Origin of the sequence: Alcanivorax sp. REN37 (assembly GCF_041102775.1) — a bacterium.
GTDB lineage: Bacteria > Pseudomonadota > Gammaproteobacteria > Pseudomonadales > Alcanivoracaceae > Isoalcanivorax > Isoalcanivorax beigongshangi.
The window spans coordinates 1,604,080-1,834,765 of sequence record NZ_JBGCUO010000001.1 but is presented as its reverse complement, the minus strand read 5'-3'; the positions used below and the strand labels follow the sequence as shown (position 1 = coordinate 1,834,765).

The window sequence follows — 230,686 nt, the reverse complement described above, 5'->3', positions numbered from 1 at the left end:
TTAGCGCGCCAGAAACGCGTCGAAGCGAGCGCGGGTGTCGGCGCTGAACATACGTTCCGCAAACAGGCGTGATTCCCATTCGATGCGTTCGCGCAACTGCTCCGGCTGCGGCCGCAGCAGCGCCTTGGTGGCGGCCATGGCCGCCGCCGGCTTGGCCGCCAGCCGCTGCGCTAGCTGCAGCGCGGTGGCGTACAGTTCTTCGTCCGCCACCGCGTAGGCCACTAAGCCGCATTGCTGTGCTTCGCGGCCGCTGAGGGTGTCGCCGGCCAGCAGCAAGCGGGCAGTGACTTGGTCGCCAACACGGGCCGGCAGCAGCTGACTGGAGCCGGCTTCCGGGGTCAGGCCTAGATCAATGAAAGCGGTGGTCAGCCGCGCGTCCTCGGCGGCCACGACCAAATCCATGTGCAGCAGTGCAGTGGTGCCGATGCCGGTGGCATGGCCGCGTACTGCCGCAATGGTAGGTAGGTCGAGCCGACGCAGCGCCAGAATCCACTCCATTGCGGGGCTCAGTCGGCCCTCGGCGCGGGATTCCGGGGTGGCGGCAAGGAAATCACCGAGGTCGTTGCCGGCGCAAAAATGACCGCCCTCGGCGGTGAACAGCAGCGCGCGCGGCTGCTCACTGGCGGCGGCCGCCTCGCACACCCGACGCAGGTCTTCATACATGGCGACGGTGAGCGCATTGCGCTTGTCGGCGCGGGCAAGACTGACAATCCAGACGCGGTCTTCGCAGCGCAATTGGACCTGATTGCTGGACAGGGTGGGTAGGGATGGCATGTATCGTCCTCGAAATTTGTATTTTATTGAAATGATGTTCTGATATTTACATGGCGCGGTGGCCATGTCATCTTCCGTTGCTATCGACAGCACTACTTTGGCAGGCAGCAGATGGCAGCTCGGCGTTTTGAAGGACAGGTGGCAGTGGTGACCGGCGCCGCCAGTGGCATTGGCGCCGCCACCGCTCGGCGGTTGGCCAGCGAAGGCGCTGCACTGGTACTGCTGGATGTGTCCGCCGCTGGCCTCGCCGACGTGGCGGCTGACTGCGGTGGTGAGTTGTTCACGGCGGTAGTGGACGTGTCCGATGCCAGTGCCGTGGCACAGGTGTTGGCGCGTGCCCAGCAACAGTTTCCGGTGATCGATGTGCTGTGTAACAACGCCGGTGTCGCCGGTGGTGACTACAGTCCGGTAACCGCCAATGACACCGCGCTGTGGGAGCGTTTGTACCGTATCAATGTGTTGGGTGCGGTGCATTGCATCCAGCAGCTGGCGCCGGCGATGCAGGCACGCGGCAAGGGGGCCATCGTTAATACCGCCTCAGTGGCGGGCTTACGCTCCGGCGCCGGCGGCAATGCCTACAGTGCTTCGAAAGCGGCGCTGATCAGCCTCACCCAAACGGCCGCCTGTGATCTCGGCGCCGACGGCGTGCGCGTGAACGCGGTGTGTCCGGGCTTGGTGCGCACCGGCATGACCCAAGCGGTGTTCGATCGCGCCGAGCAGCTCGGTAAGCAGGATCGCCTCGGCGCCCGCTGTGAACTACGTCGCCCCGGCGAGCCCAATGAAGTGGCCGCAGTGATCGCGTTCCTAGCCAGTGACGATGCCAGTTTCGTGACCGGCCAAGCGTTGGCGGTGGATGGCGGCAATACCGCGTCCTTAAATATGCCGGGCATGAAGGTTTGAACCACGGCGCTGCCACCCTGTGTGGTTAGGTTTGCCCAGTGGCTTTTGTTATATTTCGACGCCTCCAAAAAAAGAAGGATGAGGGACCTACACCATGCGCAAAGCGATCCCCAGTGAAATGGGCGACGACAAAGACCGCAATTTTGTCACCGCGCTGGCGCGCGGCCTCGACATTCTGCGCTGCTTCGGGCCGGCTGATGAGTACCTCGGCAACGCCGAGTTGGCCAAGCGCACCAATATTCCCCGTCCCACGGTATCGCGCATGACCGCGACCCTGACCCAGCTCGGCTATCTGCGTTACGTCAGCCACCTTGAGAAATACCGTCTCGGGCCGGGCGTGCTGGAGTTAGGTTACCGCTATTTGGCCAGCGAAGGGGTGCGCGAACTGGCGCGTCCGTTCATGCAGGAACTGGCCGATGCCACCGATTGCATGGTGGCCATGGCGGCGGTGGATGGCACCAAGGTCAATTACATCCAGGTGTGCCAGGGCAATGGCCCGATGGTGCTGCGGCTGGCAGCCGGTTCTCAGGTGCCGATGGCCACCACCGCGCTGGGGCGCGTTTACCTGGCCGCCACGCATGAGCATGACCGCAATCAGCGCCTGGCCAAACTTGAAGAAGAATACGGCCGTGATTGGCCGGAAGTGCTGCGCGGCATCGAGCGTGGTTTCGAGGATTATCAGAAATACGGCTTCTGCATTTCTGACGGTGAATGGAACCGCGATGTGTCTGGCGTGGCGGTGCCGATGTTCGTTGACGGCGGTGAGCACATCCTGCCGATGAACATTGGCGGTTCGGCGCTGCGGCTGACGCGGCGCATCTTGGTCGAGAACCTCGGCCCTCGGCTCAAGGAACTGGTTGACCAGGTGAGCGCGCTGTCGCAAGGAAGCATGTCCTCATGATGTGCGGAGAATAATACCGGTGTCTTCAGAGTGTTCCGCAGCGTCGCCGACGGCGGCGCTGGATCCTGCCAAGCAAATCCAACCCGATGGTTTTCCCGCGCACATTGGTATGCGTGTACACAGCTGGGAAGAAGGGCGCGTGGAGCTGCACATTGATGCCGGCACCGAGCACCTCAATCTGGCCGGCGTGATCCATGGTGGTGTGTGCGCGACTTTGGTGGATGTGGCCGGTGCCATGGCCGGCACCCATTGCGCCTATCCGGGGCGAGTACGCAAGGCGGTGACGCTATCCATTACCACCACCTACACCGGTCAGGCCGGCGAGGGGCTGCTGCGTGCCGTGGGTGTGCGCAAGGCCGGTGGCCGTAAGATCTACAACTCGGTGGTGGAAGTGTTCAGCGCCGATGGCCGGTTGCTGGCGTTCGGTGAAGGCACCTTCCGTCTGCGTTCCGGCAGCGAGGACCCGCAAGGGCTACCGCTCGAGTCCTAGCCCTCTTTTCCGGAACCGTTACCCGGTTCCGGTGATTCTCGCATTCAGTGTTTGACCCCTTAGTCACTGCTGTGACAGATTTCGGAACCTGATTCCAATAAGTGGTTGCGCCGGCGTTGGCCGCAACCGGTTCCGGAGGATACACAGCATGACCCATCCGTTTTCTCTTACCGGCAAAGTGGCCTTGGTGACGGGCTCCAGCAAAGGCATCGGCCGCGCCATTGCCGAGCAGTTCGCGGCGCTGGGCGCCAAGGTGGTGATCTCCAGCCGCAAGGCGGACACCTGCGACGCTGTCGCGGCGGACATTCGTGCCGCCGGCGGCGAGGCGCTGGCGGTGGCCTGCCACGTCGGCGACAAGCAGGCGCTGCACCGGCTAGTGGAGCAGGTGGAGCAGCACTGGGGCGGCATCGACATTCTGGTCTGCAATGCCGCCACCAATCCGGTGTACGGCCCCACCGCCGAGATGACTGACGAGGCCTGGGACAAGATTCTCGACACCAACGTCAAAGGGACGTTCTGGCTGTGCAACCGGGTACTACCCGGCATGGCCGAGCGCGGCGGCGGCAAAGTGATCCTTCTATCCAGCATCGCTGCGCTGCGCGGCAATCCGGTGATCGGCACTTATGGTGTGTCAAAGGCAGCCGAGGCGGCGCTGGCGCGCAATTTGGCGGTGGAGTGGGGGCCGCACAACATTCAGGTCAACAGCATTGCCCCGGGCCTGATCCGCACCGATTTCGCCAAGGCCTTGCTGGATAACCCGGCGCGTCTGCAGCAAGCGGAACAGCGCACACCGCTACGCCGGGTGGGCGAGCCGGAAGACATTGCCGGCGTGGCGCTGTTCCTCGCCAGCCGTGCCAGCGCTTATGTCACTGGCCAGATGATCATCGCCGATGGCGGCGAGATGATTTGCTGAGGAGGCGCGCTCATGACCGGTCCCCGCTTGGGCGATGTGCAGCGCGGCCCGATGCGACCTGGCCACCAGCTCAATGTGGCAGCATTGGAGTCTTGGCTGGCGCAGCGCGAGTTGTTGCACGGTCCGTTGCAGCTGGAGCAATTCCAAGGCGGCCAGTCCAATCCCACCTATCTGCTGCACAGTGGCGAGCGCCGCTATGTGCTGCGCAAGCAGCCGCCCGGCAAGGTGCTGCCGTCGGCGCACCGCATCGACCGGGAATATCGGGTGATATCGGCGTTGGCCGCCCACAGCGCGGTGCCGGTGCCGCAGCTGCGTGGTTACGAGCAAGATCCTGCGCTGCTGGGTACGCCGTTTTATCTGATGGATTACGTGCCCGGGAGGCTGTTCAACGCACCACAACTGCCGGCCGTGGCGGCGCCACAGCGGCGCGAGCTGTACCTGTCGAAAGTGCGCACGCTGGCGGCGCTGCACCGGGTTTCCCCGGCGGCAGCCGGGCTGGAGGATTTTGGGCCAACGGGCGGTTACCTGCGTCGCCAGCTGCAGCGCTGGGGGCAGCAGTACCGCCGTGACAGCGCCGGGGCGCTGCCGGATCTGGATGCCTTGATCGTGTGGCTGGAGTCTCACCTGCCGGAGGATGAGGTCACCACCGTGGTGCACGGCGATTTCCGCTTCGGCAACCTGCTGTTCGATGTCGAGGGCACCGAGGTGCGCGCGGTGCTGGACTGGGAGCTGGCGACGCTCGGCCATCCGTTGGCGGACTTGGCCTACTGCCTGTTGCCTTACCATCTGCCCACCGGTGTGGACGGCGTGCGCGGGTTGGTGGGGGAGGACTTGGACGCGCTGGTGTTACCAAAAGAAACGGAATTGCTGGAGTGTTACTGTTTGCACGTTTCTCGGAATGAGATTCCGAACTGGAACTACTACTTGGCGTTCGCACTGTTCCGCACCGCCGCCATTTTGCAGGGTGTTTATCAGCGTTCATTGGCCGGCAATGCGGCCGACGAGAATGCCCGCAGCGTCGGCCTTCGTGCCGGTTTGATGGCCGCATGGGGGTGGCAAATTGCCCAGCGGAAATGAGCATTAATGCGGCTTTGCGCCGGGGCCGCCACGGTGAGGTGGCGGCCCATCATACCAGGTAGTATGTTTGTTCCTTGCCCGCCTTCTGTGCCGTTCTGGCCACTGTTCCAAAGCCACCTTTTTATTTTGAAATCGTATTTCGAAATGCGGTTGACCTGTGGGTCAGCGCGTGTCAGATTTCTTTCCGTCATGGCATCGATACGGCACTGACGCCCGCCATGCTCTTTTCTGTCAGCCCGGCCGCTTGGGCGGCCCACTGCACAACAACGAATCCGAATCATCAGCGTTGTCGTCCTGACGCACAGCGCTTGGGAGAGAACCGGAATGTTTGATCGTCACCTCGCGGTCTGGCCCGCCCAGTTGCCGCGGCAGCTGACACTGCCCCAGACCTGCCTCTACACCAACCTGGCTGTTTCGGCTCTGCGCTACCCGGAGCGCCCGGCGGTGATCTACTACGATTACGTGATCGACTACCGCACGCTGAAGCAGCAAGTGGATGCGCTGGCCGGCTATTTGGCGGCGCAGGGCGTAGCGCGGGGTGACCGGGTGCTGCTGTACATGCAGAATGCGCCGCAGTTCATCATCAGCTACTACGCCATCCTGCGTGCCAACGCGGTGGTGGTGCCGGTGAACCCGATGAACCGGGCTGCCGAGCTGGAACACTACCTTTCCGATACCGGCGCCAGCCTGTGCCTGTGCGGCCAAGAGCTGGTGGATACCATCGCGCCGATGATCGGCCGCGGTGATTTCAAGCATTTGGTGGTGGCGGCCTACAGCGATTACCTGCCGGCGCAGACCGATCTGACGCTGCCAGAGGAAGTGAAAGCGCCGCGCAAGCCGTTGTCTGGCGCTGGGGTGATCTCATTCAGTGACGCGCTGGCGCAGCAACTGCCGCCGCCGGAACTGCTGGTGGGTCCGGACGACTTGGCGGTGATGCCGTACAGCTCCGGCACCACCGGCGCGCCGAAAGGCTGCATGCACACTCACCGTTCAGTGATGATGCCGTGCCTGGGTGTGGCGCTGTGGATGGAGGGCAACAGCGAATCAGTGACGCTGGCCACGCTGCCGTACTTCCACGTCACTGGCATGCAATCGTCGATGAACGCGCCGATTTACCAAGGCTCCACCATCGTGCTGATGACGCGTTGGGATCGGCGCGTGGCGGCGGCGCTGATCCAGCGTTACCGCGTGACCCGCTGGGGCAACATCGTGGCGATGGTGATTGACCTGCTGTCCGATCCGGATCTGGCGAACTACGACCTGTCTAGCCTCAACAATGTCGGCGGCGGCGGTGCCGCCATGCCGCAGGCGATTTCCGACAAGCTCAAAGCACTGACCGGCCTCGACTACATCGAAGGCTACGGCATGTCCGAAACCATGGCCGCGACCCACGTTAACCCGGTGCACCGTGCCAAGCCGCACTGCCTTGGGGTGCCGATCTTCGGCGTCGATGCGCGGGTGGTGGATGTCGAGACGTTGACCGAGCTGGGCGTCGGTGATGTCGGCGAAATCATTATCGCGTCACCACAGCTGATGCAGGGTTACTGGAATCTGCCAGAAGAAACCGCCAAGACCTTCATCGAATTTGAAGGCAAGCAGTTCCTGCGCACCGGTGACATGGGCTACTACGACGAAGAGGGCTACTTCTTCATCGTCGATCGCGTCAAACGCATGATCAACGCCGCGGGCTTCAAGGTGTGGCCGGCGGAAGTGGAAGCGATTCTCTACCGCCACCCGGCGGTGCAGGAGAACTGCATCATCTCCACTCCGCACGAGCGGCGGGGTGAAAGTGTCAAAGCCTGCGTGGTGCTGGCGGCCGGTCACGAACAGGTGACCGCTGAAGACATCATTGCCTGGTGTAAGGAGCAGATGGCGGCCTACAAAGTGCCGCAGGAAGTCGCGTTCTACGACGCTCTGCCGCGCTCCCAGACCGGCAAGATCCTGTGGCGCACGCTGCAGGAACAAGAGTGGGCTCCGGCACAGTCTTCCTAACAGGCTGTCCGGGGGCGGAGGCGGGCGGTCCCATCGGCAGGCCCGCTTGAGCGGCCCCACCCCGGCCTGCCACAAGCGGGCCGGGCGCCGCGCTCCATAAAAACTGAGAAAAGCTACGGCAACGGCGCACTTCACGCCCTGCCTTACCACCGGGAGAGACGGTCTTGGATCTGTTTCTGCAACAACTACTGAACGCACTGACCCTGGGCAGCATCTACGGGCTGGTGGCGTTGGGCCTGACGCTGGTCTACGGCGTGCTCAACATTCCCAACTTCGCCCACGGCGCCTTGTACGCGGTGGGTGCCTACGTCGCCTATGTGGTGATGGTTGATTACTCCGGCAACTATTGGCTGGCCATGGCGCTGGCCGCAGTCGCGGTGGCCGTGCTGGCGATGCTCAGTGAACGGCTGGTGTTCTACCCGCTGCGCAACTCGCCGCCGCTGCATGACAAAATCGCCGCGATCGGCTTGGTGATGTTCATCGAGGCGATGCTGCAATGGCACTTCGGCGCTGAATTCCGCCACATGCCGGTGGCCTTCGATACGCAAGTGCAGCTTGGCAACCTGAGCATGCCGGCCCAGCGCCTGCTGATTATTGCCGCGGCGTTTGGCTTGATGGCGGTGCTGCACTTGTTCCTCACCCGCACCATGACCGGCTCCACCATTGTGGCGGTGGCGCAGAACCGTGAGGGCGCATCACTGGTGGGGATCGACACCCGCCGGGTGGCGCTGCTGACGTTCGCAATTTCCGGTGCACTGGCGGCGGTGGCGGCGACGCTGTTCGCGCCGATCAACCTGGTGTACCCGGCCATGGGCCACCTGCTGATCATGAAAGCCTTCGTCATCATCGTGCTCGGCGGCATGGGCAGCGTGCCCGGCGCTATCGTCGGCGCGCTGATCATCGGCTTCGCCGAGTCCTTCGGTGGCTTCTACATCTCCAACGAATACAAAGACGTGATCGCGTTTGCGGCGCTGGTGGTGATCCTGTCCATCAAGCCCACCGGTCTGTTTGCGAAGAGGGCGAACTGATGAAACGCATTTCTGATTTGTTCGCCTCGCCCTGGATGAAAGCCCTGCTGCTGGCGGTGGCACTCGTATTCCCGTGGCTGGCGGAATCCGATTACCAGCTGTACGTGCTCAGCACCGCATTTGTGTGGGCGCTAGCGGTGTACGGCCTGAACATCATCACCGGCTTCTGTGGCCAGCTGAACCTGGGTCATGGTGCGTTCTTCGCGCTCGGTGCTTATACCTTGGCAATCCTCACCGTTGACCACCAATGGCCGTTCTGGTGGGCCTTTGCTGGTGCCGGTCTGATGGGCGTGGTGTCTGGCTTGGTGGTGGGCGTGGTGTCGCTGCGGCTGAAAGAAAACTACTTCGCCATTTTCACCTTGTGCGTGGGCTTCATCGTTTACCTGCTGCTGGACAAGTGGGAAGCGCTGACCCACGGCGCTGCCGGCATGATGGACATTCCGGCGCCAGAAGGTTTCGGTTGGATCGATTTCTCCGCCACCGTGCCGTTCTACTACTTGGCGCTGGCATTTCTGATGCTCGGGATCTGGGTGGCACACCGCATCGGCAAATCGCTGCTGGGCCGTACCTTCCTGGCCATCCGCATGGGCGATGACTTGGCGCAGTCATTGGGCATCAACCTGATGCGCAACAAGGTGCTCGGCTTCGTACTGTCCACCGTGTATGCCGCCTTTGCCGGTGCGCTGTACGCCTCGTCAGTGCGTTTCATTGGCCCGGCGGAAGCCGATGTCACCCACACCTTCGACATGATCGCTTACGGTCTGGTCGGTGGCCTCGGCACGCTGATGGGGCCGTTGGTGGGCACGCTGCTGATTACTTGGATGACCCAGTCGCTGCAGTTCCTCGAAGAGTTCCGCATGATCGTGTTCGGCCCGCTGTTGGTGGTGCTGGTGATCTTCATGCCGAAGGGCATCGTTGGTACCTACGCGTTCCGTCGCAACCGCCGCATCGCGGCCGAGCTGACCGCCAAAGCCCGTGCCAAAGAGGAGGGCCAGCGCCGTGCTTAAGATCTCCGGATTGACCAAACGATTTGGCGGCCTTGCGGCGGTCAACGACGTCAGCGTCGAATTCATCAAAGGTGGCGTCAACGCCATCATCGGCCCCAATGGCGCCGGCAAGAGCACCTTCTTCAACTTGGTGGCCGGTGCCATTGCGCCGACCTCCGGCACCATTCTCTACGACGGCCAAGACATCACCGGGCTGCGCAGCGACAAGGTGGCCCGGCTCGGCATTGGCCGCACTTTCCAGGCCACCAACCTGTTCGAGCAGGCCACGGTGCTGGACAACTTGATCGTCGGCCACCGGCTGCGCACCCAGTCCAACCTGCTGGACGTGCTGCTCAACACCCGCCGGCTGCGGGACGAAGAGCGCCGCTGCCGTGCCAAAGCCGAAGAAGTGCTGGAGTTCGTTGAGCTGGGCCACATCGGCCACCGCTTGGCGGCCGACATCAGTCAAGAAGAGAAGAAGCGGGTGGCGTTCGCCATGGCGCTGGCCACCGAGCCGCGCATGGTGCTGCTGGATGAACCGGCCGGCGGCGTTAACCCGGAAGAGACCAAGAGCTTCGCCGGCCTGATCCGCAAGATGGTCGACCACGGCATCACCGTGTGCCTGATTGAGCACAAAATGGACATGATCATGAGCCTTGCCGACAAGATCATGGTGCTCGACCACGGCGAAAAAATTGCCGAAGGCACGCCGGATGAAGTGCGTAACAACCCGGTGGTGATCGAAGCGTACCTGGGGAGCGATGACGATGCTGAAGCTTGAAAAAGTAGGCGCCCATTATGGCAGCTTCAAGGCCCTGGATGACATCGATATGCAGGTCGCTGCCGGTGAACTGGTGGTGCTGCTGGGTGCCAACGGCGCCGGCAAGAGCACGCTGTTCAACACCATCAGCGGGTTGGTGAAAGCCACCAGCGGCACGCTGCAGTTCGACGGCAAAGACATTACTGGCCGCAAACCGTCGCGGTTGGTGAGCGAAGGTCTGGTGCAGTGCGCCGAGGGCCGCAAGCTGTTCCCGGACATGTCGGTGATGCGCAACCTGTTGCTAGGCGGCTATGTGCACCGCCGCGACAGCGCCGGCCTGCGTCGCACGCTGGACCACGTGCTGACATTGTTCCCGATCCTCAAGGAAAAAGCGGAGCAATCCGCCGGTTCCTTGAGTGGCGGCCAGCAGCAGATGGTGGCCATTGGCCGCGCCATGATGAGCCGTCCGCGACTGCTGATGCTGGATGAGCCGTCGCTAGGTTTGGCACCACTGGTGGTGAAGCAAATGTTCGAAACCATCAAGTCGATCAATGACGAAGGCACCACCGTGCTGCTGGCGGAACAGAACGCCTTCGCAGCGCTGAAGATTGCTGACCGCGCCTATGTAATGGAAGGCGGGCGGCTGGTTATGGAAGGCGATCGCGATGCCATGCTCGGCAACGACGCCATTCGCAAGGCTTACATCGGCGGGTGATCCCCCGTCTTCTTTGAGTTGTGGAGAGCGCTATGAGTATTCGTAGAAAATGTGTGCGCGCCCTGACTGCCATGGCGGCGTCGGTGCTGTTGGCCACCGGTGCCCAGGCGGCACAGGTGAATATCGGTTTCACCGGTCCGCTGAGCGGCGGCGCGGCGCTGTACGGCGACCAGTCTGTCAAAGGCATGCAGCTGGCTGCCAAGCAGATTAACGATGCCGGCGGTTTTGAAGTGGACGGCAAGAACTACACCGTCAATATCGTTGCGCTGGATGACAAGTACACCCCTGGCCAAGCTGCCGTAAACGCCCGCCGCTTGGCCCAGCGTGAGCGCGCGCCAGTGATCTTCACCCCGCACTCCGGTGGCATCTACGCACTGCAGGCGTTCAACGAGCGCGATAACTTCCTGATCATGGGCTTCACCTCGATCCCGCAAGTGACCGAGAAGGGCAACAGCCTGACCGTGCGTATTCCGCCGACTTTCACCGCCTACCTGGAACCGTTCGCCAAATTGGCGATGGACCGCTTCGGGCCGAAGATCGCCATCGCCAACGCGACCCATGACTACGCCAAGATGTGGGGCGCCGCGTTTGAGAAGACCTGGGTAGAGCGGGGCGGCAGCGTGGTGGCCAACAACCCGATGGACTACAACAAGTCCGCCGATTTCTACACCGGCGTGAGCCGCGCACTGGCGGCTAAGCCGGATGTGCTGTTCATCGGCGGTGCCTCCGAGCCCACCGGTTTGGTCGTGCGCCAGGCTCGTGAGTTGGGCTTTAAAGGCGGCTTCATTCTGATGGACCAAGCCAAGCTCAATGACGTGGCCACGGTGGCCGGTGGTATCGGTACGCTGGAAGGTTCAGTGGGCGTAACGCCGCTGGAGCTGTACGACAGCGAAGATTCTCATCGCTTCATCGATCTGTACAAGGCCACCTACAACAGCAATGCCACCTCCGAGTCTTCCTACCACTACTTCTCCGTGCACCTGACGGTGCAGGCAATGAAGGAAGCCGGTTCTGTGACCGATCCGCGCGCCATCCGTGCCGCCATGCAAAAAGCGCTGGTGAGCCTGCCGCCGGCGTTCAACCCCTACGGCGTCAGCCACATTGACGACGACGGTGGTCTGCAAACCGATCCGCGCGTTGCTTACGTGAAGGATGGCGAGGTGTTTGCACTGACCCGCGCTCAGATCCTCGACGGCGAGGCACTGCCGGAGCAGTGAAGGTCAGACCTTGACCAAGTGGGGTGCTGCGGCGCCCCACTTTCATTTTTGGATGATGCTGTCGTTTTTTGAAATTAGGTTTCAAAATAATTGAACGGGACGGGCTTTTGCCTATACTGGAGCGGTTTGCGCTCGGCCAGCCCCCAAGGAGGACAACAATGACTGATTCTGTGGTGCACTACCGCCTCGAAGGCGAGATCGGTGTCGTTACCATCAACTACCCGCCGGTGAATGCGCTCGGCCAAGGTGTGCGTGAAGGCCTGCTGGCCTGCTTGGCGCAGGGCGAAGCCGATGGCGCCGCCAAAGCGCTGGTGGTCATGGCCGAAGGCCGGACCTTCCCAGCTGGTGCCGATATCCGTGAGTTTGGCAAACCGCCGGCCGGCCCGGCACTGCCGGACGTGATCGCCGCGTACGAGCGCAGCGAAAAAGTCATTATTGCCGCTATTCATGGCACCGCCCTCGGCGGCGGTCTGGAAGTGGCGTTGGGCTGCGATTACCGCGTCGCCCTGGCCAGTGCCCAAGTGGGCCTGCCGGAAGTGAAACTTGGTCTGTTGCCGGGCGCCGGTGGTACCCAGCGTCTGCCGCGCCTGATCGGCGCCGAGCAGGCGCTGCCGCTGATTGTCAGCGGCAACCCGGTGAAAGCCCCTGCGGCGTTGAAACTGGGCATCCTCGATGCGGTGCTCGACGGCGACTTGCTGCAGGGTGCGCTGGAGTTCGCGCGCGCCAAAGTGGCGGAGAACGCGCCGCGCCGGCCGCTGTGCGACGCCAGCGTGGCGGCGGTCAGCGACACTCTGTTCAGCGATTTCGAGCAGTCCATTGCCCATCGGCAACGTGGTTTCAAAGCGCCGTTCGCATGCATTGAAGCCGTGAAGGCGGCCGCTGAGCTGCCGTTCGCGCAAGGTCTGGAGAAAGAGCGTGAGCTGTTCCTCGGCCTGATGGCGTCCACCGAATCGAAAGCCCAGCGCCATGTGTTCTTCGCCGAGCGCGAAGTGGCCAAGGTGCCGGGTCTGGATGCCAAGACCACCCAGCGCGAGGTGCGCAGCGTCGGCATCATCGGCGCCGGCACCATGGGTGGCGGCATCGCCATGAACTTCCTCAATGCCGGCATCCCGGTGACCTTGCTGGAAGTGAAAGACGAGTTCCTCAGCCGTGGTGTTGCGGTGATCCGTGCCAACTACGAAGCCACCGCCAAGAAAGGCCGCCTGACCAGCGAGCAGGTGGAGCAGCGCATGGCGCTGCTGACGCCGTCGCTGAGCTACGACGACCTGGCGCAGGTGGACGTGGTGATCGAGGCGGTGTTCGAAAACATGGACATCAAAAAGTCCGTATTCGAAACCCTCGACAAGGTCTGCAAGCCGGGCGCGATCCTGGCCACCAACACCTCCACCCTCGACGTCAACGAAATTGCCAACGTCACCCAGCGTCCGCAGGACGTGATCGGTCTGCATTTCTTCAGCCCGGCCAACGTCATGAAGCTGCTGGAAATCGTGCGCGGTGAAGCCACGGCGGACGACGTCATCGCCACCACCATGGCGCTGGCGCGCCGCATCGGCAAAGTCGGTGTGCTGGTGGGCGTGTGCCACGGCTTCGTCGGCAACCGCATGTTGCACCGCCGCCAAGCCGAAGCGATGGCGTTGGTGAAGCAGGGCGCCTCCCCGCAGGCGGTGGACAAGGTGCTGTTCGACCTCGGCTTCCCGATGGGCCCGTTTGCCACCTCCGATCTGGCTGGCTTGGATGTGGGCTACCGCATTCGCGAGGAAATCCGCAAGGACGACCCGAGCAAGGCGCCGCGCACCTGGATGGACGATCTGGTGGAAAAAGGCCGTTGCGGCCAGAAAACCCAGGCCGGCGTTTTTGACTATGAAAAAGGTAACCGTACGCCAGTCCCGTCCGCCGACGTGGACGCTATCATCGCGGCATACCGCGCCACGGAAGGGGTTACCCCGCGCGCGGTGAGCGAGGACGAAATCCTTGAGCGCTGCATGTACGTGATGGTGAACGAAGGCGCCAAGATCCTCGAAGAAGGCATCGCCATGCGCGCGCTGGATATCGACGTGATCTGGATCTACGGCTACGGCTTCCCGGTCTACCGCGGCGGCGTCATGTTCTGGGCCGACACCGTGGGCTTGGACAAGATCTACGCGCGCATTTGCGAGCTGTACCAGCAGACCGGCGAAGAGCACTGGCGCCCGTCCGCCTACCTGAAGGAGCTGGTGGACGCCGGTCGCGGCTTCCACCACTGAGACTGACTGGCCCCGCTGCGGCGGGGCTCCAATTGAACCCGGGCAAGGTAACGACATGGATCTGGAATATACCGCCGAAGAGCTCGCCTTCCGTGACGAAGTGCGCGCCTTCCTGCGCGAGCAGCTGCCGGCGACCATCGCCGCCAAGATCAAACACAACCGCCGTCTGACCAAGGACGAGCACGTGCTGTGGCAGAAGCGTCTGCACCAGCGCGGCTGGGCCGCAGTGCACTGGCCGACCGAACACGGCGGTACTGGCTGGGGCCCGATCGAGCGCCATATCTTCGATGAAGAGTGCGCCGCCCACCACGCACCGCCGATGCTGCCATTCGGCGTGTCGATGGTGGCGCCGGTGATCATCAAGTTCGGCACCGAACAGCAGAAGCAGCAGTACCTGCCGGACATCCTGGCCTCCAACGTGTGGTGGTGCCAGGGCTACTCCGAGCCGGGTGCCGGTTCCGACCTCGCTGGCGTCAAAACCCGCGCGGTACGCGACGGCGATCACTACGTGGTCAACGGCCAGAAGACTTGGACCACCCTCGGCCAGCACGCCGACATGATCTTCTGCCTGGTGCGCACCGACCCTAACGCCAAGAAGCAGGAAGGCATTTCGTTCCTGCTGATCGACATGAACACCCCGGGCATCACCGTGCGTCCGCTGATCACGCTGGACGGCGAGCACGAAGTGAACGAAGTGTTCTTCGATGACGTGCGGGTGCCGGTGGCCAACCTGGTCGGCGAAGAAAACAAAGGCTGGACCTGCGCCAAGTACCTGCTCACCTATGAGCGCACCGGCATCGCCGGCGTCGGCCAGACTAAGTCGCTGCTGTCGCACCTGAAAACGGTGGCCAGCGAGCAGATCGTCAACGGCCGTCCGCTGATCGAAGAGCCGCTGTTCCGCGCGCGCTTGGCAGATGCGGAAGCCGAGCTGATGGCACTGGAAATGACCAACCTGCGCACCGTTTCGGCGGCAGCGGATGGCGGCGTTCCGGGCGCGGAGAGCTCGTTCCTGAAGATCATGGGCACCGTGCTGCGTCAGGAAATCACCGATCTGTTCCGCCGCGCGGCGGGTCCCTACGCGATGCCGTTCCTGAGCGAAGGTGACGACGCTGTGGGGCCGGAGTTTGCCGGCGCCGTAGCCAACCGCTACTTCAACTACCGCAAGCTGTCGATCTACGGCGGTTCCAACGAAATTCAGCGAAACATCATCGCTAAAGCGATTCTGGGGCTGTAACCATGGACTTCAAACTCAACGACGAGCAACGCATGCTCGAAGAAACCGTGGGCCGTCTGGTCCGTGACGCGTACGGCTTCGAGACCCGCGAAAAGAACCGCAACAGCGCCCTCGGCTTCTCCACCGAAATGTGGCAGCAGCTGGCCGAACTGGGCCTGCTGGGTGTGCCGTTCAGCGAAGAGCTGGGTGGCTTCAACGGCGGCGGCCAAGAACTGATGGTCGTGGTGGAAGGCTTCGGCCGCGCACTGCTGCTGGAGCCGTACCTGGCCACCGTAGTGCTGAGCGGCACCGTGATCGACCGCCTTGGCAGCGACGAACAGAAAGCGCAGTTGCTGGGCAGCATCATCGGCGGCGAGCAGCGCTTTGCGCTGGCGGCCTACGAAGGCCAGGCCTTCTACGACCACACCCAAGTCACGACCCGTGCGGTGGCCAACGCCGACGGTTACCTGCTCAACGGCAGCAAAGCGGTAGTGCTGCACGGTGACAGCGCTGACCAGCTGGTGGTGATTGCCCGCACCAGCGGCGACGACGGCGATGCCGCCGGTCTGACTGCCTTTGTGGTGGCGGCTGATGCCGCGGGTGTCAGCCGCCGTGGCTACCCCACCGTAGACGGCCTGCGCGCAGCAGAAATCAGCTTCGACAATGTCCAGCTTGCGGCGGCGGCGCGCCTCGGTGACGAGGGGGCGGCACTGCCGGCACTGGAAGCCGCGATTGAGCGTGGCATCGTGGCGCTGTGTGCGGAAGCCTGTGGCGCGATGGAAGTCGCTTGCGACCAGACCCTTGAATACATCAAGGAGCGCCAGCAGTTCGGCGTCGCTATCGGCCGTTTCCAGGCGCTGCAGCACCGGATGGTGGACATGCGCATGGCACTGGAAAAAGCCCGTTCCATGACCATCCTCGCGGCCTGTTCCTTGGAGCTGCCGGCCGCCGAGCGTCAGCGTCGCCTGGCGGCGGCCAAGCTGATCATCGGCAAAACCGGCCGTCTGGTGTCCGAAGAAGCCATCCAGCTGCACGGCGGCATGGGCATGATGGACGAGACCGCGGTATCCCATTACGCCAAGCGTTTGGTGATGATCGATCACCAACTTGGCGACCAGCAGTACCACCTGCAGCGGCTGTCCGCGCTGCTGGCGGTTGACGATGACGTCGCCTGAGTAGGCGAGCACTTTGGGGTGGCGTCAGCCACCCCTTTTTTTTGCCTACCCTGCAGGAGGGCCCATGAGCCATGTATTGATTGTCGGCGCCGGTGCCATCGGCGCTTTCTACGGCGCCATCCTCAAACGTGCTGGTTGGCGCGTGAGTGTGGTGCTGCGTTCCGAGTACCAAGTGGTGGCCGAATACGGCTTCACCTTCACCCACAGTCCGCTGGGCGATTTGTCCTGGCGCCCGGACGGCGTCTACCGCGATGGCGATGTGCTGACCGACGCTGCGGATTATGTGGTGCTGACCAGCAAGGTGCTGGATGACCTCGACCGCGGCGCATTGCTGCGCCCGTGGTTGGCGCCGCACAGCCGTATTGTGCTGATCCAGAACGGTCTCGACATCGAGCGCGCCGTCGCTGAGGCGCTGCCGCAGCATGAACTCATCAGCGCCATTGCCTTTGTCGGGGTCAGCCGTACTGCGCCCGGCGAGCTGGTGCACAACTCCTACGGCCATCTGTCGCTGGGTTGCTACCCGAGCGGCATCAGCGACAGTGTCACGGCACTGGCGCAGGCGCTGGAGCAGGGCGGCATCGCCGCTAAGGCAGTGGACAATGTGGTGCGTGAGCGCTGGCTGAAAAGCGTCTGGAACGCGCCATTCAATCCGCTCTCGGTGCTGGGCAACGGAGCCGACACGGTGCAGATGCTGGATGCGCCAGGTGCTGAGAGCTTAGTGCGGGCGTTGATGGCGGAAGTGCTGGCGGTGGCCTCCGCCGAAGGCCACGATTTTCCGCCCAACCTGATCGATGCGCAGATTGCTGGGACCCGCAAGATGCCCGGTTACCGCAATTCCATGGCCCTGGATTACTTGGCCGGCCGGCCGATCGAACTGCAGGCCATCCTCGGCAACATCGTCGACATTGCTGCGCGCCACCAACTGGCGGTGCCACACCTGCAAACGGTGCTGACGGCGCTGCGCATTCGCCAGTGGCCTGCGGCGCAACCAGTGTGACCGCTGCCGTAGCCGCACATAAAAAACGCCGCGATTGCGGCGTTTTTTATGTCAGCGGGTGAGCCAGTACTGCAGTCCGTACAGCCACAGCGTCACCAGCGGCAGCATCAGCACAAAGAACACGCCGTTCCAGCGCCACGCGACCTCGTAGGGCGAGCGCTTGATCATGTCGCTGAGAATGGTCAGCGATGCGGTGAAGGGGGAGCTGATCACCGCCAACGTCCACGCGCTCATCAACGCACAGGCCAGCACCACTGGCTCCAATCCAATCACGCGGGTGTCCGGGAACAGCGACGCCGCCAGTGTCACCGACACCAACGGATTGATACCAAACTGCGCCAGTAGCAGCACCAAGAACATCGCTACCACCGCGGCCAACACCCCGTGCAGACCAGAGGCCAATAGCCATTGCGCCAGCGCCTGCTGGTCGATCAGCGCGGTGATCACCACCCCGGCAAAGGCAGAGCCGCCGAGCATGGCCACTTCATTGCGGTTAGCGCCGAAAATCAGCCGGCTGTGGCGCACCAGTGTGCCGCTGGCGCGTCCAAAGCCAATGCCACCGCCAAGTCGCCGCCGCTGCATCGCCAGCCATGCCCAAGCAGACAGTGGACAGGCCACCAGTACCGCCACGGGCAAGCGCAGATCAAACAGCGCTCCGATCAGGAATACCGATGCGGTGACCAGTCCCGCCAGCAGGGTAAAACGCCCCAGCGGTGCCAGGGAGGCGGACGGCTTGTCGGTGGGCATCAACACTGCCAATTGGCGTGGTCGCTGCAGATAGTCCAGCAGCCAGCCGACCAAGAAGAACAGCATGCCCACTGGAATCGCTGCGGGCGCCAGATCGGCCCAGCGCAGGTACGGCATCGACGCCAGCACCACCGCCATGGTCACGCCCAGCGGCGACACCACCGGCGCCAGCGCAAAGCCACGTAAGATCGCCATCATCATGCGTCGCTCGCGGGCTTGCTGGATTTCCACGTGGCCGTGGGCGGCCTTGAGCGTGTTGCTGCGCTGCGCCATGGCGCCGAATAACCCCAGCACGCCGACGTTGATGATGATGCCGAACAGCGCGGTACCCAGCGACAGGATGGGATAGCGCCAGGTGGGTTTTTGCTGAATCAGCGCAGCACCGGCCTCACGCACCAGCCGTGAATGCTGGGCGGCCACCCGCAACATGCTCAACGAGGTCACAAAGGTGGCAAGGAAACAGGCGCTGTCGAGGGCGCGCAGGCTCAGTGCCACGCCGTCGTCATGGAAGCCGAGTACGCCCAGCGCCAGGCAGGCAGAAATGATCAGCAGGATGCGGGCAATGCGCGGCAGCCGTGGCCACTGCACGGCGAGGTAAGCGAGCAAGGCGGGGCGCGCCAGCCAAGCGCCGGCAGGGCTGCCGGCAATCACGAAAAGATAGGTGCCGACCATCACGGCCGGCAGCGAAAAATCCAGCGCCCGGCGGCTATGCCGGGCCAGTGTGGAAGCATTCAAGCCATCAACCTGCGGCGTCTTTCACCATGTTGCGGGCGATGACAATTTGCTGGATCTGGGTGGTGCCTTCATAGATGCGGAACAGGCGCACGTCGCGGTAAAAACGCTCCACTGCGTACTCGGCCATGTAGCCGCTGCCCCCATGGATTTGCACTGCCCGGTCCGCCACGCGCCCGACCATTTCGGAGGCGAACATCTTGGCGCAGGCCGACTCCAGACTGACCGATTGACCGGCATCTTTGCGGCGCGCTGCGTCCACCACCATTGAGCGGGCAGCATAGGCTTCCGCCCGCGAATCCGCCAGCATTGCCTGGATCAATTGGTGCTCCACGATCGGCTGGCCGAACTGACGGCGCTCCATGGCGTAACGCAGCGCATCGTCGATCAGACGCTCGGCGACGCCAACGCAAATCGCGGAAATATGCAGGCGCCCACGGTCGAGCACTTTCATGGCGGTCTTGAAACCCTGGCCTTCTTTCAGACCGATCAAGTTGGCCGCCGGCACCCGGCAATTTTCAAAAATGATGTCGCAGGTATGGGTACCTTGCTGGCCCATTTTACGGTCCGCCTTGCCGCGCAGGATGCCGGGCGTGTCGCCCTCCACCACAAACGCGGAAATGCCGCCGGCACCCTTGTTGTCTTGGTCGGTGCGTGCCATCACCGTGAACAGGCCGGCATGGGGGCCGTTAGTGATAAAGCGCTTGGTGCCATTGAGGATGTAGTGGTCGCCGTCGCGTTCGGCGCGGGTGCGCACACTGCTGGCGTCGGAACCGGCATCCGGCTCGGTCAGGCAGAACGAGCTGATCACCTCACCGGTGGCCAGTTGCGGCACGTACTTCTGTTTCTGTTCCTCGGTGCCGTCGATCAGAATGCCCTGGGCGCCGATGCCGTTGTTGGTGCCGAACAGTGAGCGGAAGCAGGGCGAGGTGCGGCCGAGCTCGAACGCCACCAGCACTTCCTCTTCCATGGTCAGCCCGAGGCCGCCGTATTGTTCTGGGATCGACAGGCCGAACAGGCCCATCTGTTTCATGTCGTTGACGATGTCGTCGGGGATGCTGTCTTGTTCTGATACTTGCTGTTCGATCGGCATCAACCGTTCGCGCACGAAGCGGGATACGGTGTCCAGCAGCTGATCAAGCAGGTCCTGGTCACGAATCATGGTGGCTTTCCGAAGTGTCTAAAACGAAGCGGGAGGGCAGCACTGCTGCCGCTTGAAAGGCACTCTGTCACGGTCTATTCTGCCGGTCAAGTTTTGCGGAACCATATTTCACCTAGCGGACAATGGTGCGATAAGAGGGCATTTCTGCCCCGCTGACCACTGCGTCACACCGTCTCCGCCCCGCCTGAATCGAACCCATTTGGAGGTTTCATGCTCGACGCTTATTTCTACGACGGCCTGCGTACGCCGTTTGGTCGCCACGGCGGTGCCTTAGCACCGGTACGCCCGGACGACCTGTTGGCCGAGGTGATCCGTGCGTTGGTGGCACGCAACGCCTTTGCCGCAGACCTCTATGAGGACGTGATTGCCGGCAACACCAACCAAGCTGGTGAAGACGCGCGCAACGTGGCGCGCCACGCGGGTCTGCTGGCCGGCCTGCCGGTGACGGTGGCTGGGCAGACCGTCAACCGCCTGTGCGGCAGTGGCTTGGCCGCCACTCTCGATGCAGCGCGCATGGTCAGCGTCGGTGAGGGCGAGCTGGTGATTGCCGCCGGTACCGAGAGCATGAGCCGCGCGCCGTTCGTGATGGCAAAAGCAGAAAGCGCCTTCAGCCGCGACCTGAAGATGTTCGATTCCACCATCGGCGCGCGCTTCCCCAACCCGCGCATTGAAGCCGAGTTCGGCGCCGATACCATGCCGGAGACCGCGCAGAACGTGGCCACCGAGCTGGGTATCAGCCGCGCCGACGCCGATGCCTTCGCCGCGCGCTCGCAAGCCCACTACGAGGCGGCGCGTGCCGCCGGCTTCTTTGTCGATGAGATCCTGCCAGTGTCGGTGCCGCAGGGCCGCAAGCAGCCGCCGAAAGACATCAGTGCGGATGAGCATCCGCGTGCGGGCACCGATGTCGAAGCGCTGTCGCGCCTGAAGCCGATCGTTGCCGGCGATGTCATCACCGCCGGCAACGCCTCTGGCGTTAACGACGGTGCCGGGGCGTTGATCATCGGCTCGCGCGCCGCTGGCGAGCGTGCGGGCGTCAAACCGCGTGCCCGGCTGCTGGCTGGTGCGGTGGCTGGTGTCGCGCCGCGGCTGATGGGCCTCGGCCCGGTGGAGGCGTCCACCAAAGCGCTGGCGCGTGCCGGCCTGACGCTGGCCGATATGGACGTGATCGAAATCAACGAAGCCTTCGCCGCCCAGGTGCTCGGCTGTGCCAAGCAACTGGGGCTTGCCTTCGATGACCCGCGTCTGAATCCTAACGGCGGCGCGATTGCGGTCGGCCATCCACTGGGTGCCTCTGGCATTCGGTTGGTGCTGACGGCGGTGCGGCAACTGGAGCGCAGCGGTGGCCGCTATGCGCTGGTGAGTCTGTGTATTGGTGTTGGCCAAGGCATTGCCCTGGTGATCGAGCGGAGTGAATGAGCATGACCCCTTTTGTTTGGGATGACCCCCTGCGGCTGGACCGCGCGCTGACCGAAGATGAGCGTCTGGTGCGCGATGCCGCCCACGACTACTGCCAGAGCCGGCTGATGACACGGGTATTGCAGGCCAACCGTCACGAGCAGTTCGATCGCGAGATCATGAACGAGATGGGCGAGCAAGGCCTGCTGGGGGCCACTGTGGCGGTGGAATACGGCGGTGCCGGTGTGAACCACGTCTGCTACGGGCTGGTGGCGCGGGAAGTGGAGCGCGTCGATTCCGGCTACCGCTCGGCCATGAGCGTGCAGTCGTCGTTGGTGATGTTCCCGATCGAGAGCTTTGGCAGCGAAGAACTGAAACAGCGCTTGCTACCAAAACTGGCCAGCGGCGAGTACGTCGGTTGCTTTGGTCTGACTGAGCCGGATCACGGCTCCGATCCGGGCAGCATGGTCACTCGCGCCGAGAAAGTGGACGGCGGTTATCGCCTCAGCGGCGCTAAGACCTGGATCACCAACGCCCCGATCGCTGATGTAGCAGTGGTGTGGGCCAAGCTCGATGGCGTCATCACCGGTTTTGTGGTGGAGCGCGGCGCGGAAGGCTTCAGCACCCCCACCATTGAAGGCAAGTTCTCACTGCGTGCTTCGATCACCGGTCAGATCCATCTCGACAACGTGTTCGTACCAGACGCCAACCGGCTGGCAGTGGACGGCCTCAAAGGCCCCTTCTCCTGCCTTAACAAAGCCCGTTACGGTATTGCTTGGGGCGCGCTCGGCGCGGCGGAGTTCTGCTGGCACGCGGCGCGTCAGTACACGCTCGACCGTAAGCAATTCGGTCGGCCGCTGGCGGCCACCCAATTGGTGCAGAAGAAGCTGGCCGACATGCAGACCGAAATCACTCTCGGGCTGCACAGCTGCCTGCAACTGGGCCGCTTGATGGACAGCGGCGACTGGTCGCCGGAGATGGTGTCACTGCTGAAGCGCAACAACTGCGGCAAGGCGCTCGACATTGCTCGCCAAGCCCGCGACATGCACGGCGGCAACGGCATCAGCGACGAATACCATGTGATCCGCCATGTGATGAACTTGGAAGCGGTTAACACCTACGAAGGCACCCATGATGTACACGCGCTGATCCTCGGCCGTGCGCAGACTGGTCTCGCCGCGTTCTGATTGACCATTGAAAGACGCGGTCACCGCCCCGGTATGGCTTCGCCTGCCGGGGCGGTGTTGTTAACGGCGTCAGCCGCGCGGCGACGCGCTCTGCGACGGCGGCCGCTGTGCGCTGACAGCCTCCACCCACACCGGGCACAGCCCCAGCAGCAGCACTAATAGCCAGAGCGTCCAACGTCCATTCATGGCAGTGCCTCCAATCCATATCGGCCCATCTGGTTGGCCAGATCGTTGCCCGCTGTGGGTAAGTAATCGGCGCGCTCCGGCAACCCATGCTGCGGTGTGATCCACAGCAGCAGCACCAACGTTGCCAGCGTCTGCCATAACCACCGTTCTTGCCGACGCGCGGCGTCCATCAAAGCGGTCCTGTTTTGCATGGTGTGCGGTACCCCCCGAAACCGCGGCGCGCGACCGCTAACCGGATTGGCCGTGCCTGGTCGCGCGACCCAGTATCGGCGCTGGTGGCGCTGGGCAGATTGGGACAACTCTCAAAGGCACTGCCGTCACCTCCGGTGCATGGCCAGAGAGCGCTTGACGCAACGCATGTTGTTAGGCGCTCGGGTTGGTTACTATGCGTGCAGACACGGTCTTTCCATTCCCGCGCAGGAACCCGGACTCCCCATGTATTCCCAGCCGTTTCACAACATCCTGCAGGCCTCGAAGTGGCTGCACGGCGTGGCGTTCGCGGTAGTGCCGTTGCTGCTGGCGTTGGCTCTGGTGCTGTTTCTCGGCGGCGCCCGACTGCTCGAACAGACTGAGGACAAAATTGGCCTCGATTTTTTTGCCCTCACTACCTACCTGAACTCCCAGAACAACTACTTGGCCAGCTTGCAGCAACGCAGCAGCGAGCCGTCGTGGGCGCCGCCGGCCCAGCGTGGCGACAGCCCGATGCGTGAGCCGGCCAGCGATGACGCGCCCTATGCGCTGCTGTGTGTAGAACCGGGCGCCTGCACGGGCAGCGCGGCGGGCCTGGCAGCCTGGGGCGAGGCGGTGTCGGCGTTGTACCTCAGCCATTGGTCGCGCTCTTATTACCCCGGCGTCACCACGTTGCTGTTGGATGGCCGCACGCCGCAGGTGGTGCTGGTGCCCGGATTCGACTGGCGCAACCGTGATGCGCTGTACACGCCGTCGGTGCTGGACGCAGTGGTGACGGAGCTGCAGCAGCAGCTGCACACCGCGCCGGGGGACGCGGTGCGCTGGCTGCCGCTGGCGGCCCTGCCTGATGCGGTGGCCGGCATCGTGCCTCTGGCCGGGCAGCGTGGCGACGCAGCGCCGTTGTACGCGGTGTCGACGTTCAGCCTGGCGCGCACCAGCCTGTTCCAGAACGTGTCAGAAACCCCCCTGTACGACCAGTTGTGGTTGCAGACCGCAGAGGGCACCACTGTTATCGGGCACGGCGCGCGACCGTCCACCCGGGGCGCACTCACATTGGGGTGGGACGGCATCGTGCTGGCGCTGGAGGATCACGACGGGGGTTGGCGCGGCGTCTATCGCATTAGTTATGGCACCTTCTTGCATGCTAATCCGCGGTTACCGTTGCTGGCATTGCTGCTGCTGGTGGTGGTGAGCGGGGCGGCGGCGCTGTATCTGCGTTGGCATCGGCGCCGGGTGTTGGAACCGGCGCGGCTAGCTCACCAAGAGTTGGTGGAAAGTGAAGCCTTCAATCGCACGCTGCTGGATACCGCGCCGGTGGGGCTGTGCGTGGTGACCCGTGGCGAAGGGCGCTTGGTGTTTTGCAACGCGCTGGCCCAGCAATGGCTGGGGCAGCAGCCATTGTCGCCGGGCGAGTTGCTGGCGCCGGGTGTGCTGCCGGCGGCAATTCTCGGCGCGAACGGGCCCGGCAAGTCGGAACCGTTGCAGCTTGGTGAGCGCTATGTGCAGGTGGTCTATGCGCCCACCCGCTATCAACAGCAGCCGGTGGTGCTCTGCACTTTTGTCGATATCAGCTCGCGGGTGCTGTACGAGCAGGAGCTGGAGCGGGCGCGGCAGGAGGCGGACAGTGCCAATGTTGCCAAGACCCGTTTCTTGGCGGCAGTCAGTCATGAGGTGCGCACGCCGCTGTACGGCATCATGGGCACCCTGGAACTGCTGGCGATGGCGCCGTTGGGCGAGGGCGAACGCCATCATTTGCGGCGTCTGGAGCACGCCTCGGCGCAGTTGATGCAGCAGATCAGCGATGTGCTCGATTTCACCAAAATCGAAGCCGGGCAGATGGCACTGCACGAAGAAGCGTTCAATGCTCGGCAGTTGCTGCAGGGCTGTGCTGACCAATACGCGGCGGCGGCGGCACGCAAAGGGCTGCTGCTGTTTGCTTGCATCGACCCGGCGGTGCCGGAATGGTTGTTGGGCGATGCAGGGCGCATCCGCCAAGTGCTCAACAATCTGCTCAGCAACGCGCTCAAATTTACCGGCTCCGGGCAAATCATTGCGCGGCTGTATTGCGAGCCGACCGCCGACGGCCGCTGGGCGCTGCGCTTCCAAGTGGCTGATAGCGGCAGCGGCATTTCCAGCGCTGATCAAGCGCAGCTGTTCGTGCCGTTTTTCCAGGCCGACCAAGGCGACACACCGCATTCCGGCACCGGCCTAGGGCTCAGCATTTGCCACAGCTTGGCGCAGCTGATGGGCGGCGAGATCCAGGTCACCAGCGAGCTGGGGTTGGGCAGCAGTTTCACCCTGGCGCTGACCCTGGCAGCGGGGGACTGCTCGCCGGCGCCGGTGCCAGCGCTGGCCGGGCTCAGTCTAGTGCTGCGCAGTCCGCACGCCGAATTGACGCGCAATGTCTGTCAATGGCTGCGCCAGTGGGGGGCCGACGCCACGGCGCTGGCCGCTACCGACACCGAAACACCATGCGCGGCGGAGTTCTTTGTTGAGGTGCTGGGCAGCGGCAATGCGCCGCCAGCGGGTGCCGGCCGGGTGGTGCAGGCGGGGCCGCTGTGGCACGACGTCGGCGACGGTGTCGATGTGCTGCCGGGCTATGGCGCCGAGGAGTTGGCAGAAGGATTACTGCGGCTGCAGCGGGCCGAAACCACATCGGTGGTGCTGACGCCCGCCGCCGAGCTGGGCCTGCGGGTGCTGGTAGCGGAAGACAATCCGATCAACCAGGCCACGCTGCGTGACCAGCTGCAGCAGCTCGGTTGCCGGGTAGTGGTGGTGGATGACGGTCGCGAGGCACTGCGCCAGTGGGCGCCAGAGCGGTTCGATGTGGTGCTCACTGACGTCAACATGCCGCACCTGAATGGCTACGGACTGACCCAAGCACTGCGTGAGCGTGGTGCCGAGCTGCCGATCATCGGTGTGACCGCCAATGCCATGCGTGATGAGCACCGCCGCTGCGCGGCGGCGGGTATGGATGCTTGGTTGGTGAAACCGATTGACCTGCACACGCTGCGTCGCTGCTTGCAGCGCGTGGTGCCCGAGGCGCCGGCCGCAACCGAGCGGCCTGACATCGCGCCGGCGGCGGCGCCATTGCCGCACGACGGCGGCGCCGACGCCGAAGTGCGTGCGGCCGCCTTGGCTGAGCTGGTCCGCATTGCGGACAAGAACCGCACGTTATTCCGCGATTGCATGCTGGCCGACGCCGGGGTATTGGCTGACGCCGCGGCGCAACAGGATAGCGACACCGCCCAGCAGCGGCTGCACCGAATCCATGGTGGCTTGCTGGCGGTGGGGCAGAGCCGTCTGGCCGCCGAGGTGGAGCAGGTGCGCCAGAGCTTTGAAGATCATGGCACGCCGGATTGGACTGCACTGCAGGCACTGGTGGCCCTGATCAATGACGTGGTCCACACCGGACTGCCCCAATAACAACGAGTGCCGACGGAACAGGGAAGAGGAACCGGGATGAAGAAGAAAATCGTATTTGCCGATGATCATCCATTGGTGTTGGCCGGGCTCAGTGACATGTTCGACCGCGACTTCGTATTTGATGTGGTCGGCACCGCCACCACCCCGTCAGAGCTGGTGGCGCTGGTGCAGGCACAGCAGCCAGACATCGCCATCACCGATTTTTCCATGCCCGGTGATGAGCAGTACGGTGATGGCCTCAAGTTCATCGATTACCTGATCCGCCATTTCCCCGACACCAAGGTGCTGGTGGTGACCATGGTGTCGAACCCGATGATCCTCGAATCCCTCTACCAGGCCGGCGTCGCCGGCGTGGTGCTCAAGTCCGACAACATGAATGCATTGCCCACCGCGTTGCAGCGCATCAGCCTCGGCCACACTTATACCCACCCAAGCTTGCAGCAAGCGCCACGCGCCAGTCATCGCGAAGACCCAGTGACCACGCTATCGCCACGGGAAATGGAAGTGCTGCGGCTGTTCGTCGGCGGCCAGTCGCTCAAGCAGGTGGCCGGTGAACTGCACCGCAGCATCAAGACGGTGAGCAATCAGAAGCGTTCGGCGATGCGCAAACTGAACCTGGACACTGACCAAGAGCTGATCTCATTTTGCCTGCGCCGCGAGCTGTTTTCCTGAGTCAGCACGGTTTGGGAATCGTCTGACCCCTACCGGGCAGGCACGCCATTAGCCTTGGGGCATGAGCTCCCCAATGGCACCTACCACATTGCAGACTCCACGCGTGCCGCAGCTGTCACTCGCCTTCCTGGTGGCGGCAGCAGCGGCGGTGTTGGTCAGCATCCTGATCGGCGGCGCGCTGTACTTCTACAGCGCCGCCAACAGCGTGGTGTCTGATTATCGGCGTGGCATGAACGCCGCAGCGTTCGATACCCAACTTTACTTTGATCGCCGGGAAGTGGTGCTGCGCTGGGTGGCTGCCAAGCTGTCCGCCGAAGCCGGCGGACTCAGCAATATCGACCACTTGTCATTGAGCGAACCGGAGCAGGATTACCTCTCCTCTCTGGGCCTGCGTCCGCTGCACACCGCTGCTGGCACCGGCGCCAGTCACTACTTGGATGGCGACGGCGCGCCATTGCCGGCGCCGCTGGGTGAGTGGGTGGTGAGCATCTTGGAACAGGTCGCGTCGCCCCGGCAGGCGGACGGCCTGCCAGTGATCCTTTGGCTCAGCGCTCCCAACGATCCGCAGCACCGGTTGTGGCTTTACACGCCCCTGGCGGCCGCGGACAGCGGTGCCGGCTGGCTGGGTATGGAAGTGAGCAGCGCAGCGCTGCGGCAGGCGTTGCACCAGCCGCAGGCATACTCGCCCAACTACCTGCTGGTAAACCCGCTGCGCCGGGCGATTCTCAAAAATGGTGACTTTCTTGCCGAAACCGAGGACCTCAGTGGACGTATGGAAGGCGTGCACGGGGATGATTTCCGCGTGGTGTGGCAGGGCCTGTGGCCGCGTTACCTGGCGCTCAACAAATGCATCGGTGAAGGCGGCTGGCGGGTGATTTATTACGTGCGCATCGGCGATTTGTTGGCGTTGGGCGCATTGCCGGTAACGCCGGTGCTGGCCACGGTGCTGGCGCTATGTGCGCTGGTGATCGTGGGGCTGGTAGTACTGCGGGGGCGCATTATCCGGCCGGCGCTACAGCAGCAGGCAGCGCTGCAGGAAAGCCAGCGTTTCACGCGCACCATTATTGAATCCTCGCCAGTGGGGCTGTGCTTGCTGCGCCGTGATGACGGCAGTGTGCTGCTCAGCAACCCGCAGGCGGAGCGCTGGCTGGCACACGACGATGGGCACTGGCTCCAGCAAGCGCTGGACAGCGCCGGCGGCGAGTTCGAGCGCGAACTGGCGGATGGCAGCGCGGTGCACTTGGAGTTGGTGCCGCTACGCTATCGCGGCATCGACACCGTGCTGTGTGCGGCACATGACATTTCCGCCATGAAAGCGGTGGAGGCATCGTTGCGCGATGCCAAGCGCAGCGCCGATGCCGCCAGTGCTGCCATGGCAGAGTTCGTGGCGGTGATGAGCCACGAGATCCGCACGCCGCTATTTGGGCTGATGGCCACACTTGAGCTGCTCGGCACCACCTCGCTCAATCAGGCCCAGCAGCAGCAATTACGCACACTGGAAAATACCTCCACGTTCTTGCTGCGCACCATCAACCAAACCCTCGATCTGTGCCGTATGGAAGCCGGTGAGGATGTGCTCAAGACACAGTCGTTCTCGCCACGCCATCTGGTGGAAGCGGTGGTGGCCAGCTACTCCGATCTGGCGCTGTCGAAGGGGCTGCGGTTGTACAGCCTGGTCGACGCAGAGGTCCCGGATGCCGTGCTGGGCGACGAACTGCGGCTGCGTCAGATCCTCAATAACGTGATGAATAACGCGATCAAGTTCACCGAGTCCGGGCAGGTGGTGCTGCGACTGACTGCCGTGGCAGATGCGGGCGAGCAGGTGCGGCTGCAATTCCAACTGGCGGATACTGGCCGTGGTATGTCGCCGGCGCTGCGCGATCGCTTGTTCGTGCGTTATAGCCGCGATGACGGCGATGACAGTAGCGGCGCCATGGCGGCGTACAGCGGCAGCGGCCTGGGTCTGTTCATCTGCAAACGGCTGGCAGCGCTGATGGATGCGCAGCTGTCGGTGACCAGCGAGCTTGGGCTGGGCACCAGCATCACGCTGGAGATCAGCTTGGTTTGCCAAGCCAGCGCTTCGCCACCGCGGCCGCGCTGGGGGCGGGTGTTTGTCAGCGGCCAGGCACAGGAAATGGTGGTGAACCTGTGTAGCTGGTTGCAGCGTTGGGGGCTGCGTGCATCACCGTACCACCCGGATGTGGGCATCGATCCGGATGCGGCCGGGGCGGTCCTGTTGCAGGCGTGGCCGCCGGCCGCGCGCACCCCAGTGTGGTCCGGCCGCCAGGTAGTGATGCGCCCACTCGGGCAGTGGCCATCGCAGCCAGCGTCATCCTGGCTGCGTTATTGCAGCGCCTACGATCTTGATGGCGTGCGCCAGGCCCTGGAGCGACCGTGGAGCCTGCCGGCACCCAGCCTGCCGGCGGAGTTGCCGCAGGTTCCGGCGCGGGTGCTGGTGGTGGATGACAACCCGCTCAACCGCCAAGTACTGCGTGAGCAATTGGCGCAGCTCGGTTGCCAAGCGCTGATCGCCGACAGCGGCGCCCAAGCGTTGGCGCTGGCGGCGCGCCATCAGTTGGACGTGGTGCTCACCGACATCAACATGCCGGAAATGGACGGCTATACGCTGGCCCAACAGTTGCGCCAGCAGGGCTTCCAGCAACCCATCTATGGTGTCACTGCGTTGCTCCAGGAGCGCCACCACAACGGAATGCCACACCCGAGCATGACTGCGCTGCTGGCGCGGCCGCTGTCGATCCCGCAATTGGCGCGGTTGTTGGCGGACGCGCTGCGGGCGCAATCGTGAACGGCAACAACGATAGCCCCGGCGCTGGCCGGGGCGCGGACAGGTTGAAGCCGGGGGGCTGACGGCAGCCGCCGCAGAAGCGGTTGCCGTGGACCGCCGCCATCGGCGCTGGCCTCAGCGCTCGGTGGTGGAATTGGGCACTTTGCCCAACCACTGCAGCAGGTCGCCACGGGCTTCCTGCTGGCAGTGGTCATTCAATATTTCGTGGCGGCCGTCGTATTGAGTCAGGGTCACCTGTTCGGCACCGGCGCGGCGCAAGTGGCGAGCCAGGGCGACCATACCTTTGCCATGGCGGCTCATGGGATCGCCACGGCCCCCCATCAACCAGATCGGCAGTGATGACGGCAACCGCGCTAGCCCGGCCGGGCTGTGCACCGTCACCAGCGCGCTGAGCAGGTCATGCCACAGCTGGGTGCTGCAATCGAAGCCGCACAGCGGGTCGGCCAGATAGGCATCCACGGTCGCGGGGTCGGTGCTGAGCCAATCGAATTCGGTGCGGCGCGGGTGAATGCTGCGCGCCCAAGTATCGAAAGTCAGTTTGCTGATCAGAGGGCTGCTGCCGCGCGCGCCGGCACGCCAGCGGGCCCAGCTGATCGGCAGCAGTGCCAACCGGTAGCGCAGCGCGGTGTCGTGGTTGCTGCCGCACAGCACCAGCGCCTGCGGGGCGCGGTCGTGGCCGCAGCGTTCGGCATAGGCGAGCGCCACAAAGCTGCCCATGCTGTGGCCACCGAGCACATAGGGCAGGCCGGGGAAGCGCGGCGCCAGGTGATCGCGTACCCGCTGCACGTCGCTGAGCACTGCATCCCAGCCTTCACGGTCACCGAAATGTCCCAGCGGCGCGCTGTCACTGATCGAGCCGCCGTGGCCGCGATGGTCATGGACACACAGGTGCCAGCCGGCACTGTTCAGCGCTGCGGCCAGCGCTTCATAACGGCCGCCATGCTCGGCCATGCCGTGACACCAGTGCACGATACCGCGCGCTGCGCCGTTGCTGGTCCACAAGCGCACGCAGACACGATGGCCGCCGGGGGCGTCGATGAAGAAGGGGACAGCGGGCGGCGTCGTCGACGTCGTCATGACAGCAAGCTCCTGAACGGGGGCGGGGATGAAGGCCACAAAGTGCGCGATTTGTGACAGGGGGTCAAGGTGGCCGCGCAGCGCTATAATCGCCGCTCCTGCCAGTACCGGAGACTGTCCCGTGATTGACTACCGCATCCGCCCGTTGCGCCCCGAAGCCCACCTGTTCGAGGTGACCCTGACGCTGGCGCAGCCGATGCCGGAAGGGCAGCACCTGTCATTGCCGGCGTGGATTCCCGGCAGCTACATGATTCGCGATTTCGCCCGCCACGTGGTGGCCTTCGACGCGCACAGCAACGGTCAGCCGTTGGATTGGGCCAAGGTGGATAAACACACCTGGGCGCTGGTGCCCTGCACCGGGCCGCTGACGGTGCGCATTGAGGTTTATGCCTGGGATCTGTCGGTGCGCGGCGCGCACTTGGATACCACCCACGGCTACTTCAACGGCCCCTGCATGTTTCTGGCGCCGCACGGACTGGAAGACCAGCCATGTCGCATCACCATCGAAGCGCCAGCCGGAGAACAGTACGCCGATTGGCGCTTGGCTACCGGGCTACGCCGCATCAGCGGCGCCGAAGATGGTTTCGGTAGTTTCGAGGCCGACAACTACGATGCGCTGCTAGACCATCCAGTGGAGATGGGCCGCTTCGACGAAGCCCGTTTTGACGCCTGCGGGGTGCCGCATCGGGTGGTGCTCAGCGGCCGTCACCATGCTGATCTGCCGCGCCTGTGCGATGACCTGAAACGGATCTGCGAATACCAGATTCGGCTGTTCGGTGAGCCGGCGCCGATGGACGATTATCTGTTCATGACGCTGGTGACCGGTGACGGTTACGGCGGTCTGGAACACCGCAACTCCACCAGCCTGATGTGCAGCCGCAATGACTTGCCGCGCGCCAGCGACGGTACGCGCGTGCGCGATGCCTATCGCAGCTATCTCGGCTTGTGCAGCCACGAGTACTTCCATACCTGGAACGTCAAACGCATCAAGCCGGAGGCATTCACCCCCTACAACCTGCGCGAAGAAAACTACACCGAGCAGCTGTGGGCGTTCGAAGGCATTACCAGTTATTACGACGACCTGACGCTGGTGCGTACCGGCCTGATCAGCGTCGACAGCTATCTGGAGCTGGTCGGACAAACTCTGTCGCGGGTCGAACGTGGCAGCGGCCAGCGTCGGCAAAGCGTGGCGGAGTCCAGCTTCGATGCCTGGACCAAGTTCTACAAAGCCGATGAAAACGCCAGCAATGCGGTGGTGAGCTATTACGCCAAGGGCGCATTGGTGGCACTGGCGTTGGACCTAACCTTGCGCCAACGCAGCGGCGGCGAGCGGTCGTTGGATGATGTCATGCGGCTGCTGTGGCAGCGCCACGGCCAAACCGGCATCGGCGTGCCGGAGCAGGGCATCCAGGCGCTGGTGGCCGAAGTCGCTGGCGAAACGCTGGACGACTTTTTCCAACCGGCCTTGTACGGCACCGACTCATTGCCGCTGGAAACTCTGCTCAGCCAGTGCGGCGTGCAAGTTGAGTGGCGCGCGCCGGCCGGTCACGGGGATCTGGGCGGCAAGCCGGCGGCGGCCGCTGCGGTCAGTCTTGGGGTGCGGGTGGCCGACGAGGTGCAGGGCGCCCGCATTGCGGTGGCGTTTGACCAAGGCGCGGCCATGGCGGCCGGGTTGTCCGCCGGGGATGTGCTGGTGGCGCTGGATGGATTGCGAGTGGATGCCCGCCGGTTGGATGACATGCTCAGCGTTTACCAGCCCGGTGACCGGGTGCAGGTGCACGCATTCCGCCGTGATGAATTGATGTGCTTCGAAGTGCTGCTGCAGCCTGGTGAGGCGTCGCTGGCGGTGCTGTCGGTGTCGCCGGCAGGTCTCACCGAAGCCGGTCAGCGCTGGCTGCACCAATAATGGGGCAGGACACCGATTCGGCGCCGTCTCTGGCGGCGCTGCGGGCACTATTGCCCGATGCCATGCGGGTGGATGCGGTGCGCGCCGGCAAGGCGCTGCGCCGTTTGGCGCGGCAGGATGATGCGCGCCGTCGCCAAACGCTGGGACGCCAGTTGCAGGCTTCGGTGGCGCGGCGCGCGGCCCGCGCCGCCCAGCCACTGCAGTTGAACTGGCCAGACCTGCCCGTAGTGGCACGGTTGGACGACTTGCGTGAGGCGATCAGCCAACACCAGGTAGTGGTGGTGGCCGGAGAGACCGGCTCCGGCAAGACCACCCAGCTGCCGAAGATCTGTTTGGCGTTGGGGCGCGGCCAAGCCGGCCTGATTGGCCACACCCAACCGCGCCGGTTGGCGGCGCGGGCGGTGGCGGGGCGGTTGGCAGAAGAACTGGGCAGCAGTCTCGGCGACATGGTCGGCTACAAGGTGCGATTTCAGGACCAAGTCAGTGACAACAGCCTGATCAAAGTGATGACCGACGGCATGTTGCTGGCGGAAATACAGCACGACCGCTCGCTCGACCAGTACGATACGCTGATCATCGATGAGGCCCATGAACGCAGCCTCAATATCGATTTCCTGCTCGGTTACCTGCGCCAGTTGTTGCCGCAGCGACCGGATCTAAAAGTCATCATTACCTCCGCCACCATCGACCATGAGCGTTTTGCCGCCCATTTCGGCGGCGCGCCGGTGATCGAGGTTTCCGGCCGCACTTTTCCGGTGGAGCTGCGCTACCGGCCGGTGCCGGAGGATGGCGAGCGTGATCTACGCCGCGACGTGGAAGACATCCTGCGCGAGATCGAACGTGAGGAGCGCGGCGCGGTACCGCCGGCCCGTGATGTGCTGGTGTTCCTCAGTGGCGAGCGTGATATCCGCGAGTTGCACCACCATTTGCGTCGCTGCGAGTTCCGCGACACTGAAATCCTGCCGCTGTATGCGCGCCTCAGCCAGCAGGACCAGCTGCGCATCTTCCGGCCCCATCGCGGGCGGCGTGTGGTGCTGGCGACCAACGTCGCCGAAACCTCGTTGACGGTGCCTGGCATTCGCTACGTGATCGACGCCGGCACCGCCCGTATCAGCCGCTACAGCGTGCACAGTAAGGTGCAGCGTCTGCCGGTGGAGCCGGTGTCGCAGGCCAGTGCTGCCCAGCGTGCCGGCCGCAGCGGGCGGGTGATGCCCGGTATTTGTTTCCGGCTCTACAGCGAAGAAGACTTTCTCGGCCGACCAGCGTTCACCGACCCGGAAATCCGCCGCACCAACTTGGCGGCGGTAATCCTGCAGATGTCATCGCTGGGACTGGGTGACCTGGAAGCCTTTCCGTTCCTGGATCCGCCCGATGGGCGTCTGGTGCGCGATGGTTATCGACTGCTGGAAGAACTGGGTGCGCTGGACCACGGCGGGCTGACCCCACTCGGCCGCCAGCTGGCGCAACTGCCGCTGGACCCGCGCCTCGGCCGCATGGTGCTGCGCGCGGCGGAATTGGGCGCGCTGCGGGAAGTGCTGGTGATTGTGGCCGCGCTCGGCAGCCAAGACCCGCGTGACCGGCCCCATGAACTGCAACAGCAGGCTGACCAAAAGCACCAACCGTTCACCGACAAAAGTTCCGACTTCTTGCTGTTTTGGAACCTGTGGCAGTGGGCGGCGGAACAACGGGCGGCGCTGAGCCGCTCGCAGTACGAGAAATTGCTGCAGAAGACCTTCCTGTCTCCGCTGCGGATGCGGGAGTGGCGTGAAACCCATCATCAGTTATTGCTGTTGTGCCGGGCGCTGCAATTGCCGCTGGCGGAGCAGCCGGCGACTCCCGATGCCATTCACCGCTCGCTGCTGGCCGGTCTGCTTGGCCACGTGATGAAACGCACTGAGGAAGGCGAGTGGCTGGCCACCCGTAACCGCAAGCCACTGCCGTGGCCGGGTTCGGCGTTGTCACGCACCAAGGCGCCGTGGTTGATGGCAGCGGAAATGATCGACACCAGCCGCTTGTTCGCCCGCTGTCTGGCGCAAATCCAGCCGGAATGGATCGAGCAGGAAGGGGCGCACCTGATCAAACGCCAGTACCTGGAACCCTACTGGTCGAAGAAACACGGGGCGGTGTGGGCCAAGGAACAAGTCAGTCTGTTCGGCCTGTTGTTGGTGTCCGGCCGCCGGGTGCACTACGGCCCCCATGATCCGCCGTTGGCGCGCGAACTGATGATCCGCGAAGGATTGGTGGGGGGCGCGCTACCACGACTGCCGGATTTCGTGCGCCTCAATCAGGCCCGCCGCAGCGCGTTGGAGCAGTTGGAGCACAAGCTGCGCCGTCGGGATGTGCTGGCCGACGATGATGACCTGTACGAGTTTTACCACCAGCGGCTGCCGCAACCGCTACCGAGCCTGCGCCATCTGGAAAGCTGGTACCGCAACGCGGAGGCGGCCGAGCGAACGGCGCTGTTGATGAGCGACGACGACTTGTTGCGCCGTGACCCGGTGCTGGGGGCCGCCGCGTTCCCTGATCAGTTGCAATGGGGCGAACTGGCGTTGCCGCTGCAATACCGTTTCGATCCCACCGGCGAGCGCGATGGGGTCACGCTGACGGTGCCGGTGGCGGCGCTCAAGCAACTCACTGATGAGCGGTTGGACTGGCTGGTGCCGGGCTTGCTGCGTGACAAGCTGGAGGCCCTGTTGCGTGGGCTGCCGAAAGCGCGCCGGCGTGCGTTTGTGCCGGTGCCGGACTTCGTCAATGCCGCACTCGACCGACTGACGGTGGGCGAGGGCGCACTGCTGCCGGCGCTGACTCAGGTGTTGGCGCGCATCACCGGCGTGCGCATTGAATTAGAAGAGTGGCAGGCGGTGGCGCTGCCGGAGCACCTGCGCTTCCACCTGCAAGTGGTGGATGGCGACCGCATCCTTGATGAGGGGCGGGATCTGGCGGCACTGCAAGCACGTTGGGGCGATCGGGCCCAAGATGTGCTGGCTACAGTGGCGGCACCGGAACCGGTGTCGGCCGATGACTGGGTGTTCGGGACCTTGGCAGACAACCTCAGTCAGCGTCACGGCGGCATGACCGTCACGAGCTACCCGGCGCTGCAGGATGATGGCAAGCAAGTTACTTTGGGCCACTTTGCCCGCAGCGAGGAAGCCCAGTGGCAGCATCGCTGGGGCGTAGCGAGGCTGCTGGCCTTGCGGCAGGGCGAATCGCTGCGGTTGCTGCGCCGCTTTGCCGGCCAGCAGCCAGGGTTCCAGAAAATGGCAGCGGAGCGCTCGCCCCTGGCCCAGCGAGTGCTGGACGACGCTCTGCTGCGGGCGGTCGCACAGCATTTTTCTGGATTGGAACACGTGCGCGATGAAGCAGCGTTCCGAGCGCTGTGGCAACAGGGCCGCGGCAGTTTGGTGCCGGCGGCAGAGCAATGGCTGCGTCAGTGGGGCGAGCTGCTGGCCAGTTACCGCACATTGATGGCGCGGCTGGAGAAGAATTTCCCACTGGCCTGGGCCCATGCTCACCGCGATCTGAAGCAGCAGTTGGCGGGCCTGTTCCCGCCCACGGTGCTGCGTGATACCCCGGCGCAAGCGCTCGCCGAATACCCGCGTTACCTGCACGCCATCAGCCTGCGGTTGGACAAGCTCGGCGGCCAGCTCAATAAGGACCGCGCTTGGGCACAGGAATTGGAAGGGCTGTGGGAGCAATATCAGCTGCGCGCGGGTGACCGGCCGCTGTGGCAGCAGTCACCGGCGCTGGCGGAATACCGCTGGCTGCTGGAAGAATACCGGGTCAGCCTGTTTGCCCAGCAGCTCGGCACCCGAGTGCCGGTGTCGCCGAAACGGTTGCGCCAGCATTGGGAGACCTGTTGAGTTGCTGACAAAGGCTTTTGCGAAACCGGCACCGAGGCGCAATAATCGCCGATTACATTTTTCTGTGCGGACGCCCACGAGGCGTCCGCCAAGCACGAGGTATGCGTTGTGGCACAGCAGGCAGTGGTAATCAGCGGGACCGGGCTTTGGACCCCGGAGTTGTCGATCAGCAATGAAGAGCTGGTGGCATCGTTCAACCGCTATGTGGAGCTTTACAACAGCCGCAATGCGGCCGCCATCGAGGCCGGTGAACTGGTGGCCTTGCAGCCCTCCAGCGCCGAGTTCATCGAGAAAGCGTCCGGCATCAAGGCCCGTTACGTGCTCAACAAAGACGGCGTGCTGGACCCGGAGCGCATGGCACCGCGCATTGCCGAGCGCAGCGATGACGACATCTCGGTGCAGGCGGAAATGGCCGTGAAGGCCATTCAGCAGGCGCTGGCCGCTGCGGGCCGCACCCCCGCTGACGTCGATGCGATACTGGTGGCGTGTTCCAATATGCAACGCCCGTACCCGGCGATGGCCATCGAAGTGCAGCACTACCTAGGCATGGAAGGCGGCTGGGGCTACGACATGAACGTGGCCTGTTCCGCGGCCACCTTCGGGCTGCAAGCGGCGGTCAACGCCATTCAATCCGGCAATGCCCGTTGCGTGGTGGTGGTGAATCCGGAAATCTGCTCGGCGCACTTGGCTTGGGAAGACCGCGATTGCCACTTCATCTTCGGTGACGTGGCCACCGCGTTGGTGCTGGAAGCGCGCGAAGACGCCACTTCCGACAATCAGTGGGAAGTGCTCGGCAGCAAGCTGCAGACCAAGTTCTCCAACAACATCCGCAACAACTTCGGCTTCCTCAACCGCGGTGATGAAGCCGGCATTGGTGCCCGCGACAAGCTGTTCCGCCAGGAAGGTCGCAAGGTGTTCCGCGAGGTGTGTCCGATGGTGGCCGAGCAGATCAGTACCCATCTGCAGGAGTTGGAGCTGGCCCCGGATGCGCTCAACCGTATGTGGCTGCACCAAGCCAACCTCGGCATGAACCAGTTCATCGCCCGCAAGGTGCTCGGCCGTGACGCCACGCTGGAAGAAGCGCCGGTGATCTTGGACGAATACGCCAACACCAGTTCGGCCGGCTCGATCATTGCGTTCCACAAGTACAATGCCGACCTGCCGGCTGGGGCGCTGGGTGTGATTTGTTCGTTCGGTGCGGGCTACTCCGCCGGGTCTATTATCCTGCGCAAGTGTTGAACACCACCAATCAGTCCCGGGCTGCACGGCAGTCCGGGCCGGGGAGAGCATGGCGATGAACGGCGGCGTATGGCACCGGTGGGCAGCACTTGGATTGCTGCTGGTTTCCTCGGCGGCATGGTCTGCGGCAACGCCGGCAGAGCCGGCGCTGTTGCCGGTACCGCCTGCCCATCCCCAGGACCCGTGGGAACACTTCAACCGCCGCATATTCGGTTTCAACGATGTGGTGGACCGCTATGCGGCGCGGCCGGTGGCGGTGACCTACCAGAAGGTCACGCCGGGCTTCATCCGCCGTTCGATCAGCCGTTTCTACGACAACTTCAAAGATCTTCGCAGCGGCGTGAATGACCTGTTGCAAGGTGAGTTGGGGGATGCCGGCAAGAACTTCAGCCGTTTTGGTCTCAATACCACGCTGGGCGTCGGCGGCCTATTTGATGTGGCCACCAGCGCCGGTGTGGAAAAGCGACCGACCGATTTTGGCACCACCTTGGCCCACTGGGGCGTGCCGCAGGGGCCCTACATTATGCTGCCGTTGCTAGGGCCGAGCACGCCGCGGGATGCGGCCGCCATCGTTCCTGATGGCTACTTCGCCTTCAACTCCCAGGTCCGCCATCGGCGCACCTACTGGAGCCTGTGGGGCGTCTACATGCTCAATTACCGCGCCGAGTTGCTTGATTATGAGGGCGTCATCACCGGCGACCGCTATGCCTTCATCCGTGACTATTACCTGCGCAACCGGGCGCTGATGGCCGGTGAGCACAATGTCGATGACGACTTCGATTTCAGCAGCGGCGTCGACAGTGATGATGACGATGATTGGTGAGCCGCTTGCCTGAACAACAAGGCCCCGCACTGCGGGGCCTTGTTGTTTGTGGGCGTCGGCGAATCAGCGCTGAGGCGGGGATGGATGACTGCTGCTGTCCGGCGGCAGCCCGCGCTGGCCGCTGGCCACTTGGTTCAGCGCGGCCGGATCGCGCAGTTCAACACTGCGGTAGCGCAGCGTGACCCAGCCGGCCGCTTCCATCCGTTTCAGCAGCCGGTTCACCTGTTGGCGCGAGCTGTTCAGCATCTGCGCCAGTGATTCCTGCGACAACGTTACCCGCTGCACATTACTGGGGCGGCTGCTCTGGCCGTAGTTGCGCGCGTGCATCACCAGTCGTTTGGCCAGCCGCGCCGCCAGTGGCAGCAAGGTGGTGTCTTCCTGCAGTGAGAACGACAGCCGCAACCGCCGGCACAGTAGTTCGGTGAACACCGGGTACAGCGCCGGGAACTGCACCAGCAATTGGTGGAAGGCGGCACGCGGGATCAGCAACAGCTCGGTGCTGCCGCGGGCGTGGGTATCGTGGGAACGTGGCAGGCCGTCGAACATCGACACCTCGCCAAACCAGCTGCCTGGGTTGAGCACGGCCAGCACGGCTTCGCGGCCTTCGGCGCTGAAGTTGCTGATGCGGGCGCTGCCACGCAGCAAGCCGTAAAGGCCGTCAGGAGCGTCACCACGGGCATAGATGCAGTCGCCGTCTGCCAGTTGGCGGCGCCGGCCTTGCTGCTCCAGCGCCGCCAGCACCGGCGGCGGCAAGCGGCCCAGCAGCCGATTGTCTTGGAACAGTAACCGTTGTTCGGCACTGCTAAGGCGGGCTGGGATTGTCGTCGATGTGACAGTTTCGGGCTCGGTCACTGACTAGACTGCTCCTCAAGTGGTGGTGCGCAGGCACCGCATCGGCCAACGAAGAACAAGAGGATACTCCATGACGATCGAGTCAGCGTTGCTGCAATTGAACGTCCGCGACCACGTGAGCGCGGCGGAATGGCAGGCCCGGGTGGAACTGGCCGCCTGCTACCGGCTGGTGGCCCTGTACGGCTGGGACGATGTGATTTTTACCCACATCTCGGCGAAGGTGCCGGGCACCGAAGAGTTCTTGATCAATCCCTACGGGCTGATGTTCGAGGAAGTCACCGCCTCGAACCTGGTGAAGATCAATCTCGACGGCGACAAGTTGATGGATTCGCCCTACGACATCAACCCGGCTGGTTTCACCATCCACAGCGCTATTCACGCGGTGCGTGAGGATGTCGGTTGTGTGCTGCACACCCATACCCCGGCCGGGGTCGGCGTGTCGGCGCAGGCGGGCGGTATTCTGCCGATTTCTCAGCAGTCACTGTTTGTGTTGGCCAGCCTGGCCTACCACGACTACGAGGGCGTGGCCCTGCGTGAAGACGAAAAAGCGCGCCTGCAAGCACATTTGGGCCAGGCCAAGAATCTGGTGCTGCGCAACCACGGATTGCTGACTTGCGGCCGTTCGGTGGCGGAGGCCTTCCTTGGCATGTACACGCTGCAGCGCTGCTGTGAAATCCAAGTGCAGGCGCAGGCCGGCGGCGGGGCGCTGATTCCGATTCCGCAAAGTATTCTGGATGGCGCGCTGCAAAGTATGCGCGAAGTAACCAAAGGCGCCGGCGCCGGTTTGGCATGGCCGGCGCTGCTGCGGCGGGTACAGCGGGAAATGCCCGGTTTCGATCAGTAAACCGATTGGTTTCCGGCAAAAAAAGGGGCGCTCGGGCGCCCTTTTTTTATGGCTGGCGAAGTGCGGCGCGAGTGGGTAGGTAAACCGAGCGGACGCCGATGGTGGGCGGGCCGCGCGTTCAGAGCCCTATGCGACCGGATCACTGTGCCGCTGAAACGGCCACGGCACTCACTGAGTTCCTTGACGCGGGCGCCCACGCAGCATACGACTGTGGGACACGTACAGCAGGTCGGCCACTTTGCGCACCACTGCTTCTTCATCTCGCGATAACTCGCCATCGGCTGCCGCGATCTGCCACATGGCATCCACCAGCTCCGCGCGTTGCTCGGCAGACCAGTGGTCGCGCAGCACCTGCACCAGGCGGAAGTAATCTACTTCCTGCTCGGCCAGTTCGGCGCCCCGCTGCGCGGCGGATGCCGCCGGCTCACCGAACAGTTGCACCAAGCGTGTTGATAGTGCCTGCTGCTCGCTGTCGCTGAGCACGCCGTCGGCGCGGGCGACTTCATAGAGCAGCGCGGCAGCAGCGTCTTCCAGCGCCGGCGCTGGCGCCTGTTCCGGGCCCGATAACCAGCGGCCCAAGGCTTTCCAGCCGCTCATGCGGACGGCTCCAGCAGTTGATCCAGTGCGTCCTGGTCGCGGGCGAAACGGCGCACGCCGTCGGCCAGCAGTTCGCTGGCCATGGCATCGTCATTCATGGCCCAGCGGAACGCGGCTTCGGTGAGCGGTGCGCTGGCGTCCAGTGACGGCACCTGCGCCGGGTCCAACTGGCGTTGCAGCGTGCCGGGGTCTTGCGCCAGCGCATCCAGCAGGCTGGGGGCGATGGTCAAGCGATCGCAGCCGGCCAGTGCCTCGATCTGCTCGGTGCTGCGGAAGCTGGCACCCATCACCAAGGTGGGCAGGCCGCGGCCTTTCAAGGCGCGGAAAATGGCGCGCACCGATTGCACACCGGGGTCGTCGTCGATGTCGTTGATCACCGCACCTTGGCGCAGCGCCCAATCGCGGATGCGGCCGACGAACGGGGAAATCAGCGTCGCGCCGCGTTCGGCGGCAGCTAACGCTTGGGTGGTGTTGAACACCAAGGTGACGTTGCAGCGAATGCCATCACGCTCCAGCTCGGCGGCGGCCTGCAGGCCTTCCCAAGTGGCGGCAATCTTGATCAGCACGCGACCGGTATCGGCGCCTAGCAGTTCGTAGCAGTGCAGGATCTGGCGTGCGCGCGCCACTGTGGCGGCACGGTCGAACGACAAGCGCGCATCCACTTCACTGGACACCCAGCCGGGAATAGCGGCGAGGATGCGTTGACCGACCACTGCGGCAAAGGCGTCGTTGCACAGTGCGAGGCCAGCCTCGGCGTCGATGCGTGCCGCCAGCTCGCGGGCTTGCTGCAGCAGCGCCGGGCCATCGGGGTAGCGTGCCACCGACAACATCAACGACGGGTTGGTGGTGGCATCCACCGGCTGCAATTGCAAGATGGTATCGAGGTCGCCGGTGTCGGCCACCAGCGTACTGAAGCGGGCCAACTGGGCGCGTTTGTCAGTCATGGGTTACTGCTCCTGGCGAAGTCGGGCGCCCGGGACCCCCTGTCCGCGGGCGGCGCCAAAGCCACTAAGACTGCGGTAGCTGCGGGCGCGCTGCAAGCGCCGGATCAGAGCGTCGGCACCAGCGCCAGTGCATCCAGCAGGACTTGCGGGGTGGCGTCAGCGCGATGGGCATGGGTACTAAGGTGACGGCGGAACGCGCGCGCGCCGGGGCGGTTTTGGAACAGCCCGAGCAGGTGCCGCAGGATGTGCTTAGGATGCACGCCGGCGGCAAAACGCTGCTCCAGATAAGGCATGAACGCATGCACCACGCTGTGGGCGTCGACCGCGCTGCGCGGCGCCGGCTGACCAAAGATACGCGGATCGGCATCTGCCAGGTGCAGTGGGTTGTGATAGGCCTCGCGGCCGATCATGGCGCCGTCGAGATGCTGCAGGTGCTGCTCTACCTCATCCAAGCTGCGCAGACCGCCATTGAGGATCACCTCCAACTGCGGGAAATCCTGTTTTACCTGTTCCGCGCGCGCATAGATCAGCGGCGGAATTTCCCGGTTTTCCTTGGGGCTGAGGCCGCTCAGGATGGCCTTGCGGGCATGAATGATGAAGGTGCGACAGCCGGTCTGTTGCACGGTGTCGATAAAGCGGTGCAGGAAGGCGTAGTCATCTTGGTCATCAATGCCGATACGGCTTTTAACCGTTACCGGCACACTCACCACCGCCTGCATGGCGGCGACGCAATCGGCCACCCGCTGCGGTGTGGCCATCAGACAAGCACCAAACATGCCGGACTGCACGCGGTCGGACGGGCAGCCCACATTCAGATTGATTTCGCCATAGCCGTATTGCTCGCAAATGCGTGCGGCCTCTGCCAATTGCACCGGATCGCTGCCGCCGAGCTGCACTGCCATCGGGTGCTCGCCGGCATCGTGATCGAGCTGTGCATCACGATCACCATGCAGCAACGCCGGGGCCGTGACCATTTCGGTATACAGCAGCGTATGGCGGGTGATCAGGCGCATCAGCATGCGGTAGTCGCGGGTGGTCCAGTCGAGCATCGGGGCAATCGACAGGCGCCGGTCCAGCGGGGCGGCAGCAATCGGGTCAGACATGGGTTTCAACGTCCATCAATCGGCAAGCGGTGCCGGCAATAAAAAAGCGGCGCCATTGTGGCATGGCGTTGGCAGCAGTGCGATCCGGTATGGGCGGGCGTGATGCGCCGGGATTGGTGGCGAGAGCGGGGCGGGGCCTGTTGCAGTCAAGCGCGAGCGTGGAAGCGCGGCGCCCCGAATACCGTCAATAGCCAACCAGGTGAATACATCGGCTGAGCACCGGGCCGAAACGATAGGTCGGGCCGAGACAGCTTAAATGGGGGAACAGGCGGCTGTTGACGTGCAGAAAACCACACAAACGCAGGAGTAGAGAGCGGTGGAGCAAGGTGGCCAGTATGTAATTAGACGGCACTCAACGCTGGCCTGGCAGGGCAATTCACTGGAAAAATTACCGCTGGGATCGCGGCAAAAAACGTTCGTGGCAACTGCGGTGCCGGCGCCGCAACCGCAGCGCCAGCACCGGCTGTCGATTACTCTACCGTGATGGTGATCGGCTCCGACACCACCGGCGGTTGGTGCGGAATATGCAGCGCATCACCCAACACCAGTTGCAGGCGATGGGTGCCCGGCGCCAGTTCCAATTCGATTTCGGTCTGGCCGCCACCGAAGTGAATCAGCTTGTCGTTGGCTGGAAGCGGTTGGTTCATGTTCGGCAGTTCCGGTGTGTCGATCAGCAAATGGTGATGACCGGTGCCCGGCGTGGCATCACCCGCCGGTGCCACCTGCATGCCGTCGAGGCCGAATTCCAGTTTCACCGGGTTCGACAGGGTGGCGCCGTCTGCGGGGCTGACGAAGTAGACCCGCGCATCAGCAGTGGAACTTTGGCGCGGCAGCGACACCGTGGTAGGCGTCACGCTCGGCGCGGCTGACGCCTCGGTGGTCGGGGTGGCCGGTTCGGAGCAGGCGCCCAGCATAGCGGCGCAGGCGAGCAGGGAGAGCGGAGCAACAATGCGTTTCATGGTGCAGTCCTTCGTGCCTGGGGGATTTCGACGCCGCAGGGGACGCCGCAAGAAGCCGAGCTTAACAAGAATCAAACGCGCCGGGCACCCGGCAACCACAGCACTGCGGAAGGGTGGCCACAAGCCGGGTATACTGCCGCCCATTGTTGTTCTGTCGGAGTTCACATGACTGTTGTTCGTACCCGGGTCGCGCCGTCCCCCACTGGCGATCCCCACGTTGGCACCGCCTACATTGCGCTGTTCAACGCCTGTTTTGCGCGCCAGCACGGTGGCCAGTTTATTCTGCGCATCGAGGACACCGACCGGCTGCGCTCCACCCCGGAATCGGAGCAGGCGATTCTGGCGTCGCTGCGCTGGCTGGGACTGGACTGGGACGAAGGCCCGGACGTGGGCGGCCCACACGGGCCGTATCGGCAGAGCGAGCGCGGCGATGTCTACGCCGAGCATGCGCAAAAGCTGCTCGACAGTGGCCATGCATTCCGTTGCTTCCGCACCCCGGAAGAACTCGATCAACTGCGCGACAGCCTCAAAGAGGCCGGCATCCAGCGCGCGCTGAAGCCCTCTGATCTGGCGCTGCCCGCAGACGAGGTGGCGCGCCGCGAAGCGGCTGGCATGCCATCGGTGGTGCGCATGCAGGTGCCGGAGGAAGGCAAGGTCGCGATTCAGGACCTGCTGCGCGGTGAAATCGAGTTGGACTGGGCGCAGGTGGACGCGCAGATCTTGCTCAAGTCTGACGGCATGCCCACTTACCACCTGGCCAACGTGGTGGATGACCACCTGATGCAGATCACCCATGTGATCCGCGGTGAAGAATGGATCAACTCGGCGCCGAAACACCTGTTGCTGTACCAGTACTTCGGTTGGCAGATGCCGGTGCTATGCCACATGCCGCTGCTGCGCAATCCAGACAAATCGAAGCTGTCCAAGCGCAAGAACCCGACCAGCATTACCTATTACCGGGATAAGGGTTACCTGCCGGAAGCACTGCTGAATTACCTCGGCCGCATGGGCTGGTCGATGCCGGACGAGCGCGAGAAATTCTCACTCGCTGAAATGCAGCAGCAGTTCGACCTGACGCGGGTGTCGCTGGGCGGGCCGGTGTTCGACGTGGAGAAACTCAGCTGGCTTAACGGCCAGTGGCTGCGCGAGTTGTCTGACGATGCGTTCATCGACACTCTGCAAAACTGGCTGTTTAACCGTGAATACGCACGCCAGGTGATTCCACACATTCGACCGCGGGTGGAAACCTTGAGCCAGGTGGTGGAGCGGGCCGGCTTCTGCTTCGGTGACGTGCCGACGCTGACTGAAGCGTCGTTCGCACACCCGTCCATTGCCGCAGATGACATGAAAGTATGGCTGCAGTATTTGCTGTGGTCGCTGGAAGCACTGCGTCAGTGGGAACGCGATGCGCTATTCGCTGAGGCCCAGTCGCTGTCTAAGGCGCTGAAGGTGAAGGTGAAGGATTTCTTGTTCCCGGTGTTCGTCGCGATCGCCGGCACCCCGGCCAGTTTTTCTGTGGTGGACGCCATGGCGCTGATTGGTCCCGACCTGTCGCGGATGCGTCTGCGTACCGCCATTGAAGCGCTGGGTGGGGTGTCGAAAAAGCAGCTCAAGCAACTAGAGAAGAGTTGGGCGGCGCTGCAGCAAGGTGCTGAATCTGCTCAGGAAATAGCCGAATAAGGCGCGGCTTGCTCAGCCTTTGAACAAACCGTGCTTTTTTGGTTTCGGACGCTTGACACCCCTTCGGCAGTTGCTAGAATGCGCAGCCTCAACGGGGCAATCACTGCACCGGACCGAATAAGGGGATGCCGCGGTCACGCTGGCATCCCGCAATTTCGGGGCTATAGCTCAGCTGGGAGAGCGCTTGCATGGCATGCAAGAGGTCGACGGTTCGATCCCGTCTAGCTCCACCAAATTCACCCATCCTCTGGGGATAAGAGGACGGTGAGCAACAAACGTCCCCATCGTCTAGAGGCCTAGGACACCGCCCTTTCACGGCGGTAACAGGGGTTCGAATCCCCTTGGGGACGCCATAGACAAGAAAGCCCGCTGCATCTGCAGCGGGCTTTTTTTATGGCTGTTCCAGTGGCGCTGTCGTGCCCATAGTCGCAGGCCAGTCATCCGGCCACCCGCAGGTGGCCAGCAGTCGTCATTTTTTCCGGCGTTGTTGTAGCCGTTTGAGCAGGGCAGAGGTGTCCCAGCGACCGCCGCCAAGTGCCTGCACTTCACGGTAGAAGTCATTCACCAGTTCGGTGAGCGGCAGTTCGGCGCCGTTCTGCGCTGCTTCCGCGAGGCACATATCCAAGTCCTTGCGCATCCAATCCACTGCAAAGCCGTGCTGGTACTGATCGGCCAGCATGGTGCGGTGGCGGTTGACCATCTGCCAGGAGCTGGCGGCGCCCTGGGATACCACATCAATGACTCGCTGTACGTCCAGGCCGGCCTGCTCGGCGAACGACATGCCTTCTGCTAAACCTTGTACCACGCCGGCAACGCAGATCTGGTTGACCATCTTGGTAAGCTGGCCGGCGCCGACGTTGCCCATCAACGTCACCGCACGGGCATAGCTGCGCAACACCGGTTCGGCGTCGGCAAAATCGGACTCGGCGCCGCCGCACATGATGGTGAGCACGCCTTGCTCGGCACCTTGCTGGCCACCGGAGACCGGGGCGTCCATAAAGCGTGCGCCCTGGGCGAGGGCGGCTTGGTGCAGTTCTCGCGCGACGTCCGCCGAGGCCGTGGTGTGATCCACCAGCAGCGTGCCAGGGCGGGCGCCGGCCAGGGCGCCGTCCGTGCCGGCCAGCACGGCACGTAGGTCGTCATCATTACCGACGCAGCTAAACACCATTTGTGCGTGCTGTGCGGCCGCGGCGGGGCTGTCCGCGCGCTGGCCGCCATGCTCCGCCACCCAGTGTTCGGCGGTGGCGGTAGTGCGGTTGTAGACGGTGACGCGGTGGCCTGCACGGGCCAGGTGGCCGGCCATGGGATAGCCCATGACACCGAGGCCAAGGAATGCGATATCAAGGCTCATGACGGCTCCTTGTGGAAAAGTGAATGCGGCACTGTAGCAGAGCGTGGGCTGGTTGCTAAAACAGATGTCTTGCTAGGTATTGCTGCGATCTTTGCCTGAGAAGCGATCGGGATGTTGTGAGTGGGTCGCTCGCGTGCAGGCTGGTAGCTAGGGGGGTGCGGTCTGGGAAAGCTATTTCCGTGACATAAAAAAAGCCCGGCCAATGCCGGGCTTTTTCAGCAGCAACTGATGGATCAGTTGCGCTCGTCCACCGCTACGAACGGACGCTCTTTTTCGCCGGTGTAAAGCTGGCGCGGGCGACCGATCTTGTAGGGGTTGGAGATCATTTCGTTCCAGTGTGCGATCCAGCCCACGGTGCGAGACAGGGCGAAAATCACGGTGAACATGGACGTCGGGATGCCCAGCGCCTTGAGGATGATGCCGGAGTAGAAATCCACGTTCGGGAACAGTTTCTTTTCTTTGAAGTAGGGGTCGGACAGGGCGATTTGCTCGAGCTTCATCGCCAGCTCCAGCTGCGGATCGTTGACGCCCAATTCGGCCAGTACTTCATGGCAGGACTCGCGCATCACAGAGGCGCGCGGGTCATAGTTCTTGTACACCCGGTGACCGAAGCCCATCAGCTTGAACGGGTCGTTGCGGTCTTTGGCCTTAGCAATGTACTTGTCGATGTTGGACACGTCGCCGATTTCGTCGAGCATGTTCAGCACCGCTTCGTTGGCACCGCCGTGCGCCGGGCCCCACAGCGCGGAGATGCCGGCTGCGATGCATGCGAACGGGTTGGCGCCGGAAGAGCCGGCCAAGCGTACGGTGGAGGTGGAGGCGTTCTGTTCGTGGTCAGCGTGGAGGATGAAGATGCGGTCCATGGCGCGAGCGGCCACCGGACTGATCTTGGATTCCTCGCACGGGGTGCCGAACATCATGTGCAGGAAGTTCTCTGCGTAACCCAGGTCATTGCGCGGGTACATGAACGGCTGGCCGACGGTGTACTTGTAGCACATGGCGGCAATGGTGGGCATCTTGGCGATGAGGCGCATGGCGGTGATCTCGCGGTGCGCTTCATTATTGATGTCCAGGGAGTCGTGGTAGAACGCGGACAGCGCGCCGACCACACCACACATGACGGCCATCGGATGGGCGTCACGGCGGAAACCGCGGTAGAAGAATTGCAGCTGTTCATGAACCATGGTGTGGTTCTTGACCGTGCTGACGAATTTTTCCTTTTGCTCGGCGGTGGGCAGCTCGCCCTTGAGCAGCAGGTAGCACACTTCCAGGTAGTCGGACTGGCTGGCCAGTTCCTCGATCGAGTAGCCGCGGTGCAGCAGCTGACCCTTTTCACCATCAATGTAGGTGATCTTCGACTCGCAGGACGCGGTGGAAGTAAAGCCAGGGTCGAACGTGAACAGTTGCTTGGCGGTCAGGGGAGCTACGTCAATGACGTCCTGGCCCAAAGTGGGTGAGTATACCGACAGCGCGATATCCTCGTGGCCGTCCACCTTCAGGATGGCTTTTTTCTCGGTCATGGATTTCTCCTACACGGAGGCGGTTTTGGAAAAGCCCGCCGGCGCTCTCACGCATGAAATCAGCGGCAATACGCTAGGCGCGGGGACGTTAAGGTTTTGATACATCTTTGTCAACGCGCGTAAGAAATGCAGCGGGATGGGTTGCCGGGCAGTCCGGCGACGACGCCCCAGCGCAGGCGTCGGCGAAACAGCATGTTAAGCGTTTTTTCCAGAAATCGCGCGAACCAATCAGTCACGCGATCGTGCTCCTACATATAGGAGGGCATCCGTACCCCATTAAAAACAGTGTGTTGTGGCTTTTTCGAGCAGGTTGCTGCTGTTTGTTTTCACATAGGCGCAGGGATATACTTCGCACCCGTCGCGCCCCTGGCACCCCGGCCGAGGGGCGCAAGGTCTTCTGTTAATGCAGCGTTCGCGCCTGTCATTTTCACCAGACTCACGACGTTCCCGACAACCGCTCCTGCCCGCAGGAGCCCGGCTATAAGTGATGGCTACCGTGAACGATAAGCGACCCGTAAACCTCGATCTTAAGACGATCAAGTTCCCGGTCAGCGCCTTGGCTTCCATTACCCACCGTATTACCGGCATCGTGCTGTTCGTGGCGCTGCCTATTTTGCTGTGGATGCTGGATCGCTCTTTGGCGTCTCCGGAAAGCTTTGCTGAACTGAAAGAATGCCTGACCAGTCCGCTGGCCAAGCTGGTGCTGTGGGGCATTCTTGCCGCACTGCTGTACCACCTGGTGGCTGGCACTAAGCACCTGGTAATGGACCTTGGCTTTGCACTGACCAAGGAATCCGGTCACCGCGCCACCATCGTGGCCTTGGTGATCGCCGTGGTTCTCATTCTTCTGGCGGGGGTGTGGGTATGGTAACCAGCGTCACCAATTTCAGCCGTAGCGGCATGTCCGATTGGCTGCTGCAGCGCGTCAGCGCTGTGCTACTGGCGGTCTACACCATCGCCCTCGGCGGCTACATCGTCTGCACCGGCAGCGATCTCACCTATGAAGCTTGGGCGGCCCTGATGGGCTCAGTCCCCATGAAAGTCATCAATACCCTGGTGGTGGCATCGATCGCTGGCCACGCTTGGGTTGGCCTGTGGACGGTGACCACCGACTACCTGACCCGCATGGCGTTCGGCAATGCCGCCACGTGCGTGCGTTTGGTGGGCCAGACCGTACTGGCACTGCTGCTGGCAGCGTACTCGCTGTGGGCACTGTGGATGATTTGGGGAGCCGCATAACATGATTCGTACTATTTCCTTTGACGCCATCGTTGTCGGTGGTGGCGGCGCGGGCATGCGCGCTTCCCTGCAGATGGCGCAGTCCGGTTTCAAGACCGCACTGATCTCAAAAGTATTCCCGACCCGTTCGCACACGGTGTCCGCCCAAGGCGGTATTACCTGTGCAATCGCTTCTGCTGATCCGAATGACGATTGGCGTTGGCACATGTACGACACCGTCAAGGGCTCCGACTACATCGGCGACCAAGACGCCATTGAGTACATGTGCTCAGTCGGTCCGGAAGCGGTGTTTGAGCTGGACCACATGGGTCTGCCGTTCTCGCGCACTGAGGAAGGCCGTATCTACCAGCGTCCGTTCGGTGGCCAGTCGAAGAACTTCGGCGAAGGCGGCCAAGCTGCGCGTACCTGCGCGGCAGCGGACCGGACCGGTCACGCATTGCTGCACACCCTTTACCAGCAAAACCTCAAGCACAACACTCAGATCTACAGCGAGTGGTTCGCCATGGATCTGGTGGTCAACGCCCGCAAGCAAGTGTGCGGTGTGATGGCGATGTGCATCGAGACCGGTGAAGTGGTGTTCTTCAAATCCCGCGCCACGGTGCTGGCCACCGGCGGTGCCGGCCGCATTTATGCGTCCACCACCAACGCCCTGATCAACACCGGTGACGGTGTCGGCATGTCGCTGCGCGCCGGCTTCCCGGTGCAGGACATGGAAATGTGGCAGTTCCACCCGACCGGCATCGCTGGCGCGGGTGTGCTGGTGACCGAAGGCTGTCGCGGTGAAGGCGGCTACTTGGTGAACAAAGACGGCGAGCGCTTCATGGAGCGTTACGCGCCGAACGCCAAGGACCTTGCTGGCCGTGACGTCGTGGCTCGCTCCATGATGATGGAGATCCTCGACGGCCGTGGTTGCGGCCCGAACGGTGACCACGTTTACCTGAAGCTCGACCACCTCGGTGAGGACGTGCTGCACAGCCGCCTGCCGGGCATCTGTGAGCTGTCCATTACCTTCGCTCACGCTGACCCGGTGAAAGAGCCGGTGCCGGTGGTACCGACCTGCCACTACATGATGGGCGGCATTCCCTGCAACATTCACGGTCAGGCGCTGCGCATGTCCGATGGTCATCATGGCCAAGCGGAAATCATCGACGGCCTGTATGCAGTGGGTGAAGTGGGCAACGTATCGGTGCATGGCGCTAACCGTCTGGGCGGCAACTCGCTGCTGGACTTGGTGGTCTTCGGTCGCGCCGCTGGCCTGTTCATCGAAGATGCGCTGCGCCAAGGTCTGGAGCAGCCGGAGCCGAGCCGTGACGACATCGAGCAGGCCATGGGCCGCTACCGTCGTTGGGATGGTTCCAGCAAAGGTGAGTCTGTCACTAAGCTGCGTAAAGAGCTGCAGCAGTGCATGCAGAACCACTTCGGTGTGTTCCGCAAGGGCGATCTGATGGAAGAGGGTGTGCGTCTGGTGGCGGACCTGCGTGGCCGTATTGCCGAAGCGCACCTGGAAGATAAGAGCAAGGCGTTCAACTCCGCCCGCGTTGAAGCAATGGAGCTGGACAACCTGCTGGAAGTGGCGGAAGCCACCGCCGTGGCCGCTGAAGGCCGGACCGAAAGCCGTGGTGCTCACTCGCGCTACGACTACCCGGATCGCGATGATGAGAACTGGCTGTGCCACTCCATCTACGACCCGGCTACCAAGCAGCTGGGCAAGCGTGAAGTCAACTTCGCGCCGAAGACCGTCGAGGCCTTCCAGCCGAAGGTTCGGACCTACTAAGCGGAGATCAGGATCATGACGATTAAAGTAAGTATCTATCGATACAATCCTGAGACCGACCGCGAACCCTACATGCAGGATTACGAGGTCGATACCCAGGGCAAAGATGTGATGGTGCTGGACGTACTGGCACTGGTGAAAGAGCAGGATGAGTCGCTGGCTTACCGTCGCTCCTGCCGTGAAGGGGTGTGTGGCTCCGACGGCATGAACATGAACGGCAAGAACGGCTTGGCCTGTGTCACCTCGCTGTCGAACGTGGCGCCGGGCATCTTGGAAGGCAAGAAAAAGCTGGTGATTCGCCCGCTGCCGGGTCTGCCGGTGATTCGTGACCTGGTGGTGGACATGACCATGTTCTACAACCAGTACGAGAAGGTGCAGCCGTACCTGATCAACGACACCCCGGCTCCGGCCATCGAGCGTCTGCAGTCACCGGAAGAGCGCGAGAAAATCGACGGTCTTTACGAGTGCATCCTGTGTGCCTGCTGCTCCACCAGCTGCCCGTCATTCTGGTGGAATCCGGACAAGTTCCTCGGTCCGGCGGCGTTGCTGCAGTCCTACCGCTTCCTGGCGGACAGTCGCGATACCGCACGCAGTGAGCGTCTGGCAAAGCTGGACGACCCGTTCTCGCTGTTCCGCTGCCGCGGCATCATGAACTGTGTAAGCGTCTGCCCCAAGGGTCTCAACCCCACACGGGCAATCGGTAACATCCGTTCTATGTTGTTGGATAGAGCAGTGTAAAAAGAAGAAAAGGCGGCCCACGGGTCGCCTTTTTTTTGCTCGGAACGTCCCCATAAGGGGTAGAGTCCGAATCGCGTTCGGGAATATTGATGGTTTCGTGACCGATCGGTCTGCGGGCCCGTGCCGATTTATGGAAAAGCGGCCGTTTTGTCAAATTATTTGCCACTCACGTCTAACAATCGTGAGACGGAGGGGCTAGACTAGAACGCGATTCGGGGACATCCCCCGAGCTAAAAATGTATCGGGAGAGACGGCGCTTACAAAGCGCCGGCTCTGTAATTTAACTGCGGAAATGGGCGATCCCCTTGCGATCCTTTTGGCAGGGGACCTTTACCAAACCTCCCGAGAAGGAACGACACGATGCAAGACAGTTCCATGCAGCGGCAGTGGGCCTCTTCCCCTCTGAGTGGAAGCAATTCGGCTTACGTTGATGAACTGTATGAATCCTATCTCACTGATCCCAACTCTGTGCCAGAAGACTGGCGCGCCTACTTCGAGAAACTCCCCGCAGTAGCCGGATCGGTTGAATCCGACCAACCTCATCGCAACGTGCGCGAGTACTTCCTGCTGCAAGCGAAGAACAAATCGCGTGTGCAGAAAGTCAGCGCCGGCACTGTCAGCTCCGAGCATGAGCGCCGCCAGGTGCGGGTGCTCCATCTTATCGCTGCTTACCGCAACCGTGGCCATCAGGTGGCCAAGCTGGACCCGCTGGGCCAGATGGAACGCGAGGAAGTGGTAGATCTGGAGCTGGCCCACCATGGACTCAGTGCCGCCGACATGGACACCGTGTTCCAAACCGGCAACCTGTTCCTCGGCAAGCCGGAAGCTACGCTGCGTGAAATCGTTGATTGTCTGCAACGTACTTACTGTGCCAGCGTCGGCGCCGAGTACATGCACATCGTCAACACCGCTGAAAAGCGCTGGATCCAGCAACGTTTGGAAACTGTGCGCAGCCACCCCCAATTCAGTGCTGATATCCGCAAGCACATCCTTGAGCGCTTGACCGCTGCCGAAGGCCTGGAAAAGTATTTGGGTTCCCGTTACCCGGGCACCAAGCGTTTCGGCCTCGAAGGCGGTGAGTCGCTGATTCCGTTGGTGGATGAAATCATCCAGCGCGGCGGCAGCTACGGCGTGAAGGAAATCGTCATCGGCATGGCCCACCGTGGCCGCCTGAACATGCTGGTGAACACCCTCGGCAAAAGCCCCGCTGACCTGTTCGGCGAGTTCGAAGGCAAGGGCTTTGTGCAGAAGGGCTCCGGTGACGTGAAATACCACCAAGGCTTTTCCTCCAATGTGCAGACGCCGGGCGGCGAAGTGCACTTGGCGATGGCGTTCAACCCCTCGCACTTGGAGATTGTGTCACCGGTAGTGGAAGGCTCGGTACGGGCCCGCCAAGACCGTCGGGGTGACGGGCAGGGCGATCAGGTGATCCCATTGGCCATCCATGGCGACGCGGCCTTTGCGGGCCAGGGCGTAGTGATGGAAACCTTCCAGATGTCACAGACCCGCGGTTTCAAAACCGGCGGTACGCTGCATGTGATCATCAACAACCAAGTCGGTTTTACCACTAGCCGTCGTGATGATGCCCGCTCCACCGAGTACTGCACTGACGTGGCGAAAATGGTCCAAGCGCCGATTTTCCACGTCAACGGCGACGATCCCGAAGCGGTGTTCTTTGTCACCCAGTTGGCGATCGACTACCGCATGCAGTTCAAGAAAGACGTGGTGATCGACCTGATCTGCTACCGCCGTCTGGGCCATAACGAAGCGGATGAGCCGTCCGCGACCCAGCCGTTGATGTACCAGAAGATCAAAGCACTGCCGACCACCCGTACTCTCTATGCCGAGCGCCTGATCAAGGATGGCGTGCTCAGCGAGCAAGAGAGCGACGAGATGGCGGAGGAATACCGCAGCATGCTCGACCAGGGCCTGCACGTGGTGAAAGCACTGGTGCGCGAGCCGAACAAAGCACTGTTCGTGGATTGGGCGCCCTATGTGGGCCACGACGTGGTCGACGATTGGGACACCACTTATCCACTCAAAGAGCTGCAGGCACTGGCCACTCGGCTTGAGACCTTGCCGGAAGGCTTTGTGGCCCAACGCCAGGTCAAGAAGATCCTCGAAGATCGCAACAAAATGACCGCCGGCGCCATGCCGATCAACTGGGGCTACGGTGAAACGCTGGCCTACGCCACCTTGTTGGAGCAGGGCTTCCCTGTGCGCCTGACCGGGCAGGATGTGGGGCGTGGTACGTTCTCCCATCGCCACGCGATCCTCTATAACCAGAAGAACGGCGAGGCCTATGTGCCGCTGCAGGATCTGTCTGCCGAGCAGCCGCCGTTTGAGATCTATGATTCGCTGCTGTCGGAAGAAGCGGTGCTGGCATTTGAATACGGTTATGCCACCACCACACCGAAGTCGCTGATCATCTGGGAAGCGCAGTTCGGCGATTTCGCCAACGGGGCCCAGGTGGTGATCGACCAATTCATGTCCTCGGGCGAATCCAAGTGGGGCCGTCTGTGTGGCCTGACGTTGCTGCTGCCGCACGGTTATGAAGGGCAGGGACCAGAGCACTCATCAGCCCGTCTGGAACGCTTCCTGCAATTGTGCGCTGAGCACAACCTGCAGGTGTGTGTGCCGAGCACGCCGGCGCAGATCTTCCACCTGCTGCGTCGCCAGGCCCTGCGCCCGCTGCGCAAGCCGCTGGTGATCATGAGTCCGAAGAGCCTACTGCGTCACAAGCGTGCGGTATCCAGTCTTGAACAGCTGTCCGACGGCCGTTTCGAAACGGTGTTGGGCGAGGTCGAGAACCTCGATCCGAAGGCAGTGAAACGTCTGATTCTGTGCAGTGGCAAGGTCTATTACGACCTGCTTGAGAAGCGCGAAGCAGAGGAACGCACCGATACCGCCATCGTGCGGATCGAACAGCTGTACCCGTTCCCGGAAGAGCGTCTGTACGAAATCATCAGCGCCTACACCAATATTGAGACGGTGGTGTGGTGCCAGGAAGAGCCGATGAACCAAGGCGCTTGGTACTGCAGCCAACACCACATGCGCAATGTGGTGCAGCGACTCAAACCGTCATTGATGCTGCGTTACGCTGGCCGGGTGGCTGCGGCCGCACCGGCAGCGGGGCTGATGTCCGAGCACGTGGCACAGCAAGAGCAGTTGGTGCAGGACGCGTTTACCGTCCAGTAAGCAGAAACCAGGAACATCACTAGAGAATTAAGGGCAGATCATGGCTATTGAAATCAAAGCGCCACAATTCCCGGAATCCGTTGCGGACGGCACCATCGCCACCTGGCACAAAAAGGAAGGTGATGCGGTCAAGCGCGACGACCTGCTGGTAGACATTGAAACCGACAAAGTTGTCCTCGAAGTCGTGGCCATGGCCGACGGCGTGATGGGCAAAATCCTCAAAGGCGAGGATGAGACCATCGAAAGCCAGGAACTACTGGGCTACCTCGAAGAGGGCGGCGCCGCAGCGGCGCCGGCCGCGGCAGCACCAGCGGCCGAGCAGCCGGCTGCGCAAGAGGCACCGGCGGCGTCCACCGGCACTCCGGCAGCGGCGGGTCCGGCGGCACGCAAAGCAATGAGTGCCGCGGGAGTTGATGCGGCTGCGGTGACGGGGTCTGGCAAGGGCGGTCGTATTACTCCTCAGGATGTGGCCCAGGCGGTTGAGCAGCGCGGTGCTGCGGCTCCGGCCGGCCAGAGTCCGGCAGCGGCAGCCGCCGCAGCAGCCCCGGCTGCGCCGGGGGATCGCGAAGAGCGCCGGGTGCCGATGACCCGTCTGCGCAAGCGCGTTGCTGAGCGTTTGCTCGATGCCCAGCACAACTCGGCCATGCTCACTACCTTCAACGAAGTGAACATGAAGCCGATTATGCAGATGCGTAAGGACTACCAGTCGGCGTTCGAGAAGGCCCACGGCGTGCGTCTGGGTTTCATGAGCTTCTTTGTGCGCGCCTGTGTGGAAGCACTGAAGCGCTTCCCGGCGGTGAACGCCTCCATCGACGGTGACGACATTGTCTACCACGGCTACTACGACGTCGGCGTGGCGGTGTCCACCGAGCGCGGGCTGGTGGTGCCGATCCTGCGCGACGCTGATCTCAAGGGGCTGGCAGAAGTGGAGTCGCAGATCATCGAGTACGGCAGCAAAGCCCGCGACGGCAAACTGTCGATCGAAGACATGACCGGTGGCACCTTCACCATCTCCAACGGCGGCATCTTCGGGTCATTGCTGTCGACGCCAATCTTGAACCCGCCGCAGACCGCGATCCTCGGCATGCACAAGATTCAGGAGCGCCCGATGGCGGTGGACGGCAAGGTTGAGATCCTGCCGATGATGTACTTGGCGCTGTCCTACGACCACCGTCTGATCGATGGCAAGGAAGCGGTGCAATTCCTGGTGGCGGTGAAGAACTTCATCGAAGACCCGGCGCGTCTGCTGCTCGATATCTGATCGAGTTCAGCGGGCCGCCCGCGTAAAGATAGGAAAAAGCGATGAGCGACAAATACGACGTGATTGTGATCGGTGGAGGCCCCGGCGGTTATGCCGCGGCCATCCGCGCCGCACAGCTGGGGCTGAAAACCGCTTGCATCGAGAAGCGGGTCAGCAAGGAAGGCAAGCCGGCGTTGGGCGGTACTTGCCTGAACGTGGGCTGCATTCCTTCCAAGGCGCTGCTGGATTCCTCGTGGAAATTCTACGAAGCGCAAGAAAAGCTGTCCCTGCACGGCATTGAGGTCGGCAAAGTTAAGATCGACGTGCCGGTCATGATCCAGCGCAAGGACGAAGTGGTGAAGCAGCTCACCGGCGGTATCGCCGCGCTGTTCCAAGCCAACAAGGTCACTTGGTTGCAAGGTAGCGGCAAGCTGCTGGCTAACAAGCAGGTGGAGTTCCAGCCGGCGGACGGCGAGGCACAAGTGATCGCTGCCGAGCACGTTATTCTGGCGGCAGGTTCGGTGCCGGTGAACATCGGTGTGGCGCCACTGCAGGACGACTTGGTGGTGGATTCCACCGGCGCGCTGGACTTCAACAGTGTACCCAAGCGTCTGGGCGTGATCGGCGCCGGCGTGATTGGACTGGAGCTGGGCAGCGTGTGGGCCCGCCTCGGTGCTGAAGTGGTGGTACTGGAAGCCGTGGATCGGTTCCTGCCGGCAGTGGACACCCAAATCAGTAAAGAAGCGCTGAAACTGCTGACCAAGCAGGGTCTGGACGTGCGCCTCGGCGCCCGTGTTACCGGCACTGAAGTGAAAGGCAAGAAAGTCACGGTGTCGTACACCGACGGCAACGGCGATCAGCAGGAAGTGTTCGACCGCCTGATTGTGGCGGTGGGACGTCGCCCTTACACCGATGACCTGCTGTCCGGCGATGCCGGCGTGTCATTGGATGAGCGTAACTTTATCTACGTCGACGGCCAGTGCCGTACCAATGTTCCAGGCGTTTACGCCATTGGTGATCTGGTGCGCGGCCCGGCGTTGGCGCACAAGGCGCTGGAAGAAGGGGTGATGGTGGCCGACGTGATCGCCGGTGAGCACACCCAAGTGAACTACGACGCCATTGCTAGCGTGATCTACACCCACCCGGAAATTGCCTGGGTAGGTAAGTCGGAAGACGAGGTGAAAGCGTCTGGTGAACCTTACAAGGTTGGGGTGGCTCCTTTCGCGGCCAATGGCCGCGCCCTGGCCTCGGCGGAAGCTGAGGGCATGGTGAAGTTCGTCGTGGATGAGAAAACCGATCGTGTGCTGGGTATGCACGCCATCGGGCCGCAGGCCTCTGAATTTATCCATCACGGCCTGATCGCCATGGAGTTTGGCGCGACGATTGAAGATCTCCAGTTGATGGTCTTCAGCCACCCGACACTGTCCGAGACGGTGCACGAGGCGGCATTGGCGGCGGATTACCGGGCGATTCACATTGCCCAGCGACGCCGCAAGAAATAACCAGGGGAGGGCGGGCCTGAGCTGACAGGCCTGCCCTGTTGTTGTTGATGTTGAGCGGAAACTGCACATGAACCTGCATGAATACCAGGCCAAGCAGCTGTTTGCCGAATACGGGCTGCCGGTCTCCAAAGGGTTTGCCTGTGACAACGCTGAAGAAGTTGCGGCCAAGGCAAAAGAAATCGGAGGCGACCGTTGGGTCGTCAAAGCACAGGTCCACGCGGGCGGCCGCGGCAAGGCCGGTGGCGTAAAACTGGTGGATTCACCGGAAGCGGCTGCTGAGTTTGCCAAGAAATGGCTGGGCCAGCGTCTGGTGACCTTCCAAACTGACGAGCACGGTCAGCCGGTCTCCAAGATCCTGGTTGAAACCTGCACGGATATCGCCAACGAGTTGTACCTGGGCGCTGTCCTCGACCGCGCTACCCGGCGTGTGGTGTTCATGGCGTCCACCGAAGGTGGCGTGGACATCGAGAAGGTCGCTGAGGAAACCCCGGAAAAAATCCTCAAGGCAGAGATCGATCCGCTGGTTGGCGCGCAGCCGTTCCAGGGTCGTGAGCTGGCGTTCAAGCTGGGTCTGAAAGGCCCGCAGGTGAACCAGTTCGTGAAGATCTTCCTGGGTCTGGCGAAGCTGTTCGTCGAGAAAGATCTGGCGCTGCTGGAAGTAAACCCGCTGGTGGTCACCGACGAAGGCAATCTGCATTGCCTCGACGCCAAGATCAACATCGACGGTTCTGCGCTGTACCGCCATCCGGAACTGAAAGCGATGGACGATCCCTCCCAGGAAGACGAGCGTGAGCGCCGTGCTGCCGAGTGGGAACTGAACTACGTGGCGCTGGACGGCAACATCGGTTGCATGGTGAACGGTGCCGGTCTGGCGATGGCCACCATGGACATCATCAAGCTCAAGGGCGGCGCCCCGGCCAACTTCCTCGATGTCGGCGGCGGTGCTACCAAAGAGCGCGTCACCGAGGCGTTCAAGATCATCCTGTCTGACGACAAGGTGCAGGGTGTGCTGGTTAACATCTTCGGCGGCATCGTGCGCTGCGACCTGATTGCCGACGGCATCATCGGTGCGGTGCAGGACGTGGGTGTCAAGGTACCGGTGGTGGTGCGTCTGGAAGGCAACAACGCAGAACTCGGCGCCAAGAAACTGGCTGAAAGCGGTCTCAACGTGATTGCCGCAGCCGGCTTTGAAGATGCCGCGGAACAGATCGTGAAAGCAGTCGGGGGTGCAGCGTGAGCATTCTGATCAACAAAGACACCAAGGTGATCTGCCAGGGCTTCACCGGCGCACAAGGCACCTTCCACTCCGAACAGGCGATTGCCTACGGCACCAAGATGGTCGGCGGTGTGACCCCGGGCAAGGGTGGCCAAACTCACCTCGGCCTGCCGGTGTTCGACACCGTGCGCGAAGCCGTTGACGCCACCGGCGCCACCGCTTCCGTGATCTACGTTCCGGCTGCTTTCTGTAAAGACTCCATCATCGAAGCTGCCGACGGTGGTATTGAGCTGATCGTCTGCATCACCGAAGGCATTCCTGCCATCGACATGCTGTTCGTGAAGGAATACCTGTCGCACAAGCGGGGCGTTCGCCTGATCGGTCCGAACTGCCCGGGCATCATCGTGCCGGGTGAGTGCAAGATCGGCATCATGCCGGGCCACATTCACTTGCCGGGTAAAGTCGGCATCGTGTCCCGTTCTGGCACCCTGACCTACGAGTGCGTGAACCAGACCACCGCCCTCGGCTACGGCCAGTCCGCGTGCATCGGTATTGGTGGTGATCCGATTCCGGGCACTACTTTCATCGACGCGCTGGAGCTGTTCCAGAACGATCCAAAGACCGAAGCCATCATCATGGTCGGCGAGATCGGCGGCACCGCGGAGGACGAAGCGGCGGCCTACATCAAGGAACACGTCACCAAGCCGGTGGTGTCCTACATCGCGGGTGTCACTGCACCTCCGGGCAAACGCATGGGCCACGCCGGTGCGATCATTTCCGGTGGCAAGGGCACGGCAGATGAGAAGTTTGCAGCGCTGGAAGCTGCTGGTGTGAAAACCACCCGCAACCCGGCGCAAATCGGCCTGGCTCTGAAAGAGCTGACTGGCTGGTAAGCCTCGGCACTGATCGACAAGAAAACCGGCCTTGCGCCGGTTTTTTTGTGCCCGGCTGCGACGGGCGGGCATAAAAAAAGCCAGCATCCGGGCCGGCTTTTCAGACTGGACGACGACGCCACCGGACGTCAGGCATCAGCTCAGTGAACCGTGTCGTCGTCTTCCAGATCAAAAAACTCGTAGTCGCCGAGCTCTTTGGCCAACCGGCGCTGCTCAAGGCGATCTTCGATGCGGTGACGCATATCCAGATTGAATGCACGTGCGCGGGGCGACACCTCGGCAGCGTCGTCGTCGCTTTCTTCCTCAATGAAATCAATATCGTCGTTCATGATTCCGTCTTCCGATTCATCGTCATAGTCCCGTTCGTTTTGCCGGCGGGTCATGGCTGGTTCCTCCGTGTTGCAACTGCGTTTTGGAGTTCGCGTCAAGACCGCCCGTGGCAGGCTCCGATCCTCGCTTGCGCACGGGCCGGTTCACTGGCTGAGGCCACTGCGGCCTCTACAGCGCCTATATACCGTCGGTGTGCCGGTTAAACAAGGTCTATTTGGAGGCTGTTGGACGGAATGCGGCGGCGGCTCTCAAATTGACCCGGAAGGTGGCCGCGGCGCCATGAGTGGTGTCTACGGACGGCTGTGCGCGCTGGTCGCCATGCGGCTGGATTTGTACAGTGGAGTGCAGGCTGCGTAAGACAGCAGAACACGATGACAAGGAGTTCGGGGGATGTGGGAGTTGGTCCTGCTGGCTGGGGCAGTATTGGCCTTGGTGGGTACCGTGGCGCTGATGCGCAGTGCTTGGCAGGAGGGGCGCCCTCTGCTTGCGTTCCTGTTGCCGGGCGCGGCCATGGGGCAGGTGCAGCAGCATTGGACACGGCTATGGCCGTGGGCACTGGTGCGGGTGGCTGGGCTGTGGTTGTTGCTGGTGGCGTTGCTCGGCGCCGTGGGGGACCGCCTGTTGCCGGGCAGCGCCACGCGCGCGGTGCCGTCGCTGAGCCAGTTGGAAGGGCAACTGCAACAACCGCTATCCGGAGTGCTGCAAGGGCAACGCTTTGTGCCAGACCGCGTCACGCTGATTGATGGCGTGCTGAGTGTGCAGCAGGGCGGCGGCCTGCTGCCGCCGCTGGAGTTGCGGGGCTACCTCGGCGATCGTCTGGGACCATTGGACAGCTGGCAGCGGATGACCGTGCTGGCCACCGAAACCGGGGCGCCGGAGCTGCATCTGGCCTGGCATGAGTCGTCACAGGCCCCGCGTCAAACACGCATTTTTGACCAGCGCTATGCGCTGCGGCTGGAGTTGGCGCCATTTGGTGCTGACCGGTTAATGGGGCGGATGTTGTTGGTCACCGACGGCGGCACCCAGTTGGCGGGCAGCTTCACCGCCTACACGCGCGAAGTCAGCTACCAGGATGATCGTTTCGATCCCCAGTTCGACCACGAGGAAGTGCTGCGCCACCTGCTGCGCGAGCGGGTGGCGCAGGAGCTGCCGGTGGGCAGTTTAGCGGCGCTGGAGATTGATCACGTGCAATTGTGGCGTCGGCAGGGACGTGGCGAAGCGGCGGCGAAAGTGACCTTACACTCCGGGCGCGAGGAGTACTGGCGGGTGCCATTCCAGCGTGGCGATGACGGCTGGCAGGTGCATTCCCCCGGCATTGTCATTGAGGTGCTGCGTGATGTGGCGCGGGTGGCGCCGCGGCGCGCTGAAGACCAGGCGGTGACGCTGGCGCAACTGGCCCAATGGCAGGGCGAGCGCATGACCGTGATCGGTGGCGCTCACCACGGCCGCCGCGGACGGCTGACCGGTGTGGTGGAAGACGGCGTCCAAATCGAAGTGCCAGTGGGTAGCGGCTACATCACCTATTTCGTTACCGTGCAGGGCCTGCAAGGACTGCGACGCGAGTCCGGCCAGCGGTTGCTGTTGCCAAGGTCGGTCACCGGCGCGGCTGATACTTCACTGCCAGTAGTAGATCTGGTGGCGGATGCGGCGCTGCCACAACCGGTGCCGCATCGTGAACATCTGCGCAAACTGGTGCGCGTGGGTTTACGTGACGGCAGTAGCCGCGTCGGTATTCTTGCCGAAGCCGATCCGCGCCGATTGCGGCTGGATGTGTCGGTGGGCGCCGGCCAGGTCAGCTACCACTATCGGCAGGCGGAGGTCGAGACCCTAGCGCCGGTGACGGTGCCCTGATGCAGCGCGTTGCGACGATAACGGGCTGTCCCTATCATGCCTCGTCATGCCACACCAAGATGGCGGCACAGGAGTCGAACAGGTGACACAGCTGAAAGAGACAGCAGCAGTTCTGGGCGGAGGCAGTTTCGGCACCGCCGTGGCCTCGATCCTTGCGGAAAACGGCCATCAAGTGCGGCTCTGGGTGCGTGACCCGGAAACCGCCGCGGCGATCAACAAGGATCGCGAGAACAGCCGCTACTTGCCGGGCACGGTGCTGCCGGACGGCGTTGAAGCATCGGAAGACCTGATCCACTGCCTCAGCGGCGCTACGCTGGTGTTCATGGCGATTCCCAGCAAGGCTTTCATCGATGTGCTGCGCCAAGCCCGCGACCATGTGGCCGCGGGCACCATGGTGGTGAGCTGCACCAAGGGCATTGCCGCTGACGGTTTTCTGCTCATGAGCCAGCTGCTGGCGCGTGAATGGCCACATACTCAAGTCGGCGTGCTCAGTGGGCCCAACTTGGCGCGCGAAATTGTTGAGAAGAAGTTTGCCGGCACTGTGATTGCCAGTACCCATCCGGAGCTGTGCACACGGGTGCAGCATGCGCTGTCGTGTCCGTATTTCCGTGTTTATGACAGCTCTGATCCTTACGGGGTCGAGCTGGGCGGGGCGCTGAAAAATATCTACGCCATTGCTACCGGCATGGCCGATGCGCTGGATGTAGGCGACAACACGCGCGCGTTCCTGATTACCCGCAGCTTGGCTGAGATCAGCCGCTTTTCCGCACGCATGGGCGCCAATCCGATGACGTTCCTCGGGCTGGCTGGGGTCGGCGACCTGATCGTGACCTGTTCCTCTAACCTGTCGCGCAACTACCAAGTCGGTTACCTCGTGGGGCAGGGCAACACGGTGGAACAAGCGGTGGCGTCGCTGGGGCAGACTGCGGAGGGCGTTAACACCGTGAAACTGGTGGCCGAGCGCGCCCGTTCGGAAGGCATCTACATGCCGCTGGCCACCGGCCTCTATGACATCCTGTTTCACCAGCGCCCGATCATTGATGTGGTCACCGCGCTGATGCAGGGCGATCACAACCACGATGTGGACTTCATGACAGGACTGTCCTGATGCGTCTTTATATCGTTCGCCACGGTGAGGCGGAGCCACACCGCGATGATGACCAGAGCCGTGCGCTGACTAGCGCCGGCCGGGCTGCGGTGCGTCAGTTGTGGCAGCAGCTTCATGCGGCTGGGGTGCAGGTGGATGCGCTCTATAGCAGCCCCTACTTGCGCGCCCGCCAGACCGCCGACGAAATCAGTGCCATCTGCGGCCAGCCGCTGGCCGCTGAGCTGGACGAGCTGGTGCCAGATGGCCGTCCGGCGCAGGTGCTCGACTGGCTGTTGATGCAGCCGCAGTTGGACAACCTGGTGTTGGTCAGCCACATGCCGTTGGTGGCGTTGTTGGTCGGCCAGCTGGCTGACGGGCCCGGCGCGCGAGTGCCGATGCACGTTGGCAGTGTTGCCAGTTTGGAGGTGGAGGTGGCTGCAGTGGGCGGCGCTCGACTTCGCTGGTTGCGCACCCCCGGCGAAGCCGCCAATCCCTGAGCGGCCGCTGTTCGTGGCCGGATTTTTCTGCTGTAGGAGCACAACAATGGCAATTTGGCACGGTGACGTGACGCTGGAGCTGGCCCAGGCCCGGCGCGAAGACACCCTCAACGCACTGCTGGATATCCAGATCACCGAGCTCGGCGATGACTTCCTGCGCGGCACCATGCCGGTGGATCGCCGTACCCACCAGCCGATGGGCATCCTCCATGGCGGCGCGTCGGTGGTGTTCGCAGAAACGCTTGGCAGCATGGCGTCCTACTACTGTGTCGATCGCAGCCAGTACTACTGTGTCGGGCTCGATATCAACGCCAACCATTTGCGCAGTGTGCGCAGTGGGCTGGTGATCGGCACTGCGCGCCCGATTCACCTCGGTCGCACCACCCATGTGTGGGATATCCGCATTGAAGACGAAGCCGGCAAGCCGGTGTGCATTTCACGCCTGACGATGGCGGTGCTGCGCCTGCAAGGCCTGCCGAGCTGAGGTGTCAGGATGCGGCCGGACCGGCCGCATCCGCTACTTTCCAGTGTTGTACCGCCACCTGAATCTTCACCTGCTCCAAAATCTCGATCAGCAGCTCACGCAGCAGTGTGTCCATCTGCGTGTTGCCCTCCACATTGGCGTGGCTCAGCAGGTCGGCAATCAAACTGTCGAGCTGGGCGCGATGGGCGGGCACGGTCAGGTCGGCTACCAGTTGGTCCACCAGCGCCACGCCCAACTCGCGCACGGTATCGCCGAGCAGTTGCAGTGTGCGCGGGCCGGCCACCGGGATCGCTGCCAGCAGCGCACCGCTGCGAGTGCGCGCCAAGCCTTCATCGGTTAGCCGTGACAGATAGCGGCCCAGTGCATCGCGGTACTGGCGGTGGGTCTGTTCGGCGGCTCCGGTCAGCCGGTCTGCAATGAACTCCACCAGCACATTCTTGCGCGGCTGCAGCACCTGCTCCTGGATGCGGTGCAGCAGCGGGCTGCCTTGGTCGATTTCACGCTGCGCGCCTTCCAGCACGTTGATCACCACGCGATCAGAAATCTCTTCCACCACAATGCGGTAGTACTTGATCAGCGTGGCGCCGATGCGGGTATCGCGCAGGTCAATCACGCCGAGCCGTTGCAGGCGAATGGCCAGCCCCACGAGGCGCAGGACACGCAGCCAGCGGAAGCTGCCGACTGGAATGCAGCCGAGCAGGTCATACCAATGCACAAACGGATAGAAGAACCAGCGGTGATAGGTGCGTCGCCCGATGGCAAAGGCCCAGCGCACAAAGAATTCAGTGAGGTAAATGCTGACGAAAATCAGATCATAAAAAATGAAATCGTCATGAATGGTGCGGCTATAGAAATCGTGGAATGCCGGCGCGTAGGTGGCAAAGCCGGTCTGGATGAAGGCGGAGCTGAACGCCCAATCGAACAAGATCAGGGCCAGGTTGGCGATCACCAAGACCACCATGCCCGCATCCACGACCAGGGCCAGTTTGTCCAGCAGAGGCAAGCTGCGCAGCCGCTGAGGGTGGAGATGGATGGCGGGTTGCGGGGCAGTGGTGGTCATTGGGACCTCAGCGGAATGACGCCCACACCGGGCAGTGGTCGGAAGGACGTTCCATGGCGCGGATGTCGTAATCCACGTCGCTGTCCAGCAGGCGTTCCACCAGCGGCGCGGTGACCAACAAGGTGTCGATGCGCAGGCCGCGGCGCGGATCGTCATCAAAGCCTTTCGAGCGGTAATCGAACCAGCTGAAACGGTCGTCAGTGTCCGGTTTCAGCACTCGGTAGGCGTCCTGCAACCCCCAACCGAGCAGGGTCTGGAACCACTCGCGCTCTTCCGGTAGGAAACTGCACTTGCCATCGCGCAACCAGCGTTTGCGGTTGTTGTCACCGATACCGATATCGATGTCCTCGGCGGAAATATTGAAGTCGCCCATCACCACCAACTCGTCGCCGGGCTGGTGGTGGGTCTCTAAATAGGTCATCAGGTCGGCATAGAACTTCTGTTTGGCCGGAAATTTCAGCGGATGATCACGGCTCTCGCCCTGCGGGAAGTAGCCGTTCAGCACGGTGATGGCGCGACCTTCGGCATCGCGCATGCGGCCGATGATCATGCGTCGCTGAGCATCTTCGGCGTCGGTGGGGAAGCCGTACTGCACCGACTCCAGCGGTTCGCGGGTGACCAACGCCACGCCGTAATGACCCTTCTGGCCAAAGAAATAGGGGTGGTAACCCAGCCCGACGATGTGCTCCGCAGGAAACTGCTCGTCATGCACCTTGGTTTCCTGCAGACCGATCAGATCCGGCTGGTGCTGCGCGATCAGCGCTTCCAGTTGGTGGGGTCGGGCGCGCAGGCCGTTGATGTTGAAAGACACAAGTTTCATGAAGCCCTCCGTTAGACGGCGGACATTGTAGGCTGCTGCCGGGCCAGTCGCGAGTCGCGCCGGCGGCGGTGCGCATCCGTAGCGCTGTCGTTCCGGCCAAGGCTGCTTATACTGGCCGGCTTGGAGGTAATCGATGTCCTCACCCGTCACGCTCAATTTTGCCGCCGCCAACGGTTTTTGCGGCGGCAGCTACGATACATTCCTGGCGCCATTCCGTGCCGACTTTGATGTCCGGGTCATGGACCGTCTGGGGCATGACCCCGCGTTCCCGGTGGGCGCCGGCTGGGAGCACCTGTCGCGCCAACTGGAGCAGCACTTGGCGCAACTGCCTCGGCCCTTGATCGGCATGGGGCACTCTCTCGGCGGCGTGCTCACCTATCTGGTGGCGCAGCGTCGGCCGGAGTGGTTCCACGCCGTGGTGATGCTGGACCCGCCGTTGATCAACGGTGTGCAGGGCTGGCTGATGCGCCTTGGCCGCTGGTTGGGGCAAGTGGATCGCATGGTGCCGTCGCTGGCCAGCGAGCGCCGCCGCCGCCAGTGGCCGGATCCGCAGGCGATGCAGGACTACTTTAGCCGGCGGCCGTTCTTCCAGCGCTTCGACGCCGACTGCCTGCAGGACTACATCGCCAGCAGTATCGAGGCGGACGGCCAAGGCGGTTGCCGGCTGCGTTTCGACCCAGCGGTTGAAGCTGCCGTGTTCCGCCACACCCCCACGTCGTTGGAGCGGATGCCACGCTTGCAGGTGCCGGGTTTACTGGTGTCCGGAACTGAAAGTGACGCGCTGTTCCGTACCGGCGCCCGGCGCCACGTGCGCCGCCAGCGCATGACGTGGGCCGAAGCGCCGGGCAGCCACATGTTCGTGCTCGAGCAACCCGGTCCGGCGGCGGCGCCGGTGTTGGAATTTCTTGCTGCTTACGGAGGGCGTCGATGACCGCTGCCTCGGAACTGTCGCTGTCGTTGAACGGCTTCCGGCTTGCGGCCCAGCAATGGGACGGTGATGGCCTGCCGATCCTGGCGCTGCACGGCTGGCTCGACAACGCCGCCTCGTTTGCGCCGTTGGCGCCGCTGCTGGAGCAGCCGCTGTGTGCGCTCGATCAGGCTGGTCACGGTGCCAGCGACCATCGGCCGCCGGCGCAGATGCTGCACCTGGTGGATTACATCGCTGACGCCCACGCGGCGCTGACGTCACTGGGCTGGTCGCGCTGTATCTTGATGGGGCACTCAATGGGCGCCGGCATTGCCACTTTGCTGGCCGCGGCGTGCCCGGAACGCTTTGCGGCGCTGGTACTGCTCGATGGCTTGGGGCCGATGGCGTCGCCTGCCTCCGAGTTAACCAGCACGCTGCGCAAAGCGCTGGACGAGCACCAGCAGCCGGTGCGGCCACCCACCGCTCAATACCGCGACCTGGACGAGGCGGTGGCCGCACGGCGCCGCTTTGATCCGACCTTATCGGAGGCGTCAGCGGCGCTGCTGTGTGAGCGTAATCTGGTGGCGGTGGACGGCGGCCTGGCTTGGCGTTCGGACCCTCGTCTGCGCGGTACCTCGGCGGTGCGGCTCACTGAACCGCAGGTGGAGGCGGCGCTGTCGGCGTTGACGATGCCGACCCTGTTGGTGTGGGCGCAGCAAGGGCTGCGTCAACGCACCGGCATGGCCGAGCGGGTGACACTGCTGCCGGATGCCACTGAAGTGGAAGTGGCCGGGCATCACCACGTGCACATGAATTCGCCGCAGCCGGTGGCTGCTGCGATCCGTTCTTTCCTGGCGGCGCGCCTCTAGCGCCGTCGCCCAAAGCCGGAGATAACAATGAAACACATCGCTGCCACCGAGCTGGAGCAGTACGTCGGCCAGGAGTTGGGTCTGTCTGATTGGTTTGCTATCGACCAAGCCCGTATTCAGGCATTTGCGGATGCCACCTTGGATCATCAGTACATCCACGTGGATCCAGAGCGCGCCCGGGAAACGCCATTCGGCAGCACTATCGCCCATGGCTTTCTGACGTTGGCGCTGTTGCCCCATTTACAGCGCACCATCGCCGGTTTCGTGGTGCCGCGCGACATGAAGATGGCGGTGAATTATGGCTTTGACAGCGTGCGCTTTCTGGCGCCGGTGAAGGTGGATCAACGCATCCGCGCCCGCGCCACCTTGCTGGCCGCCGAGCAGCGTCGCGCGGGCCAGTGGCTGCTGCGACTGGAGTACACCGTGGAAGTCGAGCACGAAGCGCGTCCGGCGCTGCGGGCTGAGTGGCTGGTGCTGTACTTCGTTTGAGCGCTGGGTTTGAGCACTGGTGAAATTCTGCGCGCTTGAGCGCCCGCACTCTGGTGCCTGTCGCTGGAATCGGGGAAAGTGGGCGTTTTACTGATCCTGCCGAGAGGGCTTACCGTGCAGTTGCAGCGCGAACGCTTTTTTCCTGTCCCCGCCGCCACCTTGCGTGATGTGCTGACCAGCCGTGAGTTCTATCAGGCGCGCTTTGCCAGCAGTCGGGGCGAAGACGCTGCCCAGTTTGAAGCCTTCGGCGACACGCCGGCGGGCTTTCGGATCGCCGTGTCGCGTGCACTACGTATCAAGACCGACCGGTTGCCAGCGGTGGCGCGCAAATTCATTGGTTCCAGCGCGACGCTGCTGACCGATTTCCTGTGGCTGGAGCGCGCCGCAACGCCGTACCGCTGTCGCTTCAGCTTCACGTTGGCCAAGGTCCCGGTGAAAGTGGAGGGGCTGATGCAGATCGAGGAGTGCGAGGGCGGTTGTCGCCAGCGATTGAGTGCTGATCTGAGCAGCAGCGTGCCCTTGATCGGCAATAAACTGGTGGCCCTGGTATCCGGCCAGGTCGACCGGGCGTTGGATGCTGATTACGAGGCGACGTTGGCGTACCTGAATGCGCCGGATGTGGCCGGTTTAGCGTAATGGTGGATGCCGCAGTCGCTGGGCGCGGTCCCGCATGGCGGCGCGGAAACGCTTTGGTGATAGCCGTTTCAACCACCACAGTCGGCGGTGGTCCCGGTGCGGCAGCAGCAGGAACCGGCGCCCGTCCAGCTCTTTGAACAACCGCTCTGCCACTTCTTCGGCACTGTACTGGTGCTGCTCGGCCAGCCGCATGAAGCGTTGCCGGCTGAGAGGGTCGGAGGCGCGCACCGACGTCATGAACGGACTCTGGAAGAAAGTGGGGCAGGCAACGCTGACGCGGATTCCCAGTGGCGACAGTTCCGCCTGCAACGTCTCGCTGAGCGCGATCAGGGCGGCGGAAACGCTGTTATAGGCGCTCAGGCCCGGAGACGGGAACAGCCCGGCGGCGGCCGCGATGTTAACCAGCTGGCCATTGCCTTGGCGCGCCATGGCGGTGGCCGCGGCGCGGCAGCCATGTACGGTACCGAGCAGGTTCACATCCAGCTGCTGTTGCCAGTCGTCACTGGACAGCGCTTCGAACGGTCCGGCGGTGGCAATGCCGGCATTGTTGATCCACAGGTCCAGTTGGCCCCAGCGCCGCAATACCCGCGTTACCGCCTGGTTCAGATCGCGCTCGCGGCGTACATCCACCGCCATCCAGAAGCACTCAGCCCCGGCTTCCAGCAACGCTTGGCAGCAGGCTTCACCGGCACTTTCGCTGCGGTCAAGAATCGCCACCCGGTAGCCACGCCGGGCGGCTTGCAGCGCCAGTGCACTGCCGAGGGCACCACCGCCGCCGGTGATCACGGCTACCGGGGAATGGGTACTCATACGGAGGCCTCCGGTTGCGGTTGCAGCACTCCTTGCTCGCCCTCGCTGCGGGCGATCAGCACGGCACCGACACTGTCACTCCAGATGTTCACTGTGGTACGGCACATGTCGAGGATGCGGTCGGTGACCAAAATCAGCCCAATCGACTCGGGCGGCAGGCCGACAATGCTGAGAATCAGCGTGATCGCCAGCAGGCTGGCGGCGGGGATGCTGGCGACGCCGATCGAGGTGATTACGGCGGTCACCAGCACGATGAACTGTGCGGCCAGCGACAGCTCAACGCCCGACGCTTGGGCGATGAACAGCACCACCATGCACTCATACAGGGCCGAGCCATTCATGTTGATGGTGCTGCCGAGCGGTAATACGAACGAGCTGACGCGTTTGGACAGGCCGCCTTTGTTTTCCATGCATTCCATGGTCACCGGCAGTGTCGCGGCGGAGCTGGCGGTGGAAAACGCGGTCAGCAGCGCCGGCGTCATCACGCGCATGTGCAGCACCGGCGAGCGTTTGGCAAACAGCTTGACCGCCAGTGGCAGCAGGACAAACGCATGCAGCGCCAAACCGCTGGTGACCGCCAGCACAAACCACGCCAGCGGTTGCAGCGATTGCAACCCGGTACGGGTCATGGTGGCGGCAATCAGGCCAAACACCCCAATCGGTGTGAAGCGGATGATGAACATGGTAATGCGCACCATGGTGTCGTAGAGGCCGATCATGGTGTTGCGCAGGTTGTCACCGGGCGCGCCGTTGACCTGGCGCAGGAAGTAGCCAAACAGCAGCGAGAAGCTGATCAGGCCGAGCATCTGGCCCTGGCTGGCGGCGTCGAGCAGGTTGGCGGGCACCAGTTGCAACAGGATGGTGCTGAAGTCGCCCGCGCTGCGGCCCTCAATCTGGGCCAGCACATCGTGGGTGTTTTCCGCCAGCCCGAGCAGTTCGCCCGCCGGTTTGCCGTTGATGATGCCCGGCTGCAGCACGTTGGCCACCAGCAGGCCGATCAGCACGGCCACCAGCGTGCTGAGCATGAAATACAGCAGCGTCTTGCCACCCAGCCGTCCCAGTCCGCCGCCTTCGCCGATATTGACTAAGCTGGAAATCAGTGCGCTGGTGATCAGCGGCACCACCAGCATTTGCAGCGCCTGGATGAACAGCGCACCGATCATGTCGTAGGCGTCCAGTAGCTCGATGCCAAATACGGCGGTAGTCGAATCGGTGAAGTAGCCACACAGCCCGCCAAGTGCCATGGCGATGAAAATCTGATGGTGGAGTTTCACGTTGTGCGCATCCATTCGGCAGCGGGCGCAAGTGGGTGGCGCCGGTGTTGGGAGGTGACAAAGTCGTGGCTAGAATAGGCGCGGCCGATTGCTCCCTGCAACAGACGGCGAGGACAACCATGACCGCTACATTACACTGGCGCCCGGTGGCGGATGCCGACCTGGCTACTGTGGCCGCGCTGGCGCACACCATCTGGTGGCAGCATTATCCGCCGTTGATTGGCGAGCAGCAGACCCGCTACATGCTGGCGCGCATGTATGCACCGGAGCGACTGCGGCAGGAGCTGGCCGACGGAGTTTGTTACCGCCTCGCCTGGCTGGACGATGAGCCGGTGGGCTACTTGTCGGTGCGGCCGGGGCCCTGCGCCGCGCTCGACAAGCTCTACCTGTTGCCGTCACGGCACCGGCAGGGGCTGGGTCAGCAGATGCTCGAATACGCCTGCCGGCTGGCAGCAGAGCAGGGCGGCCAGCGTCTGCAGCTGCGCGTTAACCGCGATAACTGCCAAGCGATAGCCGCCTATGAGCGGGCCGGATTTCGCTGTGTCGGCGAGGATTGCGCAGCGATTGGCGATGGCTTCGTGATGGACGACTTTATCTACGAGCGGTCATTGCTGTAGACCGCCGCGCTCTAAAATCAACGCCGCACTGTGTGGGTCCACCACCTGGATCGACAGCCGGCCGCGATGGACCAGTTCCAACTCGGCAAATACCGGATCGGTCTTAATCTGCTTGAGCGTCACCGGTGTGGGCAGGTGGGCCTGGTAGGCCAGGGTCACCATCACCCAGCGCGGTGCCTGTGGGCTGCTGCGCGGGTCGTAGTAGGGCGACTCGGGATCGAACTGGCTCGGATCCGGCTCAGCGGTGCCGACCACAGTCGCAATACCGACCACCGCCGGCACCGCACAGCTGGAGTGGTACACCAGCACCCGATCGCCGGCGTTCACTTCGTCGCGCAGCCGGTTGCGAGCTTGGTAATTGCGGATGCCGTCCCAGCGGGTGCGGCCGTCGCGGGCCAGGTCATCGATGCTGTAGGCGTCAGGTTCGGTCTTGAACAGCCAATCACGCATGGGCAGCTCCCACTGCAGGTCCGGAGGCACTGATTCTAGCCCGTGCTGAGCGCTGCGCCGAAGCCCAATTGTGGTAATCTTGCGCCCCCCAGCGGCGTACTTGCCGCCACCCGTGATCCCCGTACAAAGGATGCCGCCATGATCTCTGCCGACGAGCAGGCCCAAGCCATTGCCACACTGCGCACCGTGCGCGATGCACTGCGCTGGGGTGAAAGCGCCCTGCGGCGTGGCAAGGTGTTCCTCGGCCATGGCACCAATGAGTACGGTGACGAGGCAGTGTGCCTGCTGCTCGATACCCTCGGCATGCCGTGGGATGCAGCGGACCAGCGGCTGCTGGATGCGCGGCTACTGCCGATGGAAATGGAACGCTACGTCGGCCTGATGGTGCGGCGCGTGAATGAACGCATCCCAGCGCCGTACCTCACTGGTCGCGCCTGGTTTGCCGGGCTGGAATTCAGCGTCGATGAGCGGGTACTGATTCCGCGTTCACCGATTGCTGAACTGATCGAGCAGGGCTTCGAACCCTGGTTGTCCGCCGAGCGGGTGCAGCGGGTGCTGGATTTATGCACCGGCGGCGGCTGCATCGCGGTGGCCTTGGCGTATGCGTTCCCGGACGCGCAGGTGGACGCCACGGATATCAGCGACGACGCCCTCGCCGTGGCGCGCCAGAACATCAGCGAGCATGGTTTGGAGGAGCGTGTTCACCCGCGTCAGGGAGATGGACTGGCGGCGGCGCAGGGCCGCTATGACCTGCTTGTTTCCAACCCACCCTATGTGGATGCCGCCGATATGGCGGCGCTGCCGGACGAGTACCGCCACGAACCGGCGCTGGCGCTGGCGTCCGGCCATGATGGCCTCGACTTCACCCGTGCATTGCTGCGTGACGCTGCCGATTACCTGACCGATGATGGTCTGCTGATCGTCGAAGTCGGCAACAGTTGGGAAGCGGTGGTGCAGCAGTGGCCGGAAGTGCCGTTCTTCTGGTTTGAATTCGAACGTGGCGGGCATGGCGTGTTCATGCTCGACCGCGCACAGCTGGTGCAGTGGCAGCACCAGTTCTGATCGTGGCGCGGCGCGTCCGCGTTTCCATTTCATTCCCGGCGGCTGCAGGTCGCCGGCAGCGCAGAGAGTGACAGATGGCAGGCAACAGCTTCGGAGAGATGTTTCGCGTCACCACCTTCGGTGAAAGCCACGGCCCGGCGCTGGGCGCCATCGTGGATGGCTGCCCTCCGGGGCTGGAGCTGGACGAGGCGATGCTGCAGCTTCAGCTGGATCGGCGGAAGCCGGGCACCAGCCGGTTCGCCACCCAGCGTCGCGAACCGGACCAGGTGAAAATCCTGTCCGGGGTGTTCGAAGGCCGCACCACCGGCTGCCCGATTGGGCTGCTGATTGAGAACACCGATCAGAAATCCAAGGATTACGCCGAGATCGCCGCCAGCTTCCGGCCCGGCCATGCCGACTACACCTACACCCAGAAATACGGTTTCCGTGATTACCGCGGTGGCGGCCGGTCGTCGGCCCGTGAAACAGCGATGCGGGTTGCTGCGGGCGCCATTGCCCGCGCCTGGCTGGAACAGCGCCACGGCATCCGCATTTACGGCGGCGTCACCCAGATCGGTCCGATCAAGGCCGAGCAGCTCGACTGGCACAGCGTCAACGACAATCCGTTCTTCTTCCCCGACGCCGCCAAGCTGCCGGAGCTGGAGGCCTTGATTAACAGCATCCGCAAGGACGGTTCTTCCATTGGCGCCCGAGTGACGGTGTTTGCCACCGGCGTGCCGGCCGGTTGGGGCGAGCCGGTGTTTGATCGCCTCGATGCAGACCTCGCCAAAGCGATGATGAGCATCAACGCGGTGAAGGGCGTGGAAGTGGGGGATGGCTTTGCGGTGGTGGAACAGCGCGGCGAACAGCACCGCGATGAATTGACCCGCGACGGCTTCCTCAGCAACCACGCCGGCGGTGTGCTCGGCGGCCTGTCCTCTGGTCAGACCGTACGCGTGTCGATGGCGCTTAAGCCGACGTCCAGCATGCTGCTGCCAGGCCGTTCGCTCAACCTTCAGGGCGAGGCGGTGGAGGTGGTTACCAAGGGCCGTCATGATCCCTGCGTCGGCGTACGCGCGACGCCGATCGCGGAAGCCATGATGGCGCTGGTATTGATGGACCATGCCCTGCGTCACCGGGCCCAGTGCGGCGATGTGGTGCCGCCGCTACCGCCGATCCCGGCCGGCCGCGCCTGAGCACAGTCCCGGCGCCACACTGGCGCCGGGCGCTTGCCATGTACTGGCGCCTGTCCAGTTTCTATCTGTTCTATTACGCCTCGCTCGGTGTGCTGACGCCGTATTGGGCGCTGTATCTGAAACAGCGTGAATTCAGCGATTGGCACATCGGCTTGCTGCTAGCACTGCCGCACCTGACCAAGCTCGGCGCCCCTAACCTGTGGGGCTGGCTGGCGGATCGCCGTGGCCGGCGCCGCGCCATCATTCAGCTTGGTGCGCTGGCCGCGACCTTGATATTTGGATTGGTGTTTCTGGTCGACAGCCTGTGGGGCTTTGCTGCGGTCCTGATCGGCTACAGTTTTTTCTGGAACGCGGTGATGGCCCAATGCGAGGTGGTCACCTTGCAAAGTCTCGGCCGCGACAGCGACCGCTATGCTTGGGTGCGGCTGTGGGGTTCGCTCGGTTTCATGCTGGCGGTGCTGCTGGTGGGCGCGCTGCTGGAAGTGCAACCGGTGGCGATAGTCCCGGTGGCCATGTGGGCGATGCTGGCCGCACTGGCGCTTAGTACGTTACTGCTGCCGGACCCGCAAGTGCCGTCCCGCGAGCGCCAGGCGAAACCCTCGATCCTGCCGTGGCTGCGCCGTCGCGATGTGCAGTTGTTTCTGTCGTGTGCGTTTCTGATGCAAGCCTCTCACGGGCCCTATTACAGCTTCTTCACCATTCATTTGCGTGAGCAGGAGGTGGCCGGCCGCTGGGTCGGTGCGCTGTGGGCGCTGGGCGTGCTAGCGGAAATCTTGCTGTTCCTGTTGGTGCCGTGGCTGCTGCGCCGTTGGTCGGCGGCGGCGTTGCTCAGTCTGAGTTTGGGGTTGGCGGTGGTGCGTTGGAGCCTGACCGCGCTGGTTGGGGATCAGCTGCTGGGGCTGTTGCTGGCGCAGTGTCTGCACGCTGCCACCTTTGGCTGTTTCCACGCAGCGGCCATGGCATGGGTGCATCAGCGTTTCCCGGCGGCGGTGGCAGGACAGGGGCAGGCGCTGTATGCCAGTCTTGGCAGTGGCGCAGGCTGGGCCGGTGGCGCTTTGCTGGCGGGAGTGATCTGGCAGCCGCTTGGTGCCGCCAGTTTCTTGGTGGCGGCAGCGATGGCGCTGACGGCGCTGCTACTGAGCAGCGGGCTGTGGCAGACACGCAGGGAGAACACCGATGGGCACCTATGACAATCTGGCTCAGCGCCGCTTTTGGATGCTAGTGGTGGTGGGCTTGGTGGCGCTGTCATGGCTGCCATGGATCGATCGGCTGCCGGCTGACTATGTCGACAGTTCCTTGGTGCAAGCCACCGCCGCTTTCGCTTCCGCGCGGGCGCTCAATGCGCTGCTATCGGTGTTGCAGTCGGTCACGCTGACGCTGTCCGCAGTGGGCGGTGCCCAAGTGACGGTGGGTGAATTGCTAGAGCCGCTTAATCAGTTGGTGGGCCAATATGCGCTGTTGATGCAGTGGGCGATTGGTTCGCTGGTGGTGCAGAAAGTACTGCTGGAGCTGGTGTCCGATAACCTGTTCAAAGTGGCGCTGACAGGGGTGGGCGCCGCATGTGTGATGGCGCTGTGGCGGCCCTGGCCGCGTTGGGCCGGCCAGTTGCTGCGGGTGTGGTTGTTGCTGGCGCTGCTGCGGTTTGCGCTGTTGGTGGTGGTGCAGCTCAATGCCTGGGTGGACCAGCACTTCATCGCGCCGCAGGTGCAGCAGGACTTGGCGCTGCTGGCGCAGTTGCCGCAACAGGTGCCCGGTTTGGAGCCGGTTGCCTCAGCGCCACTGCCGGCACCGCTGGTGGCCGCTCATGAGCAAGCTGCCGCCGCCTTGGTTCGTGCCGAGCGCTTGCTGGCGCTGCAGCAGAGCGGGCAATCCTGGTGGCAGCGCTGGTGGCCGTCGCCGGCTCAGCGCGAGGCGGAGCGGCAGGTGGAGCAGGCGCGGGCGGCGTTAGCGCAGTGGCAGCAACCGACGCCGGAAACTGGGATGTGGCAGAGCCTGCTGCAGCGGCTGGATCAGGCCACCCAGCAAGTGCGGCGCTGGACCGATACCGATCAGTTGTTGGCACTGCGCGCGCAGCTAGACCACGCGGTGGACAGTGTAGTGCGTACCATGGCGTTGTTTTTGCTGCGCACGTTACTGCTGCCGTTGCTGTTCCTGTACCTGGTCAGTCGGGTTGGCAAGGCACTGTGGCGGCGGCCGCCGTTGTGGCCAGCCGCGTCAGTCGCCGCGCCAGCGGCGGAGTAGTTTGATGCCACGCGTCCCGACCCAGTACATCAACGCTTGCTGGGTTTGGATGCGCAGATTGCGCAGCTCCCAGCGGCGCGGGTCCACATACATGGCCTCGTGTTCCAGTTGCTGCTGCAGGCGGTCTAGGTCGGCCAGCAGCGCCGGCTCGCCATCCCACTCGGCGTTGGCTTCCAGATTCCAGCTCGAATTCCAGCGGTCAAAATTGAACGAGCCTAACGAGCACCATTGATCGGCGCGGATCGCTTTGAGGTGGATGAAACGGCGGTCGTACTCGTAGATCTCCACGCCCATATCAATCAGCCGCTGGTACAGGTGCTGCCCTGCGTAGCGCAGTGGCGGGTGGTCGGAATGCGGGCCGCACAGCATCAAATGCACTTTCACGCCGCGCAGAGCGGCCCGCTCCAGTGCCCGCATCAGCAGCCGTGGCGGCAGAAAGTAGGGGGTGCACAGCCAAATTTGCTGCTGTGCCTGGTCAAGCCGCTGCAGCGCCACATGCAGGATCGGGTTACGGCGGCCGCCGCGGGCGCCGATCACTCGTGCCGCCGGAGCGTGTTGCGGGCGCTCCTGCACTGCTTGGCGAATGTGTTGGCGATACAGGCGCCAGCGGTAGGCGCCCTTGATCGGGCCGCGACCGGCCAGCGCCCAAGCTTGCTCGAACAGCTCCTGCCAGTCGGCCGCCAGTTGGCCTTCGCATTGCACCATGGCATCGAGCCAAGATTGGTCGCCGCTCAATTGTTGGGAGTAGTGGTCATCAAGGCCCATGCCGCCGGTCCAGGCGCGTTCGCCGTCCACCACCACCAGTTTGCGGTGGTCACGGATCAGCGCCTGGCTGGGATGGCCAAACCGTATCGGGTTGAACACCCGCAGAGTGATGCCGTCGACCTGCTGCAATCGATCACGGTCAGCGGCGCTGAGTTGTTCGCTGCCGGCGTCATCAATCAGCATGCGCACTTGGATACCGCGTGCCGCGGCGGCGCTCAGCGCGGCCAGCCATTGCTCGAATACCTCGCCACCGGAACACATGTAGATTTCCAGATCGATGCGCTGGCGGGCTTCGGCCACGGCTTCGAGGATGGCGGGGAAAAAGACATCGCCCTCCACGCTCAATACTGCGTTGGTATCTTGGCGCCAAGGCCAGTGCAGTTGCGGAGCGTGGGGGCGAGCAGGCATCGGATTAGGACTCCAGGTCAGGAATCAAGCCAAGGTGTTTGGCGTGATAGCGCAGGTGATCGTCAATGAAGGTGGCGATAAAGAAATAGCTGTGGTCGTAGCCGTCATGCAGGCGCAGTTCGAGTGGATGCTGGTGGCGCTCACACACAGCACGCAGCCGCTCGGGGCGCAGTTGGCTGTCGAGGAAGTTGTCGGCCAGCCCTTGGTCGACGAACAACGGTTGGCGGCTGTCGCCACGCTCGATCAGGGCGCAGGTGTCATAGGCCGCCCAAGCGCTGCGGTCGTCACCGAGATAGCCGGAAAAGGCTTTTTCGCCCCATGGGCAGTCGCTTGGATTGACGATCGGGGCGAAGGCGGACACTGAGGCGTAGCGGCCCGGTTGGCGCAGCGCGCACACCAGCGCGCCGTGACCACCCATGGAGTGGCCGCTGATCGCCTCTTGGTCGCTCACCGGCAAGTGGGCGCGCACCAGTTGCGGCAACTCGTCGGTGACGTAGTCGTACATGCGGTAATGGGCATGCCACGGCGCTTCCAGTGCATTTACGTAGAAGCCAGCGCCGGAGCCGAAATCATAACTGTCGTGCTCGCCAGGAAAGTCGGTGCCGCGCGGACTGGTGTCCGGGCACACAATGGCCATGCCAAGCCGAGCAGCCAGTCGCTGAGCGCCGGCCTTAGTGACAAAGTTCTCGTCGTTGCAGGTCAAACCAGACAGCCACCACAGCACCGGTACCGGCTGCTCTGCGGCTTGCGGGGGCAGGAAAATCGCGAAGATCATTTCGCAGTCCAGCACCTGAGACTGATGGCGGTAACGCCGTTGCCAACCGCCGAAGCAGCGTTGCTCGGACACCAGTTCAATCTGCGTGGAAACCATGCGGACCATCCTCTTGAGTGAATGAAGCATTGCGTGGCGCCGATGACAGTGTCGAGCGCCCGCGCGGGGTTTTATTGTTTCATTACAAGTTGTTGTGCCGTTCCAGTTCGTGCAGGAAGTGCTGCGCTGCGTTGGACAGGCTGCGTGCCGGATGCATCACGTATCCCAGTTGACGCTGGGGCAGGGCGGTGGCCACCGGCAGCTCCCGCACTGCGCCGTCGAGCATGGTCGCCGGCAACACACTCCAGCCCAAGCCGATGGACACCATCATGTAGATGGTTTCCAAGTAATTGGTGGACATGGAAATCGACAATGTTAAACGATGCCGGTCAAACAAGCTTTCTACGATGCGGCGGGTAAAGGTGACCGGCGAGGGCAGGATGGCATCGTATTCGGTCAACATCGCCAGCGTCACCTCTCGCTCCTGCGCCAGCGGATGTTCCGGCGCCGCCATGAACACCAGCGTGTCCTGCCACACCGGCACGCTGCGCAGGCGGCTATCCGGCACCGGCGGCAAGGTGACCACGCCCAGTTCGAGGTCTCCTTGTAGCACTCCTTCCCAGGCTTCCTCGGAGTCAATGAAGTGCATGTCCAATTGCACCTGCGGATAGCTGTGGGTGAACGCGCGCAGCACCGGCGGTAGTCGGTGGAGGCCGATGTGGTGGCTGGTGCCGATGCGCAGCGGACCGGACACATCGCCGGTGAGGTTGCTGACTTCGCGCACCGCATCGGCCATGTCACGCAGAATGCTGCGCGCGCGTGGTAGCAGCGCGCGGCCGGCCTCAGTCAGATGTACTTGGCGACCGATGCGGTCGAATAGCCGCACCGACAGCTGTTCTTCCAGCAACGCAATGCGCTTGCTGACCGCCGGCTGGGTGATGAACAACTGCTCGGCAGCGGCGGAAAAGCTGCCCTGCTGCGTCACGGCAATGAAGGCTTGGAGTGCGTGGGTATCCATGGTTTGGATTCTAAAATGGAATCAATTGGATAAATATTATGAATTGGATTTATGGGTGGCAAGGCCCTACATTGGCCACGGATATTCGGCACCAAGGCTAACGCCGGGGAGAGACAGATGGTCGCCAAGACCCTTTACGACAAATTGTGGCAAGCCCACTTGGTCACCGAGCGTGACGATGGCTCTGCCTTGATCTACATCGATCGCCAGATCATTCACGAAGTGACTTCGCCGCAGGCGTTTGAGGGTCTGCGCATCGCTGGCCGCGCGCCGTGGCGGGTGGGGGCCAACTTCGCCACCATCGATCACAACGTGCCGACCACGCCGTTCCAGAGCGCGGCCGACATTGTCGATGAAACCTCGCGCATCCAGGTGCAAACGCTGGAAGACAACACCCGCGATTTCGGCATTCGCGAGTTTGGCATTGGTGATGTGCGTCAGGGCATCGTGCATGTAATGGCGCCGGAGCAAGGCGCTGTACTGCCGGGCATGACGGTGGTGTGTGGTGACTCCCACACCTCCACCAACGGCGCGCTGGGCTGCCTCGCCCATGGCATCGGCACCAGCGAAGTGGAGCACGTGTTGGCCACCCAGTGCCTGGTGGCGAAGAAAATGAAGAACATGCTGGTGAAGGTGGAAGGCGACCTCAATCCGGGCGTGACCGCCAAGGATGTGGTGCTGCACATCATCGGCGTCATCGGCACTGCCGGTGGTAACGGCCACGCGATTGAGTTTGCTGGCAGCGCCATCCGCAGTTTGTCGGTGGAGGGCCGCATGACGGTCTGCAACATGTCGATCGAAGCCGGTGCCCGTGCGGGCATGGTGGCGGTGGACGAAAAGACTATCGATTACTGCAAGAACCGTCCGTTCGCACCCACCGGTGCGGATTGGGAGCGTGCGGCGCAGTACTGGCGCACCTTGGTGTCTGACGACGGCGCGCAGTTCGACCGCGTGGTGGAAATTGACGCGGCCGACATCAAACCGCAGGTGTCTTGGGGTACCTCGCCGGAAATGGTGTTGCCGGTGGATGCCACCTTGCCGTTGCCGGAGCAGGAACAAGACCCGGTCAAGCGCGGCAGCATGGAGCGTGCTTACCAGTACATGGGCCTTAAGCCGGGCATGGCGATCACCGATATTGAGGTGGATCGTGTGTTCATCGGCTCCTGCACCAACTCGCGCATCGAGGACCTGCGTGCGGCGGCGGAAGTGGCCCAAGGCCGGCGCAAGTCGGACCGTGTTAAGCAAGTGCTGGTGGTGCCGGGCTCCGGTTTGGTGAAACAGCAAGCGGAAGCGGAAGGCTTGGACAAGATCTTCATCGACGCCGGTTTTGAATGGCGCGAGCCGGGCTGCTCCATGTGTCTCGCTATGAACCCGGACCGTTTGGAAGCCGGTGAACACTGTGCGTCCACGTCCAACCGCAACTTTGAAGGGCGGCAGGGCAACGGCGGGCGCACCCACTTGGTGAGCCCGGCGATGGCTGCAGCAGCAGCGATTGCCGGCCGCTTTGTCGACGTGCGTGAGCTCTGAGGAGGCCCCATGGAAAAGTATGTGACCCAAACTGGCTTGGTGGCGCCGTTGGACCGTGCCAACGTGGACACCGACCAGATTATTCCCAAGCAGTTTTTGAAGTCGATCAAGCGCAGCGGCTTCGGCCCTAACTTGTTCGACGAATGGCGTTACTTGGATGTGGGTGAGCCGGGCATGGACAACAGCCAGCGCCCGCTGAATCCCGATTTCGTGCTCAATGCTGCGCGGTACCAGGGCGCTAATATTCTGTTGGCGCGCGATAACTTCGGTTGCGGTTCCAGCCGTGAACACGCGCCCTGGGCCTTGGAAGATTACGGCTTCCGCACCGTGATCGCGCCGAGCTTTGCCGACATTTTCTTCAACAACTGCTTCAAGAACGGCATGCTGCCGATTGTATTGCCGGAAGCGGACGTAGATGCACTGTTTCAGCAAGTGTTGGCGCAGGAAGGCTACCAGCTGACCGTGGATCTGGCCGAGCAGGTGGTGATTCGCCCTGATGGCGTGCAGATACCGTTTGAAGTGGATGCGTTCCGCAGGCATTGCCTGCTCAATGGGCTCGACGACATCGGCCTGACGTTGCAACACGCCGACGCCATCCGTGCCTATGAAGCCGCGCGCCAGCAGCGCGAGCCGTGGGTGTTTGTAGACTGATAGAAGTGGCGGCCCGCGGGCCGCCCCGTATTGCTGTCGTAAGCTGCGGCAGTCGACTGGAGTAGAACGTGAGCAAACAGATTCTGATTATGGCCGGTGACGGCATCGGTCCTGAAATCGTGGCGGAAGCCATCAAAGTGCTGGACGTGGCGAAGACCCGTTTCAACCTCGATATCACCACCGATGAGGCGCTGGTGGGCGGTGCCGCTTACGACGTGCACGGCGATCCGCTGCCGGAAGAGTCGCTCGACAAAGCACGCGCGGCGGACGCCATTTTGTTCGGTGCCATCGGTGGTCCGAAGTGGGACCAGATCGAGCGCGACAAGCGCCCTGAGCGCGGTTTGCTGCGCCTGCGTTCTTCGCTCGGCCTGTTCGCCAACCTGCGTCCGGCCATTCTGTTCCCGCAACTGGCCAGCGCTTCGACGCTGAAGCCGGAAGTGGTCAGCGGCCTGGATATCCTGATCGTGCGTGAGCTGACCGGTGGCATTTACTTCGGCCAACCGCGCGGCATTCGCGAGGAGAACGGCGAGCGCGTCGGTTTCAACACCGATGTGTACAGCGAGTCGGAAATCCGCCGCATCGGCAAGGTGGCATTCGAACTGGCGATGGCGCGCGGCAAGCGTTTGTGTTCGGTGGACAAAGCCAACGTGCTGGAAGTGACCGAACTGTGGAAGGAAGTGATCAACGAACTGGCCAAGGACTACCCCGAGGTTGAGGTGTCCCACATGTACGTCGACAACGCCGCCATGCAGTTGGTGCGTGCGCCAAAGCAGTTCGATGTGCTGGTAACCGGCAACCTGTTCGGCGACATCCTGTCCGACGAAGCGGCGATGCTTACCGGCTCCATCGGCATGCTGCCGTCGGCGTCGCTGGATCAAGACCGCAAGGGCATGTACGAGCCGTGCCACGGCTCCGCGCCGGACATTGCTGGCAAGGGCATGGCCAACCCGCTGGCGACTATCCTGTCGCTGGCGATGCTGCTGCGCTATAGCCTGGAGCGCGGCGATGTGGCCGACGCCATCGAAGCCGCGGTGGAAGCGGTACTGGAACAGGGCCTGCGCACCGCCGATATCTTTGCTGACGGCTGCCGCAAAGTCAGCACCGCCGAAATGGGCGATGCCGTGGCCGCCGCACTGCGCGGCTAAACAACGGCGCCTGCACCCGAAGGCGCCAAGCGGCGATGCTGAACACTGGCATCGGCGCATCGGGTGATCAGGGCGGCGGCAGAGATCCTGCCGCCGACAATCGGGACAACAGCTCCCGCGCGATGTAAACGGAGACCACAGATGGCATTGCGAGTTGGTTTTGTAGGTTGGCGCGGCATGGTCGGCTCAGTACTGATGGGCCGCATGCGTGAAGAAAACGATTTCGCCGGTATCGACCCGGTGTTCTTCTCCACGTCCCAAGTGGGCGAAGCCGGTCCCGATGTGGGTAAAGACATTCCGCTGCTGCAGGACGCCACCGACATCGAGGCGCTGAAAGGCCTTGACGTGGTGTTGACCTGCCAGGGTGGTGATTACACCAACGAGGTGTATCCGAAGCTGCGCGCTGCCGGTTGGAACGGCTACTGGATTGATGCCGCCTCAGCGCTGCGCATGAATGACGATGCCGTCATCGTGCTCGACCCGGTTAACCGCCCGCTGATCGACCAGGCGCTCAACAATGGTGTGAAGAATTTCGTCGGCGGCAACTGCACCAACTCGATTCTGTTGATGGGCGTTGGCGCGCTGTTCCGCGAAGGGCTGGTGGAATGGGTCAGCTCCATGACCTACCAGGCGGCCAGCGGCGGCGGTGCCAACCACATGCGCGAACTGCTCAAGGGCATGGGCGTGATCCACGACAGCGTGCAGCAGGAACTGGCGACACCGTCGTCAGCGATCCTCGACATCGACCGCAAAGTGGCGCAAACCATCCGCGACGAGGTGCCGCGCGAATACTTCGGCGCACCGCTGGCCGGTGGCCTGATTCCGTGGATCGATTCGCAACTCGACAACGGCCAGTCCCGTGAAGAGTGGAAAGGGCAGGCAGAGGTCAACAAAATTCTCGGCACCGACCCAGTGATCCCGGTGGATGGCCTGTGCGTGCGTATCGGCGCCATGCGCTGCCACTCGCTGGCGCTGACGATGAAGCTCAAACGCGACCTGCCGTTGGAAGAGATCGAGCAGATCATCCGCTCCGGCAACGACTGGGTGAAATTCGTGCCGAACCAGCGCGACCTGACCGCCCGTGAACTGACCCCGGCCGCCATCACTGGCAGCCTGGAAATCGGTGTCGGCCGCGTGCGCAAGCTGAACATGGGCCCGGAGTATCTGTCCGCGTTTGTGATTGGCGACCAGCTGCTGTGGGGCGCTGCGGAGCCGCTGCGCCGCATGCTGCGCATTCTGCAAGGTGCCTGAGCCGATGAGCGCACAGTTCAATCTGGCCGTGGTGGGGGCCACCGGTCTCGTCGGTGGCGCCCTGCTGGAGCTGATCAACGAGCTGCCGTTGCCGCTGGGCGAGGTGTCGCTGGTCGCCTCCGCGGAGTCGGCTGGCAAACGGCTGCAGGTGCGCGAGCATTACGTCAGTGTTGCGGCGCTGGAGTCGTTCGACTTCAGCACCGTGCAATTGGCGATTTTTGCTGTACCTGAAGCGGTGGCTTTGCAGTGGGCGCCGCAGGCCGCTGATGCCGGTGTGGTGGTGGTGGATTTGTCCGGTGCGTTCGCGGCCGACACCGACGTGCCGCTGGTGGTGCCGGAGGTCAATCTGGAGTTGCTGGAAGACTTCCGCAATCGCGGCATTGTTGCCAGTCCGGCACCGGCCTCGATGCAGTTGGCGATGACGCTGAAGTCGCTGCTCAACATGGCCGGCCTGGAGCAAGCCGCTGCGGTAGTGCTGGAGCCGGCGGCCCATTACGGCCGCGCCGGTGTCGACGACCTGGCCCGCCAGACCGCGCGCTTAATGAATGCACAAGAGGTGGAGCCGGGAGTATTCGGCCGGCAGTTAGCCTTCAATGTGCTGCCCACCATCGGCGAGCCGCTTGGCAGCGGTGCTACCCGCGCCGAGCTGCGCGTAGCACTGGAAACGCTGCGCTTACTGGGCGAGCCGGGCTTGCGCTTGAGCGTAACGATACAGCAGGTGCCGACCTTCCACGGTTGCAATGTGGCACTCAGTTGTGAGTCGGTGCAGCCACTGGCGCTGGAGCAATGGCTCACCGCACTGATGCAGCAGCCCGGGCTGCGGGTGCAGCCGGATCATGAGCCGGCTAGCGCTGTGACGGACGCCGTTGGCGACGACATGGTGTGGCTCAGCCGTTTGCGCAAAGACCTGTCGCGTGAGCAAGGTTTCCAGCTGTCGTTGGTCACCGATAACCTGCGCAAAGGCTCAGCACTCAATGCCTTGCAGATCGTTGACTTGTTGATTAAGCACCATCTCTCATGAATACTTACTAGTATTATGTGACCTGGTTTCTAGGTAGAAGGTAGGAAGTTCGGCACAATCCTGTGCGCTGGGGTGCACAGGATTGAACCCAATAGCCGGCACTGCCCGGGGGATCACTGCACAGACAGTGGTGGGGACACAATAAATTCATCGGGATCCAACCATGAAGTTGAAACTCATGTTGAGAGGCGCGGGCGTGGGCCTGACTACCTTGGCCTGTGCCTTGCCGTTGTCAGCCTTGGCCCTCGGGGTCGGTGAGTATTCGTTGCACTCGTACCTGAACCAGCCCTTGGAAATGGAGGTGATGCTCACCGACACCGAGGCGCTGGATGTCGAGGAACTGTGCATCGGACTGGCCGCGCCGGCAGACTTCGAGCGAGTGGGGGTGGAGCGCCAAGGCCTGCATTCAGAGCTGCAGTTTGATCTGCAACTGATGGACGACGGCACTGGTTTGCTGAAAATCAGCACCCGTCAGCCGGTACGCGAGCCGTACCTGAACTTCCTGGTGGAATACCAGTGGCCGTCCGGCCGCATGCTGCGTGAGTACACCGTGTTGCTGGACCCGCCCAGCTACGCCTCATCCTTTACACCGACGACACTGACACCGGCGCGTCCGGCGGCGGCTCCGCAAGCGCCGGCCGCTGCTGCCCAGCCCGACGCAGTGGCGCCGTCTCCTACTGCGGCTGCGGCGCCAACGACAGCGCCTGCTTCTGCACCGGTGGCGACACCCGCAACACGTTCTGCCGCCGCGCAGGAGCGGTATCAGGTACAGGCCCGCGATACGCTGTGGCGCATTGCACTCGACACCCGCCCAAACAGCGCTGTGTCAGTGCAGCAGACCATGGTTGCGATCCAGCAACTGAACCCGGACGCCTTCATTCGCGGCAACCTCAATCTGGTGCGTGAAGGCGCCGTGTTGCGGCTGCCGAGCGAAGAAGAAATTCGTCGTATCACCACCCGTGACGCCAACGCCAGTGTCGCTGAGCAGGAGCGCGCTTGGCGCGCCATGAGCGCACCAGCCGCGGCCGCCCGGGCACCACTGGATGGCACCGGCAGCAGCACCGTTACGGCGCCGGCGCCGGCCACATCAGAAGGCCGGGTAACGCTAGTGGCGGCAGATGAAGGCACTGATGGCGGCGCCGGCAGTGGTGATGCCCAGGCGCGGGGCAGTGACCCAGCGGCGCTGGAAAACGAACTGGCCATTCGCGCCGAGAATCTGGACCGCCTGCGCCGTGAAAACGATGAACTGCGCAGCCGTCTTGGTGACCTAGACGAGCAACTGGATACTAGCGGCCAATTGCTGCAGCTGCGCGATGCACAGATTGCCCAGTTGCAACAGGCCCTGAAACAACTGCAGGGCGACGACACCGACCCGACTCTGGCGCCAGTGGTGCTCAGCGGTACGCTGGACCAATCCGCTGCTGAGACGGCCGCCACCGACGTCAGCGCTGCAGCACCTGCTGCCACAGAAGCGGGGACTGTTCCGGCGGATGAAGCGGTCGCCGCAGCCCCCGGCGCCGTAGCAGGCGGCAAGCCGGCTGCGGAACAGTCGGTTGCCGCAGACAAGGAGCCGGCCAAACCGATGCCGCCGCGTCCGCCGGCTCCGGCCCCGATTGCCGAGCCCAGCGTGTTGGACATGCTGCTCGAGAACCCGATGATCCCGGTTGGGGGGGGCGTCGCGTTGCTGCTGGTGTTGCTGTTGCTGGCACGTCGTCGCAAGCAAGCCGCTGCTGCCGAACCAGTGGTTGAAGAGCCGGCGACGCTGGCGCCTGTAGTGGGCGACGTAGATGCCGAGCCGGAAGCTGAGGCCATCGAAGTCACTGCGGTGGTACCCGAGATGGCGCCGGAGCCGGAAACCGATCCGCTGGAAGAAGTGGACAGCTTTGTTGCCTACGGCCAGTACCCGCAGGCGGTTCGCCATCTGCGTACAGCGATTGCTGCCGCACCGACCCGGCTCGATCTGAAAAAGCGCCTGTTCGATGTGTTGGCAGAAAGCCAAGATGACGCCGCGTTCCGCCAAGAAGCCACCAAGTTGTCTGGCCTCAACGACGAGTTGGACGAGCACATCAGCGCACTGCGGGCCCGTGTATTCGCTGCACCGGTGGCTGCTGCTGACGAGCTGGATTTTGACCAGGACTTTTCCGCCGCCCCGGTGGCGCAGGAGCCGGCGTCGGAGCTGGATTTCAAATTCGATCTCGGCGGCGATAGCAGCCATAATCTGGACAGCAATGCGGCGGAGCCGGCGCTGATCATGGATCTGGAAGACGAGCAGTTCGATCTCGACGCACCGAGCTTCGACCTACCGGCCAGCGATGCCACCTTGAACACGGAGGTGTCGCTGTCACTGGACGATATTCCGGAGGCTCTGGAGCTGGACAGCGACCTCTCGCTCGATGACGACCTGTCGCTGGACTTTAGCTTGGATGTGCCGGTCGCTCGCGCAGAGGAGGTGGCGCCGGCGCTAGATGTGGCGCCAGACGACGCGCTAACTGATCTGAGTGACGAAGACTTCGCCCTAGAGTTGGACGACGAGCCGGCTGCGGCGGAAGCGGCGCCAGCGCCTGAGGTGGTGGCTGCGGCACCGGCGAACACCGATGACGAGTTCGATTTCCTCGCCGACGCGGATGAAAACGCTACCAAGCTCGATCTGGCCCGGGCCTATCTGGACATGGGTGATCGTGACGGTGCCCGCGACATTCTCGGCGAAGTGGTAGAAGAGGGCAGTGACGCGCAGCAGCAGGAAGCACGCACGTTGCTCGCACAACTCGACTGATGCAGTAAAATGGCGCCGGTCCAAGCCGGTTGCCGCGTAGCAAAGCGACGCCACCCGGCGTCGCTTTTTTTTGTCCCGAGGAAATCATGGCCCGCATTGCGTTGGGAGTTGAGTACGACGGTAGCCGCTACCGTGGCTGGCAAGCACAGCAGAGTGGCATTCGTTCAGTGCAGGTAGCGGTAGAGGCTGCGCTGTCGAAAGTAGCCAATGAGCCGGTTTCAGTGGTGTGCGCTGGGCGTACCGATGCCGGCGTGCATGCGCGCGGCCAGGTAATTCACTTCGATACCAGCGCTGAGCGCACGCCGCGCAGTTGGGTCCATGGCGCAAATGCCAATCTGCCGGACGATATCAGCATCCTTTGGGCGCAGCCGGTGAGCGAGGAATTCCATGCGCGGTTCTCAGCGCGGGCGCGCAGCTACCAGTACCTGATTTACAACAGTCCGGTGCGACCGGCGTTGTTCCGTGAGCAGCTGACTTGGAATTTCCGCCCGTTGGATGTGGCGCGCATGCAGGCCGGCGCACAGCATCTGCTCGGCACCCACGATTTCAGTTCGTTTCGCGGTATTCAGTGCCAAGCGAAGTCGCCGGTCCGTACCCTGCATCGGTTGGAGGTGCAGCGCCGCGGTGACATGGTGGTGATCGAAGCGAACGCCAACGCGTTCCTGATGCATATGGTGCGCAATATCGCCGGCGTGTTGATGGCGGTGGGCAGCGGCAAGCAGGAGCCGGAGTGGGTGGCTCAGGTGTTGGCGGCCTGTGATCGCACCCAGGGTGGTGTGACCGCGCCACCTTATGGCCTCTACATGATGGCGGTGGAGTACGAGCCGCAATTGCTGGTGGTGCCGCAGCTGCCGTCGCCGCTGTTCGAGCGACTGTGATGGGCGATGATTCGCCCGAGCGCTTATGACGCATAAAAAAACCCGCCGAAGCGGGTTTTTTTGTAGCTGCGATCAACGCTTGATTCAGTTGGACTGGGCCACCGGAATCTTCACGCTGTCTGCCGCTTCCTGGTAATCGCTCATGCGATCGAAGTTCAGGTAGCGGTAGATTTCGCCGGACATGGAGTCCAGGTCTGCTGCGTAGCCCATGTACTCTTCCGGGGTCGGCAGGCGACCGATCACTGCCGCAACCGATGCCAGTTCCGCAGAAGCCAGGTAAACGTTGGCGCCTTGGCCCAAGCGGTTGGGGAAGTTACGGGTGGAGGTGGAGACCACAGTGGTGTTCGGTGCCACACGGGCTTGGTTGCCCATGCACAGTGAACAGCCCGGCATCTCGGTGCGCGCACCGGCGCGGCCGTAGATGTTGTAGTAGCCTTCGTCGGACAGTTGGCGCTGATCCATCTTGGTCGGCGGAGCCAGCCACAGACGGGTGGTCAGCGAGCCGCCCGGTACCTTCTCCAGCAGTTTACCGGCAGCACGGAAGTGACCAATGTTGGTCATGCAAGAACCGATGAACACTTCGTCGATCTTGTCGCCGGCAACCTGGGACAGCAGTTTGGCATCGTCCGGGTCGTTCGGGCAGCACAGGATCGGCTCTTTGATCTCGGCCAGGTCGATCTCGATCACTTCGGCGTATTCGGCGTCGGCGTCGGCACGCATCAGTGACGGGTTAGCCAGCCACTCTTCCATCTTGCCAATGCGGCGCTCCAGGGTACGGGCGTCGCCGTAACCGTTGGAGATCATCCATTTCAGCAGTGTGATGTTGGAGGTCAGGTACTCCTTCACGCTCTCTTCGGAGAGGGTGATGGTGCAGCCGGCGGCAGAGCGCTCAGCGGAGGCGTCGGACAATTCGAACGCTTGCTCTACGGTCAGGCTCTCAAGACCTTCGATCTCAAGGATGCGGCCGTTGAAGACGTTCTTCTTGCCGGCTTTTTCCACCGTCAGCATGCCGCGCTGGATGGCGTAGTAGGGGATCGCATGAACCAGGTCACGCAGGGTGATGCCCGGTTGCATCTCGCCCTTGAAACGCACCAGTACCGATTCCGGCATGTCCAGCGGCATGACGCCGGTGGCCGCGGCAAAGGCTACCAAGCCGGAACCGGCCGGGAACGAAATGCCGAGCGGGAAGCGGGTGTGCGAGTCGCCGCCGGTGCCAACGGTATCCGGCAGCAGCATGCGGTTCAGCCAAGAGTGGATGATGCCGTCGCCCGGACGCAGCGACACACCGCCACGGTTCATGATGAAGTCCGGCAGGGTGTGGTGGGTTTCCACGTCAACCGGCTTCGGGTAAGCCGCAGTGTGGCAGAACGACTGCATCACCAGGTCGGCGGAGAAGCCGAGGCAGGCGAGGTCTTTCAGTTCGTCACGGGTCATTGGACCGGTGGTGTCCTGGGAGCCTACGGTGGTCATTTTCGGCTCGCAGTACATGCCCGGACGGACGCCGTCCATGCCGCAGGCCTTGCCGACCATCTTCTGGGCCAGGGTGTAACCCTTGCCGGTGTCCGCCGGTTGTTGCGGCTTGCGGAACAGGTCGGACTCGCCCAGACCGAGGAACTCACGGGCTTTGGCGGTCAGGCCACGGCCAATGATCAGGTTGATGCGGCCGCCAGCGCGGACTTCGTCCAGCAGCACCTGAGACTTCAGCTCGAAGGTGCTGAGCACGTCGTCGGTGCCGTGGCGGGTGATTTTGCCGGCGTAGGGGAACACGTCGATCACGTCGCCCATGTTCAGTTGGGTCACATCGGCTTCGAACGGCAGTGCGCCGGAATCTTCCATGGTGTTGAAGAAGATCGGGGCAATCTTACCGCCGATGCAGACGCCGCCCTGGCGCTTGTTCGGCACGTTGGGAATGTCGTCGCCGGTGAACCACAGCACCGAGTTGGTGGCGGATTTGCGGGACGAACCGGTGCCGACCACGTCGCCGACGTAGGCAACGGTGTGGCCCTTGGCTTTCAGAGCTTCGAGCTGGCTGATCGGGCCCACTTCACCGGGTTGTTCCGGCTTGATGCCATCGCGCTCGTTCTTGAGCATGGCGTTGGCGTGCAGCGGGATGTCCGGGCGGCTCCAAGCGTCTTGGGCCGGGGACAGATCGTCAGTGTTGGTTTCGCCGGTGACCTTGAACACGGTCAGGGTCATTTTCTCGGCGACCTCCGGCTTGCTGGTGAACCACTCACCGGCGGCCCAGGAATCTACTACTGCTTTGGCGTTGGCGTTGCCGGCCTTGGATTTCTCGGCCACATCGTGGAACGCGTCGAACACCAGCAGGGTGTGCTTGAGCGCTTCGGCAGCCAGTTCGCCGACTTCGGCGTCGTCCAACAGGTCTACCAGCGGTTCAACGTTGTAACCACCTTGCATGGTGCCGAGCAGGCGGGTGGCCAGTGCGCGGTCAATCAGCGGGGACTGTGCGGTGCCCTTGGCGACCGCAGCCAGGAAGGCAGCCTTCACGTAAGCGGCTTGGTCCACACCCGGCGGCACACGGTTGCTCAGCAGGTCGAGCAGGAACTCTTCTTCGCCTTTGGGCGGGTTTTTCAGCAGCTCAACCAGTTCGGCTACTTGCTGTTCATTGAGCGGTTTGGGCGGCACGCCTTGAGCAGCGCGCTCTTCCACATGTTTGCGATAAGCTTCGAGCACAGCGCATCCCTCGTCAGTCTTGGATTGATTTCTTTTGGAAATCAAAAGCTTGGGGTGAATTTCGGGGTTATTACGGCGCGCGGATTATAGCCGTTTGGCTTCCGTTTCGGAAGGGGCCACCGGCACGGGAATGCCGGATTGTTCCTTATTGGTACACCTTGCGCGCCCCTGGAGGAGTGCGGCGGAAGCGTTTGTAAGACCACATGTACTGCGATGGATCGGTACGGATCAATGTTTCCAGGCTGAGATTCAATGCCGTCAGAGCCGTGTCCAGATCGGTCTCGTAGAGGCCGGGTTCTGGTGCGCTAAATTCCACATGATAGCCCCCGCCGGGCAGTCTGCGCGCTGAGGCGACAAATACGCGCGCATTCAGTTGCTGCACCATTTTCACTGCCAGCGTAGCGGTGTAAGCGGGCTGTCCGAAGAACGGCACAAACCGGCCGCTGCCGCGCTCCGGAACTTGATCGGGCAGGATGCCGGTCACCGCGGGCGCCTGCCGCAATGCGCGTATCAAGCCGCCAAGGCCGCGCGCAGTGGCGGGGTAGACCGTTGAGCCATAGTGCTGGCGACTGCGTTGAATTAATTCGTCCAAGGCCGGCAGACCAGACGGATTGAATAGGGCATGGATGGTGACCCGTTGCGCCAACCAGAAGTTGAGCACCTCCCAGCAGCCGTAATGGGGGGCCAGCAATAGTACCGAGTGGCCTTGCTCCAATGCCTCGGTCAGCGCCTCATAGCCACTCACTTGCTGCACTAAAGCAACGGCTTCATCGGGACGCTGCCAGACAAAGGCAGACTCTGCTAGGGCGAGTCCGCTTTGGGTCAGCGTTTGCCGTAACAGTCGCCGCTGCTCAGACGCTGAGAGTTCCGGCAAGCACAGCTGCAGGTTAATTTCAGCAATGCGACGATCTGGGCTGGGCAGCACCCAAGCCAACCAGCCCAGAGTGCGTCCCAGCCAGCGGTTCAGCCGCATCGGTAGGACGCCAATCATTTTGAGGACACCGGCAGCCAGACGACCTTTGAGGTGTCGTACACGCGGCGAAGAAGAGCGGCCCATGTGGGACCCCCGACAGCAAGCAAAGGGCGCACATTATGCGGCGGCGATCCCGTACGGCCAAGTTGCGTCGCCAAGCTGTATACTGCCGGCCTTTTGCCAACTGCCGGATGTACCTCGATGACCGATCTTTCTGCTGTGCAGGCTTTCCTGCCTTGTGCCACGCCGCAGGCATGGGTCGACTGGGCGCTGGCGAATCAGCAGCTGCTGTTGATTGATCATGCGCACTGCGAGAAAAAAGCCGCGTCCACGGCGCTCAATCTGATGTTCCGCTATAACGACCGGCCCGACTTGCTGGCCGCTCTCAGCCGACTGGCGCGCGAAGAGTTGCTCCATTTCGAACAAGTATTGGCGCTGCTGCGCAAGCGCGGCATAACCTATGGTCTCCTGAGCCCGTCACGCTACGCCGCCGGACTGCGCGCGCATGCCCGCCATGATGAGCCGAACCGGTTGGTGGATATCCTCATTATCGGTGCGCTGATCGAAGCGCGCTCCTGTGAACGTTTTGCCGCGTTGGCACCGCATATGGATGAAGAGCTGGGTCGTTATTACCGCTTCTTGCTTAAAAGCGAATCCCGCCATTTCGAGGATTATCTAGCGCTGGCGCGGCGGTATGCACCAACGCCGATTGAAGAACGTATTGCTTTCTTTCAAGCGCAGGAAAAAATCCTCATCGAATCCCCGGACCAAGAACTCCGCTTCCATTCGGGCCCGCCGGCGAGTAGCTGAACTGATACCGGACCGGGCGCGCCTGCCAGCGTCCGAACGGCATGAATGCTCGCTTGCCGCCAGCCGGTAACGGTGGCTATGCTGCTGAAATGCGGTGGCTCCTCGGTGCCCACTGCATCGCGATACAACCATCACAATAAACACATCGCTCCGCCTGAGTGAGGCACGTTATGACTATTACCCGCGCGTCTTTGGCATGTTTGCCATTATTGGCGATGACTCTGGTTGGCTGTGGCGGCGACAGTAAAGTCCGCACCACACCGCCGCAATGGGACCACGCCACCTTCCAGCCCGGCACCCACCCGATTTTCGACCCGGCGGCATCGCAATTACCGTTCAATAACGACCTGATTTTCCTGTCTCCCGCTGCGGAATTGGGTACGGCCTTTGATGGCACCGCCCACGCTGGTGCGCCAGATAACCCGGTGGTGGCGGCATTGAACCGGCTGGACGGCTTCTCCACCAACGCACCGTTCGACATCTTGTTGTCGGGCGGGGTCAATCCTGCGTCGGTGTTGCCGGGCCAGACCGTGCTGCTGCTGGAACTGGCCTCCAATGGCGAAGTGCTTGATCCGTCCAACATTGCTGGCGTGGCGGGCGTGGTGAACATCGCCACCACGGTGCTGTCGCAGGATGGCGGGCAGGACAACGTGATTCGGGTAACGCCGCAGCAGCCACTGAAGGCTGCCACCAAGTACCTGGTGCTGCTGACCAACAACATCGTCGACCAGCAGGGCGAGCCGCTTACCGCGTCTTGGACTTACAACGCGCTCAAGGGCACCAGCTTCAAGCCGTCCGGCTCGCTGGCCACCGTCGGCACGTTGGTGAAGGGGTGGGAGTTGATCGGTAGCCAGGCGATTGCCGCGGGTAGCGGCGGTGCCGTGACACCGGCCGAGGCCGCCGACAGCCTGGTGTTGTCTTACAGCTTCACCACCACCGATCCGGTGACGCCCTTGGTGGGCATGGCGGCGCCGGCCCCCGCGTTGCTGAAAACTATGATGGATCGCGGCATGGATCAGGCCACGGCGGTCGGCAACCTACAGCTGATCAATACCCTGCATACGCTCAGTACGCCGGTGCCGCGCGCGCTGGGGCTGTCGGCGCAGGCTAGTGTGGACCTCGGCGGCGCCCTCAACCTGATTGCTGGGGCTCCGGTGGCGCAGCTTGGTCAGAGCCAGCTCTTCACCGGCCACATCACGCTGCCTTACTACCTCGATAACCCGGCGGACAACCCGGCCTATACCCAGCAGCCGTGGACCGCGGATACGACGCTGGGCGCCATCCTCGGTGCTGGGGCGGGAGGGGATCCGCTGCCGCCGGCCGACAAAGATGGCAGCTACAACGTGACCTACCGTTACCCATTCGCCGCCGAGCGCTCCCAGCAGACGGTGCCATTGCAGCTGGTGCTACCCAATGCCGGGCATGTGTCCAGCGCTGGCGCCGACTGTGACGCGAACTTCGCGCAGCAGGACGGTTACCCGGTGGCGCTGTATGTGCATGGCATCACCTCGGACCGTACCAGTGCCGCCTTGTTGGCCTACACCTTGGCGGACAACTGCATCGCTACCGTGGCCATTGATCTGCCGCTCCATGGTGCCGCGGCCAGCAGTCCTTTGAACGCCGCCCAATTCCAAGGCGCCTATCCGGGCGTCACGATCACCGAGCGACATTTCGGCGAGGCGTCCGGTAGTCAGTTCATCAACTTGCCGGTGTTGGCCAATACCCGCGACAACCTGCGCCAAGGGGTAATGGACTTGCTTAACCTCAATGCCAGTCTGCCGGCGTTGAATGGGGCACTGGCTAGCGCCCAGTTGGGCACGCTGGATCTCGATCAGCTTTACCTGGTCGGTGTGTCGCTCGGCAGTATGATCGGCACGGTAGCGGCCACAGTGAATGAATTGGCCATCGGCGCACATGTTCAGGCCGGCATGCAGCCGGCGCTGCACTCCTATAAGGGCGTGTTGGCATCGGTGGGTGGGGCACAGTTGACCCAGGTGCTGTTGGCGTCCGATTCCTTTGGCCCGACCATTATTGGGGGGCTGGCCCAGGCTGGTGTGCACCAGGGTACGTCCAACTTCGAGCGGTTTATTTATGCCGCCCAGAGCATGGTGGATTCCGGTGATCCGGTTAACTTTGCGGGTGTACTGAAAGGGCTGGGGGTGCCGGTAGTGCTGCAGCAGGTGAAAGGTGACCAGGTGGTGCCAAACAGCGTGACGGATGCGCCCTTGGCCGGCACTGCGGGCTTGGCGAGTCTGCTTGATGCGCAACAGATTGGCGTCGGGCAGTCGAGTCAGCCGCACAGCCTGATCAAAATGATTGCCGGTGGGCACAGCTCGTTGATGCAGCCCACTAATATGGCAGATCAAGCCGAAATCTTGGTGACCGGTGAGATGCAAGCCCAGGTGGTCAGTTTCATCCTGGGTCAGGGTGCGGTGGCGGTAGGTAGCGTCGCGCCAACACTGGTGGAGGCGCCCTGATTCAGAGCTGATCGGTGCCTGATACAACAACGCCCCGGCGGGTGTCCCGCCGGGGCGTTGTTGTGGGTGCTTGAGAGTGCCTGCTCAGGGGGCCAGCGCGAACTCTTCCAGTGCCAGCTGACCGGTGGCATCAGCGCGGATCAACCAACCGGTGTCATTCCAATCGCCCAATACCCAGCGGCGCCCGGTGCCGCGTGTAAGGCGCACTTCGTGTACCGCAGGGCGATGAGTGTGGCCATGGATCAACTCCGCAACGCCGGCTGCTTCCATGGTGCGTACCACTTCGGCCGGGGTTACATCCATGATGTTCTCGGCTTTATTGGCGTTGTTCTGCTGGCTTTGCATGCGCAGCATCTGTGCGATCATGCGGCGCTGCTCCAGCGGTTTGGCGAGCATGTCGGCCTGCCAAGCTGGATCGCGCACTTGGGCGCGAAATGCCATGTATTTCTCGTCCAGCGTGCACAAGTTGTCGCCGTGCATCAGCAGCACTGGGGTGCCGTAGAGGTCCACCACCGTGCCTTCCTCCAGCATGGTGCCGCCGGTCTGGGCGGCAAATTGTGCGCCCAGCAGGAAGTCACGGTTGCCGTGCAGGAAGAACAGCTTGCTGCCTTTGTCGCTGAACGCGCGAAAAGCAGCGACAGCGTCCAGATTGAAGGCGCTGTCGTCGTCATCGCCAATCCAGGTTTCAAACAAATCACCGAGCACATAAAGCGTGTCACATTGGCCCGCATGGTCGGCCAGTAGACGCTTGAGCGCGGCCAGATGCTGCGGGCGCTCTGCGTCCAGATGCAGATCAGAGACCAGTAGGCTGTAGTTCAATTCCAAATCTCGCTGATGCTTGAAATATAGACCGGCGTAACCGGAATGTCGGTTATCTTAAGCCGCCCGATAAGGAAAGCATCGGTGGGGGTGGCGCTGATCCGGTCAACGACGTCCATCCCTTCGATCACCCGGCCGAACACAGCGTAGCCCCACTCATCATCGTTCTTGCCACGAAAATCGAGAGAAGGGTTATTCGTCGTGTTGATAAAGAACTGTGCCCTGCCAGAGTGCGGGTCTCTGCCACGCGCCATGGCCACGGTGCCGCGTCGGTTACGTAGGCCATTGTCGGCTTCGTTTCTCACTGGCGGCAGTGACGTCGTCTTCTCATGCAAGCCACCTTTATGGTTCAGCGTCATGCCGCCGCCCTGAATCATGAAGTCTGGAATGACGCGGTGAAACAGGGTGTTGTCGTAGAACCTGCTGTTCACATAGGCGAGGAAGCTGCGGACGGTGTAGGGCGCCTTCAGTTCTTCTAGGGCAATGACCACTCGGCCCTCGGAGGTTTCCATGACCACTCGTCTTTCGGCCTGCGCCGTCAGCGGTCCAAGTAAGGCCAGAACAACCAGCAGTATACGCATCAGACTCGCTCTCATTGTGCGCTCTCGCCAGCCACTTGCGCGCTTTCGTCAGCCGCGTTGTCGCGGCGGATAGAGCGGATTTCGATGGCGCGCATTGGTACGTCACCCGTCGGGTAGCCTTCCAGCATGCCACGTCCGGTGGGCGTGGCGCTGATGCGGTCGACCACGTCCATGCCTTCCACCACTCGGCCGAATACGGTGTAGCCCCAACCTGGGCCGCTCTTAGCGCGGAAATCCAGAGCGCGGTTATCCACCGTATTAATGAAGAACTGGGCGGTGGCGGAGTGCGGGTCGTTGGTGCGTGCCATGGCCAGGGTGCCGCGCTGGTTGCGCAGACCGTTGTCGGCTTCATTGTCAATCGACGCACGGGTGTCCTTCTGCAGGTAGCCGCGATCGCCCTTGGTGAAGCCGCCGCCCTGAATCATGAAGCGGGGAATGACGCGGTGGAATACCGTGCCATCGTAGAACTTGTCGTCCACATAAGTAAGGAAGTTGGCGACGGTGTTAGGGGCTTTCTCGTCTTCGAGGGCGATCACAACCTGCCCCTCGGAGGTGTCCATAATCACCCGGGTGTCGGCGTAGGCCGCCGCCAGCGGGCCGAGCAGGGCCAAAGCAAACAGCAGTGCGCGCATCAGATTCTCCTTGGCAGCAGAGCAGGGCGCCGGCAACCCGGCGCCGCCGATCACTCTTCGATCAAAGTGGCGCTTTCGATCAGCACCGGCTCGGTGGGGACGTCTTGGTGGAAGCCGTTGCGACCGGTGGCGACGGCCTTGATCTTGTTGACTACGTCCATGCCTTCTACCACCTCACCGAACACGCAGTAGCCCCAGCCGTCCTGGGAACGTGCTTTGTCGAGGAACAAGTTGTCGGCCACGTTGATAAAGAACTGGGCGGAAGCAGAGTGCGGATCCGGGGTGCGTGCCATGGCCACGGTACCAGTCACGTTGGACAGGCCGTTGGCAGACTCGTTCTGGATGTTGGCACGGGTGGTCTTCTGTTCCATGGCGTCGGTGAAGCCGCCGCCCTGGATCATGAAGTTGCCGATGACGCGGTGGAAGATGGTGCCGTTGTAGAAGCCGTCGCGCACATATTGAGCGAAGTTGGCGGCGGTTTCCGGAGCTTTTTCGGTCTCCAGGCGGATGACGATGGTGCCGTAGGTGGTGTTCAGTGCGGCCTTCATGGGACCGTCCCTCCAAGCTTTGACTGGTAAGGGCCGCACTGTACACTAGCCGCCTCGAAAACCGGAAATCTACTCCGGCCTGCCAATCCCTATTCGCTTGCCGCTTCCTGCCACAGGGCACTCATACGCGCATGACAGACTCCATTGAAGTACCGACGAATTTCATCCGTCAGATCATTGATCGTGACCTGGCGGAGGGTAAGAACGAAGGCAAGGTGGTGACCCGTTTCCCGCCGGAGCCCAACGGTTATCTGCACATTGGCCACGCCAAATCGATCTGCCTCAACTTCGGTTTGGCGGAGAGCTACCAGGGCCTGTGTCACCTGCGTTTCGACGACACCAACCCGGAGAAGGAATCCGAGGAGTATGTGCGCTCCATTATGGAAGACGTGCAATGGCTCGGCGGCCAGTGGGACGGCGAGGTGCGTTACGCCTCCGATTACTTCGACATCCTCTATGACTGCGCATTGGAACTGGTGCGCCAAGGGCTGGCCTATGTCGACACTCAGTCGGCGGAGCAGATTGCCGAGCAGCGCGGCGACTTTAAGCGCCCAGGCCAGAATAGCCCGCACCGCGAGCGCAGTGCCGAGGACAGTCTGGCGTTGATGGAGCGCATGCGCGCCGGTGAATTTGACGACGGTGCAGCGGTGCTGCGCGCCCGCATCGACATGCAGTCGCCGAACATGAACATGCGCGACCCGGTGCTGTACCGGATCCGCAAAGTGACCCACCACCAGACTGGCGACCGTTGGTGCGTGTATCCGATGTATGACTTCACCCATCCGATCTCGGATGCGCTGGAAGGCATCACCCACAGCCTGTGTACGCTGGAATTCGAAGATCACCGTCCGCTGTACGACTGGACGCTGGATCATCTGGAAGGTTACCTGCGTGGCCGCGACCTGCTGCCGGCGCGGCCGCGTCAGTACGAGTTCGCACGCTTGAACCTAAATGCCTCGGTGACCAGCAAGCGCAAACTCAAGCAGCTGGTGGATGAGCGCCACGTGGAGGGTTGGGATGATCCGCGTATGCCGACCATTTCCGGCCTGCGTCGGCGCGGCTACACCGCCGCCTCGATCCGCCGCTTCTGCGACATGGTCGGTGTGTCCCGGGCGGGGTCGATTGTGGACATGGGCATGCTGGAAGCCGCGATCCGTGACGACCTCAACACCAACGCGCCGCGCGCCATGTGTGTACTGCGGCCACTAAAGCTGGTGCTGCGCAACTGGCCGGAGGGCCATGTGGAGCAGCTGGTGGCGCCGAACCATCCGCAGGATGAAAGCATGGGCACGCGCAGCATCCCGATGGAGCGTGAAGTATTCATTGACCGCGAAGACTTCCTCGAGGAAGCCAACAAGAAGTTCAAGCGGCTGGTGCTGGGTGACGAAGTTCGGCTGCGCTACGGCTATGTGGTCAAGGCCGAAGAGATCGTGCGCGACGCTGATGGCGAGATCATTGAGATCATCGGCAGCTACGACCCCGATACGCTCGGCAAGAATCCGGAAGGACGCAAGCCGCGCGGCGTCATCCACTGGGTCCCGGCAACCTTGTCCCGTGCCTGCTCGGTGCGCCTCTACGACCGGCTGTTCACCGAAGAAAATCCGGACAAGGCGGAAGGCGGCTTCTTGGCGGCGATCAACCCGGCGTCGCTGACGCTGTGTGCCGAGGCGCGGGTGGAACCGAACATCTCGGTGGCACCAGAAAGCCGCTTCCAGTTCGAGCGCGAAGGCTACTTCTGTGCTGACCCGGACAGTACCGACGCGGCGCCGCTGTTCAACCGTACCGTGGGGCTGCGTGAGTCGTTCTGACGATCGACGCCGGACGTACAGGGATGGATCAAAAACGGGTGGGGGTTGGCATGGTACGCAACGCGAAAGCATGGGGCGGGTGGGTGTTGATGGCGGCGCTGGCGGCGTGCAGTGATCCGCTGCCGGTCCCGGCGCCGGAAGGACCAGGCGGGGGTGAGGGTGACGACAGCTGCGCCGGCGAGCCGCTGGTGGCGGTGCTGCCATCCACCGGTGAACGGCCGGACGGGGTTGGTTTCACTGCTCGCAATTGCCATGCCGGCCGGGTCGAGCACTATTACGGCGATGACGACCACTATGTGGTGTTCTCGATTCAAGACACTCGTCGCCCGGTGCCGGATGAGTTGGCGGCCCTGGGTAAGGGGCCGCAAGAGGCTTGGCAGACCAGCATGACGCTGGCGCGCGAGTTGACCGGCGGTTCGGTGGCGGCGCTGCGTGAAAGCGCCGAGCGTTCGCTGCAGGAGCCGGCGATTCTAGACGTGATCGGCGGCGAGCGGTTTCTGCCGCTGGTGATCGAGGTTGGTGCGGATGCGTTAGTCGGCGGTGGCTGGTCGCAGGAGGAAACGGTCACCAGCGCCGAGCTGCTGGGGCTGGTGCATGATCGCTATGTGGTGCTGGTGCGCCGCAGCAATGACCGTGACGAGATTCACGATCGCCATGAAGCGGGTCAGGTGTTCCAGCCGATGGTGGATATGATGCACTGGTCAGCGCTGGAGCGCTGAGCGTCTGGCCATTGATCGACGTAATGAAAAGGCCCGCAATCGCGGGCCTTTTTTCATGGCGCTGCGAGACTCAGTCGAGGGCTTTCTCGCCGGCCGCGAGGGTCTGGAAGATCAGGGTATTAATAGTCATCGGGCCGACGCCGCCCGGCACCGGGGTCCAAGCGCTGACGCGGTCGGTCAGCGGGCCGAGTTCGATGTCGCCAACACCGCCGGGGTGATAGCCAGCATCGACCACCACCGCGCCATCTTTGATCCATTCGGCCTTGATGAACTCCGGCTTGCCGACAGCGCCTACGACGATGTCGGCCTGACGAATGTGATCGGCCAGGTTCTCGGTGCGTGAATGGCAGATGGTGACGGTAGCGTTGGCGCCCAGCAGCATCATCGCCATCGGCTTGCCGAGGATCGGACTGCGGCCCACGACTACTGCGTGGCGGCCAGAGAGCGGCACTTGGTAGTGTTCTAGCAGGCGCATGATGCCTTTCGGCGTGGCGCAGCCGTAGGCGTCTTCGCCCATGCTCATGCGGCCGAAGCCGAGGCAGGTCACACCGTCCACGTCTTTTTCCAGCGCGATGGCGTCAAAACAGGCGCGCTCATCAATTTGGGATGGCACCGGGTGCTGCAGCAAGATGCCGTGCACGTCCGGATCGCGGTTCAGCTCTTCAATGGCGGCCAGCAGTTCAGCGGTAGTGGTAGAGGCGGGCAGTTCCACTTTGATGGAACCCATGCCGACGCGCTCGCAGGCGTTGCCCTTCATCTTCACGTAGGTGGCGGACGCAGGGTCCTCGCCGACCAAAATAGTGGCCAGTTGCGGGGTGCGACCATTGGCCCGGGCCTTCAGTTGCGCCACGCGGGCGCGCATGTCGTCTTCAAATTCTGCTGCCAAGGCTTTGCCGTCGAGAACCAGTGCGGTCATCGGTGAGGTCTCCGGAGCTCAGTGCGTGTACAAAAGGGAAGGGTGCAGGGACCGGCGCACGCCGGTGCAAGGGGCGCGATTCTCGCACGGAACCATCAGTTTGGGCAAAATGCGCCCAACCGGTTCATTTACGGGTGTTTTCCGTTGACGACCCCGGGGGGCGACAGTATTATGCCGCCTCGCTCGAGTTGATCGATCGGGGTGTAGCGCAGTCTGGTAGCGCGCCTGCTTTGGGAGCAGGATGTCGGGGGTTCGAATCCCTCCTCCCCGACCAATTCGATTGGCGTCAGAGCAATACGAACAACGCGCCTGTAGCTCAATCGGATAGAGCAACGGCCTTCTAAGCCGTAGGTTGCAGGTTCGAACCCTGCCAGGCGTGCCAAACACGGCAGAGTCTGGCTGGAAAGTTTTAGTGGTGGCTGTAGCTCAGTTGGTAGAGCCCCGGATTGTGACTCCGGTGGTCGCGGGTTCAAGTCCCGTCAGCCACCCCACTATTCAAAAGAACCCGGCATTGCCGGGTTTTTTTGTCTCTGCTCCGTGTAGCTCAGCTGCACGCCTTCCGTTATAATCCGGCCCCTTCTGTGGGCAGCTGTCGCAGCGATGCCCTCGAACCCGATATTTTGATGCCTTGAAAAAGAGGAAGTTATGCAGGTTTCCGTGGAAACGACTTCAGGACTGGAACGGCGGCTGACGGCAGGTGTACCCGCTGAGAAATTGGACTCCGCGGTGGATGCACGCCTGCAGGACGCACGCAAGAACCTGCGTCTGCCCGGCTTCCGTCCCGGCAAGGTGCCGATGATTGAGGTCAAGCGCCGCTTTGCCGCTGCCATGCGCGCCGAAGCTGCTGAAGAACTGATGCGTGAGCAGTTCATCAAGGCGATCCAAGAGCAGAACATTGAGCCGGCTGGTCTGCCGCGTTTCGAGCCGACCGTCAACGAAGCTGGCAAGGACCTTGAGTTCGTGGCCACCTTCGAGGTGTACCCGGAAGTGACGCTGGCCGGTTTCGACAGCATCCAGGTGGTGCGCCCGCACGCTGAGATCGGCGATGCGGACATCGACAAAATGATCGAGAACCTGCGCGAGCAGCGTTCCCTGTTCAAGGAAAAAGACGGCGCTGCCGCTGACGGCGACCGCGTCAACATCGACTTTGCCGGCTCCCTGAACGGTGAAGCGTTCGAAGGCGGCACTGCCAAGGGCCAGCAACTGGTACTCGGCTCCGGCCAGATGATCCCGGGCTTTGAAGACGGCATCGTTGGCATGAAAGCCGGTGACACCAAGACTATCGACGTGACCTTCCCTGAGGATTACCAAGCCGAGAACCTGAAAGGCCAGGCTGCTCAGTTTGAAATCACCGTCAATAAGGTCGAGGCCAAAACGCTGCCGGACGTGGACGCTGAGTTCATGAAACTGTTCGGCATCGAAGACGGCAACATGGACGGCCTGCGCGCGGAAGTGCGTAAGAACATGGAGCGCGAGCTCAAGAACGCCGTGAAGGGCAAGGTCAAAGAGCAGGCCATGGCGTCACTGGTGAAGCAGCACGAATTCGACGTGCCGAACGCACTGGTGAATGGTGAAATCCAACGCATGCGCCAGCAGATGATGCAGCAGTTTGGCGGCCAGGCCGGCAACTTCGATCCGAGCATGCTGCCGGCGGAGCTGTTCACCGAGCAGGCGCAGCGCTCCGTGCGTTTGGGCCTGATCGTGCGTCGCATCATCGAGCAAAACGATGTGAAGCTGGATGAGGCGCGCGTACGCACCCAGGTGGAAGAAATTGCTTCCCAATACGAGCAGCCGCAGGAGCTGATCGACTGGGTTTACGGCAACAAACAGCAACTTCAGCAAATTGAAGCGGCGGTACTGGAAGATCAAGTGATCGATCTGATCTTGGCTGCCGCCAAGGTGGAAGAGCGCGCCATGTCCTATGAGGACGCAGTGCGCCCGGCCGCCCGTGATGAAGGCGACGATGCTGACGAAGCCTGATTTTTCGGCTTAATCCGCAGTAAAAATGGGGCCTTTGGCCCCATTTTTCGTTTCTTTGCCCCCGGTTTGCGCAAGAAATGCGCAACCAGTGCCCCGCAAGCGGCTGTGCTGTGGACGCCTCAACGTGGGGCGTCATAAGATGCAGCGAAGCTCTTTCTACGCAGGAATTACGCATGATTGATTTGTCAGCAATGTCCTCCCTGGCGACCAGCCAGTCCCGGAACTCGGCGGATCTGGCCTTGGTGCCCATGGTGATCGAGCAGACCTCCCGCGGTGAGCGTTCGTTCGACATCTACTCCCGCTTGCTGAAGGAGCGCATCATTTTCCTGGTGGGGCAGGTGGAAGACCACATGGCGAACCTCATTGTCGCCCAGATGTTGTTCCTTGAAGCGGAAAACCCGGACAAGGACATTCACCTGTACATCAACAGTCCGGGCGGTTCAGTGACCGCCGGCATGTCGATCTATGACACCATGCAGTTCATCAAACCGAACGTGTCGACCATGTGCATCGGCCAGGCGGCCAGCATGGGCGCATTCCTGTTGGCGGCCGGTACCGCCGGCAAGCGCATGGCGCTGCCGAATTCGCGGGTGATGATTCACCAGCCGCTGGGTGGCTTCCAAGGCCAAGCGTCCGACATCGAAATTCATGCTCGTGAGATTCTTAAGATCAAGGCGCGTCTCAATGAGCTGCTGGCGCACCACACCGGCACCGAGTTGTCCCGCATTGAGCAAGACACCGACCGCGACAACTTCATGTCGGCGGAACAAGCGCGTGAATATGGCCTGATCGACCAGGTAATGGAGCGTCGCTGAGCCAGTCAGCCGAAGGAATCGGCGCCGTGTGACGGCGCCGCCCTTGAAAAACGGGCCTGAGCCCGCATCAACCAGCCGAGCGCAATGAGAGGCCAACCTGATGAGCGAACATTCCGGCGGAAAAGGCGACGACGGCAAACTGCTGTACTGCTCCTTCTGCGGCAAGAGCCAGCATGAAGTCCGCAAGTTGATTGCCGGTCCCTCCGTGTTCATCTGTGATGAGTGCGTGGACCTGTGCAACGACATCATCCGCGAGGAAGTCAGCGAGGATGATGCCGACGGTGAACAGAAGAGCCTGCCGAAGCCGCACGAAATTAAATCCACCCTCGATGAGTACGTGATCGGGCAGGACCGTGCCAAGAAAGTGCTGGCGGTAGCGGTTTACAACCACTACAAGCGCCTGCGCACCGGCGAAGCTAAATCCGGTACCCGCAAGGGCGATGGTATCGAGCTGTCGAAGAGCAACATCCTACTGATCGGGCCCACCGGCAGCGGTAAGACGTTGCTGGCCGAAACGCTGGCCCGGTTGCTCAATGTGCCGTTCACCATTGCTGACGCCACCACCCTGACCGAAGCCGGTTATGTGGGTGAGGACGTGGAAAATATTATCCAGAAGCTGCTGCAGAAATGTGACTACGATGTTGAGCGCGCCCAGATGGGCATCGTTTACATCGACGAGATCGACAAAATCTCGCGTAAGTCTGACAACCCGTCGATCACCCGTGATGTATCGGGTGAGGGCGTGCAGCAGGCGCTGCTGAAGCTGATCGAGGGCACTGTGGCGTCAGTGCCGCCGCAGGGTGGGCGCAAGCATCCGCAGCAGGAGTTCCTGCAGGTGGACACCTCCAATATCTTGTTCATTTGTGGTGGTGCCTTTGCCGGTCTGGAGAAAATCATCCGTGACCGTTCAGAGAAGGGCGGTATCGGCTTCTCAGCGGAAGTGAAGAGCAAGGAAAGCGGCGCGCTGAACATCGGCAAGACGCTGACCGAAGTGGAGCCGGAAGACCTGGTGAAGTTCGGTCTGATCCCGGAATTCATCGGCCGTCTGCCGGTGATCGCCACGCTCGAAGAACTGTCCGAAGAGGCACTGGTGCAGATCCTCACCGAGCCACGCAACGCACTCACCAAGCAGTACGGCCATTTGTTCGAGATGGAAGGGGTGGAGCTGGACTTCCGCGAAGACGCGCTGCGTGCCATTGCCCAGAAAGCAATGGAGCGCCGCACCGGTGCACGGGGTCTGCGTTCGATCCTTGAGAACGTGCTGCTCGACTCCATGTATGACGTGCCGGCGCTGGAAGGCGTCAGCAAGGTGGTCATCGACGCTGCCGCCATTCGCGGCGAGTCGGAGCCGTTGCTGATTTACGCCCGCAGCGAACAGCCGCCTTCCAAGGTCGCCCCGGACTGAGTCCGGGGCGGTGTGTTCCGCCGAGCGCCAACGAGGCCCGTCGTGTTGAAAGATATTCCTTTGCTGCCACTGCGTGATGTGGTGGTGTACCCGCACATGGTCATTCCGTTGTTTGTCGGTCGCGCCAAGTCGATCCGTGCACTGGAACTGGCCATGGCCGGCGACAAACAGGTGCTGCTGGTGGCCCAGCGTAACGCCTCCGACGATGATCCGGTGGCGGATGACCTGCATACCGTCGGCACCGTTTCCACCATTCTGCAGATGCTGAAATTGCCGGACGGCACCGTGAAGGTGTTGGTCGAGGGTGTGCAGCGTGGCCAGGTTTCGAAAGTGCGCAGCGACGATGAGTGTGCACTGGCCGATGTACGCCTGTTGGCCGACCGAGCGCCGGAAGGTGCCGAGGCTGACGCGCTGGTGCGCAAGCTGATCGAGCAGTTCGAGCAGTACGTGAAGCTGTCGAAGAAAGTGGCCCAGGAGATCGTGACGTCGGTGTCGTCGATCGACGAACTGCCGCGTCTGACTGATACCATCGCCGCGCACCTGCAGTTGAAGATCGACGAGAAGCAGGACGTGCTGGAGATGGTCGACGTGATCCAGCGCGTCGAGCACTTGGTCGCGCTGATGGACGCTGAAATCGACATCCTCAATGTCGAAAAGCGCATCCGCGGCCGGGTCAAGAAACAGATGGAGAAAAGCCAGCGCGAGTACTATCTGAATGAGCAGATGAAAGCCATCCAGAAAGAACTCGGCGACATGGACGAGGGCGGTAACGAGACCGAAGAGCTGGAGAAAAAAATCCAGGCGGCCGGTATGCCCAAGGAGGCGCGCGACAAAGCGCTGGCTGAGCTCGGCAAACTGCGCATGATGTCGCCGATGTCTGCTGAAGCGACAGTAGTACGCAGCTATCTCGATTGGATGGTGACGGTGCCGTGGAAGAAGCGTTCCAAGGTCCGTAACGACTTGAAGGTGGCGCAAGATATCCTCGACCAAGACCACTACGGCTTGGAAGAAGTGAAGGATCGCATCCTCGAATTTCTTGCTGTGCAAAGCCGTGTCGGCAAGGTCAAAGGTCCGGTGCTGTGCCTGGTCGGGCCGCCGGGGGTGGGCAAGACCTCACTCGGTCAGTCGATCGCCAAGGCCACTAACCGCAAGTTTGTGCGCATGGCACTGGGTGGCGTGCGCGATGAGGCGGAAATTCGCGGTCATCGCCGCACTTACATTGGCTCGATGCCGGGCAAGGTGATCCAGCGCCTGTCCAAGGTTGGCGTACGCAATCCGCTGTTCCTGCTCGACGAAATCGACAAGATGGGCATGGATATGCGCGGCGACCCGTCGTCGGCGCTGCTGGAAGTGCTCGACCCGGAACAGAACGGCACGTTCAACGACCACTACCTGGAAGTCGATTTCGATTTGTCGGAAACATTGTTCATCTGCACCTCCAACTCGATGAACATCCCAGCGCCGTTGCTGGACCGGATGGAAGTGATTCGGATCCCTGGTTACACCGAGGACGAGAAGATCAACATCGCGCGCCAATACTTGGTGCCGAAGCAGGCGGAAGCCAACGGTCTTAAGAAAGGTGAGCTGACGTTCGACGACGAAGCGTTGCAGTACATTGTGCGTCATTACACCCGCGAAGCTGGCGTGCGCGGGCTCGAGCGAGCGATCAGCAAGGTGTGCCGTAAGGTCGTAAAAGCGCACCTGCTGGCCGGCAGCGACGAGCCAGTGCAGGTTACCGAGGCGACGGTGGAAACCTACCTTGGCGTGCGTAAGTTCGACTTCGGTCGCGCCGAGGAGCAAGACCAAGTGGGGCAGGTGACCGGTTTGGCGTGGACCTCGGTGGGCGGCGAGCTGCTCACCATTGAAGGGGTGTCGACGCCAGGCAAGGGCATGGTAACCATGACTGGTTCGCTCGGTGATGTGATGCAGGAATCGATTCGCGCCGCCTACACGGTGGTCAAAAGCCGTGCGGCATCGCTGGGTGTGCGTCGTCGTCAGCTCGAACGCAGCGATTTCCACATCCACGTGCCGGAAGGTGCGACGCCGAAAGACGGGCCCAGTGCCGGGATCGCCATGTGCACCACCTTGGTGTCCGTGCTGACCGGTATTCCGGTAAAAGCAGAAGTGGCGATGACCGGTGAGATCACTCTGCGTGGTCAGGTACTGCCCATTGGCGGCTTGAAAGAAAAACTGCTGGCCGCCAAACGCGGCGGCATCCGCACCGTGTTGATCCCGTTCGACAACGAACGTGACTTGAAGGAAATCCCGGACAACATCATGGCCGGGCTGGAGATCAAGCCGGTGAAGTGGGTTGATGAAGTATTGGAGCTGGCATTGCAGCACTTGCCGGCGCCGCTGACCCCGGAAGAAGTGGAAGCAGATTTGGCGACTGCTGAGGACACTAAATCCTCCGAAGCAGATCGCATCAGTACCCACTGAAAGCACCCTTGACCCGCTTCGGGTCAAGGGTTTTTTCGTGCGCTTGTGCAAGGGTAATTAACGCAACTGTAAAGGCTCCACGACTCGGCTGCATGCTTCCTTGACGGGTTCTGAGGCCGTTGGTATAAAGGCCGCTTCCGTTACAGGGACGTGTCGAGCGCTCCAGTGGAAAACCGGAAAATCATAAAAGGGGTTTTTTGTGAACAAATCTGAACTCATCGATGCCATCGCAGCATCCGCGGACATTTCCAAAGCAGACGCTGGCCGTGCACTGGACGCCACCATTGAGGCCATCACCACTGCCCTGAAAGGCGGTGATTCCGTGTCCCTGGTTGGCTTCGGCACCTTCACCGTGAAAAAGCGCGCCGCCCGTGAAGGCCGCAACCCGCAGACCCGCGAAGTGATCCAAATCGCGGAAGCCAACGTACCGGGCTTCAAACCGGGCAAGGCACTGAAAGACGCGGTTAACTGAGCGCCCAGGTTCAGGAGCGGTAGTTCAGTCGGTTAGAATACCGGCCTGTCACGCCGGGGGTCGCGGGTTCGAGTCCCGTCCGCTCCGCCAACATCAAAGCGTATCCCTCGGGATGCGCTTTTTTGTTATGGGCTGCCGGCAACGGAACAAAGCGTCGGCAATTGTTGTCAGCCCTGCTCAGGTCGCCTATATATAGCAGCCGGCCCGGCCCACCGGGCTTCGACACTATCAAGCATGGTCATGGTGTTCCGCCGTACCCTGGGGGCAGGCGCGGAAGCCGGATGGGTGTGCGCCGCAACGGAGACAATAATGCAAGGCTTCAGGAAATTCCTGCAGGGACCAGGTGGCAAGATCCTGCTGGCACTGATCATAGTGCCGTTTGTGATCACCGCCTTTTACGGCTACTTCACCGGGGGCAACAGCGGCGACGTCGTGGCGCGCGTGGATGACACGCCGATCTACCGCAGCGTGGTGGAAGATCGCGTGCGGGTGACCCGCGCCAACATGATGCGTCAATCACCGAACCTGGACCCGCGCCTGCTGGAAAGCATCGTCACCGCACCGATGGTGTTGCAGGGCATGGTCAACAACTTGGTCATCCTGAGTGCCGCAAAATCGTCCGGCATGCAGATCAGCGATGAGCAGGCCGGCAGCCTGCTGATGCAGATGGAAGACTTCCAGATCAATGGCCGCTTCGACATGGCGCTGTTTGAGCGCACCGTCCGTGCCTACGGTCATACGCCGTCCACCTTCTTGGTGGCGATCAAGGATGAAGTGCTGGCCAACCAGATCCGTGCCGGCTACGAGGACACCGAATTCGCACTGCCCTACGAACTGGCCGACCTGCGTCGCCTGGGTGAGCAGCAGCGTGATGCGCGCTACGTGCAGCTGACGCTGAGCCAGCTGGCCGCCAGTGTTGAGATCAGCGACGAGCAAGTGAAAGCCTATTACGACAGCCATCTGGGCGACTTCATGCGGCCGGATGAATACCAGTTGGAGTACATCGAGCTGAGCCGGGCGGCGTTTGCCGATCAGGTTGATGTTTCCGAGCAGGCACTGCGTGATGAGTTTGACGCCCGTCAGCGCGTGGCCCAGCAGCAAGGCGGCGCGTTCGAAGAGCGCCGCCAAGTGGCGCACATGCTGTTCCGGATTACCGCCGAGCGTGATGAAGCGGCGGCCATTGCCGAAGCTGAGAAAGTTCGTGCGGAGCTGTCTGCCGGCAGTGCTGATTTCGCAACGCTGGCCAAGGCGCATTCTGAAGATATCGCCACGCGCAATAACGGCGGTCGGCTCGGTCTGCTGACCCGCGAAGCATTGGGTGGTGAGCTAGCCCAAGTCACCTTCGCGCTGGAGAAAGGCGAAGTGTCGCAGCCGGTGCGCAGCGACGACGGTATCCACCTGCTGACCGTTACTGATATCCGCGTGCCGCGCCAGCCGACCTTTGAAGAGCAGCGCCAGGCATTGCTGGAAGAACTGCGCGAATCGCGGCAGGAAGAGTTGTTGGCTGATGCGGTGCCGCGGCTGGAAGAGATGGCATTTGAGCACCCAGATCTGACGGTGCCGGCGGAAACGCTGGGCCTGTCGCTGAAAACGTCACCGTTCTTCACGCTGAGCCAACCGCAAGGCATTGCCGCGGAGCACGATGTGCGCGCGGAACTGAATGAGCGCTCGGTACTGTCTGGTCAGCAGAATAGCCGCTTGATCGAACTCAGCGACAGCCGCTTCGTGGTGGTGCGGGTTGCCGATCACCGTCCGGAAACGCAAATGGAGCTGGCTGAAGTGCAGGATGATATCCGCGCCCGCCTGCAACGTGATGCGGCGGCTGAGCAACTGGCCCAGCAGGAAGACCGTGCCCGTGCCTTGCTCAGCGAAGGTGCCGATCTCGCCGCTATTGCTGACGCCTGGCAGCACCCGGTGGAATCTTTGGAAGGGGTAGAGCGGGGTGGTGATAGCCGTAACAATGCGGTGGCAGAGCGGCTGTTCCGCATGGCGCGCCCGCAAGAGGGCGACACCATGACAGAGGTGTTCCGCCTCGATAATGGCGACTTGGCTGCGGTGATGCTGATCGCTGTGCGCGATGGCCAGGTAGACGGCCTCGACGACCAGCAGCAAGCAGAAGCGCTGTTACGTCTGGCCGAGTTGGAGGGTGGCAACACCTTCCGCCGCGTGATGACCTGGATGCGTGAGACCGGCGACGTCAAGCTGTACCTGGATCGCCTGACTTCCGCAGCAGAAGGCGAGGTCGAGTAAACGGCTCGGTCGATCAAAAAAAGCGCGGTGTGAGCCGCGCTTTTTTTATGTCTGCGCAGCGGTCTTTGGACGGCGGCGAGTAGGTCATTGAGGTGGGTGCTCGGCCCGAGGTTATAGCGCGCCGCGCAGGTCCGAGGCGGCTCACATTCGGGGCGGACACAGCGGCTGCCGATCCGCCGAGAGGGATGCAACCACACAGAGCCATCGCGGGGCGGCTGGAATGCTTGCTGCGTTGATGGTGCGTCACTGGACGAGGCGCCGGAGCGGCCTAGGAATGCGGCCGAGTTTGGCGGGCTCAGGCGAGATTGAAAGCAAAAAAAAGCGCGGCTGTTGCCGCGCTTTTGCTGTGGGCAGTCAGCCCTGTTACTCGATGTCCTGGGTGGTGTGCACGGTGCTGGCACCGCTGTCCACGTACAGGATCTCGCCGGTGATGCCGGACGCCAGGTCTGAGCACAGGAAGGCCGCAGCGTTGCCGACTTCCTCGATGGTGACATTGCGACGCAGCGGCGCTTTGGCGGCGTTGGCGTCGAGCATGTCGCGGAAGCGCTTGATGCCGGATGCCGCCAGAGTGCGAATCGGTCCAGCGGAAATGGCGTTCACGCGGATGCCTTCCGGGCCCATGCTGCTGGCCAGATAACGCACACCCGCTTCCAAGCTGGCCTTGGCCATGCCCATCACGTTGTAGTTCGGCACGGTCTGCATGGAAGCATGGTAGGTCAGCGTCAACAGGCTGCCTCGACGTGCTTTCAGCAATGCGTGGCCTGCTTTGGCCAGCGCCACCAAGCTGTAGGCGGAAATGTCGTGGGCAATACGGAAGCCGTCACGGGTGGCCACGTCAACGAAGTTGCCGTCCAGTTCATGGGCGGGGGCGAAGCCCACGGCGTGGACGATGCCGTCAATGCCGTCGCTCCAGCGCGCCGTCAGTTCAGCAAACACTGCGTCGATCTGGGCGTCTTCCGCCACATCGCAGGGGAAGCACAGCTCGGTGCTGCTGCCGAACGCCAGCGCGGCTTTTTCCACGCGGGTGCGCAGCTTGTCGTTCTGGTAGGTGAAGGCCAGTTCGGCCCCTTGGCGGTGCATGGCTTCGGCAATGCCCCAGGCGATGGAGCGCTCGCTGGCGATGCCGACGATCAGGAAACGTTTGCCGCTAAGAAAGCCCATGGAACATCCTCTCACTTCAGAATTCAGGGAGCGGGCGCAGTATACCCGCAGGCAACTCATTGGCGCCGGTCCGGCGCTATTTTTGTGACTGCACGGTAGCGGAAATGGCCGCGGGCACACACCGCTAAAGTGCAACCACCTGTTACTGTTGGTGCGCTTCAGCGGGCGAACGCGGCGGCCAGCAATTGTTGCGTGTAAGGGTTTTGCGGCTGCTGGAACAACGTCTCGGTGGCACCACTTTCGACCACCTTACCGTCCTTCATCACTAGCACCTGGTGGCTGATGCTGCGCACCACTTTGAGGTCGTGGCTGATAAAGAGGTAGGTCAGCCCATGGCGTTGCTGCAGCCGTTTCAGCAGGGTCAGCACCTGGTGCTGCACGCTGCGGTCCAGTGCCGAGGTCGGTTCGTCCAGAATCAGCACCTGCGGGTGCAGAATCAGCGCCCGGGCAATGGCGATGCGCTGGCGCTGGCCGCCGGAAAACTCATGCGGATAGCGGTGTGCGGCATCAGCCTCCAATCCCACCTCGGATAGCATTTCCTGCAGCCGTTGATCCTGTTCCGCCGCAGACAGCTGTGGCAGATGCACCCGCAGCCCCTCGGTAATGATCTGGCCGACGGTCAGGCGCGGGTTGAGCGTACTCCACGGGTCTTGGAATACCACTTGCAGCCGCGCTCGCACTGGTCGCAACGCGCGCGTACCGCGCAGGGTGTCGAGTTGCTGGTCGCCGAGGCGGATGCTGCCGTCACTGCGGATCAGCCGCAGCAGCGCCAGCGCCAGTGTGCTTTTGCCGCTGCCGCTTTCGCCAACAATGCCCAGCGTCTGCCCTGGTGCGACCTGTAACGAGACCTTATCCACGGCATGCAGCCAGCGACGGGGGCGGAACAGCGGTGTGGGCTGTTTGAAACGTACACTCAAGCGTTCGGCCGCCAGTAACGGGGCAGCATCGGGGAGGGCCGCAGGACTCGCTTGGCCATCGGGTTCCGAGGCCAGCAAATGGCGCGTGTATTCCGCCTGCGGTGCCGTCAGTACCTGTTGCGCCGGGCCGTGTTCCACCACGCGGCCCTGGTGCATCACTGCCACGTCATCGGCGTGGCCGGCGACCACGCCGAGGTCGTGGGTGATCAGCAGCACCGCCAAGCCAAGTTCGTTCTGCAGCTGTTTTAGCAAGGACAGAATGCCGGCCTGCACGGTGACATCGAGCGCGGTCGTGGGTTCATCGGCAATCAGCAGTTCCGGGCCGTTGGCCAGCGCCATGGCGATCATCACCCGCTGGCGTTGGCCGCCGGAGAGCTGGTGCGGAAAGCGCTCAAGGAAACGTTCCGGATCTGGCAGTTGCACTTGGGCCAGCAACTCCAGCGTGCGTTGGCGCACCGCGCTGGCACTCAGGCGTTGGTGCACTTGCAGGCACTCACCGATCTGGCGCGATACCCGATGCAGGGGGTTCAGAGCACTGAGCGGCTCCTGAAAAATCATGCCGATGCGGCGGCCGCGCAGGCTACGCATCTGCGCGTCGTTGCAATGCAGGAGGTCTTCGCCGGCTAGGGTGATGGCGCTGGCCGACATCATGGCGCTGTGGGGCAGCAGCCGCATTAGGGCCAGTGCCGTGAGCGACTTGCCGGAGCCGGACTCGCCCACCAGCGCCAGCATGCGTCCGCGTTGCAGCGACAGCGACAGCTGGTCCACCACGGTGTGGTCGCCAAAGCGCACGCTCAGGTCTGTGACAGACAGAAGACTCATGCCAGGTACTTCCTCGGATCGAACGCATCGCGCACTGCTTCGCCGATAAAGATCAGCAGTGACAGCAGCAGCGCCAGAGCTATGAAGCCGGACAGCGCCAGCCAGGGGGCGTGCAGGTTGGCTTTGCCCTGTGCCAGCAGTTCGCCCAGCGACGGCGAGCTGGCCGGCAATCCGAAGCCCATGAAGTCCAGCGTGGTGAGGGTGACGATGGCGCCGTTGACGATGAACGGCATGAACGTCAGCGTCGCCACCATGGCGTTGGGCAGGATATGGCGGAACATCACCACCGGCGCCGAGACCCCCAGGGCTTGGGCGGCACGTACATAGTCGAGGTTGCGGCAGCGCAGGAACTCTGCGCGCACCAAGTCCGACAGCGCCATCCACGAGAACAGCAGCAAGATCACCAGCAGTGACCAGAAGCTGGGCACCACGAAACTCGACAGTATGATGATCAAGTACAGGATCGGCATGCTCGACCACACTTCGATCAGCCGTTGGCTGACCAAATCAGTCCAGCCGCCGTAGTACCCTTGCACCGCGCCCACGGCGATGCCGATCACTGCACTGGCCGCCATCAGCAACAGGCCAAACAGAATCGAGGTGCGGTAGCCGTAGAGGATGCGCGCCAGCACATCGCGGCCTTGGTTGTCGGTGCCGAGCCAGTTTTCCGCGGACGGTGGCGCGGGGCTTGGTACCTGCAAGTCGTAGTTGATGGTGGTGTGATCGAAGCGAATTAGCGGCCACAGCATCCAGCCATCGGCGTTAATCAGTTCCTGCACCACCGGGTCACGGTAATTGGCCTCGGTATCGAAGAAGCCGCCGAAGGTGGTTTCCGGGTAGCTCACCAGCACCGGGGTATACCAGTCGCCTTGGAACTGCACCAACAGCGGTCGCTCATTGGCAATGAAGCGCGCGCCCAGCGCCAGCACTGCCAGCAGCGCAAACAGCCACAGCGCCCAATAACCGCGGCGGTTGGCGCGGAACGCTGCCCATTGGCGGCGCATCACCGGACTCACTTTCAGCATCACACCGACCTCCGTTCGAAATCGATGCGCGGGTCCACCCACATATAGGTGAGATCGCTGACCAGTTTCAGCACCAAGCCGATCAAGGTGAAGATGAACAGGGTGCCGAACACCACTGGGTAATCGCGCTCGATTACCGCCTCAAAACCGAGCAGGCCGAGGCCATCAAGCGAGAACACATACTCGATCAGCAGCGAGCCAGTGAAAAACAGCGAGATAAACGCCGCCGGGAGGCCGGCGATCACGATCAGCATGGCGTTGCGGAACACATGGCGGTACAGCACCTGGCGCTCGGTCAGTCCCTTGGCGCGGGCGGTTTGGACGTACAGTTTGCTGACTTCATCCAAGAACGAGTTCTTGGTGAGCATAGTAAGGGTAGCGAAGTGGCCAATGACGATGGCAATGGTTGGCAGTGTGATGTGCCACAGGTAGTCCGCTGCCTTCCCCAGCGGGCTGAGGTCGGCCCAGTTTTCGGAGGTGAGTCCGCGCAGCGGGAACCACTCCAAATAGCTACCGCCGGCGAACAGCACCACCAGCAGTAGACCGAACAGGAAACTCGGAATCGCGTAGCCGATGATCACCGCCATGCTGCTCCAAGTGTCGAATGGGGTGCCGTGGCGTACGGCCTTGCGGATGCCAAGCGGAATTGACACCAGGTAGGTCAGTAAGGTGCTCCACAATCCGAGCGAAATGGACACCGGCAGCCGCTCGGCGATCAGTTCCACCACTGAGCGGTCGCGGAAATAACTGTCGCCGAAATTGAGGGTGGCGTAGTTCTTCACCATCAAGGCAAAGCGCTCCGGCGCCGGCTTGTCGAAACCGTACAATTGTTCAATGCGAGCGATTAACTCAGGTGGTAGCCCTTGGGCCCCGCGGTAGCCGGTCTGGTCGTGGCTACTGTGCGGGCGGCCCATTAGGTCGCCGCCGCCTCCGCCGCCGAACTGCGCGGCGGCGCCGGTATGATTGCCTTTGAGCTGGGCGATCATGCGTTCCACCGGGCCGCCGGGAGCGGCCTGAATCACCATGAAGTTAAGCAGCAGGATGCCGAACAGCGTCGGCACAATCAGCAGCAGACGACGCAGCAGATAGCGACTCATCGGGTGACCTGGCGTTGATCCCACCACGCATCCAGCGGCAGCCCGTAAGGGGCGTTGCCGTCTGGATGGGCCAGATGACGCGAGTAGGCCAACCGGAAGCGGTCCAAGTACCAGTTGGGAATCACGTAATGGCCCCACTGCAGCGCCCGGTCCAGCGCGCGGGTGGCGGTGACCAGTGCCGCACGATCCGGCGCGCGGATCACATTTTCCACCAACTGATCAATGGCCGGGTCTTTAAGGCCGAGGGTGTTGCGCGAATCAGGCCGGTCAGCGGCGGACGACGACCAGAAGTCACGCTGCTCATTGCCCGGCGAATTGGATTGCGGGAATACGTCGATCAGCATGTCGAAATCAAAGCGGCGTTTGCGCTCCACGTATTGCGGCTGGTCGACACGGCGCACGGTGGCGCGCACGCCGAGGGTGGCCAGGTTGCGCACCAGTGGCTGGATCACCCGTTCGAACACCGGGTTGTCGAGCAGGATCTCAAACTGTACTGGCTTGCCATCCGGGGTGTGCAGCTGTTTGTCCACCAAGGTGTAGCCGGCATCGCGCAGCATCTTCTGTGCCACCATCAGGTTGGCGCGTGGTCGGCCACTACCGTCGGTCACCGGCGGTTGGTAAGCCTCGGTAAACACCCGCGCCGGTAACTGGTCGCGCAGCGGCGTCAGCAGGGCTAACTCTGCTGCCGAGGGCAGGCCAGTGGCCGCCAGTTCGGAATTTTGGAAGTAACTGCGAGTACGGCGGTACTGGCCGTGAAAGATATTCTGGTTGGTCCATTCGAAATCGAACGCATAACCCAGCGCTTCACGCAGTACCGGATCTTGGAACAGCGGTCGGCGCAGGTTGAACACGGTGCCTTGCATGCCGGTCGGCAGCTGGTGTTGGAAGGTCTCGAGGATGATATCACCGCGGCTCAGCGCCGGCCCCTGATAACCATTGGCCCAGTTGGCGGCGCTCTGTTCCTGGCGCAGGTCGTAGCGACCGGCCTTGAAGGCTTCCAACGCGACCGTGTCATCGAGGTAGTACTCAAAGCTGATGCGGTCAAAGTTATAGCGGCCGCGGTTCACCGCCAGATCCTTGCCCCAGTAATCATCGCGGCGTTGGTAAACGATGCGTTTGCCGGCTTCCACCGTCACCGCGCGGTAGGGTCCGCTGCCCAGCGGCGGCTCCAGCGTGCCACGGCTGAAATCGCGCTCGGCCCAGTAATGTTTCGGCAGTACTTGCAGCTGGCCGACGATCAACGCCAGCTCCTGATTTTCACCGGCGGCGAACGAGAAGCGCACGGTGTGTGCATCCAGCGCTTCTACTTTCTCAACGTCGTGGTAGTAGAAGGCGTACAGCGGCGACCCTTTTTCCACCAGTGCGTGGAACGAGAACACCACGTCCTCAGCGGTGACCGGGCTGCCATCGGCAAAGCGGGCCTGTGGGCGCAGCCGGTAGGTGACACTGCTGCGATCGTCGGCAATGTCGATGGTCTCGGCCAGCAGGCCGTACTGGGTGAAAGGCTCGTCATCGGACGCCACGGTCAGCGTGTCGTACAGATAGCCGAGGCCGGCGGCGGGCGTGCCGCGCGGAATAAACGGATTCAGTGAATCAAAGCTGCCCACTGTGTGACGGCGCAGGGTGCCGCCTTTGGGGGCGTCTGGATTGACGTAGTCGAAATGGCTGAAGCCGGCACTGTATTTGGGCGCGCCATACATGGCTTGGGCATGCTGGGGCGCGGCGTGGGCAACTGGCGCCCACAGCAGAGGCAGGGCCAAAACAAGCAGCAGTCTCATAAAGTCCTCATTTTTCTTCTGCCGTGGGCATCCCGGCGCTATCAAAAGACCACAGAACGGGCGCGGGGTTCAGCACCGGCGGCGATGCAGCAATCGGCAGATAGTGCCACAAAGCCAGACCGGTGTGGGCAGCAGAGAGGAGGTTAGCGGCTGTTGCGAACATCCACATAGAGGGTCAACGCTTGGCCCGGTTGCAGCAGTGATCCCTGCAGCCGGTTCCAGCGGTTGATTTCACTCACCGACACATTGAAGCGGTTGGCAATGGTCGACAGCGAGTCGCCCCGGCGTACCGCGTAGTGCACCGGGCGTACGGTACTGGGGGCGGCGCTGGTCGACTGCGTGGCAGGTGTCCACACCACCAGTTGCTGGCCAGTGCGCAGGGTGTCGGCCGGGGCCATCTGGTTCCAGGCCGCCAATTCCTGCACCTGCACGCCGTAGCGCCGAGCGATCTGCCACAGTGATTCGCCCGGTTGGACTGCATGGCGCTGCTGCTGGCGTCCGCTGCGGGGGCGATCCTGCTGCCGACTCAGACGCTGTTCGGCACTGAGTGCGTAACGCTGGCCGGCGGCCGGCTGCGGAATCATCAACGTGCGGCCGGCGACGATGTTATTGCCGTTCAGCTTGTTCACTTCACGCAGCACCGCGGCGGTGGTGCCGTGTTGTTGGGCGATGCCGCTGAGGGTATCGCCGCGGGCAATGGTGTGACGCTGCCAGCGCAGCCGCTGCTCCGGCGGCAGCGCCGCGAGACCGGCGCGCAATGCTTCGGCTTGCGCGACCGGCACCAGCAGTCGGTGCGGGCCCTGTGGCGCGGTGGCCCAGCGGTTGTAGGCCGGGTTCAGCAGGTAGAGTTCATCCAGTGACATGCCGGCGAGCTTGGCGGCCTCTGACAGGTCGATCTGCCCGCCGGTGTTCACCACCTCAAAATAGGGCTGATCGGTGAGCGGTGGTAGGGTCAGCTGATGCTCATCAGGGTCGCGCACCAGTTGGGCCAGTGCCAGCAAACGTGGCACATACGCCATGGTCTCGCGCGGCAGTTCCAGGCTCCAAAAATCAGTAGCGCGACCTTGTTGCAGGTTGCGGGTGCGCGCGCGGTTTACGGTGCCGCCGCCGGCATTGTAGGCGGCTAACGCCAGCAGCCAGTCGCCGTCGAAGCGGCGTGCCAGTTGGCTCAGATAGGTGAGGGCGGCATCGGTAGACAGCAGGATGTCGCGCCGCTGGTCCTGCCACCAATCTTGCTCCAGCCCGAAATGGCGACCTGTAGAGGGCACAAACTGCCACGGGCCGGCGGCCTGACCGTGGGAGTAGGCGAACGGGTCGAAAGCACTTTCCACTACCGGCAACAGCGCCAGCTCCAGTGGCATGTCACGGCGCTCTGCTTCACTAATGATGTGGTGCAGGTAGCGCTCGCCGCGCTGGAACACCTGGTCGAAGTAGCGAGGATGCTGCAGCAGCCAACGGCGCTGGGCGTCGATGCGTGGCTGTTGTGTCGTTGGATCGGTGAGGGTGAAACCAGCGCGCAGGCGCTGCCAGAGATCGGGCTCGGTCTTGGGGACCGGTGCGGTCAACGCCAGCCGCGGGCGGGTTTCTAGGATATCAGCGTCGTGTTCAGCCTGGGCCGACATGGTGTGTGCCGGCATCGGTGCCAGCTGGTCGAGCGGCGAGGTCAGGGTGCAGCCGGTTAACAGGCTGCCCAGCGCGCCGACCAGTAGCACAGCACGGGATGTCATCGATGGAGCTCCGTCGGTCCCTGCGGCGCGCTAGGTGGGCGCCGATTGTAAAAAAGATCGCGGCAGGATACCGGCTCCATCGCCGGGCAGCGACCCTTATGGCCGCCGAGCGGAGAAAACTGTGCGCCAGTGGTCGCTTGGACCGAGTCAGTGGAGGGCGGGGGCACCGGACGGCGCCCCCGCAAGCGGTCAAGAGGCGGGAGTGTTGGGGTCCGGCTGGTCGCCGTTGCCGTCGGTGTATGGCGTATCCACGTTGAAGCGTTTCCACGGCAGACTGCCGGGCGATACATCAAGGAACTGCAGGTAATTCTCGAACTGGTCGAGTACGTCGCGGATCACATCCTGACCTTCGTAGCCAAACAGGTCGTAGGACTGGCCACCTCGGCGTAGGAACACCTCGGCGCGATAGTAATTGGGGTCGATGCTGTCGTCGGTGTCGTCCTGCTGCTCAGCAAAGTCCGGGCGTGGATGGGCACGCAGCCGCACTTCATAGAGGAAGTCGACCTTGTCCTCCTTCACCACCTCGATCCACGCGCGCACGCTTTCTTCATCGAACACCACTTCCGCTGGCCAGCCTTGCTCCAGTAGGCCGTAGCGCACCCGGTACAGGCTCTGCAGCACGGTGCTGGAGATGAACTGCGCCACCGGTTCGCGGGTGGGGTAATCAATCAAACGCAGCAATCGCTTCTTCCACGGCAGGTTAGCGCCAGTGTTTTTCTTGTTGTCGGTCTGCAGACTGGTCTCTTGGTGGCCCTCGATCACCATCGCACGCCACATGCCGGCAGCGGCCATCAGCATGATGATGGCGAACGGCAGAGCGGTGGCGACGGTCATGGCCTGCAGCGCTTTCAGACCGCCAGCCAATAGCAACACCGAAGCCACTACGCCAGCAGTGGCGGACCAGAAGATGCGCTGCCAAACCGGCGTCACCGGCGTGCCCCCGGAGGCCAGCGAATCCATCACCAGCGCGCCGGAGTCGGCCGAGGTCACAAAGAAGATCGAGATCAGCACCACCGCCACGAATGACACTAGCTTGGTCAGCGGTAGTTGCTCGAACAGCTTGAACAGCGCGATGGCTTCATCCTGCTGCACTTGGCTGATCAGCTCGGTGTAGCCGTCGACAATGATCAGGTGCAGGGCGGTATCACCGAACACCGAGAACCACAGGAAGGTGAAGAACGCCGGCACCAGCATTACCCCAAACACGAATTCGCGGATGGTGCGGCCACGGCTGATCTTGGCGATGAACAGCCCGACAAAGGGCGCCCAGGCGATGGTCCAGCCGAAGATGAACAGCGTCCAGTTACCGATCCAGTCGGTGCGGCTGTAGGCCTGCAGGTTAAAAGTCCGGGCGACGATGTTGTTGAGGTAGCTGCCGGTGTTCTGCAGGAAGGTTTCAAGGATGAACACCGAGGGGCCGGTGACAAACACGAAGATCATCAGCGCCAACGCCAGCACGATATTGATCATCGACAGACGCTTAATGCCTTTGTCCATGCCCGCCGCCACCGAAATCGTCGCCAACCCGCTAATGATGGCGATAGCGATGACCTGCACGCCGACACTGACTGGGATGTCTGGCCACAGGTAGTGCAGGCCGGTGTTGATCTGGATTACCGACAACCCAAGTGTGGTGGCGATGCCGAACATGGTGCCGAGCAGCGCCGCCACATCCACGACATGGCCCACCGGCCCGTGGATGCGTTCGCCGAAGATCGGGTAAAGCGCTGAGCGCATGGACAGCGGCAGGCCGTGGCGGAAGGCAAAGTACGACAGCACCAATCCGACCAACCCGTAAATGGCCCAGATGTGGAAGCCCCAGTGGAAGAACGCGATCTGCATCGCTTGCTGGGCGGAGTCCAGTGTCAGCGCCGCACCCGCCGGCGGTGAAGCGTAGTGGAGCACCGGTTCGGCGACGCCGAAGAACAACAGCGCCACCCCGTAGCCGGTGGAAAACAGCATCGCAAACCAGGCCGGGAAGCTGTATTCCGGCTCAGCGTGGTCCGGTCCGAGCTTGATATGGCCCCACTTCGACAGCGCCACGATCACAATAAACACTAGGAAAACCGCCACCGACAGCATGTAGAACCAGCCGAAGTTGGTGGTGAAGTAACTGAGCATATGGCCGAACAATTCGGCTGCCCGCTGGGGCTGGGCGATGGTGCCGATCACCAGCAGGGCGATCACGGCAATGGCGGGATAGAACACCGGCGCAAGGATAGTGCTGCGCTTGGGTGTGGCGGGTGTGGGCATGTGCTTGGCCTGCCTGGGTTGGAGGAAAATGGCATGGCAACGCCCCCCGGGCGTTGCCGCGATTGCCGTCACCTTAACCAGTCAGTGGCAGAGTTTCATGCAAAAAGGAGCTTTTTTACCTGAACGGCGGCGAGTCAGAAGCGATCTTTCCAAGCGCGCAGGGCAGCAAATGTAGCGGTGCGGTCAGCGACCGGTTGTCCGCTTTCACTGGCGACCGCCTGCTGCACGCGTGGGTCGTCAGCGCGTAGGAACGGGTTGCACAAAAGTTCGTCGGCCAGCGTCACCGGCAGCGTCGGTTGCTGGGCGGCGCGTTGGGCTTCCATCTGCTGCTGGCGGGCGGCGAGCGCGCTGTCAGTCGGTAGCACCGCGCGCGCAAAGCGCACGTTGGAGAGGCTGTATTCGTGGGCACAGCACACGCGGGTATCGGCGGGCAGCGTCGCCAACCGATCCAGTGAGGCCAGCATCTGCGCTGGGGTCCCTTCGAACAGGCGGCCGCAGCCGGAGGCAAACAGGGTGTCGCCAGGGAACAGCACGGGCTGGCCGCCGTCGGCGGTGAAGAAAGCCAGATGGGTAAGGGTGTGGCCGGGCACCGCCAGCACCGAGAACGTCACTGCTGGGGCCGCAAGCGGAATGTGGTCGCCGTCGACCACCACCGTGGACACCCACGGGATAGCGGGATGGGCGGGGCCGTAGACCGGCACCGGGTGTGCCGCCAGCAACGCCGCCAGCCCGCCAACATGGTCGCCGTGGTGGTGGGTGATCAGCACCGCGCTCAGCGTGCGCTGCTCACGGGCGAGCCAATCAAGCACGGGCTGCGCCTGACCGGGGTCCACGATCACGGTGTGGCCGGCCGCGTCGCTGTAAGCCCAGATGTAGTTATCGTCGAAAGCGGGAATCGGGTGGAGTTGCATGGCAGCAGTCCTGTCGTCGGGTCAGCCGGTGGCAGGTGTGCGGTAACCGCATTAGACTCGGGACCTTATCACGAGCGAGCGTGGCCATGGCACTTCCACGATTGATCCGATCTCCGTTTGCCAAACTCACCCCGCAGACGCCGGCCGAGTTTTCCCGCTGGCTGGCGGAGCCGTTGGGCGCGTCGATCTTGGCGCAGCAGCAGGCGGTGTTGGCGGAGGTGTTACCGCGACTGCCGGGCACCCGCGCACTGCAATGCAGTGTCGGCACGCCGCCGCCGTTGCTGTCGTCCTGCGTGATGCCGCTGACATGGACGCTGAGCGCCAGTGCGGGTGCGGATCTGCAGGCACGGCCGTCGCAGCTGCCGATTCCGCCGCAGTGTTTGGATCTGGTAGTGCTGCACCATTCGCTCGACTTCGAAGATGATCCGCACCTGTTGCTGGGGCAGGTTTCTCGTGCGTTGCAGCCGGGTGGGGCGCTGGTGGTGATTGGTTTCCAGCCGCTCAGTCTCTGGGGCCTGGCGCGGCTGCTGCGCCGGCGTCGATCCGCACCTTGGAGCGGCCGCTTCATCAGGCCGCACCGGGTCAGTGACTGGTTGCAGGTACTGGCCTGTGAAGTGGACGGCTTGGAAGGCGGCGAATATGGCCTGCCCCGGGCTCGGCAAGGGCGGCTAGCGCGACTGTGGTCGCGCATCGGTCGTCGTCTTTGGCCCCAGCATGGGGCCTTCTATGTACTGGTAGCGCGCAAACGCGCCGCCATGATGCGGCCGTTGCGCCCGCGCTTTGCCTTGCCAGAACAGGCGCCCAACGTGATTGCGGTGCCAATGGCCCGTTGGCAGCGGCGACAGCGGCCGGTGGATTGAGCATCAGGGATTCCGAGTTGAAACAAGTCACCATCTATACCGACGGCGCTTGCCGCGGTAACCCCGGCCCGGGCGGCTGGGGCGCTTGGCTGCGTGCCGGGCAACATGAAAAGGAAATGTGGGGCGGCGAGCCTGATACCACCAACAACCGCATGGAATTGATGGGGGCGATTTGTGCCCTGGAGGCGCTGCGCCAGCCGTGTGAGGTGGTGTTGTTCACTGACTCCCAGTACGTCTGCAAAGGTATGAGCGAATGGCTCAAGAACTGGAAAGCACGCCAGTGGCGCACTGCCGCCAAGGAACCGGTCAAGAATGCTGATCTGTGGCAACGTCTGGATGCGGCAGCGGCCAAACACCGGGTCGACTGGCGTTGGGTGCGTGGCCACAATGGCGACCCCGGCAACGAGCGCGCCGACCAGTTGGCCAACCGGGGTATTGATGAACTGTTGAACAAGCAGGAGCAGCAAGGCGCATGAGTGTGCGGCAGATTGTGATGGACACCGAAACCACCGGCCTCGAACCGTCCGAGGGCCACCGCATCATCGAGATCGGTTGTGTGGAGCTGGTCGGGCGCCGGGTCACCGGACGCCACTTGCACCTGTATTTGAATCCGCAGCGCGACATTGACGAGGACGCCCAGCGCGTGCACGGCATCTCGCTGGAGTTCCTCGCCGACAAGCCGCTGTTTGCTGCCGTAGCGCAGCAGTTTCTCGACTTCGTCGATGGTGCCGAGTTGATCATTCACAACGCGGCCTTTGATATCGGCTTCCTCAATCACGAGCTGAAGCTGGCCGGCATTGCGCCACTAATGGAAGCGCGCTGCGGCGTGCTCGACAGCTTGCAAATCGCACGCGCCAAGCATCCGGGCCAGAAAAACAATCTGGATGCGCTGTGCCGCCGCTACGGTATTGACCACTTCAATCGTGAATACCACGGCGCCTTGCTCGACTCGCAGATTCTCGCCGAAGTGTATCTGGTGATGACCGGCGGCCAGACCCGGCTGTCACTGGGTGGGCAGGAAAGCAGCAGCGGCGAACAGGCGGTGGAGCCAATTCGCCGGCTCGCCGCACGGGCGCCGCTACCGGTGATCAACGCCGGCGCAGAAGAACTCGCGGCCCACGAAGCAAAGCTCGATGCGATCGGCAAGAAGTTGGAGCAGGGCGCGCTGTGGCGCCGACAGCAGGATGGCGAGGCGCTGCACTGACAGCGTGTGCTGGTTAGCAAATTGCTGCGCCGTCAGTTGCTTGCCGGCAATTGTTGACGCATCGTTTCAGCTTTGAACGGCAACGCAGGGCGCCACCGGATCGGGGACCGGGGCGGCCTGCCATCAGGACAATGACCGTGGCGGGCCATGCACCCGCCAAGCGGGCTGGGGGACGCGAACATGGTAGCCATATCCAATACCACTTCCATTACGTTGGTGCGTGACGAGCTGGGCCAGACGTTAGCGGTGATCGAGGCCGCGCTGGAAGCCTTTGCCGAAGACCGTAGCCGTACCGATGACCTGGCCCGCGCCCATGAGGCCGTGGCACAGGTACACGGTATTGCCCGCATGCTGGAACTGCCGGCGGCGGTGGTACTGCTGGATGACATGCGCCAAGCGCTCCAGCGGCCACCGGCGCAGCTGACCGACGCTGACCTAGCGGCCCTCGGCCGCGCTGCGCTGTTACTGGAGCGCTACCTCGAATACGTCCAACTGACCGATCGACCGCTGCCGCCGTTGTTGGTGCCCGGCATCAATGAACTGCGCGCGGCGCTCGGCCAACCGCTGCTGGCGGAATCGTTCTTTTTTGAGCTACCCGGCACACTGCTGCGCCAGCCGGAACCAGAGCCGGCCCAGGCTGCTGTAGAAGACCTGCCGCGTCTGGCACGGCGGCTGCGGCACATGTACCAAGCCGGTTTGCTGGCGGTGCTGCGCCACCAGGGCGGCAGCGGCCTGAAACTGATGGCGCGGGCCATGGCGGGCATGGACCGGCTGTGCGGACCGGCGCCGCTAGGCAGCCTGTGGTGGTTGGCGCAGGGCGTGCTGCAAGGGCTGTCCATGGACCGCATGTTGATCACCGCCTCCCGGCGGCAGCTGCTGTCCCAATATGACCGTCAGTTGAAGGCGGTGATCTATCAGGGCGCCGAGGCACTGGCATCACCGCCGCCGCCGGCATTGGTGCAGGAAAGCTTGTATCTGCTGGCGATCGCCTCCGTTCGCAGCGGCGTGGCCGGCGAAATCGCCGCCGCCACCGCGTTGCCGATGCTGACCACGGAAGCCGAGTTGCAGCAGGAAATGACCCGCATGAGCGGTGCCAGTGCCTCGGTAACCCGTTCGGTCGCCGCCGGCCTCAAGGAAGAACTGGGTATGCTCCAGCAGCATCTGGACATGGTCAGCCAAGGCGCGTTGGACACCCGTTGCGCCGACCTCGGCGAGATGTTCGGCCGGCTGGCCGGCACGCTGGAAATGGTGACACTGACGGCGGATGCTGAGCATCTGCGTGGCCGTGCGAGCCAGTTGCAGGCTGAGTCGGAGCAGATGCTCACCCCAGAACACGCCCAGTATCCGCTGCTGATGGACGACGTGCTCTGTGTTGAAAATGCCATCGCCGCACTAGAGCGGCGCGTGGCTCCGCGTGACGACATCAACCGCGACATCCGCAACGACAAGATTTCCATGTACCAGCTCGACGACGCTCGCCGCACCGTGGTGGGCGAGTGCCGGGCCGGTCTGTCACTCACTAAGCGCAGTCTCACCACTTACCTGGAGAGCCAGGGTGATACCATGCACCTGGTCAATGTCCCGTCGGTGCTCACCGGCGTGTCTGGCGGCTTGATGTTCCTGGAGCTGCAACGTGCGCAGCAGGTGCTGGAGCGGTGCCGGGGCTACATTCAGGAACAGTTGCTGGCACCGGAGGCCACGGTACCGCCGCACAGCGCTATGGAAACCTTGGCCGATGCGGTCACCAGCGTGGACTACTATTTGGAAAGCATGGAAGAGCAGAAGCCCATCGGGGAGGCGGTGTTGGACGTGGCGGCCGCCAGCATGGCAGAACTCGGCTATGCGGTACCCAGCGCTGAACCGGCCTGATCCGCGGGCACTCGTTGGAGTGTGCGCCTGTGTTTGATGATCTCGAATTGATTCCACGCCCGTTGGACCCCAACGGGCGTCGCCTGTGGTTCCTGTTCCACCACACCAGTCTATGGGTCAGTGAAGATCCGGATCTGCCGTTGCTGCCGGAGGTCGACAGTGCCGCAGCGCTCGGGCTGGCTGACCGCCAAGAGCATTACTTGGGCCGCTTGCGTGGTCTGGAATGCTATGCGATGGCGATGGCGTCCGCCGACGAGAAGGTGCCCGGTTTTTATCCAGAGGAACTGCGGCGGCTGATCGGCGCCATGGATGAGCCCACCTTCACCATGGCCGCCCGCGCGTCCCAGGTGCTGACGTGGCACCGCGATCACCAATTCTGCGCTCGTTGCGGCCAGCGCACCGCGCACCATCCCCATGACCGCGCCATGAGCTGTGAACAATGCGGGTTGACCCAATACCCGCGCATCTCGCCCTGCATCATCACGCTGGTAACCCGCGGCGATGAGGTGTTGCTGGCACGCAACCAACGTTTCCCGGCACGCTTCTTCAGTTGCTTGGCTGGTTTCATTGAAGCCGGAGAAAGCGCAGAACAAGCGGTGCACCGTGAGGTGCACGAAGAAGTCGCGCTGCGGCTTGGCGAGTTGGAGTATTACGGTAGTCAGTCGTGGCCGTTCCCGCACTCGTTGATGCTTGGCTTCTTTGCCGAGTACCACAGTGGCGACATCCAGGTGGACGGTGAGGAAATTGCCGAAGCGTATTGGTGGCATATGGATGAGTTGCCCACCATTCCGCCGCCGGGTTCGATAGCGCGTGGTTTGATTGAAACTTGGCTGCAGCGGCGCCGCGCTTTGCGCGGCGATGGCGGGAGTGCGGACGGATGAATGGAAGCATGGCGATTTGGAGCCTGCTGGGCGCCAGTTTGGTATTGGCCTTGGCGGGTGCAGTGGTGCTGCTGCGCCATCGCTGGTTGCGCGGTTGGCTGATTGGCAGTGCCGGGCTGGCGCTGTGGGGCGCAGCTGGAGTGTTGGTGTGGGCGGTGCTGCTGCTACAGCCGCTGCCGCGCGCAGTGGACGGCCAGCCGTTGGCCACTGTCAGCATCCGCGCCGAGGGGCCGCAACAGTATCAGTTGTCGGTGGCACTTCCGAATGGGGACGTTCATGATTACGCCCTTCGCGGCGACCTGTGGCAACTCGACCTGCAATGGCTGCAATGGCGGTCGCTGCTGGCGTGGCTCGGGCCGGCCGGGTACCGGTTGCAGGAAGTCAGCGGCCGTTATCTGGTGCTGGAGCAGGACCGGGCCCAGGCCGAGGTCCACAACCCGGTTGCGAACCGGTGGCAGCCGCTGCAATGGCTGACCCATGAACAACTGCTCAGCGCCCGTTTCCTGCCGTTGGCAGATGGTGCGTTGTTTGAAGTGGTACGCGCCGGCGGCGTGTTACAGGCCAGACCCCTCAACGGTGCGGCCGAAGCCGCCTGGCGTGATTGAGCGATCGATAGGTTCTGGAGTCTTGGGTGATTGCATATCTGATTGAATACGGTGTGTTCCTGGCCAAGGTGGTGACCTTGGCGCTGGCGGTGCTGTTCGTGCTCGGTGGCCTGCTGTCGCTGTTGGCGCGCCAACGCGATGGCGGTGACGGTGGTGGCCAACTGCGGGTACGTCACCTGAACGAAGAACTGGATGAATTGCGCGATGGCATCGAGTCCGTGGTGCTGGACGATGACGAGCGCAAACGCGCTCGCAAGCAGCAGCGTAAGGACGACAAAGCCCGCGCCAAGGCCGAGAAGAAAATGCGTGGCCCGGTGGAAGAGAAACGCCGCGCACGTGTGTTTGTACTCGACTTCGATGGCGACGTGAGCGCCTCCGAGGCACATCCTATCTCCAAAGAAATCAGCGCCTTGCTGCAAGTAGCCGACAAACAGGATGAAGTGGTGCTGCGACTAGAAAGCCCCGGTGGCTTAGTGCACGAATACGGCTTCGCCTCGTCGCAGTTGAAGCGCATTCGCCAGCAGGGACTGAAGCTGACCATCTGCGTGGACCGGGTGGCGGCATCCGGGGGTTACATGATGGCGTGCCTCGGTGACCGAGTGCTGGCCGCACCGTTCGCGGTGCTGGGTTCGATCGGCGTGGTAGCGCAGATTCCCAACTTCCATCGGTTGTTGAAGAAGAATGACGTCGACGTGGAGTTGATGACTGCCGGCGACTACAAGCGCACCCTGACCATGCTCGGTGAGAACACCGACAGTGATCGCGAGAAATTCCAGCAGGAGCTGGACCAGACCCATCAGCTGTTCAAGGACTTCGTGCGCGAAAACCGCCGTGGCTTGGACATTGATCGCGTCGCCACTGGCGAGCATTGGTACGGCATCCAGGCCCGCGAATTGGGATTGGTGGATGAGATCACCACCAGCGACGATTACCTGCTGCTGCGCTGCCGTGACGCCGAGGTCTACGAGCTGCGTTGGCAGAGCAAACCGCGCTTGGCCGAACGGCTGGGGCTGGCCATGGAGGCCTCGCTGATGCGCGTCTCCGAACGGCTGCTACACCGCGGCCTGCAACGCTGGCGCCACTGAGCTGCGGCGCTCATCCCTGACCAGGAGGATCACCCATGGCGGATCACCTTTTTCGTGCCCTACAGACCTGCGAGCAGGATGGCCGTTACCGCACCAACCTAGTGCAGCGCAACGTCAATGAGCTGCCGGAGCACGATGTGCTGGTGGATGTGCATTGGTCGTCGCTGAACTACAAAGACGCGCTGTCGGCGTCCGGCAACAAAGGCGTTACCCGCCATTACCCCCACACGCCCGGCATTGATGCCGCCGGGGTGGTGCTGTCGGACCGCAGCGGTCGTCTGGCACCGGGCACCGAGGTCATCATCACCGGCTATGACCTCGGCATGGGCACCGCAGGCGGCTACGGCGAGCGTATTGCCGTGCCGGGCCAATGGGTGCTGCCGTGTCCAGCCGGGTTGGCGCTGCAGGACACCATGGTGCTGGGTACCGCCGGTCTCACCGCCGGTTTGTGCGTGCGCGCCTTGCTGCAGGCCGGGCTGACCCCGGAGCAGGGCGACGTACTGGTCACCGGCGCCAGTGGTGGCGTTGGCAGCATTGCCGTGGCGTTGCTGGCCCAGCTTGGCTTCCGCGTGGTGGCGATGACTGGCAAGACGCTGGCCCACGATTGGCTGCGCAGCTTGGGAGCTGCCGAGTGTCTCGACCGCAGCGAACTGGAAGCGGGGCAGGATAAACCGATGTTAGCGCCGCGCTGGGCGGGTGCGGTGGACGTAGTCGGCGGCCAAGTATTGGCGCAGGTGATCAAGACCACCCGCTACGGCGGCGCCATCGCCTGCTGCGGGCTGACCGGCGGCGCCGAGCTGCCGCTGACGGTGTTCCCATTCATCCTGCGTAATGTGCGGCTGCTGGGGGTCGACAGTGTTGAACAGCCGTTGGCCGAGAAGGCAGCGATTTGGGATCTGTTTGGTGGCCCTTGGAAGCTGGAAGCACTGCCGGCGATCTGCAGCGGCATTTATTCGCTCGACGAGTTGCCGGAACAGTTCGACGACATCCTCGCCGGCCGCATCCGGGGCCGGGTGTTGGTGAAAGTAGGCTGAGCTGCCATGGACGGCGTGCTGTTCGCACTCTGTTTCCGTGACGGTGCCTGGCACGGTTTGCCGCCGTCGGCACTGGCCGACTGGACTCCTCAACAGGGCCCGCTCTGGGTCCATTGTCACTATGCACACCCGCGGCTGCCGAGCTGGCTCGGGCGCGCCGGGGTGCCGCTGTGGGCGGCACGGGCGCTGACTCAGGCCGACACTCGGCCGCGGGTGGCGCCCGCTGAAGGTGGCCTGCTGGCGTTCTTCCGGGGTGCCAACCTTAATCCGGGCGCGGCCCCGGAAGACATGATCTCGCTGCGTGCCTGGCTCACCGCTGATTGCTTGATCAGTTGCCAGCGGCGGCCGCTGCGGGCGGTAGACGACGTGGCCGAGCGGCTGCGTGACGGTGCCAACACCGTGGCCACGCCAGCCGCGGTGCTGGTAGCGCTGGTGGACACCTTGGTGTGGAACCTGGAGCAGGTGGTAGACCAGTTGGAGGCCGAGGTGGCGGCTTACGATGAGCGAGTGCAGAGCGAACAGCGCCGCTCGTTGCTGGATGACATCTCGCGGGTGCGCCGACGGGTAATGACCATGCGCCGCTTCCTTACGCCGCAGCGGGATGCGCTGTTGAAGCTGGCAGAGGCGCCGCAATTGGCAGACGTTGAGCGCGGTGTGGTGCGCGAGGCGCTGGATCGGTTGCAGCGATTGCTGGAAGATCTGGACATGGTGCGTGAGCAATGCGTGATCGCCCAAGAAGACCTCAGCAACCGTTTGGCGGCGGCCCTGAACCAGCGCATGTACCTGCTGGGCTTGGTGTCCAGTGTGTTCCTGCCGCTGAGTTTCCTCACTGGTTTGCTGGGGGTGAATCTGGGGGGCATTCCGGGCGCGGAGTCGCCATGGGGATTTGTGGCGTTCAGCCTGATGCTGCTGGGCGTGGGCGCGGCGATCGCGGTATTGCTGCGGCGCTGGCGTTGGTTGTGAAACGGCCCCGTTGCCGGGGCCGTAAGGGTCAGCGGCGGTAGATCGGCCGCGGGTCCTGGGTATCACCTTGGTAGGTCACCGAGAAATCCTTCAGGCCCTTGAGGGCATCCTCCAGATTGCGGTCTTCACGCACCGCGAACGCATTGAAGCCGACCCGCGACAGGTAAAACAGTTGATCGCGCAGTACGTCACCGATGGCGCGCAGCTCGCCGTGGTAGCCGAAGCGGGTGCGCAGCTCACGGGCATAGCTGTAGCCGCGCCCGTCACGGAATACCGGGAAGTCGATGGCAATCAGCGGCAGTCGGTCGAGATCCTCGACCAGCGCTTCCGGCTCCTCGCCGGGGGCCAGCCAAACGGCGACCTCGCCGCGCGCCAGCAATGCCTCGCGCTGGGCCAGCCAGACCGGCAGCGGCACCAAAATCGGGCCGTCCGCCGGCAGACCGTCGGCTTCGATTTGTTCGGTGGTCAGCCGCAGCCAGCGGTCGTCGACGATTTCGCCGTTTTTAATGATGGCTGCCATAGGCGCGCTCCTTGAACGGTTCGATGCCTACGCGCTCGTAGGTATCAATGAATCCTTCACCCGGGTGGCGCTGCTCGACGTAGAGATCCACCAGTCGTGCGATCACGTCCACCACTTCGTCCGCCTCGAACGAGGGGCCGAGTTTCTCGCCAATCACGCAGTGGCTGTCACCGCGCCCACCGAGGGTGATTTGGTAGTACTCGCGGCCTTTTTTGTCGACCCCGAGAATGCCAATGTGGCCGATATGGTGGTGACCACAGGCGTTCATGCAGCCGGAAATATTCAAATCCAGCGGACCAAGATCGTGCAGATAGTCGAGGTCTTCGAAGCGGCGCTGCAGTGCTTCTGCCACCGGGATCGACTTGGCGTTGGCCAGTGAGCAGAAATCCCCGCCAGGACAGGCAACGATGTCGGTCAGCAAACGGAAGTTGGGGGTGGCGAAGCCGAGCGCTTCCAGCTCTTGCCACAGCGCCGGCAGCTGATCTTGGCGTACGTCCGCCAACACCATGTTCTGCTGGTGCGTGGTGCGGGCCTCGCCGAAGCTGTAACGATCGGCCAGGTCAGCCACCGCATCGAGCTCGGTGTCGGTAATGTCGCCCGGCGCGCGGCCGGTTTTTTTCAGCGTCAGCGTTACCGCCGCATAGCCGGGCTGACCGTGGGCGCTGACGTTGGTGCGGTACCAGCGGCGGAGCGCGGCATCGGCGTCCAACGCTGCGGTAAGCGCGGCAGGCTGATCAGTGGCATCTGCGGCGTAGGGCGGCCGGCTGAAGTAACCGCGCATGCGGCTGACTTCCTCTGCGGTCAGCGTCATCGGCCCGCCTTGCAGGTGGGCAAATTCTTTTTCAGTGAGCGCCCGGAACGCGTCGACACCCAAGGCTTTCACCAAGATCTTGATGCGCGCCTTGTATTTGTTGTCGCGGTTACCGTACTTGTTGTAGACCCGCAGGATGGCTTCCAGATAGGCCAGCAGGTCCGGCCATGCGACGAACTCACCGATCACCTCGCCGACCATCGGCGTGCGACCCAAGCCACCACCGGCCAGCACCTGGAAGCCGGTTTCGCCATCGCGGTGCACGATTTGCACACCGATATCGTGGACGCCTACCAGCGCCAGATCCTGATCCGGCACGGCGTTCACGGCGATCTTGAACTTGCGCGGCAGGTACGCGAATTCCGGATTGAAGGTGGCCCACTGGCGGATGATCTCGCACCACGGGCGTGGATCTTCCAGCTCGTCACCGGCCACGCCGGCGAACTCGTCGGTGGTGACGTTGCGGATACAGTTGCCGCTGGTTTGAATGGCGTGCATGTCTACCGTGGCCAGGAACGCCAGGATGTCCGGCACGTCTTCCAGCGCCGGCCAGTTGAACTGCACGTTCTGGCGGGTGCTGACGTGGGCGTAGCCCTTATCCCAGGTGCGGGCGATGTGGCCCAGCGCACGCAGCTGGCGGCTGCCGAGCATGCCGTAGGGCACCGCCACGCGCAGCATCGGCGCATAGCGTTGGATGTAGAGGCCGTTTTGCAGCCGCAGCGGCAGGAACTCCTCATCGCTGAGTTGTCCGGCAAGGTAGCGCTCGGTCTGGTCGCGGAACTGGGCCACCCGCTCGGCCAGCAGTTGGCGGTCATAGTCCTGGTACAAATACATGGTTCTGCGCGTCGCCTGTAACGAGTGCGTGGGCCCTGCGCAAAACCACACAAAGCGCAGGGTCGGGGCGCCGCACAATAGCAAATCTGCTCATGCCGTAGAAGTCAGTCATCGCTATATTGATATTCGAATAATGAATATGGGTTGCTGCCGCCGCAGCGGTCGTCAAACGTAGGGAAGGGCGTATGCGGGTGGCGTTGGTCGGCATGGTTGACTAAAATGGTCGGAAATTTCCTGCCCGAGTACCCCATGACCCAACCTGTGATCACTGTGACCGAATCGGCCCAGGCCTACTTGCGTGACCTGCTTGAAAAGCAAAGCTCACCGGGCATCGCTGTGCGCATTTTCGTTGAGCGTCCCGGTACCCCCCATGCTGAGTGCTGCATGGCCTATTGCCCGGAAGGTGAGCAAGAAGCAGACGACGTGCGTCTGGAATTCGAAGGCTTCCACGCCTTCATTGAAGCTGCCAGTGTGCGCTATCTGGAAGATGCCTCCATTGACTTCAAGAAAGACAGCATGGGCGGTCAGCTGACCTTCCGTGCGCCGAAGTCGCGAGTACCGGATCTGCACGAAGATGCCAGCCTCGAAGAGCGTATCAACTACATTTTGTACACCGAGATCAACCCGAATCTGGCCTCGCACGGTGGCAACGTGCAGCTGCTGGAACTGACCGAGGACAACGTGGCGGTGCTGGAATTCGGCGGTGGCTGCCAGGGCTGCTCGGCAGTGGACATGACGCTCAAGAGCGGCGTGGAGCGCACTCTCAAAGAGCGTCTCCCGGAACTGACCGCGGTACGCGACAAGACCGATCACTCGGTCACCGACAACGCGTATTATCGCTGACAGCAAAAAGGGCGCCTAACGGCGCCCTTTTCAATGGTGCGTTGGCACCCTCAATATTTGCAGCTGGGCACTCGCCCGGCAGCGCGGGCTTGCTGGTAGTCCGGCATCACACTGGCCAGCTGCGATTGCAGCTCACGGATACGCGATGCGCTGGAGGGGTGGGTGGACAGAAACTGCGGTCCACCACCGCCGCCACTGGCCGCCGCCATGTTTTGCCACAAGGTCACGCTTTCGGCCGGATTGAAGCCGGCTTTGGCCATCAGCTGTAGGCCGATCACATCGGCTTCGGTTTCGTGCTTGCGACTGAACGGCAGTGCGACGCCGACTTGGGCACCCACACCGAGCAGGCCCATCAAACTGTTCTTCATCGGCGACGGATCACCGCTGATGGCGGCGATCAGTTGCAGCCCGCTCTGGGTAGCAGATTGGATCGACACCCGCTCGTTAGAGTGTTGAGCCAGCACGTGGCCGACCTCGTGGCCCATGACTGCGGCGACTTGGTCCTGATTGACCGCCACTTTCAGCAGCCCGGTGTGGATGCCAATCTTGCCGCCCGGCAACGCGAAGGCGTTGGCGGTGTCGTCCTGGAACAGGTTCACTTCCCACTTCTGGTCGCCGTCCAGTACTGCCGTAATGTGGTCGGCGATGCAGCGCACATAAGCGGTTTGCGCTTTGTTGCTGCTGATCGGGGTTTCCTGTTTCAACTGGTCGTAGGCAGCGACCCCCATCTTGTCCATGTCCGAGGCGGACATCATCAGGAATTGCTGGCGCCCCAGCGGCGAGGTAGCACAAGCTGCCAGCGCCACGGACAGCGTTCCCAATTGCAGCATGCGGTTCAGACGAGCCATGTTCGGTTCCTTCGTGGCAATCAGCGGGCGGGGCGGCGGCCCCGCGCCGAGTTTACTCCCATTCGCGCAGATAGCGGCGTGACACAAGCATCAACCACCCGGCCCAGACACTGCTGCCGAGAAACACCAGTAGGCCCGGTATCGAGATGTCCCACAGCGACGGCGGCACGCGGCCACCAAGCATGATGGCACCGCTGACCACGCCGGCCAGCACCATCAGTGCTTGGATCTGGCGGTACTGCGAGCGTTCCATGTGCCGTACCAGTCGCTCCAGGTGACGCGGGTCGATGCCCTGGCTGCCGTTCGGCGTCGGCCCCGCGGGTGAGGGCGGTGCGTACAGGCGATCGACGGCATCCAGCGCCCGCAGCCCGAGGCTGCGCGCTAACCGCACCGGGCTGTAGCGGGTGCGCAGCATGCGTTTGATCAATGGCTCGGCTTCGCTCATGACGTCGAAGTCCGGGTGAATCAGGCGGCCGAAGCCTTCCAAGGTAATGATCGCCTTGATCAGCAGCGCCATGTCCGGTGGCAAAATCAGGTTGTGGTTGCGGATCAGACCGGTGATGTCGTTGAGCAGCCCGCCCACATCCAATTCCGACAGCGGCACACCGTAATAGAGCGAAATCACGTCTTCGATGTCGGCCGTGAGCGCTTCCATGTCCACCGGCATGCCATCCGACCAGCGCGCCAACACGGCAGCGCAGCCTTCCGGCTCTTGCAGCACCACCGCTTTGACGATCTGCACCATCTGTTCTTGGCGCTGCGGCGACAGCTTGCCGACCATGCCGTAATCGAGCATGCCGATGCGGTTGCCGGTCATGATCAGGAAGTTGCCCGGGTGTGGGTCGGCGTGGAAAAAGCCATCTTCCAGTGCCATTTTCCAGGCAATGGCGGCACCGCGGCGTGCCACCAGCGGTCGGTCGACGCCAGCCGCGTCAAGCTTCTCCAGTTGCCGTGCGGGGATGCCTTCGATCAGCTGCTGCACCGACAGGGTGGCGGAGGTCCACTGCCAGTACACCTTTGGCACTTCCACCCATTTCAGTTTCGATAGGTTGCTGCGGATGCGATCGGCGTTGCGCGCTTCGATGGTGAAGTCCAGCTCGCGGCTCAAAGAGCGCTCGAACTCGCGCACCAAATCCAGCGGTCGGTAGCGGCGCAGTTCGGCGGAGTTGTCTACCGCCAGGCGCGCCACGGTGCGCAGCAGCCGCAGATCGGAGTCGATTTTGTCGCGGATGCCGGGCTTCTGGATTTTCAGCACCACCGCATCGCCACGGCGGGTGGTGGCACGGTGTACTTGGCCGATCGAGGCCACACCCAACGGCACCGGGTCGATGTGGCGAAAAACGGTATTGGCGGGTTTGCCGAGCGCCTTGTCGATCAACGGCTCCAGCGTGCTCCACGGCAGTGCCGGGGCGTTGTCCTGCAGGTTCTCGAATTCGTCAATCCATTCACGCGGGAACATGTCCACGCGGGTGGCAAGGATCTGGCCGAGCTTGACGAAGGTGGGACCCATTTCTTCCAATGCGCAGCGTAGTCGCTGGGCGGTGGGCATGGTCACCAGCTCGCGGTCGATCGGGGCGCGTACCCATTTGCCGGCCTGTTCCAACGGGGCGGCCAAACCCAAGCGGCGAATCACATCGCCAAAACCGTACTTCAACAAAATGGCGGCCAATTGGTTAGCGCGCCGCAAATCGCGTCCCGTGTCCAGTAAGCTCACGCAAAGCTCCTTTTATTGTCGGTGTAGTGCACGGAGTGATTCGCTCCGTGTGCTGTCACAGGGTGGAGCCTGCACCATAAAGAACATTGTTGTATGACTCTATGGCGTTCCTGTCACTGAGCTTTGTCCGGGAGATCATCATGTTTCGACGCAGTTTGCCGCTGCCCACCGCCGATCAAGCATTGCCGGGTCGCGATCAACCGATGCCGGTGGTGGCGCCGCACCGCGTCACTGGCCAACCACTCACACCACCCTGGCCGTCTGGCAGCGCTTCGCTGCTGATCGGCATGGGCTGCTTCTGGGGAGCCGAACGGCTGTTCTGGCAACTGCCCGGCGTGCTGGTGACTGCGGTCGGCTACGCCGGTGGCCATACTCCGAACCCGACCTACGAGGAGGTTTGCAGTGGCGGCACTGGCCACAGCGAAGTGGTGCTGGTGGTGTATCAGCCGCAGCAGGTGAGTCTGATGCAGCTGTTGGCGACGTTTTGGGAAGGGCATGATCCGACTCAGGGCATGCGCCAAGGCAACGATGTCGGCACCCAGTACCGTTCGGTGCTGTATCTCAATAATGCTGACGATCTGGCGGCAGCGGAAAGCAGTCGCGATCGTTATCAGCAACGCTTGAGCGCTGCCGGCTACGGCCCGATCACCACCGAGATCCGCAGCGGCGTCACGTTCTACTATGCCGAGCCGGAACATCAGCAGTATCTGGATCGCTATCCGAACGGCTATTGCGGCCTAGCCGGTACCGGTGTCAGTTGCCCGGTGGGATTGGAGGCGTAACGTCGCTGGGGGCCACCGCAGCGCCGTAGCCGCTGCGCTGCGGCATCCCTGGGCAGGATCAGAAGGGCGCCGGTGATTCGAACGTCATCCAGCGGCCGTCGTCGGGGTGGGCAAATCCTAGCGCAGTGGCATGGAGCAGTAGCCGCGGGCTGGCGGCCAAGTGGGATAGCGGTGCGTACAGGTCACAACCGAGAATCGGGTGGCCGATGGCGCGCAGATGCAGCCGCAGCTGGTGTGAGCGGCCGGTGATCGGGTACAGCGCCAGACGGGTGCGGTCTGGCTCACTGGCGAGCACTTTATAGCGGGTCAGCGACGGTTTACCGAGCCGGTGGCACACTTTCTGCCGCGGCCTACGCAGCCAGTCAGGCCGCAGCGGCAGATCGATTTCTCCTTCTGCCAGACGCACCGCACCGGCCACCACCGCCTCGTAGGTTTTGTCGACCTGACGCTGGGCAAAAGCGTCGTTGAGGCGGCGTTGGGCGGCGGCGGTGCAGGCGAACACCATCAGACCAGACGTATCCAGATCGAGCCGGTGTACCACGCGCACCTCGGCGTCCTGCTGCTGCAAACGGCTGGTGACACTGTCGTGGTTTTCCGGACCCCGGCCCGGCACGGACAGCAGTTGGCTCGGCTTTTCCACGACCCAGCAGTGCGCGTCCCGGTACAGCGTGCGCACCGGCTCCAAGCAGGGAGCAACGATGCGGTAGGGGCGCTCGATCACGCCTCGACTCCGAACACGCGCTGGAACACCTCACGGTAATGCTGGGCGAAATGGATGGTCATGCCGTCGCGCAGGTAGTCAGGCAGCTCGTCCACATCGCGCTGGTTGGCCGCCGGCAGGATCAGCTCCTTGATGCCGACCCGGCGCGCGGCAATCACTTTCTCGCGGATGCCACCTACTGCCAGCACCTGGCCGGTGAGGGTGAGTTCGCCAGTCATCGCCAACTTGCGCGGCAGCGGCTGATTACGCAGCAGCGAGATCAGCGCTGTGGCCATGGTGACGCCGGCGCTGGGACCGTCCTTCGGTGTGGCGCCTTCGGGCACGTGCAGATGCACGAATGCATCCTTCAGAGCATCCGGTGCCGCACCGTAGCGGGCCAGGTGGCTGGCCACATAGCTGTAAGCGATTTCGCTGGACTCGCGCATCACATCACCCAGCTGGCCAGTCTGGCGGAAGCCGCGGCCATTTTGGTGGGTAATACTGGCCTCCACCGGCAGCGTGGCGCCGCCCATGGACGTCCACGCCAGCCCGGTGACCACGCCGACGCCGCGCAGCGGCTTCTCGGTGACGAAGTAGGGCGGGCCGAGGAACTCCACCAGGTTGCGCCCACTGACCGAGATCGGTCCGCTGCCTTCGAGCAAGCGCACCACTGCCTTGCGCACGATGCGCTGCAGCTGTTTGTCGAGATTGCGCACGCCGGCTTCGCGGGCGTAACCCTCAATCACCTGACGCAGCGCACTGTCGGAAATCTTCAGCTGTGACGGCTTCACTGCCGCTTGCTCTAGCGCTTTCGGCCACAGGTGTTTGCGGGCGATCTGCACTTTTTCCTCGCTGATGTAGCCGGCCAGCCGGATCACTTCCATACGGTCCAGCAGCGGGCCGGGAATGCTGTCGAGGGTGTTCGCAGTGCAGATAAACAGTGCGCCGGACAGGTCCACGCGCAGGTCCAAATAGTGATCAAGGAAATGATCATTTTGGGCGGGATCGAGCACCTCCAGCAGTGCTGAGCCGGGATCACCCTGGAATGAGCGGCCCATCTTGTCGATCTCGTCGAGCATGATCACCGGGTTGCTGGTGCCGGTTTCCTTCAACGCCTGCACCAATTTACCGGGCAAGGCGCCGATGTAAGTGCGGCGGTGGCCCTTGATTTCGGCTTCGTCACGCACGCCACCAAGACTGAGGCGGTAAAACTCCCGCCCCAGCGCGGCGGCAATGGCTTGGCCGATGCTGGTTTTGCCGACGCCGGGCGGTCCCACCAGCAGCAAAATGGCGCCGCGCATTTCGCCGCGGTGGGCCCCCACCGCGAGGAACTCAAGAATGCGTTCTTTGATGTCTGACAGGCCGGCGTGGTGTTGCTCCAGAACGCTGCGCGCGTGGCTCAAGTCCAGATTATCGGGGGACTGTTTGCCCCACGGCACCTGGGTTAGCCAATCTAGATAGTTGCGGGTAACGGCGTACTCTGGCGAGCCGGTTTCCAGCAACGACAGTTTGTGCAACTCGTCCTCAAAGCGTCGCTGCACCGCTTCTGGCGGCGTCAGCAGCGCCATGCGCTGGCGAAACTCATCGTGGTCAGCGGTGCGGTCGTCCTTCGACAGGCCGAGCTCTTTTTGGATCACCTTGAGCTGCTCACGCAGGAAGAACTCGCGCTGCTGAGTGGATATTTTCTCATCCACTTGTTCGTTGATAGCCGCTTGCAGACGCGCCACTTCCAGTTCTTGCTTCAGCAGCACCAGCACTTTTTCCATGCGCTTGAGCAGCGGCACAGTTTCCAGCACTGCTTGCAGATCATCGCCACTGGCGCTGGTCAGCGCGGCGGCAAAGTCCGTCAGCGGTGACGGCTCCCGTGGGCTGAAATTCTGCAGATACAGCTTCAGCCCTTCGTTGTAGAGCGGGTTGAGCGGCAGCAATTCCTTGATGGTATTGATGATTGCCAGCGCATAGGCCTTCACCGAGTCGGAGTCGTCCTCGGTTTCTTCTGGGTATTCCACTTCTACCAAGTAAGGCGGCTTGCGGCTTAGCCAGCCGGCAATGCGAAACCGGGTCAGGCCCTGCACCACTAACTGCAGAGTGCCGGATTCGCTGCTGGCGTTGTGCACCCGCACTAGGCAACCGTATTCGGGAAATTGATCCGGCGTGCTCTGTTCTGGCGATTGCGCGCCTACATAAACCAGGCCCACGGTGTGGTGCGGCGTCTGGCTGACCCGTTCCACCGTTGGTTGCCATGGTTCTTGCTGGAACAGTACCGGTTGCACCAAACCCGGCATGAACGGGCGCTGGTTTACCGGCAGCAAATGGATGCGTTGCGGGCGCTGGTCCGGAATAACCAGCGACGCTCCGGGCGCGTCGGCGCGTTGATCGTCACTCATGATGGCTTCCGTGAGGCAATTCAGGATAGAGCGATGATGGTGGCAGCGGCGGATATTTCAATAGCTTGGCGCGGTCGCTGCGTCAGCACCGAGCAACGCACAGAAGCGCGCTAGGTCAATGTTGCCGCCGCTGAGCAGCACGCCGACGCGCTGACCACGCCAGTGCTGCGCGTGCCGACGCAGCGCGGCCAACGGCAGGCAGCCGGTGGGCTCCACCACCAGCTTCAGGCGCGCGGCGAGCAAGCCCATGGTCGCCACCAATTCGGCATCGGTGGCGGTGAAAATGTCGTCCACATGCTTGCGGATCAGCGAAAAGGTGAGCTGGCCCAGGTGCTGGGTCTGGGCGCCGTCGGCCAGTGTGCGGGGGGTATCGATGTGCACGATGGCGCCGCGCCGCAGGGATTGCTGGCCGTCGTTGCCAGCCTCCGGTTCGACCCCGTAAATGCGGCACTGCGGCGCCAGCTGACGCAGCGCCAAGGCGCTGCCGGACAGCAGTCCGCCGCCGCCCAAGGGTGCGAGGAAGGCATCCAGCGGACCAGCGTCTTCGATCAGTTCCATGGCGGCGGTGCCTTGCCCGGCAATTACGTCGGCATGGTCATAGGGCGGGATCAGCGTCAGGCCGTCACGCTCGGCCAATTGGCGGCCGATCTGTTCACGGTCTTCGCGGTAGCGGTCATAGAACACGACGTGACCACCGTAGCCGCGCGTGGCCGCGACCTTCACCGCTGGCGCGTCGGCGGGCATCACTATGGTGGCCGGCATGTCGAGCAGGCGCGCGGCGAGGGCGATGGCTTGTGCGTGATTACCGGATGAATAGGCCACGACTCCAGCACGCCGCTGCGCCGGGGAAAAGCGTGACAGCGCGTTGAAGGCGCCGCGGAACTTGAACGCGCCCATACGCTGCAGGTTTTCGCACTTGAACAGCACTTCGCAGCGCAGCTCGCGGTTGAGCGTGGTAGAGGTCATCACCGGGGTGCGGTGGGCATGGCCGTGCAGTCGCCAGGCGGCGGCAGCGACATCAGCGTAGACGGGCAGCAGGGGCATCACAGGTCCTGTGGCAGGGCAGAGGGCAGGTGAGGGTGCGACCGGCTCAGACGTGACAGGTTCCTGTGTGCGCAGTGCATCGCTGGTGCGCTCAGTCCTCGATCACCATCAGTTGCGCCCAGGCGGGCAGTGGATCCTGGGTGCGGCCGTGGGTGATGCGCACCGGGAACTCCGCTTGGCAGCGCTCGACCAATTCGTAGAACGGTGGTCGGCCGGGATCGGCAATGATGATCTTCGCGACGCCGGCTTTGCGGGCACGTCGTACTAGGTTGAGCAGCACCGGCGTCAGCGACTCCCAGAAGCAGATATCGGTGCCGACCAAGGTGTGGATGCCCTGCATGTCTGCTACCCGCAAGCGCTCAAAACGCCGCTGCAACGGCGTCACGCTGACGCCATTGAGTTCGGCGTGAAGATTGAGGAACGGGAACACGCCGGCATCGGCGTCCACCGACGTCACCTGTTGACCAAGTCGTTTGGCAGCAAAGATCGACAGCGGGCCCCAGCCGCAGCCGAGGTCCATGAAGCGCGCGCCGCGCGGTGGGCGCTGGCGCAGCAGGTGGTTCATCACCACGTAGCTTGATTCCCACACTTTAGTGCCGTGCAGGCTCGGGCTGCCGTGTTCGCGGCGTAGCCGGCGCACGGCAGAGTGCTGTGGTGCGAGCAGGGTGATGCCGCGTGTCTGCAGCGCGTGTTTGTCAGGGCGCGCCATGGCGATCTCCTCGGTGGTCCGACAGAGACGGCAAAGATACTTGATCGGGCCTGGCAAAGCATGGATAACGGAGGCCGGTCGAAGACAGCGGAGTGACCTGTGGCACCCCCAACACCGGCGATGCAGCCTGGACGCCGCCAGCAGTGGCACATTAACCGCCGTGCGCTAGCGGCGCTGGTGTCCGGCCGTCCCCGTTATTTCCGTGCGCTCACCACCACTGCACAAGTGGTGGCGCTGTACAGTCGCGCTTGGCCACTGGGCGCGGACGCGCGCGAGCGCGCCCACGCTGTAGCGGCGCAGCGGGTGGCAGAACTGTGTCGGCGCAATGGCGGACTCTGGACCAAGGCCGCGCAATTCTTCAGTAGTCGTTCCGATCTGTTGCCGCCGGTCTACATCGAAGCGCTGCAAACCTTGCAGAACGATGCCGCACCGGTGGCTTTTGCCCAGCTGAAACCCGTGTTACGCAGCGCCTACGGCCCCGGCTGGCAGCAATTGTTCTCGTTCATTGATGAAGCGCCGGTGGCCACTGCATCGATTGCCCAGGTGCACCGCGCGGTGCTCGCCAGCGGTGAAGCGGTGGCATTGAAAGTGCGGTTGCCGGCGGTGGAGAAAGTATTCGAACAGGACGCGCGCGTGTTTCGCTTGCTGGCGCGCTGGTTGTCACCGCTGGTGCGGGTACTGGATGTGGTGCAGGTCACCGAGCACTTGTTGGCGATGACCGAAGAAGAGCTGGATCTGCGCCATGAAGCCCATAATCTGCAGCGCTTTGCACGCTTAGAACAGGTGGAGGGCATTTGCGTACCGACGCTGGTGCCGGAGCTGAGTAAGGCGCAGGTGATGGTCACCCACTGGCTGGCGGGCCAGCGGCTGCGGGAATTTCTCGATGCCCATCCCGCCCATGCGCCACTGCTGCTGGGGCGTCTGCTGGACAGCTATGTGCAGCAGGTGACGCGCTACGGGCTTTATCACGCGGATCCGCACCCGGGCAATTTCATTGTCACGCCGGACGGTACGCTGGCGATCCTCGATTTCGGTGCGGTGGGGAGGCTGACGGCGCCGGAGGTGCAGCGCTACTCGCGGTTGCTGTTCGGGCTGCTGGCGCTGGGATTAGAGCAGGATCAGCCCAGTGATGAGGAAATCGATGCACTGGGACAATTGTTTGTCGACGCCGGCTTTGAAGGTGGCGACCCGGCGACCCTGCGCGAGCTGTCGCGCTATGTGCTCACCGACCGCATGCAGCGCCAGGCGCCACTGGCGTCGATGGGGGACCTGATGGAGCGCTTCCGCGAAGCGCGCATCCGCATTCCTGATTCCTACATCGGTATTTCACGGGTGCTGATCACGCTCGGCGGTTTCCTGATGCAATACCAAGTACCGCTCACGTGGCAGGCTTCGGTTGCCCCTGGCGCAGGTTCCAAACGCCCGCTGCAATGATCAGCACGGTGCCCACTAACGTGGTCCAGTGCAGCAACTCGTCCCAGAACAGGTAACCGAGCAGCGCGGCCCAAATCACGCTGCTGTAGTTGTAGACGCCGATGCGAGCGGGGCTGGCAAAACGATAAGACAACGTCATCAGGCTTTGGCCGAAGGTGGCGATGATGCCCATTGCCAGCAGCCACGGCCACAGTTGCGGGGCGATCTGCAGCGGTGTCCACAGCAGCGGCACAGCAGAAATGACGGTGCCGGTGAGGGTGAACCAAAATACGATGCGGGTGGCGGGCTCGGTGGCCGCCATGTTGCGGATGCCGACCATGGCAATGCTCATCAGTAAAGCGCCGAGCAGAGCGATCAGGTAAGCACTGTCAAAGTGGCCGGGCATCGGCCGCAGGATAAACGCCACGCCGACAAAGCCGAGCAGGATGGCCGCCACCGTGGGGCCGCGCACCCGATCGCCCATCCACAGAAATGCTACCACCGGAATAAAGAACGGCGTGGTCATTTTCACCATTACCGCTTCAGCCAACGGTATCTGCGACAGGGTATAGAAGTAGCAGTACATCGAGCCAAGCCCGGCCACCGCGCGGATGAAATGACTGCCGAACCGGCGGGTGGCCATCTTGGCGATACCGCGTGGCGGCACCATCAGCAGTGCCAGCAGCGGGATCATGCCAAGCAGATTGCGGAAGAACATCACCACCTCGGTGGGCAACTCATCGCTGAGGTGCTTCACCATCGCTGCCATCATCGCCATCAAGATTTCACTGGCGATCAGGCAGAGGGCGCCGAGGCGGATCTGCTCTTGGCTCATGGCATCAGTCGTCGCACTCCGCCCACAGGTCGTGTTCGTCACTGTGCGTGACCACCGCTTCAACCCACTGGCCAGGCTGTAGATGAGTGGCGCCGTTGAGGAACACCAGCCCGTCGATTTCCGGCGCATCGCCGCGGCTGCGGCCGATGGCGCCTTCCTCGTCCACTTCGTCGATCAGCACTTCGATACGTTGGCCGACTTTGCGTGCCAAACGGCGGGCGCTGATACGCGCCTGCACGTTCATAAACCGCTCCAAACGCTCTTGGGCCACTTCCTCTGGCACCGGATCTGGCAGGTCGTTGGCCGGCGCGCCGTCCACCGGGGAATAGATAAAGCAGCCGACGCGATCGAGCTCGGCTTCTTCCAGCCAGTCCAGCAGCAGTTCGAAGTCTTCATCGGTTTCGCCGGGGAAACCGACGATGAAGGTGCTGCGGATTACCAACTCCGGGCAGATCTCGCGCCAGCGGCGGATGCGCTCCAGCGTGTTCTCGGCGTGGGCAGGGCGCTTCATCAGTTTCAGTACCCGCGGGCTGGCGTGTTGGAACGGAATGTCCAGATACGGCAGCAGCAGGCCCTCGGCCATCAGCGGAATGACGTCGTCGACGTGCGGATAGGGATACACATAGTGCAAGCGCACCCATACTTTGAGCGCCGCCAGTGCTTGGCATAACTCCAACATGCGCGTCTTCACCGGCATGCCTTGCCAGAAGCCGGTTTGGTACTTGAGGTCGACGCCGTAAGCGCTGGTGTCTTGGGATACCACCAGTAGCTCCTTCACGCCGGCACGTACCAGCCGCTCGGCTTCATCCAGCACGTCACCCACCGGCCGGCTGACCAGTTTGCCGCGCATGCTGGGGATGATGCAGAAGGTGCAGCCGTGGTTGCAGCCTTCGGAAATCTTCAAGTACGCGTAGTGGCGCGGCGTCAGCTTAATGCCTTGCGGCGGCACCAGGTCGACAAACGGATTGTGGTCCGTGGAGGGCGGCACCACTTCGTGCACCGCGTTGACCACCTGCTCATACTGCTGCGGGCCGGTCACGGCCAGCACCTGCGGGTGCACGGCGCGGATGTTGTCTTCCTCGATACCCATGCAGCCGGTGACAATCACCTTGCCGTGTTCTTGGATCGCCTCGCCGATGGCTTCCAGCGATTCGGCTTTGGCCGCGTCGATGAAACCACAGGTGTTGACCACCACCACGTCGGCGTCCTGGTAGGTCGGTACGACCTCGTAGCCTTCAGTGCGAAGCTGGGTAAGAATCCGCTCGGAATCCACGAGCGCCTTGGGGCAGCCAAGGCTGATAAAGCCGACCTTTGGGGACATGATGCACATCTCTGTTTCGGGGGGCGGCATTCTAACTGCGAAGCGGGAGCGGGTGCCATGGAGCGCTGGTTTTTTGCCTTGCCGGTACCGCCGCCGGTGCATGCTGGTTTGCTCCAGCATCACCACGGTACACCGGCGTTGGGTGCAGAGCGGCCGGCGGACTGGCATTTGACGGTTCTTTTCATCGGCGTTTACCCAGCGGCTGCGTTGGCGGAATTACTGCCACAGGTGGCGGCTGACTGTGCCCGGTTGGCGCCGGTTCCGTTGGAGGTTGACGGTCTGGTGCCTTTTCCGGGTGTCAGTGGGCCGATGCAGGTGGCACGGGTGCGCGACAATGGACCACTGCGAGCGCTGCATGGCTGTGCTGGGCAGTGGCGGAACAGGCTCGACTTAGCGCCGGAAATGCGCCGTTTTCGACCGCATATTACGTTGCATCGCCAAGCGCCGCAGGCGGAGCATATTGCGTTGCCGCTGTCGGGCTTGGCCGACCGACTTGGGCTCTATGGGCGTGCAGCAAAGGGAGCGGGGCAGCGCTATCGCCTAGTGGCTGATTGGGCACTGAGCGGAACATAAATCGCGGGCAAGAAAAAAGCCGCATTAGCGGCTTTTCTCGAGGGACATTGCTGAATCGGGAGAACAATGTCGATGTTGGTCGGAGTAGCAGGATTCGAACCTGCGACCCCTACGTCCCGAACGTAGTGCTCTACCAGGCTGAGCTATACTCCGTAAAGTGGTGCGCATTCTAGCAAGGTTTTTAAAGATTGCTAGTCCTTGATGAAAAGAAACTTTCGCATCTCGCTGCCGAACCGGTCGCTGTGCATAATGCGCGCCATGAAAACATCGACCCCGATTGCTGAAACTGAACTGGTGCATCCGCGCGCCACCCTGGTCTTGCAGCGCTATCCGCGCTCGCCACGGGAACGGCTGCGTGCCTGGGATGGCGCCGACCTTTATCTGCTTGATGAGGCCACCGACCAACCGGCCTTGGTGCTCAATGACAGCTGCGGTGCACTGGCGTTGGCGCTGCCGGCGGACACCGTTTCGGTGGGCGATTCTTGGTTGGCGCGGGCAGCGCTGGCGGCCAACGCCGCCGACAACCAACGCCCGCTGCCGCAGTGGGCGTGGCCGCATCAAGATTGGCCGGCGCGCGCACAGGTGCTGGTCCGAGTGCCGAAAGAGTTGGCGCTGCTGGAATACCAGTTGTGGCGGCTGGGCCAGCAATTACCGGCTGGTACGCCGGTGCAGCTGGCGTGGATGGACAAGCATTTGCCGGCCGGGCTGGTGGAGCTGGCGCGCCACTACCTCGATGGGGTGGAACTGCTGCCTGGGCGTCGCAAAGCGCACGGCCTGCGCGGACAGCTGCCGCAGCAGCCGGTAGCTGAGTGCGGTTACCCGTTGGTGCTGCCGGTGGAAGAGTGGGGCGGTGCGCCGCTGCGGGTCGAGGCGGGGGTGTTTGCCCAGCGCCAAATCGACATCGGTGCCCGGGCTATGCTGCCGGTGATCCCCACTGGCATCGACGGCACCATTGCTGATCTCGGTTGCGGCGCCGGTATCCTCGGCATCGCCGCGGGGCTGCGCAATCCGCAGGCCAAGCTGCTGTTCTGCGATGAATCCTCGCAGGCGATTGAAAGCGCGCGCCACAATGCCACTGCGCAACTCGGTGCCGAGCGTGTCGCGTTTCATCTGGGGCACGGGCTGGACGGGATCGACACGCCGTTGGATCTGATCCTACTCAACCCACCGTTCCACCGTGGCCACGCCGTCGATGACGCGGTGGCACGTATGCTGTTTCGGCAGGCGGCCGACCATTTGGCCGCTGATGGGGCGTTGTGGGTGGTCGGCAACCGCCACTTGGCCTATGGCAATGTGCTCAAGCGGCACTTCGCGGACGTGGAGCAGGTGGCTGGCGATCGCAAGTTCATCGTCTGGCGGGCGCGCCAATCACGCCGCACTGGGAATAACGCCCGGCCTTGAGCCGGGCGGGTACCCTTTACGGCAGGGCGATGCGGTCGAAGTCAGTCACCACCGGATGACTGCAGGTCGGCGCCAGGCCGTCCCGGTCCAGCAGTGTGGTTTGTAGGCCGGCCGCGGCGGCGGCATCCAGCTCTTCCACGATATCCGACAGGAACAAGATCTGGTCCGGTTCACAGCCAATGGCGGCGGTGATGCGCCGGTAGCTGTCCGCTTCACGTTTGCCGCCGCTGGTGGTGTCGAAGTAACCGGAGAACAGTCCGGTCAAGTCTCCGGCGGTGCTGAAACCGAAGAACAGTTTCTGTGCCGCGATCGATCCTGAGGAATACACATATAACGGCAGGCCAGCATCGTGCCAACGACGCAGCGCGGCCGGCACTTCCTCGTACATGTGGGCTTGGTACGCCCCGCTACGGTAGCCATGGTCCCAGATCATGCCCTGCAGGGCTTTGAGCACGGTGTGTTTGCGGTCTTGCTCGATCCAGGGCTGCAACAGTGCATTGACCGCGGCGGCATCGGCCAACGGTTCGCCGAGTTCGGCACGCAGTGCTTGTACCTGTTGCTGTACTGCGGCGTCCTGCCAGTGGTCAGCGAGAAACTGCGGCAAGGCTGCGGCGGCGTAGGGGAACAGCACCTCCTTCACAAAGCGGATGCTGCTGGTGGTGCCCTCGATGTCAGTCAGAACCACACGGACCACGCTCATGCCTCCAGCCGCGGGAACCGATCGGCGATGTTGTCGCCGGTGAAATTGGCGACCCAGCCTTCCGGGTTGTCAAACAGGCGGATGGCAATGAAGTAAGGCTGCGGGCCCATGTCGAACCAGTGGCGGGTATTGGCGGGTACCGAGATCAGGTCGCCTTGTTCGCACAGAACTTCGTAAACCTTGTCGTCCGGGTGCAAGGTGAACAGGCCGCTGCCAGCGACAAAAAACCGCACTTCATCTTCGCTGTGGCGGTGTTCACTGAGAAACTTCTGTCGCAGGGCTGCTTTATCTGGGTGGTCGCTGTTGAGGCTGACCACGTCCACGGTTTGGTAGCCTTCTTCGGCGATCAATCGGTCGATGTCGGCGCGGTAGGCGGCAATCACTTGCTCCTGCGGGGCGCCGGGCGCCAATTCGGCACTTGCTTGCCAGCGCTCGAAGCGCACGCCAATAGCCGCCAGTTGGCGGGCGATTTCCGGGTGGTCACTGCTGGTGACCAGTGCCTGCGACGGGTTGTCTTGGTGGTAAATACGGATGCGGCTCATGCCCGGCTCCTCATCTGGCGGCGCTGTACTTCCACCGCGAACAAAAACTCCAGTGCTTCCAGTTGGCGGTAGCAGGCCGCCATCGACTCCCCCCAAGTGTAAACGCCGTGGCCACGGATCAGGTACGCATGGGTAATGGTGCCGGCGTCCATGGCGGCGTCCACGTCGCGGGCCAGTGCGTCGATGTCCTGGGTGTTTTCGAACACCGGGATGTCGAGCACCGTGTCATGGGTGCTGTTGCCGCCGAACGCTTTCAGCAGCTCATAGCCTTCCAGCCGCAGCCGTTTCTGGTCCGCCAATTCCATGGTCAGCACGGTGCTGGCCATGGAATGGGTGTGCAGCACTGCCTGCGCATCGGCATGGCGACGGTAGACCTGTGTGTGCAGGCCGGTTTCCGCCGACGGTTTGCCGGGCGAGGCGCCTTGGTTGTTGGCCAGCTCCACTACCATGATGTCGGCTTCGCTCAGCAAGCCTTTGTCGCGTCCGGACACGGTGACCGCGCAGTAGCGGTCATTGAGACGCATGGAATAGTTGCTGCTGGTGGCCGGCGACCAGCCGTGCTGATAAATCCGCTGTCCGGTGGCGGCCAAGGTGCGGGCGGCGGCGCGAAACGCGGTGGGGGACCAAGGACGGGCGCTCATGAATGGGCTCCTGCAAACTCGGGGGCGGGCAGCGCCAGATGGGCGCGCACCGCTGCGGTATCGGGGCGGGTAATGACGCCGCGCTCAGTGACAATGGCACTGATCAGGCCCGCCGGCGTGACATCAAACGCTGGGTTGAACACCGGTACTGTGGCCGGTGCCACTGGCACGCCGTGGATCTGCCGTACTTCATCGGCCGGACGTTGCTCGATCGGTATGGCGCTGCCGTCCGCCAATTGCGGATCGATGGTCGCCACCGGCGCAGCAACAATGAACGGAATGCGGTGATGGTGCGCCAGCACCGCCAATCCATAAGTGCCGATCTTGTTAGCGGTATCGCCATTGGCGGTGATGCGGTCGGCACCGACGATCACGGCGCCGATACGGCCGCTCTGCATCAGCACTGCCGCCATGGAGTCGGTCACCAGCGTGACCGGCACGCCATCCTGCATCAGTTCCCAGCTGGTAAGGCGGCTGCCCTGCATCCAGGGGCGGGTCTCGCCGGCGTAGACGCCGGCAATGCGACCCCCTTGCCAAGCGGTGCGGATCACACCGAGGGCCGTGCCGTGGCCGCCGGTTGCCAGCGTGCCGGTGTTGCAGTGGGTGTAGATGAAGCTGCCTTGCGGCAGCAGGCTGACGCCGTGCTCGGCAAGCCGGTGGTTCAGCGCCAGATCTTCGGCATGGATGTGTTCCGCTTCAGCGACAGCGCGGGCAATCAGTGCTTCCCCTTCAAGCCCGGCGAGTACCTTGCCCATCCGTTCTAACGCCCAGAACAGGTTCACCGCGGTAGGGCGGCTTTCGGCCAGCTGCTGCAGCGCTGGCGCCAGCCGCTCCAGACTGGCCTCGGCACCGAGGCGCTGCGCCGCCAAGGCGACCCCATAGGCCGCAGCAATGCCGATCGCCGGGGCGCCACGCACCACCATGTCGCGGATCGCCGAGGCCACGTCAGTGGCGTCGTGACAGGGCATCCAGCGGGTGTCATGGGGCAATGCACGCTGGTCCAATACATCCAAACGCTGGCGGTGCCAGCACAGAGCGGTCAACTCCACGCGAAGATCTCGAAAGCGGGTCAATCGGAGGCCGGGAAATCCAGAGGAGGGCGGCCGTAGCGCCGGCGGATCCAGTTGCAACTGCGGTACACCGACGGGCGTCGAATGATAGCGCGTTCGAGCCGGTATTTCCCCGGAAAGCTGCTGACCCCGATGGCCACTAGGATGGTCAGCAAACCCTGTCCCGGCAGTACCAGCATGGCCACGCCACACAGTAGTAACACCAGCGCCAACAGATTGCGCAGTAGCCACCACAGCCGCCGCAGCGGGCCGCGGTCGCTGAGTGTCACCGGCGGGCGGGAAAAGTAGTCGGCGGGCATCTTCACGATCAGCCATGGCAATGCCACCGTGGAGGCGACCGCCATTACTGCGCCGCCAATCGCCATCCACGGCAGCCACGGGCCAAGTACGTCAAGGTAGGGTTCGAGCCACTCGGGTATCACGATGGGCAGCGCCGCTATGGAGGTGGGAGCGGGCTACAATGGGGGCGCTGTCGGCAGAAATCAAACGCTGCCGCAGCGAGGAGGTGACATGGTTTGGATCATGGTTTTGGCCGCTGTTACGCTGCTGCTGGCAGTGGTGGCGGCGCTGCTGTGGTATCGGGTGTGGCAGCGTCAGCGACAGCAACTTGCCCGGCGCCGGGATGAGCAGCAACAGGTGCGGTTGGAGCTGTCAGTCATTGCCCGCGCAGTGTTGCAGCGAGACATGGATCCGGTGGAAGGCGCGTTGCGTCTGGCGGCGCGGCTGCCGTATTGTCCGGTGCCGGGTTCTCTTGAGGCCATTCGCGCGTTGGCAGATGCTGCCGCAGCACTGGACATCGGTGCGGCATACCGCGCATTGCCCACGGCGGAACAGCGGCGGCAGGACCAGCTGCGTAAAACATTGGCAAACCAATACCGAACGGCGCTGGCCGTAGAACTGCTGGCGTTGGCCGAGCACAAATAAAACGGGGCGCAGTGCGCCCCGTTTTATTGCCCCGCCGGGTGATCAGCTATCGGTGTTGCCAGCATTGGTCGCAGCAGGGGCTTTCTTAGCGGGCGCTTTTTTGGCAGGCGCCTTCTTAGCAGCTGCTTTGGCCGGCGCTTTCTTGGCTACGGCCTTGGTCGTAGCAGGGGCTTTGGCGGTCGCAGCCTTCGCTTTTGGCGCGGCTTTTTTGGCGGGGGCTTTTTTCACAGCAGCAGTTTTAACCGGGGCTTTCTTGGCAGCGGCTTTTTTCGCAGCCGGTTTAGCGGCGGTCTTCTTAGCAGTGCTGCCGGCATCTTTCTGCAGGGATTTGATGCGCTTTTCCAAGTCTTTTTCGTATTGGGAAATGACCTTGGCAAGGCTGTTAGCCTGTTTGGCGGTGGCTTTGAGTACTTTAACTTCAGTTTCTAGCAGCTTGCGGCGGGCTTCGGATTCGGTCACACGGCCACGGGCCTCGTCTACTGCTTGGCGAGCGCGATCGATTTGTTTCTGCACCCGCGCGGTGGCTTTGTCGCGGTACTCATTCTGCAGTTTTTCCAGCTGTCCCAGGTTGGCGCGCTGTTTTTCGATTTCCGCTTTGACACGGGCGCGGGCGCTCTCCAGTTGCTTCTCCAGCGCGGCAACCTGCTTCTCGCGCTCTTGGTCAAACCGCTCGGCCAGTTTACGGATTTGGGCTTGCAGTTCTTCGACTCGGTCTTTCACTTGTTTTGCGGCCATGGATGACTTCCTTTCCCCTGCAGCAGGTTTGGACTCGGCAAGGCGCCAAGCCGTAGTGGGTGAGCACCGGGACAGCAGACTCCGATTGCGCACACAACTTTATGTCAGAAGCGGATACCCCACAACAAAACCGCCGGTGCGCGTGGCCTTTGCCGATACTCTGTTCGACAATAGCGGCCCGCATCGGATCGCACAGGGCAACAGGTGATGACAACAGCTCCTTCAAAATTGGTTGTGGCCATCAGTTCGCGGGCGCTGTTTGATTTGGAAGACAGCCACCGGGTCTTCGTTGAACAAGGACTGGACGCGTTTCAGGCCTACCAGCTTGCCCATGAGGATCAACCGCTGGCACCTGGCGATGCATTCCCCTTAGTGCAGAAACTGCTGCGACTGAATGAAGCGGCTGGCTGCGAGCGGGTCGAGGTGATTCTGCTGTCTCGCAATAGCTCTGATACCGGGCTGCGAGTGTTCAACTCCATCGATCACCACCAGTTGCCAATCGTGCGCGCGGCCTTTACCAGTGGGCTGAGTCCGCACCGCTATGTGGCACCCTTTGGCGCCCACCTGTTCCTCTCCACCGATGAAGAGGATGTGCGGCGCGCGTTGGCCGAGGGCCAGGCGGCAGCACGCATCATGTCTGGTGCTGCGGCCGGATCCGCCAGCCTGCCGCTGCGCATTGCGTTTGATGGCGATGCGGTCCTGTTCTCGGACGACTCCGAGCGCATTTATCAGCAGCAAGGACTGGAGGCATTTGCGGAAAATGAGCGGCGCTCAGCCCACGAGCCGCTGGCAGGCGGACCGTTCAAAGGTTTTCTCGCTGCGCTCTATCAGTTGCAGCAGGACTTCGGCAGCGACGATTGCCCGATCCGCACCGCTTTGGTGACTGCACGTTCGGCGCCCTCCCATGAGCGGGTGGTGCGCACGTTCCGCGCGTGGAATATTCGCCTCGATGAAAGCCTGTTCCTCGGCGGTCGTGAGAAAGGGCCGTTCCTGCGTGCCTTCGGTGCTGACGTGTTCTTTGACGATCAAGAGGGCCACTGTGAGTCCGCCGCCCAGCATGTGGCCGCCGGACATGTGCCGCATGGCGTGAAAAACGAACTGTAGTGAAGCTGGGGGGATGGCGCGGTCATATTCTGTGGGAGTATATTATTCTTCGCACTTATAACCGAGGTCTGCCATGAAGCTGCAACAACTGCGTTACGTGTGGGAGATCACCCGCAACGATCTGAACATCTCCGCCACGGCTCAGGCGCTGTATACGTCGCAGCCGGGCATCAGCAAACAGGTGCGCATGCTCGAAGACGAGTTGGGGGTGGAGATTTTCGCACGCTCCGGCAAGCACCTGACCCACGTCACCCCGGCCGGCGAAGCTATTCTCGCGCGCATCGGCGATATCCTGCGCAACGTCGAAGCGATCCGCCGCGTATCCCAAGATTTCCGCGATGAGACCCGCGGTGAACTGAGCATTGCCACCACCCACACCCAGGCGCGCTACGCGCTGCCGCCGGTGATCCAACGTTTCACAGAACGCTTCCCGGACGTGGCCTTGCACCTGCACCAGGGGACGCCGACACAGATTTCCGAAATGGCCGTCAGTGGCACCACCGATTTTGCCATTGCCACCGAGGGCATGGACCAGTTCCCCGATTTGGTGATGATGCCGTGCTACCGCTGGAACCGGACCGTGGTGGTGCCGGAGGGGCATCCGCTGACCCAGCTCAAGCGTTTGACGCTAGAGGCTTTGGCGGAATACCCGATCGTCACATACGTGTTCGGCTTCACCGGTCGCAGCAAGTTGGACGATGCGTTCCGCAGCCAAGGGCTGGAGCCGAAAGTGGTGGTGACCGCTGCTGACGCCGACGTGATCAAGACCTATGTGCGGCTCGGCGTCGGGGTCGGCATCATCGCCCACATGGCAGTGGATCCGGTGGAAGACCATGGTTTGGTGACGCTGAATGCGGATCACCTATTTGAGGCCAGCACCACGCGTATTGCGGTGCGGCGCGGTACCTTCTTGCGTGGCTACATGTACGAATTCATGAGCGCGTTCGCGCCGCACTTGACCCGCACTATGGTTGATAAGGCGCTGGATTGTGGCCACCGCGATGAGGTGGCCAAGCTGTTCGAAGGGGTCAAGCTGCCGGTGTTGTGAGTCAGCGTCCGTCCAGGTTGCCGGCGTGCAAGCCGCACTCTTTCTTGGTGGCTTCTTCCCACCACCAGCGGCCTTCGCGCTCGTGCTGATTGGGCAACACCGGACGGGTGCAGGGCTCGCAGCCGATCGACACGAAGCCGCGTTCGTGTAGCGGGTTGTACGGCAGTTGATTGCCACGGATGTAGTCCCACACCCGCGCCGAACTCCAATTCGCCAGGGGGTTGAACTTCACCAGTGACTGCCCCGGCGCCGCCAGTGCCAGGTCCTGCTCCACCACCGCCAGTTCATTGCGGGTGGGGGACTGGTCGCGGCGCTGGCCGGTGATCCAAGCATCCAGCTGTGACAGCTTGCGCTTCAAGGGCGCCACCTTGCGGATGCCACAGCATTCGCCATGGTCATCTTGGTAGAAGCTGAATAGCCCTTTGGCCTTCACCAGTGCCTCCACTTGGGCGCTGTCTGGGAACAGCACCTCCAAGGCGATGCCATAGTGGTTACGCACCTGATCGAGGAAACGGTAGGTCTCGGAGTGCAACCGGCCGGTGTCGAGGGTGAAAATTTCCACGTCCGGATTGACCCGCAATGCCAGGTCCACCAGCACCACATCCTCAGCGCCGCTGAATGACACCGCGATACGATCATAGCGCTCAAAGGCGGTCTTCAGGATGGTGCGCGGGGTGGCATCGGCGAGTGCGGTGGCCCAGTCGCCCAAGGCCGCAGAAGTGCTGGACATGGCATTACCCTCATCAACAAAGGCCGGCAGTCTAGCAGGCTGGCGGCGGCGGTGAGAACGGCCCGGGTGACGTTGCAATGGTCCGGGGCCGAGGCTACATTGGCGCCGCGCGATCCGGTCGCGGCCTGCATGATTCATTCATCAATCAGCGTTTTGGGGGTGTTGTGGAAATCGTCTGTCTTGATCTGGAAGGGGTTCTGGTTCCGGAAATCTGGATCAACTTCGCCGAGCGCACCGGCATTGAAGCCCTGCGTGCCACCACCCGTGATATTCCCGATTACGATGTGCTGATGAAGCAGCGTTTGCGCATCCTCGACGAGCACGGCTATGGCCTGCCGGACATCCAGGCGGTGATTGACGAGATGGGGCCGATGGACGGCGCCCGCGAGTTCGTGGACTGGCTGCGTGAGCGTTTCCAGGTGGTGATCCTGTCCGACACCTTCTATGAGTTTGCCCAGCCGCTGATGCGTCAGTTGGGTTGGCCGACGCTGCTGTGCCACAAGCTGGAAGTGAACGAAGAAGGGCGCATCACCGATTACATCCTGCGCCAGAAAGACCCCAAGCGCATGGCGGTGAAGGCATTCCACAGCTTGACCTACCGCGTGATTGCCGCCGGTGATTCCTACAACGACACCACCATGTTGGCAGAGGCCGATGCCGGCATCCTGTTCCACGCGCCGCAAAATGTCATTGATGAATTCCCGCAGTTCCCGGCGGTGCACACCTATGAGGATCTGAAACAGGAAATCCTCAAGAACAGCCTGCGCGATCTGTCGCTGTAATCACTGCGGCGGCGCTCAGACGAGCGCCGCCATCAGTTTGCCCACCTTGTAAACACTTTCCTCGTATTCCGCTTGTCCTTCTGAATCCATCACTAGGCCGCCGCCGCCGTGACAACTGATGAGGCCGTCGCGCACTTCCAAGGTCCGGATCAGGATATTGGCGTCCAGCCCCTCGTTATTACGTATGAACAGCGAGCCGCAATAAAAGCGGCGTGGCCCGCCTTCCAGTTCGCGGATGATTTCCATCGCGCGCCGTTTCGGCGCACCGGTAATGGAACCGCCAGGGAAGGTGGCCAGCAATGCGGCAAACTCCGACACCGCCGGTGACAGCGTGCCGCGCACGGTGGAAACCAGATGCTGGACGTTGGAAAACTGCCGCAGTTCAAACAGTGGTCGAGCCTGCACGCTACCGGGCTGGCAGACTTGGCCAAGATCGTTGCGCAGCAGATCGACGATCATCAGGTTCTCGGTACGGTCTTTGGGACTCGAGAGCAGGTCGGCCGCCAGAGCCCGATCCTCATGCTTATTGGTGCCTCGCGGGCGGGTGCCTTTGATTGGTTCGGTAATCATCTGCCGCTGATGATCAATGCGTAGTAGCCGTTCCGGCGAGACTGATAACAGCGCCCCGAGGCCGTATTCGAAGTAGCCGGCATGGGGAGCGTCGTGTTGAGTGATCAGGGCGCGCCAAGCTGAATAACTGCTGCCCTCAAACCCAGCTTGGAAGCACTGCGCTAAATTGACCTGATAGCAATCGCCGGCGGCCAGATAGTCCTGTACGCGAGAAAAGGCGCTCTGATACTGTTCAGCGGTCCAGAGCGGGGCGAACGGACTTGAGAGCCGGAATTTGGCGATTGCCGCGGGCGGTTGTTCGCCGCGCTGCCAGGTTTCGTAACCGTGCACCACTAACAACGGATCGTCCGCACGGTAACCGGCATCGGCGCCGTGCTGCAGGCGACCCAGGTCGTACTGCAACGCGCCGACCAGCACTCGGCTCCGGCTCTGCGAACGCCATTGCTCGGCACTCTCGAGCACAGATAGGGCTGCCTGTCCGGGGGCAAGCAGCCAGCGCCGCGTCACAGTGGTGCCCCAGCCCCAGCCGGACCCTTGGCGGATCACGGCGGTGGGAGAGAGAAGAGGCGTCACTGGGGTAGCTCAGGATAAAGTGTTACGTGGCGTAACACTTTGCCTTGGTGTAACTGGAACGGCAGTGCGCTGCCATGAACACGGGGAGGACGTTGTTTTATCAACTGGTTGATTCTCTTTGGGTTTTTCCTGGTTCCGGGGCCGACCGCGAGGCGTTTCAATCTGTGTTGTTTTTGTATCTGAAGTGTTAACGTGGCTCCGTCTAGGCCGTGCTACACAGTCTGGACACTACAACAATAAGCGTCGTGCACGCGTAGGAGATAATAAATGAAAGCTTTCAGGAAACTAGCGCTCGTATCAGCCATTGCGGCCCTGCCGGTAGCCGGTCAGGCCATGCAGGCGTTGGACGACACGGCGCTTTCCGGGGTAACGGGCCAAGACGGCCTGGTGATCAACCTGAACATCGACCAAACACTGAACCTGCTGATTGAAGACACTACCGGTTTGAACGGTGTGACCACATCTCTGGTCGCCGACAATGCGGGTGGCATCCTCATCTCTGGCATGCACATCAAAGGTGATGTGGCACTGGATGTGGATACCGCCGCCAACCAAGCCGGTGGGGTGCTGCGCTTGGGCATCAACGTGACCGGGCTGGAACTGGAGACTGGGGACATCCGCATTGTTGACATGGGCCGTGCTGCGGACTCCAGCCATCAGGCTGCTGATGCGGCACTGGCAACCGCTGCGTTCGGTGATACCTCCACGCCGATCCTCGACAGCATGACCATCAACATGAGCTCGCTGGGTCTGGAAGTTCAGCTGGGTGCTGCGGCTGAGAACCTGGTGGCGATCACCGATGGTAACGTCGGCAATATCACCATCAACAACTTCGGCCTGAACGACGCGGGCGGCGGTGGCAAGCTGGGCGTTGGCGAGATCAAGATTGCTAACCTCGACATCACCGGCACGTCCATCTCCATCAATGATGGCGCGGGCAGCAACCCGGAAGGCCTGACTATCGGCCTGAACGGTAGCGTCGGCTTGGTATCACTGGACAAAGTGAGCCTCGGCGCTTCCGGCACGGCGGCCAGCATCGGCAACGTTTACGTTGGTGGTCTGACCCTGAACGGCACCAACATCACTGTGGCGGGTAAATAATACGACCACAGCGCATGAAGGCCCGGGCTCCCGGGCCTTCATGCGTTTTCAGCAATCCTTTACAAAAACACTGCTAGGGGTGCACCAGTCTGGGATAGACTGCGCTGCAGGTCCGCCTTGGGGCGGATTTTTATTGTTTTCCGGGTGGGATCCGGTACGCCGGATCAGCAAAGCGATAGCGCTTATAACTAATAAAAAGGGCGTCTCAGATGTTGACGACCATTCTGGGTGCAGCGCTGGTATTCTTCGCTGCCAACGAGGTGGCCGTGGTGGAGACACATCCCCAGGGCACCGTTCTCTATGATCATCCTGTTCCTTCCGGCGTGGTGCACGAACGCGGTGTCGTGGTCCAGCCGGTATCTGAATTCCGTTATCGCAATGTGGTACGCCAAGCCTACGATTACTCCTGCGGCTCTGCTGCGTTGACCACGGTTCTCAATGGTTATTTGGGCCGGCAGTACAACGAGCGGGAAGTGATGGAAGGCCTGCTGCGCTTCGGTGAGACCGAGAAAATCGTCGAACGCCGTGGCTTCTCACTGCTCGACATGCGCCGCCTCACCTCCGTGCTAGGTTTTAACAGCGGTGGTTTCCGCGCCCAGCTGGAAGACCTGCGCACGCTAGAACATCCGGCGATCGTGCCGATCTCCTACGCCGGCTTCAAACACTTTGTGGTGCTGAAAGAATGGCGCAACGGTCACTTTTATGTGGCCGATCCGGCGCTCGGCAACATGAGTTTCTCGGAAGTCGCCTTTGAGGAAATCTGGGATCAGAACGTGGTGTTCATTGTGTTCCCGCACGAGGGCGAATCGCACCAGGGGCTGGCGCTATCGGATTACGAGCTGCGCACCATTGACGAGCGCACCATTAATCGGATGGCGTTCCAAGACTTTCCAGTATTCACCCGCAGCATGGAACAGTGGGCCGATCGCGCCAGCACTCTGGTGCCGGTACTCACGGAAGACCGCCATGGTGTCGAGCGAGTGATCAATATCCCGACCCGTACCTATTACCGGCGCAAATAATGGGCGTCAGACCCACTTTGCGGCCTTTAAAACGAGACGTGACCATGAGCGCAGGCTTTTCTTTGATCCGGGGAACCACTGCAACACACCGTACTTTGGGACTGATTACCGGGCTGGCACTGGCGGCGCCGGTGTGGGCCCAAACCGCTGACGTGGAACAGGACACTCGCTCCGACGCCGCGCGTGAAGCGCTGCAGCAGCGAGAAGGCGACGTCAGCCAGGAATCCAACTTGGAAGAGGTGTTCACCGCCAGCGAGAAACAGTACTCGCTGTTGCCGCGTGGCCGCATGTCGCTCTACTGGTCATCGGATTACTCTTACTACCGCAATGACACCATCGACATTGCGATCGATGAAAGCTCTGGCAGCATCAACCGCTTCCGCATCGAGAATGATGCCGAGCATGCTTTTACTACCGGCCTGTCAGTGGATTACGGTCTGCGCGACAACCTGACGTTCACCGCCAGTCTGCCGCTGATGTACAAGTACGACACCCAAAAGGACCTGTCCCGCGCGGCCATGGGTGACGTGGTGATGGGGCTGCGCTACCAGCCGTTCTCGGTGCGCCCGGGCGGCATCAACACCACGCTGTATTCCAACTTTTCCAGCGCCACTGGTGACAGCCCTTACGAGATCAACGTCAACAAGGATCTGTCCAGCGGCAAGGGCTACTACTCCATCAGTGGCGGCGTCAGCTTCAGCCGCATCATTGACCCGGTGGTGCTGTTCGGTTCGGTGGGCTACACCATGGCGTTCGACGCCACGGGGCTCAATCAACGGCGCGGCACTGACGTGCTGAAGCGTGTGTCGCCGGGTGATTCGGTGAACTTCTCCATGGGGTTGGCCTACGCGTTGTCCTATGAAGTGTCGGTGAGCGCCAGTTACCAGCAGTCTTACAACATGGTGTCTGAGTTCACTTTCCAGCGCGGCAACAGTCGCTTCAAGGCGCGCTCGCAGGACTCCACCACCAGCGTACTCAATACCTCGCTGGGGCTGCGCACCGCCAGCAACCGCATCGTCAATATCAGTTTCGGCTTCGGTCTCACCGAAGATTCGCCTGACGTGCTGCTGGGTGTGTCGATGCCGATCGACATCTCCGGTCTCAAACCGGGAGCCTGACGGTGGTGGGGCAGGGGAGGACGACCTCAACACCGCTTCGGCGGCGTGGCTGGCGCTGGGCACTGATCGCGCTGCTGGCATGGGCTGGCGGCAGCCAAGCACAACTGGCCACCAATATCGGCGTCGATGTGCGCGCCATGAGCATGGGCAATGCGGTGACCGCGGATCCCCCCGGGATCATGTCTATCCACTTCAACCCGGCCGGCCTAGCGCGGCTCGACGGTCGGCGCATGGACTTGCAGTTCCTGGCGGTGGATCTAAGCCTGTCGAGTCAATTCTCGGCGCCGCCGGACTACAACGTATTTGGTTTTTCCGATGATCCGGTGGTGTGCGCCGATGCGCCTGGCACCGGCGATCGCTGCCAGAACTTCCGCACCGGCAAGAGCGGCATTGAAGGGGTGTCGTTGTACCTGCCGTTCGTGAACGACTTCGTCAACTTGCCGCCGGGGCCACTGGCTGCCGGACCGGTGCCGTCGTTCTCGATCCGCCCGGAAGGGTCCAAGTTCACCTTTGCCACCGCCACCTACCTGCCAATGGTGGCCGGTTTCTACCGCGACAAAAATGACCCGGGTAACTTCATGGGTAGCCGGGTGGCGCTGAACCGGCTCACCTACCTGTCGCCATCGGTGGGCTACCAGGTCACCGATACGCTGTCGATCGGCGCCTCGGTGGGCTTCTCCTACCAAGCGGTGGGGCTGGAAACTGATTTCCGCGCGCCCAACGACCTGCTTGGTTTTGCGCGCATCGTTAGTGAAAGCATTTGTGCGCCGTTTGCCGGCGAGTCCAACTTTGCGCTCGACATCATCCTGTTCGGCATCTGCCGCCCGAATGAGGGGCTGGGGCCGTTCAAGAGTCTGGCGAGCTTGGATGTGACCATGGACGATCGCTTTAGCCCGTCTTACAACCTCGGCATTCTGTGGGAGCCGAATGATCGCTTCGCCTGGGGCGCGGTGTGGCATTCGCCGACCAAAGTGCGCATGCGCGGTCGCTATAATATTGCCTATTCCAACGCCACCCGCGAAACCATCAATGGCATCGGCAGCAGTCCTACCGGCGCCATTGCGTTGGCGGTACTGGGGGTACCCAACTACGTGGGCCTGCAGGACACCGGCATCATCAACATGGACATCACGATGCCGGCGCACTTCCAGACCGGCATCAAAGTGAAGCCCCATGAGCGCCTGCAGTTCAACATGGACGCGGTGTGGACCGATTACAGCACCTGGGATGCGTTCAACTTCGAGTTCGATTCCAGTAACGCGGCGCTGGCACTGGCGCGATTGTTCACGCCCGGGGCCACCTCCGACACGCTGTCCTACCCGTTGAATTTCCGCTCCACCTGGAACTTGGCTTTCGGCGCCGAATTCACCGTTAACGACCGGCTCAAGTTGCGTGCCGGCTTCGAGCCGCGGGCCTCGGCGATCCCCAACAACCGGCGCATGCCAATGGTGCCGATCAACGAAGCGCGCTATTACAGCGTCGGTTTGGGCTACCGCTGGAGTGAAGACACTGAGTTCGACTTCGCCTTTGCGATGCTGGAAAGTCGCGACCACGTGCCCGCCAATTCCAGTTGCTCGGCCAACTGCACCGGCATCAATAACATGGTCTACAACCCCTATGCCGGGCTCGACATCAAAACCAAGGCCACCATCAACATGTTTGGCTTTGCCTACCGGACGCGGTTCTGATGAAGCGCTGGGCGTTGGTGGCAGTGCTGACCGTGGCGGCCGGGTGCAGCAACCCGGACCGCGACGGTGGCTTTTACGCCTACACCGATGCCAGCGGCCGCTTGGTGACTGGCGAAATCCCGGCCAAGAACACGGCGGCCGATGCCACGCCGGCCGACATTGAGGTGGCACCGGTACCGGCCACCCGCCCTGAGCCCGCGGCACCTGTGCCTGAGGCGGTCGACATCGATGTGTTGGCTGCCGAGCTGTGGCAACCCGCAGCGGGCGCCCAATCCACACCGGATGCGGCGGCGTGGAGTACCGCAGAAACCGATGACCCGTCTGACCGTTTCGTTACTTACTACGATGCCAGCGGCCAGTTGCAGCGCGAGCGCATTGATGTGCCGGCGGCACAGGCTGCTCGACGTGAGCGGGCGGCCGCCTATGTGGCGATCGAGGCCCCAGACAGCGAGGAATTCCTCGAAACCGTGACCCCGATCCGCGCCGACTGTTGCCAGCACCTGCGCGAGGGTGCCACGCTACTGCGCCCCGGCAAGGAGCACAGCCTACGTTTCGCCCTTGGCCAAGGTCCGTTCTTGCGCCAAGGCGACCGGTTGTTGCCGGCGCGGGTGGTGGCGTTGGCCCCTGAGGTGAAGGACGTTGAGCTGGTCAGCTTCAAGCGCGGCGGCCAGTACGTCCACCCGCAACTGCTGGTACTGGACGGGGAGGGCACACCGGTGTTGCAGGTCAACAACCTGTTCACGCGTCGCTACCCGGAAAGCTGGGCCCATTACGCGTCAGTACAGGGAACTTTGCCCCGCGAGCCGAGTCACCGTTATCTGATTTTCTACCTTGACTACAGCGCTGCGGCACAGGCGCTGTGGGTGCCGGAGCAGGACGCTGCGTTGAGCGAGCAGGGCGCACTGTTGGTGCGCACCCGTTGACCCCGAATACTGTCCCCGCCTTGGCGCGGACACTGGAGACACACAACATGTATCTAAAGCTGGCCTCCTCAGCAGCCGTCCTGACCCTGGCTGCCGGCCTTGCCGCCTGCAGCGGCGGTGAAGATTTCTCCGACGTCGAACTGCCGGGCTGCCCGGCCGGTGCCATCTGTGAGGAGCAGTTGGTCGGCGACGTGCTGGTGCGCTTTGTTGGCCCGACGCTCTACAACGTGGGTTACCGCTGCGGCACCTCGCTGGGTTACATCCGCAGCGAAGATGAAAACATCGACGATAGCGAAGGTCGGCCGCGCACACTGCCGGCAGGAGCGGCGGTGTGTCCCACCAATGCCACCCAGATCGAGTTCTACCTTGGCCACGGGACCTTTGCTGGCAACACCATTCCGCTTGGCGTGGCAGCACTGCCGCAACTGTCGAAGGCGGTGTGGACCGATGGCAATAATGATGCCTGGACGCTGGTCCAGCTGACCGTCGCTGACATTGTTAACTCTCCAGCGCGTGAGCCACTGAGCAATGCCAAAGTGCGCAACCGTGGCGCCTTGCTGCTGGCGCTGGACAGCGCGCCGGCGGACAGCAACAGCATCACCCTCCACGAAGACCTGCACGATCTGGTCAACGACGAATATAAGACGCTGGTGCAGGGCAAGACGCTGGATCAGGAGGACTACCAGGAGTTCCAGGACGCCTGGCAGCCGCTGCTGGATGCCGCTAACAGCGCTAACCTAAACAGCGACGACCAATTCCCGACGGCTACGGAAGTGGAAGATCGGCTGAGCTACGGCACCGAAATGACCCGTGCCGGTTCGTTCGACATGGCGTTCCAGTTCATCACCAACATCATCAATCCGATCGACGGCGAACAGCGCATGGTGATGCTGGAAGGCAACACCTTGGTGCTGCCCTCCGGCCAGATCAGTGGCCTGTTGCGCCACGCGCGCCAGGAGAAAGATGCCCAGGGCGACAGTTCACTGCTGTACGGTTATCTCGCCATCAACGGCGGTAGCCGCCTCGATGATGCGTTGGTGCTGCAAGACGCTCGTTTGCTGGGTATCGACCGTATGAACGATACCGATACCAGCGACCTGACATTGGCGGGCCGCTTCACCGGCGACTACATGTTTGCCGGCCTGCAGCACAACCGCCGTCGTGATTACGAGCTGACGTTCCCGCGCAGCGTGCACAAGTTCAAGACCGAGGAGTTCGGCCATGCCAGCGGCCAGTTCCTTGGTGCGCCGACCGCCGACCTGCAGGGCGCTAACAAAGACGGCAGTTTGCCGATCATGGCCGTGCGCAGCTCCCAGTTTGGGGACAGCGGTCTGGTGCCAGCGGAAGTGATGCCGCTACCAGCCCATTACCGGGTGTCGCTGCGCCGCGGTTGCTACGACGACCAGCCCGAGCAGGGCCTTGGCTGTGCGCCAATCGAATCGCAGAACAACCAGAACTACCCGCAGGTGGGTGAGGGCGATGCTAAGCAGCCGCTGTTCGAGCAGGATCGTCCCGGCCCGATCACCGAAGCGGCCGGTGCGCCGACCGAGATGTGCCTGCTGATGGATCTCGACAGCAACGGCCGCCACGTGCTGCTGTACGCCAGCGCAGACGGCAGTTGCCCGCAAACTGCGGCTGATGGCACCCCGGTGGGCTATGTGGCGCGGGTGGAAGAGAGTGACACCGGGGCCAAGAGCGCCTTCGTCAGTTTCCTGATGGCGGGTGATGCCACCGTGTCCGAAACCATGCCGTACTACGGCGCCGAGGTGATGGGCCGCTTCGACTACAGCGACAGCTGCGCGCCGCTGTACCGGCTCAGTGAACAGAGCGTCAAAGACCAAGTCGCTGCGGCGTGGAGCAATACTTACGCCCGTGACCTGTTCGTGAAAGAAAACACAGTGGATCTGCAAGATCCGGAAGAAGACGCAGAGAAGCTGAAATGCAACGAAGCCGGTGAGTGCCTGGCAACGGTGCAGGGCAGCGTGGAGTGGCAGCAGTACGGTGCCACTTGCCCCTAATGCCAAAGGGCTGATTGTTGACAATCCTATTGAAAGGGGGCGTGAAAGGGAATAAAGTCCCGTCCCATGTCCTAGGGTTGTCAACAATCGAGGTCCTGCGTGTCAGAGCTACAGACCCCCGCCATTGATCACAGCGTGCCGCCGGAAAGCGACGGCCGCACCTTGGCCGAGCGGGTCTTCCATCAGCTTCAGGATGATATTGTGTGCGGCTTGCTGCTGCCGGGTACCAAGGTGGCAGAAGTCGAACTTGCGGCCCGCTACGGCGTCAGCCGCGGCCCCCTCCGCGAAGCCATTCGCCGCCTTGAATCCCGTAAACTGCTAGAGCGCGTGCCTCACGTTGGCACCCGCGTTGCCTCCCTGTCCCACGCCGACTTGATCGAGATTTACCACGTCCGTGAGGCGCTGGAGGGCATGGCCGCTCGGTTGGCCGCAGCCAGCATGACCGAGGACGAAATCCGCGGATTGGCCGACCTGTTGGCCCAGCATGAGCAGCAGCAGGATCTCAAAGAAGATACCGCCTATTTCCAGCGCGAAGGCGACCTCGATTTTCATTACCGCATCATTCACGGCAGCCACAATGCGACCCTGATCGAGTTGCTGATCGGCGAGCTGTATCACTTGGTGCGGATGTACCGTTATCAGTTTTCCACCACCGCCAACCGGCCCCAGCGGGCACTGGCGGAGCACCGGCGTATTGTCGAAGCGATCGAAGCGCGCGACGGTGAGTTAGCGGAACTGTTGATGCGCCGCCACATCGGCCGGGCGCGGGAAAATATTGAGCGCCATGCGGCGGAAGCCGCCGGCCGCAGCGACAGCTGAATCATTTACCGCCGGCACTGACCCGGTGCCGACGAACGATAACGGGGCCTACCAGGCCCTGACGTGACAGGAGAGAACCCATGAGCCAGACCCTGACCGCCGGCGGACGCTTCCGCAAAGCCCTTGCCGAAGAGCAGCCGCTGCAGATCGTCGGTACCATCAACGCCTATTGCGCCATGATGGCCGAACAGGTCGGCTACCGGGCCATCTACCTGTCCGGCGGCGGCGTGGCCAACGCCTCCTACGGCCTGCCGGACCTCGGCATGACCAGCCTTAACGACGTGCTCGAAGATGTGCGCCGTATCAGCTACGCCTCCGAAGTACCGTTGCTGGTGGACATCGATACCGGCTGGGGCGGGGCGTTCAATATTGCCCGCTCGGTGAAGGAAATGATCCGCGCTGGCGCCGGTGCCGTGCACCTGGAAGACCAAGTGGCGCAGAAACGCTGCGGCCACCGCCCGAACAAAGAAATTGTGTCCCAACAGGAAATGTCCGATCGGATCAAAGCTGCCGCTGACGCGCGCTTCGATCCAGACTTCTTCATCATCGCCCGCACTGACGCCTTCCAAAAGGAAGGTCTTGAAGCGGCGATTGAGCGTGCACGGGCCTGCCTCGACGCAGGTGCAGATGGCATCTTTGCTGAAGCGGTGCACACTCTTGATGATTATCGAGCCTTCTCCAAAGGCATCGATGGCGCGCCACTGCTTGCCAACATCACCGAGTTTGGCGCCACCCCCTTGTTTACCCGTGACGAACTGGCCGCAGCCGGCGCGAACATGATCCTGTATCCGCTGTCCGCCTTCCGTGCCATGAACAAAGCCGCGCTGAACGTGTACCAAGCGATTCGCCAGGACGGCCACCAGCAGAACGTGGTCGATCTGATGCAAACCCGCATGGAACTTTATGACTTCCTGGATTACCACTCCTACGAACAGAAGCTCGACGCACTGTTCACCCAGGGCAAGGCGTAACACGCGTGGCTGCGGGTAATTCCCGTAGACCCTACACGGCGGTCGCGACCGTCCCAGCAGATAAGAGGAACACATCATGGCAGAAGGCAAACAACTGACAGGTGCAGGCCTGCGCGGCCAGGTGGCGGGCAAAACGGCTTTGTCCACCGTGGGCAAGTCCGGTTCCGGGCTCACCTATCGCGGCTACGACGTGCAGGATCTGGCGGAGAACTGTCAGTTCGAGGAAGTGGCGCACCTGATCCTGAAAGGCGCGCTGCCGACCCAGGCAGAGCTGGATGCATACAAGGCCAAGCTCAAGTCCCTGCGCGGGCTGCCGCAGCCGCTGAAGGAAGTCCTGGAGCGCATCCCAGCCTCCGCCCACCCGATGGACGTCATGCGCACCGGCTGCTCGATGCTGGGCAACCTGGAAACCGAGCAGGACTTCTCCGAGCAGGAAGATGCGGCTGACCGTCTGCTGGCGGCGTTCCCGTCGATCATCTGCTACTGGTACCGCTACAGCCACGATGGCGTGCGCATCGACGTCGACACCGATGACGACTCCATCGGTGCCCACTTCCTGCACCTGCTGCGTGGCGAAAAGCCGAACGCGTTGCATGAGCAGGTGATGAACGTGTCGCTGATCCTGTACGCCGAGCACGAGTTCAACGCCTCCACCTTCACCGCCCGGGTGTGTGCCTCCACGCTGTCTGACATCCACAGCTGCGTGACCGGTGCCATCGGCTCGTTGCGCGGCCCGCTGCACGGCGGCGCCAACGAAGCGGCAATGGACATGATCGAGCGCTTCAAAGATGCCGATCACGCCGAGCAGGAAATGATGGGCATGCTGGCGCGCAAGGAAAAGATCATGGGCTTCGGCCACGCGATCTACAGCACCTCTGATCCGCGCAACGCCATCATCAAGCAGTGGTCCGAGAAACTGGCCGCCGATGTCGGCGACACCGTGCTGTACCCGGTATCGGTGCGCTGCGAGGAAGTGATGTGGCGCGAGAAGAAGCTGTTCTGCAACGCGGACTTCTTCCACGCCTCTGCGTACCACTTCATGGGCATCCCGACCAAGCTGTTCACGCCGATCTTCGTCATGAGCCGCCTGACCGGCTGGGCCGCCCACGTGTTCGAACAGCGCGCCGACAACCGCATCATCCGTCCTAGCGCCGAGTACGTTGGTGAAGCACCGCGCACTGTGGCGCCCATCGCCGCGCGCTGATGGCTGCGGCAGGCGGCGCTGCTGACCCCGGCGCCGCCTGCCGTTATCGCGACCTTCTTCTGACAGGTTGATTCCATGAATACCCAATACCGCAAAACCCTGCCCGGCAGCGTGCTCGAGTACTACGACGTACGTGAAGCTGTTGAGGCGATCCAGCCCGGCTCTTTCGATGGGCTGCCGTACACCGCGCGGGTGCATGCCGAGAACATCCTGCGCAAAGCTGATCCAGCCATCATCCGTGAATGTCTGGAACAGCTGATCGAACGCAAGCGCGAACGCGATTTCCCGTGGTTCCCGGCGCGGGTGGTGTGCCATGACATTCTTGGCCAGACCGCGCTGGTGGATCTGGCCGGCCTGCGTGATGCCATCGCCGAAAAGGGCGGTGATCCGGCGGCGGTGAACCCGGTAGTGCCGGTGCAGCTGATCGTCGACCACTCGCTGGCAGTGGAGTGCGGTGGCTATATTCCAGACGCGTTCGAGAAGAACCGCGAAATTGAAGACCGCCGCAACGAAGACCGCTTCCACTTCATTGAGTGGACCAAGGATGCGTTCGACAACGTCGACGTGATCCCAGCTGGTAACGGCATCATGCACCAGATCAACCTGGAGAAGATGTCGCCGGTGATCCATGCCAAAGACGGCGTGGCGTTCCCGGATACCTGTGTCGGTACCGACTCGCACACCCCGCACGTGGATGCGTTGGGTGTGATCGCAGTGGGCGTCGGCGGTCTGGAAGCTGAGAACGTAATGCTCGGCCGCGCCTCCTGGATGCGACTGCCGGAAATCGTCGGCGTCAAGTTGACCGGTCACCGGCATGAAGGCATCACCGCCACCGACGTGGTGCTGAGCCTGACCGAATTCCTGCGCCAAGAGAAAGTGGTCGGTGCCTACCTGGAGTTCTACGGTGAGGGCGCTCGCAGCCTGACTATCGGCGACCGCGCGACGATCTCCAACATGGCCCCCGAATACGGCGCCACCGCGGCGATGTTCTTCATCGACGACCAGACGCTGGACTACCTGCGCCTGACCGGCCGTGAAGAAGACAACGTGGCGTTGGTGGAAAGCTATGCCAAGACCGCTGGCCTGTGGGCCGACAGTCTTGAAAACGTGCGCTATGAGCGGGTGCTGAGCTTTGACCTGTCTAAGGTTGAGCGCACCTTGGCTGGCCCGTCGAACCCGCACCGTCGGCTGCCGGTGGCAGCGCTGAAAGAACGCGGCATTGCCGTAGACCTCGATAAAGCGCAAGCCCAAGAAGCGGAAGGACTGATGCCGGATGGCGCGGTGATTATTGCCGCCATCACCAGCTGCACTAACACCTCCAACCCGCGCAACGTAATTGCCGCGGCGCTACTGGCGCGCAACGCCAACCGCCTCGGTCTGGTGCGCAAGCCGTGGGTAAAAACGTCGCTGGCGCCTGGCTCTAAGGCCGTCACCCTGTACCTGGAAGAAGCCGGTTTGATGGGCGACTTGCAGGCGCTGGGCTTTGACGTGGTGGCCTATGCGTGCACCTCTTGCAACGGCATGTCCGGCGCGCTTGAGCCGCACATCCAGCAGGAAATCATCGAGCGCGATCTGTACGCTACGGCGGTGCTGTCCGGTAACCGCAATTTCGATGGCCGTATTCATCCCTACGCTAAGCAGGCGTTCCTGGCATCGCCGCCGTTGGTGGTGGCCTACGCCATTGCCGGCACCATCCGCTTCGATATTGAGCAGGACGTGCTGGCAGTTGTAGATGGCAAGGAAATCCGCCTCAAAGACATCTGGCCCAGCGATGCGGAAATCGACCAGCTGGTGGCCAAGGCGGTGAAGCCGGAGCAGTTCCGGCAGGTGTACATCCCGATGTTTGAAGGCCGCGAGAAAGCCGCCAAACAAGTGTCGCCGCTGTACGACTGGCGTCCGATGTCCACCTACATCCGCCGTCCGCCGTACTGGGAAGGGGCGCTGGCCGGCGAGCGCACGCTCAAAGGCATGCGCCCACTGGCGGTGCTGGGTGACAACATCACCACCGATCACCTGTCACCGTCTAACGCCATCCTGCTGGACAGCGCGGCCGGCGAATATCTGGCGAAAATGGGCTTGCCGGAGGAGGACTTCAACTCCTACGCCACCCACCGCGGCGATCACCTGACCGCCCAGCGCGCCACCTTCGCCAACCCGAAGCTGTTCAACGAAATGGTGCGCAACGATGACGGCAGCGTGCGCCAGGGCTCACTGGCCCGGGTCGAGCCGGACGGTACTGTGCTGCGCATGTGGGAAGCAATTGAAACCTACATGGATCGTGGCCAAAACCTGATCATCATTGCTGGTGCCGACTACGGTCAGGGTTCATCCCGTGACTGGGCTGCCAAAGGCGTTCGGCTGGCTGGCGTGGAAGTGATCGTGGCCGAGGGCTTTGAGCGCATCCACCGTACCAACCTGATCGGCATGGGTGTACTGCCCTGTGAGTTCAAGCCGGGCACCACTCGCGAAACGCTGGGCATCGACGGCACCGAAACCTTCGACGTAGTCGGCACACGGAATCCGGGTGCAGAACTGACGCTGGTGATCCATCGCCGCAACGGCGAGTCAACCGAAGTGCCGGTGATCTGCCGTCTCGACGCTGCTGAAGAAGTCTCGATCTACGAGGCCGGTGGTGTGCTGCAACGCTTTGCCCAGGACTTCCTCGAATCAGGAGGTTGATGGGTTGGCCGGCGCTACGGCCCACAAGGCCGTAGCGTCCTGCCCGCAGGGCCTAGCCCTGCACCGCTTGAATCCGGCCCGGCGTTTTGCCGGGCCCCTAATTTCTCAGGAGTGCGCACATGGCTTTCGCCCCGCAAATCAAGATTCCCGCCACCTACCTGCGCGGCGGCACCAGCAAGGGCGTGTTTTTCCGCCTGCAGGATCTGCCAGTATCTTGCCAAGTGCCGGGTGAAGCCCGCGACCGTCTGTTCATGCGCGTGATCGGCAGTCCCGATCCTTACGCGGCGCACATCGACGGCATGGGCGGGGCCACGTCCAGCACCAGTAAGTGTGTGATCCTGTCCAAAAGCAGCCAGCCGGGCCATGACGTGGACTATCTGTATGGCCAAGTGTCGATCGACAAGCCGTTTGTCGACTGGAGCGGCAACTGCGGCAACCTGTCCACCGGCGCGGGGGCCTTCGCGCTGCATGCTGGATTGGTGGATCCGGCCCGCGTGCCGGATAACGGCATCTGCGAAGTCCGGATCTGGCAGGCTAATATCCAGAAAACCATCATTGCCCGGGTACCGGTGGCCAATGGTCAGGTGCAGGAAATCGGCGATTTCGAGCTTGATGGCGTGACCTTCCCGGCCGCTGAGATCGTGCTGGAGTTCCTTGATCCATCCGACGACGGTGACGATGGCGCCATGTTCCCCACCGGCAACTTGGTGGACGAGCTGGAGGTGCCGGAGCTTGGCACCCTGCAAGCAACGCTGATCAGCGCCGGCATTCCCACGGTGTTCGTTAATGCGGCGGATATCGGTTACACCGGTACCGAGTTGCGTGACGACATCAACAGCGATGCCGCCGCGCTGGCCAAGCTGGAGCGCATTCGCGTTGCCGGCGCGCTGAAAATGGGACTGATCAAAACCCCGGACGAAGCACTGACTCGGCAGCACACGCCGAAAGTGGCGTTTGTGGCGCCGCCCACTGACTACACCACCTCCAGTGGCAAGACGGTGACGGCAGCAGACATTGATCTGCTGGTACGTGCACTGTCGATGGGCAAGCTTCATCACGCCATGATGGGCACCGCTGCGGTGGCCATCGGCACCGCAGCAGCGATCCCCGGCACCCTGGTGAATCTGGCTGCCGGCGGCGACGCCCGTTCTGCGGTCCGCTTCGGCCATCCGTCCGGCACCCTACGGGTTGGCGCTGAAGCAGTGCAAGAAAACGGCCAATGGCGCGTGACCAAGGCGATCATGAGCCGCAGCGCGCGCATCATTATGGAAGGTGTGGTGCGGGTACCCGATGGTAGTTTCTGATCGGTAGTAAGTCTGAATAAGCCCGGCTGGTCCGGGCTTTTTTTATTGCCGGAGCAGCCGGGCAAGGCATTGATGACCCTGATCTGAGTCTTTGCGCGTATGGGGGTTATCCTACTTTATTCCTGTTGTTGAGTGGTTATGGTGATCGCTTTGGAAGGAACCGAACTATGTTCAAGGAGATCGCCATGATGCGAAAGGGCTATTTCGTGTATGTGCTGGCCAACATCGGCAGCTGCCGCTTTTTCATCAGTGTTACCACCGATTTGGAGCGTTGCCTGCAACGCGCGCGCCGGCGCATCCAGCGGCCGGCGCAGACCTTTTGGGTGTGCCATCGGTTGTTGTTGGTGGAGCTGTATCCCTACGCTTACCAAGCCTATGCACGGGAAAGGGCATTGCAGCGCCTGACGGATGCCCAGTTGCTGGCCTTGATTAGCCTCCATAACCCCGAGTGGCAAGACTTCGCCCGCTGGTATAACGCTACGCCCATTAGCGCAGTGTCCAGTGCGGACGACAGTGCGCGTCGTTACCCTTTGTAACGTTTTGCTGGCGCCGGTTACCTTGGCCCAGCAGGTATATTTCATCCTCGTCGAATAAAAATCCCATCCCATTGTTTTTAAAGGAAGTATTGAATGTAAGTAATCCGTGGCAGCGGCCGGCCAGCCTTGCGGGCTTTTGTTGCAATCTGTAGCCTTCATGCTGTTCAGGACACTTATAAAACGATTCTTGCGGCCAGCCTCGGCGGCAAGGATCTCCGCGCTGCATCGTTCGATGCGGCGCGATAACGACAACAAAAGAGGCTGCACAACGTGTTGAGAGATTATCCGGGGGTACGGCGTCAGGCCGTACTGTTGCTGTGCCTGCTTGGCCTCCATGCCAGCGGCCACGCGTCCATCAGTCTGCAAGCGATGCCGGACGAGGAGCTGGCGGATGTCTCCGGCGCCGGTCTCGCCTTCGGCTTCGATGACTTCAGCCTGCGCATGGCGCCGACCAGCTACGTCGAGCTGCTTGGTTCAGCACCGACGCCGCAAGCGGCCGCGGTGGGCTGGAAGCGCGGTGATGCGCGCTATTACGGCCTGTCGATGACCTCCGGCGGTAGCCAGGGTTCAAGCTGGTTCAATGACCAGTGCGCCGGCTCCGGGGTGGAGTGCCCGCTCGGCAAAGATGCATCCGGTGGCTACGGCGTCACCGCCTTCGCCTCGGTCTATGACCCCTTTGTATTACGTGTGTACCAGTACGCGGGGTACGACTACCAAGGCGTTTGGCATGACGCCACTTCCGCGGACGACCCCACGGTATTCGAGTTCATCGGGCCCAGCCGTACTGACCCTTGGCGTTGGGCGTTTTGGGGTGAGCTGGAAGTCGATCGTGGCGGCGCTAACGCCGATCTGCTGCAAAGCCAGACCATCATCTACGGCAGTCCGGTCACGCTCGGTAAACAATGGGCCGGCGGTGACAATTACATCGATGTAGAGCGCAAACCTGCGATCCTGCGTTTGCTGCGTACCGCAAACAGCGCCGATCCGACACTGGGGCTGACCTACCAGAGCGCACTGTCTGGTGACTTCCGCTTCTCGGTGGCGCAGCAGCCGGACAGCCCTAACGCGCTGCACGAAGTACCCAACTTCCAAATTAACGAAGGCATGTATTTCCGCAACGTGGATGCATTCCTGCCGTTGGGGACGCTCAATTACCAAGCCATCACTTTCAGCGGTATTTCGGAATACGCGGCCGACGCCACACCGCTGTCGCAGCCGCAGCAGAACGGCAACTTCGTTATTGAGCTGACACGAATTCCGAATATCCCAGCCGTCTACAACCACTTCTACTGCGGAGCCGGCCCCGGCGATGGCAACTGCGCGTTGGACGCCAAAGGCGCAGTTGCTAACCCGAACCCAGATACCCATGGCTATGTACGATGGGGCACCTGGGACCCGGCGCAGATGCCGCTCGCCAGCAGCACCGATAACGGTATTTATTTCCAACGAGCCAACGGTGATGTCACCAACCTCGGAGTCAGTCGCATCGAGGGCATGACTATCCATCACTTGAAAATCACCACCTTGGGAGCGGCGCCGCAATGAGTCTTCGCCGTTGGATACTCGTTTGCTTACCGGCGCTGTGGCTGGCGCAGCCAGCGTGGTCGCTACAAGCACTGGATGATGGTGACCTGTCGGAAGTACATGGCCGGGAAGGGGTGCTGTTGTCGTTCAACTACTTCCTCAACACCGACCCGCTTACCGCTGAAAAGCTCGACAACTTTTGTGATGCCTCTTACCAGAACTGCCTATTTACCTGGCAGGTGGCTGGGCGCGGCGAGGGCGAGCGGGTCGGCGGGCTGGCTGGCGAATGGCTGGTCTATAAGGAAGGTTACGCCTCGCTGCAAATGAAACGGATGGCGCTGGACGCCTCGTTTATGGGTGAAGCCAGTTCTGCCGGTGCCGGTTACGAAAGCTGGCTTAACTTGGCCAAGTTCCAGGATCAGAGCGGCACCTGCCTGCTGGAAGGCAGCTGCACGGTGGAAAATATCAAAGTGATGCCGGCGCTGAAAACGTATTACCCGGAGACCGGCGGCAGCTACGACGCCGCCACCAAACACAGCAGTGGTTATGACGATGTGCGACTCGGCATCCGCTTCGAGCGCCTGTCGGTGGAGTACGACAGCCCTGGTGTGCCCGGCTATACCCAAGATCGGTTCGGCTCCTTCATGGGCCTGAGCATTCAGGACAACAACGGGCCGCAAGCGGGTATCGCTTTTGGCGGCAAGTTCTATATGTACGGATTCTGAACCATGAAAAATCTCTCAATCCGAGTTTTTCAGTTGTTCCTGTGTCTGCTGCTAAGCAGTGGCTTGGGGCTGGCTGCTCACGCTGCCCCCCCCGATTACAGCGGCATGACCGCACTTAGCGATGAGCAGCTCGGTGACGTCACCGGCCAAGCGCTGCTGATGATGGACTCGCGCCCGGGGCAGGGCATTTCATCCGGCCTCAACTTCTACAAAGTGGGACTCGATGCAGCGGTGGACCTGAACCTCAACATCGCCAAGCTGCAGCTCGGCTGTGGCGGTGTGAATGGCCCAGGCTGCGATATCGACATCGATAATCTTGGACTTAGCGGTAATTGCACCAGTGGCCGGCCGGGTTGTTCGGCGGTGCTGACGCGGCCATTTTTTGAGTTTGCGATTAACGAAAGCGTGGATACCGGGCTGCGTGAGATTGTCGGCTTCCGCCTCAGCGCTGAGCAGGCGGATGGCATGATGACGTTCGGGATCGAGAACTCTGCTACCCCTAACGGCATTAACACCTTGAGTGGCTATCTGGAACTGGAGTCGGTGTCCGGTACCGGGATGACCGAGCGCCGGAATATGACCTATGCGGATACCAATATGGCGCTGACGGGGCGGGTGATCGTGAGCTACGCCTTTGGTTTGAAAGGCACTTATGACTTCACTTCCACCGACTACACTGTCCAAGTGAACCCGGCACAGGCCCACTTCACCACGGCACCTACAGTGGTATCTGGCAATCGACTTACTGCAGTGGAGCTCAACGCCACGGCGACCGTGGGCAATATCGGTATTGCATGTCCCTCAGGCATGAATAACGCATGTCTGACGGCAGTAGCTGCTGGCACGCCGCTGGGTAATATAACGTTGACTGAAGGGGTAGTCGGGCAGGTAAAGGGGGTTAAAGCTGCCGTGCAGTTCTCCGAAAGCTTGGGCTACATCCACAAAATCGGTGTCAGTAACCCGTTCTCATTGTCTATGCAGAGTCAGACACTTCAGTGGCCTGGAGCTGCCGCCGCTGCAGAGCGTGGTTGGTGGCTGGCATTTGAAGATCCGATCAATATCGGAGATGTGTCCCCATCAGATCCGATCAAAATCACCGACGACGTGCTAAAACAACTGGTCCAGCCGATCAGCGATGTGCTGGCCGCCAACCCGCCAGAATGCGGCCTGCTTAGTTGTCTAACCGGCACCACACTCAATGTGGGCACCATTGACTTGACCAACTATTTCAGCAATCCCGCCAATTATTTGGATATGCCGCTGTCAGATCTGCGTTTGTCGGCGCAAAACTTTGCCCCCAACTGTTGGGGCAATGCCAAGTTCTGCTGACGGCACTAAACGTGTCACAGCAGTGACCAAGAGTAGCGGGGTGGCAGTGGGTCGGTTTCTTCGCAAAGAAAAGTGGGCGGCAATACTCCTTGCCGCCCTTCTTGTTTGTTACCTCACCGTGGCGTGGTGGGTGAGCGGTCCTGAGCGTTGGTGGCTGCTCGACCTTATCGACGGCGCCAATATCTTCTACGGTGACGACGCCTACCGCTTCTTCCTCGCGCGTGCGGCCTGGCGCTCGCTGGACATGCAGTACTACAACTTCGCACTGCCACTGTTCCTGCTACTGGAACATCTGACCATCATTGTGGCCGGCGGTGAGCTGCTGACCTCCCGTCTGGTGCATGCTGGTTTAGCAGTAACCGCGCTGGCGTTGCTGGTCTCGACTGGCTACCGCTTGGGGCTGCGTCGGGGCGCGGTGCGGGCAGCTGTGGCGGTGGTCGGCAGCGTGCCGTTGTTCGTGCTGGTTAGCCTCAGCTTCTACGGTGAAGTGTGGCTGGGCCTAATACTGGTCCTGACGATCTGGAGTCAGGCCCACGGCCATCATAAAGCGGCGGCGCTGTTGCTCGGAGCAATGCCGCTGATCCGGCCGGAAGGTATTTTCTTCGTTATTCCTTACGTGCTGTTCCGGTTGATGAAACGCTCATGGGCACTGACAGCCCTATGTTTGGCGCCCGGTGTGCTCTATTTATTGTTCTTGCTGGCGGTAATGCCGGACATCGGTGACTTCGGCCACTGGCGTCTGGAGCTACGCGAGATTCTCGGCCGCATCGAATACAACGCCGGGTACGCGTGGGAAACGTTCCCTTATTCATTCCTGTTGCTGGCATTGGCGCTACCCGCTTGCGCCCTGAAAGTGCTGGCACCGCTGCGGACAATGGTGGCCGGCGCGCTGTTGTGGGTGATATTCCTGCTCGCACAAGTAGCGCTGCAGCTGGCTTATTATGAGCCGCGTTACTTATTTATCCTGTATCCGCTATTACTGCTGGGGCTGGCGGCGGCATTGGACTGGCTGGCCTCCCGTTGGCGCCTTCGCAGAACCGTTTATGTCGCCGCGCTCACACTACTGGTGTTGTTACTCCAGCTGTCTCATTTTCTCAGCATCACCGCCGTCCATGTGGCAATGAAGGAAAAAGGGCCGGGCTGGTTGGTTGAGCGGCTTTATCGCGGTGACTGGGAGCGGGTGTTTCCTAGCTATCTGCCGGCCTACATGGACAGCAATAGGGCGATGGCCGACACCATTCACCAGATGCTTGCTGCAGACTCCGGCATTGACCAGTTAGTGGTGTACGATCCGGCGCTTTATTACTTCCTTGATCCGGCGCAGATCCCTGCGCACGTGACGGTGGGCTACCCCGGCGTCACCTATCTGGTATTCCATTACATGCTCAATGGCCAGGTGTTCATTCAGCACAACGGCGAACGTATGTTCAGTTATCTGCGTTTCGGCAAGCCGGACTTCAATCCGTCAGAGCGGCGGGCGCTGTTTGTCGATCACATGCCGATGCCCTCTTATCCGTATCGCTGGGTGCAGCAGGATCTGCAAATGTATCTGTTCTCCTATCGCAAGAGCTTCGAGTCTGAAGTGCGCCCGGAGGACATTCCTTTTGTCGCTGGAGACGCACTTGAAGCACTGCAACGGGGTCGCTTGCCGGATTGACGCCAGTGGCCTGATCGCACCGATAGTGGCGCCCTTGCCAGCGGCCGAGCTGCGTGAGGTGGCGGCGTTTTCTCTGCTTCGACACACCAAGGGGTTCGATCGAAACCCAGAGAGCTGTGCCCTGGTGATCGCCGAGCAACTGCAACAGTGGCTGCACAGCAGCGCCGCAGTATGGGGTTTGCGCGACCACCTCGGCCATCTACAGGCGCTGTGCGCGCTGGTGCCGCTGGCGTGGGACAGCGCTCATTTCGGCCAGCCCATGGCGCGCCTGCAATTGTTGCGCAGCACAGGGGTAGCCGAAACCGATTGCGCACGTTTAGTCGATTGCGCGCTGGCCACTGAGAGCGGTCATCTTTCTGCGGAGGTGGACGTAGCCGATTACCTCAGTTTCAACCTGCTGGCCCGCCGCGGTTTCGAACTGCTCGATACCCGTCGCACTTACTGCGCCTATGCCCCGCGTAAACCACAGCTCGGTCGTCGCCGGCAGGGCATTCGGCCCTACCGCACAGCCGACCGTGCAGCGGTGTTGGAAATTGTTGCTGACACCCGCTTTCCGAGCCGCTTTTATCGTGATGACGGCTTGGCGCCCGCAAGGGTCGCGGCCATGTACCACCAGTGGTTTGCTAGGCTGCTGGATGACCACGGCCGCAGCAGTGATGCGGTGGTCTACGAGCGTGAGGGGCAGGTGCTTGCCTGCGGCGCGATTGGCGAGCGGGATTTTAGCGCCGCCGGAGTGCCGCTGCGGGCACGGACCGGCAGTTTGTATGCCGGCTTGCCGAGCGCAACCGGCGCCTATCTGCCGGTGCTGGAAATGCTCATTAGTCGGGCGCTCGAGACCTACGATTTTGCCGAAACCACGGTGGCGCTACAGAACACTGCCGCTTGCCGGGCATTGGAATCCTTCACTGCGGTGTATGCCACCGCCACCAGCTATTCCCTGCGGCGCCGGCCGCTCGGCTAAGCCTCCGGCGCCACCGCCATCCCAGTGGTGGTGACCACGCCTTGCGCGCGATACCAGTCCAATGTGTGGTAACGCAACACATCGCTCGATGCGTGGTGCTGCAGGAAGGTGGCGATCTCGGTCCAAGCTTGCTGCCAGCAGTGTTGCGGCTGCCAGTTCATCAACTCCGCCATGAGATTGAATCGCACCCGATAGGAGCGCATATCCTGTGGCCCGGAGTGGCGGGTGGACACCGGGTGTTTAGCACTGGCACGGATCTGTTCGGCCAACGCATTGATGGTGGCGTTTTGGTCTTCGCGGCCGATGTTGATGGTGGCCCCGGCGCACCCCGGTGGCGCTGCTGTCACGACATGGGCAAAAGCGGCCGCCGCATCCGCCACGTGCAGTAACGGCCGCACCTGGGTGCCGCCGCCATGGATCATGATCTCGCCGTGCCGCCAGGCGTTGTAGCACATGCTGTTGACCACCAAATCCAAACGCATGCGCGGCGACACCCCGTACAAGGTGCCAAGCCGCAACGCAGTGACGGCAAAATCGGCATCCGACAGCGGCAGGATGTCCTGTTCCGCGGCCACATTGGCGCGGGCATAGGTGGTGAGCGGCTGCACCGGCGAGCTTTCATCTAGCCACTCATCATGAAATCCGTACACGCTGCAGCTGGAGGCCAAGACGTAGCGGCGCACGCCAGCGGCCTTTGCGTGGGCAGCATTGCGCGCGCGGGCCAGATGGTTGATTTCCCAGGTGGCAGCGCCGAATGTTTCTCCACAGGGATCGTTCGAGAGGGCGGCCAGATCGATCATGGCATCGACCCCTTCAAACACCGTCGGCGGCACCTTGCGGGTGTCGATCTCCAGACAGGTAAGCGCGGCATGCTCCGGCAACAGTTCGCGACCGAACCAGAAGGTATCCAGCGCCACCACTTGGTGGCCGTCGGCCAGCAGGCGCGGCACCAGCGTAGTGCCGATATAGCCGCCGGCGCCGGTCACCAGAATGCGTAAGCTCATGGCCGCGCTCCGCCAAATAAGTCACCCAGAACCCGGGCCACCGTTTCTGGTACTGCAGCTGGCACCCCATGCCACATTGGCAGCCGCAACAGGCGGCCGGGCAGGGTGCTGGCGTGGGGGAGGGCGCCATGGGCGCGGCCCAGCTGCTGGCCGGCCGGTGAGAGGTGCAGCGGTTGGTAATGAAGAGCCGTTTGGAGCCCCGCCGCAGCCAAAGCCGCCTGCGCCCGGTCGCGTTGCCCGCCGTCAGCAAATAGCAACCCAAAAATATGGCCGTTGTGGGTGCAATCGACGGGTACGTGCAGTGTCTGCAATAGACCGGCCTGTACCAGTGGCGCCAGCGCTTGCTGATAGGCTTGCCAGAGCAGACGCCGCTGCTGGGTGACCGTCGCCAACTGTTCCAACTGTGCCAGCAGATGCGCGGCCTGCAGCTCAGAGGGCGGCGCCGACAGACCCAGATCAACCCAGTCGTACTGGCGGATGCGCCCGGCGCGAAACTGCGCGCGGGTGGTGCCCTTGTCGTGAAGGATCTCGGCACGCTCCACCAAATCTGGATCGTTGATAAGCAGTGCGCCGCCTTCACCACAACCGAGATTCTTGGTGGCATGGAACGACAGCGTGCCCAATCGACCCATACTGCCCAACGGTTGCCCTTTATAGCTGGCCCCAATCGCCTGGGCGGCATCTTCAATCAGCCACAGCCGATGCTGGTCAGCGAGCTGCTGCAGCGCGGTCATGTCACAGCTGGTGCCGGCGTAATGGACCGGCACCAGCGCGCGGGTACGGGGGGTGATCGCTGCGGCGGCTGCCGCCGGATCGATATTCAATGTGGCCGGCTCCACGTCAACGAATACCGGCGTGGCACCGCGCAAGGCAAAGGCGGTGGCGGTAGAGGTAAAGGTGAATGACGGCAGGATCACCTCATCGCCGGGGCCGACGCCGCTGAGCACCGCCGCCAACTCTAACGCATTGGTGCAGGAGTGGGTCAGCAAGGCGCGCTGCGCGCCAGTATGCGCTACCAACAGCGCTTCGCAGCGAGCGGTGAACGCACCGCCGGCGCACAGGGTCGCGGCGTCCAATGCGTGCTGGAGATAGCGCGCTTCATTGCCGCTCATGAACGGTCGGTGGAACGGGATCAGGTCTGTGGTCATGGCTGCCTGCGGGTACGAAGAGCACGGCGGATGATGCGACTGTCGTGCAGCAAGCGCCACATCACCCGCACCAGCTGAAAAAACGAGTACTGCGATGGCACTGTCGCGGGGCTACCGCGCACTAAGCGATGACAGACCACGGCGTCGCCGAGCAAACCATATAGATAAAGGCGTGGGTTGGCGCAACCGGTCGGCAGTGTTGCCAAGTGTGCCAGGGTCGAGCGGTGCAGCGCGGTCACCGGGCTACCCAGATCCGTGATGTGGACATCGATGATCGCGCTCACCAGCCAGTTGGTCACGCGGGAGCCGCACCGGCGCAACGCGCTGCTGTCGGTGCGCTCAGGGCGCACACCGTGGACCATCTGCACCGGGCCAGCGAGTTTGGCCAGCAGCGCCGGCAGCTCCCCGACGCATGGATGCAGGTCCGGGTCGATGGTCAGCAGCGTCGGTGCACGGCTGGCGTGAATGCCCAGCTCCAGTGCAGCGGCCTGACCTTGTCGCTGCCAAGGACTGAGCAGCACCAGCGATAGCTCTGAGCCCGCACTCGGGGGCGGCGCGGACGAGCGCCACTGGCCCAAGTCATCAACGATGACCAACTCGACCTGCCAGCGTTGACTGCGGGCCAGCTGCCGCAGTGACGCGATCAGCAACGGCAGCTGCCCGGCAACCGGATCGGTAGTGGTGATCACAGAGAGTGATGGTGCAATAGACGGCAACATGGACATCCCCCGGAGTGCCCGGCCATGGCCCCGGGAACGCAGCGCACTATAAGACATTTGCCGGGGGCGAAGTTAGGCCCGCGCGCCATCGATAAGCGGACACAAACGCCCACTTATCGGCACATACGTGCTGCTTTGAGCCAGCAATTGCATGCAGATTGGCGGCATGTCACCATCGGCTGTCGGCGACTTCCATGGACTCTGGGGTACGCCAATAAGCTGGCCGATTCGGGCACGGCACTACAACAATAATGAGGTCCTGCAGTGAGCGTTTCTTTTTGGTTCCGGGGATGGCAGCACAGCGGCCGCGACTCCACGCCGTTGTCTTGCCTCTTGCTGATCAGTGCTGCGGGTGTGGTGCACACCGCCCACGCACTCGAGCCGTTGGATGACTCTGCTCTGTCCGCCATTGAAGCGCGCGACGGTCTCGTCATCGACATTGCGTCCTCACCAGATAATGGCCTCAGCTATGATTCACTGCGCTGGGTCGCTGACGAAGGCGAGGTCAACGAAGCTACCCTGCAACTGGCTACTTCTGCCGGTGCCGGCGGGGAGCGCCGGCCCGGTTTCTACAACGTCGATGAACAAGGCCAAGTGCAAGCCGGCGCGGTGCACTTCACCAACACCCTAGATGTGGGCGCTGATGCCCAAACCGGCACGCCTTATCTGTCCTATCAACTCGATATTGCTGGCCAGCCGGATGCCGATGGCGGCTCGCGCGCGCGTCTGATGCTCGGCGAACTCAGCCACGGTGGCAGCCAGGCCTACGGTAGTTGGGCGCTGGATGGCCAAGGCACCTTGCAGATTGCTGGCGAGGGCGGGCTGTTCAATAGCCAAGGCATGAACACGCGCCTGTTCGGCGAACTGCGCAATGGCCGCATGTATTACCGCCAAGTGGAAGGTGGCCGGCCAGATACCGCATACCTGATCCTCGACAACATGCAGGCGCGCTGGGATATGCCGCGAGGCACCCTTGGTATCACCCCTGAAGGGCTGCGCATGGCCACTGACGGCGTCATTGATGTGGTGCTGGACGTGGACCTGTTCCACAAGACCGGTGGCCCCGACTTCACCGCCGGCGGTTTGGGCATGATGCACTTCGGCTGGCTCGGCGGACTGTCGGATCCGGAAATTCTCTGGCGCGCCAAAGGCGCCGCCGGCGCTGCCACGCCGGGACTGATTAACCTCAGCACCCGCTGGAACTATGTGCCGGCCGGCAGCACGGCGGGCAATGAGTTCCGTTGGCTGCTCGGTGAGACCAGCTACTCCCAAACTCCGGCTGACGGCCACCGCCGTGTGCGCTTTGAAATCTCCGACTGGGCCACTTGGGGTGGTCATGACTACGGCCATGATTTCCCGGTGATTGCGTTAGACATGATCAACGGCGATCGCACCGCCGCTGATGCCTACGCGCTGCGCTGGGGCGGCCAGGATGTGAACCTGGAGCCAGGCCGGCTCGGCGCCAGCACTGGCGAAGAGGGATTGGCGTTGCTGATTCGGGACGGCAACCTGCAGGCCTATTCGCGTCGCATCAACCTGATAGAAGAAGCGTGGAATGCTCAGAGCGGCCGCTATGAGTTGGTGACCTTGCAAGCAGCACACCCGGCGTATTCCGACCGTACTGCCGACGGCGTCACTCGCAGTCTTGATTGGGGGCTGATCTACACCTTCGCCAACGTCAACGCCAACCTGATGCTGTATCCGGGCGGTAACCCGGACAATCCCAACAAGGGCCTGCGCGGCGATGTGTTGGTGATGTCGGAGAGCTTTGATCCGGACGCGCCGGGCCAGCAAGGCTTCAACTGGGACCACGGCAGTCACCTGATGATTGCTGATACCAATATGGACGGCAGCATCAACGGCGCCGGCAAGACCCGCAACGCGCTTGGTATGGGTTTGATGAGCACCAGTTTCTTGGTGATGGCGGATGACCTGAACCTGTATGTGAAACCGGTGGATGGCAGCGATTACCGCAGTGGCGGGATCGATTTGTTCTCGCCGCGGGTGCGAGTGGCAGTACACACCACCTTCGGTGGCGGCATTTTGCCAGATGCCAACGGTTCCTATGGCAACGGCCCCCGTTTCGTGCGCGGCGCGGTGATTCAGGCCAACTTGGAAGGGGCCGCCCACGCCCGGTTTTCACCGCTTAACGATCAGCGCAATGCGCTCGGCTACCACTGGGGTGCGCGTCTGATGGCGGTGCAGAATAGTGGCAACACCGGTTACGGCGGTGGGCCAATGGGCTCATTTATTTCATTTGCCGAACCAAGCCGGCCGGATGTGGCGATCACCCTGGGTCAGGTGACCGGCGACCTGGCGTTTGCCAACGGCGAGATCGATATCGTTGGACATGATCAGGATGCCGGCGGTCGGCCGAAACTGGTGTTCTCCCACGACCTGCTGATCGGCAATACCGCTAAGCCGGAACTTGATGCGGTGCCGGGCATGCCATCACGGCCGAACGGGCAGGGCAGTGAGCTGGCCATCAACCGCATCACGCTGGGCGGTGGTGACTTGGGTCGCATCGTGATGCCCGGTGGTCGAGCCCACGCCAGTATCGCCATCGAGCCGATGCGCTGAGAACATTGGTGCGGAAGCGACACACTGTGCCGGCTTAATGCCGGCGCAGTGGTTTTCGGGGGTCAGAACAGGCGGCGGCGCAGGCCGGTCTTGGCAAGGATACGTGAGGAGATTTCCTCGATCGAATACTCGGTCACTTCCAGCGACGGGATTTGGAAGCGCGAGATCAGCGCCCCGAACGCCCGCACTTCCATGTCGCACTGTTGGCGCGAAGCGTAGCGACTGCCGCCGCGGCGTTGCTGACGAATCTCTTCTAACCGGTCAGCGCCAATGGTGAGCGCAAACAACTTGTGTTGGTGCGGTAGCAGGCTTTTGGGCAGTCGCAGGTCGTCGAAGTCTTCTTCGGTGAGTGGGTAGTTGGCCATATAAAGGCCGTATTGCATCGCCATATAAAGGCAGGTCGGCGTCTTACCGCTACGGGACACGCCAATTACGATCAGGTCGGCTTGGTCGTAATAGGTAGTGCGGGCACCATCATCGTTCTGCATGGCAAAGTGGACCGCATCGGCGCGAATGCGGTAACTGTTGAGGTCGCGCACCGCGTGGCTCTGACCGCTCTTCAGCGTCGGTGGCTGGCCAATTTCGCGTTCCAGTGGCACCAGGAAAGCATCGAACAGGTCGAGTACCAGCGCCTCACTGCGGCGCAACTCTTTCAACAACAGCGGATCGGTCAGCGTCGAGAACACGATCGGGCGACTACCGTCTTCCTCCGCTGCCAGCTTGATGCGCAGTACCGCCGCTTCAATCTGGGCAGGGTTCTGCAAGTAGGGCAGCGTCACCTGGCGGAAGTTGTACTCGGAAAACTGGGTCAGCATCGAGCGTCCCAGCGTTTCCGCGGTAATGGCGGTGCTACCTGAGACATAAAAGGCGGTACGGACGGGTTTAGACGGGGTCATGGTGCCTCACTGCAGCCGGCGCTTGAGCCCGGTGAGGGCCAGGATGCGGGTGGAGATTTCTTCCACGGACATCTTGGTGACGTCCATATTGGGGAGCTGGTTGAACTCGAACAGCGCGCGGGCGGCTTCGGTTTCTTGAGTGCAGTGATCGGTGCAGCAGCCCTGCAGGTCATCGCCCGCCAATTCTTGTCGTGCCAGTGCTAGCCGGTACGGATCCATCGACAGACCAAATAGCTTGTCTTGGAACGGCACCAGTACCTCCGGCAGGCTGGCGTCTTCGATGTCCTGCTCGGTGAGCGGGTAGTTGGCCACGAACAGGCCGTATTGAAGTGCTAAGTAGAGGCTGGTCGGCGTCTTGCCGGCTTGCGGCAGCCCGACCAGGATTAAGTCGGCCTTTTCGTAATGGTGACGCCAACCCACACCGTCGTCGTTGTCGAGCGCGAAATGCACGGCCTCGATGCGCAACCGGTAGGCCTCGGGGTCGTGGATAGCATGGCTCTGGCCAACCTTGAGGCTCGAACGCACGCCTAATTCCTGCTCTAGCGGCCCCATGAACGCCTGGAACACGTCCAGAATCACGGCGCGGCTGCGCCCGAGTAGGTCGCGGTGACCCCGGTCCACCAAGCTTGAGAACACGATCGGGCAGTTGCCGTAGCGGTCCGCAGCCTCGTTGATCTTGGCGATGGCTTGGCGGGTGGCGTCCTCCGAGAGGATATAAGGCAGCGTCATGGTGTCGAACTCGACGCCTTGGAATTGGCTGAGCATGGCGTTACCGAGTGTTTCAGCGGTCAAGCCGGTGCCATCGGAGACAAAAAAGGCGACGCGTCGGTCCATCAAATACAGCTCTTGGCCAGCGGTGGCGGGCATCCGGCCGCAGGCCGGAGCAGTGAATGGGGCCTAGTGTCGCCACCGATTGCGGGCAAGTAAAGGGAGCCGGGCACTCGCCTCAGCGAAGCGCATTGGTTAGGATTCGCAACCTCAAGGCAAATCGGGCGAGAAAACGGCCGGGGTTTTCAGTAGACTACCCCGCATTCCACCCATTCATATTCCAGTCATGTAGGGAGCAAGACCTTGGCGGAGTACGTAGTCTGGTTTGAACGCCTCGGTAAAGGCGATGTTGAAACGGTCGGGGGCAAGAACGCCTCCTTGGGCGAAATGATCAGCAACTTGGCGGCCGCCGGTGTATCCGTACCGGGTGGGTTTGCCACGACTGCTGAAGCCTACCGTGATTTCCTCAACCACAATGACCTGACCCGCAAGATCAATGACGCGCTCGACAAGCTCGACGTCAATGATGTGGTCGCGCTGGCCGAGACCGGTGCCGAAATCCGCCGTTGGGTGGTTGAAGCCCCGCTCCAGCCGGAGCTCGAGCAGCAGATCCGCGATGCGTTTGCTCAAATCAGCGAAGGCAATGCCGATCTGGCTGTAGCAGTGCGCTCCTCCGCCACCGCGGAAGACCTGCCGGACGCGTCCTTCGCCGGCCAACAAGAGACCTTCCTCAACATCCGCGGCGTGGACAACGTGCTGGTTGCGGTGAAGGAGGTCTTTGCATCCCTGTTCAACGACCGTGCCATCAGCTACCGCGTACACCAGGGCTTCGAGCACGCAGGTGTGGCGCTGTCAGCCGGCATCCAGCGCATGGTGCGCTCAGAAACCGGCGCCGCCGGGGTGATGTTCACCCTTGATACCGAGTCTGGCTTCCGCGATGTGGTATTCATCACCTCGTCTTACGGCCTCGGTGAAATGGTGGTGCAGGGCGCCGTGAACCCTGACGAATTCTACGTGCACAAGAAGACGCTGCTGAACAAGCGGCCGTCGATCCTGCGCCGCACCATCGGCTCCAAGCTGCAGAAGATGATCTACGGCAGCGAAGCCAGCGCCGGCAAATCAGTGCAGGTGGTAGAGGTAGAGCGCGATGAGCGCTACCGCTTCTCGCTGACCGACGCCCAGGTGGAAGATCTGGCGCGCCAGGCCATCGAAATCGAAAAGCACTACGGTGGCCCGATGGACATCGAGTGGGCGCTCGACGGTGACGACGGCAAACTGTACATCGTGCAGGCGCGCCCGGAGACCGTGAAGAGCCGCTCCGACGTGTCGGTGATGGAACGCTACAACCTCAAGCAGCGCGGCAAAGTGCTGGTTGAAGGCCGCGCCATCGGCCAGCGCATCGGCGCCGGTCCGGTGCGGGTGGTCAGCAGCATCAAAGAAATGGAAAAGGTGCAGGACGGCGACGTGCTGGTCACCGACATGACCGACCCGGATTGGGAACCGGTCATGAAGCGTGCCGCGGCCATCATCACCAACCGTGGCGGCCGTACCTGCCACGCGGCCATTATCGCCCGTGAATTGGGTGTGCCGGCGATCGTTGGTTGCGGCGACGCCACCGAGATCCTCCAAGACGGCCAACTGGTCACCGCGTCCTGTGCCGAAGGTGACACCGGTAAGATCTACGAAGGCCAACTGGACTTCGAGATCCAGCGCAACTCCATCGAGTCGATGCCGAAACTGCCGTTCAAGATCATGATGAACGTTGGTAACCCGGACCGCGCCTTCGATTTCGCCACGCTGCCGAACCAGGGTGTGGGCCTTGCTCGCCTTGAGTTCATCATCAACCGCATGATCGGCGTGCACCCGAAAGCACTGTTGAACTACGACAGCCAATCCCGTGATCTGCAGCAGACCATCGATAAGCGTATTGCCGGCTACACGTCACCGGTGGATTTCTACATCGAGAAGCTGGTGGAAGGTATTTCTACGCTGGCTGCAGCGTTCCACCCGGAGAAGGTCATCGTGCGGATGTCGGACTTCAAGTCCAACGAGTACGCCAACCTGATCGGCGGTAAGCACTACGAGCCGGAAGAAGAAAACCCGATGCTGGGCTTCCGCGGTGCCTCCCGTTATGTGTCGGAAAACTTCCGTGACTGCTTCGAACTCGAATGCCGCGCACTGAAGAAAGTCCGTGACGAAATGGGCTTCACCAACGTTGAAGTCATGGTGCCGTTCGTGCGCACCGTGGGCGAAGCGGAAACCGTCATCGAGTTGCTGTCGAAAAACGGCCTTAAGCGAGGTGACAACGGTCTGCGCATTATCATGATGTGCGAGCTACCCACCAACGCGTTGCTGGCGGACGACTTCCTGCAGCACTTCGACGGCTTTTCCATCGGCTCCAACGATCTGACCCAGCTCACTCTGGGCCTGGACCGTGACTCCGGCATCGTCAGCCATCTGTTCGATGAGCGCGATCCGGCGGTCAAGAAGCTGCTGTCCATGGCGATCCAAGCCTGTAACGATGCCGGTAAGTACATCGGTATCTGCGGCCAAGGTCCTTCCGACCACCCGGATCTGGCCAAGTGGCTGATGGAGCAGGGTATTTCCAGCGTGTCATTGAATCCGGACTCGGTTCTCGGCACTTGGTTCTACCTGGCTGAGAAGCACGGCAAGTAAGCAGTGCCGGCTCCACAAAAAAACCGCAGCTTAGGCTGCGGTTTTTTTATGTCTGCGCGGCAGTGCTGGAGTCAGCGTGCGGCTAGCGCATCGCCCATTTCGGCACGGTACACCGGCAACAGGTCTTGTACTTTACGCACATAGCGCCGGGTTTCATCGAACGGCGGGATACCACCGTGACGGCGTACGTTGCCTTCTCCGGCATTGTAAGCGGCTAACACTAGGTCAAGTTGGTCGAAGCGCGCCATGAGGTAAGCCAGATAGCGGGCGCCGCCATCAATGTTCTGGCGCGGGTCAAACGGCTCAGTCACTTTGAGGAAATCAGCCGTTTGCGGCATCAACTGCATCAAGCCCTGCGCGCCGGCGCGGGACACGGCCCGCGGATCGAACGCCGACTCGGTATGGATCACTGCCTTAATCAGCGCCGGCTCCACCTGGTGGACAAGCGCGGCGCGGTGAATCAGACGGTCGTACAGCGCCCGCCGCGCCTGCGAAGGTGTCTGCGCAGACTCGGTCCAGCCCTTGCGGATGCTCAGCAGTGAATGCCCCGGCATCTGCGCCCGGTCGGTGAACAGCCGAGTGCCGGTCGGCGTGCGGTATTCGTAGATGGTATCGGCGCCGGCACTGCTCCCCCACAGCAACAGTGCCAGGCAGACGCTTCCCCAGCGTCGTCGATCGCGCAACATGCCCTCTCTCCCCAAGGTGCCGTGCTGATACTTTATTCGTATCCGCTGCGCAGTATGCACCAAGTTCGCTGAGCGTCCCAGTGTTTGACTTGCGTGCTGCCGCTGCGCTCGGCAGCATGGTCGGCGTTTCATCACAGAGCGGGAGACACAACATGACCAGTACGGCGCGCCACTACGACGCCATTGTGATCGGGGCCGGTTCCGGCGGCGTGCGCGCTGCCCGCATCGCGGCCAGCCTGGGCGCCCATGTGGCGATTGTCGAAGAGCGTTTCTTCGGCGGTACCTGCGTCAATGTCGGCTGTGTACCGAAAAAGATGTTTGCCTATGCCGCCGGCTTGCAAGACAACTTCACGCTGGCCGCCGATTACGGCCTGTCGGTGGGCAAGGTGGCGTTGGACTGGGATGTCCTGCGTGACAACAAAACCCGTGAGATTGAACGCCTGAACGGCATCTACCGACAGCTGCTGGAAAAAGCCGGCGTGGTCATTGTCGAAGGCAGTGCGCAGATCACCGGGCCGGGTACGGTTCAGGTCGGCGAGCTGCAGCTGACGGCGCCGCGTATTCTGATCGCCACCGGCGGTACGCCATTCCTGCCGGATATTCCCGGACGGGATCTGGCGCTGATTTCCGACAACTTGTTCTATCTACCGCAATTGCCGGAACGGGTGGCGGTGGTCGGTGGCGGGTACATCGCCACAGAGTTTGCCGGCATTCTCAACGGCCTCGGCGCCAGCGTCACCCAGCTCTACCGCGGCGACCAGATCCTGCGTGGTTTCGATGACGACATCCGTAATCATGTGGCCGAGCAGATGCAGCAGCAGGGTGTCCGCTTGACGCTGGACACTGATGTAACTCGCATCGAAGCCGTGGGCGAGGGCCGTCGGTTGCATTTGAGCAACGGCGAAACGCTGGAAGTGGACGCGGTGTTTTACGCCACAGGTCGGACGCCTAAAGTGGCTGGTCTGTTCGCAGCCGGTGCGGCGCCGGCGTTGACCGAGCAGGGCGCGGTCGTGGTGAATGCGGAATTCGAAACCTCGGTGCCCGGCCTGTTCGCAGTCGGTGACGTCATTGACCGGGTACAATTGACACCGGTGGCGCTGGCAGAAGGCATGTGGTGGGCACGCCAGCAATTCGGCAATCAACGTGATGTGCCACCGCCGTCCTACGAGAATATTCCTACCGCGGTGTTTTCCCACCCGCCGATCGGCACCGTCGGCCTCACCGAAGCCGATGCGCGTGCGCGGCATGCCAATGTGAAGATTTACCGCAGCAGCTTCCGGCCGCTCAAATACACCCTCGGCAACCAGCAGCACCGTACGCTGATGAAGCTGGTGATCGACGCTGACAGCGACAAAGTACTGGGACTGCACGTGAGCGGTGACGATGCCGCAGAAATCGTGCAGGGCTTTGCTGTGGCAGTAGTAATGGGCGCCACCAAGGCTGACTTCGACCGCACCATTGGCATTCATCCCACCTCGGCGGAAGAGTTTGTCACCATGCGTGACTGAGCCTTGGCCAGATATTGCCCCATCCGCGCAGAGGCCGATGGCCGCGGCCTCTGCGAAGGTTGTGAAGCGGTTATCAACAGGCTCATCCACTGCATCTGTGCATAACCCTGCCACTGGCCGCAACGCCGCTGCCGCACGCAGGTGCAGCCCTGTTCGAGGTGGCCGGCAACCGCTATGGTGTGCGCCGAAGTTCAGCTTGGAGGTGTGCAATGCGTCGGGTGGTATTCAATCAGAAAGGCGGGGTAGGGAAGTCCAGCATTACCGTGAATCTGGCCGCCATCGCTGCAGCCGAGGGACGCCGCACCCTGGTCATTGACCTCGACCCGCAATGCAACGCCAGCCAGTACCTACTGGGCATGACCGCCTACGAAGACGGTCGCAATCCAAGCCCCAACATCGGCGATTTTTTCAGTCAGGCGCTGACCTTCCGGCTCAAAGAAAAAGCGCCGATGGAGTATGTGCATGCCACCGCCCATGAGCGGTTGTTCGTGCTGCCGTCTAACGCCGAGTTGGGCGAGATCGAGCATCTGCTGCAGAGCAAGCACAAAATCTACAAACTGCGCGGGCTGATCAAAAGCCTGTCGCGGGAGTTCGATGAGATCTATATCGATACCCCGCCGGCGTTCAATTTCTACACCTTGTCCGCACTGATCGCGGCGGACCGGGTGCTGATTCCGTTCGATTGCGATGCGTTCTCGCGCAAAGCGCTCTATACGCTGCTGGAAAACGTCCACGAAGCCCGTGACGACCACAACGACCAGTTGCAGGTGGAGGGGATCGTCATTAACCAATTCCAACCACGCGCGCGGTTGCCGCAGCAATTGGTGGAGGCACTGCGTGAGGAAGGGCTGCCGGTGCTGGATGCGCCGCTGTCTTCCAGCGTGGTCATGCGCGAATCTCACGACACCGGCATTCCATTGGTGCATCTGGCGCCGCGCCATAAGCTGACGCTCGAATACCAAGCGCTGTACCGTCTATTACCAGGCTGAAAACCGGCAGGTCATCCCGCCATTCGGCTAGATCAGCCGTTTGATCCCACTGCGGAGATACAGCCACGCCGCCATCGCTTACCCTGAGCAGTGATAATAAAAGCAATGCTGTTGGGGGAGTCTGATGACCATTCATGGAAGTCTGCGCACCGTGCCCACGGGGCTGCGGTGTTTGTCGTGGTTGCTGCTGTGCCTGCTGTCGAACACGGCTTGGGCGGTTAACGCTGCCGACCTGGCGCGTTTTGAACAACGACTATGGGAAGTGCGCAGTGACGCCCATGCCTACCTAGTGCTGGACAACGCGCCGCGTTATCGCAGCGCCACCTTAGCCAGCATTCAGGCGCTGCGGCACAGCTTGGAGCAGTTACAGGACGGTGCCACCGGCAGTGACCAGAGCCTACTCGCCAACCAAGTGGCGCCCAAGCTGCGTCAATATCTGATCGCCGCGGACACCAGCGTGCGGACCGGCGATGAATCCAAACGCCAGTATGCGGTGCAGGATCTGACCGCACTCAGCTATGAGATTGCCGCGCTGGTGGCGCCGCTGTCCGCGGAGGGCGACAACAGCGATCCGATCGTGGCGTTGCTGCGTACTGCCGCGCAGGTACAGCAGATCGGCTCTGAGTACCTATCACTGGTGGCGTCACCGGCCGGCGGCATGGCCATCGGCGGCGAAGGCAACATCGACCTCAACGAAGCCGTGCCGGCCATGGATCGCCACTTGCAGACGCTGAAGCGGCGCCTGCAAGAACCTAGCGCGACGGCGGCCCTGACAGAGGCGGAAGGGAAGTGGCGCTTCATCCGCGAATCGCTGATGAAGTTCTATGACAAGTCGGTGCCATTTCTGGTGCAGCGCTACACCGAGCAGATCGTCGATGCGTTGCAACGCGGTGCGGTTTAATCGCGCTCCAGCAACCAATCGGCAGCCAGCCGCCAGGTGGTATCTGGGGCTTGGCTGCCGGCGAACACACCGGCATGCCCGCCCGGCACCACCATAAACTGTTTGTCGTGGGAGCCGCTCACCCGCAGGATGTCGCGGGCGGCGCGGATGGTGACCAGCTTGTCACTGGCGCCGGCCAACGCCAGCAGCGGGCAGCGGATTTGGCTCAAGTCCGCCAACCGACCGCCAATAACGATGGTGCCGCCGGCAATGTGGTTACTGATGATCATTTTCTCGATCACCTCACGCACCGTGGCGCCAGGGTAGTCAAGCATGTTGTTGAACCACTGGCCCATGGTCATGTATTCGGTGATGTAGTCGCGGTCGGTGACGTTGCGCACCAGATCCAGATAGGACGCCAGCACGCCCGGCGGGTTGGTCATCTTGAAGCCGAGCGACAGCAGCCGCGCGGGAATTTCGAACAGACGCTCATCCACCGGCTTCAGTCGCAGCCGGAACCACTCGTGGGCCTTCAGCGCCGGGCGGCTCATCAAGGCGAAAAAGCGCCCGTAAGCGCCGCTCTGATGGAAATTCACTGGGCTGGCGATGGTAATCAAGTGCGCCACCGGCGCCGCCGGGTGGGCTGCTAGATACATCATTGCCAGCAACCCGCCCATGCAATAACCCAGCAAGCTAACTTGATCCGCACCACTGTGGCCACGCACCGCTTGCACTGCGGCGGGCAGCCATTGATTGACGTAGACATCCAGCGACAGCGAGCGCTGCGACTGCGACGGGCGCCCCCAATCAAGCACGTACACATCAAAACCGCGCGCCAGCAGATAGCGCACCATGGAACGGCTCGGCATGATGTCGAAGGTCCAGGTCTGGATACCCAGCGCCGGAATCAGCAGCAGCGGAATGCGGGCCTCGCCATCACGGTCAGCCGCGGTTAGACCCGGCCCTTGTTCCGGCAAACGGTAGTGACGTACTGCCATGATGTCGTCGCGGTAGATTTCCTGCCACGGCGTGCGATCCACCAGAATGAAACGTTCCGGGTGGCGACGACGTTCCACAGCATGGCTTAGAGCACGCCAACCGGTGCGGGCGCGGGACAGCGTTGACATCGAGACAGCATTCCTTGGACGGTTTGGCACTTGATTTCGAGGCGCATGATGGCGTTTATTGCCGGCTTTGAACAGCGCTCCAAGGAGACTCGATTGTGACTCGTCAGGACGTATGCGAACGCTTTGTGGCGTCGGTGCGGCACTCGACCCGCCTCAACATGCAGGTGCTGGAGGCGCTAGAGGACCGCGTCACGGTACGCATGCCCTACAGCGAAGACTTGGTTGGCAACCCCGACACTGGGGTAATCCACGGCGGTGCCATTTTCACGCTGATCGACCAAGCGGGTGGGCTGGCCAATTGCTGCCGCCTGTTCCCCGAATTCGAGCTGACGCCGACCATCGACATGCGTGTCGATCACCTGCGGGCGCCACGCCCCGGACACGGCATCTTGTGCTATTCGCACTGTTACCGGCTCAGTGAGCACGTGGCATTCGTCAGCTCTCGGGTGTTCGAGGAGGAGGCCGAGGGCGTGCCGTCAGACTTGGGCGAAATTGCCACCTGTCTAGCGACCTACATGCGCATGAAGCTGCCGGGCCAGTCCCGCCGTGGAGAGGGTTGAGCGATGAATGCCCTGTATGAATTGATCCGCGCCTGCCGCGCCGGCGAAGCGTCTTATCAGGCGCTGGTGGAGCGGGTGCCCTATGCTCGTTTCCTTGGCATTGAAGTGGCAAACCGGGGCCAGGAAATATCCTTTGTGCTGCCGCGCAACGCGGACAATATCGGCAACCCGACTTTGCCGGCGCTACACGGTGGCGCAGTGGCCGGCTTCATGGAGCAGTCGGCGGTGATTTTCCTATTGCTGTCGATGGGCGAGCCGCGGGTGCCGAAAACCATCGATTTCACTATCGATTATTTGCGTGCCGGCCACTTCCGTGACACCTATGCGGAGTGTCAGGTGACGCGGCTTGGGCGGCGTGTGGCCAACGTGCAAATCAGCGCCTGGCAGCAGCGCCGTGATGAGCCGATCGCGTTGGCGCGCGCCCATTTTCTGCTGTCGGATGAAAACGAGGCTCCGTGAGGGCCGGCAACCTCACAACAATGTCACGGGATGACGTGGAACAGGCAGCACCTTCCCCGCTAGCTTAGAACAGCTCCACTTGGAGATGTGAGTCACTAGCAGAGGTGCTGCCATGGACATCAAACGCGTTACAGCTCCCCCCGCAGACATTGTCTATTACAACAATTGGGATGGTCCCGGCTCCGACGACATCGAACAGCGGATGTCACCCCAGCACGTGCAAGATGTGGTGGAAATCTTCAATACTCCGCTGACGGGCCACTACAACTGGGATTACAGCAGCGCCGACGGACGTATCCGTAAGCTCTACCGGCTCGGCAAGGAACTGAACTGGAACGGCGACATCGATTTGGACTGGTCACTGGACTTTCCCCGCGACCAACCGCCGATGGATACCAACTACAATCCGTTTTCTGGCTGGGCGCCGTTTGAAGCACTCAGCGACGACGAAAAGCTGCGCTTCGGCTGGCACAACCTGGCGTGGATGCTGGCGCAATTTGTCCACGGCGAGCAGGGCGCTCTGCTGGTGGCGTCGCAGTTGGCATCCTGCGCGCCAAGTTATGACGCCAAGCTCTACGCCGCGTCGCAGACGTTCGATGAAGCCCGGCACGTGGAGGTGTTCACTCGCTATCTTCAGGACAAAGTCGGTATTTTTTATCCGATCAATCCCAACCTGAAGCTGCTGCTGGACAAGATCCTCTCTGACCCGCGCTGGGACCTGAAATTCATCGGCATGCAGATCATCATCGAAGGGCTGGCGCTAGCCGCTTTCAACACCTTGCGCCTGACCGCCAAGGACCCGCTACTGGTGCAGCTGATCAGCTATGTGATCCGTGATGAAGCGCGCCACGTGACGTTCGGCGTCAATTACTTGGAGCAGTTCGTCGAAACACTCAGCGAGCAGGAGAAGCAAGAGCGCGCTCAGTTCGCCTATGAGGCCTGCGTGGTGATGCGTGAGCGGCTGATCGCCACAGAGGTGTTTGCAGAGTTCGGCTGGGAGCCGGTGGCCGCGCGCGAGCAGGTGCTGCAGTCGCAGATCATGGCGCAATTCCGTGACCTGCTGTTCACCCGCATCGTTCCCAACCTCAAACGTATCGGTTTACTCACCGAACAGGTGCGACCGAAGTTTGAGGCGCTTGGCATCCTGCAATTCGAAGACCTGCAGGATGATGGCCAGATCGACTGGGCCGAGCTGTCACGGCCGCTGCGAGCCTAAGGAAAGGTGCTCCGGGCCGCCAGGGCGGCCCGGTTGCCGTCGTTACTTCACGTACGGTAGCAGCGTCAGTTCCACGCGCCGATTCTGGGCGCGTCCCGCCGGCGTGTCGTTGCTGGCGATCGGCTGCTGCGGGCCGAAGCCCACCACATCCAGCCGCACCGACTGCACACCGTGTCCGAGCAGAGCGTTGGCCACCGACTGCGCCCGCTGCTGCGACAGCAGCATGTTGTATTGCAGCGCGCCACTGGAGTCGGTGTGACCGGCCACCTGGATCATGGTGGAGGTGTATTCCTTCAGCACCTCAGCCACCGCATCCATCACCGGCACCATGGCGCCCGCCATCGCGTAGTCATCGCTGGCGAAGGTGATGCTGCCCGGCATATTGAGGATGATCTCATCGCCGCTACGGGTGACCGAGACGCCGCTGCCCTGTAGTTTCTGACGCAGCTTGGCTTCCTGCACATCCATGTAGTAACCCACACCGCCACCGGTGATGGCACCGATGCCGGCACCGGCCAGCGCGCGTTGTTTACGCTGCTTAGCGTTCTTGGAGGTGGCGATGCCGACCACTGCACCCACTGCCGCGCCGATGCCAGCGCCTTTGGCGGCATTGGAGGTTTGCGACTCCTGGGTGTAGGGGTTGATGGTGGTGCAGCCTTGGCCGATCACCAGTGCGCCAAGCAACATGCCTGTAGTCCATGCCTTGTTCATCAATTCGTCCTCTTGCCAATGCGCGCCATGCGCGTCGGCACCATAGGATAAGCCCGCTGCAGGCGGTAGTCTGATCAGCGCCATTGGCGCAGTGCATCACACCCGCGGGGGCATGCAGGTCCGCCACCAAGCGTGACCGGCGGTTCACTCGGCAGCGGTTGACCGGCTGGCGTGAACGTGGAAATCTCGGCGCCCATTTCGATGCGGAACGTGCGTCACATCTTTTACCGTGACCGTCATACGCCTGCCTCGGCCATGGTGTCTACTTTCCCCAGCATCTCGTACCAGGAGTAACAGCGGCATGATCGGTTTGCGTCCGGATCCCCAGCAGCTCGTCGGGCAAGCGTGGGATCTGGTGGTAGTGGGGGGCGGCATCACTGGCGCCGGGGTCGCGCTGATGGCGGCCCAGCAAGGTCTGCGGGTACTGCTCTTGGAGAAGCAGGATTACGCTTGGGGCACGTCCAGCCGGTCGTCGAAAATGGTGCACGGTGGCCTACGCTATCTGGCTCAGGGCGATGTGCGGCTGACGCGCGAATCGCTGCAGGAACGTGAACGGTTGCTGCGGGAGTTGCCGGATCTGGTGCATCGCCACACCTATCTGTTCCCGGTGCGCAAGGGCAGCTTCCCCGGGCGGCTGGGTTTGAGCGTGGCATTGATGGGCTACGATTTCCTTGCCGGCATCCGTGACCACCGCTGGATCTCCGCCCGTGCTCTGCGCCAGCGCGCGCCGCTGCTGAAACTAAAACAGCTGCGGGGCGCCATGTCCTATACCGATGCCGTCACCGATGACAGCCGGCTGGTGCTGCGCATCCTGCACCACGCCGCAGCCGCCGGTGCCACGGTGGTGAACTACAGCGCCGTGCAGCGCATCGAGCGTGCCGCGCAACATTTCCAGCTGCATATCCAGGATCAGGTTAACGGCGCCAACTACCAGGTCAGCAGCCAGAAAGTGATCAACGCCACCGGCGCTTGGGTCGACCAGCTGTCGAACTCCAGTCCGCGGGTGCGACCACTGCGTGGCAGTCATATTTTCCTGCCCGCTGAGCTGTTACCAGTGACTGACAGCTATACCTTGCCGCACCCGGACGATGGCCGCCCGGTGTTCGTGTTCCCGTGGCACGGCGTCACCTGTGTCGGAACCACTGATCACGACCACACTGATGATCCGCAGCAGGAGGCCTATGCCCATGAGCACGAGGTGCGCTACCTGCTCACGCTGGTGCGCCATGCGTTCCCGAGTGTGCAACTGGACCGCAGTGACGTGATTTCTACCATGGCCGGTGTGCGCCCGGTGATTTCCTCCGGAAAGGGCCTGAAACCATCGCAAGAACGCCGCGATCACGCGGTGTGGGAAAGCGGCGGCGTGGTCAGCGTCAGCGGTGGCAAGCTCACCACGTTCCGGATCATTGCGTTGGACGCTTTGAAGGCCGCGGGCTTGATCGATGAGCGCCAGTACCGCCAACTGCGCAAGCAACCACGCATGCTGGCCAACGCGGTGACGGTACCTGCGGGCCTCGAGTCGCCGGCAGGGGCGGTGTCCGCTGAGCATCTGACCGCGACCTTGCTGCGCTGGCTTGTGGCGCAGGAGCAGCCTGTGCACCTGGATGATTTACTGCTGCGGCGGACTCGCATCGGTAACTTGACCGCTGACGGCGGCCGCGGCTGGGTGCGCACCAATCAAGCACTCTTACAGCAGGTCCTGGCTTGGGACGAGGAACGATTCTCAGCAGAATCAAATCGTTATGATCAAATATTGAAGCTTTACTACAACTGAGAACAGCGGCCTGCGGGCCGCTTTTTTTTGCCTTGCATCCGTTGCTCGCCCCTAGTCGGACACAATTTGTCGCGGGCTATTTACAATCATTCACAATCGGAGTGTGATTGCCGTCACAAAAGGCGAGTAATAACAGGGCGGTCCGGCGACCGTCTTGCAGCCGGACTGGAGGCGATCACAATGAGCACCCGCACTGTACAACGACTCAACCGCTGGTGGTTGGCGACCGATTGGCAAAGTATCCGGCGCCAAGCCCTGACCACTTGTTTGATTGGGCTGGTGGCGGGCGGAGTCGGTGTGATGGTTGCCAGCTCACTCTGAGCTACCGGTCGCACCCAAAAGCTCTCTAGAATGGCCCCCTTTTCAGAGGGGCCTGCCATGCTCAGTTACCAGCACGGTTATCACGCCGGCAATGCCGCCGACCTGCACAAGCACGCGATCTTGACGCTGGTGCTGCAATACCTGCGGCGCAAGCCAAAGCCGTTCACCGCGCTGGATGTTTACGCCGGACGTGGTCTTTACGACCTGTCTGGCCACATCGCGCAAAAGACCAAAGAAGCCGATGCCGGCATCCTGCGTGCGTGGGAACAGTCTTGGCCTGCCGCGCTAGGCGACTACCGTCAGGTGTTACGCCACTGTAACCCCCACCGTGAACACCTGCAGTTCTACCCCGGTTCGCCGACAATTCTGGATCAGTTGCTGCCAGCGGACTCGCCGCTGCAACTGTGCGAACTGCACCCACAGGAACACAATGCGCTGGAGAAACTGTTCGAGCGCAAACCCCGGGTACACATCCATCGCCGCGATGCACTGGAAGCACTGGGCGGGCTGTTGCCACCCACCCCACGCCGCGGCCTAGTTCTAATTGATCCCAGTTATGAACAAGGCCAGGACTATCGGCGAGTCGGGGAGGCGGTGTTGCAGGCACACCAGCGCTGGCCGCAAGGTGTGATCTTGCTGTGGTACCCGTTGCTGGGTGACGAACGGCACTTGCCGATGCTACGTAATCTGGTGGCCAGCTCGATGCCAATGCTGCAGTGCGAGTGGGCCTATCGGCCGCGCGGTGCCGGCATGCACGGCTCCGGCATGCTGGTGGTCAATCCCCCATACCTGCTTGCAGAGCAACTCAACGGTTTGTCCGCCTGGTTCGGCTCCTTGGTCCAAGCCGGCAGCCCTTCATTGCTGATCCGACCGCACAATCTGAGTTAAGAGGGCGGCCGGCGGCCATAGATCACCAAATTTGATCGTTTTGAAACACCGCCATGGTGTCCGCTGCGGTGCAGCTGTGGTAGATTACTGGAACTATCGTACAAGAAAAGAGTCCAGCAATGCCGAGGCAGAACGCATGAGCGGATCACCCACACACCCTCTCTACGATGTCATCATCGTCGGCACCGGCGCCGGTGGCGCACCGCTGGCCTGTCATCTGGCTGAAGCTGGGCAGCGCGTGCTGCTGCTGGAGGCCGGCCGCTCGTGGCGCGCGGACCAATATCCGGACAACGAGCAAGATGCATCTCTTCGTCTGATGTGGGGCGGCGGGCTGGAACCCTCCAAAGACGGCGCACTGGCACTGCTACGTGCCAAAGTGGCCGGCGGGGGCACGGTGGTGAACCAAGCGTTGCTCGATCGCTTCGATGAGGATGCCTTTGAAGCGTGGCGCCAACAAAGCGGGCTTGCCGAGCACAGCAGTCAACACTTCCAGCGCTACTACCAGTTGACCGAAAGCGCACTGGCGTTGGAGTCCATCGCCCGCAGCGATTGGAATGAAAACGCACGCCTCTATGTGGAAGGCTTCGAACAGCTCGGCTACGGCTGGTCGCCACTGCGGCGCGGGCAGGCCCATTGCAATGTGGCCGACGGTAACGATTGCGTACGCTGCCTAGGCGGCTGTCCACGTCAGGCCAAACAGAGCATGACGGTGACTTTCCTGCCACGGGCCCTGGCCGCCGGTGCGGTCATGGAAGCCAACTGCGAGATCGCCGGCTTGGTGGAGGGAGGGCAGGGCGTCACTGTGTATGGACGCCAAGGCGGCCGCAATGTGACCTTCCACGGCCGCCGCTGCGTGCTGGCCGCCGGCGCCCTCGGCAGTACCGCGCTGTTGCTGAAATCCGGCTATGGCAGCCAACTTCCCGCACTTGGTCACCACTTTTATTGCCACCCCCAATTTGTCAGCTTGGCGCTGTACGACCGCAATATCGACGCCCACAAGGGCAGTTTCCAAGCGGTGAAGTCCGAAGAGCCGCGTTTTAGGGCTGCTGGTTTCAAACTGGAGAACGTGTTTGCTGGCCCCCTCGGCGTCGCCTTCCTGCTGCCACAAATCGGCGCCCGTCACCAGCAGGTGATGCAGCGTTTCCGGCAGCTCGCCTGTATCGAGGTGGCGGTGCGGGATGTCACACCGGGACGAATCTCGCTCGATCGCCGCGGCCGCATCAGCGTCGACAAACCGCTGGCAGCGCCGGAGTTGACGCGTGCCAAAGCCGGTCGCCAAGTGATCCACGACATCTACCGCCAGACCGGGGCGGAAGAGGTGATTGATTCGCCGACCAACATCGGCCTGCATTTGATGGGCGGTTGTGTGATGGGCACTGATCCGCGCCGCTCCGTGGTGGATGTTGGCTTCCGTGTGCACGGCAGCCGCCGCGTGCATGTGGTGGACGGTAGTGTATTTCCCAATGCTCCTGGCATTAACCCGTCGCTGACCATCATGGCGATGGCCCATCAAGCGGCGGAAGCGCTGCTCGGGCAGACGTTGTCACTGCCAACCCTCGTCACGGAGCGCGCATCATGAGCGAACTAATGCTGAGTGCGGCCGAGCTGCGTTGCTGGCGCAACGTCGGCCACGCGTATCTGCCGGGACAGGGCGGCCTGCCGTCCTATCGCGACACTGATGCTACCGACCACTTGCCGGCCTTGCTCGCCGCTGGCGATGCGGACGATATCGCCAGCCTGCGGCTGGTGGTGCGTGTTCTCGGTAGCTTGCCGGGGCCGCTGCCGGGATGGCTGGTGCGCACGGTGGCGGCGGTGGCACACACCCGGCTACCCGGGTCCGGATTGTTTCGCCTGCTCGATATGGGCCTGCGCGGCGTCATCATCAGCAGCTACTACAACGGCTTGGATCGCGATGCCGAGGGCCAATCCAAGCGCTACCGCACCATGGGCATCCACATTCACTGCCGTCCCGATTGAGGTATTACCGTGACCGACGCTCAAACCCACGCTCAGACGCTGTTTTCCCGCGCCCGCGCCGCCCAATCACAACTGGCGGTTTCCACCCTGTCAGAGCGACTGGCGGAACTCGGGCAGCTGCAGCAACGCATCCACCAACAACGTGACCAGATCGCGGATCGGATTGTGGCAGATACCGGCAAGAGCCGAACCGATGCCCTGGTGTCGGAGTTGCTCGGGGTGCTGGATTATCTGCAATGGTTGCAAGGTGCTGCTCCGGCTGCGCTGGCCGATGAAAAGGTCTCCACACCTCTAGCGCTAATGGGCAAGAGCTCGCGCATTTGGTACGAAGCGCTGGGGGTGGTGCTGGTCATCACCCCGTGGAACTATCCATTCCACATCGCCATGACCGCTATTGCTCCGGCCTTTGCTGCCGGCAACGCTGTGGTACTCAAGCCCTCCGAGCACACGCCGCTGACCGGTCTAATCGAATCCCTGGTGGACGGCCTGCCGCTGCTGTCTGCGGCGCTGCAGATTGCGCAGGGCGCCGGTGAAATGGCAGAAGCACTGATTGCCCAGCGACCAGACCGGGTCAGTTTCACCGGTAGCGCGCGCACCGGGCGCCGTATCCTTGCCCAATGTGCGCCGCTGCTGGTGCCGGTGGATCTGGAGTTGGGCGGTAAAGACGCCATGCTAGTGTTCGAGGATGTGGATCTTGAACGCACCAGCGCCGGCGCACTGTGGGGAGCGCTGACCAATGGCGGCCAATCCTGCACCGCAGTCGAGCGTCTTTATGTCCACCAAAGCCGTTACCCGGAGATGGTGTCACGCTTACGTGACCGCCTTGATGCGCTCGTGGTCTGCAGCGGCGACACCGGCAATGCTGACATCGGGGCCATGACCACTGATTTCCAGCTGGAGATCGTCCAGCGTCATTTGGCCGATGCGGCAGCCAAAGGCGCGACTATCCACGGCGGCGGCCGCATCGGAGATACTCGCATGCTGCGGCCAGCACTGGTCACCGACGTGCGTGACGACATGCTGGTGGTACAGGAAGAAACCTTCGGGCCAATCCTGGTCGTCCAGCCTTTCCAGGACGAGCAGGATTCAATCCGGCTGGCTAACAGCACCCCGTTCGGGTTGTCCGCCAGTGTCTGGAGCAAGGATCTCGCGCGCGCTGAACGGGTCGCACGTGCACTGCGGGTAGGCGCAGTGTCGATCAATAACGTGATGCTCACCGAAGGCAACCCAGCGCTACCATTCGGCGGGGTCGGCGAATCCGGCTATGGCCGCGCGAAGGGCGTTGAGGGCCTGCGCGGCATGGTGCGCAGCAAAGCGGTACTGATCGACAAGCAGAGCAGCAAAATCGAAGCCAACTGGTTTCCCTATACACAGGAAAAGTTTGCGCTGTTCGGTGGCCTGATTGACGGTCTATTCGGCCGTGGTCTAGGCCGCTGGGTAACCTTCGCCAAGGCCGGTCTAAAGCTTGAGAAGCAGGCGCAACTGCCGCGCAGTAACGGTTCCGACCAATGAGCGCAGCGCTTCTCTCCGCACTGCAGCACGCCTTGATAAATCAACCGCTGCCGGCGGCAGTGCTGGATCTGGATGCTTTTGATGCCAACCTGACAGCACTCTTAACACGTGCCGGCCGACATCCTCTGCGTATTGCCAGTAAGTCGCTGCGAGTGCCGGCACTGATCCAACGCGTGCTCGCCGCCGATCCGCGCTGTCAAGGGGTGCTGTGCTTCCATGGGCGCGAGGCCTGCGCTTTGGCAGAGCAGGGCATCACTGACCTGTTAGTGGCGTATCCCACGGTGCAGCCCGACACCTTGCGAGCAGTGGCCGAGCAGCTGCGACAAGGCCGCCTGATTACGCTGATGGTGGATGATGCCGAGCAGGTTAAGCGCATCGCCGAAATCGGCGAGCAGGAGCACGTGGTATTTCCACTGTGCTTGGACGTGGACTTGTCGCTGCCACTGCCAGGGCTGCATTTCGGTGTGCAGCGTTCACCAATCCGTTCTGCCAGCGCAGCAGTGGCCTGTTTCGACGTAATCCGTGCACTGCCAAGTGTTCGGCTCGAGGGTGTCATGGGCTATGAAGCGCAAGTGGCGGGAGTCGGTGACCAAGTGCCCGGGGCGGCGCTGAAAAACCGCTTGATTCGCCGCCTGAAACAGCTTTCTCTGCCGCGTTTGGCCGCCCGTCGCCAAGCGGTGGTCAATGCGCTGGAACAGGCGGGCGCCAAGTTGCGTTTCGTCAATGGTGGTGGCACCGGCAGTCTGGAAACCACTTGCAGCGATCCGTCGGTGACTGAAGTCAGTGCCGGCAGTGGCCTGTTTGCACCGGTACTATTTGATCACTATCAGGATTTCCAACATTCGCCATCGCTGTTCTTTGCGCTGGAAGTGGTGCGCCAGCCTCAGGCCGATGTCGTCACCTGTGCCGGTGGCGGCTACATCGCATCCGGGGCTGCCGGCAGCGACCGCCTGCCGACGCCGGTGTGGCCGCCGGGTCTGAGTTTATTACCACTAGAAGGGGCAGGGGAGGTGCAAACCCCACTGCGAGGCTCACGGCTACCGGCAATCGGCGATGCGGTGCTGTTCCGTCACGCTAAAGCCGGCGAGCTGTGCGAGCGCTTTAATCAGGTGCTGGTGGTGCAGGGCGGTACCGTCACTGGAGGACTGCCTACCTACCGCGGGCTCGGATGGCAATTCATGTAACAACCCACCAGTGAACGGGCCGCCGGCAGCGGCAACCGGTATGCTATGCCGATTCGCAATCGGGAGTGATGCATGCAGGTTGTTTCTCCGGTGCGCCTAGCGGTGGTGCTGGCGCTGTTGTCCGCCCTCGGCCCGTTGGCCATCGATACTTACCTTCCCGCACTAGTACGCATGGCCGATGATCTCGGCGGCGCCGTGCACCAAGTTGAAACCTCCGTCAGCCTCTATCTGATCGGCGCGGCTTTTGGCCAGTTGTTTGGCGGCCAACTCAGTGACCGCCTGGGTCGCAAGCAGGTCGCGGTGGGCGGCCTGCTGTTGTTCCTGTTTGCCAGTATCGGGATCGTGCTGGCCGACTCGATCACTATGCTGTACCTGATGCGCCTGCTGCAGGCGTTCGGCGGCGGTGCAGCAGTGGTTATTTCTGCCGCCTCGGTGCGCGATTTTTACAATGGTCGGGAAGCCGCACGGGTACTGACCACCATCGGGCTGATCATGCTGGTGGCTCCGTTGATTGCGCCGGCTGTGGGTTCACTGCTGCTGCACCTGTGGAGCTGGGAATCGATTTTCATGTTCTTGGCCCTGTACGCGGCGATCATGCTACTGGTGCTGGTGCGTGGCCTGCCGACCCGCCCGCCACGACCGCAACCGGGCGGCGCCTTGGCCGGCTACGGTCGCGTACTGTGCCACCGCCAGGCGATGGGCTTCATTCTTGCCAACGCCATGGGCTTTTCAGCGATGTTCATGTTCATCACTGATTCTGCCTTCCTTTACATGACCCATTTCGGCGCCACTGAAGCACTGTTCCCAGTGCTGTTCGGTGCCAATATCGTGTTAATGCTGCTGCTCAACCGGCTCAACGTGGTGTTGCTGCGCCACTACGATCCGGCGGTGATGCTGCGCTGGGGCCTTACGCTGCAGTTGCTCGGTGCCAGCGTGTTCCTAGCCCTAGCAGTGACTGGTTTGCTGACGTTGGCCCTAGCGGTGCCGCTCGTCATGCTGGTGGTGGGGGCGGTTTCGCTGATCGTGCCGAACGCCATGGCCAGCTTCATGGCGTTCTTCGACCGCGATGCCGGCGCGGCCAGCGGTCTCAACGGCGCGCTGCAGTTCCTGCTGGCCGGTATCCTTGGCTTCCTTCTGACCCACTTCCACACCGAATCGGTGCTACCGATGGCGGTTGCGATGCTCGGCTCTGTCTTGCTAGCCAACGTCGCCTTTTACGGCCTTGCGCGTGGCGACGGATCGCAGACCTGAAGGCAGGGGAGAGTGGCCCCGGCAGCGGGGCCACCGATCGCCACATTTCTTGTTGCCGTGTACTCGCCCGAGGCTATATAACGGAGCGGGGCGGTCTCGCTCCATTAATATCAATAACATAGCAGCCAAATGGAGCCGCCATGAGTCAATCTCTTCTGTTGCCGATGATCACCCTTGTTGCCTGGAGTTGCGTGATGCTGGTGTGGATGCTCGCCCTGCGAGTGCCAGCCATCTTCAAGGCTAGGATGCGTCTCGATGCTAAACGCCCGCGTGGTGAACAAATGGCAGAACTGCCAGCAAAGATTCGCTGGAAAGCAGACAACTACAACCACTTAATGGAGCAACCGACGTTGTTCTACGCCACGGTGGTGGCGCTGGTGTTGCTGGGCAGTACCTCCAGTGTGGCGCTGGGTTTGGCTTGGGCGTATACCGGGCTGCGCGTGATGCACAGTCTGGTGCAATCACTGATTGACTCGGTCGAAATTCGCTTCGTGGTGTTCGCGCTGAGCACGTTGGCGCTGTTTGGTTTGGTTGGCATCGCTTTGCAGTTGGCGCTGCAGGTGGCTTGATACGGTATTTGGCAGGCAGCGCACGCGCTGCCTTTCAAGATCGAGCTGGGGTATGGAGCACTGCGCTCGGCAAAGAAGGATATCCAGTGGCATCTTGCACTGCCTAGACTCACCGATAAGACGTGTAATGTATATTATGTCAAATGACGTACTCATTAAGGCCAGACAGGTCGCCCAACTGTCGATCAGCACCTGGCTCGCCCCAATGGTCAGTCTATGTCGACACCCCGGACCCTAGTACACCACAGGTTTACACCGATCGACCTGACATCACCGGGACACTGCCGCACCTTCAGCTAGCCAGCTCTCCGTTGACGTGCATCAACTCGCTTTCTAGCCTAAACGTCATTATCACAGCCTCCCATATGGCACTGGCGCCGGAGAGTCTGAATGAGTTGCTGGAACCCCGACATCATCAAGCGTTACGGCGGACATGGCCCGCGTTACACCTCCTATCCTGCGGCCAGCAGCTTCCATGAAGAAATCACCGACCAGGACTACCGCGACGCGTTGGCGGACGGCAATAACGCCAAGCGGGCGCTGTCGCTGTACATGCACATCCCCTTCTGCGAGCACGTCTGCTATTACTGCGCCTGCAACCGCATCGTCACCGGTGACAAACGCATCGCCGAACCGTATTTAGAAACATTGCTGAAGGAAATGACGCTGAAAAGCGCGTTGATCGACAGTCAGCGGCCGGTGGTTCAGATGCACTGGGGCGGCGGCACGCCGACTTTTTTTGACGATGCCCAGCTAACACGCTTGATGCATCAAACCGGCCGCTTGTTCCACTTGCTAGATCAGGATCGGGGGGATTACGGCATCGAAGTAGACCCGCGTACCGTCACCAGCAGCCGACTGAGCTTGCTGCGCGGACTTGGTTTCAACCGCCTGAGCTTCGGCGTGCAGGATCTCGACCCACGAGTACAACAGGCAGTAAACCGGGTGCAGCCGTTCGAGACGATTCTTGCACTGTTCCGCAGCGCCCGCGACTTCGGTTTCCGCTCCATCAATGCAGACCTGATCTATGGCCTCCCCTGGCAATCAGAAACCTCATTGGCACGGACGTTGGAACAATTGGGTGCACTCGATCCCGATCGTATCTCGCTCTATAACTACGCCCATCTTCCGAGCCGGTTCAAGGTGCAGCGTCAGATCGATGAAACCACCCTGCCCTCACCCTCTGAAAAGCTGCGCATGCTCACCCGCGCCGGCAGCATGTTGGAAGAAATGGGCTATCAGCTGATTGGCATGGACCACTTTGCCAAGCCCGATGACGCGCTGGCACAAGCACAGCGAGACGGCACGCTGTGCCGGAACTTCCAGGGCTACAGCTTGCACGGCGATGCCGACTTGGTTGGTTTCGGAGTCTCATCCATCAGCCAACTCGGCACCTTATACGCCCAGAACGCACGCCAAATCGATGACTGGCAGATGTCGCTGAACCAAGCCCGATTCCCGGTGCGACAAGGCTACCGGCTTGATCAGGACGACGAATTACGTCGCGATCTGATCATGACGCTGCTGTGCGGTATGCAGTTGGATTTGGAACAATTCGGCCAGCACTGGCAGATCGACGCTGCCAATTATTTCCGCGCCGAGTTGGACTCGCTACGGCCGTTGCTGGCCGACGGGTTGGTCACTTTCGATGGACGCCTGTTGCAGATTACTGAAATGGGACGCTTAGCGGCGCGAGCTGTGGCCATGGTGTTTGATCGCTATCAAACGCCGCAGACCGCCACCCGGTTTAGTCGTATCATCTGAGGACCCGATCACACTACCATGCAAAATTCGGTGGTGGTCGTATACTACTGTAGTGTGACATCCCCACCCTCAGTGCAACCGGAGACGACCTTGACAGTCCGAGTGTCCTGCAACGATTGCAGCCTCAGCCAGATCTGCTTGCCACTAGCCGTGGAGCCGGAACAGCTGGATGAGCTGGACCGCATGATCCGCCGCGGCCGCCCACTGAAACGGGGCGAGCACCTTTACCGTGCCGCCGATTCCTTTGAAGCGGTCTACGCGGTGCGCAGTGGCGCGCTGAAAACGTATTCCATGTCTGAAGAAGGTGATGAGCAGGTCACCGGCTTCTACCTGCCCGGCGAAATCGTCGGCATGGACGGCATCGGCACCGCCCACCATGTGTCTTCCGCCAAGGCGCTTGAAACGTCCACCGTGTGTGAGATTCCATTCACCCAGCTGGAAGCCTTGTCGACCAAGATTCCGACCCTGCAGCGCCATTTCTTCAGCCTCATGAGCCGCGAAATCCAGGAAGATCGGATGCTACACATGCTGCTTAGCAAAAAATCGGCGGATGACCGTGTGGCATCGCTGATCCTCAGTATCGGCGCGCGCCACCAGCGCCGTGGCCTGTCCAATACCCAGTTCCGCCTGCCGATGTCACGCTACGATATCGCCAACTACTTGGGGCTTGCCGTGGAAACCGTTAGCCGAATATTCACCCGGCTTCAGCAGCAGGAACTGATCAGCGTCGACGGCCGCGAAATCCAGATCCTTGATCGCCCGGGCCTATGTGGCGATTCTCGCAAAACCTGTACAAGCTGATACCTGTCCCAGTCGCTGCGTCACAGTGAGGTGGTCATGACCCCGGTCCTAGCAGTACTCGAACCCGATCTTAAATGTCCGCAGATGGCGCTGCTCAAGGCCGCCCATCTGGCCCAAGAGAACCGCCGGCGGCTGCGGATATTCGTCAATATTTACGCACCAGCGCTGGTCCGCGCGACCAATGGTTCCAGTGAACACTTCGAGCGCGCCAAGGCGTCGCTGGAGCACAGCTGGCGGCAGCGAATCGCGCAACTGCTGCAGGACTGCAGCGAATGTCGTAGCGAAGTGGAAATCCTGCTGGCCTGGGAAAAAGACGACGAGAGCGCCCTGCGCGATGTCATCTTGGCCGACATTCCGGAATGTGTAGTGATTCAGAGTGGCGATGAAGGCACTACCGGCCTTTCGCGGCTACTGCTGACACCACGCCACTGGATCCTGTTGCGCAAGGCGCCCTGCCCGGTGATGTGCGTATCGTCCCTGCCCTGGCGCGGCGCTGTGGACGTGCTGGCGGCAGTGGATCCGGATCAAGACGAAGGCGCGCTCGCCGGCCTCAACGCCGAGGTGGTCAAAGCAGCGCGGCATTTCAGTGATGCACTCGATGGCACGCTGCGTCTCGCTCACGTGATTGAACATCCGGACGACAATCTGCTGCTGATTGTGGGCGAAGGCCTACCGACTTACACCGTCGATATGAAGTCAGTGCGCGACTACTACGTGCAGCGTCTGAACCAATTGTGTGAACAGGCTGGTCTCGAGCATAGCAACCAGGTGCTGCTGGAAGGTGAGCCGGCCCAAGCGCTGGCTGCCTACCAAAGCGAACACGCACCGCAGTTGCTGGTACTCGGTACGGTACAGCGAGACCCGCTGCGCCGGCTACTGTTCGGCAGTACCGCAGAAAAAATCGCTCTTAATGCGCAGGGCGACTTCCTCGCGGTAAAACCGGATGGCTTCCAATCGCCTTGGCAAGACTGAGCGCCCCGTCGCTGCCTGGTCTCATCCCTGCGCGGAGGCTGGGCGGCGAAATACCAGCGTGTCGGCATCAGAATCCGCTGCCGCAAAGCGGTAGCCGGCCACGTCGAACTGCTCCAGATCACTGACCTGCGTCACCCGGTTTTGCAGCACCCAAGCGGCCATCAAGCCCCGTGCTTTCTTGGCATGGAAGCTAATGATTTTATAAACGCCGTTTTTCTCATCCAAGAACTGCGGCGTCACAATGCGCTGCTGCAAGCGGGCCGGCTTCACCGCACCGAAATATTCCTGCGACGCCAAGTTGAGCAAGGTATCGGTCTGCTGCGCAGCCATGTCTTCACGCAGCAAGTCGGTAATGCGATCACCCCAGAACTGGTACAGGTCTTTGCCACGTTCATTGGCCATGCGGGTCCCCATCTCCAGTCGATAGGGACGCATCATGTCCAGCGGACGCAGCAGCCCGTAAAGCCCGGACAGGATGCGCAAACGCTGCTGGGCAGCGTCGAGATCAGCGGCGGAAAAACGACTCACATCCAGCCCGGTATACACATCGCCCTTGAAGGCGAATAAGGCAGGCCGTGCGGCGCCCTCATCCATCTGCGGCTGCCAGTCAGCGAACCGCTGCACATTCAATTCCGCGATGGCATCGCTGACTTTCATCAAGCGCGACAAATCGGCGGCCGACATTTTGCGCGCCTGCTCGATCAGCAAAGCACTGTGTTCCAGTTGACGTGGCTGGCTCGGCGTTAGTGCCGGCAGCGGCGACTGATAGTCCAGTGTCTTGGCAGGGGAAACAACGATCAGCATCATGGGCCTCCTAGGTGTTACAGGCATTATAGTAAGGCGCCCCGCTTCCACCACCGCTCCACTGGCTTGCACGAGGTTTTCCATGCTTAGAGTGTTGTTGATGATCGCAGTCCTAGTGGCTGCCGTGGTACTGCTGTGGTTTAGCTGGCACCAGGGCCGCCGTCCGTTCGCGGCCGCCTGTGTGGCAGTGCTAGCGGTATTCGGTGTGCTCGGCGTGGCGCTCTTGGAAGCTGATCGCAATGAGCTGGTGGCGCTGGCGCCCAGTAGTGTTCGGCTGACCGTAGAACAGGTGCGACCACTGGAAACCGGCTTGCGCGTCAGTGGCCGTATTTACAACTTGGCCGAGCATCCGCTGGCTCGGGTCCAAGCGCGTGCACTGGTGCGGGAGTGCCTTGCTGATCAGCCTTGTCAGGAGCTGGCTTCGGCTCCCTTGCGACTGCAACAGCATGTGCCTGTGGGCGGTAGTTATCCCTATTCGCAGGTCGTACGCCTGCCCGCCACGCTGCTCGGCGATCAGCAGCAAGTGACGGTAGAAGTGATGGCGGTGGAAGGCTATCAACAAGGCGGCGTCTGAACCGCTCAGTCACTGCGGCTTGGCCTGCAAGCGGCAAAACGTCAGAATGCCCCGGTTTTCCCATAACCAAGGGTGGAGCAATGTCTTCTAGCGGCTTGATTCCCGGTGTGCCAACGGCAATTTCGGAGGGTGTCTGGCGGGTGCTGGCACCCAATCCTGGCATGATGACCGGGCCCGGCACCAACAGCTATCTGCTGGCATTGCCGCATGGACTGGCTGTGTTAGACCCCGGTCCGGCGGACAGCCAGCACGCTGCGGCGCTGCTGGCCGCTGCAGAGCAACTGGGACAGCCGCTGGTGGCGGTGATCGTCACCCACACCCATCGTGACCACTCCCCTGCCGCGCAATTGCTTGGTGATCTGCATTGCCACGGCCCATTGGCGCCGGACGACGGCCTGCAGGACGAGGCTTGGCAGCCCGACACGTTAGTGGAAGACGGCTACCGCCTAGCTTTGGCAGACGGCCGCCATCTGCGCGCCATCGCCACTCCCGGCCATGTCTCCAATCACTTCTGCTATTTGGTGGAAGAAACCGGCGTGTTGTTCAGTGGTGACCACTTGATTCAGGGTTCAACGGTGGTGGTGGCGCCACCGGCAGGATCGATGTCGGCCTACCTCCGCTCCTTGGCACGGCTGCAATCCGAGCCGTTGTCGCTGCTGGCGCCCGGTCACGGTGATGTGGTCAGTCACCCACAGGATTACATTGAATACACCCTTGGCCACCGCCAACGCCGCGAGGACAAAGTGGTGCGGATGCTCCGCGAACAACCCGGCAGCACTGTGGCGGAACTGGTAACCACGGTGTATGACGACACGCCAGTATTTCTGCATGGCGTGGCATCACTGTCACTGACCGCGCACCTGATCAAGCTGCAAGAAGAGCAACGCGCTGAACTGGTGGCGGACCGCTGGACGCTGTGCTGAGCCGCAGCGTCATAGCCAGCCGCGGAATTTGAAGTACAGGTACGGCGCCACCCCGGACAGGAACATCAGCCCCAGCGCGAACGGGTACCCCACATCCCAATTCAGCTCCGGCATGATCTGGAAGTTCATGCCGTAGATGCTGGCGACCATGGTTGGTGGCAGGAACACCACAGCGGCGATCGAGAACGTTTTGATGATCTGCGCCTGTTCGATGTTGATGAAGCCCTGAGCGGTATCCATTAGGAAGTTAATTTTTTCGAACAGGAAGTTGGTATGGGTCAGTAACGTCTCGATGTCGTGCTGCACCTCCATGCACAGCGCGCGTCGCTCCGCATCGCTGCGGATATGGCGCAGTAGGAATGAAATGGAGCGCTGGGTATCCATCAAACACAAACGGATTTTTCCGTTGCTGTCTTCCAGCTTGGCCATACGGTCGATGGCGTCTTCCATCTTCGAGGTTTCATCCTCAAGCACCATCTGGCTGACGTTTTCCAATTGTCGGTGGATGTGCTCCAACGCATCAGCAAGGTTTTCTACTTTCTGCTCAAGAATACTGAGCAAAATGTCGAACGGCTCATCGGCTTTTACCCAAGCCCGGCGCGCGCGCATCCGCATCAGTCGGAAGTCCGCCACCTCGGTATCGCGTAGCGTGAGCAGCTGGTCACCCGCCAGCACGAACGCCACCGTGGTGGTGCGGTGCCGCCCTTCACTCTGGTAAAGAAACAGCGAGTGCACATGGATGCCAGCGTCATCGGTGAAGAACCGCGCCGACGCTTCGATTTCCTCAACATCATCGAAATCGTCCGGCACGATACCCTTGCGCAGCTGATTCAACAGCGCGGTTTCGTCGTCCTCGGGATCGACCACATCAATCCAACGCGCGCTGCGCAGTGCTTCCAGATGCTGGGCATCAGCGCCGCGCTCCCGCAGCGTACCGCCCTCGATATCGAACACATAGATCATTCAGCTATCCCTTGGCGAGTCAGGATCCAGACGTCACAACTGATCATGCTGTGCGTTGATGACGGCAATCCGAGCCATCACAACAACCAGTAACTGGCAACAATGGCAGCACTGAGACCGGCTACATCCGCCGCCAATCCACACCACAGTGCATAACGCATGCGGGTGATGCCGACGCTGCCGAAATACACCGCAAGCACATAGAAGGTGGTTTCGGTGCTGCCTTGCATTACCGCTGCCAATTTTCCGGCGAAAGAGTCCACGCCGTGGGTATTCATGACATCGAGCATCATCGCCCGCGAACCGCTGCCAGTGAGCGGTTTCAACAGTGCCACCGGCAGCGCGTCGACAAAGGCGTCATCCACACCGAGCGCCTGCACCAGCCGCCGAATCCCTTCTAACAACAAATCCAGCGCCCCGGCTTCGCGTAGCAACGCGATCGCCACCAGCATCGCGACCAGGAATGGGATCAGCCGGACAGCGGTTTCGAAGCCTTCTTTCGCCCCCTCGATAAAAGTGGCATAGGCATCCAGCTTGGCGCGATGGGCCGCGATCAGGAACAGCGCCACCACCCCCAACAACACGCCATTACCAATGGCACTGGACCAGGTCGCGGCGGCATCACCGGCCACCGAGGTCGACAACCAGGTCAGCAGCGCCAGCAGCCCAACCCAGAGCCCGGCGGCCCACAGCAGAGCGGGTTGCATCAATGAGATTTTTTGCAGTCGCGCCGTCAGCCAGACGCCCACGAACGTAGACGCGGTAGTAGCAATCAGCATTGGCAGATAGACATCGGCGGGGTCCGCCGCACCCTGCTGCGCTCGGTACATCAGCACCGTGACCGGAATCAGCGTGACCGACGAAGTATTCAACACCAGAAACATGATCTGGCTGTCGCTAGCGGTGTCGCGGGAGGGGTTATGCGCTTGCAGCCGCTCCATCGCCTTCAATCCCAATGGCGTGGCGGCGTTGTCGAGCCCGAGCACGTTGGCGGACAAGTTCATCGCCACGGGACCCAGCGCATCAGGATGTTTTTTTTCCGACGGCATCAGCGCACCGAGCAACGGGTTCACCCGTCGCGCCAGCGATTCTGCCAATCCGCTTTTCTCCGCCAGTCGGAAAAAACCGCTCCAAAGCGTCAAAATGCCAACCAGTCCCAGACTGACTTTGACACCTAGGTCCGCTGCCGCCAGCATGGCCTGCACGCTGTGGGACAAGGCGTCCGGTGCGCCAAAAACGGCGCGGACCAACGCGGCAACAATGCCCAACAGCAAAAAACCAATAAACAGAAGGTGCATGTGCGCTACCGTGTTTCCCGTTCGCGCACATAGCCTATACTGACTTCCTCTTGCATGGCGACCGGTTCCTGATGATGACGCAACGCCCTAGTTCCCTGCTTCAATCTGCCGCGCTGGTGCTGCTGCTGGCAGCCGGTGCATTGCAGGTGTCCGGCGCCTTCAGCCGCGACACGCCGCCGGCCACGGCCAAGGCTGCCGAACAGGCGCCGGGGATGTTGCAACCGGAACCGGTGCATGCCGAGGCAGCGCGCGCCATTCTTGATCGCTTGCGCAGTCATTATCAGCAACTGCCAGTGGACGAGCAGCTGTCATCGCAGATGTTCGACCGCTACCTGCGCGACTTGGATGCCAACCGGGTGTATTTCCTCGCCAGCGATCTCAGCGAATTCGAACCGCTGCGTAGCAAGCTGGTAACGGACCTGCGACGCGGCACCCTGACGTCCGGTTACCGTATTTTCAACCGCTACCAGCAGCGGCTGGAAGAGCGGCTCGACTATTTGCTGGCGAAGCTGGAAAAAGGCTTCGACGAACTCGACTTCGACAGCGCCGAGACACTGATGATTGATCGCAGCGAACAGCCTTGGCCGGCGGACAGCAAGGCCATGGATACGCTGTGGGACCAGCGCCTGAAGAATGCAGTGCTGTCGATGCGCCTCGACGGCGTTGCGGATGACGAGATCCAGACCCGTCTCGCGCGCCGCTACCGCAGTCAGCTGTCACGGGTGCGGCAAAACACCGCCGAAGATGTGTTCCAGGTGTACATGAACGCGCTGACGCAGGTGTACGACCCGCATACGTCCTATTTCAGCCCGGTGACCTCGGAAAACTTTAACATCAGCATGAGCCGTTCGCTGGAAGGCATTGGCGCCGTGCTACAGGCGGATGACGAGTACACCAAAGTGGTGCGGCTGGTGCCGGGTGGTCCGGCGGCCAAGGCCGGACAGCTGAAGCCGGCCGACCGGGTGGTCGGCGTGGGTCAAGAGAAAGGCGAGATCGTCAACGTCATTGGCTGGCGTTTGGATGAAGTCGTGAACCTGATCCGCGGGCCGAAAGGCAGCAAGGTAAGGCTGGAAATCATCCCCGCCGGCAGCAACAGCGAACACACCACCCGTGAAGTGGTGATCGAACGCAACAAAGTGATGCTGGAGGAACAGGCGGCGAAGAAACTGATCCTCGACATCCCGGCGGCCGAAGGCCACAGCGCGGCCCGCATCGGTGTGATCCGACTGCCGGCCTTCTATTTGGACTTTGACGCCTACAACCGCGGCGAGCCGGATTACACCAGTACCACCCGCGACGTAGCGCGACTGCTCGGCCAGTTGGAGCAGGACAAGCAAGGCATTGATGGGCTGGTGATCGACTTGCGCAACAACGGCGGCGGCTCACTGCTGGAAGCCACCCAGCTGGTATCACTGTTCATTGATGGCGGCCCCACCGTACAGGTACGTGATGCCCGTGGCCGAGTGCAGGCCGAACAGGACCGGGTCCCCGGCGCGCTCTACCGGGGCCCGATGGCGGTGCTGGTAAACCGGTTCTCGGCCTCTGCCTCGGAGATTTTTGCGGGTGCGATGCAGGATTACGGTCGCGCGCTGATCATCGGCGATGACACCTTCGGCAAAGGTACAGTGCAAACGTTGCTGCCGCTGCCCCATGGGCAGCTCAAGCTGACACAAGCCAAGTTCTATCGCATCTCCGGCTCCAGCAACCAGAACCTGGGCATCACCCCGGACCTTGCTTTGCCGTTCCTAATCGACAAGCAGGAAATCGGTGAAAGCGCGTTGCCCAACGCACTGCCGTGGGATCAAATTCCAGCCAGCCGCTACCGGCCGTTGGCGGATTTGTCTGGCTTCATCAAGACGCTCACGCCGCTGCACGACCAACGCGTACGCGACAACCCGGAATTCCAGTACGTACGTGCGCAACAATCACTGCTGAATGAACAACGCGCGCGCAAGGTGGTGTCCCTTAACGAGGCCGAGCGCCGCAAGGAACAGCAAGAGTTCGAGCAGCGCCAGCTGACGCTGGAGAACACCCGCCGTGCCGCCGCCGGTGAGGATGCGTTGAAAGATTACGCCGCGCTACGCGCCCTCGATGAGCAACGTGCGTTGGATCCGGAAGGGTTGGATGACGATACCGACGCATACTTGCTGGAAAGCGGTGCAGTAGTGGCTGATCTGGCGCAGCTCATGCGGCAGCAACCGCAAGTGGTACAGCGCGCCCGAGCCGTGCCCTGAGCATAAGAAACGGAGGCCCCGGCCTCCGTTTTGGGTACTGAGATAGAACAAATCGCCCTCAGCGCAGCAGCGGCGCCTGCATTTCATCGCCGCTCAGTTCGGCTGGACGCGGCCCCTTCTCAGCCAGCCAGACTTGTACCGTCTGTTGCACCCAGTCCGGCGCGTCTAGTGTCAGATCATGTCCGGCAGCAGGGTGCACCCTCAGTGCCCGACCCCACAAGCTGCTCAGTACATGGGAGCAGACCGGATCCACCAAGCGGTCACGGCGGCCAGACAGCAGCAGTACCGGCACCTGCGGCGGCAAACTATTGGGGGCCCGGAAACGCAGGGCTGCCAGCAATTGGCGCCAGGTATTACCGCGCGAAACCGGCGCGCTGCGGCGGATTTCCAACCATTGCTCGAGTACGCCCTGACTTTCAGCGGCCGGCAGCAGATTGGTTGTGCGCGATAAGATCTCGGTTTCCAGTCCACGCCCCTCACCACGCAGCAATCCGCGCCAGATGAGCGGCAGGTAATTGGCCGGGCGCAAGCGCGCCCAGGGTGGATTGAACGGCGCCGCGCTCGTGTTCATCAGCACCACCGCTGCCAATTCTTCCGGCGCGGTGGCCAGCCACTGGATCGCCACCATGCCACCCAGCGACAGTGCCATCACATGGTACGGCGGCTGCAACCCACGGGCCCGCAGTTGGCCGCGCACATGCTCCAGCATCGCTGCCATCGAGCTCGGACTGGCGTCCGCATGCAGCACCCCAGTGCCGGGCAGATCCACCAGCGCCAGTTGCGCCTGGGGGCGTCCACTGACCCACTGCGCCGGGAACTCTCCCCAGTGGCGGGATTCGCGGATCAATCCGCGCAGGAACACCCAGGTCTCGCTCTTCAATTCCATCTCCTTCCCGGATTCGGGCTACAATCCCTGCCTTGCCGCCACCGATCGCACAGGAGTACCGCAACCCCATGACGACGCGCAAGACGGTCAAACGAGTCAAGACGGGCGCCTTTGAGCGCCGCTTTTCACTGGCCCGCGCCGGCATCATGGCAGGCGCACGTTACGCCACGTTGACGGCCGGTACCTTGTTGGCACCGCGCGAGGAACGGGCGGAGCGGCGCAAGGCGATCCTCGGGCAGCAGGCCCAGGAGCTGGCCACGGAACTCGGCAAGCTCAAAGGCTCAGTCGTCAAAATCGGCCAAATGATGGCCCTGTTCGGTGAGCACTTCCTGCCGGAAGAAGTCACCGCTGCACTGCATACGCTGGAAAACAACACCACCGCATTGGAATGGCCAGCAATCGAGCGCCACCTGCTGCTGCGCCTCGGCCGCGCCCGCATGGCCGAACTGGAGGTGGACCCGGAACCGCTGGGCGCCGCCTCGCTTGGCCAAGTACACCGCGCAGTACGCCGTAGCGACGGCAAACAGTTGGTGCTGAAGATCCAGTACCCGGGCGTGTCCGACGCCATAGATTCTGACCTGCGCGCGGTCGTGCAACTACTCAAGTTGAGTCGATTGGTGCCGATCACTGATCAATTTAACCTTTGGCTAGATGAAGTCCGCGCCATGTTGCGCCGTGAGGTGGATTACCGCCTCGAAGCTCGCACCACCCGCGACTTCGCCACCCTGCTCGCCGACGATCCGCGTTTCGTGGTGCCGGAGGTGGTCGACGACTACTGCACCGATGACGTGCTCTGTCTCAGCTTTGAAAGCGGAGTACACATCTCTGACCCGAGCGTGACCAGTCTTTCACAGGCGCGCCGCGACCACCTCGGTCGCGCCATCATGGAATTGTGCTGCATGGAGGTGTTCCGCTGGAGCCGCATGCAGACCGACCCCAACTTTGGCAACTATCTGCTACGCGTAGGTGACACACCGGACGACGACCGGATCGTGCTGCTCGATTTTGGCGCCATTCGTGATTTTCACGACGAGGTGCTCGGCCCTGGCCGCGAAATGATCCGCGCCTCCTATTACCACGACCAAAATCGCCTGGTGGCGGCCCTGCAGGCGCTCAATTTTCTCTCCGAGCAAGCCCCCCCTAAGGTGCTGGATGAATTCGCCGAGCTGTGTTTCGAAGCGATCGAAGCGTTGCAGGACCCCGAGCGCTATCCACCGCCGCCGGAAACCCTTACCGCCGACTTGAAGTACCGCTGGGGCGACAGCGACCTGCCGGCACGGGTGATGGCACGGGCTGGCAAGAACGCCCTGTCGCGCCATTTTGATGTGCCGCCAAAGGAATTCATCTTTCTGATGCGCAAGCTGCTCGGCGCCTACACTTTCCTACACGTGATCCGCGCGGAAGTGCGTGGCAACGACATCCTCGAACCTTTCCTGCCGCTGAAAGAAGACAGTGACCGCGCCCTGGTGGCGCAGTTGAACGCGCAGCGTTGATCCCCCTGCCCCGCCTGCGTGGCTGGGCAATGTCGCCGGTTTTCGAGAGAAGGACGCTGCGGGCGAAGGCCCGCAGCAGAGCCGGCCCACAGGACGTGGGCCGGCTTTCACGCATCAGAAGTTGTACACAACGCCGACGGTGATTTCCTGATCGGTCTTCTTGGCTTTGACGCCTTTGGTGAAGCCCGGATCAGTGGTGTGGCGCAACACGTGGCTCACGCGCAGGCCCCACGCGTCACTGATCTTGGTGGTGACTGCGGTGGTAGCGCGGGTCACGGTGGCGTCTTCACCGATTTCGCTGCTCAGGTCTTCGGTGAAGGTGGCGGTCGGGGTCATCGCCCAGCTGTAGCGCACTGCCAAACGCAGAATAGCGTCACCTTCGGTTTTGTCGCCGCCCGGAGGGGTTTGCTCGTATTCACGGAAGCGGTAACCCGGACCGGCTTCGATATCCAGCACTTGGATATCGGATTCGATGACGCGGCGGCCATAACCCAGCGCGTAGCTGGCTTCGTAGTTGAAGCCGGTGTAGCGGTCTTTCTCGGCGCTCAGAATGTTGAAGATGTAATTGGCATCGTCAATTTTGGCGTCGAGTTTGTAGGAACCGAAGTAGCGTTCAGCGGTGCGCTCATCAACGCCGGCGTCGCTGCGCTGAGCGATGTTGCTGGCTTCCAGCTTGGCGATATGGCGCCAGTCTTCACCGTCGCGCTCGGCGTTGCCCTTGGCGGAGAAGGTCTCGGAGCGGGTGTTGCCACGCTTCATCAGGTAGGACAATTCACCGGAACCGGACCAAGCGCCGTATTCAGCGTCCTGAGCTTGGGCCGAAAGCGGCAGCGCCGCTGCCATGATCGCTGCAGCCAGCAAAGTCTTACGCATCTGTGTGTCTCCTAGGGACGTCGTCGTCATACGCGGATCGTTCCGGATCCGTGGTCACTCCGTACCCACCATGATGGCAGGCCAGAAATCAGTTGAACGGCGCGGAGTATCGCAAAGCTGGCCCGGCATCCCCACGCCGCCGGAGCACATTTTACAATCCGATGGAACTTTTGTGAGACAGGCAATGTAGAGACTGCGCCGTTATAATGCCGGCCCCGTGAAATTGCTCTGGAGCAAACCCAATGGCCCGATGGTCCCCCTCTCCCGCCCGTGTCCAACTGGAAGCTGCGTTGGCTGAACGCATTCTGGTACTCGACGGCGCCATGGGCACCATGATCCAAGGCTATCGCTTCAGCGAGCAGGAATTTCGCGGCGAGCGTTTTGCCGATTGGCACCGGGATCTACAGGGCAACAACGATCTGTTGGTGCTGACCCAGCCGGACACCATCTTGGCGATCCACCGTGCTTACCTTGACGCCGGCGCCGACATTCTCGAAACCAACTCCTTCAACGCCACGCGTATTGCCCAAGCCGATTACGGCATGGAGGAGCACACCCGCGAGATCAACCTGGCCTCGGCGCGCCTGGCACGCCAAGCGGCAGATGAATTCACAGCGCTGACGCCGGATCGGCCGCGCTTCGTGGCGGGTGTGATCGGCCCCACCAACCGTACCGCCAGTATCAGCCCGGATGTGAACGACCCCGGCTACCGCAACACCAGCTTCGACGCGCTGGTGGACAGCTATTTGGAAGCCATCGACGGCCTAATGGAAGGCGGCGCCGATCTGATCATGATCGAAACCGTATTTGATACCCTCAACGCCAAAGCGGCGGTGTTTGCAGTGGAAACCTGGAAAGCCCGCAACCAACGTGACGTGCCGGTGATGCTGTCTGGCACCATTACCGATGCCTCCGGCCGTACCCTCACTGGCCAGACCACCGAGGCGTTTTACAATTCTCTGCGCCACGCCCGCCCGATCACCATGGGTCTCAACTGCGCACTGGGTGCCGAGGAACTGCGTCCTTACATCGCTGAGTTGGCGCGTATTGCCGAAGGCTATGTGTCCGCCCACCCCAACGCCGGTCTGCCCAACGAAATGGGCGAATACGACCAGAGTCCGGCGGATATGGCGCGCCATATTCGCGATTGGGCCGAGCAGGGTTTCCTGAACCTGATCGGCGGTTGCTGCGGCACCACGCCTGACCACATCCGCGCGTTGGCGGACGCGGTGCGGGATCTGCCGCCGCGGCCGTTGCCGGAACGTCCCGTGGCCTGCCGGTTGTCCGGCCTCGAGCCGCTCACCATCACCGCTGAAAGTCTGTTCGTGAACGTGGGCGAACGCACCAACGTCACCGGCTCCAAGCGCTTTCTGCGACTGATCAAGGAAGGCGATTTCGACACCGCGCTGGAAGTGGCCCGGCAACAGGTGGAAGCCGGTGCCCAGGTGATCGACATCAACATGGATGAAGGCATGCTCGATGCGGTGGAGGCGATGACGCGCTTCCTCAACCTGGTGGCCTCGGAGCCGGAAATCTCCAAAGTGCCGGTGATGATCGATTCCTCCAAATGGGAGGTGATCGAAGCTGGTCTCAAATGCATCCAGGGCAAGGGCATCGTCAACTCGATCTCGCTCAAAGAAGGCGAGCAGGCTTTCATCGAGCATGCCGAACTGGTGCGCCGTTACGGCGCTGCGGTGATCGTGATGGCATTCGACGAGAGCGGGCAGGCTGACACCCGCGCCCGCAAGGTCGAAATCTGCACCCGCGCCTACCGCGTGTTGGTAGACCAAGTGGGTTTCCCGCCGGAAGACATCATTTTCGATCCCAATATCTTTGCCATCGCCACCGGCATTGAGGAGCACGACAACTACGCGGTGGACTTCATTGACGCGGTGCGTGACATCAAGGCCACCCTGCCCCACGCCTTGATTTCCGGTGGCGTCTCCAACGTGTCGTTTTCGTTCCGCGGCAACGAGCCAGTGCGTGAAGCGATTCACGCGGTGTTCCTATACCACGCCATCCGCGCTGGCATGGATATGGGGATCGTCAACGCCGGCCAGCTGGCAATCTACGAGGACATTCCCGCCGAATTGAAGCAGGCGGTGGAAGATGTGGTACTAAACCGCAGTGCCGACGGCACCGAAGTGCTGCTCGAGCTGGCACAGAAATACCGCGACGGCGGCAGCACCGCGACCGGCCGGGTTGAAGACCTGGCCTGGCGAGAATGGCCCGTGACTGAGCGCCTGTCCCATGCGCTGGTGAAAGGCATTGCCGATTACATCGAGGCCGACACCGAGGAAGCGCGCCAGGCGCTGCCGCGTCCGCTGCATGTGATCGAAGGCCCACTGATGGACGGCATGAACGTGGTCGGAGACCTGTTCGGTGCCGGCAAAATGTTTCTACCGCAAGTAGTTAAGTCCGCGCGGGTGATGAAGAAAGCGGTGGCCTACCTGCTGCCGTTCATGGAAAAAGAGCGCGAGGAAATGGGCACCACCGAGGTGTCCAACGGCCGCATGGTGATCGCCACCGTAAAGGGCGATGTACACGACATCGGCAAAAATATCGTCGGCGTGGTCTTGCAGTGCAACGGCTATGAGGTGATCGATCTCGGCGTGATGGTGCCGGCGGAAAAAATCCTCGCCGCCGCCGTAGAACACAAAGCCGACATCATCGGCTTATCCGGTCTGATCACGCCGTCATTGGATGAGATGGCCCATGTGGCCGCGGAGATGGAGCGTCGCGGCTTCACCCTGCCACTAATGATCGGCGGCGCCACCACCAGCAAAATCCACACCGCGGTGAAGATTGCGCCACGCTATAGCGGGCCGGTGATCTACACCACCGATGCCTCCCGCGCCGTGGGCGTCGTCGCGGCGCTGATGAGCGACGAGCAGCGCGCGCCAATGCTGGCGCAGGTGCGCGACGAATACCACGCGCTGCGGGAGCGCCGCGCCAGCCAGCAGCAGGAGCGTAAGCTGCTGGCACTGGCCGACGCCCGCGCCAACCCGTTCACCACCGACTGGCAGCAATACACCCCGCCGGTGCCGAACCAACCCGGCATTCAGGTGTTCGAAGATTACCCGCTGGCCGACCTGGTGCAGCGCATCGACTGGACTCCGTTCTTCCGTACTTGGGAGTTGGCCGGCCGCTTCCCGCAGATCCTCAGCGACGAGGTGGTTGGGATCGAGGCGACCAAGGTGTACGACGATGCGCAAGCCATGCTGACCCGCATCATTGAGGAAAAATGGCTGCGCGCTGCCGCGGTGATCGGCTTCTTCCCGGCCGCCTCCGTGGGCGATGACATTCAACTCAGCACTGCCCACGGTGAAGCGCCGTTCATGACGCTGCACCACTTGCGGCAGCAGACCGATCGCGGTGATAGCGGCCCACGCAGTGAAAAACCGAACCTGTGCCTAAGCGATTACATCGCGCCCGCCGACAGTGGCGTGCAGGACTGGCTCGGTGCGTTCGCGGTGACTGCCGGGATTGGCATTGATGAGCATCTGGCACGTTTTGAGGCCGACCACGACGACTACAGCAGCATCATGCTCAAGGCACTGGCTGACCGCCTGGCGGAAGCCTTTGCCGAGCGCCTACATGAGCGGGTGCGCAAGCAATTCTGGGGCTACGCTGCCGACGAGACACTCAGCAACGAGGAACTGATCAAAGAGCGCTACCGCGGCATCCGCCCAGCGCCTGGCTATCCGGCTTGCCCGGACCACACCGAAAAGCGTCTGCTGTGGCAGTTACTGCAACCGGACCAACGCATCGGCCTGCACCTCACCGACAGCTACGCCATGTTCCCATCAGCGGCGGTGTCCGGTTGGTACTTCAGCCACCCGCAATCGCGTTACTTCGGCACCGGGAAAATCAGCCGAGAGCAGGTGGAGGACTACGCCCGCCGGGCGGAACTGCCCACCAGCGACATCGAGCGCAGCATTCCGCACCTGCTCGGCTACAACGACTGAGGCACCACTGCGCCGCCTGTGTCCAGCGGGCGGCGCGGGCGCGCCAGCCAATACAGCAGCCACGCCGACGGCCATGCCAACGCTGCTAACAATAGCGCAATGCCACCGAACAGCATGGGGGCCTTCATCAGGCTGCTCATCAACGATTCTTCCCAATAGAAAAACCAGGGGTGGCCAGCGCGGAACAGCCAATGGTGGAATTGGTAGAATACTGCCGTCGGCCCGCTCCACAGCAGCCACAGCACCAATGGCCCTCCCAGCAACGCCAGGCCGGCCAGTTGCTGCCCACTGCTGAGCACCGCAGCGCGGCGACGGCGCCACCACAGCAGCCCCCATAGCAGCGCCATGGCCAACGTCAGCCAGCGAGCCTGCTGCAGCAGCCACGCCACATCCTGCAAATGACCGCGCTCCGCCGGTCGCAGCAGCGCACGCCAGTGCCCATCCGGCCCGCGATAACCGATGCTGTCCAGCCCTGCGCCGCCCTGCTGTACCGCTTTACGCAGTGCACCGAACAACGCCTGGTGCTCAGCAGCAGACAGATTCTGGAAGCCGGGTTTGTAAATATTCTGACTGGCATAGCGGTCTAGGTGAGCGCCGATATCCATCACCCGATACCACAGCGGATAGCCGAAATCGAACGGCGCCAGCAGGCTCCAGGCGAGCGCCAATGCCAGCCACAGCGTACTCAGCCACAGCGCCGCGTAGTGCGCCCAGGCGCTTAATGATCTCCACAATGCCGACATCCGCAGGCCCTCCGTGGCGGCGAGTGTAGCACCGCTGACATACCGCTTTGCGCTAATGGCCCGGCCGGCCGTCCACGGGGGACGGCCCCGCACAGTCAGGGATGTGTTGCATGCAAGAGTTGTTGATGGTGGTGGGTTTTATGCTCGCGGCCTATTCCATCGTAGCTAACGACGCCATTCAAACCTTGGGCACCTTCATTTCTTCCAACGCCCGCCGCCCTTGGTGGGTGCTGTGGCTGTTTGCCAGCCTAGTACTGGTGGTGGTGCTGCTGTACGGCTGGTGGCAGTCGCCTACTGGCGACGCCGCCTATCACCGGCTCGACAGTATCCCGTTGCCCGCCGGTGGGCTCAGCATCCTCTACCTAGTGCCACCATTGGTGATCTTGGTGCTGACACGGTTTTCGATTCCGGTCAGCACCACCTTCCTGGTGCTGACGTTATTCGCGCCGAGCAGCCTCGGCGGCATGCTGGTGAAATCGCTGATGGGCTACGCGGTGGCATTCATGTTGGCGATCGTGCTGTACCGGTTTGTCATCCGCCGCACCACCGAGTACTTCGACCGCACTCAAGGCCAGCCGGTACCGGGCTATTGGGTGGTCCTGCAATGGCTCGCCACGGCATTCCTTTGGAGCCAATGGCTGATTCAAGACCTGGCCAACATTTTTGTTTACCTGCCGCGCGCGGTGACGCCGCAATGGATGAGCTTTGCGGTGATCACCTTCGTGTTGCTGTTAGGCGTGATTTTCTACCGCAACGGCGGCGAGATCCAAAAGATCGTCACCAGCAAGACCGGCACGCGCGACATCCGCGCCGCCACCCTGATCGACTTTCTCTATGCGCTGGTGCTGTTAGTGTTCAAAGAGTGGAGCCACCTACCGATGAGCACCACCTGGGTGTTCCTCGGGCTGTTAGCCGGCCGTGAGTTCGCCATCGCCATGCACATGTTTAAGCCGTCAGTGCAAGACACCGCACGACTGGTACGCTCCGATGCCGCCCGTGCCGCGCTCGGCTTGGCAGTGAGTGTGATGTTAGCGCTGGCGTTGCCGTGGCTGTACGGCTTGTTGTGAGCTCAGCCCCGGCGTTTACGCGCCGGGATCCAGGCTGTCGCCGTCGGTCCAATAGCGCACCGACAGCGACGGCTGGCCACCACGCCACTGAGCATAGGCATTGGGGGCCATGCCGTGCAGGCTCTGGTCGAACAATAGCTGTACCGCAAAGCGCAGCTCCCGCGACGGTGGCCAACCCTGCAACGAATAGCCCAAGTTCGGCAGTTGGCCTTGGAACTGCTCCGGGGCCATCGCCTTGTCTTCATCGTCCTCGTACACCAACGCCAGCGGGATGCCTTGCAACGACGGCGGCATCGCCAACTGAGCCAGCAGGATGAAGTCCTTTTGTGAGTCGAACAGGATCCAGCTTTCGTCGGTGCTCAGCCCCCGCTCCACCAGTTCCGCCCCCGCCACATCACCGTGACCGTTCACGGTGGACACCAGCGTACCGCCGCGGGCAGTCTGCACCCGCGCGCCATACTGGGCATTGCCGTCGATGGTCACCTGTACTTCCGGCGCGCGCAGACTACCTTTGTAAAGTCGTGGAATCACCGCGTAGCTGTGCGCCTCGTAGTGGTCCGCGTAACGATGCGCCTGCATTTGCAGCCGCATCACCGGGATGCCGGCCAGCACCACTTTGGTTTCCAAATGCATCACCGAACGGATCGGGCCGACCTTGTTGGCCACCTGTCGCGGCCGCAAGTTGTCGTTGTCCAGGGTCATCCGGGCATGGCGGTTGAGGAAGCCTGCAGCCATGCGCATTTTCAGCGTATCGATGATCGAACCTTCACCGCGGTAGCTGTAGAAACCGAGGTAGCGCCAGTCCAGCTCGTTGGCGGGATTCACACGCAGCTCATAACTGGCAGTGCGGGTCACGCCTTGAGCGAGATCGTGTTCGATATAGCGCTGCGCGCTGCGACGCGGATTGTCCTGCACCACATACACCGCCTGCGCCGGCTCGCCGAGCCGGATTTCGCGCAGCACCTTGCCGACATCGGGCTGGGCGTGCTGTGGCGCCAACGGTCCGGCATCGAGTGCGCGGAACAGTAACTGGTCGCGGCCGCGGAAACGCTCACCGCCGGCGTCGCGCTGTTGATCGGCGTCGGCAAACCAAACCATGTCGACGCTGTCGAGCGGATCGATCTGGAACGGCAGCGGCTCAAACGCCGCCTCCGCCGCTGACCAGCGCATTAGCGACAGCGCCGCACTGGCGGCATCCAGGTCCAAATCTTCAGCGCTGAGAATCACTGTGCGTGGGTCCTCGGCACGTACCAAGGTGCCGAAAAGTAACAAGCCGCAACAGAGTGCGGCTTGCAGCAGGCGAATGGCGGAGATGGATGCCATCAGGCCCCCCGACGCAGCGTAGCGCGCACGTTGACCGTGCCCGGCTGCTGGGAGGCGGAAATTTCTAGGCTGCTGACGCGGATGCCCTGCTCTTGCTCCAGCTGTTGGAACCAGATCACCACACGAGCAAACACCTGCTGCTCCAACTGCACCCGCACCGCATCACTGCCGTCCGGGGTGTAGCCGCGCAGCGTCAACCCCGTCTGCGTGGCACTGCTGTTAATCAGACTGATCCAATCACCACTGAAGTGCGGCGTGCCGCCATTGCTTTGGGCGCCGGCCTGACGCACCACTGCGGCGTTGTCCTCAATCCAGTTGACCACCTGCGCTTGGGACAGATAGCGCTGGCGTGCAGCGTCACGGGCTTGCACCGTTGGCGCCCACACCATCCCGTAGAGCAGGAACAACACCGCGGTGATGGCCAAGGCCACCAACAGACGCTGCTCGCGCGCCTCGCGCTCCGCGAACCAAGCCTGTGCCGGTTCCAGCGCCGTGGTCGCGCGCTGGCGCCACATCAAAAGGTTGTTTTTCATATCACCTGCCCTACTTTCATGCGTGCGGTGACGCCAGCATTCTCACCGCGAGCGGAACCGATTTCCGCCTGCAGCCCCCGTTGCTGAATACGGTCACGTAATTGCTCCAACATGGCGAAGTCTTTGGCGGTAAGGTCCACCGTCACCACTTTTTCCCGTTCGTCGTACTGCAGCCGGCGCGGGGTCACGCCCTGATCCAGCGCGGCGCCAATAATGTCACCCACCGGGCCGATCAACGCCAAGAAGCCTTGGTCAGCTCCGCCACCGCCGAGCAGCTCCAACTGACGGGCGAAATCGCGCCGAATCAGTTGCGGGCGCGGCGCCTGCGGGAACAATTCTTGGTACAACGCTACCGCCCGCTCGCCTTCCGCGCGGGCAGCACGATCGTAGTACCAGCTCTGCGCACCGGTGATGCCCCAAATCGCCAACAGCACTACCGCCGCATAGCGAGTGACGCTGCGCCAGGGTGCGAATGCTTCCGCCAATGCACTGCGTTCTGGCACCGGCCGCAGCGCGCCATGCAGCAGGTTAGGTGCTTGGTCAGCGGCCAATGCCCGTTGCAGACGATCCCGCAACGTAGCGTCATCACTGATTGTTGCGGCGGCTTGGTCTGGCTCGCTGGCTAACAATGCCTCGACGTGTTGCTGATCGCTGAGCGGCAACACCAAGGCTTGGTGGTTCGCCGCCACCCACAGCAACTCCTGTTCTTGGGTCACTTGCAGCGGGCCGAGGGCACTTAACAGACTGCCATCCACCCAGGCACCGTTGGCAATCCAGCCGGCATCAGCGAGGCGGGCCAGCAATTGCTCCAGTGCGCTGCGCTGGCAAACCAGCACCGGGTAGTCCTGCCCCTGCGGCTTACCGTGGGCAAACCAAAGCGTCTCGGCACTGTCCAGCAACGACTCTTCCAACAGGAACGGCAGCACCTTACCGATATGACGAGCCTGCCGGCGGCTGAGGTGCACTGAAGTCACCAGCACATCGGCGGCGCTGAGGATCAGCTGGACCGGCCCCGGCGTCGGGCCGTCACCGGCCAGCAGTGCGGCCAGCGGCAGCGTCAGGCTGTGACCAGCGCCGTTCCACAGCATGGCGTGGCCGTCGCCCCCCAGCGCCCCCGCAGACAGATACAGGTATTGCGGCTGTTCCATGTTCATTCCTTGTTGTTCGCCTGCTGCAGCATGTCCTGATTGTAGAAATCATTGCACGGTGGCGGCATCGGCCCGAGGATCGGCACCAGTTGCCGACTATACACCGCGGTATCGCCTTCATTCACTCTCATCAGCCGGCTCACCAGCCGGCTGCGCTGGCCGTTGTATTCGATCTCCACCACCACCTGAAAATAGCTGGAGCGCACATCCAGTGCTTCGCGCAGTTGGTTTTTCAGCTCTTCTTCCAGCGCCACGAACGGCGCCTGGTTAAACAGGTCATCAAGCGATTGGATAGCCGCTTCGGTGCGCAGACGCTCAATCAATTCGGTGCCGGCGTTGCCGACGGTGGTGGCGAAGTAGGCGTCCAGCACCGGCAGTGGCGCGGTATTGATATTGAGTTTGGCGCCGATCGGCAGTGCGCTGTAAAGATTCCAAAAGCGGTCATCAGGAATGTCTTCAGCGCTCATGCTCAGCAACGCGCGCAGTTCTGACTCATGCAGTACCGGTACGTTGGGCGTGCGGCGCCAGCGGTAATCAGCGTCCTCCGCGCCTTCTACGCCATCTACCATGTTGTTGCTGTCGAGCCAGTCAGCCATTTCATGGGACAGCCGCTGCGCTTTGGCTGGGTTGCTCAGCGAGGTGGACAGCAGCTGTGCCAACCGCTCGCGGGCCAGTTCATCTCGCAGGAATTCGGTGCCCTGCCCGGTCACCAGCGAGTTGAGGTTGAAGCGCCCCTGCAAGTCTTGCACGGTGGCAGCCAACACTGCGCCTTCGTAGGGGGTCGGCGGCACTCGCACTGCCCAGCGGTCATCAACGCAGTCGTCGACCATGATGGCGCGCTCACGGTCATGGTCGAGGTCGTCGATCAGCGCTTGAATCGCCACCGCTTCTGCGGCAATGGCGTACTGGTAACGTCGGTCCCAGTCCGTAAGATTTTCAGTGCGGGCGCGGAAGCGGTCCTGGCGGTAGAGCACTTCGGTGGCAAGAATCGTCATCAGCGCTAGCAACATCAGCACCACGATCAGGGCAAAGCCGCGCGAGCGGCGCAATGTCAAAGCGCCCATGGGTTCACCACCGTGCGGAAAAAGCGATGAATGCGGCGACCGTCTTCCAGTTCGATGGTCAGTTCCACCGAACGCGGCAACCGCTGGTACAGCGGCGGGGTCTGCTCCAAATTCACGTCCGGCCAACGCTCCAGCCACACCCAATCGCCATTCTCGCCTTGGTCCAGATAGCGGACTTTCAACTCTTTCACCTGCTCTAGCAGCACGGTGTCTTCTGGCTCGGTACCCACGATTACGTCCAGCACCG

Annotated in this window: 201 protein-coding genes and 7 tRNA genes (2 of these 208 running past the window's edge); 133 read left to right on the top strand and 75 right to left on the bottom strand. The window is 62.2% G+C overall.

All coding sequences use genetic code 11. The features are described from left to right. Positions 1-72: the 3' end of a TetR/AcrR family transcriptional regulator gene (locus AB5I84_RS08305; protein WP_369455387.1), read on the top strand. Its footprint begins 642 nt before the window's first position; 72 of the gene's 714 nt are visible here — the last part of the coding sequence; the start codon falls outside the window, past its left edge; the stop codon is at positions 70-72. Here AB5I84_RS08305 and AB5I84_RS08300 read toward each other — a convergent pair. Continuing rightward, positions 1-774, bottom strand: a complete 774-nt coding sequence (locus AB5I84_RS08300) for an enoyl-CoA hydratase/isomerase family protein (RefSeq protein ID WP_369455386.1) — start codon at positions 772-774, stop codon at positions 1-3. The genes AB5I84_RS08305 and AB5I84_RS08300 overlap by 72 nt on opposite strands. Positions 775-885: 111 nt before the next feature. On the opposite strand from AB5I84_RS08300, the gene AB5I84_RS08295 reads away from it, so the two are divergent. From AB5I84_RS08295 to AB5I84_RS08225, 15 genes are all read left to right on the top strand, one after another. Further along, a complete protein-coding gene (locus AB5I84_RS08295; protein WP_369455385.1) occupies positions 886-1,674 on the top strand; it encodes an SDR family NAD(P)-dependent oxidoreductase in 789 nt (262 codons plus the stop codon). A gap of 94 nt (positions 1,675-1,768) precedes the next feature. Next, entirely contained in the window at positions 1,769-2,575 is an 807-nt protein-coding gene (locus tag AB5I84_RS08290; RefSeq protein ID WP_369455384.1) for an IclR family transcriptional regulator, read from the top strand. 109 nt (positions 2,576-2,684) lie between these two features. After that, the gene (locus AB5I84_RS08285) at positions 2,685-3,065 is read left to right on the top strand and encodes a PaaI family thioesterase (RefSeq protein ID WP_369455383.1); all 381 of its coding nucleotides are present in this window, start codon (positions 2,685-2,687) and stop codon (positions 3,063-3,065) included. A gap of 148 nt (positions 3,066-3,213) precedes the next feature. Beyond that, positions 3,214-3,978: an SDR family NAD(P)-dependent oxidoreductase gene (locus AB5I84_RS08280; protein ID WP_369455382.1), complete on the top strand. Its 765-nt coding sequence runs from the start codon at positions 3,214-3,216 to the stop codon at positions 3,976-3,978. 12 nt (positions 3,979-3,990) lie between these two features. Next, positions 3,991-5,055, top strand: coding sequence for a phosphotransferase family protein (locus tag AB5I84_RS08275; protein WP_369455381.1), 1,065 nt, complete (start codon positions 3,991-3,993; stop codon positions 5,053-5,055). 324 nt (positions 5,056-5,379) lie between these two features. After that, positions 5,380-7,047 (top strand): long-chain fatty acid--CoA ligase, encoded by a 1,668-nt coding sequence (locus tag AB5I84_RS08270; RefSeq protein ID WP_369455380.1) that lies wholly within the window; start codon positions 5,380-5,382, stop codon positions 7,045-7,047. Between the two features lie 164 nt (positions 7,048-7,211). Then, positions 7,212-8,075, top strand: coding sequence for a branched-chain amino acid ABC transporter permease (locus tag AB5I84_RS08265; RefSeq protein ID WP_369455379.1), 864 nt, complete (start codon positions 7,212-7,214; stop codon positions 8,073-8,075). After that, entirely contained in the window at positions 8,075-9,082 is a 1,008-nt protein-coding gene (locus AB5I84_RS08260; RefSeq protein ID WP_369455378.1) for a branched-chain amino acid ABC transporter permease, read from the top strand. The genes AB5I84_RS08265 and AB5I84_RS08260 overlap by 1 nt, the downstream gene beginning before the upstream one ends. 10 nt (positions 9,083-9,092) lie before the next feature. Continuing rightward, positions 9,093-9,842 (top strand): ABC transporter ATP-binding protein, encoded by a 750-nt coding sequence (locus AB5I84_RS08255; RefSeq protein ID WP_369455377.1) that lies wholly within the window; start codon positions 9,093-9,095, stop codon positions 9,840-9,842. Further along, positions 9,829-10,536, top strand: a complete 708-nt coding sequence (locus tag AB5I84_RS08250; RefSeq protein ID WP_369455376.1) for an ABC transporter ATP-binding protein — start codon at positions 9,829-9,831, stop codon at positions 10,534-10,536. Before AB5I84_RS08255 ends, AB5I84_RS08250 begins: the two co-directional genes overlap by 14 nt. 32 nt (positions 10,537-10,568) lie before the next feature. Then, positions 10,569-11,753 (top strand): ABC transporter substrate-binding protein, encoded by a 1,185-nt coding sequence (locus AB5I84_RS08245; RefSeq protein WP_369455375.1) that lies wholly within the window; start codon positions 10,569-10,571, stop codon positions 11,751-11,753. 158 nt (positions 11,754-11,911) lie between these two features. Beyond that, a complete protein-coding gene (locus tag AB5I84_RS08240; RefSeq protein ID WP_369455374.1) occupies positions 11,912-13,996 on the top strand; it encodes a 3-hydroxyacyl-CoA dehydrogenase NAD-binding domain-containing protein in 2,085 nt (694 codons plus the stop codon). 55 nt (positions 13,997-14,051) lie between these two features. Next, the gene (locus tag AB5I84_RS08235; RefSeq protein WP_369455373.1) at positions 14,052-15,230 is read left to right on the top strand and encodes an acyl-CoA dehydrogenase family protein; all 1,179 of its coding nucleotides are present in this window, start codon (positions 14,052-14,054) and stop codon (positions 15,228-15,230) included. 2 nt (positions 15,231-15,232) lie between these two features. Beyond that, complete coding sequence (locus AB5I84_RS08230) at positions 15,233-16,384, top strand: acyl-CoA dehydrogenase family protein (protein ID WP_369455372.1); 1,152 nt, start codon at positions 15,233-15,235, stop codon at positions 16,382-16,384. A 64-nt stretch (positions 16,385-16,448) separates the two neighbouring features. Beyond that, positions 16,449-17,381, top strand: a complete 933-nt coding sequence (locus AB5I84_RS08225) for a ketopantoate reductase family protein (RefSeq protein ID WP_369455371.1) — start codon at positions 16,449-16,451, stop codon at positions 17,379-17,381. 51 nt (positions 17,382-17,432) lie between these two features. Here the strand turns inward: AB5I84_RS08225 and AB5I84_RS08220 are convergent, their stop codons facing one another. Continuing rightward, the gene (locus tag AB5I84_RS08220) at positions 17,433-18,863 is read right to left on the bottom strand and encodes a hypothetical protein (RefSeq protein ID WP_369455370.1); all 1,431 of its coding nucleotides are present in this window, start codon (positions 18,861-18,863) and stop codon (positions 17,433-17,435) included. A gap of 4 nt (positions 18,864-18,867) precedes the next feature. Then, positions 18,868-20,022, bottom strand: a complete 1,155-nt coding sequence (locus tag AB5I84_RS08215) for an acyl-CoA dehydrogenase family protein (RefSeq protein WP_369455369.1) — start codon at positions 20,020-20,022, stop codon at positions 18,868-18,870. A 210-nt stretch (positions 20,023-20,232) separates the two neighbouring features. Here AB5I84_RS08215 and AB5I84_RS08210 point away from each other — a divergent pair, with 210 nt between their 5' ends. Further along, the gene (locus tag AB5I84_RS08210) at positions 20,233-21,438 is read left to right on the top strand and encodes a 3-oxoadipyl-CoA thiolase (protein WP_369455368.1); all 1,206 of its coding nucleotides are present in this window, start codon (positions 20,233-20,235) and stop codon (positions 21,436-21,438) included. A gap of 2 nt (positions 21,439-21,440) precedes the next feature. After that, complete coding sequence (locus AB5I84_RS08205) at positions 21,441-22,604, top strand: acyl-CoA dehydrogenase (RefSeq protein WP_369455367.1); 1,164 nt, start codon at positions 21,441-21,443, stop codon at positions 22,602-22,604. Positions 22,605-22,786: 182 nt separating this feature from the next. On the opposite strand, the gene AB5I84_RS08200 is transcribed toward AB5I84_RS08205, so the two are convergent. After that, positions 22,787-22,960 carry a hypothetical protein gene (locus AB5I84_RS08200; RefSeq protein WP_369455366.1) on the bottom strand — a complete coding sequence of 58 codons (174 nt, stop codon included), beginning with the start codon at positions 22,958-22,960 and terminating at the stop codon, positions 22,787-22,789. Positions 22,961-23,225: 265 nt separating this feature from the next. On the opposite strand from AB5I84_RS08200, the gene AB5I84_RS08195 reads away from it, so the two are divergent. The 3 genes from AB5I84_RS08195 to AB5I84_RS08185 all read left to right on the top strand — a co-directional run bounded on the left by AB5I84_RS08195 (position 23,226) and on the right by AB5I84_RS08185 (position 29,883). Continuing rightward, positions 23,226-26,405: a hybrid sensor histidine kinase/response regulator gene (locus tag AB5I84_RS08195; RefSeq protein ID WP_369455365.1), complete on the top strand. Its 3,180-nt coding sequence runs from the start codon at positions 23,226-23,228 to the stop codon at positions 26,403-26,405. A 36-nt stretch (positions 26,406-26,441) separates the two neighbouring features. Continuing rightward, positions 26,442-27,077, top strand: a complete 636-nt coding sequence (locus AB5I84_RS08190; protein WP_369455364.1) for a response regulator — start codon at positions 26,442-26,444, stop codon at positions 27,075-27,077. Positions 27,078-27,150: 73 nt separating this feature from the next. Continuing rightward, the gene (locus AB5I84_RS08185; protein WP_369455363.1) at positions 27,151-29,883 is read left to right on the top strand and encodes an ATP-binding protein; all 2,733 of its coding nucleotides are present in this window, start codon (positions 27,151-27,153) and stop codon (positions 29,881-29,883) included. A 114-nt stretch (positions 29,884-29,997) separates the two neighbouring features. Here the strand turns inward: AB5I84_RS08185 and AB5I84_RS08180 are convergent, their stop codons facing one another. Next, entirely contained in the window at positions 29,998-30,960 is a 963-nt protein-coding gene (locus AB5I84_RS08180) for an alpha/beta fold hydrolase (RefSeq protein WP_369455362.1), read from the bottom strand. A gap of 121 nt (positions 30,961-31,081) precedes the next feature. Between AB5I84_RS08180 and AB5I84_RS08175 the strand changes: the two genes are divergently transcribed. The 4 genes from AB5I84_RS08175 (at position 31,082) to AB5I84_RS08160 (ending at position 38,788) form a co-directional block, all read left to right on the top strand. Beyond that, positions 31,082-32,866, top strand: coding sequence for a M61 family metallopeptidase (locus AB5I84_RS08175; protein WP_369455361.1), 1,785 nt, complete (start codon positions 31,082-31,084; stop codon positions 32,864-32,866). After that, a complete protein-coding gene (hrpA, locus tag AB5I84_RS08170) occupies positions 32,866-36,726 on the top strand; it encodes an ATP-dependent RNA helicase HrpA (RefSeq protein WP_369455360.1) in 3,861 nt (1,286 codons plus the stop codon). Before AB5I84_RS08175 ends, hrpA begins: the two co-directional genes overlap by 1 nt. A 108-nt stretch (positions 36,727-36,834) precedes the next feature. Beyond that, entirely contained in the window at positions 36,835-37,965 is a 1,131-nt protein-coding gene (locus AB5I84_RS08165; RefSeq protein WP_369455359.1) for a beta-ketoacyl-ACP synthase III, read from the top strand. Positions 37,966-38,020: 55 nt separating this feature from the next. Then, entirely contained in the window at positions 38,021-38,788 is a 768-nt protein-coding gene (locus tag AB5I84_RS08160; protein WP_369455358.1) for an MlaA family lipoprotein, read from the top strand. A 63-nt stretch (positions 38,789-38,851) separates the two neighbouring features. Here AB5I84_RS08160 and AB5I84_RS08155 read toward each other — a convergent pair whose 3' ends face one another. Next, complete coding sequence (locus AB5I84_RS08155) at positions 38,852-39,640, bottom strand: Crp/Fnr family transcriptional regulator (protein ID WP_369455357.1); 789 nt, start codon at positions 39,638-39,640, stop codon at positions 38,852-38,854. Between the two features lie 70 nt (positions 39,641-39,710). On the opposite strand from AB5I84_RS08155, the gene AB5I84_RS08150 reads away from it, so the two are divergent. Then, positions 39,711-40,484 carry a class II aldolase/adducin family protein gene (locus AB5I84_RS08150; protein ID WP_369455356.1) on the top strand — a complete coding sequence of 258 codons (774 nt, stop codon included), beginning with the start codon at positions 39,711-39,713 and terminating at the stop codon, positions 40,482-40,484. Positions 40,485-40,652: 168 nt separating this feature from the next. On the opposite strand, the gene AB5I84_RS08145 is transcribed toward AB5I84_RS08150, so the two are convergent. The 4 genes from AB5I84_RS08145 to AB5I84_RS08130 all read right to left on the bottom strand — a co-directional run bounded on the left by AB5I84_RS08145 (position 40,653) and on the right by AB5I84_RS08130 (position 44,087). Further along, positions 40,653-41,081 carry a tellurite resistance TerB family protein gene (locus tag AB5I84_RS08145; protein ID WP_369455355.1) on the bottom strand — a complete coding sequence of 143 codons (429 nt, stop codon included), beginning with the start codon at positions 41,079-41,081 and terminating at the stop codon, positions 40,653-40,655. Next, a complete protein-coding gene (locus AB5I84_RS08140) occupies positions 41,078-42,025 on the bottom strand; it encodes a transaldolase family protein (RefSeq protein ID WP_369455354.1) in 948 nt (315 codons plus the stop codon). The genes AB5I84_RS08145 and AB5I84_RS08140 overlap by 4 nt, the downstream gene beginning before the upstream one ends. Before the next feature lie 104 nt (positions 42,026-42,129). Continuing rightward, positions 42,130-43,128 carry a tRNA dihydrouridine(20/20a) synthase DusA gene (gene dusA / locus AB5I84_RS08135; protein ID WP_369455353.1) on the bottom strand — a complete coding sequence of 333 codons (999 nt, stop codon included), beginning with the start codon at positions 43,126-43,128 and terminating at the stop codon, positions 42,130-42,132. Positions 43,129-43,598: 470 nt separating this feature from the next. Then, positions 43,599-44,087, bottom strand: coding sequence for a DUF4399 domain-containing protein (locus AB5I84_RS08130; RefSeq protein ID WP_369455352.1), 489 nt, complete (start codon positions 44,085-44,087; stop codon positions 43,599-43,601). Positions 44,088-44,252: 165 nt separating this feature from the next. On the opposite strand from AB5I84_RS08130, the gene gltX reads away from it, so the two are divergent. The 3 genes from gltX to AB5I84_RS08115 all read left to right on the top strand — a co-directional run bounded on the left by gltX (position 44,253) and on the right by AB5I84_RS08115 (position 46,120). Then, a complete protein-coding gene (gltX, locus tag AB5I84_RS08125; RefSeq protein WP_369455351.1) occupies positions 44,253-45,767 on the top strand; it encodes a glutamate--tRNA ligase in 1,515 nt (504 codons plus the stop codon). 157 nt (positions 45,768-45,924) lie between these two features. Then, positions 45,925-46,000: transfer RNA gene (locus AB5I84_RS08120), tRNA-Ala, on the top strand. A 44-nt stretch (positions 46,001-46,044) separates the two neighbouring features. After that, positions 46,045-46,120, top strand: a tRNA-Glu gene (locus AB5I84_RS08115). Between the two features lie 116 nt (positions 46,121-46,236). On the opposite strand, the gene AB5I84_RS08110 is transcribed toward AB5I84_RS08115, so the two are convergent. The 3 genes from AB5I84_RS08110 to AB5I84_RS08100 all read right to left on the bottom strand — a co-directional run bounded on the left by AB5I84_RS08110 (position 46,237) and on the right by AB5I84_RS08100 (position 48,874). Next, a complete protein-coding gene (locus tag AB5I84_RS08110) occupies positions 46,237-47,118 on the bottom strand; it encodes an NAD(P)-dependent oxidoreductase (RefSeq protein WP_369455350.1) in 882 nt (293 codons plus the stop codon). 233 nt (positions 47,119-47,351) lie between these two features. Continuing rightward, positions 47,352-48,638, bottom strand: coding sequence for a citrate synthase (gene gltA / locus AB5I84_RS08105; protein ID WP_369455349.1), 1,287 nt, complete (start codon positions 48,636-48,638; stop codon positions 47,352-47,354). A gap of 110 nt (positions 48,639-48,748) precedes the next feature. After that, on the bottom strand, positions 48,749-48,874 hold the full coding sequence (locus AB5I84_RS08100; RefSeq protein WP_369455348.1) for a hypothetical protein: 126 nt from the start codon (positions 48,872-48,874) through the stop codon (positions 48,749-48,751). 260 nt (positions 48,875-49,134) lie between these two features. Between AB5I84_RS08100 and sdhC the strand changes: the two genes are divergently transcribed. From sdhC to sucD, 9 genes are all read left to right on the top strand, one after another. Then, complete coding sequence (gene sdhC / locus AB5I84_RS08095) at positions 49,135-49,509, top strand: succinate dehydrogenase, cytochrome b556 subunit (protein ID WP_369456074.1); 375 nt, start codon at positions 49,135-49,137, stop codon at positions 49,507-49,509. After that, the gene (gene sdhD / locus AB5I84_RS08090; RefSeq protein ID WP_369455347.1) at positions 49,503-49,877 is read left to right on the top strand and encodes a succinate dehydrogenase, hydrophobic membrane anchor protein; all 375 of its coding nucleotides are present in this window, start codon (positions 49,503-49,505) and stop codon (positions 49,875-49,877) included. Before sdhC ends, sdhD begins: the two co-directional genes overlap by 7 nt. 1 nt (position 49,878) lies before the next feature. Continuing rightward, positions 49,879-51,651, top strand: coding sequence for a succinate dehydrogenase flavoprotein subunit (sdhA, locus tag AB5I84_RS08085; protein ID WP_369455346.1), 1,773 nt, complete (start codon positions 49,879-49,881; stop codon positions 51,649-51,651). A 21-nt stretch (positions 51,652-51,672) separates the two neighbouring features. Then, complete coding sequence (locus AB5I84_RS08080; RefSeq protein WP_439650207.1) at positions 51,673-52,389, top strand: succinate dehydrogenase iron-sulfur subunit; 717 nt, start codon at positions 51,673-51,675, stop codon at positions 52,387-52,389. A gap of 360 nt (positions 52,390-52,749) precedes the next feature. Then, complete coding sequence (locus tag AB5I84_RS08075; RefSeq protein ID WP_369455344.1) at positions 52,750-55,587, top strand: 2-oxoglutarate dehydrogenase E1 component; 2,838 nt, start codon at positions 52,750-52,752, stop codon at positions 55,585-55,587. A gap of 40 nt (positions 55,588-55,627) precedes the next feature. Further along, the gene (gene odhB / locus AB5I84_RS08070) at positions 55,628-56,848 is read left to right on the top strand and encodes a 2-oxoglutarate dehydrogenase complex dihydrolipoyllysine-residue succinyltransferase (protein ID WP_369455343.1); all 1,221 of its coding nucleotides are present in this window, start codon (positions 55,628-55,630) and stop codon (positions 56,846-56,848) included. 41 nt (positions 56,849-56,889) lie between these two features. Continuing rightward, positions 56,890-58,329, top strand: a complete 1,440-nt coding sequence (gene lpdA / locus AB5I84_RS08065; RefSeq protein ID WP_369455342.1) for a dihydrolipoyl dehydrogenase — start codon at positions 56,890-56,892, stop codon at positions 58,327-58,329. 67 nt (positions 58,330-58,396) lie between these two features. Further along, positions 58,397-59,566 carry an ADP-forming succinate--CoA ligase subunit beta gene (gene sucC / locus AB5I84_RS08060; protein WP_369455341.1) on the top strand — a complete coding sequence of 390 codons (1,170 nt, stop codon included), beginning with the start codon at positions 58,397-58,399 and terminating at the stop codon, positions 59,564-59,566. Beyond that, positions 59,563-60,438, top strand: coding sequence for a succinate--CoA ligase subunit alpha (gene sucD / locus AB5I84_RS08055; RefSeq protein ID WP_369455340.1), 876 nt, complete (start codon positions 59,563-59,565; stop codon positions 60,436-60,438). Before sucC ends, sucD begins: the two co-directional genes overlap by 4 nt. A gap of 140 nt (positions 60,439-60,578) precedes the next feature. On the opposite strand, the gene AB5I84_RS08050 is transcribed toward sucD, so the two are convergent. Further along, entirely contained in the window at positions 60,579-60,821 is a 243-nt protein-coding gene (locus tag AB5I84_RS08050; protein ID WP_369455339.1) for a PA3496 family putative envelope integrity protein, read from the bottom strand. 337 nt (positions 60,822-61,158) lie between these two features. Here AB5I84_RS08050 and AB5I84_RS08045 point away from each other — a divergent pair, with 337 nt between their 5' ends. The 4 genes from AB5I84_RS08045 (at position 61,159) to AB5I84_RS08030 (ending at position 64,687) form a co-directional block, all read left to right on the top strand. Continuing rightward, positions 61,159-62,619 carry a hypothetical protein gene (locus AB5I84_RS08045; protein ID WP_369455338.1) on the top strand — a complete coding sequence of 487 codons (1,461 nt, stop codon included), beginning with the start codon at positions 61,159-61,161 and terminating at the stop codon, positions 62,617-62,619. 82 nt (positions 62,620-62,701) lie between these two features. Then, a complete protein-coding gene (locus tag AB5I84_RS08040) occupies positions 62,702-63,727 on the top strand; it encodes an NAD(P)H-dependent glycerol-3-phosphate dehydrogenase (RefSeq protein WP_369455337.1) in 1,026 nt (341 codons plus the stop codon). Beyond that, entirely contained in the window at positions 63,727-64,203 is a 477-nt protein-coding gene (gene sixA, locus AB5I84_RS08035; protein WP_369455336.1) for a phosphohistidine phosphatase SixA, read from the top strand. Before AB5I84_RS08040 ends, sixA begins: the two co-directional genes overlap by 1 nt. Before the next feature lie 46 nt (positions 64,204-64,249). Beyond that, positions 64,250-64,687 (top strand): hotdog fold thioesterase, encoded by a 438-nt coding sequence (locus AB5I84_RS08030; protein ID WP_369455335.1) that lies wholly within the window; start codon positions 64,250-64,252, stop codon positions 64,685-64,687. A 4-nt stretch (positions 64,688-64,691) separates the two neighbouring features. Here the strand turns inward: AB5I84_RS08030 and AB5I84_RS08025 are convergent, their stop codons facing one another. After that, entirely contained in the window at positions 64,692-65,747 is a 1,056-nt protein-coding gene (locus tag AB5I84_RS08025; protein ID WP_369455334.1) for an ion transporter, read from the bottom strand. 7 nt (positions 65,748-65,754) lie between these two features. After that, positions 65,755-66,567 carry an exodeoxyribonuclease III gene (gene xthA / locus AB5I84_RS08020; protein ID WP_369455333.1) on the bottom strand — a complete coding sequence of 271 codons (813 nt, stop codon included), beginning with the start codon at positions 66,565-66,567 and terminating at the stop codon, positions 65,755-65,757. 133 nt (positions 66,568-66,700) lie between these two features. Here xthA and AB5I84_RS08015 point away from each other — a divergent pair, with 133 nt between their 5' ends. The 4 genes from AB5I84_RS08015 (at position 66,701) to AB5I84_RS08000 (ending at position 69,468) form a co-directional block, all read left to right on the top strand. Then, positions 66,701-67,498 (top strand): alpha/beta fold hydrolase, encoded by a 798-nt coding sequence (locus AB5I84_RS08015; protein ID WP_369455332.1) that lies wholly within the window; start codon positions 66,701-66,703, stop codon positions 67,496-67,498. Then, a complete protein-coding gene (locus tag AB5I84_RS08010) occupies positions 67,495-68,343 on the top strand; it encodes an alpha/beta fold hydrolase (RefSeq protein ID WP_369455331.1) in 849 nt (282 codons plus the stop codon). Before AB5I84_RS08015 ends, AB5I84_RS08010 begins: the two co-directional genes overlap by 4 nt. Positions 68,344-68,370: 27 nt before the next feature. Beyond that, positions 68,371-68,832: a MaoC family dehydratase gene (locus AB5I84_RS08005; protein WP_369455330.1), complete on the top strand. Its 462-nt coding sequence runs from the start codon at positions 68,371-68,373 to the stop codon at positions 68,830-68,832. A 78-nt stretch (positions 68,833-68,910) separates the two neighbouring features. Beyond that, the gene (locus AB5I84_RS08000; protein ID WP_369455329.1) at positions 68,911-69,468 is read left to right on the top strand and encodes a DUF2505 domain-containing protein; all 558 of its coding nucleotides are present in this window, start codon (positions 68,911-68,913) and stop codon (positions 69,466-69,468) included. Here the strand turns inward: AB5I84_RS08000 and AB5I84_RS07995 are convergent. Together AB5I84_RS07995 and AB5I84_RS07990 are read right to left on the bottom strand one after the other, a co-directional pair. After that, entirely contained in the window at positions 69,460-70,278 is an 819-nt protein-coding gene (locus AB5I84_RS07995) for an SDR family NAD(P)-dependent oxidoreductase (RefSeq protein ID WP_369455328.1), read from the bottom strand. The genes AB5I84_RS08000 and AB5I84_RS07995 overlap by 9 nt on opposite strands. Then, the gene (locus AB5I84_RS07990) at positions 70,275-71,552 is read right to left on the bottom strand and encodes a dicarboxylate/amino acid:cation symporter (protein ID WP_369455327.1); all 1,278 of its coding nucleotides are present in this window, start codon (positions 71,550-71,552) and stop codon (positions 70,275-70,277) included. Before AB5I84_RS07990 ends, AB5I84_RS07995 begins: the two co-directional genes overlap by 4 nt. Positions 71,553-71,671: 119 nt before the next feature. On the opposite strand from AB5I84_RS07990, the gene AB5I84_RS07985 reads away from it, so the two are divergent. Continuing rightward, positions 71,672-72,169, top strand: a complete 498-nt coding sequence (locus AB5I84_RS07985; RefSeq protein ID WP_369455326.1) for a GNAT family N-acetyltransferase — start codon at positions 71,672-71,674, stop codon at positions 72,167-72,169. Here AB5I84_RS07985 and AB5I84_RS07980 read toward each other — a convergent pair. Further along, positions 72,158-72,619 carry an EVE domain-containing protein gene (locus AB5I84_RS07980; protein ID WP_369455325.1) on the bottom strand — a complete coding sequence of 154 codons (462 nt, stop codon included), beginning with the start codon at positions 72,617-72,619 and terminating at the stop codon, positions 72,158-72,160. The two genes, AB5I84_RS07985 and AB5I84_RS07980, sit on opposite strands and share 12 nt — an antisense overlap. 138 nt (positions 72,620-72,757) lie before the next feature. Between AB5I84_RS07980 and prmB the strand changes: the two genes are divergently transcribed. From prmB to AB5I84_RS07960, 4 genes are all read left to right on the top strand, one after another. Continuing rightward, positions 72,758-73,681 (top strand): 50S ribosomal protein L3 N(5)-glutamine methyltransferase, encoded by a 924-nt coding sequence (prmB, locus tag AB5I84_RS07975; protein WP_369455324.1) that lies wholly within the window; start codon positions 72,758-72,760, stop codon positions 73,679-73,681. 74 nt (positions 73,682-73,755) lie between these two features. After that, positions 73,756-74,856: a chorismate synthase gene (aroC, locus tag AB5I84_RS07970; RefSeq protein WP_369455323.1), complete on the top strand. Its 1,101-nt coding sequence runs from the start codon at positions 73,756-73,758 to the stop codon at positions 74,854-74,856. Between the two features lie 38 nt (positions 74,857-74,894). After that, entirely contained in the window at positions 74,895-76,046 is a 1,152-nt protein-coding gene (locus tag AB5I84_RS07965; RefSeq protein ID WP_369455322.1) for an MFS transporter, read from the top strand. Next, positions 76,033-77,097, top strand: coding sequence for a hypothetical protein (locus AB5I84_RS07960; RefSeq protein ID WP_369455321.1), 1,065 nt, complete (start codon positions 76,033-76,035; stop codon positions 77,095-77,097). Before AB5I84_RS07965 ends, AB5I84_RS07960 begins: the two co-directional genes overlap by 14 nt. Here AB5I84_RS07960 and AB5I84_RS07955 read toward each other — a convergent pair. The 3 genes from AB5I84_RS07955 to AB5I84_RS07945 all read right to left on the bottom strand — a co-directional run bounded on the left by AB5I84_RS07955 (position 77,071) and on the right by AB5I84_RS07945 (position 80,099). Continuing rightward, positions 77,071-78,270, bottom strand: coding sequence for a phospholipase D-like domain-containing protein (locus AB5I84_RS07955; RefSeq protein ID WP_369455320.1), 1,200 nt, complete (start codon positions 78,268-78,270; stop codon positions 77,071-77,073). The two genes, AB5I84_RS07960 and AB5I84_RS07955, sit on opposite strands and share 27 nt — an antisense overlap. A 4-nt stretch (positions 78,271-78,274) precedes the next feature. Next, positions 78,275-79,141: an S-formylglutathione hydrolase gene (gene fghA, locus AB5I84_RS07950; protein ID WP_369455319.1), complete on the bottom strand. Its 867-nt coding sequence runs from the start codon at positions 79,139-79,141 to the stop codon at positions 78,275-78,277. An 82-nt stretch (positions 79,142-79,223) separates the two neighbouring features. Then, complete coding sequence (locus AB5I84_RS07945) at positions 79,224-80,099, bottom strand: LysR family transcriptional regulator (protein ID WP_369455318.1); 876 nt, start codon at positions 80,097-80,099, stop codon at positions 79,224-79,226. 117 nt (positions 80,100-80,216) lie between these two features. Here AB5I84_RS07945 and leuC point away from each other — a divergent pair, with 117 nt between their 5' ends. From leuC to truA, 7 genes are all read left to right on the top strand, one after another. Continuing rightward, on the top strand, positions 80,217-81,626 hold the full coding sequence (gene leuC / locus AB5I84_RS07940) for a 3-isopropylmalate dehydratase large subunit (protein WP_369455317.1): 1,410 nt from the start codon (positions 80,217-80,219) through the stop codon (positions 81,624-81,626). A gap of 9 nt (positions 81,627-81,635) precedes the next feature. Next, positions 81,636-82,277, top strand: coding sequence for a 3-isopropylmalate dehydratase small subunit (leuD, locus tag AB5I84_RS07935; protein ID WP_369455316.1), 642 nt, complete (start codon positions 81,636-81,638; stop codon positions 82,275-82,277). Positions 82,278-82,345: 68 nt separating this feature from the next. After that, positions 82,346-83,422 carry a 3-isopropylmalate dehydrogenase gene (gene leuB, locus AB5I84_RS07930; protein ID WP_369455315.1) on the top strand — a complete coding sequence of 359 codons (1,077 nt, stop codon included), beginning with the start codon at positions 82,346-82,348 and terminating at the stop codon, positions 83,420-83,422. Positions 83,423-83,563: 141 nt separating this feature from the next. Continuing rightward, positions 83,564-84,673, top strand: coding sequence for an aspartate-semialdehyde dehydrogenase (asd, locus tag AB5I84_RS07925; protein ID WP_369455314.1), 1,110 nt, complete (start codon positions 83,564-83,566; stop codon positions 84,671-84,673). Positions 84,674-84,677: 4 nt separating this feature from the next. After that, positions 84,678-85,694: an aspartate-semialdehyde dehydrogenase gene (locus AB5I84_RS07920; RefSeq protein WP_369455313.1), complete on the top strand. Its 1,017-nt coding sequence runs from the start codon at positions 84,678-84,680 to the stop codon at positions 85,692-85,694. A 163-nt stretch (positions 85,695-85,857) separates the two neighbouring features. After that, the gene (locus tag AB5I84_RS07915) at positions 85,858-88,467 is read left to right on the top strand and encodes a motility hub landmark protein FimV (protein ID WP_369455312.1); all 2,610 of its coding nucleotides are present in this window, start codon (positions 85,858-85,860) and stop codon (positions 88,465-88,467) included. An 86-nt stretch (positions 88,468-88,553) separates the two neighbouring features. After that, positions 88,554-89,345 (top strand): tRNA pseudouridine(38-40) synthase TruA, encoded by a 792-nt coding sequence (gene truA / locus AB5I84_RS07910; RefSeq protein ID WP_369455311.1) that lies wholly within the window; start codon positions 88,554-88,556, stop codon positions 89,343-89,345. Positions 89,346-89,429: 84 nt separating this feature from the next. Here the strand turns inward: truA and acnB are convergent, their stop codons facing one another. Both acnB and AB5I84_RS07900 read right to left on the bottom strand, forming a co-directional pair. Further along, a complete protein-coding gene (gene acnB / locus AB5I84_RS07905; RefSeq protein ID WP_369455310.1) occupies positions 89,430-92,036 on the bottom strand; it encodes a bifunctional aconitate hydratase 2/2-methylisocitrate dehydratase in 2,607 nt (868 codons plus the stop codon). 145 nt (positions 92,037-92,181) lie between these two features. Further along, on the bottom strand, positions 92,182-93,093 hold the full coding sequence (locus tag AB5I84_RS07900; protein ID WP_369455309.1) for a lysophospholipid acyltransferase family protein: 912 nt from the start codon (positions 93,091-93,093) through the stop codon (positions 92,182-92,184). 117 nt (positions 93,094-93,210) lie between these two features. On the opposite strand from AB5I84_RS07900, the gene AB5I84_RS07895 reads away from it, so the two are divergent. Both AB5I84_RS07895 and AB5I84_RS07890 read left to right on the top strand, forming a co-directional pair. Beyond that, the gene (locus AB5I84_RS07895; protein ID WP_369455308.1) at positions 93,211-93,819 is read left to right on the top strand and encodes a MiaE family protein; all 609 of its coding nucleotides are present in this window, start codon (positions 93,211-93,213) and stop codon (positions 93,817-93,819) included. 170 nt (positions 93,820-93,989) lie between these two features. Continuing rightward, positions 93,990-96,296, top strand: a complete 2,307-nt coding sequence (locus tag AB5I84_RS07890; protein ID WP_369455307.1) for a hypothetical protein — start codon at positions 93,990-93,992, stop codon at positions 96,294-96,296. Positions 96,297-96,380: 84 nt separating this feature from the next. Here the strand turns inward: AB5I84_RS07890 and AB5I84_RS07885 are convergent, their stop codons facing one another. Genes AB5I84_RS07885 through AB5I84_RS07870 form a run of 4 tightly spaced genes read right to left on the bottom strand, consistent with a single transcriptional unit; the run spans position 96,381 to position 98,876 of the window. Next, positions 96,381-97,115 (bottom strand): UDP-2,3-diacylglucosamine diphosphatase, encoded by a 735-nt coding sequence (locus AB5I84_RS07885; protein WP_369455306.1) that lies wholly within the window; start codon positions 97,113-97,115, stop codon positions 96,381-96,383. Further along, a complete protein-coding gene (locus AB5I84_RS07880; RefSeq protein ID WP_369455305.1) occupies positions 97,112-97,696 on the bottom strand; it encodes a peptidylprolyl isomerase in 585 nt (194 codons plus the stop codon). The genes AB5I84_RS07885 and AB5I84_RS07880 overlap by 4 nt, the downstream gene beginning before the upstream one ends. Positions 97,697-97,707: 11 nt before the next feature. Next, positions 97,708-98,328 carry a peptidylprolyl isomerase gene (locus AB5I84_RS07875; RefSeq protein WP_369455304.1) on the bottom strand — a complete coding sequence of 207 codons (621 nt, stop codon included), beginning with the start codon at positions 98,326-98,328 and terminating at the stop codon, positions 97,708-97,710. A gap of 50 nt (positions 98,329-98,378) precedes the next feature. Further along, positions 98,379-98,876, bottom strand: coding sequence for a peptidylprolyl isomerase (locus tag AB5I84_RS07870; protein ID WP_369455303.1), 498 nt, complete (start codon positions 98,874-98,876; stop codon positions 98,379-98,381). Between the two features lie 131 nt (positions 98,877-99,007). Between AB5I84_RS07870 and AB5I84_RS07865 the strand changes: the two genes are divergently transcribed. Beyond that, positions 99,008-100,684 carry a glutamine--tRNA ligase/YqeY domain fusion protein gene (locus AB5I84_RS07865; RefSeq protein WP_369455302.1) on the top strand — a complete coding sequence of 559 codons (1,677 nt, stop codon included), beginning with the start codon at positions 99,008-99,010 and terminating at the stop codon, positions 100,682-100,684. A gap of 50 nt (positions 100,685-100,734) precedes the next feature. Further along, entirely contained in the window at positions 100,735-101,403 is a 669-nt protein-coding gene (locus tag AB5I84_RS07860; RefSeq protein ID WP_369455301.1) for a hypothetical protein, read from the top strand. 70 nt (positions 101,404-101,473) lie between these two features. On the opposite strand, the gene folD is transcribed toward AB5I84_RS07860, so the two are convergent. Continuing rightward, the gene (gene folD / locus AB5I84_RS07855) at positions 101,474-102,319 is read right to left on the bottom strand and encodes a bifunctional methylenetetrahydrofolate dehydrogenase/methenyltetrahydrofolate cyclohydrolase FolD (RefSeq protein ID WP_369455300.1); all 846 of its coding nucleotides are present in this window, start codon (positions 102,317-102,319) and stop codon (positions 101,474-101,476) included. Positions 102,320-102,516: 197 nt separating this feature from the next. Between folD and AB5I84_RS07850 the strand changes: the two genes are divergently transcribed. From AB5I84_RS07850 to AB5I84_RS07805, 10 genes are all read left to right on the top strand, one after another. Next, a tRNA-Pro gene (locus AB5I84_RS07850) sits at positions 102,517-102,593 on the top strand. Positions 102,594-102,624: 31 nt separating this feature from the next. Further along, positions 102,625-102,701 (top strand) — tRNA-Arg (locus AB5I84_RS07845). A gap of 33 nt (positions 102,702-102,734) precedes the next feature. Continuing rightward, positions 102,735-102,810, top strand: a tRNA-His gene (locus AB5I84_RS07840). 154 nt (positions 102,811-102,964) lie between these two features. Then, the gene (gene tig, locus AB5I84_RS07835) at positions 102,965-104,299 is read left to right on the top strand and encodes a trigger factor (protein ID WP_369455299.1); all 1,335 of its coding nucleotides are present in this window, start codon (positions 102,965-102,967) and stop codon (positions 104,297-104,299) included. Positions 104,300-104,472: 173 nt separating this feature from the next. Next, on the top strand, positions 104,473-105,114 hold the full coding sequence (clpP, locus tag AB5I84_RS07830; RefSeq protein ID WP_369455298.1) for an ATP-dependent Clp endopeptidase proteolytic subunit ClpP: 642 nt from the start codon (positions 104,473-104,475) through the stop codon (positions 105,112-105,114). A 100-nt stretch (positions 105,115-105,214) separates the two neighbouring features. Next, complete coding sequence (gene clpX / locus AB5I84_RS07825) at positions 105,215-106,519, top strand: ATP-dependent protease ATP-binding subunit ClpX (RefSeq protein ID WP_369455297.1); 1,305 nt, start codon at positions 105,215-105,217, stop codon at positions 106,517-106,519. A 42-nt stretch (positions 106,520-106,561) separates the two neighbouring features. Further along, complete coding sequence (gene lon, locus AB5I84_RS07820) at positions 106,562-108,958, top strand: endopeptidase La (RefSeq protein WP_369455296.1); 2,397 nt, start codon at positions 106,562-106,564, stop codon at positions 108,956-108,958. Between the two features lie 199 nt (positions 108,959-109,157). Beyond that, positions 109,158-109,430, top strand: a complete 273-nt coding sequence (locus AB5I84_RS07815; RefSeq protein ID WP_369455295.1) for an HU family DNA-binding protein — start codon at positions 109,158-109,160, stop codon at positions 109,428-109,430. Positions 109,431-109,443: 13 nt separating this feature from the next. Further along, positions 109,444-109,520, top strand: a tRNA-Asp gene (locus AB5I84_RS07810). 219 nt (positions 109,521-109,739) lie between these two features. Further along, positions 109,740-111,680: a SurA N-terminal domain-containing protein gene (locus AB5I84_RS07805; RefSeq protein ID WP_369455294.1), complete on the top strand. Its 1,941-nt coding sequence runs from the start codon at positions 109,740-109,742 to the stop codon at positions 111,678-111,680. A gap of 363 nt (positions 111,681-112,043) precedes the next feature. Here AB5I84_RS07805 and AB5I84_RS07800 read toward each other — a convergent pair whose 3' ends face one another. The 8 genes from AB5I84_RS07800 to gloB all read right to left on the bottom strand — a co-directional run bounded on the left by AB5I84_RS07800 (position 112,044) and on the right by gloB (position 123,371). Beyond that, positions 112,044-112,841: an enoyl-ACP reductase FabI gene (locus AB5I84_RS07800; RefSeq protein ID WP_369455293.1), complete on the bottom strand. Its 798-nt coding sequence runs from the start codon at positions 112,839-112,841 to the stop codon at positions 112,044-112,046. 158 nt (positions 112,842-112,999) lie between these two features. Beyond that, positions 113,000-114,580, bottom strand: coding sequence for an ABC transporter ATP-binding protein (locus AB5I84_RS07795; RefSeq protein WP_369455292.1), 1,581 nt, complete (start codon positions 114,578-114,580; stop codon positions 113,000-113,002). Then, positions 114,577-115,605 carry an ABC transporter permease gene (locus AB5I84_RS07790; RefSeq protein ID WP_439650195.1) on the bottom strand — a complete coding sequence of 343 codons (1,029 nt, stop codon included), beginning with the start codon at positions 115,603-115,605 and terminating at the stop codon, positions 114,577-114,579. Before AB5I84_RS07790 ends, AB5I84_RS07795 begins: the two co-directional genes overlap by 4 nt. Then, positions 115,605-116,702, bottom strand: coding sequence for a microcin C ABC transporter permease YejB (locus AB5I84_RS07785; protein ID WP_369455291.1), 1,098 nt, complete (start codon positions 116,700-116,702; stop codon positions 115,605-115,607). Before AB5I84_RS07785 ends, AB5I84_RS07790 begins: the two co-directional genes overlap by 1 nt. Continuing rightward, positions 116,699-118,480 (bottom strand): extracellular solute-binding protein, encoded by a 1,782-nt coding sequence (locus AB5I84_RS07780; RefSeq protein ID WP_369455290.1) that lies wholly within the window; start codon positions 118,478-118,480, stop codon positions 116,699-116,701. Before AB5I84_RS07780 ends, AB5I84_RS07785 begins: the two co-directional genes overlap by 4 nt. A gap of 143 nt (positions 118,481-118,623) precedes the next feature. Continuing rightward, positions 118,624-120,207, bottom strand: a complete 1,584-nt coding sequence (locus AB5I84_RS07775) for a LysM peptidoglycan-binding domain-containing protein (protein ID WP_369455289.1) — start codon at positions 120,205-120,207, stop codon at positions 118,624-118,626. A 189-nt stretch (positions 120,208-120,396) separates the two neighbouring features. Then, positions 120,397-122,460 (bottom strand): BCCT family transporter, encoded by a 2,064-nt coding sequence (locus tag AB5I84_RS07770; RefSeq protein WP_369455288.1) that lies wholly within the window; start codon positions 122,458-122,460, stop codon positions 120,397-120,399. A 134-nt stretch (positions 122,461-122,594) separates the two neighbouring features. Then, positions 122,595-123,371: a hydroxyacylglutathione hydrolase gene (gloB, locus tag AB5I84_RS07765; RefSeq protein WP_369455287.1), complete on the bottom strand. Its 777-nt coding sequence runs from the start codon at positions 123,369-123,371 to the stop codon at positions 122,595-122,597. A gap of 86 nt (positions 123,372-123,457) precedes the next feature. Between gloB and AB5I84_RS07760 the strand changes: the two genes are divergently transcribed. The 9 genes from AB5I84_RS07760 (at position 123,458) to AB5I84_RS07720 (ending at position 131,872) form a co-directional block, all read left to right on the top strand. After that, positions 123,458-124,231 carry a class I SAM-dependent methyltransferase gene (locus AB5I84_RS07760; protein WP_369455286.1) on the top strand — a complete coding sequence of 258 codons (774 nt, stop codon included), beginning with the start codon at positions 123,458-123,460 and terminating at the stop codon, positions 124,229-124,231. A gap of 17 nt (positions 124,232-124,248) precedes the next feature. Beyond that, positions 124,249-124,707 (top strand): ribonuclease HI, encoded by a 459-nt coding sequence (rnhA, locus tag AB5I84_RS07755; RefSeq protein WP_369455285.1) that lies wholly within the window; start codon positions 124,249-124,251, stop codon positions 124,705-124,707. 2 nt (positions 124,708-124,709) lie between these two features. Further along, complete coding sequence (gene dnaQ / locus AB5I84_RS07750) at positions 124,710-125,435, top strand: DNA polymerase III subunit epsilon (protein WP_369456072.1); 726 nt, start codon at positions 124,710-124,712, stop codon at positions 125,433-125,435. Between the two features lie 180 nt (positions 125,436-125,615). Further along, a complete protein-coding gene (locus AB5I84_RS07745; protein ID WP_369455284.1) occupies positions 125,616-127,304 on the top strand; it encodes a FimL-related protein in 1,689 nt (562 codons plus the stop codon). Between the two features lie 29 nt (positions 127,305-127,333). Further along, the gene (nudC, locus tag AB5I84_RS07740; protein WP_369455283.1) at positions 127,334-128,185 is read left to right on the top strand and encodes an NAD(+) diphosphatase; all 852 of its coding nucleotides are present in this window, start codon (positions 127,334-127,336) and stop codon (positions 128,183-128,185) included. A gap of 8 nt (positions 128,186-128,193) precedes the next feature. Continuing rightward, the gene (locus tag AB5I84_RS07735) at positions 128,194-128,790 is read left to right on the top strand and encodes a hypothetical protein (protein WP_369455282.1); all 597 of its coding nucleotides are present in this window, start codon (positions 128,194-128,196) and stop codon (positions 128,788-128,790) included. 26 nt (positions 128,791-128,816) lie between these two features. Continuing rightward, positions 128,817-129,875 (top strand): protease SohB, encoded by a 1,059-nt coding sequence (gene sohB, locus AB5I84_RS07730; protein WP_369455281.1) that lies wholly within the window; start codon positions 128,817-128,819, stop codon positions 129,873-129,875. A 35-nt stretch (positions 129,876-129,910) separates the two neighbouring features. After that, entirely contained in the window at positions 129,911-130,909 is a 999-nt protein-coding gene (locus AB5I84_RS07725) for a YhdH/YhfP family quinone oxidoreductase (RefSeq protein ID WP_369455280.1), read from the top strand. A 6-nt stretch (positions 130,910-130,915) separates the two neighbouring features. Then, positions 130,916-131,872 (top strand): zinc transporter ZntB, encoded by a 957-nt coding sequence (locus AB5I84_RS07720; protein WP_369455279.1) that lies wholly within the window; start codon positions 130,916-130,918, stop codon positions 131,870-131,872. A 28-nt stretch (positions 131,873-131,900) separates the two neighbouring features. Here the strand turns inward: AB5I84_RS07720 and AB5I84_RS07715 are convergent, their stop codons facing one another. Together AB5I84_RS07715 and AB5I84_RS07710 are read right to left on the bottom strand one after the other, a co-directional pair. Then, positions 131,901-132,392, bottom strand: a complete 492-nt coding sequence (locus AB5I84_RS07715; protein ID WP_369455278.1) for a DUF934 domain-containing protein — start codon at positions 132,390-132,392, stop codon at positions 131,901-131,903. Next, the gene (locus AB5I84_RS07710; RefSeq protein WP_369455277.1) at positions 132,376-134,037 is read right to left on the bottom strand and encodes a nitrite/sulfite reductase; all 1,662 of its coding nucleotides are present in this window, start codon (positions 134,035-134,037) and stop codon (positions 132,376-132,378) included. Before AB5I84_RS07710 ends, AB5I84_RS07715 begins: the two co-directional genes overlap by 17 nt. Positions 134,038-134,286: 249 nt before the next feature. On the opposite strand from AB5I84_RS07710, the gene nfuA reads away from it, so the two are divergent. Then, entirely contained in the window at positions 134,287-134,880 is a 594-nt protein-coding gene (gene nfuA, locus AB5I84_RS07705; RefSeq protein WP_369455276.1) for a Fe-S biogenesis protein NfuA, read from the top strand. Between the two features lie 50 nt (positions 134,881-134,930). Here the strand turns inward: nfuA and AB5I84_RS07700 are convergent, their stop codons facing one another. Both AB5I84_RS07700 and AB5I84_RS07695 read right to left on the bottom strand, forming a co-directional pair. Beyond that, positions 134,931-135,728: a M48 family metallopeptidase gene (locus AB5I84_RS07700; RefSeq protein ID WP_369455275.1), complete on the bottom strand. Its 798-nt coding sequence runs from the start codon at positions 135,726-135,728 to the stop codon at positions 134,931-134,933. A gap of 52 nt (positions 135,729-135,780) precedes the next feature. Beyond that, positions 135,781-137,442: an ABC1 kinase family protein gene (locus AB5I84_RS07695; protein ID WP_369455274.1), complete on the bottom strand. Its 1,662-nt coding sequence runs from the start codon at positions 137,440-137,442 to the stop codon at positions 135,781-135,783. A gap of 140 nt (positions 137,443-137,582) precedes the next feature. Here AB5I84_RS07695 and msrA point away from each other — a divergent pair, with 140 nt between their 5' ends. Further along, positions 137,583-138,224: a peptide-methionine (S)-S-oxide reductase MsrA gene (gene msrA / locus AB5I84_RS07690; RefSeq protein WP_369455273.1), complete on the top strand. Its 642-nt coding sequence runs from the start codon at positions 137,583-137,585 to the stop codon at positions 138,222-138,224. Between the two features lie 58 nt (positions 138,225-138,282). Here the strand turns inward: msrA and AB5I84_RS07685 are convergent, their stop codons facing one another. The 4 genes from AB5I84_RS07685 to AB5I84_RS07670 form a co-directional block, all read right to left on the bottom strand. Then, a complete protein-coding gene (locus AB5I84_RS07685; protein WP_369455272.1) occupies positions 138,283-138,945 on the bottom strand; it encodes an RluA family pseudouridine synthase in 663 nt (220 codons plus the stop codon). Further along, entirely contained in the window at positions 138,942-141,311 is a 2,370-nt protein-coding gene (lon, locus tag AB5I84_RS07680) for an endopeptidase La (protein WP_369455271.1), read from the bottom strand. The genes AB5I84_RS07685 and lon (AB5I84_RS07680) overlap by 4 nt, the downstream gene beginning before the upstream one ends. A gap of 57 nt (positions 141,312-141,368) precedes the next feature. Next, on the bottom strand, positions 141,369-142,355 hold the full coding sequence (locus AB5I84_RS07675) for a threo-3-hydroxy-L-aspartate ammonia-lyase (protein WP_369455270.1): 987 nt from the start codon (positions 142,353-142,355) through the stop codon (positions 141,369-141,371). A gap of 91 nt (positions 142,356-142,446) precedes the next feature. Then, positions 142,447-143,064 (bottom strand): class I SAM-dependent methyltransferase, encoded by a 618-nt coding sequence (locus AB5I84_RS07670; protein ID WP_369455269.1) that lies wholly within the window; start codon positions 143,062-143,064, stop codon positions 142,447-142,449. Between the two features lie 99 nt (positions 143,065-143,163). On the opposite strand from AB5I84_RS07670, the gene AB5I84_RS07665 reads away from it, so the two are divergent. Then, positions 143,164-144,498: an ABC1 kinase family protein gene (locus AB5I84_RS07665; protein ID WP_369455268.1), complete on the top strand. Its 1,335-nt coding sequence runs from the start codon at positions 143,164-143,166 to the stop codon at positions 144,496-144,498. Here AB5I84_RS07665 and AB5I84_RS07660 read toward each other — a convergent pair. Continuing rightward, the gene (locus AB5I84_RS07660) at positions 144,443-145,312 is read right to left on the bottom strand and encodes a DMT family transporter (RefSeq protein WP_369455267.1); all 870 of its coding nucleotides are present in this window, start codon (positions 145,310-145,312) and stop codon (positions 144,443-144,445) included. The two genes, AB5I84_RS07665 and AB5I84_RS07660, sit on opposite strands and share 56 nt — an antisense overlap. A gap of 4 nt (positions 145,313-145,316) precedes the next feature. Further along, positions 145,317-146,633 (bottom strand): 30S ribosomal protein S12 methylthiotransferase RimO, encoded by a 1,317-nt coding sequence (gene rimO, locus AB5I84_RS07655; protein ID WP_439650194.1) that lies wholly within the window; start codon positions 146,631-146,633, stop codon positions 145,317-145,319. 57 nt (positions 146,634-146,690) lie between these two features. On the opposite strand from rimO, the gene AB5I84_RS07650 reads away from it, so the two are divergent. Beyond that, positions 146,691-147,206, top strand: coding sequence for a 2'-5' RNA ligase family protein (locus tag AB5I84_RS07650; RefSeq protein ID WP_369455266.1), 516 nt, complete (start codon positions 146,691-146,693; stop codon positions 147,204-147,206). Positions 147,207-147,282: 76 nt separating this feature from the next. Here the strand turns inward: AB5I84_RS07650 and AB5I84_RS07645 are convergent. Further along, positions 147,283-147,359 (bottom strand) — tRNA-Pro (locus AB5I84_RS07645). A gap of 105 nt (positions 147,360-147,464) precedes the next feature. Between AB5I84_RS07645 and AB5I84_RS07640 the strand changes: the two genes are divergently transcribed. Beyond that, a complete protein-coding gene (locus AB5I84_RS07640) occupies positions 147,465-148,607 on the top strand; it encodes a class I SAM-dependent methyltransferase (protein ID WP_369455265.1) in 1,143 nt (380 codons plus the stop codon). Positions 148,608-148,623: 16 nt separating this feature from the next. Here AB5I84_RS07640 and mtnC read toward each other — a convergent pair whose 3' ends face one another. The 5 genes from mtnC to AB5I84_RS07615 are packed head-to-tail and all read right to left on the bottom strand — an operon-like array spanning position 148,624 to position 151,982. After that, positions 148,624-149,307 (bottom strand): acireductone synthase, encoded by a 684-nt coding sequence (gene mtnC, locus AB5I84_RS07635; RefSeq protein ID WP_439650193.1) that lies wholly within the window; start codon positions 149,305-149,307, stop codon positions 148,624-148,626. Beyond that, complete coding sequence (locus tag AB5I84_RS07630; protein ID WP_369455263.1) at positions 149,304-149,849, bottom strand: 1,2-dihydroxy-3-keto-5-methylthiopentene dioxygenase; 546 nt, start codon at positions 149,847-149,849, stop codon at positions 149,304-149,306. Before AB5I84_RS07630 ends, mtnC begins: the two co-directional genes overlap by 4 nt. Further along, positions 149,846-150,490: a methylthioribulose 1-phosphate dehydratase gene (locus AB5I84_RS07625; protein ID WP_369455262.1), complete on the bottom strand. Its 645-nt coding sequence runs from the start codon at positions 150,488-150,490 to the stop codon at positions 149,846-149,848. Before AB5I84_RS07625 ends, AB5I84_RS07630 begins: the two co-directional genes overlap by 4 nt. Beyond that, positions 150,487-151,539 (bottom strand): S-methyl-5-thioribose-1-phosphate isomerase, encoded by a 1,053-nt coding sequence (mtnA, locus tag AB5I84_RS07620; RefSeq protein ID WP_369455261.1) that lies wholly within the window; start codon positions 151,537-151,539, stop codon positions 150,487-150,489. Before mtnA ends, AB5I84_RS07625 begins: the two co-directional genes overlap by 4 nt. A gap of 20 nt (positions 151,540-151,559) precedes the next feature. Beyond that, positions 151,560-151,982 (bottom strand): PGPGW domain-containing protein, encoded by a 423-nt coding sequence (locus tag AB5I84_RS07615; protein WP_369455260.1) that lies wholly within the window; start codon positions 151,980-151,982, stop codon positions 151,560-151,562. Between the two features lie 88 nt (positions 151,983-152,070). On the opposite strand from AB5I84_RS07615, the gene AB5I84_RS07610 reads away from it, so the two are divergent. Beyond that, positions 152,071-152,484, top strand: coding sequence for a DUF2489 domain-containing protein (locus AB5I84_RS07610; protein WP_369455259.1), 414 nt, complete (start codon positions 152,071-152,073; stop codon positions 152,482-152,484). Positions 152,485-152,526: 42 nt separating this feature from the next. On the opposite strand, the gene AB5I84_RS07605 is transcribed toward AB5I84_RS07610, so the two are convergent. Continuing rightward, positions 152,527-153,312 carry a hypothetical protein gene (locus AB5I84_RS07605; protein WP_369455258.1) on the bottom strand — a complete coding sequence of 262 codons (786 nt, stop codon included), beginning with the start codon at positions 153,310-153,312 and terminating at the stop codon, positions 152,527-152,529. 114 nt (positions 153,313-153,426) lie between these two features. Between AB5I84_RS07605 and AB5I84_RS07600 the strand changes: the two genes are divergently transcribed. Further along, positions 153,427-154,323 carry a 5'-nucleotidase gene (locus tag AB5I84_RS07600; RefSeq protein WP_369455257.1) on the top strand — a complete coding sequence of 299 codons (897 nt, stop codon included), beginning with the start codon at positions 153,427-153,429 and terminating at the stop codon, positions 154,321-154,323. Between the two features lie 73 nt (positions 154,324-154,396). Beyond that, a complete protein-coding gene (cysB, locus tag AB5I84_RS07595) occupies positions 154,397-155,371 on the top strand; it encodes an HTH-type transcriptional regulator CysB (protein ID WP_369455256.1) in 975 nt (324 codons plus the stop codon). Position 155,372: 1 nt separating this feature from the next. On the opposite strand, the gene AB5I84_RS07590 is transcribed toward cysB, so the two are convergent. After that, complete coding sequence (locus AB5I84_RS07590) at positions 155,373-156,101, bottom strand: phosphoadenylyl-sulfate reductase (RefSeq protein WP_369455255.1); 729 nt, start codon at positions 156,099-156,101, stop codon at positions 155,373-155,375. A gap of 164 nt (positions 156,102-156,265) precedes the next feature. Between AB5I84_RS07590 and thrH the strand changes: the two genes are divergently transcribed. After that, positions 156,266-156,883 carry a bifunctional phosphoserine phosphatase/homoserine phosphotransferase ThrH gene (gene thrH / locus AB5I84_RS07585; protein ID WP_369455254.1) on the top strand — a complete coding sequence of 206 codons (618 nt, stop codon included), beginning with the start codon at positions 156,266-156,268 and terminating at the stop codon, positions 156,881-156,883. Between the two features lie 15 nt (positions 156,884-156,898). On the opposite strand, the gene AB5I84_RS07580 is transcribed toward thrH, so the two are convergent. Next, positions 156,899-158,026: an anthranilate synthase component I family protein gene (locus AB5I84_RS07580; RefSeq protein ID WP_369455253.1), complete on the bottom strand. Its 1,128-nt coding sequence runs from the start codon at positions 158,024-158,026 to the stop codon at positions 156,899-156,901. 267 nt (positions 158,027-158,293) lie between these two features. On the opposite strand from AB5I84_RS07580, the gene AB5I84_RS07575 reads away from it, so the two are divergent. The 17 genes from AB5I84_RS07575 (at position 158,294) to AB5I84_RS07495 (ending at position 179,605) form a co-directional block, all read left to right on the top strand. Further along, positions 158,294-159,127 (top strand): DUF6160 family protein, encoded by an 834-nt coding sequence (locus tag AB5I84_RS07575; protein ID WP_369455252.1) that lies wholly within the window; start codon positions 158,294-158,296, stop codon positions 159,125-159,127. A gap of 209 nt (positions 159,128-159,336) precedes the next feature. Then, positions 159,337-160,149, top strand: coding sequence for a C39 family peptidase (locus AB5I84_RS07570; protein ID WP_369455251.1), 813 nt, complete (start codon positions 159,337-159,339; stop codon positions 160,147-160,149). 44 nt (positions 160,150-160,193) lie between these two features. Further along, the gene (locus AB5I84_RS07565) at positions 160,194-161,267 is read left to right on the top strand and encodes a transporter (RefSeq protein ID WP_369455250.1); all 1,074 of its coding nucleotides are present in this window, start codon (positions 160,194-160,196) and stop codon (positions 161,265-161,267) included. Positions 161,268-161,269: 2 nt separating this feature from the next. Further along, positions 161,270-162,955 carry an OmpP1/FadL family transporter gene (locus tag AB5I84_RS07560; protein ID WP_369455249.1) on the top strand — a complete coding sequence of 562 codons (1,686 nt, stop codon included), beginning with the start codon at positions 161,270-161,272 and terminating at the stop codon, positions 162,953-162,955. Beyond that, on the top strand, positions 162,955-163,878 hold the full coding sequence (locus AB5I84_RS07555; protein ID WP_369455248.1) for a YgdI/YgdR family lipoprotein: 924 nt from the start codon (positions 162,955-162,957) through the stop codon (positions 163,876-163,878). Before AB5I84_RS07560 ends, AB5I84_RS07555 begins: the two co-directional genes overlap by 1 nt. Positions 163,879-163,925: 47 nt before the next feature. After that, the gene (locus AB5I84_RS07550) at positions 163,926-165,896 is read left to right on the top strand and encodes a hypothetical protein (protein ID WP_369455247.1); all 1,971 of its coding nucleotides are present in this window, start codon (positions 163,926-163,928) and stop codon (positions 165,894-165,896) included. 99 nt (positions 165,897-165,995) lie between these two features. Next, positions 165,996-166,715: a GntR family transcriptional regulator gene (locus AB5I84_RS07545; RefSeq protein ID WP_369455246.1), complete on the top strand. Its 720-nt coding sequence runs from the start codon at positions 165,996-165,998 to the stop codon at positions 166,713-166,715. An 80-nt stretch (positions 166,716-166,795) separates the two neighbouring features. Beyond that, complete coding sequence (prpB, locus tag AB5I84_RS07540; RefSeq protein ID WP_369455245.1) at positions 166,796-167,686, top strand: methylisocitrate lyase; 891 nt, start codon at positions 166,796-166,798, stop codon at positions 167,684-167,686. 76 nt (positions 167,687-167,762) lie between these two features. Continuing rightward, positions 167,763-168,890, top strand: coding sequence for a bifunctional 2-methylcitrate synthase/citrate synthase (gene prpC / locus AB5I84_RS07535; protein ID WP_369455244.1), 1,128 nt, complete (start codon positions 167,763-167,765; stop codon positions 168,888-168,890). Between the two features lie 75 nt (positions 168,891-168,965). Continuing rightward, positions 168,966-171,569 carry a Fe/S-dependent 2-methylisocitrate dehydratase AcnD gene (gene acnD, locus AB5I84_RS07530; RefSeq protein ID WP_369455243.1) on the top strand — a complete coding sequence of 868 codons (2,604 nt, stop codon included), beginning with the start codon at positions 168,966-168,968 and terminating at the stop codon, positions 171,567-171,569. Positions 171,570-171,688: 119 nt separating this feature from the next. Next, entirely contained in the window at positions 171,689-172,873 is a 1,185-nt protein-coding gene (prpF, locus tag AB5I84_RS07525; RefSeq protein WP_369455242.1) for a 2-methylaconitate cis-trans isomerase PrpF, read from the top strand. Positions 172,874-173,058: 185 nt separating this feature from the next. Continuing rightward, the gene (locus tag AB5I84_RS07520; RefSeq protein ID WP_369455241.1) at positions 173,059-173,409 is read left to right on the top strand and encodes a GIY-YIG nuclease family protein; all 351 of its coding nucleotides are present in this window, start codon (positions 173,059-173,061) and stop codon (positions 173,407-173,409) included. A gap of 270 nt (positions 173,410-173,679) precedes the next feature. Next, positions 173,680-174,954 (top strand): hypothetical protein, encoded by a 1,275-nt coding sequence (locus tag AB5I84_RS07515; protein WP_369455240.1) that lies wholly within the window; start codon positions 173,680-173,682, stop codon positions 174,952-174,954. After that, complete coding sequence (locus AB5I84_RS07510; protein WP_369455239.1) at positions 174,951-175,658, top strand: hypothetical protein; 708 nt, start codon at positions 174,951-174,953, stop codon at positions 175,656-175,658. Before AB5I84_RS07515 ends, AB5I84_RS07510 begins: the two co-directional genes overlap by 4 nt. A 3-nt stretch (positions 175,659-175,661) precedes the next feature. Then, positions 175,662-176,987 carry a hypothetical protein gene (locus tag AB5I84_RS07505; protein WP_369455238.1) on the top strand — a complete coding sequence of 442 codons (1,326 nt, stop codon included), beginning with the start codon at positions 175,662-175,664 and terminating at the stop codon, positions 176,985-176,987. A gap of 130 nt (positions 176,988-177,117) precedes the next feature. Beyond that, positions 177,118-178,644 carry a hypothetical protein gene (locus AB5I84_RS07500; RefSeq protein ID WP_369455237.1) on the top strand — a complete coding sequence of 509 codons (1,527 nt, stop codon included), beginning with the start codon at positions 177,118-177,120 and terminating at the stop codon, positions 178,642-178,644. Next, a complete protein-coding gene (locus AB5I84_RS07495; RefSeq protein ID WP_369455236.1) occupies positions 178,610-179,605 on the top strand; it encodes a hypothetical protein in 996 nt (331 codons plus the stop codon). The genes AB5I84_RS07500 and AB5I84_RS07495 overlap by 35 nt, the downstream gene beginning before the upstream one ends. Here AB5I84_RS07495 and AB5I84_RS07490 read toward each other — a convergent pair. From AB5I84_RS07490 to AB5I84_RS07480, 3 genes are read right to left on the bottom strand one after another with little or no spacing between them, the layout of a single operon-like run. After that, on the bottom strand, positions 179,602-180,609 hold the full coding sequence (locus AB5I84_RS07490; RefSeq protein ID WP_369455235.1) for an NAD-dependent epimerase/dehydratase family protein: 1,008 nt from the start codon (positions 180,607-180,609) through the stop codon (positions 179,602-179,604). The genes AB5I84_RS07495 and AB5I84_RS07490 overlap by 4 nt on opposite strands. After that, positions 180,606-181,757, bottom strand: a complete 1,152-nt coding sequence (gene rffA / locus AB5I84_RS07485) for a dTDP-4-amino-4,6-dideoxygalactose transaminase (RefSeq protein WP_369455234.1) — start codon at positions 181,755-181,757, stop codon at positions 180,606-180,608. Before rffA ends, AB5I84_RS07490 begins: the two co-directional genes overlap by 4 nt. After that, positions 181,754-182,476 carry a glycosyltransferase family protein gene (locus AB5I84_RS07480; RefSeq protein WP_369455233.1) on the bottom strand — a complete coding sequence of 241 codons (723 nt, stop codon included), beginning with the start codon at positions 182,474-182,476 and terminating at the stop codon, positions 181,754-181,756. The genes rffA and AB5I84_RS07480 overlap by 4 nt, the downstream gene beginning before the upstream one ends. A gap of 264 nt (positions 182,477-182,740) precedes the next feature. Between AB5I84_RS07480 and AB5I84_RS07475 the strand changes: the two genes are divergently transcribed. Then, positions 182,741-185,056, top strand: a complete 2,316-nt coding sequence (locus AB5I84_RS07475) for a hypothetical protein (RefSeq protein ID WP_369455232.1) — start codon at positions 182,741-182,743, stop codon at positions 185,054-185,056. Between the two features lie 62 nt (positions 185,057-185,118). Here the strand turns inward: AB5I84_RS07475 and AB5I84_RS07470 are convergent, their stop codons facing one another. Further along, entirely contained in the window at positions 185,119-185,952 is an 834-nt protein-coding gene (locus AB5I84_RS07470; RefSeq protein ID WP_369455231.1) for a pyruvate, water dikinase regulatory protein, read from the bottom strand. A 6-nt stretch (positions 185,953-185,958) separates the two neighbouring features. Continuing rightward, complete coding sequence (locus tag AB5I84_RS07465; RefSeq protein ID WP_369455230.1) at positions 185,959-186,786, bottom strand: kinase/pyrophosphorylase; 828 nt, start codon at positions 186,784-186,786, stop codon at positions 185,959-185,961. A gap of 237 nt (positions 186,787-187,023) precedes the next feature. Here AB5I84_RS07465 and ppsA point away from each other — a divergent pair, with 237 nt between their 5' ends. After that, positions 187,024-189,396 (top strand): phosphoenolpyruvate synthase, encoded by a 2,373-nt coding sequence (ppsA, locus tag AB5I84_RS07460; RefSeq protein WP_369455229.1) that lies wholly within the window; start codon positions 187,024-187,026, stop codon positions 189,394-189,396. Positions 189,397-189,467: 71 nt separating this feature from the next. On the opposite strand, the gene AB5I84_RS07455 is transcribed toward ppsA, so the two are convergent. Continuing rightward, positions 189,468-190,082, bottom strand: a complete 615-nt coding sequence (locus AB5I84_RS07455) for a lytic transglycosylase domain-containing protein (protein ID WP_369455228.1) — start codon at positions 190,080-190,082, stop codon at positions 189,468-189,470. 152 nt (positions 190,083-190,234) lie between these two features. On the opposite strand from AB5I84_RS07455, the gene gorA reads away from it, so the two are divergent. From gorA to AB5I84_RS07440, 3 genes are all read left to right on the top strand, one after another. Beyond that, positions 190,235-191,590 carry a glutathione-disulfide reductase gene (gene gorA, locus AB5I84_RS07450; protein WP_369455227.1) on the top strand — a complete coding sequence of 452 codons (1,356 nt, stop codon included), beginning with the start codon at positions 190,235-190,237 and terminating at the stop codon, positions 191,588-191,590. A gap of 209 nt (positions 191,591-191,799) precedes the next feature. Then, the gene (locus AB5I84_RS07445) at positions 191,800-192,579 is read left to right on the top strand and encodes a ParA family protein (RefSeq protein ID WP_369455226.1); all 780 of its coding nucleotides are present in this window, start codon (positions 191,800-191,802) and stop codon (positions 192,577-192,579) included. A 124-nt stretch (positions 192,580-192,703) separates the two neighbouring features. Continuing rightward, positions 192,704-193,480, top strand: a complete 777-nt coding sequence (locus AB5I84_RS07440; protein WP_369455225.1) for a hypothetical protein — start codon at positions 192,704-192,706, stop codon at positions 193,478-193,480. Here AB5I84_RS07440 and AB5I84_RS07435 read toward each other — a convergent pair. Continuing rightward, positions 193,477-194,586 carry an alpha/beta fold hydrolase gene (locus tag AB5I84_RS07435; RefSeq protein ID WP_369455224.1) on the bottom strand — a complete coding sequence of 370 codons (1,110 nt, stop codon included), beginning with the start codon at positions 194,584-194,586 and terminating at the stop codon, positions 193,477-193,479. The genes AB5I84_RS07440 and AB5I84_RS07435 overlap by 4 nt on opposite strands. 95 nt (positions 194,587-194,681) lie before the next feature. Here AB5I84_RS07435 and AB5I84_RS07430 point away from each other — a divergent pair, with 95 nt between their 5' ends. From AB5I84_RS07430 to AB5I84_RS07420, 3 genes are all read left to right on the top strand, one after another. Beyond that, on the top strand, positions 194,682-195,146 hold the full coding sequence (locus AB5I84_RS07430) for a PaaI family thioesterase (protein WP_369455223.1): 465 nt from the start codon (positions 194,682-194,684) through the stop codon (positions 195,144-195,146). 3 nt (positions 195,147-195,149) lie between these two features. Beyond that, positions 195,150-195,605, top strand: a complete 456-nt coding sequence (locus tag AB5I84_RS07425; RefSeq protein WP_369455222.1) for a PaaI family thioesterase — start codon at positions 195,150-195,152, stop codon at positions 195,603-195,605. A gap of 112 nt (positions 195,606-195,717) precedes the next feature. After that, positions 195,718-196,821: a ferritin-like domain-containing protein gene (locus tag AB5I84_RS07420; RefSeq protein ID WP_369455221.1), complete on the top strand. Its 1,104-nt coding sequence runs from the start codon at positions 195,718-195,720 to the stop codon at positions 196,819-196,821. Between the two features lie 42 nt (positions 196,822-196,863). Here the strand turns inward: AB5I84_RS07420 and AB5I84_RS07415 are convergent, their stop codons facing one another. Beyond that, positions 196,864-197,532, bottom strand: a complete 669-nt coding sequence (locus AB5I84_RS07415) for a YiaD family glycine zipper/OmpA-like lipoprotein (RefSeq protein WP_369455220.1) — start codon at positions 197,530-197,532, stop codon at positions 196,864-196,866. A 301-nt stretch (positions 197,533-197,833) separates the two neighbouring features. Here AB5I84_RS07415 and AB5I84_RS07410 point away from each other — a divergent pair, with 301 nt between their 5' ends. The 12 genes from AB5I84_RS07410 (at position 197,834) to AB5I84_RS07355 (ending at position 210,545) form a co-directional block, all read left to right on the top strand. After that, complete coding sequence (locus tag AB5I84_RS07410; protein ID WP_369455219.1) at positions 197,834-199,306, top strand: glycerol-3-phosphate dehydrogenase/oxidase; 1,473 nt, start codon at positions 197,834-197,836, stop codon at positions 199,304-199,306. Between the two features lie 180 nt (positions 199,307-199,486). Beyond that, the gene (locus tag AB5I84_RS07405; protein ID WP_369455218.1) at positions 199,487-199,627 is read left to right on the top strand and encodes a hypothetical protein; all 141 of its coding nucleotides are present in this window, start codon (positions 199,487-199,489) and stop codon (positions 199,625-199,627) included. A 57-nt stretch (positions 199,628-199,684) separates the two neighbouring features. Then, a complete protein-coding gene (locus tag AB5I84_RS07400; protein ID WP_369455217.1) occupies positions 199,685-200,515 on the top strand; it encodes a 23S rRNA (adenine(2030)-N(6))-methyltransferase RlmJ in 831 nt (276 codons plus the stop codon). Positions 200,516-200,651: 136 nt separating this feature from the next. After that, the gene (locus AB5I84_RS07395) at positions 200,652-202,094 is read left to right on the top strand and encodes an FAD-dependent oxidoreductase (protein ID WP_369455216.1); all 1,443 of its coding nucleotides are present in this window, start codon (positions 200,652-200,654) and stop codon (positions 202,092-202,094) included. Then, positions 202,091-202,492 (top strand): hypothetical protein, encoded by a 402-nt coding sequence (locus AB5I84_RS07390; RefSeq protein ID WP_369455215.1) that lies wholly within the window; start codon positions 202,091-202,093, stop codon positions 202,490-202,492. The genes AB5I84_RS07395 and AB5I84_RS07390 overlap by 4 nt, the downstream gene beginning before the upstream one ends. 9 nt (positions 202,493-202,501) lie before the next feature. Further along, positions 202,502-204,004, top strand: a complete 1,503-nt coding sequence (locus AB5I84_RS07385; protein ID WP_369455214.1) for an aldehyde dehydrogenase family protein — start codon at positions 202,502-202,504, stop codon at positions 204,002-204,004. Next, the gene (locus tag AB5I84_RS07380) at positions 204,001-205,188 is read left to right on the top strand and encodes an amino acid deaminase/aldolase (RefSeq protein WP_369455213.1); all 1,188 of its coding nucleotides are present in this window, start codon (positions 204,001-204,003) and stop codon (positions 205,186-205,188) included. The genes AB5I84_RS07385 and AB5I84_RS07380 overlap by 4 nt, the downstream gene beginning before the upstream one ends. A gap of 72 nt (positions 205,189-205,260) precedes the next feature. Further along, a complete protein-coding gene (locus AB5I84_RS07375; protein WP_369455212.1) occupies positions 205,261-206,439 on the top strand; it encodes a multidrug effflux MFS transporter in 1,179 nt (392 codons plus the stop codon). Positions 206,440-206,579: 140 nt separating this feature from the next. After that, positions 206,580-207,008 (top strand): MAPEG family protein, encoded by a 429-nt coding sequence (locus AB5I84_RS07370; RefSeq protein ID WP_369455211.1) that lies wholly within the window; start codon positions 206,580-206,582, stop codon positions 207,006-207,008. Positions 207,009-207,398: 390 nt separating this feature from the next. Beyond that, positions 207,399-208,772, top strand: coding sequence for an oxygen-independent coproporphyrinogen III oxidase (hemN, locus tag AB5I84_RS07365; RefSeq protein ID WP_369455210.1), 1,374 nt, complete (start codon positions 207,399-207,401; stop codon positions 208,770-208,772). Positions 208,773-208,862: 90 nt separating this feature from the next. Then, entirely contained in the window at positions 208,863-209,573 is a 711-nt protein-coding gene (fnr, locus tag AB5I84_RS07360) for a fumarate/nitrate reduction transcriptional regulator Fnr (protein WP_369455209.1), read from the top strand. Positions 209,574-209,609: 36 nt separating this feature from the next. Beyond that, complete coding sequence (locus tag AB5I84_RS07355; protein ID WP_369455208.1) at positions 209,610-210,545, top strand: universal stress protein; 936 nt, start codon at positions 209,610-209,612, stop codon at positions 210,543-210,545. Positions 210,546-210,566: 21 nt separating this feature from the next. Here AB5I84_RS07355 and yaaA read toward each other — a convergent pair whose 3' ends face one another. Then, positions 210,567-211,349, bottom strand: coding sequence for a peroxide stress protein YaaA (gene yaaA / locus AB5I84_RS07350; protein WP_369456070.1), 783 nt, complete (start codon positions 211,347-211,349; stop codon positions 210,567-210,569). A gap of 100 nt (positions 211,350-211,449) precedes the next feature. Between yaaA and AB5I84_RS07345 the strand changes: the two genes are divergently transcribed. Continuing rightward, on the top strand, positions 211,450-211,923 hold the full coding sequence (locus AB5I84_RS07345; protein WP_369455207.1) for a hypothetical protein: 474 nt from the start codon (positions 211,450-211,452) through the stop codon (positions 211,921-211,923). 80 nt (positions 211,924-212,003) lie between these two features. Further along, positions 212,004-212,846 carry an MBL fold metallo-hydrolase gene (locus tag AB5I84_RS07340; RefSeq protein WP_369455206.1) on the top strand — a complete coding sequence of 281 codons (843 nt, stop codon included), beginning with the start codon at positions 212,004-212,006 and terminating at the stop codon, positions 212,844-212,846. A 9-nt stretch (positions 212,847-212,855) separates the two neighbouring features. Here AB5I84_RS07340 and corA read toward each other — a convergent pair whose 3' ends face one another. Both corA and AB5I84_RS07330 read right to left on the bottom strand, forming a co-directional pair. Further along, positions 212,856-213,809 (bottom strand): magnesium/cobalt transporter CorA, encoded by a 954-nt coding sequence (gene corA / locus AB5I84_RS07335; protein ID WP_369455205.1) that lies wholly within the window; start codon positions 213,807-213,809, stop codon positions 212,856-212,858. A 77-nt stretch (positions 213,810-213,886) separates the two neighbouring features. Further along, positions 213,887-215,107: a nucleoside recognition domain-containing protein gene (locus AB5I84_RS07330; protein WP_369455204.1), complete on the bottom strand. Its 1,221-nt coding sequence runs from the start codon at positions 215,105-215,107 to the stop codon at positions 213,887-213,889. A gap of 74 nt (positions 215,108-215,181) precedes the next feature. Here AB5I84_RS07330 and AB5I84_RS07325 point away from each other — a divergent pair, with 74 nt between their 5' ends. Further along, positions 215,182-217,341, top strand: a complete 2,160-nt coding sequence (locus AB5I84_RS07325; RefSeq protein ID WP_369455203.1) for a carboxy terminal-processing peptidase — start codon at positions 215,182-215,184, stop codon at positions 217,339-217,341. Positions 217,342-217,399: 58 nt separating this feature from the next. On the opposite strand, the gene AB5I84_RS07320 is transcribed toward AB5I84_RS07325, so the two are convergent. Continuing rightward, positions 217,400-218,221 (bottom strand): alpha/beta fold hydrolase, encoded by an 822-nt coding sequence (locus AB5I84_RS07320; protein ID WP_369455202.1) that lies wholly within the window; start codon positions 218,219-218,221, stop codon positions 217,400-217,402. A gap of 74 nt (positions 218,222-218,295) precedes the next feature. On the opposite strand from AB5I84_RS07320, the gene AB5I84_RS07315 reads away from it, so the two are divergent. Beyond that, positions 218,296-219,720, top strand: coding sequence for an ABC1 kinase family protein (locus AB5I84_RS07315; protein ID WP_369455201.1), 1,425 nt, complete (start codon positions 218,296-218,298; stop codon positions 219,718-219,720). A gap of 114 nt (positions 219,721-219,834) precedes the next feature. On the opposite strand, the gene AB5I84_RS07310 is transcribed toward AB5I84_RS07315, so the two are convergent. After that, positions 219,835-220,593, bottom strand: a complete 759-nt coding sequence (locus tag AB5I84_RS07310; protein ID WP_369455200.1) for a DUF481 domain-containing protein — start codon at positions 220,591-220,593, stop codon at positions 219,835-219,837. A gap of 242 nt (positions 220,594-220,835) precedes the next feature. On the opposite strand from AB5I84_RS07310, the gene metH reads away from it, so the two are divergent. After that, positions 220,836-224,561: a methionine synthase gene (metH, locus tag AB5I84_RS07305; protein WP_369455199.1), complete on the top strand. Its 3,726-nt coding sequence runs from the start codon at positions 220,836-220,838 to the stop codon at positions 224,559-224,561. Here the strand turns inward: metH and AB5I84_RS07300 are convergent. Beyond that, positions 224,549-225,304, bottom strand: coding sequence for a lipoprotein intramolecular transacylase Lit (locus AB5I84_RS07300; protein ID WP_369455198.1), 756 nt, complete (start codon positions 225,302-225,304; stop codon positions 224,549-224,551). The genes metH and AB5I84_RS07300 overlap by 13 nt on opposite strands. Positions 225,305-225,414: 110 nt before the next feature. On the opposite strand from AB5I84_RS07300, the gene AB5I84_RS07295 reads away from it, so the two are divergent. Beyond that, a complete protein-coding gene (locus AB5I84_RS07295; RefSeq protein WP_369455197.1) occupies positions 225,415-226,371 on the top strand; it encodes a hypothetical protein in 957 nt (318 codons plus the stop codon). 15 nt (positions 226,372-226,386) lie between these two features. Here AB5I84_RS07295 and AB5I84_RS07290 read toward each other — a convergent pair whose 3' ends face one another. The 5 genes in view from AB5I84_RS07290 to gspJ are tightly spaced (at most 2 nt apart) and all read right to left on the bottom strand, a layout consistent with a single transcriptional unit that may run on beyond the window. Further along, positions 226,387-227,694, bottom strand: coding sequence for a hypothetical protein (locus tag AB5I84_RS07290; RefSeq protein WP_369455196.1), 1,308 nt, complete (start codon positions 227,692-227,694; stop codon positions 226,387-226,389). After that, complete coding sequence (locus AB5I84_RS07285; RefSeq protein ID WP_369455195.1) at positions 227,694-228,227, bottom strand: type II secretion system protein M; 534 nt, start codon at positions 228,225-228,227, stop codon at positions 227,694-227,696. The genes AB5I84_RS07290 and AB5I84_RS07285 overlap by 1 nt, the downstream gene beginning before the upstream one ends. Then, positions 228,224-229,375: a type II secretion system protein GspL gene (gene gspL, locus AB5I84_RS07280; protein WP_369455194.1), complete on the bottom strand. Its 1,152-nt coding sequence runs from the start codon at positions 229,373-229,375 to the stop codon at positions 228,224-228,226. Before gspL ends, AB5I84_RS07285 begins: the two co-directional genes overlap by 4 nt. 2 nt (positions 229,376-229,377) lie before the next feature. Beyond that, a complete protein-coding gene (gene gspK / locus AB5I84_RS07275; protein WP_369455193.1) occupies positions 229,378-230,439 on the bottom strand; it encodes a type II secretion system minor pseudopilin GspK in 1,062 nt (353 codons plus the stop codon). Further along, positions 230,427-230,686, bottom strand: partial view of a type II secretion system minor pseudopilin GspJ gene (gene gspJ / locus AB5I84_RS07270; RefSeq protein ID WP_369455192.1) — the end only. It continues 376 nt past the right edge of the window; the window shows 260 of its 636 coding nt (coding positions 377-636); its start codon lies beyond the right edge, outside the window; its stop codon occupies positions 230,427-230,429. The genes gspK and gspJ overlap by 13 nt, the downstream gene beginning before the upstream one ends.

Excerpts from the sequence above, each read along its gene's own strand:
- AB5I84_RS07410 (WP_369455219.1), top strand. The coding sequence starts at position 197,834 with ATGATCGGTTTGCGTCCGGATCCCCAGCAGCTCGTCGGGCAAGCGTGG.
- AB5I84_RS08280 (WP_369455382.1), top strand. The coding sequence starts at position 3,214 with ATGACCCATCCGTTTTCTCTTACCGGCAAAGTGGCCTTGGTGACGGGC.
- AB5I84_RS07640 (WP_369455265.1), top strand. The coding sequence starts at position 147,465 with ATGAAAACATCGACCCCGATTGCTGAAACTGAACTGGTGCATCCGCGC.
- AB5I84_RS08195 (WP_369455365.1), top strand. The coding sequence starts at position 23,226 with ATGTATTCCCAGCCGTTTCACAACATCCTGCAGGCCTCGAAGTGGCTG.
- AB5I84_RS07985 (WP_369455326.1), top strand. The coding sequence starts at position 71,672 with ATGACCGCTACATTACACTGGCGCCCGGTGGCGGATGCCGACCTGGCT.
- AB5I84_RS08130 (WP_369455352.1), bottom strand. The coding sequence starts at position 44,087 with ATGAAACGCATTGTTGCTCCGCTCTCCCTGCTCGCCTGCGCCGCTATG.
- AB5I84_RS08285 (WP_369455383.1), top strand. The coding sequence starts at position 2,685 with ATGCGTGTACACAGCTGGGAAGAAGGGCGCGTGGAGCTGCACATTGAT.
- AB5I84_RS07455 (WP_369455228.1), bottom strand. The coding sequence starts at position 190,082 with ATGTTGCGCGATCGACGACGCTGGGGAAGCGTCTGCCTGGCACTGTTG.
- AB5I84_RS07760 (WP_369455286.1), top strand. The coding sequence starts at position 123,458 with ATGGCACTTCCACGATTGATCCGATCTCCGTTTGCCAAACTCACCCCG.
- gorA (WP_369455227.1), top strand. The coding sequence starts at position 190,235 with ATGACCAGTACGGCGCGCCACTACGACGCCATTGTGATCGGGGCCGGT.
- folD (WP_369455300.1), bottom strand. The coding sequence starts at position 102,319 with ATGACCGCACTGGTTCTCGACGGCAAAGCCTTGGCAGCAGAATTTGAA.
- AB5I84_RS07745 (WP_369455284.1), top strand. The coding sequence starts at position 125,616 with ATGGTAGCCATATCCAATACCACTTCCATTACGTTGGTGCGTGACGAG.
- AB5I84_RS07880 (WP_369455305.1), bottom strand. The coding sequence starts at position 97,696 with ATGCGTATACTGCTGGTTGTTCTGGCCTTACTTGGACCGCTGACGGCG.
- AB5I84_RS07465 (WP_369455230.1), bottom strand. The coding sequence starts at position 186,786 with ATGGACCGACGCGTCGCCTTTTTTGTCTCCGATGGCACCGGCTTGACC.
- msrA (WP_369455273.1), top strand. The coding sequence starts at position 137,583 with ATGTTTCGACGCAGTTTGCCGCTGCCCACCGCCGATCAAGCATTGCCG.
- AB5I84_RS08225 (WP_369455371.1), top strand. The coding sequence starts at position 16,449 with ATGAGCCATGTATTGATTGTCGGCGCCGGTGCCATCGGCGCTTTCTAC.
- AB5I84_RS08210 (WP_369455368.1), top strand. The coding sequence starts at position 20,233 with ATGCTCGACGCTTATTTCTACGACGGCCTGCGTACGCCGTTTGGTCGC.
- sixA (WP_369455336.1), top strand. The coding sequence starts at position 63,727 with ATGCGTCTTTATATCGTTCGCCACGGTGAGGCGGAGCCACACCGCGAT.
- AB5I84_RS07785 (WP_369455291.1), bottom strand. The coding sequence starts at position 116,702 with ATGAGTCGCTATCTGCTGCGTCGTCTGCTGCTGATTGTGCCGACGCTG.
- clpP (WP_369455298.1), top strand. The coding sequence starts at position 104,473 with ATGATTGATTTGTCAGCAATGTCCTCCCTGGCGACCAGCCAGTCCCGG.
- hrpA (WP_369455360.1), top strand. The coding sequence starts at position 32,866 with ATGGGGCAGGACACCGATTCGGCGCCGTCTCTGGCGGCGCTGCGGGCA.
- AB5I84_RS07310 (WP_369455200.1), bottom strand. The coding sequence starts at position 220,593 with ATGCGTAAGACTTTGCTGGCTGCAGCGATCATGGCAGCGGCGCTGCCG.
- AB5I84_RS07725 (WP_369455280.1), top strand. The coding sequence starts at position 129,911 with ATGGCGGATCACCTTTTTCGTGCCCTACAGACCTGCGAGCAGGATGGC.
- AB5I84_RS07445 (WP_369455226.1), top strand. The coding sequence starts at position 191,800 with ATGCGTCGGGTGGTATTCAATCAGAAAGGCGGGGTAGGGAAGTCCAGC.
- metH (WP_369455199.1), top strand. The coding sequence starts at position 220,836 with ATGGCCCGATGGTCCCCCTCTCCCGCCCGTGTCCAACTGGAAGCTGCG.
- AB5I84_RS08030 (WP_369455335.1), top strand. The coding sequence starts at position 64,250 with ATGGCAATTTGGCACGGTGACGTGACGCTGGAGCTGGCCCAGGCCCGG.
- rimO (WP_439650194.1), bottom strand. The coding sequence starts at position 146,633 with ATGTCCCCAAAGGTCGGCTTTATCAGCCTTGGCTGCCCCAAGGCGCTC.
- AB5I84_RS07355 (WP_369455208.1), top strand. The coding sequence starts at position 209,610 with ATGACCCCGGTCCTAGCAGTACTCGAACCCGATCTTAAATGTCCGCAG.
- AB5I84_RS08215 (WP_369455369.1), bottom strand. The coding sequence starts at position 20,022 with ATGATTCGTGACCAGGACCTGCTTGATCAGCTGCTGGACACCGTATCC.
- prpC (WP_369455244.1), top strand. The coding sequence starts at position 167,763 with ATGGCAGAAGGCAAACAACTGACAGGTGCAGGCCTGCGCGGCCAGGTG.
- leuD (WP_369455316.1), top strand. The coding sequence starts at position 81,636 with ATGGAAAAGTATGTGACCCAAACTGGCTTGGTGGCGCCGTTGGACCGT.
- sucC (WP_369455341.1), top strand. The coding sequence starts at position 58,397 with ATGAACCTGCATGAATACCAGGCCAAGCAGCTGTTTGCCGAATACGGG.
- AB5I84_RS07405 (WP_369455218.1), top strand. The coding sequence starts at position 199,487 with ATGAGCACCCGCACTGTACAACGACTCAACCGCTGGTGGTTGGCGACC.
- AB5I84_RS07415 (WP_369455220.1), bottom strand. The coding sequence starts at position 197,532 with ATGAACAAGGCATGGACTACAGGCATGTTGCTTGGCGCACTGGTGATC.
- prpF (WP_369455242.1), top strand. The coding sequence starts at position 171,689 with ATGGCTTTCGCCCCGCAAATCAAGATTCCCGCCACCTACCTGCGCGGC.
- AB5I84_RS07945 (WP_369455318.1), bottom strand. The coding sequence starts at position 80,099 with ATGGATACCCACGCACTCCAAGCCTTCATTGCCGTGACGCAGCAGGGC.
- AB5I84_RS07440 (WP_369455225.1), top strand. The coding sequence starts at position 192,704 with ATGACCATTCATGGAAGTCTGCGCACCGTGCCCACGGGGCTGCGGTGT.
- fghA (WP_369455319.1), bottom strand. The coding sequence starts at position 79,141 with ATGGTTTCCACGCAGATTGAACTGGTGTCCGAGCAACGCTGCTTCGGC.
- AB5I84_RS07675 (WP_369455270.1), bottom strand. The coding sequence starts at position 142,355 with ATGCCCCTGCTGCCCGTCTACGCTGATGTCGCTGCCGCCGCCTGGCGA.
- AB5I84_RS07420 (WP_369455221.1), top strand. The coding sequence starts at position 195,718 with ATGGACATCAAACGCGTTACAGCTCCCCCCGCAGACATTGTCTATTAC.
- AB5I84_RS07795 (WP_369455292.1), bottom strand. The coding sequence starts at position 114,580 with ATGAGTCTTCTGTCTGTCACAGACCTGAGCGTGCGCTTTGGCGACCAC.
- AB5I84_RS07470 (WP_369455231.1), bottom strand. The coding sequence starts at position 185,952 with ATGACCCCGTCTAAACCCGTCCGTACCGCCTTTTATGTCTCAGGTAGC.
- AB5I84_RS07390 (WP_369455215.1), top strand. The coding sequence starts at position 202,091 with ATGAGCGAACTAATGCTGAGTGCGGCCGAGCTGCGTTGCTGGCGCAAC.
- AB5I84_RS08240 (WP_369455374.1), top strand. The coding sequence starts at position 11,912 with ATGACTGATTCTGTGGTGCACTACCGCCTCGAAGGCGAGATCGGTGTC.
- AB5I84_RS07955 (WP_369455320.1), bottom strand. The coding sequence starts at position 78,270 with ATGCCTGCTCGCCCCCACGCTCCGCAACTGCACTGGCCTTGGCGCCAA.
- truA (WP_369455311.1), top strand. The coding sequence starts at position 88,554 with ATGGCCCGCATTGCGTTGGGAGTTGAGTACGACGGTAGCCGCTACCGT.
- AB5I84_RS07720 (WP_369455279.1), top strand. The coding sequence starts at position 130,916 with ATGGACGGCGTGCTGTTCGCACTCTGTTTCCGTGACGGTGCCTGGCAC.
- AB5I84_RS08185 (WP_369455363.1), top strand. The coding sequence starts at position 27,151 with ATGGCACCTACCACATTGCAGACTCCACGCGTGCCGCAGCTGTCACTC.
- AB5I84_RS07775 (WP_369455289.1), bottom strand. The coding sequence starts at position 120,207 with ATGACATCCCGTGCTGTGCTACTGGTCGGCGCGCTGGGCAGCCTGTTA.
- AB5I84_RS07285 (WP_369455195.1), bottom strand. The coding sequence starts at position 228,227 with ATGAAAAACAACCTTTTGATGTGGCGCCAGCGCGCGACCACGGCGCTG.
- clpX (WP_369455297.1), top strand. The coding sequence starts at position 105,215 with ATGAGCGAACATTCCGGCGGAAAAGGCGACGACGGCAAACTGCTGTAC.
- AB5I84_RS08045 (WP_369455338.1), top strand. The coding sequence starts at position 61,159 with ATGTGGGAGTTGGTCCTGCTGGCTGGGGCAGTATTGGCCTTGGTGGGT.
- AB5I84_RS08190 (WP_369455364.1), top strand. The coding sequence starts at position 26,442 with ATGAAGAAGAAAATCGTATTTGCCGATGATCATCCATTGGTGTTGGCC.
- AB5I84_RS08300 (WP_369455386.1), bottom strand. The coding sequence starts at position 774 with ATGCCATCCCTACCCACCCTGTCCAGCAATCAGGTCCAATTGCGCTGC.
- AB5I84_RS07565 (WP_369455250.1), top strand. The coding sequence starts at position 160,194 with ATGAGCGCAGGCTTTTCTTTGATCCGGGGAACCACTGCAACACACCGT.
- xthA (WP_369455333.1), bottom strand. The coding sequence starts at position 66,567 with ATGAAACTTGTGTCTTTCAACATCAACGGCCTGCGCGCCCGACCCCAC.
- AB5I84_RS07805 (WP_369455294.1), top strand. The coding sequence starts at position 109,740 with ATGCAAGGCTTCAGGAAATTCCTGCAGGGACCAGGTGGCAAGATCCTG.
- AB5I84_RS08180 (WP_369455362.1), bottom strand. The coding sequence starts at position 30,960 with ATGACGACGTCGACGACGCCGCCCGCTGTCCCCTTCTTCATCGACGCC.
- AB5I84_RS07290 (WP_369455196.1), bottom strand. The coding sequence starts at position 227,694 with ATGGCATCCATCTCCGCCATTCGCCTGCTGCAAGCCGCACTCTGTTGC.
- AB5I84_RS08200 (WP_369455366.1), bottom strand. The coding sequence starts at position 22,960 with ATGGACGCCGCGCGTCGGCAAGAACGGTGGTTATGGCAGACGCTGGCA.
- AB5I84_RS07800 (WP_369455293.1), bottom strand. The coding sequence starts at position 112,841 with ATGGGCTTTCTTAGCGGCAAACGTTTCCTGATCGTCGGCATCGCCAGC.
- gltX (WP_369455351.1), top strand. The coding sequence starts at position 44,253 with ATGACTGTTGTTCGTACCCGGGTCGCGCCGTCCCCCACTGGCGATCCC.
- AB5I84_RS07995 (WP_369455328.1), bottom strand. The coding sequence starts at position 70,278 with ATGAGTACCCATTCCCCGGTAGCCGTGATCACCGGCGGCGGTGGTGCC.
- yaaA (WP_369456070.1), bottom strand. The coding sequence starts at position 211,349 with ATGCTGATCGTTGTTTCCCCTGCCAAGACACTGGACTATCAGTCGCCG.
- AB5I84_RS07550 (WP_369455247.1), top strand. The coding sequence starts at position 163,926 with ATGTATCTAAAGCTGGCCTCCTCAGCAGCCGTCCTGACCCTGGCTGCC.
- AB5I84_RS07875 (WP_369455304.1), bottom strand. The coding sequence starts at position 98,328 with ATGCGCGCACTGCTGTTTGCTTTGGCCCTGCTCGGCCCGCTGGCGGCG.
- leuC (WP_369455317.1), top strand. The coding sequence starts at position 80,217 with ATGGTCGCCAAGACCCTTTACGACAAATTGTGGCAAGCCCACTTGGTC.
- AB5I84_RS08205 (WP_369455367.1), top strand. The coding sequence starts at position 21,441 with ATGACCCCTTTTGTTTGGGATGACCCCCTGCGGCTGGACCGCGCGCTG.
- corA (WP_369455205.1), bottom strand. The coding sequence starts at position 213,809 with ATGATCTATGTGTTCGATATCGAGGGCGGTACGCTGCGGGAGCGCGGC.
- AB5I84_RS08005 (WP_369455330.1), top strand. The coding sequence starts at position 68,371 with ATGAAACACATCGCTGCCACCGAGCTGGAGCAGTACGTCGGCCAGGAG.
- AB5I84_RS08250 (WP_369455376.1), top strand. The coding sequence starts at position 9,829 with ATGCTGAAGCTTGAAAAAGTAGGCGCCCATTATGGCAGCTTCAAGGCC.
- AB5I84_RS07425 (WP_369455222.1), top strand. The coding sequence starts at position 195,150 with ATGAATGCCCTGTATGAATTGATCCGCGCCTGCCGCGCCGGCGAAGCG.
- AB5I84_RS07295 (WP_369455197.1), top strand. The coding sequence starts at position 225,415 with ATGCAAGAGTTGTTGATGGTGGTGGGTTTTATGCTCGCGGCCTATTCC.
- AB5I84_RS08075 (WP_369455344.1), top strand. The coding sequence starts at position 52,750 with ATGCAAGACAGTTCCATGCAGCGGCAGTGGGCCTCTTCCCCTCTGAGT.
- gloB (WP_369455287.1), bottom strand. The coding sequence starts at position 123,371 with ATGCAACTCCACCCGATTCCCGCTTTCGACGATAACTACATCTGGGCT.
- AB5I84_RS08025 (WP_369455334.1), bottom strand. The coding sequence starts at position 65,747 with ATGACCACCACTGCCCCGCAACCCGCCATCCATCTCCACCCTCAGCGG.
- AB5I84_RS07780 (WP_369455290.1), bottom strand. The coding sequence starts at position 118,480 with ATGAGACTGCTGCTTGTTTTGGCCCTGCCTCTGCTGTGGGCGCCAGTT.
- AB5I84_RS07965 (WP_369455322.1), top strand. The coding sequence starts at position 74,895 with ATGTACTGGCGCCTGTCCAGTTTCTATCTGTTCTATTACGCCTCGCTC.
- AB5I84_RS07650 (WP_369455266.1), top strand. The coding sequence starts at position 146,691 with ATGGAGCGCTGGTTTTTTGCCTTGCCGGTACCGCCGCCGGTGCATGCT.
- AB5I84_RS08050 (WP_369455339.1), bottom strand. The coding sequence starts at position 60,821 with ATGACCCGCCGGCAAAACGAACGGGACTATGACGATGAATCGGAAGAC.
- nfuA (WP_369455276.1), top strand. The coding sequence starts at position 134,287 with ATGACCCAACCTGTGATCACTGTGACCGAATCGGCCCAGGCCTACTTG.
- odhB (WP_369455343.1), top strand. The coding sequence starts at position 55,628 with ATGGCTATTGAAATCAAAGCGCCACAATTCCCGGAATCCGTTGCGGAC.
- AB5I84_RS08290 (WP_369455384.1), top strand. The coding sequence starts at position 1,769 with ATGCGCAAAGCGATCCCCAGTGAAATGGGCGACGACAAAGACCGCAAT.
- AB5I84_RS08295 (WP_369455385.1), top strand. The coding sequence starts at position 886 with ATGGCAGCTCGGCGTTTTGAAGGACAGGTGGCAGTGGTGACCGGCGCC.
- AB5I84_RS07890 (WP_369455307.1), top strand. The coding sequence starts at position 93,990 with ATGACTATTACCCGCGCGTCTTTGGCATGTTTGCCATTATTGGCGATG.
- AB5I84_RS07330 (WP_369455204.1), bottom strand. The coding sequence starts at position 215,107 with ATGCACCTTCTGTTTATTGGTTTTTTGCTGTTGGGCATTGTTGCCGCG.
- AB5I84_RS07670 (WP_369455269.1), bottom strand. The coding sequence starts at position 143,064 with ATGGCGCGCCCTGACAAACACGCGCTGCAGACACGCGGCATCACCCTG.
- prmB (WP_369455324.1), top strand. The coding sequence starts at position 72,758 with ATGATCTCTGCCGACGAGCAGGCCCAAGCCATTGCCACACTGCGCACC.
- AB5I84_RS07920 (WP_369455313.1), top strand. The coding sequence starts at position 84,678 with ATGAGCGCACAGTTCAATCTGGCCGTGGTGGGGGCCACCGGTCTCGTC.
- AB5I84_RS07625 (WP_369455262.1), bottom strand. The coding sequence starts at position 150,490 with ATGAGCGCCCGTCCTTGGTCCCCCACCGCGTTTCGCGCCGCCGCCCGC.
- sdhD (WP_369455347.1), top strand. The coding sequence starts at position 49,503 with ATGGTAACCAGCGTCACCAATTTCAGCCGTAGCGGCATGTCCGATTGG.
- AB5I84_RS07490 (WP_369455235.1), bottom strand. The coding sequence starts at position 180,609 with ATGAGCTTACGCATTCTGGTGACCGGCGCCGGCGGCTATATCGGCACT.
- AB5I84_RS07895 (WP_369455308.1), top strand. The coding sequence starts at position 93,211 with ATGACCGATCTTTCTGCTGTGCAGGCTTTCCTGCCTTGTGCCACGCCG.
- AB5I84_RS08275 (WP_369455381.1), top strand. The coding sequence starts at position 3,991 with ATGACCGGTCCCCGCTTGGGCGATGTGCAGCGCGGCCCGATGCGACCT.
- AB5I84_RS08110 (WP_369455350.1), bottom strand. The coding sequence starts at position 47,118 with ATGAGCCTTGATATCGCATTCCTTGGCCTCGGTGTCATGGGCTATCCC.
- AB5I84_RS07400 (WP_369455217.1), top strand. The coding sequence starts at position 199,685 with ATGCTCAGTTACCAGCACGGTTATCACGCCGGCAATGCCGCCGACCTG.
- AB5I84_RS07570 (WP_369455251.1), top strand. The coding sequence starts at position 159,337 with ATGTTGACGACCATTCTGGGTGCAGCGCTGGTATTCTTCGCTGCCAAC.
- AB5I84_RS08245 (WP_369455375.1), top strand. The coding sequence starts at position 10,569 with ATGAGTATTCGTAGAAAATGTGTGCGCGCCCTGACTGCCATGGCGGCG.
- lon (WP_369455271.1), bottom strand. The coding sequence starts at position 141,311 with ATGAGTGACGATCAACGCGCCGACGCGCCCGGAGCGTCGCTGGTTATT.
- AB5I84_RS07435 (WP_369455224.1), bottom strand. The coding sequence starts at position 194,586 with ATGTCAACGCTGTCCCGCGCCCGCACCGGTTGGCGTGCTCTAAGCCAT.
- dusA (WP_369455353.1), bottom strand. The coding sequence starts at position 43,128 with ATGTCTGACCCGATTGCTGCCGCCCCGCTGGACCGGCGCCTGTCGATT.
- AB5I84_RS07555 (WP_369455248.1), top strand. The coding sequence starts at position 162,955 with ATGAAGCGCTGGGCGTTGGTGGCAGTGCTGACCGTGGCGGCCGGGTGC.
- acnD (WP_369455243.1), top strand. The coding sequence starts at position 168,966 with ATGAATACCCAATACCGCAAAACCCTGCCCGGCAGCGTGCTCGAGTAC.
- AB5I84_RS07865 (WP_369455302.1), top strand. The coding sequence starts at position 99,008 with ATGACAGACTCCATTGAAGTACCGACGAATTTCATCCGTCAGATCATT.
- hemN (WP_369455210.1), top strand. The coding sequence starts at position 207,399 with ATGAGTTGCTGGAACCCCGACATCATCAAGCGTTACGGCGGACATGGC.
- AB5I84_RS07700 (WP_369455275.1), bottom strand. The coding sequence starts at position 135,728 with ATGGCTCGTCTGAACCGCATGCTGCAATTGGGAACGCTGTCCGTGGCG.
- prpB (WP_369455245.1), top strand. The coding sequence starts at position 166,796 with ATGAGCCAGACCCTGACCGCCGGCGGACGCTTCCGCAAAGCCCTTGCC.
- AB5I84_RS07395 (WP_369455216.1), top strand. The coding sequence starts at position 200,652 with ATGAGCGGATCACCCACACACCCTCTCTACGATGTCATCATCGTCGGC.
- AB5I84_RS07900 (WP_369455309.1), bottom strand. The coding sequence starts at position 93,093 with ATGGGCCGCTCTTCTTCGCCGCGTGTACGACACCTCAAAGGTCGTCTG.
- AB5I84_RS07300 (WP_369455198.1), bottom strand. The coding sequence starts at position 225,304 with ATGTCGGCATTGTGGAGATCATTAAGCGCCTGGGCGCACTACGCGGCG.
- AB5I84_RS07315 (WP_369455201.1), top strand. The coding sequence starts at position 218,296 with ATGACGACGCGCAAGACGGTCAAACGAGTCAAGACGGGCGCCTTTGAG.
- AB5I84_RS07860 (WP_369455301.1), top strand. The coding sequence starts at position 100,735 with ATGGTACGCAACGCGAAAGCATGGGGCGGGTGGGTGTTGATGGCGGCG.
- tig (WP_369455299.1), top strand. The coding sequence starts at position 102,965 with ATGCAGGTTTCCGTGGAAACGACTTCAGGACTGGAACGGCGGCTGACG.
- AB5I84_RS08230 (WP_369455372.1), top strand. The coding sequence starts at position 15,233 with ATGGACTTCAAACTCAACGACGAGCAACGCATGCTCGAAGAAACCGTG.
- AB5I84_RS07375 (WP_369455212.1), top strand. The coding sequence starts at position 205,261 with ATGCAGGTTGTTTCTCCGGTGCGCCTAGCGGTGGTGCTGGCGCTGTTG.
- AB5I84_RS07980 (WP_369455325.1), bottom strand. The coding sequence starts at position 72,619 with ATGCGTGATTGGCTGTTCAAGACCGAACCTGACGCCTACAGCATCGAT.
- AB5I84_RS08235 (WP_369455373.1), top strand. The coding sequence starts at position 14,052 with ATGGATCTGGAATATACCGCCGAAGAGCTCGCCTTCCGTGACGAAGTG.
- AB5I84_RS07915 (WP_369455312.1), top strand. The coding sequence starts at position 85,858 with ATGAAGTTGAAACTCATGTTGAGAGGCGCGGGCGTGGGCCTGACTACC.
- AB5I84_RS08010 (WP_369455331.1), top strand. The coding sequence starts at position 67,495 with ATGACCGCTGCCTCGGAACTGTCGCTGTCGTTGAACGGCTTCCGGCTT.
- gspL (WP_369455194.1), bottom strand. The coding sequence starts at position 229,375 with ATGGAACAGCCGCAATACCTGTATCTGTCTGCGGGGGCGCTGGGGGGC.
- gltA (WP_369455349.1), bottom strand. The coding sequence starts at position 48,638 with ATGACCGAGAAAAAAGCCATCCTGAAGGTGGACGGCCACGAGGATATC.
- AB5I84_RS07380 (WP_369455213.1), top strand. The coding sequence starts at position 204,001 with ATGAGCGCAGCGCTTCTCTCCGCACTGCAGCACGCCTTGATAAATCAA.
- AB5I84_RS08140 (WP_369455354.1), bottom strand. The coding sequence starts at position 42,025 with ATGACTGACAAACGCGCCCAGTTGGCCCGCTTCAGTACGCTGGTGGCC.
- AB5I84_RS07325 (WP_369455203.1), top strand. The coding sequence starts at position 215,182 with ATGACGCAACGCCCTAGTTCCCTGCTTCAATCTGCCGCGCTGGTGCTG.
- rffA (WP_369455234.1), bottom strand. The coding sequence starts at position 181,757 with ATGACCACAGACCTGATCCCGTTCCACCGACCGTTCATGAGCGGCAAT.
- AB5I84_RS07610 (WP_369455259.1), top strand. The coding sequence starts at position 152,071 with ATGGTTTGGATCATGGTTTTGGCCGCTGTTACGCTGCTGCTGGCAGTG.
- mtnC (WP_439650193.1), bottom strand. The coding sequence starts at position 149,307 with ATGAGCGTGGTCCGTGTGGTTCTGACTGACATCGAGGGCACCACCAGC.
- AB5I84_RS08150 (WP_369455356.1), top strand. The coding sequence starts at position 39,711 with ATGACGATCGAGTCAGCGTTGCTGCAATTGAACGTCCGCGACCACGTG.
- AB5I84_RS07340 (WP_369455206.1), top strand. The coding sequence starts at position 212,004 with ATGTCTTCTAGCGGCTTGATTCCCGGTGTGCCAACGGCAATTTCGGAG.
- AB5I84_RS07510 (WP_369455239.1), top strand. The coding sequence starts at position 174,951 with ATGAGTCTTCGCCGTTGGATACTCGTTTGCTTACCGGCGCTGTGGCTG.
- AB5I84_RS07590 (WP_369455255.1), bottom strand. The coding sequence starts at position 156,101 with ATGTCCAGCACTTCTGCGGCCTTGGGCGACTGGGCCACCGCACTCGCC.
- AB5I84_RS07710 (WP_369455277.1), bottom strand. The coding sequence starts at position 134,037 with ATGTATTTGTACCAGGACTATGACCGCCAACTGCTGGCCGAGCGGGTG.
- cysB (WP_369455256.1), top strand. The coding sequence starts at position 154,397 with ATGAAGCTGCAACAACTGCGTTACGTGTGGGAGATCACCCGCAACGAT.
- AB5I84_RS07370 (WP_369455211.1), top strand. The coding sequence starts at position 206,580 with ATGAGTCAATCTCTTCTGTTGCCGATGATCACCCTTGTTGCCTGGAGT.
- AB5I84_RS07520 (WP_369455241.1), top strand. The coding sequence starts at position 173,059 with ATGATGCGAAAGGGCTATTTCGTGTATGTGCTGGCCAACATCGGCAGC.
- AB5I84_RS08145 (WP_369455355.1), bottom strand. The coding sequence starts at position 41,081 with ATGAGCGGCTGGAAAGCCTTGGGCCGCTGGTTATCGGGCCCGGAACAG.
- AB5I84_RS07770 (WP_369455288.1), bottom strand. The coding sequence starts at position 122,460 with ATGCCCACACCCGCCACACCCAAGCGCAGCACTATCCTTGCGCCGGTG.
- AB5I84_RS08160 (WP_369455358.1), top strand. The coding sequence starts at position 38,021 with ATGAACGGCGGCGTATGGCACCGGTGGGCAGCACTTGGATTGCTGCTG.
- AB5I84_RS07600 (WP_369455257.1), top strand. The coding sequence starts at position 153,427 with ATGACAACAGCTCCTTCAAAATTGGTTGTGGCCATCAGTTCGCGGGCG.
- lpdA (WP_369455342.1), top strand. The coding sequence starts at position 56,890 with ATGAGCGACAAATACGACGTGATTGTGATCGGTGGAGGCCCCGGCGGT.
- AB5I84_RS08015 (WP_369455332.1), top strand. The coding sequence starts at position 66,701 with ATGTCCTCACCCGTCACGCTCAATTTTGCCGCCGCCAACGGTTTTTGC.
- AB5I84_RS07735 (WP_369455282.1), top strand. The coding sequence starts at position 128,194 with ATGGCGATTTGGAGCCTGCTGGGCGCCAGTTTGGTATTGGCCTTGGCG.
- asd (WP_369455314.1), top strand. The coding sequence starts at position 83,564 with ATGGCATTGCGAGTTGGTTTTGTAGGTTGGCGCGGCATGGTCGGCTCA.
- AB5I84_RS07715 (WP_369455278.1), bottom strand. The coding sequence starts at position 132,392 with ATGGCAGCCATCATTAAAAACGGCGAAATCGTCGACGACCGCTGGCTG.
- AB5I84_RS07505 (WP_369455238.1), top strand. The coding sequence starts at position 175,662 with ATGAAAAATCTCTCAATCCGAGTTTTTCAGTTGTTCCTGTGTCTGCTG.
- AB5I84_RS07870 (WP_369455303.1), bottom strand. The coding sequence starts at position 98,876 with ATGAAGGCCGCACTGAACACCACCTACGGCACCATCGTCATCCGCCTG.
- sdhA (WP_369455346.1), top strand. The coding sequence starts at position 49,879 with ATGATTCGTACTATTTCCTTTGACGCCATCGTTGTCGGTGGTGGCGGC.
- AB5I84_RS07480 (WP_369455233.1), bottom strand. The coding sequence starts at position 182,476 with ATGTTGCCGTCTATTGCACCATCACTCTCTGTGATCACCACTACCGAT.
- AB5I84_RS07630 (WP_369455263.1), bottom strand. The coding sequence starts at position 149,849 with ATGAGCCGCATCCGTATTTACCACCAAGACAACCCGTCGCAGGCACTG.
- AB5I84_RS07575 (WP_369455252.1), top strand. The coding sequence starts at position 158,294 with ATGAAAGCTTTCAGGAAACTAGCGCTCGTATCAGCCATTGCGGCCCTG.
- AB5I84_RS08270 (WP_369455380.1), top strand. The coding sequence starts at position 5,380 with ATGTTTGATCGTCACCTCGCGGTCTGGCCCGCCCAGTTGCCGCGGCAG.
- AB5I84_RS07960 (WP_369455321.1), top strand. The coding sequence starts at position 76,033 with ATGGGCACCTATGACAATCTGGCTCAGCGCCGCTTTTGGATGCTAGTG.
- AB5I84_RS08260 (WP_369455378.1), top strand. The coding sequence starts at position 8,075 with ATGAAACGCATTTCTGATTTGTTCGCCTCGCCCTGGATGAAAGCCCTG.
- AB5I84_RS07790 (WP_439650195.1), bottom strand. The coding sequence starts at position 115,605 with ATGCTGAAAGTGAGTCCGGTGATGCGCCGCCAATGGGCAGCGTTCCGC.
- gspK (WP_369455193.1), bottom strand. The coding sequence starts at position 230,439 with ATGGGCGCTTTGACATTGCGCCGCTCGCGCGGCTTTGCCCTGATCGTG.
- aroC (WP_369455323.1), top strand. The coding sequence starts at position 73,756 with ATGGCAGGCAACAGCTTCGGAGAGATGTTTCGCGTCACCACCTTCGGT.
- AB5I84_RS07345 (WP_369455207.1), top strand. The coding sequence starts at position 211,450 with ATGATCGCAGTCCTAGTGGCTGCCGTGGTACTGCTGTGGTTTAGCTGG.
- AB5I84_RS07660 (WP_369455267.1), bottom strand. The coding sequence starts at position 145,312 with ATGAGCCAAGAGCAGATCCGCCTCGGCGCCCTCTGCCTGATCGCCAGT.